The organism is Alkalihalobacillus trypoxylicola (assembly GCF_001590785.1).
Lineage (GTDB): Bacteria > Bacillota > Bacilli > Bacillales > Bacillaceae_D > Alkalihalobacillus > Alkalihalobacillus trypoxylicola.
In genome coordinates, this window is the sequence record NZ_LTAO01000038.1 from 1 (window position 1) to 170483 (window position 170483).

Below are 170483 nucleotides of genomic sequence, written 5' to 3' on the forward strand. Positions count from 1 at the left end.
GTGAAGTGCCCCCTGTCAAGTAGACAGTGGAAATAATAAAAAATGTTTAAGCGGCTTTAGCTCTATATTCCATAGGGCTAAGGCCGTTTAATCGTTTTTGGTATCTATCATGATTATAAAAATGGATATATTCATCTATCGCAAGAGAAAGTTCCTCAAATGTCTTATATTTATGCAAATAGTATTTCTCACATTTCAGTGTTCCAAAAAAAGATTCCATTGGCCCATTATCAATACATCGACCAACTCGTGACATGCTTTGCGTCATCTTCGCTGCGTCTATCTTATGTTTAAATCCTTTTGAGGTGTACTGGAACCCCCGATCACTATGAATAAGCGGATGTTCCCCATCTAATAGTACGGTTGCTTGGTCAAGTGTCTTGAATACCAGTTGATTATTATTGGTATGTCCTAAAACATAGCTTACAATGGATCCATCATAGAGGTCACGAATCGCACTTAAATAAGCCTTTGATTGGCCATACTTCAATTCTGTGACATCGGTCACCCATTTCTCATTTGGTTTTCCCGCGGTAAATTCCCGATTTAATCGATTTTCTGCTACATATTGAGGGGTAGAACGTCTATATGGCTTCCTCTTAACTCTAATGACAGAACGTAAACCAGCCACTACCATTAGCCGGTAAATTCTTTTATGATTAAGTTTTTCCTCGAATTTCCTATTGATATGAAGCGTCATTTGGCGATAGCCGAAGATACCATCCATTTTATCATGGAGAATTTTCATCTCTTTGATGATTTCTTCATTCTGTCTTTCTCGGGTGGAAGGGGTACGGTTAAGCCACTTATAGTAGGCTGATCGTGCGATTTTTGCGCTCTCGCAGAGTAAGCGAATGCTTAAATTCTCCTTCTGATGAAGCTCCCGAATCACGATATACTTATCTTCAAATCGGATTTGGCTTATTTTCGCCTCCTTTCGATCTCCTCTAACTTTTTTAGAAATAAATTCTCCGCACGTAACCTTTCATTTTCTGTTTCTAACTTTTTCATTTGTAGGGCTATTCTCTCTTCTGAAGTTAGATGAGCTGCTTCTTTTTTTACACCACGTCTATCTTTCAGCGCCTCCTCTCCTCCCTCTTCATACTTCTTAACCCAATGATAAACTTGTTGGTATGAAACATTATAAATACGAGCTGCTTCTTGATAATCTTTTCCGTTCCCCAAGCAATCAATGACGATTTGTATTCGTTCTTTCCAAGTCGTTTTTCTTCCCTTAGTCATAGCTCTTGTCCTTCCTTGTGACGTATCTTTTAATTCACTATGACTATTATACTTCTTGATCCATTTTCTGAGGACAGATGCATCTGATATTTCATACCTTCTCGTAATCTCACGTATAGAATAATGGCCAGACAAATAATCTTTTATGGCCAATAGTTTTAGTTCCTTTGAATACTTTTTCCATGTTGAAGACTTCTTTAGCCCTTCTAGCCCCCATTTATCAAATTTGTGTTTCCAAACCAAAATGGAGGAATGGGTTACCTTATATAGGGATGCCACTTCACGGGACGAACGGTCTCCTAATGCTTTCAATATTTCATATTTTTCTTCTGCGGAATAGGATCGTTTGGACATAAAAAATACTCCCCCGTAGGTAGTCAGATTTATTTTTTTAATCTGTCTACCTATTGGGGAGCATATCACTTTCTTCTGCGGAATAGGATCGTTTGGACATAAAAAATACTCCCCCGTAGGTAGTCAGATTTATTTTTTTAATCTGTCTACCTATTGGGGAGCATATCATGGAAAAAAAGGAGGGTTTTTGAACGGGTAGATTCCCTATGGACGTAAGCAGGACTCCAGTGGATGAAGTGATTATGACGAATTTCACTTTTAAAAAAAAGGTTCATTTGGCAGCACGCACCGGTCTGAAGTGTTATGGGGGAGCGAGCAGCCAGGCACCTAAAATGTGTTGAATCATTCATTCGTGAGTAGTGTCCAGCCTGGAGTTTTCTTATTAGAGATAATCAAATACTCGCTAAAGAAGTCATGAATGCAATGTAGATTAAGATCATTACTGTGAGTGAACCGAATAAGATTAACACAAGATGATTTCTTTTAATTAATAGCCATCCTAAGCTAAAGATTAAAATTAAAGATAGAAGGAGCATAATGAGACTAGTTATGCTAAAGTGTATCGTTATGCTATTGGCAAATAAAATATCTCCTTGTTGAAAGAAGAGATAGAGCGGAGAAAGCTCCGCTGATAAATCACTTTCAGCAGGTGGCACTTGTTCTGTCATATAAGCAGAAATTGCAAAAATAGCAAGGGCTATGACAGATTCAAATTTAAAGGAAGTTAGATATTGTTGATTAGATAGCTTAGATAAATTCCACGAAAGTAAAAAGGCGTGTCTGATTCCAAATAGAACGAGTGGAATGAATAATAGGTGCTTTATCAATAATGATTGACCATAAGAACCAGTCCAACTGTTGACATAACTAGGAACGAGCTGATTCATTAAAAGAAGTCCAGAAATGATTATTAGTATAAATCCACTAAAAGCAAGAGGAGAAAACCATTTGTGGAATTTTTCTAGTGTATGAATCGGCTGTGTTAGCCAAGCTACTACGAATAATGGACCTATCCAAATCGCAAATCCCACAAAGTGAAGCATATGAGTTAAAATACCTGAAAGTCCTTGAGAGGACCCACTGTGACTAGACCAGCTAATAAAAAACGCTATTAGCACAAGTAGGATGATTTGAAGAATTATAGTAGCTCTTCCTTTCATTTTTTGGAAAAAGGAAACAGAAATCGAAATAACTGATAAAACACTAATAAAAATCCAAGCATGACCTACTTGAAAGGTAGTTAATATCATCCTGAACGCCTCTAAAAATGATAGACCAAAGGTCGCTGACATACTATTGGAGAGGTCGAGAATAGGAAGAAAGGAAGCAAGGGGAATGATACTCATGCTTCCGTAATATAACGTTTTTTTAAAATGAACCTTTAAATTTGTTAGAGTTTGAAGCTGAACTACAGCTAGCCCCATCGCAATTGAATATCCTAAGTATAAAAGTAAATTACTAGCTATAACCATACTTTATTTCTTCTTTTTAGTAAGAATGAAAGTAATAGCAGCCATAACGATGAGCGCTAAAATGATTATGAAAACGAGTCCTCCTGAAATTCCTGAACTATTTTCATCAGATGATGCAATATCAGTGTCTGTCTCTTCTTCTGTTGATGGCTCATTTTCAAGTTCATCAGAATCTATATCTTCTTCTTCGTTTGCAATGTTTTCTTCATTTGACTCATCAGAAGTATCTAATTCTTCCTCTTCTTGTGGTGCATTAACAGTAAAAGAAAATTCACCATCTAAGACATGTGTATCTTCACTAACAATCGACCACGAAACCATATAACTACCAGAAGTAATAGGTTCAGAAAGTATAGCAACCATCGATGATCCTTCTACTTCGATTTGATCTAATTCGACTACTTCATTGTTTTCATCTAATAAATCTAATGTGCTAATTGATTCAATCCCACCATCAAACTGTAGAATAATTTCTTCTAATGGTGATGTTAGCTCTTCACCATCTGCTGGATTAGATGACTCTAAATGACTATGTCCAAAAATTTGTGACGGAGCCCATACTAAAAAGCTCAATAATAAGATAACAAAAAACAATTTCTTCAATGAATATCCTCCTTCAACACTATGTAATTCTTATCTTTTAACACTTTATCAAGTATTTGTGAAAAGAAAGTGAAGTTTATTAAAGTTTACAAAACGTTCAAAATCACGCTAGTAATAGAAAAATAATAAGGTGAATGTCCTTAAAATACAGACACTTACTATTAAAAAAATGTATTAAGACAAAAAAGATATAGAACGACCGAAGCGCTGAATTTTTCATTCGTTTGGAAGATAGGTTGGCCCCGAATCCTATTGGGAAACAGCTTATATTACAATTCTCTTATTGGCGGCTGTCAAGAAAGGAGGCAAAGGCTGTGCAGATTAGAAACGAAGGTACCTTACCAATATCTGATTTCTAAGCATGGTTCTTAATGGTGTCACAGCCTCTTCCACTTTTATCTTCAATCTCTGCCATCACTATTCAATCTCATGACTTGAATCTAAAGGTAATGAAATGGTGACGATTGTTCCTTTTTGTAATTGCGAATCGATAACAAGCTCACCAGAATGTCGTTTTACAATTTGAGAAACGATAGCGAGCCCTAAACCAGTGCCACCTGCTTTTCGTGTTCTTCCTTTTTGAACTCTATAAAATCGTTCTGTTATCGAGGATAAGTCTTCAGGTGGGATACCGACTCCTTCATCCTCAATCAGAAGCTGGGCATGACCATTACTTTGGAAAAGCTTGATTCTCACTTTTTTATTTGATTCAGAGTACTGGATCGCATTATCCAAAAGGTTACGAACCACTTGTTCTAAACGGTCGAAATCACCAAAAATAATCATGTCGTCATCTAATTGCTGTAGTAGGGTGATTTGCTTCTTTTTTAATACTAATTCGAAGGAGGATGTAACATCGATAATTAACTGAGAAAAGGCAATCGGCTCTTTGTGAATAGGATAGGATTCTCCCTCAAGCTGGGCTAAGTCTAGAAGATCATGAACGATTCTCTCCAGTCTCTTGGATTCTTTTTCTATAATCTCAAGCCCCTTTTCTTTTTCAAAGAGCCCTTCTTGTAAGGCTTCAATATAGCCCTTCATATAACTTAACGGTGTTCTTAGTTCATGTGAAACATTAGCCAAAAATTCATTTCTTTTCTTCTCTACTAACTCTAAGGAATGGGATAGTTGATTAAAGGAACGGGCTAAATCGTTAAATTCCTTCACACTTTCTTTTTCAGAGATTCGTTGACTAAAATCACCTTTAGCCATTTTTGAGCTTAGTGCCTTCATTTTAAACAAAGGTTTTGTGATACTATGCCCTGCTCGATAAATGGTCAAAGTAATGATAAGAAGGATGGATAAAATAGAGACCAATAAATAAAATTGGATTTCCTGAAAAGGTTCATAAATATCAGATAATGTCATGGATAAAAAAAGCGCTCCTGACAAATGATTATCTTCTATAATTGGAAAGGCCATCCCTAAAATATCTTGATGAAAATGAGGATGAGAACGTATTAGTGTAACGATCTCACCATCTAAAAGCTTTTGTCGTTCTTCAAAGGTAATAAGTTCCTCCGTATTTAAGGGGTCAAAAGGACTTCCACTGCTTAGAAGCATCGGATCATTCGTGAAAATAGTTGTCACCCCTAGCGGTTCATTCAATTGCCTTTGAAATTCAATTTGAGCTAAAAAGGATGAGCTTTCTCCTTCCTCGTCGTATAATTGTGTTAGTTGTTCTCCCTGGTTTTGTAGAAATTCTATTTGCTTATCTATATATAAATTTTCATAAAGAAAATAAATAAGAAAAGAAAAAATGAGAGTAACCGCAACGATAATGATGCTAGTAGATAGCCATAGCTTTTTTTGTATTGACCAATTTTTCATTAAGATCCCTCAAATTTATAACCGACTCCCCAGACGGTTTTAATACAATCTCCGTAACCCTTCAATTTTAGCCTTAACGTTTTTATATGGGTATCAACTGTCCGTAATGTTCCGATATCTGAATCCATTCCCCATAATTGCTCATGAAGTTGTTCTCGAGAAAATACCTGACCACGATTTTTCATCAAAAAATGAAGTAAGTCAAACTCTTTTCGGGTAACGTTAATCGTAGTCGAATCAATAAAAACTTTTCGACCTTGTTCATCAATTCCTAGACCTTTATGGTGTATCGATTGGTTCCAACTTGAAAATTGATTAGAACGACGAAGTTGAGCTTCAATTCTCGCCATTAACTCTCGTGGACTAAAGGGCTTAACCACATAGTCATCTGCGCCTAGCTTTAGCCCTTTAACTCGGTCCTCTTCATTGGCTCTAGCGGTTAGCATAATAATGGGGACCGAAGAAAAACTTCTAATTTGTTGACAGATCGTAAAGCCATCTAAATCTTCAAGCATCAAATCAAGTAAAATTAATGAAATGTCTCTTTGATTCTTTTTATAGAGCTCAATACCTGTTTCTCCTTTTAAAGCAGTCATCACATGATAGCCTTCTTTGAATAAATAAGTAGCAACTAGGTTTTGTAGAGCTTCTTCATCATCTATTAATAAAATACTTTTTTTATCCGTCATTTCTATCCTCCAAAATCATTCCAAGTGGCCCTTCTTGTACGGTAATCGTTTCAACGGTAAAGGTATTTTTATCAATGATTGAAACGGTATTACTATCTAAGTTTGTTACATAAATAGAGCGATTATTACTTGTTAAATAATTGGGGTTTTGCCCAACGCTTACCGTGTTAATCAATGTGTTCGTAGTCGTATCTATTTTAGTCAAAATATGGTCTCCGTGGCAAAGAATATAAATAAAATCTTCTTGTTCATCTCCGTACATAGCAATCGGCATTAAACCTACTTCAATTTTTTCTATTAATTCTCCGGTAGCTATGTCATAACCATAGATATGACGATTTAGATCACCATAAGGGCCATGACCACCAACCCAAACTAAATTATTTTTTATAAAAAGCCCAGAGGGTCTATCGATTACATCGAACTCATGTTTAATACTCATATTCTCTAAGTCAATGATGACTAATGAATGACTGTTTAAATTTAAAACATATAATAATTGGTTATCTTGATCGAGAGAAAGTTCTGTAGGGGATTGTCCAACTTCTATCGTTTCCTCTACTGAATAATTTAAAGCATTAATAATATGAATGACATTATTTTGAATATCAGTTACATAGAGCTGGTTTTTGATTTCATTATAAACTAAATCTGTTAATCCTTTATTAATAGTAAGGACAGGCTCAATCGTTCCAGCCAATAAGTCATAATGTAGAATAGCATTGTGTTGCTGACTAGTTGCTAATAGCTCGTGAGGAGCTAAAGAAATCAAATTAGTTAAAGGATATGGCTGCTTAAATGAACCTATTTTTTCGTGAGTGTTTAAATTAATATAAGAAAACGCAGGTTCTTTTACGTGAGAAACCAATAAATAAGGCTCGTCCAGAAGGGGAGCTTCGAACTCTTGCTGTGAGCAAGAACTAAGGAACAAAATGAAGATGAAAGATAAAATTAACATGATATTTCTCGTGTTCATTGTGAACTCCTTTAAACTTGTATTCATTTTCACTGCATTTCTATCATATCATGTAAATGTGAAAAAAAATGAAACTTTGAAAGGGTTTCTATAACTCAGTTATGTAGGTATCGTAAGATTATTTGCCGTAAATCGAATAAGGCTGGGAGCCCTCAAAAAAGGAGCTGATAGACGTTTAAAATTCAATGAATTCATAATATTAAGTCAAATAATCTTACAATATCCATGTTTTTTCCATTTGTTTTCGTTATAACTAGTAGTGAAGGTTAACCAAAAAAGAAAGAGGGGGAATTAACACGTGCGAAAAAGTATTTTGTTAGGATTCATTACTCTATTAACATTAATCATGATAGCTTGCTCTGGAGAAGACACCTCTACGGAACCAACAGATGATGAAGAGCCGACAGATGATGCGCCAACGGAATCAACCTCAGGTGGAGGAAAGCTAGATGAAGTTTTAGCAAGAGATTATATTGTGATTGGTTCAAATAATACATTACCTGGTTTCGGATATGTAGGTTCATCAGGTGAAGAAGAGGGATTTGATGTAGAGTTTGGACAAGTGATTGCCGCCGCTATTTTCGGTGATAAGGATGCCGTTGAATTTCGTCCTCTATCAGCTCAAGAGCGTTTTACAGCTCTACAGACAGGTGAGGTAGACGTGCTGATTCGAAATACGACTTGGACATTGACGAGAGATGTTGATGTAGGTTTAGCTTTTGGCCCTACGACATTCTATGATGGTCAAGGGATGATGGTTCCAGCTGATTCAGGTATAAGCTCATTAGAAGATTTACAAGGTGCGAGAATTGGTGTGGAGCAGGGAACAACAACAGAGCTGAATTTAACCGATCAAATGAGAGCTCGTAGTATTGATTTTGAACCTTTACTGTTTCCTGATAGAGATAGCTTAATAGCTGCCTATGAATCAGGTACAGTTGATGCATGGACGACGGACCAATCTGGATTAGTATCTGCGTTTGAAGTATTAGCTGACCCAGATAATCATATTATTTTACCAGAAGTTTTATCTAAAGAGCCTTTAGGGCCTTCCGTATTAGATGGAGACACAAGATTTTTTGAGGTGATGTATTGGTCTGTAATGGCTACCATTCAAGCGGAAGAATTCGGAATGACTTCTGATAATATCGATGAATTTTTGGATAGTGAGAATCCGGATATTCAAAGGTTCTTAGGAGTCGAGGAAGGGTTAGGTCAACAATTAGGCTTACCAGATGACTTTGCTTATCAAATAGTGAAACAGGTAGGAAATTATGGTGAAATATTTGACCGTAATATCGGAGCCGATAGTCCGTTTAATTTAGAGCGTGGTTTGAATGCACTTTATACAGATGGAGGAATTTTGTATTCTCCACCATTTAGATAATGTAATTGGATAGAGTCTGCTCTTTTAATAGCAGGCTCTTTTCTTATAAATAATAGGTCATCAATGAATTAAGGGAGGTAAATTCGTGGCTAATGGAAAAATAGAAGCCAGTGTACCTTTATGGAGAAACCGAAAATTTATTAGGGTTTTTTGGCAAATCGTCTTTCTTATCGTCTTATTTTTAGTTTCTGCATATTTTATTAATAATGCCATTCAAGGCTTAAATCGAGCAGGTCTTAGCTTTGGATTTAGTTTTCTATCATCAACCGCTTCTTTTGCTATTTCAGATATAATTATCGAATATACACCTGCAGACAGTTATTTTCGTGCATTATTAGCAGGTTTTATGAATACAATGCGAGTGGCTTTTATCGGAATTATTTTAACGACCATTATTGGAGTATTAGTTGGTGTGGCAAGATTATCCTCAAACTGGCTAGTAAGAGTATTATCTGGTGCCTATGTTGAAATTTTTAGAAATACACCCGTGCTCGTTCAAATCTTTTTTTGGTATTTTGCGTTCTTCTTAACACTTCCAAGAATACAAGAAGTAGAATCCGTTTTTGGTGTCTTTTACTTTTCGAATCGTGGCTTTGCATTTCCGTGGTTAGAATGGAATGGAAGCATGGTCTGGCTCATCTTATTAATTGGTGGAGTTGTACTTGGTCTTGTCGGGCGTACTATTTTGTTACGAAAACAAATTGCTTCGGGCAAACGGACTTATCCCCTTTTATCAGGAATGGCGATTTTTGTACTAGCATGTGTGATTGCAGGGGTTGTAACAGGAGAAGGTCCTTGGTCCGTATCGGTTCCGTCGTTAGAGGGAGTAGGCTTTAGTGGAGGTAATCGAATTAACCCAGAATTTGCCGCGATTTTATGCGGGTTAGTTTTTTATACAGCCACATATATTGCGGAAATCGTAAGAGGTGGTATTTTGGCTGTTCCTAAAGGACAGATCGAAGCTGCAAGTGCTCTAGGATTAAATAGTGGAAAGGTATTAAGGTTTGTCACTTTTCCGCAGGCAATCCGTATGATTATTCCTCCTGTGACTAGCCAATATTTAGGTTTAACGAAGAACTCTAGTTTGGCGATTGCCGTTGGTTATTTTGAAATATTAGCAGTCGGTAATACGATTATGAACCAAGCAGGAAAGGTGTTAGAAATCATTATTATATGGATGCTCGTTTACTTAACCCTAAGTTTAATCACATCGTTAATCATGAATATATTTAACCATTACACAAGAATTGTAGAGAGGTGAGGACATGGAACCTAAACTAACGAAAGGTCCAGGCGTTAGTCTGAAAAATAAGCCTAATTTCATTCAATGGCTAAAGCTAAATTTATTTAATAGCTGGTTTAATACTTTATTAACGGTCCTCTCACTTGTTGTAATCGTTTCTGTATTAACAGGTGTAATCACTTGGGGGGTTGGTGCCAATTGGTCCGTTATATCAGCTAATTTTAAACTTTTAATTATTGGACAATACCCAGTAGCTCATTTATGGAGAGCTTGGGTTAGTCTATTAGTTTTAATGTTCTTGTTAGGACTTTCCTATGGACTGTACAGGAATAATATTTTAAAGGTTGTCTTTTATTTTATTGCTGCTTTAGTCGCTCTACATGTAGTCTTACCTTTTATTACAATCGGATCGAAGGGATGGCTTGTTGGAGCAATTGCAACATTATTTATGGGAATGCTTATTGGGAGACGCTTTCCTTCATTAAAGAAGTTTTCTATAGTAGGTTGGTTATTATTATACCCGGTCGTGATTTTTTTCTTAAATGGCTTTGGAATTTTACCTACAGTTAAAACGAATGCTTGGGGAGGCTTTACCTTAAACATTATTATTGCCTCTAGTGCGATTGTCTTTTCGTTTCCATTAGGGGTACTGTTAGCGCTCGGCAGAGCTAGTAAATTACCTGTGATTCGATCCGTTTGTATATTTTATATTGAATTAATAAGAGGAGTTCCTTTAATTTCACTATTAATAGTTGCTATGCTCGTCATTCCACTGTTTTTACCTGCTGGAATTACCATTGATAGTATTTTAAGAGTAACGATAGCCGTCACATTATTTAATGCGGCTTATATCGCAGAGAATGTCAGGGGTGGATTGCAATCTATTCCTAAAAGTCAATATGAAGCTGCAGATGCTCTAGGGTTAAATGTTTGGAAGAGAACGGCGTTTATTATATTACCTCAAGCACTTCGAGTGACGGTTCCGTCTATGGTCGGACAATCCATTTCTATTTTTAAAGATACAACACTAGTCGCTATTGTAGGTGTGGTTGATTTATTAGGAATTGGTCGTGCCGTGATGGCAAACCCTGAATTTTTAGGTACTCAGAAAGAAATTTATGTATTTGTTGCTTTTGTGTTTTGGTTATTCTGCTATCTTATGTCCATTACAAGCAAACAAATTGAGAAATCTTTAAAAACAAGTCACTCTTAAGGAGGATTTTCATGAAATTAGCAGTTGAAGATTTTGACCCTACGATTCCTTTAGAAGAAAGAGAAGATATTATTAAATGTGCTGGGGTCAATAAATGGTATAGCAATGATTTACATGTTTTAAAAAATGTTGATATTTCAATAAAAAGAGGCGAGATTGTCTGTGTACTCGGACCTTCTGGCTCTGGGAAATCGACGTTTATTCGTACGATAAATGGTTTAGAAGAAATTCAAGAAGGCTCTATTGAAGTAGATGGAATGGAATTAACGGATGATATTAAGAAACGAGAAGCGATTCGAATGGAAACAGGAATGGTTTTTCAATCCTTTAATCTCTTCCCTCATTTAACGATTATGAAAAACATTACGTTATCACCGATTTGGGTAAGAAAATGGCCGAAGAAAAAAGCGGAGGAAATCGCATTAGGCTTATTAGAACGTGTTGGAATACCAGAGCAATTACACAAATTCCCAGGGCAGCTTTCAGGTGGTCAGCAACAAAGGGTAGCGATTGCCCGGGCGCTAGCCATGCAGCCTAAAATTATGCTGTTTGACGAGCCTACATCTGCTCTTGATCCAGAAATGGTAAAAGAGGTGCTAGACGTAATGAAAGAACTATGTCATACAGGAATGACGATGATTGTTGTGACTCATGAAATGGGCTTTGCCAGAGAAGTTGCCGATCGAATTGTTCTTTTTGATGAAGGTGAAATCGTCGAAACGGGAACTCCCTCTGAATTATTTGACAATCCTAAACACGAAAGAACGAAATTATTTTTATCTAAAATCATTTAAGGGTCGTAATAAGAAAAATATCAAAAAGGCTTTAAATCCTTATTCTTTAGAGGGTTTAAAGCTTTTTTTTAGTAGAGAGCAAAAAAGTGTTATTGCTCGTAAGCGTTATCATTTGTATGGTTAGATACGAAACATACAAAGGAGTGACTAAAGATGAAATTAAATTGGTTAGAATCACCAGCTCATACCCCAGTAGGTGTTTCATTTGGAGTTCCATGGAAAAGAGGAGAGCTTGAAAAAAATACTACGTTCCAATTAAAGGGGAGCAATGATATTGAAGTAGAATCATGGCCAATGGCCTTTTGGCCTGATGGTAGTGTAAAGTGGACAGGCCATTCTGCGGTCATAACTGATCCAAAAGAAGAGTCGTTTAAGTTAACACCACTGAGCCATGAAACTGAAAAATCTTCCATTATTAAAATAGAAGAAGAGAACTCTTTTATAAAAATTCAAAGTCATTCATTAGAATGTGTGATTGAGAAGCAAGGTGAGACGGTCATACATTCAATAAAAAAAGACGGCATTCCACTAACACAATCAGGTAAGCTGCTCGCGTTATTTGAATATCGAAATGAGGAAAAAAAGCAGGTTCAATATGAGACATTTACTAGTATAGTAGAAACGGTCGAGGTTGAACAAGTGAATTCAGTTCGAGCGGTAGTGAAGGTAACGGGAATGCATAAGTGTGAAAATACCAATAGTGAGAAGCTACCTTTTGTATTAAGACTGTATTTTCATCAATCATTAGATACTATAAAGATGGTACATACCTTTATTTATGATGGTAATCCAAACGTAGATTTTATTAAAGGTCTTGGGATTACCTTTAAAACAAGTTTAAAGGGAAAGCCTTGGAATCGTCATATTCGTTTTGGTGGAGACCAGGCAGTCTATACTGAGCCTGCTCAATTACTTTTAACACGTAGATACCCAGATGGAAAAGGGTATTATCCAGAGCAATTAGAAGGTAAGAAGATTGTATTTGATGAAGTAGAAGACCAGGATTTAATAGAGCATGTAAGTGATCATGCGGTATGGAATGACTTTAAGTTAATTCAAGATAGTGCCGACCATTTTAAGATGAGTAAAAGAACAGATCGTAATCATGCCTGGGTTGACATGACTCACGGTTCACGCTCTTTAGGGCTTGCCTATTTAGGTGGAGAACAGGGTGGGGTAGCTTTCGGGTTAAAGAATTTTTGGCAAAAGCATCCTTCCACTCTCGAAATCGCTGGTTTGAATGAAGAAGAATCAGACTTTACCTTATGGTTTTGGTCTTCTGAAACAGAGGCTATGGATTTAAGGCATTATGATGATGACACTCATGTTCTAAGTTCTTATGAGGGCTTTGATGAATGGAGGGCGACTCCAACTGGAATAGCGAATACAAATGAGTGCTATTTGCAGCTGTTTTCTAATAGTCCGAGCAATCAAGAGCTAACGAATTTAGCCATACAGTGGCAGCAAACGACTCTTTTAACATGTGAGCCGGAATATTATTATGAAACAAAGGTTTTTGGAAAGTGGAGTCTTCCTGATAGAAACAACCCATTAAAAGCTCAATTAGAGCAACATTTAGATGATTCTTTTACCTTTTATCAATCAGAAATAGAACAAAGAAAATGGTATGGTTTTTGGGATTATGGAGATGTGATGCATACGTATGATCCTCATAGACATCAATGGAGATATGACGTAGGTGGCTTTGCTTGGCAAAATACAGAATTAGTTCCAAATATGTGGTTATGGTATTCATTTTTACGTACTGGACGAGCAGATGTATTTAAATTAGCAGAAGAAATGACAAGACATACGAGTGAAGTCGACCAATATCATTTAGGCGAATATAAAGGTCTTGGCTCAAGGCATAATGTCAAGCACTGGGGCTGTGGTTGTAAAGAAGCTCGAATAAGTATGGCAGGCCTGCATAAATTTTATTATTTCTTAACGACGGACGAACGGACTTTAGACGTTATATCGGATGTTAAGGATGCTGATTTTGCTCTTCTAAATTTAGATCCTATGCGTGAATTTTATGATAAAGACGAAAGTTTTCCTACACATGCAAGAATAGGTCCAGATTGGTCTGCGTTTGTATCAAATTGGTTATCAGAGTGGGAACGGACAGAAAATAAAACCTACCAGCAAAAAATTATAAAAGGAATAGAAGCTCTGAAAAAAATGCCACGAAAGCTCTTATCTGGTCCAACGTTAGGGTATGACCCAGAGAGTGGTGAGCTTTTAGCCTTTAATGATGGGTCAGCTTCTTATCACATGGTTATTTCCTTTGGTGCTCCGCAAGTATGGATGGAACTAGCTGACGTTTTAGAGGATGATGAATGGAAAAATATGATTGCGGAATTTGGTGAATTTTATACGTTCTCTGATGAAGAAAAAAGAGAGAGAACGAACGGTGAATTGTCAAATCAAGTATTCCATTGGCCCATGTTTTCCTCAGGAATGGTCGCTTATGCAGCTTTTGTAAAATCTGATCCAAAGCTTGCCGAAATCGCCTGGAAGTATTTATTAGATGAGTCGATTACAGGAATGAGTTTTCCGCTAGATAAGAAACAGCAAAAGGTACAAGCGTGGAAAGAGATTGAGGAAATACCTTGGATTTCAACTAACGTTATTTCACAATGGTGTCTCAATACAATTGTGGCATTAGAATTAATTGGAGATGAGCTATCTTAAAACGGTATGGAAAAAGCTCTATGTAAAGGAGGAAAACAATGAAAAAACTTCAATTTGAAAAAGGCGAATGCTTATATGAGAATTCTCTGCAATCTGTAGATGATGTGAAAGATTGGATTTCTGAGGGAGAAGTCAATATTTCTAGCTTAGATAACCGACTATTATTAAAAAATGTAAAGGATCCTGACGTATATGGAGATCATGCTCATTGGTTGCTTTGGTGTAATCAAAAATTTCCAGACGATATTATTATAGAGTGGGATTTCTTACCATTAGAAGAGCCAGGGTTATGTATGATGTTTTTTTCTGCTGAAGGAAAAAACAAGAAAGATTTATTTGATGCTCAATTAGAAAAACGCGATGGGTATTATCCACAATATCACTCCGGAGATATGAATACGTACCATTTATCATACTTTAGACATAAATACGAAGAAGAACGTGCATTTCGAACGTGTAATTTAAGAAAAAGCCATGGCTTTCATTTGGTCACTTCAGGGGCAGATCCTTTGCCTCCGGTAGAGGATGTACTGGCTCCTTATCAAATGAAGCTGGTTAAATATCAAAATATCATCCAATTTTCCATTAATGAATTACCGATTCTTTATTGGGAGGATGATGGTGAGACATATGGCGAAGTCTTACAAGGTGGGTATATCGGCTTTAGGCAAATGGCTCCAATGATAGCAAGCTATGCTAACCTAAGAGTGTCAAAAGCCATATTGAAAGAGTCCCTATAAAAATAGAGTTTCTGAGCGGGGATGCGACCTCATGAGAGAAACTGAGATAATTTTGAAATAGATTCAAACATCAACAACGAACCATGAACCCTCCTTACTGTGAAAATGGAGGGTTTTTTTGAACTTCTAGATTTCCTATGAAAGGCGTAAGCTAGCAAACACAAGACACGAAGACTCCAGAGGGAGGAAGTGGCCATGCTAAATTTACTTTAAAACACCCATTGGACGCGGCTGGGGAGCGAACAGCAAAGCATCTAACAAGTGTGGAGTTACTTATCCATGCGGATGGTTCACCTTCGTTTTTGAGAATTTAATGCTTATTTACAAAGATCTATTATATAATGGAATAATATTCAAAAAAAGGGAGCTGTTTGCATGTGGAGTGCCGTGAAGAGAGGATTACTAGCATTAATTATTTTTATAGTAGGAATACTTTTTGCTATTGTCATCTATGATCCGCACAAACATCATTATTTAGATAAAGAGCTAAATGAAATGATTAATGAACAAGAAATACGGAGTATCACAATACTGGATAAACACTACGATGAGTTTTATCGTTATGAATTAAAAGAAAAGGAATTTACCACACTATTTGAGTCACTTAATATAAAAATGAATAAACCTAAAGACTTTTATGTTATTGATTTTGATTTTCAATATTACATTTCAATAAGTACAGGAAGAGAAAGCTATTCAATCATCTACGGACGTGATGAACATCATTCAGGCATTAGCCTCGGACGCCATGAATACATGATTATAAGTGAAGATTATTTAGCTGATTTTTTTAATGCCATTGAAGGTTGGGAAGAAATAAGCTTCGATTAAACAAAATAAAAGACTTAAGCTAACTTTAAAAAGGGTTAGTTTTTTTGTTTTTTTTATGTGAGTGAATTTCATAATTGCTCTATAAACGAATAAAACCGAACGTATCTTATAAAATATTTTAAACGTTTGCGAATTAACTTCTTGATTGAAACGGTAGGTAGTGACTCCCAAAGGATCAGCGCAGTCTGAAGATCCACTCTGGCGAAGCTCTGCGTAGTCAGAGTTAGCTAAGCCCTTGGGAAAGCATCTACCTAAAGTGAAAATCAAAAACCTAATCGTTCCGTTTTCAAGATAAGAATGAAGAAATTGATTCATTTTAAAACCATATCGTGATGTTCTAAATCATTTTCTAAAAAGGGTTTTTTGAATTTTTAAGAGTCTTAATAAAGCTTTACAAAACTTTTATTTCAAAAATTAAAAAAGATATACAAATACAAACAAACATATGTTAAACTTAAAACAGAAATAAACAAACATATCCGGAGGTAATCATGGTACAAAATTTATGGGATTCTCAAAAAGCAGAGAAGTTAGAGAGTGGACTAAGTGAATTAGTATATCGTTCGAATTTAATCGGATCAGATCGTGCTGTTTGTAACTGGGGCGGCGGAAATACATCGATGAAAACAACAGAAGTTGATTTCAAAGGTGAAGCTGTAGAGGTTATGTGGGTAAAGGGTAGCGGTTCTGACTTAGCTACAATGAAGGCTCATAATTTTACTGGTCTGAATTTAACGCACATCCGTCCATTATTTGAGCGTGATGAAATGACGGATGAGGAAATGGTTGAATATTTAGGACATTGTATGATCGATAGCAAGCATCCACGGGCATCAATTGAAACATTATTACATGCTTTTTTACCATTTAAGCATGTAGACCATACACACCCAGATGCGATTATTTCACTTTGCTGTGCAGATAACGGTCAAGAAATTGCCAAGGAAATATTTGGTGATCGTTTTGTATGGGTTCCATATGTTAGACCAGGATTTACTTTATCAAAAATGATTGCAGAAGGCGTACAAAACAACCCTAATGCAGAGCTCGTATTGATGGAAAAGCACGGTTTAGTAGTTTGGGGAGATACGGCGAAGGAAAGCTATAATAAAACGATTTCTATTATTAATGAAGCGGAAGCTTATATAGAAGCAAAGGTATCTGAAGAAAATGCATTCGGTGGAGCAAAGTATAACTCATTAAGTGAAGAAGATGCTAAGGATATTTTAGCGAAAGTATTACCTGTCATTCGTGGTGCGGTTAGTGATGAAAAGAAAATGCTTCTTACTTATGACCGTGGAGATGATGTGTTACAATTCGTTAATTCGAACGATGCTAATGTACTTTCTCAGGTGGGAGCGGCTTGTCCAGATCACTTAGTTCATACGAAACGAGTTCCTTTATATATTGAGTGGGATCCGGCTACTAAGGATGTTGAACAATTGATCGAAAGTGTAAAAGCTGGAATTGAGAAATTTAAAGTAGAATATAAGGAATATTTTGAGCGTAACAAAAACGAAGGAGATAGCATGTTTGAACCAGCTCCTCGCGTTATTCTTATCCCAGGAATCGGAATGGTGAACTCTGGAAAGAACGTTACGATGGCTAATGTAAGTGGGGCTCTATACCACCGTGCCATTGCTGTAATGAAGGGCTCAACTGCTTTAGGAAGCTTCGTATCACTTAGCGAAAATGAGTCTTATAATATTGAATACTGGCCACTAGAGCTTTATAAATTATCATTAGCACCTGCAGAAGCTGAATTTTCACGTAAAGTAGCATTTGTTACTGGTGGAGCTGGTGGAATTGGAAGTGCGAGCTGCCGTCGCTTTGTATCTGAAGGTGCTCATGTAGTAATCGCTGATTTAAATCTTGAGGGTGCTGAAAAAGTAGCTGCTGAGATTAATGAGCAGTACGGAGAAACTCGAGCGATTGCAGTTAAAATGGATGTTACGAGTGAAGAGCAAGTTCAAGCTGCCTTTGCAAAGTCTGCATTAGCCTTTGGTGGAGTAGATATCATTGTAAATAATGCAGGGTTAGCTACTTCAAGTCCAATTGAAGAAACCACATTAAAAGAGTGGGATTTAAATATGAAAGTTCTAGGAACAGGATATTTCCTAGTAGCACGTGAAGCCTTTAAACAAATGAAGCAACAATCTATTGGTGGAAGTATGGTTTTCGTAGGTTCGAAAAACTCCGTTTATGCTGGTAAAAACGCGTCTGCTTATAGTTCAGTAAAAGCACTTGAAACTCATTTAGCGAGATGTATTGCAGCAGAGGGCGGTCAATATGGAATTCGTGTAAACTCTGTTTTACCGGATGCTGTCTTACAAGGATCGGCGATTTGGGGTTCAAGCTGGCGTGAAGAAAGAGCTGCAGCTTATGGAATCGAGCCTGATCAGTTAGATGAGCACTATCGTAAACGTACGACATTGCTTGTAAATATTTACCCTGAAGATATCGCAGATTCGATTGCTTTCTTTGCATCTTCTAAATCTGAGAAAACAACAGGTTGCATGATTACAGTAGATGGTGGAGTTCCTGCTGCATTTACTCGTTAATGATATGATTTTGACATACATCCTCTCGTTGTTAATGAGAGGGTGTATATTCATATAGTGAATTTATCTTATGAGTTACAGCACAAAGATATAAACGGAAGAATATTAAACAACCAAAAATTTAGGAGGTCATAACATGAGTACTATTCAAAAAGGACATTTATTATGGTATATTCCTGATGGATATATTCCCGAGATTAGTCAGGGTGAGTTGTTAAGTCATGAATCCATTTGTGTATTAAATACGTACCAAGAGGATGCTGAATTAAAGATTACGATTTATTTTGAAGATCGTGAACCGATTGAAGAAATGAATTATCTTGTACCAGGTAAAAGAACAAAGCATATTCGAACAAGTGCACTTGAGAAGAATGGTCAGGTTATTCCTGTTGGAGTGCCTTATGCAATTGAAGTCGAAAGCTCCATTCCTGTTATTGTTCAATATAGCCGTCTAGATTCAACTCAATCAGAGCTTGCTCTAATGTCAACGATGGGTCATCCCGTAAATTCATAAAATATGAGTTTATAAGCAAAGATTATATGGAATGGTGAGGATTTCATGCTAGTAGAAGAACGTTATCAACGAATTGTCACTTTGGTTAACGAAAGAGGCAGTATAAGAGTTTCAGAGCTAAGCCAAATTTGCGATGTTACAGAAGAAACGATCAGAAGAGATTTAGCGAAGCTTGAAAAAATGAAACGATTAGTTCGTAGTCACGGTGGAGCTGTGTCTATTTTACAAACACCAACAGAAGTTCCGTACACAACTAGAGAAGTGATGAATGCAGAGGCGAAGAAAAAAATCGCCAAAGAAGCACTAGCTTTAATACATGAGGGAGAACGAATCTTTCTTGATGCTAGCACTACTGCTTGGTATACTGCCTCTTCATTACCAAACCTTCCTTTAACGGTATTAACCAATTCGGTTAAGGTAACGATGGCTTTAGCAGAGAAGGACCAAATAGAGGTAATATCATTAGGTGGTCATTTAACTCATAACTCACTTTCATTTGTAGGTCCATTAGCTGAGCGCTCATTAGAAACATACTATGTAAACAAGGCATTTTTGTCTTGCCAAGGAGTTCACACGGACAGAGGTCTCAGTGATTCAAATGAAAATCAAGCAAGATTGAAGCAAAAGGTTATTTCATCAAGTGAGCATGTAGTATTAATGGCAGATAGCAGTAAGATGGGAGTAAAGGCTTTTACCAAGATAGCGGATTTGCATTCAGTGCATACGTTTGTAACGGATCAAGAGCTTTCGGCAGATATTGAAGCAAAGCTTAATGAACTAACCATTGAGACGATAATCGCCAAAGCTTAATTGTATGAATAAAAATCAAAATCAAAATCATTTATCGTAATAATGGGTTTCAACGGAAAAAACCTGTTTTTAGATTATCCACACCATGTGGAGAAATTTGAAAGAGTGTTTAATAAAGGCAAACAGACAATGATTTGGGGCTGGGACAAAACCTCGTTAAAAACATCACATTAGAGAATATAGGGAAAATGTGTAATGATGACAAAGATCAATAACGAATTAGGAACCCTCCTTTTTTCAAAAAAGGAGGGTTCTTTTAAGGATAGATTCCCTATGAAACACGTAAGCTAGCGGACACAAGACACGGAGACTCCAGTGGGAAGTAGTGGCCATGCCGAAATCCACTTTTAAAAAAAGTTAGTTCGGCGTCACCCCACCGGACGCGAAGTGTCTTAGGGGAGCGGACAGTCGAGGACCTAGAAGTATGGAATCATTTATTCGTGAGTTTTGTCCCGACCTCCTGTTAAATTTTATACTTGTTTAAGGAATTTATTTCTCTACTCTTTTACCAAGAATGATTAAATCACGCTCGACGCCGTCTAATTCAGCAACCTTTGGAAAGTGAGCCCATTTTTCGAATTGGAATTGCTGAAATAAATGTAAGCTCGGTAGATTGTGGCCAAAAATAAACCCTAGTATCGTTTTGATTCCTAATTTTGGACACGCACATATCGCATATTCAAGTAATTCTTTCCCTAACCCTTTACCTCGATAGCTGGGATCTAAATAAATACTAATTTCAGCTGTTTTGTTATAGGCGGGTCGTCCATAAAAAGACTGAAAGCTTAGCCATCCACAAATATAATCTTGATCTTTTACCACCCAAAGTGGTCTTGAAGTAGAATTGTGCTCTAAAAACCATGGTTCTTTACTTTTTACATCTACCGGATTTAAATCAGCTGTTACCATTCTACTTGAAATCGTTGAGTTATAAATCTCTACGATTCGATTTAAATCTTCTATTTTTGCATCAATAATTTGATATGAATCTAATGACATTAACCCACCTCATTAAATGATAAAATAAGAGTATAAATTCTACTTATTTTATCATATTTTGATTATTTAGGTGAGTGGCTGATAGGTAAAGTAATCGAAATCAGCATAATTTTTACTGTGCTTCCCATTACTCGAGCTATACATACCAATATAGGCACCAGTGAAACCTCCTGCTACATCCGTACTAATGAGCCGAGCATCAACACCTTCTAGTAGTACCTGCCAATTATCTGAAGTAGAGGAAGAGTAGCGAATCGTTAAATCCTGTTCAAGCGCTTCTATCTTTAAATATTTCCGTTTTTCAACCGGTACGACCACTTCTTTTAAAATGGTTTTTTCACCATTTTCCTGAGAGGTTAATCTCAATACTTCGTTTTCTTCTTTTTTGCTGAATTCTATAAGATAATGAAAATCTTCATTTGAACGCAAGACAAGACCGGCTGTTTCATGTTCATTACTAGGTGTGAATTCAAGAGCTGTCTCTACCAAAAAGCTAAAATGCTGTTGTCGCCTTCCAATAAAACTAGGGTTATCTTCATTTGTTAGAGATTCTTTCTTTAAAGATAATCTTAAAAAGCCTTTATGCTCCTGTAAGGAGTAAAAATCCTCACGCGGTGTGCGAATGAAATTCCATTGTAAACCTAAAGTTTCAGAGTCGAAATGATCACAATAAGGCTGTGCTGGATATCGATACTCAGGTAGTTCGGGACGTTTCATTTCGCTTTCTATCTTTCCGACCCCTGGATTGACAATCGGCCATCCATCCTCCCAAATAAAAGGTACCAAAAACGACTCTCTTCCCAGGTTTCGGTAGTAACCTCCATAAGGTCTTGAAGCTAAGGCAACCATCCACCATTCATCATTCTGTGTTTGAACGATATCGGCATGGCCTACATTTACAATGGGCTCATTTCTTCCTAAATGTCTGTGTGTCAGAATAGGATTCATTTTATTACCCTCATATGGACCCGAAATGCTTGGACTTCTAGCAATAGTTACTGCATGAGTATGCCCTGTGCCACCCTCTGCGATGATCAAGTAATAATAACCATCCTTTTTGTATAAATGGGGGGATTCTTGTGCATGAGCAACTTGCAAGGCGCCGTCCCAAATACTAAATTTAGGACCAACTAGCTGTTTTTCCTCTAAATTAAGCTCTTGTAACCAAATTTCCATATGCTTAGCATGCTTTTGACCTTCTGGTGGCTGTCGGTTCCCTGTGTAATAAACCTTTCCATCGTCATCAAAAAAGAGAGATGGATCAATCCCAGGGGCATCCTTTAACCAATTCGGTTCGGACCATGGTCCCTCGGGTTTTTCGGCCGTCACATAAAAATTTTTCCTCGCACCAGTCTGACTCACAACAAATGTTGTAATCATGTAAAAAATACCGTTATGATATCGAATGGTTGGAGCATAAATTCCCTTAGATGATGGAGTTCCATCTAAGTTTAATTGAGAAGGTCGATCCAAAACATGACCAATCTGCTTCCAATTAATTAAATCTCTGCTATGAAAAATAGGAACTCCTGGAAAATATTCAAAGGTGGAAGTGACTAAATAATAATCTTCGCCTACTCTACATATAGATGGATCGGGATAGAAGCCAGGTAAAATCGGATTTGAAAACGTTCTCATTACATCACCTCATTTTAGTTTATGAGATTAGTATAAAAGCTATAATTCATTAAAAGTTATGTTTTGATGACTAATTATACCGTATAATAATGAGAAAACGTTCAAAAAGAGGAGGATTGTACATGGTTCAAACCAATCAATATGAGAAATATGAAATAAAAGATGAGAGGTTTTCCATTCAATATTTAAAAGAAAAACGCTTCTCTTCTATGAGAACTGATCATTATCATTCATCCTATGAAATGTTTTATATATTAAATGGGAGTCGAATTTTCTATATAAATGGTATTAAAAATGAAGCGAAAAAAGGAGATTTATGGTGTATTCAACCAAATGATAGACATCGCACAGTAAGCACGGATGAATTTTTTTGTGAAAGATTTGTCATTAACTTTTCAAGCGATTGGTTAAACTCTTTTGGTAATATCATCGACGTTCATTCGGTCTTATCTACCACAAAAAAGGTTTCCTTCACGATTCAGTATCAACTGGTTTTAGAGGATTTATTCCATAAGCTTTTTAAAGAAGCAAGAGACAAGAAGTATGAATATGAAGAAATTTGTCAGACGATTCATTTGCAGCTTTTACTACTAATTAAAAGACATATTCATTACCAAGAAAAAGGCTATTCTGAAAATTATCATCTTATACAAAAGATGAACGAGCTAAAGATTCGATTAGAGCAATCCGATTATAAGACGATTTCTTTAGAGGGTATAGCTCAGGAATTTCATCTAAGTGAAGCTTATTTCAGTCGGATGTTTCAAAAGATTAATGGGATTTCTTTTAAAAACTATCTGGTCCATTTACGTGTAAAAATGGCAAAAAACCTATTAAAGGATACATCTAAAAGTGTTGAGGCTATTTCGAGAGAATTAGGTTATCGACACTGCAGTAATTTTATTAACAGCTTTAAAAAAATAACTGGTCATACTCCTTATCGATATCGAATGATGGTGAAAGAAAATAAAAATTAGAGAGCTAAGTTTACTTTTGTTCATTTTTGTTCGATAATAAGTATAAGAAAAGATGGAGTAAGTGTCTGGAGGAAGGTTATGCTTTCAGTAAAAAGATATGAAATGATTTTGGCACTATTAGAGCAGAATCAGGTTGTGAAAGTCTCAGAGTTAAGTAAAGAACTAGGGGTAACAGAGAAAACAATACGTATTGATTTAGAAGCGTTGGAGAAAAACGGGCTCCTAAAACGAATTCATGGTGGTGCAGTACTTGCTGATAAAGGTACACGCATTGTTCCAATCGAAGAAAGACAATCCGGAAAAGCGATTATCAAAGAAGCGATTGCTCAAAAAGCGAAGGCCAAAATTCAACCCTATCAAACGGTTTTATTAGATGGAGGAAGTACAACAGAAGCACTAGCTCATTTAATGGGTGATATCCCTCTTACAGTCATTACGAATGATATTAAAATTGCTTATACATTATTAGAAAAAGAAAAGATTCAGTTAATGGTATTAGGCGGGACAAGAATTGGAAAGTCTCCTTCTTTAATTGGAGCAGAGGCAACGGCAATGCTCCAAAAAATAAGAGTGAATCATGTGTTCTTCGGGACAACAGGGATTTCAATGGAGCATGGGTTAACGGTTTTAAATCATCTTCATGCTGACTGGAAAAAGCAAATTATACAAATAGCCGATGAAGTGACATTATTAACGGATGCTACGAAGTTTGAAAAGGTTGGATTAATTCAGTTTGCTTCTTTAGCTGAAATAGACGAAATTATAACGGATCATTTAATTGAAGAGAAAATGGTTCAGTTGTTAAAACAACAGGAAATTGCATTGACGATTGTGTCGGTGTAAGCGTAATTAAATTTGCGATTCGAACATAGTGATGCTATAATCAAACTATAACGAACCTAAATGAACAATTTAGAGTAATTGAGGAGGATGTTCGAATGAATTCATCTTTTTCGTTAAAGGGAAAAGTAGCTTTAGTAACAGGAGCTAGTAGAGGTTTAGGACAAGGTATGGTGCTTGGTTTAGCTGAAGCAGGCGCTGATATTATTGGTGCTGGTATTAGTGAAATGTCAGAAACAAAACAAAAAGTAGAAGCTTTAGGTCAAAAATTTTATGAAATTCAAGTAGATTTATCTGAGGATGGAGCTGCTAGTGCGCTTGTTGAGAAAGCGGTTAAAGAAGCTGGAAGAATTGATATTTTAGTCAATAATGCTGGTATTATTCGTAGAGAGAATGCTGCAGACTTCTCAGATGATGATTGGAAAGCTGTAATCGATGTCAATTTAAATTCAGTCTTTAAGCTAAGTCGTGAAATTGGTAAGCATATGATTGAGAATGGTTCAGGTAAAATCATTAATATTGCCTCTATGCTTTCATTCCAAGGTGGACTAAGAGTTCCTTCTTATACAGCGAGTAAGCATGCAGTAGCAGGTTTAACAAAATCACTAGCCAATGAATGGTCTAGTAAAGGATTAAATGTTAACGCTATTGCTCCAGGCTATATGGTTACAGATAATACAGAACAAATTCGTACAAATAAAGTTCGCTATGATTATATTACTTCAAGAATTCCTCAAGGTGAATGGGGCACACCAGAAGATTTAAAAGGACCAGTTGTTTTCTTAGCTTCTGATGCGTCCAATTATGTAAATGGACATATTTTATGTGTGGATGGCGGTTGGATGAGCTCATAAGCTTTAAAAAAAACGGAAAAATAGATTAATAGACATTTAAATTCGAGAGGAGAATAAAAAATGGAAAATAGATATACAACAAACCCAACAGATTTTAAGAATTATACGACAGAAAGAGTGAGAAATGATTTTCTAATTGAATCACTTTTTGTTGAAGGCGAAATTAAAATGGTTTATACCCATTATGACCGTACGGTAGTAGGTGGAGTGATTCCTACAACTAACGCGATTAAGCTTGATGCTGGTGACTTCTTAAGAACTGAGTATTTCCTTGAAAGACGCGAGATTGGTATTGTAAACATCGGTCCTAAAGGTAAGGTTACAGTAGAAGGTGAAGTGTATGATCTTAACAAGCGAGATTGTTTATATATTGGCTTAGGAAAAGAAAATGTAACCTTTGAAAGTGAAGACTCTTCAAATCCTGCTAAGTTTTATTTTGTATCAGCTCTAGCTCATAAAGAGTACCCAACGAAAGTATTACCAATTGCTGATGCAGAGCCTGAGCGCTTAGGAGAAGATGCAACATCTAATAAACGTACGATTTATAAGTATATTCATCAAAATGGTATTCAAAGCTGTCAATTAATGATGGGTATGACATTATTAGAGCCTAATAACATGTGGAACACGATGCCAGCGCATATCCATGATAGACGTAACGAAGTATATCTATATTTTGATATGGATGAAGATTCAAGAGTATTCCATTTTATGGGTGAGCCAACTGAAACACGCCACCTTGTTGTTAAAAACGAACAAGCAATTATTTCTCCTCCGTGGTCGATTCACTCTGGAGTAGGAACAAAAAATTATACATTTATCTGGGCAATGGCTGGTGAGAACTATACATTTAAAGATATGGACTTCGTTCCAATGGAAAATTTAAAATAAGAACCATAAAACCCGAATTGTAAAAAATTCGGGTTTATTTTAACCTAGGAAATTTTAGTTTTTATTGTAATTACTATATTTTTTATTTAGTTTCTTTTGAAAGGATGTTAGAATATGATTAATTTTAATCATTTTATATTCGATTCTTCTACTTCTATTAACTTTGGAATAGAAAGGTCGAAAGCAGTCGAGCATGGGTTATCGATGCTAGCTCGTGATTGGGAGAAAGTATTTGGACAAAAATTATTAATAGACCGAAAATCTTCATACTATATCCATCTTCGATATCCTACTCAAGATGATTTATCTATTTTGGACCCGGAAGGATTTGTAATTGATTTTAGGGAGAAAGATGACTCATTATCCATGGAAATTATAGCCGAGAATGATTTGGGCTTTGTATATGGGCTTTTACATATAAGTAAAACCTATTTGGAAGTCGATCCGTTATGGTTTTGGGCTGATCTTGAGCCAATTGCTAAGGAGAGTGCCATCGTAAAACTAGAAAGCTATCAATCTCCTAAGTATGAAGTGCGATACAGAGGCTGGTTTGTGAATGATGAAGTATGCTTATTAGGCTGGAAGGAAGAATATCCTCCAAATAAAGAAGTATGGCTCCCTGTCTTTGAAGCGTTATTACGAATGGGAGGAAACATGGTTATTCCCGGAACGGATTTGCCGAAAACAGGTGTGCACCAGCAACTAGCTTCGGAAATGGGGCTTTGGGTGACTCATCATCATGCTGAACCGTTAGGCGCTGAAATGTTTTTGAGAGCGTTTCCATACGAAAAGGCTAGCTATAAACAAAATAAGGATTTATATGAGCAGTTATGGAAAGAGGCTATAAGGGAACAAAAGGATGATCAAATACTTTGGGTGCTTTCCTTTAGAGGCCAAGGTGATACCCCTTTTTGGAGTACAGATCCAGAATTTGATACGCCTAAAAAAAGAGGGGAAATGATTAGTAAGGTCATATTCCGACAATATGAACTCATTCAACAGCAAGTTAAAAACCCTGTTTGCTGTATTGCCTTATATGGAGAAATATCAGAATTATATGGAGATGGACATATTGACCTGCCTGAAAATGTGATAAAGGTTTGGGCAGATAATGGTTATGGAAAAATGGTTTCAAGACGTCAAGGAAATGAGAATTTAAGGAAATACGCACTGCCTAATGATGATGACGAAGGCAATCACGGGATATATTATCATGTAACTTTTCATGATTTACAAGCTTCTAATCATTTAACAATGAGTCCGGTCTCACCTGATCTTTTGATTGAAGAATTGAAAAAATCTTTTCAAGCAAGAGCTAATCATTATGTTTTGGTGAATAGTGGTAATATTCGTCAGCATTTGTATACGCTTGATATGGTTGCAGAATTATGGGAAAAGGGTAATGTCAATCAGACAGAGCATTTAGATGAATTCCTTCAGCGTTTGTTTCCAGAAAACACCTCAATGATTAAAAGCTTGTATCAACGCTACTTTAAGGCAACGATACCGTATGGTAAGCACCTAGATGACCGAGTAGGAGATGAATTCTATCATCATCCGGCAAGGAAAATCATTAGTCATTACTTACAAAATAAACAATCTGAATCTTTAGAAAAGCTGCATTGGGCTACAGGAGACGTATCGTTTGAAGAGCAACTCCAATGGTTTGAAAAAAGGTGTAAAGATGGTTTAGATGAGTGGACAGCCTTAAAAGAGGATTCTATGGAAGTGTTAAAAGAGATGGACGAGCTAAATGGAAAACGTTTTTTTGATCAGTTTGTCGGACAGGTCATTCTTCACCAAACTGGATGTGAAGGATTTCATTACTTAACGAAAGCTGTCCAGCTTGCGATTTCAGACCATATGCCACAGGCATTTATCCAAGCAACGAAAGCATATCTGTCGTATAAAAAAGGACAAGAAGCTTTAGAGCAAATGGAGCACGGAAAGTGGGAGCATTTTTATCGGGCTGATTGGTTAACGAATGTTCAAAGCACAGTTGATAATGTGGATACTTTAAAAAGGTTTATAAGAATGCAGGGAGATAGTCCGGACTTTTTTGCTTGGTATAAAGAATATATCATGCCGGAATCAGAAAAACATATTTATTTAGAAAATACTCATCGCCGAGTTAGAAGTGATGAGGAGCTAGCTGATTTATTGGAGAAAGAATTTAAACATCGTGTACCAAGCCGTGATATCCATTAAATTTGAGAGCGTTCTATAGTAAAAGATTTTCGATAAAGGGGGAAACATAGATGAAAATGACATTTCGTTGGTATGGAGAAGGAAATGATACGGTCACTTTAGAGCAAATTAAGCAAATTCCTGGTGTTGAAGGATTAGTTTGGGCACTCCACCATCTACAAGCAGGTGAGGTTTGGTCTGAAGAAGAGGTTATGAAAGTAAAGGAGCAGGCTGATCAATATGGGTTTCATTTAGATGTCGTGGAAAGTATTAATGTACATGAGGATATCAAACTAGGCTTACCAACAAGAGAAAAATATATTGAAAACTATAAAAAGAGTATAGAAAATGTTGCCAAGGTTGGAGCCAAAGTGATTTGTTATAACTTTATGCCAGTCTTTGACTGGACTCGAACCGATTTATTTAAAGAAATGGAAGATGGATCAACGGCACTTTACTATGATAATGAAAAGGTTCAGTCCATGGATCCGCAACAGCTAATAGAGCTAACGACAAAGGATGATTCGTTAACCATGCCTGGCTGGGAGCCAGAAAGATTAAAACATATTGAAAGTTTATTAGAATCTTATCGAAGTGTTTCTGAAGAAGATTTATGGAATCATTTAACATTTTTTTTGCAAGAAATTTTGCCTGTAGCTGAGGCGAATGGAATTAAAATGGCGATTCATCCGGATGATCCACCGTGGTCTGTTTTTGGTTTACCGAGAATCATGACCTCTGAGCAATCAATTGAGAGGCTGTTATCAATATCTGATAGTCCGTCTAATGGAGTAACTTTATGTAGTGGCTCATTAGGGGCTAATCCTAAAAATGATATTGCAAAAATGATTCGACGTTTCCATGAACGAATTCCATTTGCTCATATTCGAAATGTAAAAATATATGAAAATGGTAGTTTTATCGAGACTTCCCACCGTACAGAAGACGGTTCAGTTGATATTGCAGATGTGGTTCTTGCTTATCATGAAACGGGATTTACTGGCTATGCTAGACCAGACCATGGCAGACATATTTGGAATGAGCAATGTCGTCCTGGATATGGCTTATACGATCGGGCATTAGGAATTATGCATTTATGGGGACTGTGGGATGCCTATGAACATGTAAAACAAGGGAGGGAAAGCTAATGTTACCAAAACATTCTTTTTTAGAAAATAAGGTGGCTGTCATTACAGGTGGTAGTGGAGTACTTTGTCAAGAGATGGCGAAAGAGCTAGCTCGACAAGGAATGAAGGTAGCTATCCTCAATCGTACTCTTGAGAAGGGTGAGGCTGTAGCTGCTGAAATCAAAGAGGCTGGTGGCGAAGCTCTTGCAATAGCTTGTAATGTGCTCGATGAAGAGAATGTAAAAGAAGCAAAGGAACAAGTCATCAAGCAATTTGGAGAGGTTGATCTCTTAATAAATGGAGCTGGAGGAAACCATCCTGATGCAATTACCGACCATGAAACTTTTCCAAAAGGTTCATTAAAGGATCAAGAACTAAAAAGCTTTTTTGATTTAACAGTAGCTGGTTTTGATTCCGTCTTTAGATTGAATTTACTAGGTACCGTTATTCCAACTCAAATTTTTGCCGAAGCTATGCTTGAGACTGAAGGAGCTACTGTCATTAATATTTCCTCGATGAGTGCACCAAGCCCAATGACAAAAGTGCCAGCTTATAGTGCAGCCAAAGCAGGTATTGATAATTTTACAAAATGGCTAGCTGTTTATTTTGCTGAGGCAGGTATTCGAATCAATGCTATTGCTCCTGGATTTTTCCTTACAGAGCAAAATAGAAGGCTTCTCACTAATGAAGACGGAAGTTTAACAGAACGAGCATCCAAAATTATTACTCATACACCTCAAAATAGATTTGGAAAGCCGGAAGATTTATTAGGGACGTTATTATGGCTTGCGGATGAATCTACATCTAGCTTTGTGACAGGAATTACGGTCCCTGTGGATGGTGGCTTTATGGCTTATTCTGGAGTTTAATTGATTTTTTATGATATAAGTTCGCTTTTTAAGAAAACGGTTTTAGAATGAGTCCATTTCATCCTTAAATTTTATAAGTGAACGAAATCGAACATTTATATTAAAAAGTACTGAATGTTTGCAAATTCACTCGCTGGTGATTCCAAAAGGGTGAGTGTAGTTTGAAAATCCACTCTGACGACGCTCTTTGAAGTCAGAGTTAGCTGAAGACAAGCCCTTGGGAAAGCAACGTCCTAAAGTGAAAATTAAAAACCAAATCGTTTCGTTTTCAATAAAAGTTAGGAAAGATGAAATCGGTTTAAGTGAATAAAACAGAACATCTATGATAAAAAAGCTTGAATGTTTGCGAATTCACTCGTTGATTGTAACGGTAGGTAGTGACTCCCAAAGGATGAGCGCGGTTTGAAGATCCACTCTGACGACGCTCTTTGAAGTCAGAGTTAGCTGAAGACAAGCCCTTGGGAAAGCATCTACCTAAAGTGAAAATTAAAAACCAAATCGATGAAATCGATTCAACTATTAAAATGGATAAAAAAATATAAAAAAGAAAAAATAACAACGTTTGCATTTTTGTTTCAAGATAGATAAAATAATAGAAGACTACTAGATTAATATCTTAAGGAGGATGATCAAGTGAGTTCATTTATTCATGAGGATTTTATGCTAAATAGTGAAACGGCTAAAACACTCTATCATCAATATGCAAAGGATATGCCTATTTTTGATTATCATTGTCACCTAAGTCCACAAGAAATAGCAGACAATAAGAGATTTTCAAATATATCGGAAATTTGGTTACATGGTGACCATTATAAATGGAGAGCAATGAGAACACTTGGAATTGAAGAAAAATATATTACGGGAGACGCAAGTGATAAAGAAAAGTTTTTAGCCTGGGCTAAAACGGTTCCTTATACAATTGGAAACCCTTTATATCATTGGACCCATACGGAATTAAAGAGATATTTTGGAATCGATAAACTATTAAGTGAAGAGACAGCAGAGGAGATTTGGGAAGAATGTAACCGTCAGCTTCAGCAAAGCGACTTTTCGGTTACGACCATTTTTGAAAAGTTTAATGTGAAGCTTGTCGGAACAACCGATGACCCGATTGATTCTTTAGAATATCATCAACAAATTAAAGAGAACGAAAATATTCATACAAAGGTCGTTCCTTCATTTAGACCAGACAAAGCTATTGAAATCGGTAGAGATACTTTTAATGAATATGTAACACAATTAGAAGAAGCGGCTAATATGGAGATTAACCAATATGAAGATTTATTAGCTGCACTAGACAACCGTGCATCTTTCTTTCATGAGAATGGCTGTCGCATCTCAGACCATGGATTGCAAACGTTACCAAATGAAACGGCTTCTTTTGAGGAAGCATCTTCTATCTTTAATAAGAAAAAGCAGGGAAATGAGCTGAGTAAAAAGGAAGAAGAGCAATATCGTACGTATACAATGCTCCACTTAGGAAAGCTCTACCATTCACTTGGATGGGCAATGCAACTTCATATTGGTGCTATAAGAAATAATAATATTCGAATGTTTAATGAGCTTGGTCCGGATACAGGCTATGATTCTATTTTTGATTATCACTTTGCTGAATCACTGAATGGCTTGTTAAGTGGTTTAGAGCAAGAAAATCAGTTACCAAAAACAGTTATTTATAATTTAAACCCAACTCATAACTATGTGGTTGCCACAGCTATTGGAAACTTTCAACAAGGTGGAGTAAGAGCAAAAATTCAATTTGGTTCAGGCTGGTGGTTCAATGACCAAAAAGACGGAATGCTTAAGCAGATGACTGATTTAGCGAATAACGGTTTATTAAGTACTTTCGTTGGTATGCTTACAGATTCAAGAAGCTTCTTGTCCTACCCAAGACACGAATACTTCCGTCGAACTTTATGTGATTTACTCGGAAGTTGGATCGAGCAAGGTGAGGTTCCAAATGATATGGATTTAGTAGGTAATATTGTTCGAGATATAAGCTTTAACAATGCAAAAGATTATTTTTCAATTCAAGGAGTGGAATAACAGCATGACTAACTTTACAAAAGCAAATAATGTTCAAATCGCTTATATAGGTGGTGGCTCTAAAGGATGGGCATGGGGCCTAATGAGTGATTTAGCTCAAGATCGTGAAATTAGTGGAACCGTTCGCCTTTATGATATTAATTCAGAAAGTGCAAAACAAAATGAATTAATTGGTAACCGCTTGAAAGAGCGGGAAGATGTTATAGCTAAATGGGATTATAAAGCAGTTGATACTTTATCAGAAGCGCTTGATGGTGCTGATTTTGTTATTATTTCCATTTTACCTGGTACATTTGATCAAATGGACTCAGATGTTCATTTCCCAGAAAAGTATGGGATTTATCAATCTGTAGGTGATACAGTAGGGCCAGGAGGCATGGTTCGCGCATTTCGTACGATCCCTTTATTTGTGGAAATGGCAGAGGCTATAAAGACATATTCTCCGAACGCATGGGTCATTAATTATACAAATCCAATGAGTTTATGTACAAGAACTTTATATAAAGTCTTTCCAGAAATAAAAGCAATCGGTTGCTGCCATGAAGTATTTGGAACTCAAAAAATATTAGCGGCTATGGTAGAAGAATTACTAGGAGTTCAAAATGTTAAAAGACAAGAAATTGATGTAAATGTTCTTGGAATTAATCATTTTACATGGATTGATCGTGCCTCATACAAAGGAGTCGATTTACTACCACTATATCAAGAATTTGTGGAAAAATACCATGAAACAGGGTTCGAAGGCTCAGAAGAAGGGCACTGGATGAACGATCACTTTTCATCTGCAGAACGAGTGAAATTTGATTTATATAAAAAATTCGGCTTGATTGCAGCGGCAGGAGATCGTCATCTTGCAGAGTTTATGCCGTTAAATTGGTATTTAGCAAACCCAGACCGTGTTCATTCATGGAAATTTGGTTTAACTCCTGTTGCATGGCGTAAGGAAAATGCAAAGAAGCTTGTTGAAAAAAGTAAGCGTTTAGTAAGTGGTGAGGAGCAATTCGAAATCAATCCTACAGGAGAAGAAGGAGTAGAAATGATTAAAGCTCTTATTGGATTGAAAACCTTTATTTCAAATGTAAATTTACCTAATCAAGGTCAAATGAGTGGAGTGCCTAACGATGTAATTGTGGAAACGAATGCTGTATTTAGTCATAATGGTGTTCAACCTATCGTATCAGGTGAACTTCCTCCTGAAGTCAATAAAATGGTTGCAGCCCATATCTTTACACAGGAAACGACGTTGGAAGCTGCGCTAGAAAAAAATAAAGAAAAAGCGTTCCGTGCATTTTCACAGGATATGCTTGTTCAATCTTTGAATCAAGAGCAAGCGAAGCAGCTTTTTGACCAAATGTTAATCAATACAAAGGACTACTTACCTGGTTGGGATTTATAAAATGTAAAACAAACGTAGAGTAGCGGAGAAATCCTGCTACTCTATTCATATAGGAGGGGAAACATGAAATTTTCTGTTTTTACGGTGATGACTCCTGATATAAGACTAGATGAGATACTTCCGCTTCTTAAAAAAAATGGATATGACGGTGTAGAATGGCGTTATAAAGCGAGTGAAAAAGACTTTAAGGATGAGAAGCCAAGCTTTTGGAGAAATAATCTTTGTACGATTGACCCTAAAGCAAGCGAAAAAGAACTTTTAAAGCTTAAACAATTAACACAATCCCATCATCTAGAAACGATTGCTGTTATCCCTTATTTGGAGGCGGGCGATTTGCAAGCAACAGAAAAAGTATTACAATCAGCAAAAACGATGCAAGCAAGGATGATTAGGATTGGGGTACCAACATTCAATTCAGGTATATCTATACAGCAACAGCTTGCTGATGCCGCATATAAAATCAAGCAAGTAGAGGAGCTTTGCCAGCAATATGAAATGAAGGGCTTAATAGAAACACATCATGATACGTTAACAACTAGCGCCTCATTAGCTTTAAAACTAGCGGAGCAATGTAACCCAGATCATATTGGTGTTATTTATGATCCAGGTAATATGGTTTTTGAAGGATACGAAAATCATGCGATTGCCTTACAAATGCTAGGTCCCTACTTAGCGCATGTTCATGCGAAAAATGCCATGCATAATCGAGATTCTGATCATATTGGCAGCTGGATTCGAAAATGGGCAAAATTAGATGAAGGACTGATGAACTGGCAGGAAATCATATCTACCTTGAAAGATATAGGATATGAAGGTTATATAGGTATTGAGGATTTTAGTCAATCGTTCTCAAGCGAGAAGGCATTAGCCTTTAATATTCAATACTTAAAATCTCTTTATTAAAATAAAAATGAGCTCATGTAGCAAAACTTGAAATAGTGAGTAATAAGATGCATATAGATAACGAATAGAACCGTCCTTCTTACAAGAAGGACGGTTCTATTCGATTAGTAGATTTTCTATGAATTACAGAAATCTAGCGGACACAAGATAAGGAGACTCCAGTGGGATGAGGTGGCGATGCCAAAATACACTTTTGAAAAAAATTAGTTGGGCGTCACCTCACGAACTCGGAGTGTTTTGAGGCAGCGAATTCCTGGACACCCAACATGTGTGGTGCTCCTCATTCATGCGTATGGTCCAAGTGCTAATTTTGCATAATATGGAGATAGGTTCCTAATTTTTATTAACTGAGTGAAATTGATTGTAACGGTAGGTAGTGACTCCCAAAGGATGAGCGCCGTTTGAAGATCCACTCTGACGAAACTCTGCGTAGTCAGAGTTAGCAGAAGACAAGCCCTTGGGAAAGCATCTACCTGAAGTGGAAATCAAACACCTAATCTTCCCGTTTTCACTATAAAATATAAATGATGAAATTGATTCATATAAGAAAATTATTTAATTGCTTTCTCATAGATGGTTCATTTAATTCTTATACTTTTCAACACTAATAAATTCATATTATTATAGAAAAAGAAAAAGTTTATTGTTTTTTAAAACTTATTTAACGTTTTTTATATAGTAAGAAATATGTATTTATTTATAATTATATTTGTAAGCACTTTCATTTATAGGGAGGTCAAAGTAATGCAGAAAAAGAAATGGAATATTTTATTATCATCAATGCTTATGCTTATCTTCATTTTAGTTGGTTGTTCAACAAATAATAATGAAGATTCATCAAGTAATGGAAATGAAGAATCAGAGGGTGGAAGCTCCGATCAGGTAACACTACGAGTTGCTTGGTGGGGTGGTCAAGAACGACATGATATGACACTTGAAGCAATTGATTTATTTGAAGAAGAGTATCCACATATTAAGGTAGATCCGGAATTCACTGCGTGGGATGGATATTGGGAACGCCTAAATACACAAGCAGCAGGAACGAACTTACCAGATGTTATTAATATGGATAATTCGAAATTGAATGAATATAATTCTCGTGATTTATTAAAAGATTTATCTTCATTAATAGAGGATGGATCCATTAATTTAGAAAATGTAGACGATGTTTATCAAGAAATTAATGAAGTAGACGGTGAGGTGTTAGCTGTATCATTAGGAGCTAATTCACTATCTGTTATTACAAATGAAACCGTTTTATCTGACCATGGTATTTCTTTAGAGCCAGGCTACACATATGAAGATTTAATGGAAGCAATGTTACAAATCAAAGAAGCAGAAGAAGCTGAAGGTAATGAATTTTTCGGTTTTGATTTTGCCAACGCAGAATTTGAACTATTCTTCTCTTATGCAAGACAAGCTGGAGAGTCTGTATTCAATGAGGATGGAACAGAATTAGGCTTTAGTGAGACAACATTAGTAGACTTTTTTAGCTTAGTCCAACAGCTTGTGAATGAAGGAGCAGCACCTCCTCATGATGTAACGATGGAATATGTGGATGGTGGAGACTCTATGGTAGGTACTGGCGAGGCAGCTGTATCGATGGCAGCTAGTAACCAAATTATTGGAGTTGCTCAACAAACAGAAGATGAGCTAGGTTTAAATCTTCTTCCTGCACTTGAAGGTGGAATCGATGGAAACTGGATCCGTCCTAGTATGTCATTTTCAATCTCTGCTCATTCTGAAAAAGAAGAAGCAGCTGCATTATTCATTGATTTCTTTACAAACAGTTTAGAAGCGAATGAAATTTTAATGGCTGATAGAGGAGTGCCAATTTCTTCGGAGGTTCGTAATCATTTATCGGATAAAGTAGAAGGACCAATTAAAGAAACATTTGATTTTCTTGAGTTAGTCGCTGATTATACAAGTCCAGCTGATCCATTATCACCTCCTGGAGAAACTGAGGTAAGAGGCTCATTCCTTCGTATTATTGAAATGTTAAAGTATGACCGTATTTCACCAGAAGAAGCAGCTGAACAATTTATGAACGAAGCGTCAAGCGTTTTAAATTAATACCACTTACTAAAGGGTGCTCAAGAAGTGTACTATGTCACTTTTTGAGTACTTTTTTTAAAGAATAGTAGCAAAAAGCTCCTTAAATTTGTACGAAAAATATCTAATTAAAATCGTTGTTTTTGAAAAGATATTTAACTTTTCTTCTCTATGGGAAAGGTGGAAAGTGAATTATAATTAGCAATGAAAGCACTTTCAGTCAGATTTAAGGAGGAAACATCAATGTTGAAAATCAAAAGTAAACTACTCGTTGTATTCATTACCGCACTTACATTAACGATTGTTGGATGTAGTTCTGGTGATACTGATAATGAAACAAGCGAAGAAGCAAGTGGAGACCAAACCGTTTTAAGAGTAGCTTGGTGGGGTGGACAAGAACGACATGATATGACCCTACAAGCGATTGATTTATTTGAAGAAAAAAATCCTGATATTAAGGTTGAACCAGAGTTTACTAGCTGGGATGGTTATTGGGAGCGCTTAAATACACAAGCAGCAGGTAGTAACTTGCCTGATGTTATTAATATGGATAATTCGAAGTTAAATGAGTATCATTCACGAGGGTTGTTATTAGATTTATCTGAGTTAATTTCCGCAGGTAATATTGACTTAGAAAATGTAGATGATATTTATCAAGAAATTAACGAAGCTGGAGAGGAAGTTTTAGCAGTTGCTATCGGAGCTAATGCTTTGGCATCTCTTGTGAACGAAGATGTAATGGAAGACCACGGCATTCAGTTGGAGCCTGGTTACACGTATGAAGAATTACAAGAAGCAATGCTAGAGATGAAAGAAGGAAATGATGATTTCTTCTACGGTTTTGATTTTGCCAATTCAGAGTTCGAGCTTTTTACTTTGTTTGCTCGTCAAAATCAACAATCTGTATTTAATGAAGATGGTACTGATATTGGCTTTACCGAAGATACATTAGTGGAATATTTCGACTTTGTACAAACAATGGTTAATTCAGAAGCATCACCATCACATGACATCACCATGGATTATGTAGATGGAGGGAATTCAATGATTGGTGAGGGCTCTGCGGCTATTCAAATCGGCGCTAGTAATCAAATCATCGGACAATCACAATCTACCGAACATACTTTAGGCTTAAACTTACTTCCTTCATTGGCTAATGGTGAAGACGCAAACTGGATTCGTCCAAGTATGTCATTCGCAATTTCAACAAATTCTGACAAGCAAGAAGCGGCAGCCACATTTATTGATTTCTTCACAAATGATTTAGATGCGAATGAAATTTTAATGGCAGAACGAGGAGTTCCGATTTCGTCAGAGGTTAGAAGCCATTTAGAAGGACTTGTAGATGAACCAACAAGGAAAACATTTGAATTTTTAGAAATGATAGCGGATTATTCTAGCCCGGCTGATCCTTTATCACCAGCAGGTGAAACAGAAGTGCGCGGATCATTTTTACGAATTATTGAGTTAGTCAAATATGACCGAATTACACCAGAAGAAGCTGCAAGTCAATTTATTGCAGAGGTAAGCTCTATTCTTTAATACATTTGGATACAAGCATCAGGCTATTATTAGCCTGATGTACCAAAGGAGGTTCGTAAGGTGAAGGAAAATAATGCAGTAAGTACTGAAAAGTCTGAGCCTTTTGAAAAGACAAAACAGCAGAAAAGAAAAGAATTAAAACAAAATCTAACAGGTTATGCGATCATATCGCCTTGGCTTATTGGATTTCTTTTATTAATAGTAGGGCCGATGATAGCGTCTTTATACCTTTCATTTACTAACTATGATATGTTATCAGCAGCCAGCTGGGTTGGCTTAGATAACTACAAAAATATATTAACGAGTGACCCACGATTTATGCAAGCATTGAAAGTAACACTAGTGTTTGTATTTATTTCAACGCCACTCAAATTAATCTTTGCCCTTCTTTTAGCTATGCTATTTAACACAGGTAGAAAAGGGACAGGCTTATTTACTACCATTTATTACATCCCATCCATTATTGGTGGTAGTGTTGCTATTGCGGTCGTTTGGAAGCAGTTATTTGGAAGAAATGGTGCAATGAACGAAATTATGGCAACACTTGGATTGCCTACAATGAACTGGATTGGAAATCCAGATACAGCTTTATCTGTACTAATTATTCTTGTTATTTGGCAATTTGGATCACCAATGATTATTTTCTTGGCAGGATTAAGACAAATTCCAGCTGAGCTTTATGAAGCTGCTAGTGTTGATGGCGCAGGCAGGTTTAGACAGTTTATGAAAATTACTTTACCAATGCTAACACCTGTTATTTTCTTTAACTTAATTATGCAAACAATTGGTGGATTTATGACGTTCACTCAATCGTACTTGATTACAGGTGGAGGACCGCTTGATGCAACCTTATTCTATGCTGTTTACTTATATGAAGTAGCATTTGAATATTTAAGAATGGGATATGCCTCAGCAATGGCTTGGATATTATTAATTTTAATTGGGGTTATCACTTTAATCTTATTTAAAACTTCAAATCTATGGGTTCACTATGAATCGGATGGAGGGAAGTAGCAGATGAAACACAAAAAAAGCTTAATAGGCAGTATTATATATTATACATTTGTAACAGCATTTGGTTTTGTCATGATTTATCCGATTTTGTGGATGTTTGCAGGATCTTTGAAGCCCGCTCAAGAAATATTTAATAATGCAGCTTCTCTTATACCAGGTATATTCGTTTGGGAAAACTATCCAATAGGCTGGCAAGGGTTTGGACGTACGGGGTTTGATATCTTCTTTAGAAACTCTTTAATCATTACGTCATTAACAGTAATTGGTGCGATTCTATCATCTAGTATTGTGGCTTACGGGTTTGCTAGATTAAATTTTAAATTTAAAGGATTGTTGTTTGCTTGTTTAATGGCAACCGTCATGTTACCCGTTCAAATCACTTTAATTCCACAATATATTCTGTTTCACAATATTGGATGGGTTAATACATTTTATCCATTAATTGTTCCAGCCTTTTTAGGTGGTACTCCGTTTTTTATCTTCCTATTAATTCAATTTATTAGAGGGATTCCTCGTGAATTGGATGAGGCGGCCATTATTGATGGATGCTCGACTTTCGGAGTGTTTTGGAGAATTATTTTACCACTATTGAAACCAGCATTAGTAACCGTTGCAATCTTTGCCTTCATGTGGTCATGGGATGATTTCTTAGCTCCATTAATTTATTTAAATGATATTAACCTTCAAACGGTTACACTTGGTTTGAGAAACTTCATGGATAATGAAGGAAATACGAGTTGGGGTCCTTTGTTAGCGATGTCATCTCTATCGCTACTTCCGCAATTAGTATTGTTTGCATTTTTCCAAAAGTACCTTGTAGAAGGGATTGCTACTACAGGACTAAAATAAGGAGAGTGTACTTGAATGAAACCGTTAATTTTTGATGAAAAAAAGGTAACTGACATTATTGACAAAATGGTGCAAAGAACATTTGAAATGGATTTGACTTGGGATTGGCCGGCAGGAGTTGCTTTTTACGGTGTTTCACGTGCCTATAAGGTGACAAAAAATGAAAGCTACTTAGAGTCCCTCAAGCAGTGGGTAGATGAGTATATTGAGTATGGTCTACCTAACATGTCTGTGAACATTGTATCAATGGGTCACACGCTTCTGTTTCTTTATCAAGAAACAGGCGATGAAGCTTATTTAGATTTAGCGATAAAAAAAGCGGAATATTTAATGCATGATGCACCTAGATTCGGAGAAGGTGTCTTTCAACACACAGTTGGCGGAGGCGTATCAGTCTTTCCTGAACAGGCATGGATTGACACATTGTTTATGGCAGGCTATTTTCTAATTCGATTAGGCGAACAGCTCGAAAATGATGAGTATTTGCAAGAAGGATTAAGACAATTCCACGGACATGAAAAATATTTACAAGATTCAAAAACGAATCTATATTATCATGGATGGGACCATTTACAGCAGAATAATATGTCTAGCATTTTTTGGGCAAGAGGAAATGCATGGGCAGCCTATACAATGGCTTCTGTTTTAGGAATTATCGACGTTCAAGAGCCTGGCTTTATGACGATTAATGGCTCACTTCGAGATCAGCTGAGTGCTTTATTAAAGCTTCAGTCTGAAGATGGACTTTGGCATACAATATTAACGGAACCAGATTCTTATACGGAAACGTCAGGGTCAGCAGGAATTGCTGCGGCATTAATTGTTAATGGAACGAATACACCAAAACGACATAAAGCTGCACAAAAGGCTTTAGATGCTTTAATAAATGAAGTAGATGAAACGGGTACGGTGACGAATGTCTCTACTGGTACAGCTGTTATGAATACAGCTGACGGGTATAGAGAAACGTCGAAAAAACGAATCGAGGGATGGGGACAGGGCTTAGCTCTTGCTTATTTCTCACATGTTTTAGCAAGAAAAAAATAGAATGTTGATCAAATAATTGGTAGGTTGAAGCTCTCAACCTATCAATTATTCATATAGAAAGATTGAAAGAATTGGTTTGTCAACCACGATTTTAAGGTAATTTATAGGAGTGATTTTAATGTGGCGTAGTATAGGAGATGGATTTTATCAATTGTGTGAAAGGTTTATGGCCTTAGCTATACTAAATGGACTTTGGTTCGGCTTTACGATATTAGGATTAGGTGTTTTTGGATGGGCACCAGCTACGTATGCGACTTTTTCTGTAATTAGAAAACAACAAATGAAGAAAGAGGCTGACGGGAAAATCTTTAAAACCTTTTTCCAGGAATACAAAAAGGAATTCTTTCGTGCGAACATTTTAGGAGCGATCTTATTATTAGCAGCCTTTTCTCTATATTTCAGTGCAGGTGCTTTTATAACAATGGATAGCTCTATATTGATAAGAGGTATACTATTAGTAGTGGCGTTTTTATTTAGTATGATTTTAATCTACATTTTCCCTGTATTTAGTCACTTCCAAATTCCTCTTTTAAAATATATTAGGTACTCATTCTTATTAGGACTAGCTAATTTGCATTACACCATTATTTTATTTGGTTTAATGATTTCGATTATTGTATTGTTTGGAGCGATCCCTGTCGTTATGGTGTTTTTCCTTATCAGTTTACCAGCCTCGATTATGATGTTTTTCTCTATGAGGATTTTTAATAAAATTCAACTAGAAAATGAGCAAGTTGTGAACGGCTAAACACAAATAACGCCTATCATCTGTTTCTTTTTAAGTCCATCTCAGATAAGATGATAGTAAATGTCAATCGCAACATTTATTCCTAGGATTACTTTATGGTGGGGGATATGATGAATATCTTTAAAAAATATAAAATCCGTCATATATTCTTTCTGAGCTTTTTTGCTTTTATGATTATTGTTTTTATCATTATAACTTTAATAGCCTATAGAATTACCGTTTCAGAAATGGTCGATTCGGCGACGGATTATCAAAAAGAAAATCTTTTATTAATGAATGAAGATTTGAATGAAACACTCAAAAACTATGAGGAATTATCCATTCAGCTTTCTAGGCAAAATTCATTTCGGGAAGTATTACGAAACAATGAAGAAGGCTATTCAGAGCGAAGACTGTTAAATTCCTTATCACAAGATTTTTCAAATACAGTGTACAGTGTTGCTGGTATGCAATCGATAGAAATTTTTTTAGATAAAGCTCCTATGAGTAGTGATATCCAATCACCTGTTCGTTTTTATTCCATGGATCATTTACAAGAAAAGGAGTGGAGTAGACATTTAAAAAATACGACGACTTCTTGGATTGGAGTACGGGAAGTTTTACACCAAACGAGAGTAGACGAAGTCATAAGTTTTGGTAGAAATGTCTATTCTACCAAAGGAGATTTGGTCGCTGTTTTAGTATTAAATGTCCACACTGATATGATGGATGAGTGGTTAAGCTCTAAGGCAATGCGTTCTAATTTATATGTTTTAGATTTAAATCAGCATGTTATTTCGAGTTCATCAGGTGCACCACTAGATCAAGAGTTACGTCAGATTTTACAGGGACAAGCCCAAAGTATACAAGAACAAAAAGGTGTACATTTTAATATTAATCAGGAATCAAATTATGTAATCGTTGCATCCAGTATTGCAGCCTCTAATTGGACGCTTATTGAAGCAACACCTTATAATGAATTTACAAGTAGTGGTAAATTAATAGCGGCTACATTAACATTAGTAGGATTAATTTCCATCATCTTAGCGTTTTTTGGTACATGGTTTTTAACAAATAGATTTACAAAACCGATTGATCAATTAACCCATGTCATTGATTTATATCCAAAAAGCGACCTATCAAGTTCATTACCTAAGGACTATGAAAATGAGTTTGGTCAGCTATTTAAAGGCTACAGCCAGTTAATTTATAGAAGCAATCTGTTATATGATTCATTAATTGAGCAAAATAAAAGACAAAGAGAGGCAGAAATAAAGGCTTTACAGGCTAATATTAACCCTCACTTTTTATATAATACATTGGACCAATTGAATTGGGATGCTATTGAGCAAGACAATATTGAAATGAGTCGAATGCTTGAGCTTTTAGGAAAAATGCTCAGAATCGGTTTGTCAAATGGCGAAAGTATTTTAAGCATCCGAGATGAATTAACCTATTTAGAATACTATTTGAAATTACAAAAAATAAAAATGGGAGATTCATTTTCATATTCCATTGAAGTACCTGAAGAAATAAAAAATTTGTATATTCCGAAACTAACGTTCCAACCCTTTGTGGAAAATAGTATCATCCATGGGTTTCATCAGCAAATGGGTGGAGTGATTACAGTTAAAGCAAGTATTGAAGATGAGGATTTAGTTTTTATTATTGAAGATAACGGTTCTGGGATTCAGAAATCAACTTCAAAAAACAATCAATATGGTGGCTATGGGATGAAAAACGTTAGAGAGCGTTTTGATGTGTATTTTGGTCGAGAGGCTTCAATATCGGTTGCAAATAGGCGGCATGGTGGAGCAGCCGTATTTATAAGATATCCTTTAGCTCATTCTAAAGAAAGATTTCAATTAGAAGAAGCGATGAAACCTACTATTTTATTTGAAGAATGGAATCAAGATAAAAGCTAAGCTAACTGTTAGGAGTGATTCACCATGTGGAAAGTCGTCATAGTTGATGATGATGAGAAGGTTTTAAGAGGCATGAAAAAAATCATTCCTTGGCAAGAGTTGGATTGTGAATGGATTGGTGAAGCGAGGGATGGCGAAGAGGGCTTTGCTTTAATTAAGCAGTTAAATCCTGATATTGTCATTTCAGATATTTATATGCCTGTTAAAAATGGAATCGAAATGATTAAGCAATTAAGAGAAAATCATTATGATGGGAAAATCGTTATTCTAAGTGGCTATAGTGAATTTGAACATGCTAGGCAAGCTGTTAGGTTAAGGATTGATGATTACTTAACAAAACCAGCATCTATAGATACGATTCGTTCTGTATTCTCTGCAATAGTTGAACAATTAGAAGAGGACCAGATGAATTCTGTGCAAGTCGCAGAATTAAGAGAAAAAGTAAAGCTTTATGAACCTTTAATTGAAAAAGAATGGCTAAAATCATTAATTACTGGAACGGTTGATCATAATCATATTCCACCTGCAGTAAAAAGTATGATATCAAAATGGGACGATCAGGACCATGTCATCTTAACGATTGTTTATGATCAGCAACTAGAGCAATCAAAATTATATCAATCCGATTGGTATCTGTTTCGCTTTGCTGCTGGTAACATCATTCGTGAAACAACCGAGAGGTATGAGGAGAGTTATCAATATGTAGAGCTTCACTCTCATCAAGCGGTCATTTGTCTTCATTTTGATAAAGATAAACAAGAGGAAATAAAAAATAAACTGTATCAATTAGCAGGAGCGTTAGAGGCAAGTTTAAAAATTTACTTAAGTGTCGATGTCACGGTAAATGTTGGTGGGATAAAGAGCGATTGGTTCGAAATTGCTCAATCATTACGTGAGGCGTCTAGCAAAAATAACCATCATTCATTAGGTGATAGTGATGAATTATTGCTCCAAACAACAGAAGGAAAACGCACGATATGGTCAGAATCGATGGAGGCTAACCAAAAACTATCCGAAGCGATTCGTTATGCAGATGAAACCAGCGCTAGACAAATTATTGATGAGTATTTTTCAAAGGTAGACCAGCAATCCTACCAATCAGCTTTAGCGATGCAGATTGGTATCGAACTGTGGACGATTATGACCTACTCTTTGTATGATATTGGCATAAGGATTGATGATATGTTTGATGAATCCTTAGATATTTATCAAGAGATAAATACCATTCAATCGTGGGATGCCCTCTCTAATCTAATAAAAGAAAAAATCGTCACGATTTGTCATCATCAGCAGTGGGATGAGAATTTGAAGCATCGACAACTTGTAGAGCAAATGATCGATTTTGTCCAAAATCGTTTAAATGAGAATATTACACTTCAAGACTTGGCAGATGAACTATATATCTCTCGAAATTATTTAGGACAAATTTTCAAAAAAATTGTCGGAGAATCCTTTAAAAATTATTTAACAAGAATTCGAATGGAAAAAGCAAAAAAAATGATTCAAGAAGGCAATTACTTAATTTACGAAGTCTCAGAAAAGGTAGGGTATGTGAATCCAGCCTACTTTACAACAACCTTTAAAAAATACACTGGATATACGCCTACTGAGCTTATCCATCGCAAGCTAACGAACACCTAATAGCTAGAGATTGTCCCTAAAAAAGCATGACAGATGCTGCCAGAGGACAGTCTCTTTTTTTCCTCCTGCTAAAAACGGCCACTCCTATGTTAAAGAGCGCCAATGTCTCCCAGAAAAGCATCCGAATACCGCCTCTTTAAGTGTGAAAATATCTATAGTTCAGATGAGGTCAGCTTTCATGGAAAGAACTTCAAATAGAGCATGAAAGGCGTCAAATGGAGAACACCTATCCGAATGGGACAACGATAAAAGCAGCACCGCAACCTTTTTCATTAAAAAGAACAAAATCGAGAAGCTTTAGTTTCTCTATTTTTTTATATGGTATGCGATGATGATTATCATTTATCATATATAACGTTCAAGCAGTGGTTTTACAAAAAGGGCTAATCTGAGTTTTAATGTTTCATCGGGGTTTTTCAAGTTTGTACCGAGTAATTCTTCGCATTTTTTGATCCGATAGATAACCGTGTTTCGATGGACAAACATACTCTTTGCTGTATCTGAAATTTGACAATGGTTACTTAAAAAGGTCATTAACGTTAAAACTAAGTCTTCCTTCTCCTTATCATCAGGATTAGCTAATTCCTTCAAAGCTGTTACATAATAATCTTTTAGTTTTTTTAGTGGAATGGTTTTCAAAATCTCCGTTAGTTCCTTCGTTCGATACATCTTAACAAAAGAGGTTTGATTTTCGCGAAAGCCTGACCTTAATGCCTCTAAGGCTTCTTGAAAGGTTGCCGGAATCTCTAGTAAATTTTCATTATGATTACTTATTCCAAATGATAGTGTGACATCGAGCATTTGCTGCAAATCAGATTGAATATGCTGCAATGTTTGAACTAAGTCGGTTTCAATACTCTCACTATAAAAGTCAAATCCGATTATAAGGGTGTAAAGGTCGCCTTTTGTGAAAAGCACCTTTTGATTATAATGATTGTTTAATAAGGTTTCTAATAACTCATAAGCTCTTTTCTTTTTAAATCTAAGCTTTTTTTCCTCTTTTAAAGGATGCTCTGTTGAATGTAAATTAGAATCCGAATCCATTTTACACGTAATACAAACATACTGCTGAAATTGGTCAAGTCCGTACGTTTTTCCTCTATTTAGAAGCTCTTCTTTCGTAACGATTGCTCCATCAACTAAATCGGTAAAATATTCATGCTTTACTCTTCTTTCTTGTTGTTCAATCGCATAAAGCTTCATAAATTCAAATGAAATAACATTAGCTGATTGTTCAATTGCTAGTATGGAAGGATAAGGATAAGTCGAAACTTTTCCCAAGATGACAAGATATCCTTTTTGTTGATTGGTGGCTAAAATGGGGTAGAGAATAAATTGTTCATACTTATGTTCATCTTGCTCATGAGAAAGCGTAAGGTGCTGATGAGTTAGGAAGTCATGCTCATGGATAAGCTCGTGAACAAACCAATACACATCAAAAAAAGAATCTTTGTCTGCATTAGAGGAAGCAGTCATAATATCTAAGCGATCATTCAAAAGGACAACAGGAACCTTAATAATTTCGGAAAGTCTATCGATGATGCGTTTGAAACCCCCACCAGATAAGATAATATCGGTAAACTCCCTGTGTATGGTTAATGCATATTGTAGCTCAGATGTCTGTTCTTTTAAAATATACCCTAAGGCTTCATTCAGCATTTCACCAAGAGGATAATCTAGGGAGAGCTCAATTATAGGGAAAGCGTAGGAATCAGCAAGTTCAATAATGTCTGCTGGAATTTCTTCAAGATACCTCTTCGTTTTAATACCTAAGCCAGCACAGCCTTTTTTAGCCATTTGTTCTACGAGATTATAAAGGTCTTTATGATTCTGAATAGAATAAGCAGTTGTAAGTAAGAGTTGATTTTGATTTAAATAGTGAATAATATCTGGCGCATCCATAAGGTTTACAGATTGAACGTGATGGGAAACACCATCTTTTCCAGCTACTATTTTAGATTTTTTAAAGGTTGAAAGCTCTAAAAGGTCAATCAACTTCAAGGGAACTCACCTCATCATTAGTATCTATCTATGGAATCTAATTTACAGAAAATAAAGCGTTATAGGTATAGATTTGATATAAAACCTTACAGAAAAAATGAGAATTTGTGTAGGTTAAACAATTGGACATTATTACTTCTAGATGAACAAAGGAAAACAAACTCATCTGAATTCCTTTGACATACATTAGCTTAATTGCACAACTTCTAATACGTATTTTAGCGTAGCTGACTAATGACAATCATACATTCGTACCTTATGATAATTTAATAGGGTTTTTCATTAATAAGGAGCTGGGGATATGTTTTCAATAGAGAAGGTTAATGAAATGTCAAAGCCACAATTTGTTAAAGAGATAGGTCATGTCTATGAAAATTCTCCTTGGGTAGCAGAAGCGGCCTGGATTTTTACTGGCTTTAAAGATATTCAGCACTTAAAAGATGCGATGAAAAATAAAGTGATAACCACAAATCACCAAAAACAAATACAGCTATTATGCGCTCATCCTGATTTAGGAGCTAGGCTAGAAATGACAGACGCGTCAAAAAAGGAACAAACACAGGCAGGGCTAAATGAATTAACAGAGAAAGAATACGAAACGTTTCTTAGGCTAAATACAAGCTATGTTAACAAGTTCGGCTTTCCTTTTATTGTAGCGGTAAAAGAGCATAACAAGGAGAGTGTTCAGAAACAAATGGAATTAAGACTGGAAAATAATCAGGAGCAAGAATTAAAAAAGGCATTAAATGAAGTGTGCAAAATTGCAGGATATCGTTTAGATGAAATAATCAAATCAACCTAAATGGAGGAAATCATATGGGAGCAATGACAACACATGTGTTAGATACGAGTATCGGAAAACCGGCAGTAGGCTTAACCGTTGAACTCTATAAGGAGAAAGATGGAGAAAAGATTTTATTAGAAACCTTTGTAACGAATTCGAATGGTCGTGTAGCTCAACCGTTACTAGAAGGCGATGATATGCAGGCAGGAATATATGAACTAGTTTTTGATGTGGGCTCTTATTATAAAGAGATCATATTTCTAGAAAAGGTTCCAGTAAGATTTACCATTCAACAAACGTCCGAGCATTATCATATTCCTCTTCTTATATCTCCTGGTGGATATAGTACATATAGAGGAAGCTAAATAGCAAGTTCCAAAAAAGGCTACCTGAACTCTTTTCTAGAGGTTCAGATAGCTTTTTTTAGTGGATTAATGGGGTTCTATCTCTCTTTACGATTGATTTTTAAAGATGGAAGGAATCAAATAGATGTTTCGCTTCAGAGGAGGGCATCATTTTTTTTATTAGTTATCATCAACAGTACAAAGTATGAATTTTAGTCAGGATGAACAATGCAAGTCGCTGCAATAATCCCTATAATCACTTTTATCAAGAACTGAGAAAGTAAATGAAAAAGGGAGGAAAAGAAATGAAGCGATGGAACAGACGATTTTCTTTACTATTAATAGGTCTATTGTTCTTTATTCTAGCTGCATGTGGAAATAACTCATCAAACGATGCATCTCAAACGGGAGGAACAGAAACAGACAATCCTTCGGCAGTAAGTGATGATTTACAAGAAATTAAACTAGTCTTGAATTGGTTTCCAAAAAGCCAGCACGGTGGAGCCTATGCAGCTGTCGAACAAGGATTCTTCGAAGAGGTAGGACTTGATGTCACCTTAGAGCCAGGTGGACCACAAGTATCAGGTATTCAAATTGTTGCAGCAGGAAATGCTGAATTTGGATTAGCTCACGGAGATCAGATTTTGTTAGCCAGAAATGAGGGAGTAGAAGTAGTATCAATAGCCGGTATCATGCAAACGAGTCCGCAAGGTTTAATGTTTCATGAAGAAGAAGGAATAAACGATTTTGAAGATTTAAACGGACGTGCTACTTTTGTTCAGCCTGGTATAGCCTATTGGGAATTTCTAAAGAGTAAATATGACCTTTCGGGGGTCAATGAATTGGCTTATACAGGTCAGCATGTCAATTTCTTAGATGATTTAGAATCAGTCACTCAAAATTTTGTCACTTCTGAGCCCTATATGCTTGAAAAAGAAGGAGTTGCTACGGAAACACTGCTTATTTCGGAGTCAGGCTATGATCCATATCAAGTCGTTTTATTTTCAACAAATGAATATTTAGAGGACAATGAGCAATTGAGCAAAGATTTTGTAGCAGCCTTTTTAAAAGGTTGGGAATATTATAAAGACCACTCCGATGAAATCAATGAAATCATTCATGAGGATAATCCAGAAATTGCGTTAGATGAACTAGCAGATGAAGCTGAAAAGCAAAAAGATTTTATATTTGGCCATGATGCAAGTGAGCATGGAGTGGGTTATATGTCTGAGGAAAGATGGGCTTTATTAATAGAGCAGTTATATGAATTAGATTTATTAAGTGAGAATGTAGATGCTAGTGAAATTTATCATTCAAATTACCTACCAGACCATTAATGAAGAATAATGGGATGGACCAAAATCAGTTATAGCTCCTCATATACAGCAAAATTTGAAATGTTTAGGTGCATACACTGACAACCAAAAGGCCCTTCCTTCTTTTAATAAGAATGGGGCCTTTTTGAATGGGAAGAACCTATATGTAATGACGTAACTTAGCGGATATAAGACAGGACACCCCAATGGAGTGAGCGACGATGACGATGATGATGCCAATTTTAAAAGTTAGTTTGGCAGCCCACCACTGGAAGTGGAGGTCTTGGGGAAGCGACCAACCGGGAGGTTAACATCTGTGAAGCTCTTCAGTCATACGTGTCAATCTCAGCCTATGCTTGATTGGATGGAGAGACTATGAGGTCATGATTAGTTACTTTAACTAATCCATTCTAAACCTTTTATTCACTATGCATAATGACGGGGCTTAATAAAGTTCATAGAATATGATAGACAGAATAGCAATTGAGAAAGGAGTGCACTGGTGATGATTGCTTTGAAAATAAATGCCAATAGACTATGGGAATCTTTAGATAAAATCAATCAGTTTGGGCGAAACCCCCGATACCCTGAAAAGGGAAATACGAGGTTATCTTTAACGATTGAGGATTTAAAGGCGAGACAATATTTGATCAATCTCATGAAAGAATCTGGACTAAAGGTTAAGGTCGATCCTGTTGGGAATATTTGTGGTAGACTAGAAGGATTAAATAGTCAAGCACCTGTTATTATGACAGGCTCTCATATTGATACAGTAGTCCAAGGAGGAAGGTTCGATGGTACATTAGGTGTGCTAGGAGCCATTGAAGCGGTTCGGACTATCCATGAATTAGGAATCACACCATTGCATCCTATTGAGGTCGTTTCATTTACAGATGAAGAAGGTACTAGGTTTGGCACTGGTTATATAGGAAGCCGTGCTATTTCAGGTCAATTAGATGATTCTGTATTAAAACTGAAAGATGATCAAGGTATTAGCTTGTACGAAGCGTTGAAATTGGCTGGCTATCAACCAGATCTATATAAAGATTGTATGAGAAAGAAAAGTGAAATTAAATCATTTGTAGAATTGCATATAGAGCAAGGAAAAGTATTAGAAGAGAATGACTTGTCGGTAGGAATTGTCACTCATATACAAGGGCCAGTCTGGTTACAGGTATCCCTGACAGGAAGTGCTGATCATGCAGGAGCAACTCCGATGTATATGAGAAAAGATGCATCTCTAGCAATGGCAGAAATGATGCTTGCAGTGGAGAAGGCAGCGATAGAACATAGTGGAGTAGCCACAGTAGGTAAATTAGAAGTTCTACCAGGTGGTGTTAATATTATACCAGGTCATGCTCAATTTTCTGTCGACCTTAGACATATAGATAAACAAAAAAGAACGGAAATGCTAAAGTCATTTAAGAAAGACATGGAGACCATTTCGAGAGAGCGAAATGTTGATGCTTTATTAGAAATAAAAAAAGAAGTGGATCCAGCAGAATGCTCAACGACATTAATTGAGATTATTTCTAATGTATGTAAGCAATCACAAATCTCTACAATGACTCTTCAGTGTGGAGCAGGGCATGATTCTTTAATGATGAATGATAGGACAGAGACGGCGATGATATTTGTGCGCTCACAAAAAGGAATTAGTCATAATCCTCTTGAATATTCTTCTTTAGAGGACTGTGCGAAAGGAACAGAAGTTTTAATGAACACACTTTTGAAGCTTGCCCAATAACTAAGTAAGGGGGAAAAATTTTGAGTATATCGATTCCATTACATATACCTGCTAGAACGATTATGACGCCAGGTCCAGTCGAAGTGGATCCGAGGGTTCGTCATGCTATGTCTCATACTATTTTAGGACAATTTGACCCAGCCTTTACAGATTTGATGAATCAAACGATGGGTTTACTTAGAGAAGTGCTACAAACCAAAAATCATTGGGCTTTTCCTGTTGACGGAACATCGAGAGCGGGGATTGAAGCGATGCTTTGTAGTTTGATTGAAGAAGATGATAAGGTGCTTATTCCTTGTTTTGGACGCTTTGGCTATTTGTTAAAAGAAATTGCAGAACGTTGTGGAGCGGATGTTAGTACAATTGAATGTGAGTGGGGCAAGGTATTTGAACCTGATACCATCATGGATGAGCTAAAAAAGATAAAGCCTAAATTAATCGTTATGGTACATGGAGATACTTCAACAGGTCGTATGCAGCCATTAAAAGAAATTGGTCAATACTGTCGTCAAAATGACATTTTGTTGGTCGTTGATGCAGTGGCTACAGTGGGTGGTACGGATGTCAAAACAGACGATTGGTTTATTGACGGATTAATTACCGGTACTCAAAAATGCCTTTCTGTACCATCAGGAATGGCCCCGCTAACTTATAATAACCGAATTGAAAAAATCATTTTAGAGCGCAAATCTATAGAACAAGGACTAATTAGTGATCCTAGTCAAGTAAATAAAAAGAAAAGAATTAGAAGCAATTACTTTGATTTAAGCCAACTTCAAGATTATTGGAGTCCTGCACGGCTGAATCATCATACTGAAGCTACCTCTATGCTATATGGACTTTATGAAGGTTTACGATTAATTGTGGAGGAAGGATTAGAAAATCGTTTTAAAAGACATCAGTTAAATGAAAAAGCTTTAGTTGCTGGTATCAAGGCGATGGGTCTATCTTTATTCGGCGACCCCCAATACAAATTACCGACCGTTACCTGTATAAATATTCCTGAGGAAGTAAATGGAGACCAAGTTCGTTCTCAGTTGTTAGAAGAATTTGGAATTGAAATTGCTAGTTCATTTGGGCCATTGAGTGGGAAAATATGGAGAATAGGAACGATGGGATATAGCTGTCAAAAAAGAAATATTTTATTTACATTAAGTGCTTTGGAGGCTATTTTAATTCAAGAGGGAGTACGTATTTATCGAGGTGAGGCCTTGCAAGCGGCTTTATCTGTCTATAAAAAAGACCAAGAAAGCGAGTCTCTTAAAAAAAATATTACATGATTAAAACGTCTTTGGAAATGACTTTTTCAAAGGCGTTTTTTGCTGCTTCTGATTAGAAAAACTTGTCAACTCATCATTTTTTACGTTTAATCATGTTTTAAAGAAGGGATAGGTGAATAGAGAAGTTTGGTAAAAGGAGTGAAAAAATGAGTAGAAGAATGGGTGCACTGTTACTTGCTAGTATTGTTTTTATGATAGCTGATCCGATAAGGGCTAATCTTCAAGGTGAACCAATTTCTGATATTTATTTAACGGTTGTTGGTATTCTGATGATGATACTCATTATCACGATTAGTACATTTTTTATCAAGTATCACCTCCGTAAAAAAGAATTGGAGCGGATTAAAAAAGATGATTCTCAAGAAGAATTAAACATAGAGTCACTAAATCAAGGTGAATATGTTTATCAAGAACCATATTGGATCATTCATCATTTTCCTGTACAAATTTTTAACGCAGAAAAGGAGGCAATTGCCAGCCTCCAGATTACATTTAAAAATAGCTATGAAAAGTGGGTTACTTTACTAGGAATTATGAATTACCGAAATATTGAAGTGAAGGACCTTAGAAATGGTGATATTATCTACTTCGAGCATCTACCCATTCGGCAATCATTTTGGCGTGACCGTTGGAAGGTGACCAAAAACGGAGAACGATATGCTGATTTTTCAGTAGCACCTGTATCCAAGAGGCAAGTGCAGAACCAAATATTATGTTTTTATCAATCAAATAATGGAAAGCAATATGAAATAGTAAATCCAAGGTTAAGTTTAGAAACGGAGATTAAACCCGAAAACGGAGAAATGATTTTCCAAGCTAAGCGTTCTTTTTTAGATATCAAGACAAAAGGGAAACAAGGCAACCGCGGTCGCAAGCACCGAATAGATGTAAGCGAGGATTCACCACTATCATTAATCGAACAAATAGGGATGTATCAACAATCTATCGTAAAAGTGAATCAATAGGTTATTAAATAAAATAATTCCTTTTTATAGTAAATATGTTACAGTGAAAAGGAAAAGTTTTCTAAAAAGAGGTGTAACATGAGTGCCATTATTTTAAACGATTTATCAAAAAGTTTTAATCAAAAATATGCCGTAAAAAATGTAAATTTAACCGTAGAGAAAGGGGAGCTTTTTTGCTTCTTAGGACCTAACGGTTCTGGAAAGACAACGACCATTAAAATGATGACTGGATTATTAAAACCAAGCGAGGGTACGGTTAAAATAGCCAATATTAATATAGAAGAGCAGCCTATAGAAGCGAAAAAAAGAATCGCTTATGTCCCAGATCAACCTCTATTATATCCAAAGTTAAAAGGGCGAGAGTATTTAGAATTTATAGCAAGTGTGTTCGAAGTCAATCCAACAGATTATGAGCAAAGAATGCAAAAATATACCACTCTATTTTCAATAAATGACCGCTTAGAGGAACTAACAGAGGGATATTCACATGGAATGAAACAAAAATTATCACTTTGTGCTGCACTTATCCATAATCCTGATATTTTGTTTCTAGATGAACCAACCGTTGGGTTAGATCCTAAAAGTGCGAGGGAAATGAAAAATTTACTAAGAGAGCTTTGTGACAATGGAATGACTGTTTTTATGTCCACACATATATTGGAAATTGCTGAACAAATGTGTGATCGAGTTGGTATTATCAAGCATGGTGAGCTTATTACCGTTGCAACAATGAACGAATTAAAAAAGGAACGAGGATCAGATTCTTCTTTAGAAGAGATATTTCTGGAATTAACAGCAGATGAAGAAGCACGCACATTTATATCTCATATGAAAGAGGAGGAAAGTGGATGAGGCTCCTCTTAAAAAACTATTTCAAAAATGATATGAGAGTTATAAGTTCGAAGCCTTCCGTCATATGGTCCTATATTATACTAGCCTTTTTTAGTGTTTTTCTTTTATTCTTTATAGGAAGTATGGTCGCTCTTTTTGCTCAGCAAATAACGGATGATACCCTTATATCCAGTCATGCTTATGGAATCTCTTTATTAATTTTTATGGTTAGTATCTTTACGATTCCACAAGTGTTTAATCGATTGTTTAGTAATCGAGATTTGGCGTTATTATATACATTACCTATACCGACTCAAAAAGTATACTGGTCTAAATTTATTTATAACTTTATAGGTGCACCCTTACTTTTTTTCCTTCTATCTACATTTATTTTAATCGTATTTGGGATTAGCTCGGGAGCACATTATTTGTATTATCCAATTGGTATTATAATGAACTTATTATTTGTTCTGTTTGGAATGTGTATAGCATACATATTAAATTTATTATTAGTTCAAATTATACCTACGAATAAAGCGAAAGAATTATTTACGGCGCTTACTGCTCTATCAGGGTTATTTGTTTATTTTTCCTTTCAGTTTTTGAATATTAATACATCAAGTGATGATTTAAATGCGATTGATTTCTCAGCTTTCCCAGCCATTCCTTCATGGTTACCTATGCAATGGGGAGGCCGTTTATTAGCGGATAGCTATCATAATCAATTTACTGGTATAACGATACTAAATGTAGCCTTAATCAGCGGTTTGACGATTATATTCATCTTACTTTCAAGCTTTTTAGTGAAAAAGGCGATGCTGAGAGGGTGGATTCAATTTAATGAAACAGCTAGTCGAAGAAGGAAGAAAAACAAAAAAATACATAAGCAGAAAGCAAAAATTAGTGGAAGGATTTATTGGATTGGAAAAAAGGAATGGTTGATGATATCAAGAGATTTACGAGAATGGATGAGTCTTCTACCTGCCCTTTTTCTTATCTTTCCTTTCGTTGCTTTAAATGGATTCGGTAGTTGGTCTGACCTGCAATCGAGCCCACATTTATCTTGGCCAACACTACAATTCTGTTTAGTTTTTGTTTTCACGATAATGACTGGGATGTTTGCAGCTACCTCTATTGCTAGAGAAGCTCATGCGATTCATTTGTTAAAGGTATTGCCTATTAAAAGCTCTGAGATTAGTTATGGGAAATATTGGATGCATATCTTCCTATTCTCTGCTTTGGTCATATTTATGCAAATAGTAGCGGCAATCATTTTTAATTGGTCTTTCATAAGTACCATTCTAGGTTTATTAGCGGTTATTTATTATTTAATAGGTTCGACAGCAATTGGTCTAATGTTTGGTAGTATAGGAGCAAAATATAATGCTGATAATCCACAAAATCGACTTTCAGGCGCTACTTCTTTTCTACTAATGATTACATTATTTTTCTACGGTGCCTTGAATTTGATTCCAACCTTTATCGTCTTCACCCCTAATGAGTTTATTACAATAATGGTTGAAGAATTTAGCGATTTAGGTTTCCCCTCTTTCCTCATTGGATTATTAGAATCTAGAGTTGAATTAGGCTGGCCCGTATATTTATTAGGCATCATCGTTGTTGGGGGGATGATGTATCTCTTTACATGGATATGCCTGAAAATATGCTCAAAAAATGTGGAAAAAGGTGATGTCATTACGTTTGATGACTGAAGTGAGTAAGTGCAAAAGAAACTAGAAAAAGTCATATACGGCTATCGAAGGCCGATATGACTTTTTGATTTAAAAAAAGTTGTTTTCTTCAATAGGTGATGTCTTGTTGGTAATCTTTTTATTCATCATCTGTTTTTCAAATAAATGTAGTTTCATTGCTTCGAGAATGGTGGTATTCATTAAAGTCATTTTGTTGGCAACGGCATATTTTTTAATCATCGGTGTAAAGCCTTGGATAGAGACTAAGAAGGAGCTATTTGAACGAAGCTGTGCCTTCAAATTTTTCAAGTGTTCTAAATGCTTCTTTTCTATATTAGATTGAAAAATCATAACGGCTACTCTTTTTTTACGCTTTTGGATGAGCAGATATTGTGATTCTTCTTTTTCTAAATATTCTTGCGCTATGATTTTATATCCCTGCTTTTTAAAAAGATAAAAGAGAAGTGTACCTATTTCTACTTTAGTTAAATCTTTAATAGGTTTTAATAATAAGCTATTTCGTTCCTTAAGCATGGCTTTATACTGCTTAAGGCTTTTAATCGTAAATGTGATTAGGACAGCAAATAATGCATATATGGAATAGGTTCTATTATAGTGATAAATTTGTACTAAAGAGAAACCGATTAGAAATAAAAGAACTGGCACAAGACGTTTCTTACGTTCTGATGAATCCATCTTGACATATTCCTCCTTGACGTTGTGTATATATATGACCAAAATTTCCCTCTATATTCTATTTTTTCTTACTCCTCGTTTTTTATACACGGTAAATAAACTTCCTATTAAAAATGAATCAATTTCATGCATATCTTATAATGAAAACGGAGCGGTTAGGTTTTTGATTTCCACTATAGGTAGAAGCTTTCCCAAGGGCTTGTCTTCAGCTAACTCTGACTACGCTGGGCTTCGTCAGAGTGGATCTTCAGACGGCGCTGACCCTTTGGGAGTCACTACCTACCGTTACAAAAAGTGAATTTGAAAATATTCAACTTATAATGAAAACGGAGCGGTAAGGTTTTTGATTTCCACTATAGGTAGAAGCTTTCCTAAGGGCTTGTCTTCAGCTAACTCTGACTACGCTGGGCTTCGTCAGAGTGGATCTTCAGACGGCGCTGACCCTTTGGGAGTCACTACCTACCGTTACAATCAACATTCAAGACATTTTTTAAAATGAATGGTCGGTTTCGTTTCATTTATAGAACAATGATGAAATTCACTCAAATACTAAAATTTTAAAAATTCGTTAAATAACCTGCCACAAGAACATGATTTTTTGGATCATTTAGCTATGATAAAAGAAACCAACAATAAGGAGGAATCAAGTGGTGAGTCAAATGGATACGATTATTCAAGAGGTAACGGTTGTTTCAGGGGATGGTGAATATAAGGCGGATATCGGAATAAAGGATGGAAAGATTAAACTAATTACGCTACCTGGTCAACTAGGTGCAGCATCAAAAAATGTGATAAAAGGAAAAGATTTATATGCATTACCAGGCCTAATTGATGTGCATGTACACTTTAATGAACCAGGTAGAACAGATTGGGAAGGATTTGAAACAGGAAGTAAAAGCTTGGCTGCAGGAGGGGTGACAACTTTCTTTGATATGCCCCTAAATAGTAATCCTCCTACTACGACAACAGAGAATTTCCAATTGAAAAATAGTAGAGCACGACATCGCTCACTTATTGACTATCGTTTGTGGGGTGGGTTAGTACCAGAAAACGGGCATCACTTAGATAGCTTAAAGAGTGCTGGAGTTATTGGATTTAAAGCGTTTATGTCAGAAAGTGGTATAGATGAATTTCAATCCTCAAATGATGAAATATTATTACAAGGAATGAAAAAAATTGCGCAATTATCTTCTATACTTGCTGTACATGCTGAATCGAATGCTATGATTCACTTTTTAGAAAAAGAAAAGAAAACGGAAAATAAATGTACGGTTCGCGATTATAGTGAATCTAGACCGATTGCTTCAGAGCTGTTAGCAGTAGAAAGAATTATCCAATATGCAGAGTTAACCAAGTGTCCTATTCATATATGTCACGTAAGTAGCCGAAAAGTCATTCAAAGAATTTTAGAAGCTAGATCAGCAGGAACGAATATTACCGCAGAGACGTGTCCACATTATTTATTCCTATCTCTAGATGAATTTGAAGATATCGGAAGTCTGGCGAAATGTGCACCTCCTTTGAGAGAGCGAGAAGAAGTAGAAGGGCTTTGGTTAGCTCTTAAAAATGGAGAAATAGATATCGTTAGTTCTGATCATTCGCCATCGCCTCCTGATTTGAAAGAAGGAGAAACGATTTTTGATGGATGGGGAGGGATTGCAGGCTGTCAAAGTACACTATCAGTATTATTGACAGAAGGATATCATAAGAGGGGATTTACGTTATCTGAAATTGTTACACTAGTTGCTGTCAATCCAGCTAAAAGATTTGATTTATATCCCCAAAAGGGAGTTATCCAGGTTGGAGCAGATGCTGATTTGACTTTAATAGATGCGCATGAAGAATTCACATTAAAAAAAGAAGATTTATATTATCGTCATAAAATAAGTCCTTATATAAATCAAACGTTCAAAGGAAAGGTAAAGTGGACGATTTCTAAAGGACGGGTAGTATTTAGTGATGATCTATAGGTAATAATTTTACTTCTAAGAGAACTTTCAAATAATCATATTATAGAAAATATTCTAATTAATTGTTGAAATATGGAGAAAGAGATCTTATACTAAAACTACCATACTAGTATAAGTAATGTGTAAGGGATGAAAGTGAGGTGAGAATGATTTCAACAGAAATTAAAAGAACCAATGGTTCAACTAGAGATTTTGTCTATCATACAATAAAAGCTCAAATTATTAATTGGGAATTAAAGCCAGGTACGAAAATTTCAGAAAAAGAAGTCGCAACTCAATTAAAAGTAAGTCGAACTCCAGTAAGAGAAGCGTTTTTGATGCTAGCTCATGAAGAGTTATTAGGAGTGTATCCACAAAGTGGAACCATTGTATCGCATATTGATTTGGCTTTAGTGGAAGAGGGGCGGTTTGTCAGGCAACAAATTGAACGTGCTATTGTTGAAGAGGTCTGTTTAACGTTTAATAGTGAACAACTTTTTAAGCTTGAGAGTAATTTAACGATGCAAGAGCTTTGCTTAGAAAAAGGCTCTCATCAGCGATTATTTGAATTAGATGAAGAATATCATCGAATTATGTTTGAAGGGTGTAACAAAGTAAGAACCTGGAACATGATTCGACAAATGAATAGTCACTTTGATCGGCTTAGAGTGTTAAGGCTTGTTGCTAATACTGACTGGGATGGATTAGTCTCACAGCATAAACGTATTTTTGAGTATATTTGTCAAAAAGATATCGAGTCTGCTGTGCATGAAATGAGCATTCATCTTGAAAGAATATTGTACGAAAAAGATGAATTAAAAAAGCTATACCCCGATTACTTTCTGTAACCCTAAGTGAATCATTATAAAGAGAGTTTCGCTTTATAAAGAAATTCACTCATTAAGAAATGTAAGCGTTTAATATTTTGAAGGAGTTGAAATCATGACTGTTACTAATGAATTGGTATCGACCTATTTCAAGCAAACACCTGCATACAAGTGCTGGCTAAATTATGATTTAATAGCTAAAAATGATCGTTTAGAAGAATATAAAGAAATTTGTGGGGACTTTAACGTTTTAGGTGACACGCTTATTTATAAAAGTATTAAAGAGGAACTGACGGTTGCACTCCATTCTATGTCTCATAAAGAAGAGGTAGCTGAATCCACTTTTGAAGATGCGACATTAATCATTAGTGATTCTGAGAGAGTGAATCTAGAGGACTATGGTGTCGAGCCTAGCTTATTTTCTTCTATAAATGAAGAAGGCTTTCTCATTAAATCTTTTCATAACGGTGAAAGAAATACGGTTCTTATTATCGGTAAGACTGACAAAGGAAGTCTGTACGGAACCTACCATTTTTTAAGACTTTTACAAGGAAACGAGAGCATTGAAGCCTTACATATTTTGAATTCTCCCAAGAATAGAGTAAGGATGATGAATCAGTGGGATAATGTCGATGGTAGCATTGAGCGAGGTTATTCGGGACAATCGATCTTTTTTGAAAACGACCAAATAACGTCTAATTTAGATCGCGTAAAAGATTATGCGAGACTACTAGCTTCTGTAGGAGTTAACGCTATTTCGATTAATAATGTAAATGTTTGGAAGGTAGAAACACACTTCATTACGAATCGGTTTATAAATGAGATTGCGGACATAGCCGGTATTTTCCGTGCATATGGTTTGAAACTGTTTTTAAGTATTAACTTTGCTAGTCCAATAGAATTAGGTGATCTGCAAACAGCTGATCCACTAGATAAAGAAGTAAAAAATTGGTGGAAGGAGAAAGCCGCAGAGATTTATAAAGTAATTCCTGATTTTGGCGGTTTTGTGGTGAAGGCGGATTCTGAGCATCGACCTGGACCATTTTCTTATGATAGAAACCATGCAGATGGTGCCAATTTACTAGCAGAGGCTTTAGAGTCATTTGGTGGAATAGTCGTTTGGCGTTGCTTTGTTTATAACTGTATGCAGGATTGGAGAGATCGTAAGACGGATCGAGCAAAAGCGGCTTATGAAAACTTTAAGCCTTTAGATGGTAAGTTTCATAGTAATGTTATTTTACAAGTGAAAAATGGTCCAATGGATTTTCAGGTAAGAGAGCCAGTATCACCACTTTTTGGAGCGTTGCAACAGACAAACCAAGTATTAGAATTTCAAATTGCTCAAGAATATTTGGGGCAACAAAAAGACTTATGCTTTCTTGTACCTATGTGGAAGGAAGTTCTAGATTTTGATACGTACGCAAAAGGAGAAGGTTCAACCGTTAAAAAAATTGTGGACGGTTCGCTATATGATTATCAGATTAGCGGGATTGCCGCTGTTTCGAATATAGGAAATGATGAGAACTGGACAGGTAATACACTAGCTCAAGCTAATTTATACGGCTATGGCCGACTCATTTGGGATCCAGATTTAACTGCAGATGAAATTGCGAAAGAATGGGTGAGCTTAACCTTTGGAAATGACGACAATGTTCAGGAGCAGGTACTGTCCATGCTTATGGATTCTTGGGGAATTTATGAAAATTATACAACACCTTTAGGAATCGGGTGGATGATTAATCCTCATCACCATTATGGACCTAATGTGGATGGATATGAATATTCTAGATGGGGAACGTATCATTTTGCCGACAGAGATGGACTGGGTGTAGACCGTACGATTGAAACGGGAACAGGCTATACGGCACAGTATTTTAAAGAGAATCAGGAAATCTACAATTCTTTAAGTGATTGTCCAGACGAATTTTTATTGTTCTTCCACCATGTTCCATATACGCACGTTTTAAAGTCAGGAGAAACGGTGATACAACATTATTATAATTCTCACTTTAAAGGTGTGGAGCAAGTGAAAAGCTTAATTGAAAAATGGACTTCTTTAGAAGGAAAGATGGAAAAGCAACAATTCGAAAATGTTCTTAATCGATTAGATATGCAATTAACCAATGCCAAGGAATGGCGCGACCAGGTGAATACGTATTTTTACCGTAAATCTGGTATAGAGGATGAAAAGGGTCGAAAGATTTATTAAGAAATTCTACAAATAAACATTATTTATTAGAACATTTTAATATTTTTCATAACCTATATTGACTTTTCAGAATATTGAGCTTATCATTTATGTAGATTACTAGTATACTAGTTAGATTAGTATATCAAAAAGCTGATTTTGTAGTTAAATGACGAATAAAGGTAGATATTAAAATGTTAACGGTTACAAAATGTGGTTATAAATTTAACCGCTTTCAAAACAGGAGGTGAAGATAGGTTTATTGGTAAAAGGTTAAATACGAATATATATTTTGAGGGGGAGCTCAATTATGAGACAAAGTAAGTATTATATTGTGTTGTTCGTTTTTTCTTTGATTCCTTTGATGGTCGCTTGTTCAAGCGATTCAGCTGCTGTAGATGAAGATGGAAATGCAATCATTACAACTGCGAGAGTACTAGATGATGGAACGGTCTTTAAAGACGGAGAAGATGTTCATAATAATGTTGTGACTGAATGGGCAAAAGAAGAGTTAGACATCAACTTTGTTACAGAGTGGACCCAGCCAAATTCGGAACAATTTGATACACAATTAAGACTTTTAATGTCTTCAAATGATAAATTACCTGATGTATTTTTAGTATCTAATAGCAGCTTAAAAGCTGATTTAATTGAATCAGGTTTAGTGATGAGCTTAGATGAAGCGATTGAAGAGCATGCTCCACCAAGAGTAAAGGAATTGTTTGATGAGTTCCCTCAAGCCTTCTATCCATCTACTAAAGATGGTGAGATTTATGGAATTCCAAGATTCTCAGGAGGAAATGGTTCTGATTCGTTACTTTGGTTCAGAGGAGATTGGTTAGAAGAGCACGGTTTAGAAGAGCCGACGACCATTGAAGAGTTAGAAGCTGTAATGGAAACATTTATTGACGAAAATGCTAGTGGATCAGGTAATACATTAGGTATTACGTTAGCTGCTGGTGATAACGGCTTCAGAGGTGGAAATATTGGTGAAAGTGCTTGGATATTTGGAGCATATGGAGATTATGTGCCAGGATACTGGAGTAAAGATGAGAGTGGTTCATTAGTATACGGTTCTATTCAACCAAATATTAGAGAAGGTTTAGTTAAATTAAATGAATGGTATGAAAAGGGATATTTAGCGCAGGACTTTGCTATTTTAACCGGTTCTGATGCACAAGAAAGCTTTATCTCTGGTCGTTCTGGAATTATATCTGCACCACCATGGGCACATGGATATCCTCTTGGTGAAATTGAGCAGTTAGATGATGACGCTGTTTTGAAACCGCTTCCTCATGTCAGTGGAGAAAATGGACAAGCAGGGAGAAGGGGTGAGGGGTACATTGTAGGCTCCTTCCTATTTAGCAGAGAGTTTGAGCAAATGGATAAATTCTTTGAGTATTGGGATGCGATTTTGAGTTATACACTTGGTGATACAGATTATTTCGAATATGGGTTGTTTGAGGGCTATGATTATGCTTTAAATGATGGTGAACCTGTTTATGATATTGCGGAATTTGAGGAATTAACAGGCGAAAAGCATGTCGATCCAGGTAGATATTTCCTACCAACTAATGTGCCAACGATTCCATTCCAAATGTACAGCCTTTTAGAAGAGTTTTATGAGACAGACCGTGATCCGATTAATGGGTATGAAGCCAAGTTAGCAGGTAACAATCCTACCTATATTGAAGCATCGGCTATTGTTAATAAACAAAACGATATTAGAGTTATTAATGAGTTCTCCGGTCCTCCAACAGATACAATGTCTTCACGTTCTGAGCATTTAGAGCGTTTAGAAGATGAATTATTTGTAGAGATTATCTATGGAACTAAGCCAATTGAAGCTTTTGATGATTTTGTTGAAGAATGGAAAAGCTCAGGTGGAGATGATATTACTCAAGAGGTAAATGAGTGGTATGATTCTGTAACCAATTAAGAGTGGGCGATTGAAGAGGTACAAGCAAATAAGAATATCTTAGGCGTTTGTACCCCTTTTATCTTTTATTGATAGGAGGCGAAAAAAGTGGAGCCAGCTTATAACAATAAAAAAATGAAAAAGACAGCAGATAAAAAAGTAAAGACAAAAAAAGGTTGGGATTTAAAAAGGACATGGCAATTACATATACTTTTAGTTCCTGCAATCGTCTTAGCTATCATTTTCCAGTATACGCCTATGTTCGGAATTGTGATGGCTTTCCAAGATTTTAAACCTTGGTTAGGAATTTCGGGTTCGCAATGGATTGGTTTTGAACATTTTCGTACGATGTTTGAATATGATTATGCTCAACAGGTCATCTGGAATACACTGATCATTTCGACTTTAAAAATTATATTTGGACTTATCGTACCTATTACGGTTGCTCTATTGTTAAATGAAGTTCATAAAATATTCATTAAACGTACGGTACAAACCGTAATTTATCTACCTTATTTCTTATCTTGGGTTATTTTAGGTGGGATATTAATTGATTTGCTCTCTCCAGATGGAGGATTAGTCAATCAGTTCTTAGGGATATTTAATGTGAATCCAATCTTCTTTTTAGGGAGTAATGATTGGTTTAGAACAACGGTTATTATAAGTGATTTATGGAAAGAGACTGGATTTAACACGATTGTCTTCTTAGCAGCCATTACCGCTGTTAATCCAAGCTTATATGAAGCAGCAGTAGTGGACGGGGCGAATCGATGGAAACAAACATTGAACATTACCTTACCAGCGATGCTTCCAATCATTATAGTGGTCGGAACTTTGTCCTTAGGAAATGTATTAAATGCCGGCTTTGACCAAATCTTCAATTTGTATAATCCATTAGTTTATCAAACTGGTGATATTATAGATACTTATGTTTACAGAGTTTCTTTAATAAATGGTGATTTTAGTTATGGTACAGCCGTCGGGCTATTTAAATCACTAATAAGCTTAGTTTTAATCTTTGTCGGTTATCGTCTAGCGTTTAAATATGCAAACTGGAGAATCTTTTAGGAGGGAAGCAAATGAAAATTTATAAAACAAGAAGTTATACCATCTTTTCGATATTAAACTATTCGTTTCTTATCTTAGTGTCCGTTCTTTGCTTACTCCCTCTAGTTCATATTTTTGCCGTATCCTTGAGTGGTAGTTCAGCTGCAGCAGCAAATATGGTTTCTTTTTGGCCAGTAGATTTTACTATTGATGCTTATGAAAGAACAATTGGAAATGACAATTTTATTCGTTCCTTTTTTATATCCATAAGTAGGGTTGTTCTTGGTACTGCTATATCTATGGGAGCTATGCTCTGTGCAGCTTATTCTTTATCGAAATATGATGGGGACTTTAAAGGCAGAAGGATTTACATGTGGTTCTTTGTTTTTACCATGATCTTTAATGGTGGACTTGTTCCAACATACATGGTAGTAACGGGGCTAGGTCTTACAAACTCATTATGGGCATTAATTCTACCAACCGCAATTAATGCATATAATTTAATTTTACTATTGAATTTCTTTAGAACAGCCGTTCCAAAATCACTAGAAGAATCTGCTTTTATTGATGGAGCAAATCATATCCAAATTTTTATTAAAATTTATTTGCCAATAGCGATTCCGGCCATTGCAACTGTATCTCTTTTCACTATGGTTTTCCATTGGAATTCATGGTTTGATGGAATGATTTATAATAATGATGCGAGAAATTATCCGTTACAAACGTTTTTACAAACGATCATTGTCCAGCAAGATTTCAGTCAGATAACGGATGCTGAAACGTTAAGAAACTTATCACAAAGAACCGTTCAATCCGCACAAATCTTTATCGCCGCTCTTCCGATGTTACTCGTATATCCTTTTATACAAAAATATTTTGTAAAAGGGATCGTATTAGGGGCAGAGAAAGAATAATGATGTACTAAAAACATCATTAGATTAATCAGAAAAATCTCCTTAGATTTCGAATTAGAAATCGTTTAAGGAGATTTTTTTTAAACGTTTTATTTCTAAATGATAGAAGGGACGAAAAAATGAATGTCTAAAGGAAATGAAATGAATCAAACAAGACTTTTCAATGAGGGATGGGAATTTGCAAAAAGCGCTTTGGAAGAAGTGAATACTGATTCGTTAAAATTTGAATCTATTGAAATTCCCCACGATTGGTTAATTTATGACACGTTGAATCTTTATGAAGATAGTATAGGCTGGTATAGAAAAAGGTTTTATTATGAAAGGAAAAATCATGATGAAAACATTCTCTTATACTTTGGAGCTATTTATATGAATTCTACTGTGTATGTAAATGAAAAGTATGTAGGTGAATGGAAATACGGTTACTCTTCATTCGAATATGATATTACGAAACAACTGAAAGAAGGAGAGAATGAAATCCTCATTAAAGTACTCTTTCAAAGCCCAAATAGTCGCTGGTATTCAGGAGCGGGCATTTATCGCGATGTTTGGTTAAAAACACGAGGAGAAAACTATATACCCTCCGATGGAATTTATATTTCAACCAAACAAGGTGAGGTAGAGTGGGAAGTTGAAATTGAAACGGATTTGCAGCTTCATAAAGGTAGCTATGTACTATTACACGAACTATTATGGCAGGAAGAGGTTATAGCATCTTCATCTGAAAGTTTGATAAATGGTCCATCTTTACATAATAAACAAAATATAAAAGTGAAGACTCCATTATTATGGGATGTTGAGAAGCCTCATTTATATCAGATAAGAACGAAATTAATCTGCTCTGGTAGTGGAGAATTAATAGAAATGGTTGAACAAAATATTGGTTTTAAAACGGTGGAGCTAGACCCGAATAATGGATTTCATTTGAATGGAAAAAAGATAAAACTTAATGGTGTATGTGAACATCATGATTTGGGTGCACTGGGAGCGGCTTTTAATAAAAATGCCTTAAGAAGAAGGTTTTTACTATTAAAGCAAATGGGAGTTAATGCAATACGAACGGCTCATAATATGCCTTCGAAAGAATGGATGGAATTAGCTGATGAGATGGGTTTTTTAATGGTGACAGAAGCTTTTGATATGTGGGAACGCTCCAAAACCAAATATGATTATGGGAGATTTTTCAAAGAATGGTTTGCGGGTGATATAAAAAGCTGGGTTATGAGGGATAGAAATCATGTAAGTCTAATTATGTGGAGCATTGGGAATGAAATCTATGATACACATGCTGACGAACGTGGGTTAGAACTAACGAAAATTCTAATAGATGAGGTTAAAAAATATGATCCTAAAGGAAATGGGTATGTGACGCTTGGATCTAATTATATGCCATGGGAAAATGCTCAAAAATGCGCTGATGTAGTCAAAGTCGTAGGCTATAATTATGCTGAAAAGTACTACGAACAGCATCACTTAGAGAATCCTGACTGGATTATTTATGGAAGTGAAACGTCTTCAATTGTTCAAAGTAGAGGTATTTATCATTTTCCTTTAGAGAATTCAATTTTAGCGGATGATGATGAACAATGCTCAGCATTAGGAAATAGCTCAACTAGTTGGGGAGCAAAATCAGTAGAGTTTTGTATTATGGCAGAAAGAAATACTCCGTATTCCCTTGGTCAATTTTTATGGACGGGATTTGATTATATTGGTGAGCCTACGCCTTACCATACAAAAAATTCGTATTTTGGGCAAATTGACACTGCGACCTTCCCAAAAGATTCTTATTACATATATCAGGCGGCTTGGACTGATTATAAGAAAAAACCAATGATTCATATTTTCCCTTATTGGGATTTTAATAACGGACAAATTATTGATGTTCGTGTTTGTTCTAACGCTCCCAAAATAGAATTGTTTCTAAACGAACGTTCATTAGGAGTACATCAGATTCAAAAAGGGATCGAGTCGGAACTACTAGGACATTGGAAAATTCCTTATGAGCCAGGAGAGCTTAAAGCTTTGGCCTATGATGAAGATGGAAAGGTAATAGCATCGGACATTAAAAAGTCATTTGGTGATGCTGCTTCTATACATTTAAAAAGTGACAAAAATCAGCTTATTTCAGATGGAGAAGACTTACTATTTTTAGAAATTAGTATGAAAGATAGTAACGGCAATACAGTAGAAAATGCCAATAATCGTGTTGAAGTCAACGTAAGTGGAGCTGGTCGATTGATAGGTTTAGATAATGGTGACAGTACAGACTACGACCAATATAAAGGAATAAGTCGGAGATTATTTAGTGGAAAACTGATGGCTATTATTGCCTCAAAGCTTGAGTCGGGTCCAATACACATTAAAGTATCGTCTACTAGGATGGAAACTAGAGTGCTTGAGATACCTGTATTAGAAGTTGCTACCACAGAGAAAGAGAATGCTTTATCCATATTATCAGCTAACACCCATTTACCTATTGTGATGGGTAATGAAAAAGAAGTACCTCTAAGGAAAATAGAGTTAATTAGTGAACTTGGTTGTACGTTAAATCAAGAACAACCGATTACTGAAGTAAGTGTAAAGCTTCATCCTGAGAATACTAGCTACCGTGAAGTAGAATGGAGCGTTGTTAATGATGTGGGCATTGAATCTAAGTTAGCAAAGTTAGAGACAAAAGGTTTGAATGCTATATTAAAGGCAATGGGAGACGGAGATTTTCGTTTAAGGTGCACGAGTAAAAATGGAACAGCAAAAACGAAGCTTATCTCTGAATTAGAATTTAAAGTAGAGGGAATTGGTACGACCTATAAAAATCCTTATCAACTTATTTCAGCAGGTCTTTATGATTTTAGTCAAGGTGAAGTTAGTAATGGCAATGAGCGAGGAGTGGCAACAAGCCGTGATGGAGAAACAATCGTAGGCTTTAATGAAATTAATTTTGGAGAATACGGTTCTAATAAAATTACACTCCCTATCTTTGCCTTAACCAATGAAGAATATCCTATTCAAATTTGGAGGGGGGTTCCCGGTGAAAATGATACAGAATTACTAGCCGATGTTATTTATCAAAAAGAATCGAAGTGGAATGTGTACCAGAAGGAAACGTATAAATTGTCTAAAAGATTAATAGGTTTGAATTCTATTTATTTTGTTTTAAATAAAAAGGTTCACATTAAGGGATTTTCTTTTGAGAAGCAGGATCGTACGCTAGCAGAGAATAAAGCAATCGAGCATGATGAGATTTATGGTGATTACTATTATGTGAAGGAAGAAACCGTTGAAGAGATAGGTAATAACGTTTCATTGGTGTTTCATCATTTTGATTTTACTAATAAAGAAGTGAGAAAAATAGCGATAACAGGACGTGCACCTATAGACAATACGATTCATCTCTATTTTAAAGGTGAAACGGGGGAAGACCATCGGATTGTTGAGTTTTCCAAAACATCAGATTATAAAAGAAAAATATTTGATTTACAAGAGTTAACAGGTAAACAACAAGTAACATTTGCTTTTTTACCAGGAAGTCACTTTGATTTTGATTCCTTTCAATTTTTACAGTAAAACATAAATATGAAGCCGATAAAAAGCACCTTAGAGGTAAAAGTTTGTCTTTAACCACTAAGGTGTAAGTTTTTCTTTTGTAACGATATCTTTAGTTTCATTCAGTGGTAAAAGGAGAGGCTGGTAGCCCTTCTTTATTGTAAAGGTTGGCAGTGGACGGGTTATCCGACCATCCGTATCTCACATACATCGGTTGAGAAATTTGTTCATGAAAAACAATAACCGAATTCCCTCTAATCTCAGCTTTAGCAGGAAGGTAATGAAGATCCTCACCACAAATAGTAAAAGCTTGGAGTGATTTTCCCTTGCACAGAAGCCCTCCATGAGCATGATCAAAATCTAATATAATCTGCGAGTCCACTTTGTTCACCTTTTTAAGGAGAGGTCCACTATAAACGATGCTTTCTCCGTATGCTAAATGTTTTGCACATAAGGATAGCCTTTTTCCAACCGATTTTTTATCTTGAGGATGAAGGTCATTGTGCTCTCCAACATCAATCGTTACAGCCATCGCTGTATGAGGAATGTCTAAGCATTTTCGTTGCTCCTCTCGTAACATTGCCCAAGTACTATCAGTAGCTGATTTTGAGTGAGTTTCAAAATTAGATAATTGTGTGAAGATGACTGGTAATAAATCTTGCTGCCACTTAGAGCGCCAATTATTTACTAAGGTTTGAAAAAGCTTATGATAGCCTTCAGGAACGTCTGTATTTGACTCACCTTGATACCAGAGAACTCCTTTAATACGTATAAAATGAAGGGGAGCTAATAACGCATTATAAACTCCACTTGGTTTATACTGAAAAAAAGTAGCCGACTTTAATTCCTCCGTAATTGCACCAATATTATAAAGCCACTCTCCGTCTAATGGTATTTCATAATCATGATTTGAAATTTTATAAGGCATATCTGGAACGAAAGCTCCGGTTGTTTCGGTACTTATAATTCGAACTGAAAGTAAATTATCCGTCTTTTTTAATGTACCATTTGGAATATGATATCTTCTTGGAGGATATCGATAACCAGTTTGTCCGATAAGAACTCCGTTTATATAAGTTTCATCGGCATCAATAATCGTACCTAGCTTTAATTGAATATCATCCTCTAACCAACCATTAGGTAAATCAAATTTCTTTTGAAACCATACAGCGCCCCTTGTATGTTCTAATTCTGTTCCCTCCCAAGAATTAGGTACTATAAAAGTTTTGGCTTTTTCCTGAAATGGTTCTGAAGCCCACCTTTTCTTTATGCCCTCATCTATTTTATTCAAATTTTTAAACCACTGGGCTTGTCGATTTCTATCTGCTTCCTGTGTAAATTGTATGAATTCATTCTTCTTACATGCCTCTAAATCATCTTCATAGCCACCTATTTTACGCAAACTAGCTTCTGGAATCCATGCTTCAATAGGAGTACCGCCAACGGCCGTCTGTATGAGGCCAATGGGTATTTGATATTGCTCATATAATTCTTTTGCAAAAAAATATCCAACAGCGCTAAAATTCAAAAGAGATTCCTGCTTGGCGGTTATCCAGTGTCCTTCATCGAGCATTTGCTGAGGATGGTGGAAATTATATTTCATTGGCATAGAAAATTGCCGTATGAAAGGGTTGGATTCATTTTTTAATTCTTGAGAAAATAAATCTAATGTCCTTTTTAAAGGAAGTTCCATATTAGACTGACCACTTAATACCCAAATGTCACCAATTAAAATATCATGTAAATAAATTTGATTTTCTTTATTTTTAATAGTCATGTTATAAGGGCCGCCAGCATTAGATGGCTTCAAAGTAATTTCCCAGTACCCATTTTTGTCACACTTAGTTTCGTACGAAAGATCCTTAAAAAGAAGCTCAATCGTTTCAAAAGGCTTAGCTGTTCCAAATATCTTAATAGGTTGATCTCGTTGAAGAATCATTCCATTATTAAAAATACTAGATAGTTTCATAAGGTTTTCCACTTCCATTATAAAGTTAGTAATGTCATAATTATATTATACACATAAAAAAATGAAAGCGCTTAATGACTCTTGAAAAAATGAAATATTCTTAAATTCTATTGAGTCCATTTCATCATTGCTTTATAAGTGAACGAAACCGAACATTTATGATAAAAATGTACTTAATGTTTGCGAATTTCACTCGTTGATTGAAACGTAGGTAGTGACTCCCAAAGGATCAGCGCAGTCTGAAGATCCACTCTGGCGAAGCTCTGCATAGTAAGAGTTAGCTGAAAACAAGCCCTTGGGAAAGCAACTACCTATAGTGAAAATCAAACACCAAATTGTTCGGTTTTTATTAAAAGATGAATATTTTCAAATTTACTTATTGATTGTAACGGTAGGTAGTGACTCCCGAAGGATAAGCGCCGTTTGAAGATCCACTCTGACGAAGCTCTGCGTAGTCAGAGTTAGCTGAAGACAAGCCCTTGGGAAAGCATCTACCTAAAGTGAAAATCAAACACCAAATTGTTCGGTTTTTATTAAAAGATGAATATTTTCAAATTCACTTATTGATTGAAACGGTAGGTAGTGACTCCCAAAGGATCAGCGCCGTTTGAAGATCCACTCTGTCGAAGCTCTGCGTAGTCAGAGTTAGCTGAAGACAAGCCTTTGGGAAAGCAACTACCTAAAGTGAAAATCAAAGCTTATCGCTCGGTTTTCACTAAAAGATAGGAATGATGAAATTAATTCTATCTAATAGGAATTGATCATTTATAAATATAAATCTTTGAAAGTAGGAGTACACAGTATGAAAATACAAGAAGCTTATAAGATTTTTGATATTAGTAAGGATGCAACAGAAGAGGAAATTGAGAAGCATTATTTAATGTGGATAAAGAAAAACAAAGCCGATCCTTCTATCAATATGGAAGAAAAATCGAAAGCCTATGAAACGATTTTAAACTACAAACGCTACGGAACCGAAAATCCTGAGATAACTGAAACGAAAAAGGATAAAATAGCCCATTTCTTTCGTTACTATAAGCTCCATACAATTGGAGTTATAATAGGTGTCATTATTATTATTTCTGTTATTAATATGGTTGTTGATCACCGTCAGGAGCAAAAAGAGTTAGCGAGCTTACCTCCTTTAGATGTTGAAATTATGTACTATGGTTCGTTTTTCCCCTCCCGATTAAGTGCGAATGAAGAGGCAGAGCAACAAGTCTCTCAAAATATTGAGGATTCTATGCCTACTTGGAATAGAGTCAATACGATATTAAACTATAATACAACCGAATTAAATGAAAGTACGGATGTAGGTATGCAACAAAGAAGTGTAGTCATACTTGCAACAGAAAGGCCGGATATGTACGTAATGGATGAGGGTTCATTTAGACTACATGTTCCAGACCAAGCCTTTTATACGTTTGACCAAGAAGAATTAGAGGCGGTTGGGATTGAAGAGGATAGGCTATACTTTGCACAAGCAGAAGAAGATACTGAAGAAAAAATTTATGGTGTAGAGATCTCCGCTCAAGCCTTTGAGGGACTAGATACAATTGAAGGGGAAAAGATGATCGCTATTATAAGAAATGATGCTGAGAATTTAGAAAATGCTTTAGAATTCGTTTTAGAAATGCAAGATTAAAAAAGGGGGAATTCTTATACAAACCCTTGAAACGTTAAAAATGATCTCAAAAACTTTGAACAAAGGAAAAAATCTAGAAGAAATGCTCCAAGCTGTGTTAGAAGCGTTATTAGATATTACGAACATTGAAACAGGTTGGATTTTCCTAATAGATAAAGAGCAGCAACACCGACTTATTGCCTCTCATGGTTTGCCAGAAGGGTTGCAATATAATGACTGTGAGCCATTAAAAATAGGTGGATGTTGGTGCATGAATAAATTCCGAAATGAAGAATTGAAACATGCTGTAAATATTTTGAACTGTAAAAGATTAGAAATGGCAAAAACCAACCATTGGGGTTGTATAAATGGGATGGAAAGACATGCAACCATACCTATAAAAGCGGGGGAGGAGCCGCTTGGTCTAATGAATATTGCTTCAGTAGAGGTAGACTCCTTTTCTCAGGATGATTTAGATTTGTTAGAGACGGTCGCTTACCAAATGGGGGCAACCATTAAACGATTTCAGCTTTATTTAGAAGAGCAAGAACGTGCCCGGATGTTATCACAATTACAAAAATACATTGCCCAAATTAGTCAAGAAGCCAATATAGATACGTTTTTAGAACATGCTGGAGAATTAGCATTGAAATATTTTGACTGGAAGGGAATACAATTTAAATGGAATGATACTGATTTATTAGTAGGAGAGAAAGCTGTCTATCATTATTCCAGTAGGATTGAATGGAAACCAAATGTATTAGAGATTAGTATTTTTGGTGATCACATATCTAAGGCTTCCTCGATTATTTTAGAGGAGATATTAACGCATCTTTCTTTACAATTGCAAAAACTATATTTACATCAAGAAGAAAAAAAGCTTGTGAAAACAAATGAAAGAGAGCGAATATCAAGAGATTTACATGATTCAGTCAATCAGCTATTATTTTCTTTAATCTTACATGCGAAAGGGCTTGAAAAAAGACTGACGGAACAAGACCATATTTATTCAGTGCAATTAATTAAAGAGCTAGGTGATGAAGCGTTAAAAGAGGTAAAGCAGTTAATTTTTCAGCTGCGTCCTGAGGGCTTAGAACTTGGAATCGTAACGGCTATTAATAGATATTCTGAATTAGTAGATTTGGATATTGAAGTAAATGCGAAGGGATTAAAAAAGATTAGTAGTGAAAGGGAATTACCGATATGGAGAATTCTTCAAGAGGCGATTAATAATTGCAAAAAGCATGCACAAACAAATGATATGAAGATACAAATGACGTTTATAGATACTATGCTTAAGATTGTGATTGAGGATCAGGGAATAGGTTTTAATCCTAACCAAATTCAAAGAGGTATTGGATTAAATAGTATTCAAAAAAGAGTTGAAGAATTAGGAGGAGAATATAGCTTATTTTCCGATGTTCATAAAGGGACGAAAATTTGTTTGGTAATCCCACTAAAGTAGGTTAGAAATGTATGAAAAATAAGGAGTAGTAAATGGACATCAAAATTATGCTAGTTGATGATCATCAAGTGGTCCGAAAAGGCTTAAGGTATTTCTTAGAAACGGATGAGGATTTATCAATTGTGGCAGAAGCTAGTCATGGAAAAGAAGCTTGTTATTTATTAAAAGAAGTAAAACCAGATGTTATTTTAATGGATTTGGTCATGCCTATTATGGATGGCATTGAAGCGACAAAGATTATCCGTGAATCCTATCCAGAGGTAAAAATCTTAATTTTAAGTAGTTATTCAGAACATGACCATGTTATACCTGCTTTGCAGGCGGGAGCTAACGGATATCAATTAAAAGATATTGAACCTGAAGAGCTAGTTGAAACGATTAAAGCTATATATTCAGGTGAAAGTAAGCTTCATGATAAGGTAACAAAGTTCGTATTAACACGAATATCACATCAGCAGTCTGAGGAAGAAAAAAATATAAAGTTATTAACGAAAAGAGAAGTTGACGTTCTTAAGCAAATTGCTAGCGGAAAAAGTAATAAAGAGATAGCACAAGAACTCTATATTACTGAAAAAACGGTCAAAACGCATTTATCCAATATATTTAGTAAGCTAGAAGTGTCTGACCGAACACAAGCAGCACTTTTTGCTATAAAGCATAAAATAGTAAAATTCTAAAGTACCAAAAAAGTACGTTTCAGCAGAAGCGTACTTTTTATTGTATGAGCTCAATTAGTTCTTGATTTGGCCCTTGATAATAAACGACTTTCCAACCATTGCTTAATTGATAAGGTCCTTCACTAGGCGGAAGATTTTTCTTTAGCAGAGACTCATACCAATCTATTACATTTTCGACTTGAAGAGCTGTATGAATAGTAGAAGGGTTTTTTTTATTTTTTTTCTGAGATGAGTGGATCAATTCAATGGTCAGTTCTCCTAATTGAATAAATATAATCAATTCTTTCCCGATTTTAAATTGATTCACATATTTTGCTTGAGAATAAGTTTCATAATAAGCAAGGGATTTTTTTAAGTCCTTTACCTCTATCCCGATGTGGTGCAATTTCAGCATTGTATCACCTTCTAAAGAATTAATTGAATATCACCAAATTCATGCCATAAATACCCTTTTTTTAGAGCGTGGTCATAGGATTTGTTTAGATATTCTGATTTTGTAAAGGCTTTAAGCATGTCTAAATGACTGGCCTCAGGCTCGTGTAACCCTGTGATTATAGCATCAGCCATTTGCAACGTAGTTCCTGAATGAATATATAAATGGGTGTCTCTACATTCAGACATAAAGGATGTTTTTTGAAGAGCAAACGATTCAATAGCCCTAACTACGGTGGTTCCAACAGCAATCAAACGGCCATTATTCGCTTTTAATTGATTCATTAATTGAATGGTTTTATGAGGAATATAATAAGCTTCAGGATGGTTGATTGGGTTTGGCCAAATATGATTTCCGTAATAACTAATTCCCGTATGCAATTCTAAAAATCCCATTTTTATCTTTGCTTTTTGAAGAGAGTGCATAAGTTTCCACGAAAAAGCTCTTCCCGCAGAAGGCATTTCAATAGAACCTGGTGAAGAGGCAAAAATAGTTTGATAGGCATCTAATGGCCACTTTTGATCAATATATTCATATCGAATAGGCTCTCCAAATCGGTACAGATAAGATAAAAGTGGTTCATGAATGTTCTGAAATTCGATGGTCACTAAAGGAAACTCTGAACCACTTCCTACTACAGCTATATTTACATCTTCAGGCAAGTCTAATCGCTCAACAGACAAGACTCTTTCCTCTGAATCCAAGAGAATAGCTTCCCATTTCCTTTCATCAATTTTTCGTGCTAAGCGAATTTCAACATTTTGATCCACTGAAAGAATAGAAGCAGGAATCGTTCGACTGCTATTAAAAATAAGTAAGTCATTCTTTGATAATAGCTGAGGCAGTTCCGTTAATAGATGATCACTTAATTGTCCGGTTTCCTTATTTAACAACATAAGTGAAACTTGTGAACGATGAGTTAATCGGTATTCTGCAGGAACAGTAGCATTTAAGTGTGGAGGGATTTTAAACATATCCATTTGCCTCAAGGAAATCTGGTGCCGAATAACGTTGACCATTTCTGCCACCTTTTAATGATAATAAATAATCAAAAAAAGGAAGCAATTGGTTCGGTTCTAATAATGAATAATCACAATTAGGAACCGCTCTTTCATGCATTTTTGTATTCATTTCACCTGGATCCACCAAGCATAGTTCAACCTCATAATCGGCTAATTCATCTGACCAGGTCTGGATTAATCCTTCTACAGCAAATTTAGAAATACCATAAGCTCCCCATTCAGCAAAGCCAGTAATCCCAGCCTCTGATGTAATGGTGATAACCAAACCTTGATTATGAACGAGCATACCCGATAATACTCGTTTCGTTACTAAGAAAGGATTGAGGACATTGGTTGTTAGAACATTTCTAAAAGCTTGTTCGTCATAATCAGTTAGCTCACAAGGTCCTGGTCCAAAAATAGAAGCATTATTTATGACAATATCAATCGAACCAAAATGATATTCAGTAACACTAATCAACCGATCTACTTCTTTTGAATGAGTTACGTCCACTTCTAGAGCTATAACACTTGCACCTAATTTCTCCGCTTTCTTTTTTACTTTTTGGATTTCTTTTAAGTGACGAGAACAAATGGCAATTGAATAATTTCTTTCAGCAAAGTAGTAGGTTAAAGCCTCTCCTAATCCTCTAGATGCTCCAGTAATTAATACAACAGGTTTTTGTTTTTCCATTGATAAAACCCCTCTTTCTTAATAGATTGTTTAAATTGTAAGACAGAAAAGAAGATAAAAAATCAATTATAGGTTGGAGAGTAAGTAACAAAAACGACTGAGGTAGAAATACAACTTTTGATGTAGAGTTATACAAACGTTTGTTTGTATAATTCTACTGGTTCGTGTATGATAGGGGCATCTTACATTTTTTATAAAGGAATGAAGGCGATGCTAGAAGAGCTGTGGTTATTAGGGATTATTTCCATTATTTTATTAGTGATTGTGATCCTAATCGGTGCTGCGAAGCTAAAACAGAAGAAATATGATTTACAAAAGATTTCAATGAAAGATATCGACCGTATGAGTGGATATGAGTTTGAAGATTATTTATATGTGTTACTCGCCGCTATCGGTATCGAAACCTTATACATAACAAAGAAAAGTCGTGATTTTGGAGCAGATTTAATATTTGAAAGTAACGATGGAGTACGAATTGCGGTCCAAGCCAAACGTTATTCAGACAAGCTTGGTCTTAAAGCCGTTCAAGAAATTCATACAGCTTGTTCTTTTTATCAGGCAAATAAAGGTCTAATTATAACGAACTCCAGCCAAATATCGGATCCTTGCTATCAGCTAGCAGCTGCTACACAAGTAGGGATTATCGATCGCGATGGGTTACAGGCCATCATACAGTATATGAAAAAAGGGAAGATGGAAAGTGCCTATCAAATGATTCTAGAGGCTACATCAGGGCAGCACTACCAGAATAAGGTTGACTTAGAATTGTTTGAAATTGAACAGCGAGTCATTAAGGCAGGTGAGTTTTTTTATCGACGATAATCATTTTATGAATCAGTAAAAAAGGAGAGCATAAATAGGCTATGTGCCTGCTCTCCAGAAAATGTATGAATCTAAATATTGATGTTCAATTAATCTTTTTTAGGAACAATGTTATAAATTTCTTCACTTTCAAATAATTGAATGACCTCTTGTAGCCATTGATAATATTTACGAGCATGAGACATTTTATTTAAATCCGACAGTATCATCGCTTTTAAATGCTCATCTTCCGTATCCACTAATTGAGTAAGTAAATTTTCATGTTTCTCAACGGCTTTTAAATTATTATCTACGGAATTTTTCCACCTTTTCACAAATACAGTAGAAAATGATTTGTACCAATCCATTTCTGGTTGATATAAATCCTTCCTAACCCCTTTTTGCCAACCTCTATCGACCATATTAGCTTCAAGAAGAGTTCGAATTCCTGTACTCATGCTAGTCTTGCTCATTCCAACCGCCTGACTCATATCATCAAGCGTCATAGGTTCATCTGCGAAAAGAACGGTGCCATAAAGCCGTCCAATTGATTGAGTAATTCCATACATGTGAATGTTTTTGGATAGCTCATGAGAAAAAGCTTCTCTAGATTGATATAGCTTTTCAAGGTCTGTTTGACTTGTTTTTTGTATCATTTTTTTTCCTCCCCAATAACAAGCGATTCTTTCAACCCCGTATATTTGAAAATGTTGCTTTTTCCAATAATGTTTTTTTAGAAAAGTGTTTAATATATATAAAGTTAGGGTAAAGTCTATTCGTTCATACTATTTACGCTTACTATACAGAATATTATCAAAAACAAACGAAACAAGAAAGTATTCATATTTCTACCATTAGCTAGGATGAGGTAGGAATACTGAGATAGAACAACATAATCTTTGTACAGTTTAAACTGTACATAATTTATAAACGTTATATACAAAATATAAAGTTTGTTTCAAATTTACCAAAGAGATATAGTAAGTAAGTCGGATGTTAAGTGAGGTGAATCAAACAATGTCGAAAGTAAAAGTAGAAGAATTAACGAAGGTTTTTGGTAAGAAAACAAAAAGGGCGGTTGAGCTTTTAAGAGAAAATAAAAGCAAAGACGAGATTTTAAAAGAAACAGGAATGACTGTTGGTGTAAACAAGGCAAGCTTTGAAATCAATGATGGAGAGATTTTCGTCATCATGGGACTTTCTGGTAGTGGTAAGTCAACGATTATACGTCTCTTAAATCGTTTAATCGAACCTACGATGGGTAGTGTTTGGTTAGATGGTGAGGATTTAGCTACAATGGATGCGAAGAAATTACGAGAAGTACGGAGAAGAAAAATGGGGATGGTTTTCCAAAAATTCGGTTTATTTCCTAATAGAACCGTGCTATCTAATGTGGAGTATGGACTAGAGGTTCAAGGGATTGAAAAACCGAAAAGAAAAGCGAAAGCATTATCTTCTTTAGAACTTGTAGGTCTTAAAGGCTACGAAAAGAAATATCCAGACCAATTATCAGGTGGAATGCAGCAACGTGTAGGTCTAGCCCGAGCACTCGCTAATAATCCTGATATTCTATTGATGGACGAAGCATTCTCTGCTTTAGACCCATTAATTAGAAAAGATATGCAGGATGAATTGTTAGATTTACAAGAAAAAATGAAAAAAACGATTATTTTTATTACACATGATTTAGATGAGGCGTTAAGAATTGGTGACCGAATCATGATCATGAGAGATGGAGCAATCGTTCAGACTGGTACACCTGAGGAAATATTAACGAACCCAAAAAATCAGTATGTTGAAAAGTTTGTTGAGGATGTAGACCGAGCAAAGGTGTTAACAGCTGAAAATGTAATGATTCGTCCTGAGACGATTACTTTGGATAAGGATGGGCCACGAGTTGCTATTCAAAGAATGAAGGATGCGGGAATTTCTAGTATTTATGTGACAACTCGAGCAAAAGAACTCGTAGGTATTGTTCATGCAAATGATGTTTCTACATTAATAAAAGAGCAGAATAAGAATTTGGATTCAGTCGTAAATCGAGATATACCACAAGTATCATTGGATACTCCGATTCATGAATTATTAGATTCCTTATCTACAAGCTCAGTCCCATTAGCTGTAGTGGAGGATGGGAAGCTGAGAGGAATAATTGTTAGAGGTGCTGTTCTAGGAGCGCTTTCTGGAAATGAGGTGGACTTTGATGGATTTAATACCACAACTACCACTAGCTGAATGGATCCACCACTTTGTAGAATGGCTTAAAAATGCAGGAGGCTTTTTTAACGGTATTCGTTCTGTAATTGATCAATTAGTAACTGGAATTGAATGGTTACTTGATTTTCCGCCTGCATGGTTGTTTATTTTAATCATGGTTGGATTGACGGTTTTATTAAATCGTAAAAAGTGGGGCTTAGCTGTTTTTGTACTTTTAGGATTATATTTAATTTATAACTTAGGCTATTGGGATGGTCTAATAAGAACTTTGGCCCTCGTATTAAGTAGTGGAATTATTGCCATATTTATTGGTATACCATTAGGAATTTGGATGTCCAAAAGTAAAATTGTTGAAAGTATATTCAAACCGATACTGGATTTAATGCAGACGATGCCAGCATTCGTTTATCTAATTCCTGCTGTAGCGTTTTTTGGGATAGGAATGGTGCCAGGTATTGTGGCGTCCGTCATTTTTGCAATGCCTCCAACGGTTCGTTTAACAAATCTAGGAATAAAACAGGTGTCCAAGGAATTAATAGAAGCTGCCGATGCCTTCGGTTCAACGCCAGCACAAAAGCTATTTAAAGTGGAATTGCCAATGGCAAGAGGAACAATAATGGCAGGTGTGAACCAAAGTATTATGCTTGCGTTATCGATGGTCGTTATCGCTGCGATGATTGGAGCACCAGGATTAGGACAAGAGGTTTATTATGCAGTTGGACAAAATAATGTAGGTAAAGGCTTTGAAACGGGTATTGCAATTGTTATTATTGCGATTATATTAGACCGTTTAACGCAAAGCTTTAATAAAGAAAAAGTAGAAGTCTAATGATGCTTAATCAAGTTTTAAACTTTGATTAATAAATAATATTTTAGAGGAGAGGTCAATTATGAAAAAGAATTGGAAACGTGCAGGGTTGGCACTTAGTATGTCAGCTGCCCTAATTTTAGCAGCTTGTGGTGACGATAGTGGAGATACAACCGATAATGATACGACAGATGATGAAGGCAATGGTGAAGTCACTTCTAATATCGGAGAAGATTTAAACTATACGATTACTGGAATTGATGCTGGTGCAGGTGTTACTGCTGGTGCTCAAGAAGCATTAGAAGTATACGGTCTAGATGATTATGAAGTACAAGTTAGCTCAGCTGCAGCTATGGTCAGTGCGCTTGGTGAAGCCATTGCTAATGAAGAGCCAATTGTAGTAACGGGTTGGAATCCCCATTGGAAATTTGCTGAATATGAGTTGAAATATTTAGAAGATCCTGAAAATGTATTTGGAGAAGCGGAAGATATTCACACAATCACACGTTTAGGCTTAGAAGATGAGATGCCTGAAGCTGTTGAAGTATTAGGTAACTTCTTTTGGACAGAAGATGAAATGGGAGTCATCATGAATGACATTAATGGTGGTACAGACCCTGAAGCAGCAGCACAAGATTGGTTTGATAATAACCAAGACCGAGTAGCGGAGTGGACGGATGGAGTATCTTCAGTAGATGGAGATTCAATTACATTAGCATTTGTTGCTTGGGATTCGGAGATTGCTTCTACAAATCTTATGAAGCTGGTTTTAGAGGATGTTGGATATAATGTATCGATTAGTGCTCTTGAGAACAGCTTTATGTGGGAAGCAATTGCTTCTGGTGAAGCAGACGCAATGGTAGCAGCTTGGTTACCTATTACTCACGGTACTCAATATGAACAGTTTGAAGATCAAATTGTTGATTTAGGTGCTAACCTTGAAGGAGCAAAAGCTGGCTTAGTTGTTCCTCAATATATGGATATTACATCTATTGAAGATTTAAAAAGTGAATAACACCTTCTAACCGAATTAGAATTTATTCTAATTCGGTTTTTTTATATTTAAGGAGAAGCAATTCGTAAAGAGCCTATAAGAAATGGTTTTTAGAAATAGTAGAGAAAACGGTTTCCTATATAAAAAGGAAATACTAGAAAAAAATATAAAAAAATTAAAAAAAATATTGAAAAATACGAATATTAGATATAAAATTACTTTTGTAAACGTTTCCTTACATCTATTATGGAAACCGATTTCCTTAAAGGTGGTGAAAACATCTAATTTTTTTGAAGGATGATATTTATTTTATACTAAGGGGGATTTTAGAGTGAAAAAAATTCTAAGTTTTAGTATCTTAATTTTGTTGGCTATGGTTATGGTTGCTTGTAATAACGATGAGGAAGCAAGTTCTGAAAACGGAAATGAGCAAGAGAATAATAGTGGTGAGCAAGTTCAGTTAACTTTTTGGGGGTTCGGTTCAACTAACTATGAAGAGCTAGCAAAAGAGTATGAAGAGATGAATCCAAACATAAAAATAAATGTTAGAATCGCTGAAACAGCCGATCATCATGATGCCCTTTTTACAGCATTATCTGCTGGTAGTGGAGCACCAGATATGGCTATGTTAGAAATTGACCAGCTTGACCGCTTCAAGCAAGCACAAGATCGATTTGCTAATTTATATGATTATGGTGCGAGTGAAGTTCAAGATTTATACTTAGATTGGAAATGGGAAACAGCCGAGAATTTAGAAGGTGATTTCTTATTGGGAATGCCTACTGATATTGGACCGAAAGCTCTTTATTACCGAGTTGACGTTTTTGAAGAAGCGGGACTACCAACGGATCCAGATGAAGTGTCTGCATTAATTAATTCTCCAGAAGCACTAATTGAAGCTGGAACTCAAGTGAAAGAAAATACAGGAAAACCTTTTGTCGATAGTATGGAAATGGCCTACAGAGCCTACCTAGATCCTATCGAGGAAACCTATTTAAATCCAGAAGGTGAATTATTACTTGAAAATGCGGGAAATCAGGTGAAAGAGGCTTATGATTATGCTGTACAACTAAATGAATTAGGTTTAGTAGGGAACTTTGAATTATGGTCAGCTGAATGGTCTAATGCGGTGAATCAAGGAGATTTCGCAGCAAAATTAGGAGCAGGTTGGTTGAAAGGCTGGATGGAAGGGAATGCTCCAGAAGCATCTGGTTACTTTAGAGTAGCAACACTTCCTTCAGAATTTGCAGCAAACTGGGGAGGCTCCTTCATCTCAGTTCCAGCTGAAACAGACCATCCGCAAGAAGCTTATGATTTTATCGAGTGGTTAGTTTCACCTGAAAGCCAATTGAAATCTTCATTAAGTCATGGAATGTTTCCTTCTGCACCATCTGTCTATGAAATGGAAGAGTTCACAGCGAGTGAAGATGAGTTTTTCGGAGGTCAAAATACCGCAGAAGTATTCATTGAAGCTGTAGAGGATATTAATGGAACCGTTTATAAAGGTGAACGATATTTCCCAATACATCAACATATAGTAAATGCTTTAGAAAATGTCCAGCAAGGTGGAGATCCTGAGACAGAATGGGAAGAAGCAGTAAAACGAGCAAAAGATACAATGAGTCGCTAGGCTTAGATAAATATTTGAATGTTGGGTATGTATCATTACATACCCAACCTATATAGAAGGAGGGAGTACGATGGGTCCTTTAAGTCGGAATAAGCGATTATCAGAAGCCAAAAAGGATATGCTCTCAGGTTATCTATACATTTCTCCATTCTTTATCATTTTTGCTATTGTTGGATTATACCCCGCTTTATTCAGTATTTATTTAGCTTTTCAAAGATGGAATGGTCTTGGTGCGATGGAGTTTGTTGGCTTAAATAATTTTAAAATTATTTTATTTGATCCACTCTTTTGGAAATCATTATATAACACGATTATTATCGGTTTGTTAGGAACGGCACCGCAAATCGTGGTAGGGATTATTTTAGCATTTCTACTGAATATCACTTTCTTAAAATTTAAAAATTTCTTTCGCGTAACTATTTTTATGCCTTACATAACCTCTATGGTTGCGGTAGCATTAATTTTCAGTGTTCTATTTAGCAATCATGAAACGGCATTAGCTAATTATGTAATGGGTTTATTTGGGTTCGACCCAGTGAACTGGGCGTCTTCAGAGTGGGGAACTAAAATAGCTATTTCCATAATGGTCTTTTGGAGATGGGTTGGATATAACACGATTATCTATTTAGCGGGACTTCAGTCAATATCACAGGAATATTATGAAGCAGCGACTATTGATGGAGCTAACAAACTGCAGCAGTTGCTTTATATTACGATTCCGTTATTGAGACCATTTATTGTCCTGACCGTCTTTTTTGCTACAGTAGGAGCACTACAATTATTTGCAGAACCGACTGTATTCTTAGGAAATTCTGCTTTTACTAGAGATGAAGCGATGACGGTGGTCATGTACTTATATAGGGATGCGTTTACTTTACAATCCTTTGGAACCGCATCAGCAACAGCGATTATCTTATTAATTATCATAACGATATTCTCTGCTATTAATGTATTCTTTACTTCAGGATTCCGTAGAAGGAGGGTAAGGTAATGGTAGAGACCAATCAAAAAAAGAAATTTTCTTTTAGTAAATTAGGGATGTATTTGTTTTTATCTCTAGCATCCATTTTATCATTATTTCCATTTTATTGGATGTTTGTAATGGCTACAAATCCAAGTGCTGCCTTTAATTCTATTCCACCTACACTTTTACCTGGCAGCTTACTTATACAAAACTTTGAGAAAGTGTTAAGCACGATTAATTTCTTTAAAGCGATGGGGAATACCATTCTATTGTGCTCTATCGTAACAATCGTCGTTCTTTTTATTAGCTCCTTAGCGGGATTTGCTTTTGCTAAATTTAAATTTCCGGGGAAAAATATCCTTTTTATTGCTATATTATTAACGATGATTATTCCACCACAGTTAGGATTAATTCCACAATATTATTTAATCGCTAACTTAGGACTGTTAGACACTATACAAGGTGTGGCTATTTTATTCTTTTTAAATCCATTAGGGATATTTTTAATGAGACAGTATGTCGCAAATTCTGTTCCTGATGAATTAATAGAAGCAGCGAAAATTGATGGTTGTTCCCATTTTAAAATCTATAGAAGTATAGTATTACCAATCATCCTTCCTGCGTTTGCTACATTAGGAATTATTGTTTTTACAGCTGTATGGGGAGAGTTCCTATGGCAATTTACCATTTTAAGAAGTCCGGATATGTATACGATTCAAGTAGCGCTAGCAACTTTAAATAGCACCTACAATATCGATTATGGAATGGTTATGTCTGGAGTGTTTTGGGCTACTTTACCATTACTAATCATATTCTTATTGTTTAATAAATTATTTATTTCAAGTATTACCGAGGGCGCTGTAAAGTAAGAGACAACATGAAGAAGAGATTTTAAATTGTCATTTTGTTTGATATTTTATAATCTAAAGTAAACAAAATTACAATAAAGGACATAGATAAATGAACTTAACGATAAAAGATATTGCCAAAAAAGCTGGAGTTTCACCTGGTACCGTGTCTAAAATCATAAATAATTATGGTGGGATTAGCCATAAAACGAGAGAAAGAGTGCTAGATATTATTTCTGAAACAGGTTATCAGCCTACTTTTTCAGCAAAATCTTTAGCAACTAAGAAATCAAATTTAATTGGGCTGATTCATGCTGGAAAGTTTAATGTGGAATTTACTCATCCATTTTTTAATGAGGTCGTGACAAGCTTTAAAAAAGCTATTGGTATGCTTGGTTATGACATTATTATGTTTTCAAATGAGCATTTTCATAAAAACAATGCGAGCTATTTAGCTCGTTGCTCTCACTTTAATGTAGATGGGTGCCTTATTATTGCGGGTGAAGAAGTAGAAGATTCTATTTATGAATTAGCTCAACATGGTATGCCTTGTGTAGGCATTGACATAGAACTAAATGAGCCTAATTCGAGCTATGTCATGACAGATAACATTAGTATTGCCCGAAAGGTCGTTCAACACTTTTACTTACATGGAATAAAAGATATTGGTTATATTGGAGGCAGAAAAGATTCCGTTATCTCTATGTATAGAGAACGAGGTTTTATAGATGTCATGAATCAATTTGGACTAACGATTAACCAAGAATGGATTGAATATGGTGATTTCCATGAAGAAAGTGGTTATGAGGCAATGAAAAAGATTTTACAAAAAAATTCACTCCCTCAAGCCATTTTTGCAGCTTCTGATTTAATGGCAATAGGGGCTATTAGAGCCCTGAAGGAATATGATTTACAAGTACCAAAAGACATAAAAATCATAGGGGTAGATGATATAGATGCTTGTCGTTTTATTGAGCCAAAATTAACGACTATTAGACAGGATAAGAAGAGGCTAGGGAAATTATCAGCTCATTTATTGGATGATTTAATTATAGGAAAATCACAAATTAAACCTGTATTTATCGATTCTGAGCTTATCGTCAGAGAGTCATGTGGTCATAATGAGATGGAACATTAAATGAATGGTGATGGAGGTATATATGGCAATTATAAAATTTCCAGAGCATTTTAAGTGGGGGGCTGCTACAGCTGCCTATCAAATTGAAGGGGCTGTAAAGGAAGGAGGAAGAGGTGAGTCTATATGGGACCGATTTTCTCATACTCCTGGTAAAGTCATAAATGGAGACAATGGAGATATAGCTTGTGACAGCTATCACCTTTATAGAGAAGATATTGCTTTAATGAAGGATTTAGGGATATCAGTCTATCGTTTCTCTATTTCGTGGCCGCGAATTTTCCCAGAAGGGATAGGTAAAGTAAATGAAGAAGGTGTAAAATATTATCATGATTTTGTGGATGAACTCCTTCATAATGGAATTGAACCGATGTGTACCCTTTACCATTGGGATTTACCACAGGCATTACAAGATAAGGGTGGTTGGGCTAACCGAGAAACGATAGAAGCTTTTGGGCAATATGCCAGCTTTATGTTTCAAGAATTTAAAGGAAAAATTTCTAAATGGCTTACGATTAATGAGCCATGGTGTGTTTCGTTTTTATCTAATTATTTAGGAGCACATGCACCAGGAAATAAAGACCTTCAATTAGCAACGACCATTTCTCATCATCTATTAGTCGCTCATGGACTTGCCGTAAGTCAGTTTCGGAAGATAGGTGAAGGAGAAATTGGCTTTGCTCCTAATTTAGAGTGGCTTGAACCATTTAGTAATAAAGAGGAAGACATTCAGGCGTGTAATAGAGGGATTGCATGGTTTATTGAATGGTTTATGGATCCAGTTTTTCACGGAAAATATCCTGAATTCTTACTCGACTGGTTTAAAGATAAAGGAGTCACACTTTCAATAGATGAGGGAGATATGGAACAAATCTCACAACCTATTGATATTCTAGGAATTAATTATTATACAGGCAGTGTTGGCAGATATAAAGAAGGAGAAGGCTTGTTTGACCTTGAACCTATTGATATTGGATACGCTAAAACCGATATTGGCTGGAATATTTACCCTGAGGGCTTTTATAAAGCATTACATAAGTTGAAGGTCCAGTATGGTGATATTCCGATCTATATAACTGAAAACGGTGCTTGCTATAATGATGAAGTAGAAAATGGAGAAGTGAAGGATACAAGAAGAATAGAATATTTAAAACAGCATTTAATCTCTTTAAAGAGAGCGATTGATTCAGGTGTAAACATACAAGGCTACTTAACTTGGTCTTTGCTAGACAACTTCGAATGGGCTGAAGGTTATGATATGCGCTTTGGATTAATTCATATTAATTTTAAGACACTAGCTAGAACAAAAAAAGATAGTTATTTTTGGTATAAACAAATGATTGGTAATACTTGGTTTGAGAGATAAATCGTATATGATTCATCCATTTTAATGAATAGCTAGAATTGAGGAAATAAGAGCTCTTGTGCTAATTCTCACAAGAGCTTTTTCAAAAGAGAATGATAGAAAGTGGGAATAGTTATGTGGCAAAATAAGATTCAAAGTTTACTTGAAACATTTGGTGCTTTCATTATTTTAAATATACTTTGGCTATTATTTTGTTTACCGGTTGTAACGATATTTCCGGCAACTATTACTTTATTTAGTATAGTAAGAGGTTGGAGTAAAGACGGAATCGACTATCAAATAACAAAGCAATTTTTGAGCGAATTTAAAGAAAATTGGAAGCGGTATTTTTGGATGGGTCTGACATGGTTGGCAAGTGGTTTCATACTATTTGTTTATTATTATTTTGTACTTTCTCTACAAATTCCAGGTAAAAGCGTGTTCATAGGTTTATTATTTATCAGTACATTTTTATATATAGGAATGACGATTTATTGCTTTTCCTTAAGTGTCCATTTTGAGCTATCACATTTAACCGTCATTAAAAATGCTTTTTTCCTATCAATCGGAAGAATAGGATCAACTATTTTCTCGATCTTTATCGTTTTACTCATCGTCCTGTTAAGCTATTTCTTTTCCTTATTTTTCTGGATAAGTGGAAGCGTAGCGGCTTATGCGATTTATTCGATTATTAGTAAAAGAAATGCAGAAATTTGGTTTAAAGGAGAATCAGAGTTAACGGAACCGAATGGTTAGAAGGAAAAGGAGAATCGAAATTAAATAAGAATTAGAAAAACCGATGATATGCTCTCCATCATGTCATCGGTTTTTGTTCGTTATTTGAAAGGAATTCTGTTTACAAATGTTCATTCCTATTCTTTATTGTGTATCTTATTGGCTATTTTGGCGATAATTTCTTCTATTGCACCATCATCGTTCATTAAGTCATAATCTTTTATATTCAAACGTAAAACCGGGCAAGCGTCAAAGCCTTCAATCCATTTATTATAACGCTCGTGCATTTCCTCCCAATAACTTAAAGGGGTTTGTTGCTCCATATCTCTACCGCGTTTATGAATCCTAGAAATAACATCATCGAGATCCCCCTCTAAATAAATCAAAAGATCAGGATGAGGAAAATAAGGAGTCATTACCATTGCTTCAAATAGACTCGTATAAGTCGTATAGTCAGTAACATTCATTGTCCCTTTATCAGCATGCATTTTCGCAAAAATACCGGTATCTTCGTAGATAGAACGATCTTGTATAAACCCTCCTCCTAACTCGAACATTTTCTTTTGCTCTTTAAAACGCTCAGCTAAAAAGTAGATTTGTAAATGAAAACTCCAGCGCTCAAAATCTTGATAAAATTTATCTAAATAGGGATTTTGATCGACCTTCTCAAAAGATGTATGGAATTGAAGTGATTGAGCTAGCTTTTCTGTCATGGTAGATTTACCGACACCGACAGTACCTGCGATGGTAATAACGGATTGATCTGGTATTGCAAACTTGTTTCGTAAATGCGACATGTTTTTCTCCTTTAACCTATTAACGATTATTCATTGAGTATGAGATTTTTTCTATAATTTCAGCTAAAGCAGCTGGGTTTCGAACAAAATCGGCTTCCTCACTATTCAATTCAATGATAGGAATCGATGGATATTTTTTTTGAAAGGCATTCATGTGATGATCGTAATCAATAGACAATTGCTCTAAGTAAGAGGGCTCGATGTTTTGTTCCATTTCTCTTCCTCTTAACTCGATTCGATTTAGGAGAGTAGGAACACTCGCCTTTAAATAAATCATCATATTGGGCATAGGTAATGATTCTAACAAGATATGATAGATGCGTTCATATTTATCATATTGATTAGCTGTTAAAGTTCTTCTAGCAAAAATAAGATTTTTCAATATATGATAATCTGCAACGACCGGCTTTTGCTTTTGAAGTAGTTGCTGGATATCCTCAAGCTGCTTATAACGGTTACAGAGGAAAAACATTTCAGTTTGAAAACTCCACTCCTCAATATTTTCGTAAAATTTACTGAGAAAAGGGTTTTCATCTACAATCTCATGAAGCGTATGATAATGAAATTGTGAAGAGATAAGCTGTGTTAAGGTAGTTTTTCCAACACCTATTGGACCTTCAACAGCAATAAAAGGAGTTGGTTTCATTTGTCGTTCCTCCACTTTCATATGTAAAAGGAAAAGAGAGGTTTCTTTTCCTTATATTCTTTAGACTAATTTGGTTGTCCAATTTTCGCAATTCCAAACATCCGTTACAACGTCACGATAAAATTCAGGCTCATGACTTATTAATAAAAGGCTTCCCTTATATTCTTTGAGTGCACGCTTTAATTCGTCTTTTGCATCAACATCCAAATGGTTAGTAGGCTCATCTAGTAACAGAATGTTCGTTTCTTTATTAATAAGCTTACACAAACGAACCTTTGCTTTCTCTCCTCCACTAAGAACGACAATCTTGCTTTCGATGTGCTTAGTGGTTAAGCCACACTTTGCCAATGCTGCACGCACTTCCGCTTGGGTAAGTGCAGGAAAGTCTTGCCAAACTTCCTCAATACACGTATGATTAGAGCTTTTCGCCTCTTGTTCAAAATAGCCTACTTCTTGATAATCTCCACGTTCAATACTGCCTGATAGTGGTTTGTTAATTCCGAGTAGACTTTTTAATAAGGTCGTTTTACCAATACCATTCGCTCCAACTAAAGCAATCTTTTGTCCTCTTTCCATTCGAAGATCAAGTGGCTTGGATAAAGGCTCATCATATCCTATCACTAAATTGGTCGTCTCAAAGATCGTTTTACTAGGTGTACGGGCTTCTTTAAATTGAAAGTGTGGCTTTGGTTTGTCTTTTGCTAATTCAATTACATCCATTTTATCGAGCTTTTTTTGGCGAGACATCGCCATATTTCTTGTAGAAACTCTAGCCTTGTTTCGAGCGACAAAATCCTTTAACTGAGAAATTTCCTGCTGTTGTCTTTTGTAGGCAGCTTCTAGCTGTTGTTTTTTCATTTCATGGACTTCAAGAAAATGATGATAATCTCCAACATAACGATTTAGTTCTTGATTTTCCATATGATAAATAATATTTATAACACTATTTAGAAAAGGAATATCGTGTGAAATGAGAATAAAGGCATTTTCATATTCCTGTAAATATCTTTTTAGCCACTCAATATGCTGTTCATCTAAATAGTTTGTCGGTTCATCTAGTAACAATATATCTGGTTTTTCTAATAAAAGCTTGGCTAACAAAAGCTTAGTTCTTTGACCACCACTCAAATCCGTAACATCACGATCTAAGCCAATATCATCTAAGCCAAGCCCCCTCGCAATTTCTTCGACTTTTGCATCAATCGTATAAAAGTCATTATTCGTTAAAATATCCTGAATAACTCCTACTTCATTGAGCATTTGTTCGAGCTCTTCAGGACTTGCTTCGCCCATTCTTTCATAAAGCTGATTCATATCCTCCTCCAAATGAAGAAGATATTGAAAGGCAGACTTTAATACATCTCTCATCGTTAAACCTTGTTCTAAAACCGTATGTTGGTCAAGATAGCCAACACGTACTCTTTTGGACCATTCTACTTTTCCTTCATCAGGACTAAGCTGTCCGGTAATAATATTCATGAAGGTAGATTTCCCTTCACCATTTGCTCCAATTAAACCTATATGCTCTCCCTTTAATAAACGAAAGGATACTTGTTCAAAGATGGCTCGATCTCCGAAGCCATGACTTAAATTTGAAACAGACAAAATACTCATTGTAAACACCATTCCTTTATTTCGTACATTTTTTCCTCAAATAATCTTATCATATTATGACAAAATAATCCTTGTTGAAATGAAGAAATCTTGAGGATTGGTCAATGATTGAAAACCCCTTGTTCAGGAAAGAATGCATGAGATTTTTTTTGTATCTGTTTCAGAATTGATTATTCACTATCTCTGTGCACCCCTCGTTTTTTTGTGAGAAATAGTGCATAATGAATGATATTGAATGAATTAAAAGAATAATGTCTTATAAAGGTTCAAATGGATGAAATAGTTAAATAGGAGCAGATGCAATGAAAATTTTAGTGACGCGAAAATTACCAAAAGAAATGATAAAGCCCCTATACGAAATTCCAGATAGCACAGTGGTCATGTTTGACCAAGAAGAGATTCCTATGCCTAAGAAGGATTTATTAAAGGAAATAAGAAATGCTGACGGAATTTTAGCTAATTTAACCGATGATTTAAACCGTGAAGTTCTTAAAGAAGCCAAGCAATTAAAAGTAATAAGTACAATGGCTGTTGGCTACGATAATATTGATATGGAAGAAGCGGAAAAGCGTGGTATCAAGGTTGGGCACACTCCTTATGTTCTTACCGAGGCGACAGCTGATTTAACCTTCGCTTTACTTCTTTCTGTTTCTAGAAATTTGCCTCAAGCGGCGTCTATCGTTAAAAATAATCAATGGAAAAGCTGGAGTCCGTTTTCATATACAGGTCACCAGGTGCATGGAGCTACGATAGGAATAATCGGGATGGGGAGAATTGGTTTAAGTGTTGCCAGAAGAGCAAAAGGTTTTTCAATGAAGGTGCTTTATCATAATCGTTCAAGACATATAGAATCAGAGAATGAGGTAGGAGCTATATATTGTGAAGATATTGATACCTTGTTGGCTCAGTCTGATTACGTGGTTTTATTAGTTCCAGGTTCGAAACAGACCACGCATATGTTTGGGGAAGAGCAATTTAAAAAAATGAAAAATAAAGCCTATTTTATTAATACTTCAAGAGGAACTAATGTAGATGAGCAGGCGTTATTCCATGCATTGAAAGAAGGAGAAATTAAAGGAGCAGGCTTAGATGTATTTGAGTCAGAACCGATTCAGGGTGACCATCCTTTGCTTGAATTAGATAATGTTTTGGCACTCCCTCATATTGGAAGTGCATCAATTGAAACAAGAACGGAAATGGCAGAGCTTACAGTCACTAATCTGAAGAATGGATTGACAGGTAAACCTTTAGTATATGAAGTACAATATAATTAAATGGATGGTAGAGAGATAGGAGATGAGTGGATTGAAAGAACAATTTAATGAAGTAATAAATCGTACAGGAACGAACTCTTTAAAGTGGGATATGTTAAATGAAAGATTTGGTTCAGATGAGATATTGCCTTTATGGGTAGCTGATATGGATTTTCGTGCCCCAGAGCCTGTTTTAAAAGCGTTAAAAGATAAAATTGACCATGGAATTTTTGGTTATCCTGCTCATGCAAAATCATTAGACTTAGCTGTTCAATCGTGGTTAAAAAGAAGATATGATTGGAAAGTCGATGAAAACGCCTTTGTTTATACATTGGGAGTTGTACCAGCATTAAGTTATTTAATTCAGACTTTTACAGAACCTGGTGATGAGATTATTATTCAAACTCCAGTTTACTACCCTTTTTATGATGTGATTGAAAAGAATAATCGTACAATTATAAGAAATCCATTAAAAATGGAGGACCTTCGTTTTGAAATGGACTTTGAGCAACTAGAAGCTTCCATTTCTAGTCAAACGAAAATGCTTTTATTATGTCATCCTCATAATCCAGGTGGGCGAGTTTGGAAGAGAGATGAATTAGAAAAGCTCGTTTCTATTTGTAAAAAACATAATATCTATATTGTTTCAGATGAAATTCATGCAGATCTATTATATAAAGGTCAAAAGCATATACCGATTGCTTCTATTGATGAAGAGATGAAGGATCGTATCTTTACTTGTTTAGCTCCAAGTAAAACCTTTAACTTAGCAGGGATGCAGGCTTCCTATGTAGTCATTGAAGATGCGAAAAAACGTCTAGAATTTAAAAAGCATTTAGCTTTGACTTTCACAGGGATGAACAATAGCTTTGCTGAGGTTGCGATGGAGGCTGCCTATAAAGGTGGAGAAGAGTGGCTACAACATTTAATGGATTATATTGAAGATAATTATAAGCTAGTTGTTGACACATTATCGAAATCAATGCCTAAAATAAAATGGATGCAGCCTGAAGGAACGTATTTACTTTGGCTAGATTTTTCTGAATTAGGTATGACTCCTTCTGAGAGAAAAACTTGGTTAATTGAAGAAGCGAAGGTAGGCTTCAACCATGGGTCTATGTTTGGAGAAGAAGGAAGTCAATTTGAACGAATGAACCTTGCTTGTTCTGCTTCTACTATTAAAGAGGCGATGCAGCGTTTGCAAAACGCATATGAGCAAAAGGGATTATAATTTTAATATTTTTGAATGTAGAGAAGGATTTAGAATTCTTAATGCCGAATAGCTATTATACACAAAAATAGAGTGTCATTATTTGGCAGTAAAGACATACAATAAAATGAGTAAAGGCAGGTTGTCCATCATATTGTTAAGTTAAAAAGAAAAGGAGACATTTACAATGAACACAATGAATCACTTTCTAGAATTAGTCAATGAATGTAAATGGAAGCTTAATCGAAATTTAACAAAGCAAGAATTAGAACTCATCGTATGGATTCAAGATAAGCAATTAGATGCACTCTATGAAAATGTCAAAACATCATAAATCATCCTTCATTCAAGAATAATAAGCGCTTATTGTGATACTCATTATGAGAGTAGCAATGAGTGCTTTTTTTTTGAGAACTAAAAGAAAATAATTTGGACTATGAATCAATATATGATTTAATAAAGATAGATAGAGTGACCGGAGGTAATAAAGGAGGAAAGTGTATGAAGACATTCAAATTGTATTCCATTTCTTTGTTAAAAGGTATAAACGGGAAAGTGCAGCAGTTTCCATTGACGATAGAACAAGGTCTGATCATTAATATGGAAAATTCACGAAGAACCTGGCTTATTGAAGCAGTCGTAGATAAGGAGCATTTAACCTTTTTTAAAGAGGTACATGCTGAGGACAAAGATTTATTAATAAATGTTGTCATAACAAGTAAAGATAACTATCCTGCTACAATGGTAACTAAGGTTTCAGAAATCACAAAAATGTCGAAAGGACTAAGCATTTTAATGAAAGGAAAGCTAGTCCTTGGTAAGGATGAAGTGCTAGATGATGTAGTGAATGATTTGGTTGGTCAAGATTATCATGGTAACCATTTTATCGAAGAATTTAAGCAAAGAAAGTCGAACCTTGCTGCGTATTCACAAAAAACATTAGATGAGGTTTACCAAAAGCTATCAAGGGATGATGAGTATCGCCTTGTATAAAAATATGTCAATTCTTTCTCCGAAAAAGGCCAATGGATAGCAGTTTTGCTATTTGTTCGGCTTTTTTATTTTGGGTAAAAGGTATGCATAGAAATATTCCCTTAACGAATACTTAAATAGAAATACATCTTAAGATAAGGGGAAAAGCGATGCTAGCCAATAATAAAAAATTAGCGATATTATCCATTGCCTCCATTCCATTGGTCATGACCCTTGGAAATTCAATGCTTATTCCCGTATTGCCTATCATTGAAAAGGAATTGGGCATAAGCTCTTTTCAAGTGAGTATGCTGATTACTATTTATTCTGTTGTCGCTATTATTTGTATACCGATTGCTGGTTATTTATCCGATCAGCTTGGTAGAAAGAAAATTATTATTCCAAGTTTGATTATTTCTGGAATTGGCGGATTAGTTGCGGGAGTAGCCTCTGTGTATCTGAAGGAGCCTTATTTTATGATTTTGTTTGGCAGAATGCTACAAGGAGTCGGGGCAGCAGGTGCTTCACCCATTGTTATGCCTTTAGTTGGAGATATGTATCGTGATCAACAGGAGGTGAGTAAAGGACTTGGAATGATTGAGACCTCTAATACCTTTGGTAAAGTGTTGAGTCCGATTCTTGGAGCCTTTCTTGCAGCATTTCAATGGTATATTCCATTTTTTTCATTTCCCATTTTTTGTTTCATATCGATTATTCTTATGCTATTTTTAGTCAAAAGTCCTCCGTTGAAATCAGAAAAGCTTAAGCTTCCGGATTTTATTAAGATTTTAAAAGGGATTTTTAGTAGGGAGGGGCGATGGCTTTACGCTGTTTTTATGATCGGTGGAGTCTGTATGTTTATCTTATTTGGGGTGCTATTTCAATTATCAACCTTACTGGAGACTGATTATAAAATAGAAGGTGAAAAAAAAGGTGTCGTTTTAGCGATCCCTTTAGCTGCGTTATGCTGTAGTTCATTCATGACAGGGAAATATATTGGACAAGATCAGCAGAAAATGAAAAAAATAACGGTTATTGGCTTGGCGATTTTAACCGTTTCAATTTCTGTAATTGCCTTTTCAGAAGATATTTATATATTATTAAGTTGTATTTTTGCTAGTGGAATCGGAATAGGTTTTGCATTACCCAGTTTAGATGCTTTAGTAACAGAAGGAATCGTAAAGGAGCAAAGAGGCTCGGTTTCTTCTTTTTATAGCAGTATGCGATTTGTTGGAGTTGCTTTAGGACCACCAGTTTTTACGCTATTAATTAAAGTCTCACATTTATTCTTATTTTTATTCAATGGCTTTTTAGCACTCGTTATTTTTATCGTCGCTATCATTTGTTTAAAGGGACGTGAAAAGCTTAATCATACTTGGTAGGAATGAACCTCTCTTCCTCTGCTATAATAAAGTTATTACGTTTATCTATAAGATAAGCTTAGAAAAAAATGAATTTTATTAATAAGGGGAAAAAATATGGAATTTCAGTTTAAAGATCTTTCAGGTACTGATATTGATATGTATTTATCTTCAACGCCAAACATAATAAAGGTTGATCATGTTTGGGTCATAAGTAGATATCAGTCAAAATGGCTTTTAACGGTACATAAGGAGAGAGGATTAGAATTCCCAGGTGGGAAAATTGAAAATGGTGAAACAGCCGAAAGCGCTTGTTATAGAGAGGTATGGGAAGAAACAGGTGGAAAGGTAAAGCAATTAACCTACTTAGGCTACTATCAAGTATGGGATAAGAATAAGCCTTTTACAAAAGCGATCTATTATGCGGAGATTGAGCAAGTAACAAACAAAGAAGATTATTTAGAAACGGATGGTCCTGTTTTGTTGGAGCAAATACCACAAAATGTTAGGGATTTAGATGAATTTAGCTATATTATGAAGGATGATGTATGGCGTTTAAGCTTTGAATTTCTTCAAAATCATCTAAACAAATGATCATGTTGAATAAATTAAGTCATTATACTTTGCACGGAGGTTCTTATGAAAACTCATTATTATTTAGGTTGGTTTAACAATTTTTTTCCAAAGAATCTGAGCAGGGCGTTACAGGAGGATATAACGGATAGAAAATCATTCATAATGATAAGTTCAAATCCATTTTCAAATGAAGTTGATGGTGCTATCGAACGCTCTTGGCTTGAAGAAGCGGGCATTATGTTTGATGAATATCATTTAATTGACCATCGCGTAGAGAAGGAGGAGGCCCAAACCTTAATTAGAAATGCTTCAGTGATTTTTTTATTGGGTGGAGATACTCTAAAACAAAATCATTTTTTAATGGAATACGAATTGTCGGATGTGGTTAAAAAAAGCAGAGCTGTTGTGATCGGTGCGAGTGCTGGTGCCATTAACATGTCAGCTAAATGGTTATGTTCGAAAAACCTCGGTTATAAAGTTGAATATAGCTCTGTTTACTCTGGAATTGGTCTTGACCATTTTTCTGTTCTATCTCATTTTGACCTAGAAAATAACATGGAATTGATTCAAGAAGAATTGTCACCATTATCAGAAGAAATGAACATTTATGCGTCAAACAAAGATTGTGCTGTCCGTGTAAAGGGAGACAAAATGGACATTTTAGGCAAGGTTTTTCTAATCTCACATTCAAAGATTAAGAGATTGGCTGAGACCCTCTAATAGAATAGATGACTTTGGATTAAGCTGAATTAATTGCTTTAGGCAAGCTTCTATAATCAATAACAATAAAAGTTGATTATCAAAAGAAACTTGAAATAATGTGTGTGTGGGATGCAAACATCAATAACGAACCATTAACCCTCCTTCTTAAAAAAGGAGGGTTTTTTTGAAAGAGTAGGTAGTGACTCCCAAAGGATGAGCGCAGTTTGAAGATCCACTCTGAAGAAGTTCTGCATAGTCAGAGTTAGCTGAAGACAAGCCCTTGGGAAAGCATCTACCTAAAGTGGAAATCAAAAACCTAATCGTTCGGTTTTCATTATTAGATATGAATTATGAAATTGATTCATTTTAAAAAAATCTGTATTTCTTTAAAAGTGAATGAGTTTTTTCTCTAACATCTCTACTAATTTATACATGACGGTTGCTAGTATAGCAATAACGACTAAGCTCATTAAAACAAGGGTAAAGTTGAAAACTTGGAAGCCATAAATAATTAAATAGCCTAATCCTTGCTTAGAGACTAAAAATTCACCGACAATAACACCAACCCATGATAAGCCTACATTGACTTTTAAAGTTGAAATAATGGTCGGCATACAAGATGGCAAAATAGCATTTGTAAATATTTGAGTCTTTGATGCGCCGAATGTTTGTAATACCTTTACATAATTTTGATCGACTTCTTTAAAAGCACTGTAAATTACGATGGTTGTGATAATAATCGAAATTAACGCGCCCATAGCGATAATAGAAGTGAAGTTTGGACCAAGACCTACTATAAGTAAGGGACCTAATGCCACTTTAGGCATCGAATTCAGAACGACTAAATAGGGATCAGATACTTTTGATATAAAAGGTGACCACCATAAAAGGGAGGCTAACAAAGCTCCGAACAAGGTACCTAAGATAAAACCTAATATGGTTTCAAATAGTGTAAATGAAGTATGAATAAAGAGACTACCATCTGTCATTTGACTAACTAACAAATTTCCAATCCTAGAGGGCATGCTAAAGAGCAAAGGATCGATCCATTGAAGCCTTGCAGCCAATTCCCAAAACAAAATAAATAGTAAGAGGAAGCTTAATTGAACGGTGAGAACAAGATATTTTTCTTTTTTTACATGTTTTATATAATCAGCGTGATGTTTTTTTAGATTCAAGTGACTCCAGCTCCTCCCATATGATGTTGAATTGCTCAGTAAATTGAGGGGACTGCCTAGCTTCAAAGGGTACTTTGTCTCTTAATGATTTTGGAACATCAAAAATACGATGAATACGACCAGGCTGAGAATTTAAAAGGATGATGCGGTCGGACATCGAAATGGCTTCACCGATATCATGGGTTACTAAAATAGCGGTTTTACGTTCTTTTTTTAGAGTGGTAAAAACTAAATCCTCAAGCTTTAGTTTTGTTTGGTAATCTAAAGCTGAAAAAGGCTCATCTAAAAGCATAAATAGTGGGTTAGAGGCTAGCATTCTTACAAGTGCAACTCTCTGTCTCATTCCTCCGGAAAGCTGATTAGGATATAAATCTTTTTTTTCAAAAAGCCCCATTTTCTGTAATAGAAATAACGCTTTTTCCTTCGATTCAGCCGTTAGTGTGTTTTTCATTCTCATGCCTGTCATAATATTATTTTCAATCGTGAGCCATGGAAATAAATAATCTTGCTGAAGCATATAACCTACATTAGTCGTTTTAGGCTCAATAGGATGACCATTTAAAGTAATTGAACCCTTGGTTGGTTCAAGAATTCCAGAAATCATAGATAATAAAGTGGTTTTCCCACAGCCACTAGGGCCAATCACCGAAATAAACTCTCCATCCTCAATCGTAAAGGAGATATCCTTTAAAGCTAATTGAGCTTCCTTTTTCGTCACGTATATTTTGGATATGTGGTCTATGATGATTTGTGACATCGTAATCAGTCCAATACACTTTCAGCGATTTCAGTATTCACTAAATCATTAAAATCCACCTGCTGAGGAAGTTCTCCCGCTTGATCCATAATCAATAGTAATTGCTCCCATGCTTCTTCAGTCAGTACTGGATCAGTTGCATATGAGCCCTGAGCTTTATAACGATCAACAACTTGTGTAATTAATTCTATATGACTATCCTCAAAATAATCGACTATCGTTTCAGCTATCACTTCAGGAGGCTGCTCCTCTACCCATTTTTGAGCCTTGTATAAGGCGCTAGTAAAAGCTTGAAGTAACTCAGGATTTTCAGATATAAAACTTTCCTTAGCCATAAAGCCTGTGTATGGAACTAAGCCAGATTCTTCACCAAAAGAGGCAACAACATAACCTAATCCATCATTTTCAAATTGAGTAGCTTGTGGCTCGAATAATTGCACAAAATCTCCTGTTCCTGATGCGAAGGCACTAGGAATATTGCCAAAATCAATGGTTTGTATTAATTCTAAGTCTTCATGAGGGTTAATGTTATGTTTTTTTAGGACATGTTCACCTACCATTTGCGGCATTCCCCCTTTTCTTTGACCTAGAAAAGTTGATCCTTTAAGGTCCTCCCAGCTAAAGGAATCAATTTTCTCTCTAGAAACTAAAAAAGTCCCATCAGTTTGGGTTAAACTAGCAAAATTAATAGCAGGGTCACTAGCATCCTGTGCAAAGACATAAACGGATGTTTCCGCTCCAACTAAGGCAATATCAGCACCATCTGACATTAAAGTTGTCATCGTTTTATCGCCACCCCAAGCGGTTGTTAATTCAAGGTTAATTCCCTCTTCCTCAAAATATCCATTTTCAATAGCTACGTATAAAGGAGCATAAAAAATAGAACGTGTGACTTCCGCTAAAGATATTGTTTCAGTCTCAGATTTTGAAAGCGAACAACCAATAGGAAACAAAAGAAGTGACAATAGTAACAGCACAGCCGCCCCTCTTTTTATTAAGCTCATTTGTTTCAACTCCTCAAATGATTAAAATTTTTGTAATTGTGATATTCTATGTTCAAACGATCATTTGTGTGTGTTAGCCTAAGGAAATGTTTAAAAAGAGGGGAAATTAGATGCAGACTATTGATAAAAGAAGAATTCCTTCACCGCATTCAAAAATACATTTATATGAAATTACCTATATAAGTGGGCCTTATAAAGTTAAGGGCTTATTAGCTGAGCCTAAGGAAGAAAAGGAATATCCTGGATTACTCTATTTACGAGGTGGAATCCACAATGTAGGAATGGTTCGAATTCAACGTATCATTCAATGGGCGAATGAAGGCTTTATTGTAATGGCCCCTTACTATCGTGGAAATCGAGGAGGAGAGGGTATGGAGGATTTTGCAGGTCATGACCGAGAAGACGCTATTGCTGCCTATGATTTGCTCGCAACCCATCCTCATGTATGCGAAGAACAACGCCATATTATTGGATTCTCAAGAGGTGGCGTAATGGCCCTTTTAACGATGCTTGCTAGAGATACTGTGGCGTCAGCGACCCTTTGGAGTGGAGTGTCGGACATGACACTAACTTATGAAGAGCGTGTCGATTTAAGAAGGATGATGAAAAGAGTAATAGGTGGAACCCCTAAAAAGTATCCAGAGCGCTTTGAATGGCGTGGGCCTCTAAAAAAGTATTCTTCTATTAAAACCCCTCTTTTACTGATTCATGGGGAGAAGGATCACCATGTAACGATTGAACATGCCCTTCGATTACAGAAAGAGGCGCCTAACACGGAAGCATGGTTTTTTTCAAACTACCGACATCATTTTCCAGCAGAAGCACAGCGTATGATTTTAAAAGATGCAGCACAATGGATGAAAAATAAAAATGTGAATCTTGTTTAAAGATTGAAACTTACCTTTTTTTTACATCGTTTTATAGAAAAAAGGTAGGTGGTTCGATGCAAAAAGTCAGCTTAGTAATAGTTGCTTTACTATTTAGTGTCATCCTTTTTAACATTGAAAATGTACCGGAATCATTACTTAATAATCAGAATCCTTTATCTAAGGTCATGATTTCAATATCTAGGGAAGAAGATAAATGGAATTTGGATAACCCATTACTTATATGGGAAGACCATGAAATATTAAAAAAATGGGAAGAAATCATTGCGGAGAAAGTTCCATTACAAGGAAGTATAGATATCAGACACCCGGATTATTTGCTACAATTCTTTTATGAAAATAGTAAGGAGAACTATTTTTTATGGTTAGGACAGGAGAATGGAGAAAGCCTAATAATGGATGGTAAAGATTTTGAACGTGTATATACGGTGAAAGAAAACCAAATGAATGAGCTGAGGGACCTTATATTAAAGACAACACCATAAGTGATTATGGCCCTCAGCCGGACATTTAATGATTAGAATTGTTAATCGTTAAGATATATCCTTTACCTCGAATATTTTCAATCAGAAAGATCGATGATGTTTTTTGACGGATTCGGTACATAAGTGCATTTAACTCTTCAGCACTTGCATCTGGAATGCCGTCGCGATCTAGAGTTCTCTCAGACCAAACGGCTTTTTTTATCTCTTCTTTTGGTATGAATTGATTTACTTCATTTAAAAGCCTTACGATACATAAAAATTCTTTTTCGGAAAAAGTGAAAATCTGATTATTGTAGATAATTTCTTGTTTGTGAACATCTATGGAAACAGAGGGAGCACTCGGCTCGATTAAGGATAGAGAAGTTAATTCTAATGTTTCATCATTAGAGATATGCTGAAATATTAGTTGTATAAAACCATCACTTAATGAAATTTGATCTCCGTGCTTTAAACGATATTCAGATTCCACATCAAGCTTTGTTCCGTTAACAAAGGTTCCGTGTTTACTATTTAAATCTTTTATATAATAAGAATGATTTTTTTGGATAATCGCTGCATGTTGTCTAGATACATAAATATTCTCAAATAAAATATGATCAGAGTTCGATACAATAGAACGACCAATGATATGAATGGTCTTTTTTAATGATATAATATCACCTTTTTGGAAAGGACTACCCTGATTTACAATAAGATAAGTGGAAGTTTGCATATGGACCCTCTCTAAATTTCAATCATAATCTTAACGAATTTATTATTGAATTATTATAAAGCCGTTATTGTTCGTCTAATACTTTTTGTTCTACAATTGATTGTAGTGGTTTTGAGGGGGTTCGTAAAGTGAATAAAAATAAAATTTGGACGATCATTGCTTGCTTTGCTATCGCCATAATCATGTTTCTATATGTGAATCATATGTTATTTTTTGCAAATGTAAAGGCTAATGAAGATGATAAAGGGTTTCAAACTTTAAACATAGAGAAGGATGAGCCTTTTTTAACATTAGAGAATTGTTTAAATAAAAGTTTGAAGGAACAAGACCCAAATAAAATGAGATTTTTTGAAGCAACTATTTATCATAAACCTTTAGATATTAAATTAAAGAATTGGATTAATGATTATTATCCACACCATCGTTGTTATATATCCCAGTACGGGGTCATGAATTACTCCAAAGAAGAAATGCAAGAGCTTTTAAATTTGATTGAAAGTAATCAGGAAAAAAAGAAGGTACGTTTTCAATCATTGAAATGAACTGATTTCTAATCACCAACCTAGTGTTCAGTCGTAATAAATGTTTTAAAACGATAAATGAGATGATTTTAGTCAAAATAGGGAAGTTTATGTAGAAGGAACCTTATTTACTTGGGCTACAATCGTTGACAGAGTTCGGTATCTAGGTTATGATATTTGCCGAACGGATACTCTTATCCCGAGTCGGTGGAGGGACAGGCCCTAAGAAACCCAGCAACCATCATTTCATTGAAAAGAAATGAAAAGGTGCTAACCTGCAAGGTATAATCCTTGGATGATAAGAGGCGAAAGGTAAACACTTCAACCCTTTTCCTCACTGTATGGAAATAGGGTTTTTTATGCGTATAAGTGTCGTCGATTGTTTAACTCCCATTCAATCGGAAATGAGTGCCGTTATTATAATTCGCACATAATCGATTTGTTGTGCAGAGGAGGAATGCATGAAATGGTATTAAAAAGTAGACGTTTATTTACATCAGAATCAGTAACGGAAGGGCATCCAGATAAAATGTGTGATCAAATTTCCGATGCTATTTTAGATGAAATTTTAAAAAGTGATCCAAATGCTCGAGTAGCATGTGAAACATCTGTAAATACTGGCTTAGTATTGGTAGCTGGGGAAATTACAACCAATACATATGTTGATATTCCGAAGGTTGTAAGAGATACGATTAAAGGGATTGGTTATACAAGAGCTAAATACGGCTTTGATGCGGAAACTTGTGCGGTGTTAACATCTATAGATGAGCAATCAGCAGACATAGCTCAAGGGGTCAATCAAGCACTAGAGGCTCGTGAGGGTCAAATGACGGAAGAGGAAATCGAAGCAATTGGTGCTGGTGACCAAGGTTTAATGTTTGGTTATGCAACAAACGAAACGGATGAATTGATGCCTTTGCCGATTTCTTTAAGTCATAAATTAGCACGCCGTTTAGCTGAGGTTAGAAAAAATGAGCTACTTAAATACTTAAGACCAGATGGGAAAACACAGGTTACGGTTGAATATAATGAAGATGGAAAACCTGAGAGAGTAGATACCATTGTTATTTCTACTCAGCATCATCCTGATATAACACTGAAGCAAATCGAAACTGATTTGAAAAAACATGTTATTAATGAAGTAGTTCCAGAAGGCTTGATTGATGACAAAACGAAATACTTTATTAACCCGACTGGCCGATTCGTTATCGGTGGTCCGCAGGGAGATGCTGGTTTAACTGGTCGCAAAATTATTGTAGATACATATGGTGGTTTTGCAAGACATGGCGGGGGTGCCTTTTCTGGTAAGGATGCAACAAAGGTTGACCGTTCAGGAGCATATGCAGCTCGATACGTGGCGAAAAATATTGTAGCTGCTGAGCTTGCGGAAAAATGTGAAGTACAATTAGCTTATGCAATTGGAGTTGCTCAGCCTGTCTCTATTTCAATTGATACGTTTGGAACTGGTAAAGTATCTGAAGAAGTCTTAGTAAAAATCGTTTCAAACCATTTCGATTTACGTCCAGCGGGAATTATTAAAATGCTTGATTTGCGTAGACCCATTTATAAGCAAACGGCTGCATATGGTCACTTTGGTCGTCGTGACCTTGACTTACCTTGGGAAGTGACAGACAAAGCAGCTATTTTAAAAGAGCAAGCGTATTTAGAAAAATAATTGTTCATACAAAAAAGCTAAGGTTATACTCCTTAGCTTTTTTCATGTCATTTAATAAAGTCACTTTCTGTTAGAATCAGCCATATTTAACTTTTAAAATTCCTCCTATAGAAGTATGGTCATTTCATCATTCGGTAAAAATGATACTAGGAGGTGAAGTGAAAATGGCGACAGATGTATTATGTGAAGTGAATAACTGCGTATTTTGGGATGATGGAAACAAATGTAGTGCCGATCGTATTTATGTAGTGAGTCATAAAGGGAAGCAAGCGAATCGCACGGAAGAAACGGATTGTAAAACGTTTGAACCTGAAGGTATTTAAAGATTAAAAAGGGGAAGAGTATCGTCTTTCCCTTTTTTATTATTGAGAAAAATTATCATTTATATACATTCTATTTTTTCTGTAATTTATAATATTGTCCTTTCTCAACATACTCTTCACGAATTCTCTTCATATCTTCTTTATCTTTCTCCGTGAGTTCTCGAATTACTTTCGCTGGTCGTCCGAAGGCCAAGCAGTTCGCTGGTATCTTTTTGCCCTGTGGGACAAGACTTCCTGCACCGATAAAAGCACCTTCTTCAATTTCGGCACCATCTAAAATGGTAGAGCCCATTCCTATTAAGGCGTTTTTCCTAATGATACAACTATGAAGTAAGGCTTGGTGTCCAACGGTCACATCGTCTTCAATAATAAGAGGCAAGTTGGGACTTTGGTGAAGCATTGATTGATCTTGAATATTGACGCGGTTTCCGATAATAGTTGGAGCCACATCTCCTCTTATCACCGTTTGAAACCACACGGTAGATAGCTCACCAATTTTGACATCACCGGTAATCGTCACATAATCAGCAATAAAAGCACTATCTGCTATTTCTGGACTTTTATGATTGTACTTATAAATCATTAATCTATCGCCCTTTCTACTTGAAATGTAAAAGTTATGTTTATTTTATCAAAAAATGTATGGTAAAAGCGCTAATTTTATGAATATGATTGAATTTCATAATTGCTCTATAAGTGAATAAAACCGAACGTTTCTTATAAAATATGTTTTAAACGTTTGCGAATGAAATTCTTGATTGAAACGGTAGGTAGTGACTCCCAAAGGATCAGCGCAGTACTCTGGCGAAGCTCTGCGTAGTCAGAGTTAGCTGAAGACAAGCCCTTGGGAAAGCATCTACCTAAAGTGAAAATCAAAACCTAACCGCTCGGTTATCATGATAAGATATGAATGGTTAAATTGATTCATATACATAAGAAATCAAGCAAAAGCTTTTCTTTTAAGATAAAATTAAGTATGATCAATCAATAAAACCTTTTGTTCTCAATTTTTTTAGAGAAAGGAGAGTCATCAAGATGTGGACATTTAACACCGAGGATGCACGGGCCACAATCATCATGATACATGGTGCTGGTGAACATCATGGCCGATATGAATGGTTAGCACAAAAATGGAATGAACATGGTATAGATGTAATTATGGGGGATTTGCCAGGTCAAGGGAAAACGAGAGGGAAAAGGGGACATATTAATCATTTCTCTCAATATTTAGATACGATTGATGAATGGATGGAAGAAGCGATGAATAAGCCTTATCCGATTTATTTATTCGGACACAGCATGGGTGGACTAATCGCGATTAGATATGTGATGGAAAGAAAGAAAACCCCTGTTAAAGGACTTATTCTCTCTTCACCATGTCTAGGGCTTTACAAACCTCCTTCACAAGGGAAGGAAATGATGTCAAAAGCTTTACATCGGGTAAGTCCAGGTTTAACTGTGCACTCTGGTATAAAAACAGAGCACGTCACTAGAAATGATGAAATTAGAGAGCTTTATCTAAAGGATGAACTTCGAGTGAGTAAAGTTTCAGTTAGATGGTATCGTGAATTGAGTAAGGCGATGCATGTAGCGAATCGATATCCGGAAAAAATGCCTGATCTACCGATTATGGTATTACAAGCAGGCGATGATTTTATCGTTAATAAATATGATGTGAAAGATTGGTTTGATAGCTTGGATGTGAAAGAGAAGCATTATAAAGAGTGGGATGGTTTGTATCATGAAATCTTTAATGAACCAGAAAGAGAAGTAGTGTTCCGATATGCAATAGGACTAATTAATTTACTAGAGCATTAAGGAATAGCTCTTTCGTCAGGGAATTGTTGTTATAACGATTTTATGATAACGTATGGAAGAGCAATTTTTGAAGGAGGCTATACTCTTGAAAGTCCCAACTCACCCTATCCCATTATTAATCAATATATATCGAGATGTATTGCCTACTGTACATAGATATTATAATCAATGGAAGGAACGAGCCGAAGAGATACCAGACCCAGAACTTCGTAAACAAGCGTTAGACGCTCTTGAAAAAAAGGAATTCCATTGCGAAGGCGGCGGGGTTTTTGGGCTACTTGCCCGAGAACGGTTTGATGAACTGATTCAATTTATTATAGCTTATCAAATCATGTGTGATTATCTTGATAATTTATGTGATCAAAGTGACTATCAAGATCCTAAAGATTTTAGGTCCTTACACAATGCCTTGCAAGCAGCGTTAACTCCGGGTGAACCATTGACTAATTACTATCAATATCGTTTAGAGCAAGATGATGGTGGCTATCTACATGAATTAATTGAAACCTGTCAGCAAATTTTGATTTCTTTCCCATCTTTTAGAGTGGTGCAAAACAACATGCTGCTTTTAAGTGAGCTGTACAGTGATCTTCAAGTGCATAAGCATGTAAAAAGTGAAGAAAGACTTTCACGATTAAAAGAATGGTTTGTTCAATATAAAGAGGAAATTCCTACGATGACATGGTTTGAGTTTTCGGCATGTACCGGCTCAACATTAGGTATTTATTCTTTGGCTACCTATTCAACCATGGAACAACTTACGTTAGAACAAGCAAATCAGATAAAAAATGGTTATTATCCCTGGGTTCAAGGGGTTCACTTACTTTTAGATTATTTTATTGATCAAGAAGAAGATAGGGTAGATGATGAATTAAACTTTTTAACCTATTATAAAAGTGAGGAAGAGATGAAGGAGAGATTTCGCTTCTTTGTTCAAAAGGCAGAGGAATCCTTGCTAACTTTACCTGATCCGAAATTTCATCGAAATATATGGCGTGGAATGATTGCCATTTATATGTCGGATGAAAAGGTACAACGAAATAAAGAATTGAAAAAAAAATCTAAGCAATTAATAAAGCTGGGAGGGCTTCCTACTATCCTGTTTTATTTAAATGGCTGGATATATAGACGTGATAAATAAAAAGAGACTGTGACAATACTCACTCACGAAAGAATGATTCCACACCTGATAGGTGACTAGCTGTTCGCTCGCTTACGTATTCCATAGGGAATCTGCCTGTTCAAAAAAACCCTCCTTTTTTCGAGAAGGAGGGTTCGTTGTTTGTTATTGATGTTTGTATCCATTACACACATCGTTTCTCTAATGTAATGATTTTAAAACAGTTTTTGTCCCAGTCCCTTCTGAATCACTTGCTATATCCATCAACTAATAAGTCGAGCTCACCCGTTTCAGGATGAATGACTAAGCCATGAACTGGAACATCATTAGGTAGTAAAGGGTGATTTTTAACCATTTTTACGCTATGTAAAACATTGTCCTCTACATTTGCAAAACCAGATAGGAATTTTTTTACATCAACGCCACTATATTCAAGTGAATCTATTGTATTGACATCTACTCCTCTTGATTTAAGCTTTTCAATCACACCATTGGGCTCTAATCCCGTCATACCACAGCCATGATGGCCGACAATAAGCACTTCTTCTGCTTTTAATTCAATTAAGGCAACTAAGATGCTTCGCATAATAGAACCGAATGGATGTGAAATAACAGCTCCCGCATTGCGAATAATTTTGGCGTCACCATTTTTCAAATCCATAGAACGATGCAATAACTCAACTAATCTAGTATCCATACATGTTAAAATGACTAATTTTTTTTGTGGAAACTTGGTCGTTTGATATTGCTCATATTCTTTATCTTCGACAAATGTTTTATTATACGTAAGAATTTTATCTAAAATGGTTGTCATTTTGAGCACCTCTTCTGTGGAGTTTTTTTAATTATTCTATCTAAACATTTAAATATGTCAAGACAAAGATTCTTATCTTTTTTCGATAGCGATAATAAAAGGAGGATTATTTTCTTGATTGATGAAACCGTATTGAAGGACATGAAATGTTTCTTGTTCAAGTGTTTGAACAAACGGAAGAATTCGGTCCCGCTCTTTTTTTCCTTCTTCATGCCCGTGATAAATGACTAAAATAATAAATGCATTCTTAGGTAAATGATCTAATAAGGATGTAATGGCTTCTATCGTTGTAACTGACTGTGTGACGACAGATTTGTCACCACCAGGGAGATAGCCAAGGTTAAAAACAGCTGCTTTAATCTTTTTCCAATCATCTTTCTGAATGATAGAAGTTAAATCACTATGACTGTGTTGAAAAAGAGAAACTCTTTTTCTATAACCAGACTTGAGAAGTCTTTCTTCTGTTGCCTCAACAGCTTGCTTTTGAATATCTAGACTAAATACATGACCTTTATCGCCAACAAGCTTTGCCAAAGTAAGAGTGTCATGTCCATTTCCAGCTGTACAATCGATAGCATAATCACCCTCATTTAAGGCTTGATCCATTAAAAAGCGTGAGAAGGGAAGGATACCTAAAAGTTTCATGCTCATATCCCTCCTTTGTAGAATTTGCCTTGCCAGCTATTTCGATTTTTTAATTCTGCTTCTATACGGTTTAATACGGACCATTTTCCCATGCTCCACATTGGACCTATCATTAAATCTCCAGGACCATCCCCTGTTAGTCGATGAATCATCATATGAGGTGGTAGAATTTCTAGCTGATCGACGACAAGGTTTACATAATCATCCATTTCCATTAACTCTAAAAGTCCCTTTTCATATTGTTTGGCAAGAGGAGTTTTCTTTAGGACATGAAGAAGGTGAATTTTAATTCCTTGAACATCTAGCTTGGCTACTTCTTTGGCTGTTTCTAGCATCATTTCTGGTGTTTCTAATGGTAGGCCATTGATAATATGTGAACACACAGCAATTCCATGCTTCCGCAGTTTTTCTACTCCTTCTTTATAGCAAGAATAGTCATGAGCGCGATTAATGAATTGAGCGGTTTTTTCGTGAACCGTTTGGAGTCCAAGCTCTACCCATAAATAGGTCCGTTTATTTAGTTCAGCTAAATATTCCACCACATCCTCAGGCAAACAATCGGGACGAGTGGCAATCGATAAACCTACAACATCCTCTTGTTCAAGAATCGGCTCATATAGTCTTTTCAACGTTTCAACGGGTGCATAGGTATTAGTATAAGCTTGAAAATAACCGATGTATTTTCCTTCTTTCCACTTGCGGTGCATTCTGTTTTTAATCGTATGGAATTGTGTAATAAGGTCATCTTCACGGTTTCCTGCAAAATCACCAGAACCTCGTTCGCTACAAAAGGTACAGCCACCATAGGCCACTTTTCCATCTCTATTCGGACAGTCGAAGCCCGCATCTAAAGGAATTTTAAATACTTTTGTACCGAATTCATTTTTTAAATGCTGATTCCAAGTGTAGTATCTCTTCTCTCCAAAAAAGGTTGGTTTATTCATATCTTCTATTTTCATTTTTTCTCATCCTTTTAATACTTTAAGCTTTCTCTATTTTATCATGGCAGATTAAAGAAACCAAAAAACAATCACTCTTTCGACAATGGAAAAATAGTAGCAATCAAGTTTAAATATAGTTGTATTTTATAGTGGCATCTAGTATATTAACTTAGGGAATCGAAATATATGTGATAGGGAGATAACATAATGCCTAAATCACTTTGGTATTTACTCGTAGCTCTAACGATACAAATTACAGGGGCTTCTTTTTTATGGCCACTGAATTCATTAATTATTCATCAGGAATTAGGTAAATCACTAACGGTAGCAGGCTTTATTTTATTTTTACATTCTGGAACGGGTGTAATTGGTAATATACTTGGCGGTCGATTTTATGATCGAATAGGAGCTTACCGCACCATTTTGGGTGGATTATCAATTGCCGTAGTAGCAACCTTTATCTTAGCCAACAGCTATCACTCGATAATTGGCTATACTCTTTGTTTAATGGGAATAGGATTAGGTTCAGGTATTGTGTTTCCGGCTATGTATGCTCTTGCTGGTAGTGTATGGCCTGAGGGTGGAAGAAAACCGTTTAATAACATGTATGTAGCCCAAAATTTAGGTGTTGCCTTAGGCACGGCTTGTATTGGATTAATCGCAACATTACCACTCTATGCTGTTTTTTATGCAAATGCGCTCATGTATACGGTTGTTATCATATTTGTAGCGATTACGTTTAGAAAGCTTTCCGTAAAAAATGAAGCCGTTTCACCTGTCGGATTAACAGAAGTTCCATTGAAAGCTAAAAATAAGCCTACCATTCTAGCGCTTACATTAGTATTAGTTAGTTTCTTTATATGCTGGTTAGCTTATACCCAATGGCAAGCAAATGTGTCTGTTCATACACAAAATATCGGATTAAGCTTAAGAGACTATAGTTTATTTTGGACTGTAAATGGTCTCCTTATTGTCTTAGCACAACCAATACTGTCTATTTTTATAAAAAAATGGGTAAACTCATTAAAAAGACAAATGTTTGTTGGAATCCTATTGTTTTTTGTTTCCTATGCTATCCTAGCTCATGTTGAATTCTTTTCCGGTTTTATGGTTGCGATGATTATATTAACGATTGGTGAGATGTTTTTCTGGCCAGTTGTTCCTACGATTGCTCACCAACTAGCACCAAAAGGAAAAGAAGGAGCCTATCAAGGGATTGTGAACAGTGTATCAACTAGTGGAAAAATGATTGGTCCATTAATTGGCGGATTGTTAGTAGATCTTTATTCATTTCAAATCATGATTTATGTATTATTAGTTTTTATTATAATTGCACAAGTAACGGCTATGCTGTATGATAAGCCATTGCGAAAGGCAAAAAATAACGAAGAGTTAAATAAAAAATCAATGAAAGGTGCTTGACAGAGCCCCTTTCTATTCATACAATACAAATAATACGAAAAGAAGGCATTGAAGAAGGTCTAGTAGCTAATTATATGGAAAAACTAGAGAGCTGACGGTTGGTGCAAGTCAGTCAAAAAGATTAGTGAACTCCCCTTCCAGTCTTAAGAGTGAACGCTCGTTCAAGTAACTCTTAACGGGTCACGGCCGTTATCCGTTTTAAGCGAACAAGTAGTAAACTTGTTAATTTGGGTGGTACCGCGGGAAATATATCAACTCTCGTCCCTTGACTGTATAGTCTTTGGGATGGGAGTTTTTTATTATGTCTTTCCATCATAACGGTATTTAATAGACTTCCAAACAGGTAAAACACACTAATTTCAACATGAAATGAATGGTTTTGATAAGAAGGAGGAATTGTGAATGTCTTTTTCACATAAGGAAATCGAAAAGAAATGGCAACAATTTTGGGAAGAGAATCGTACTTTTCAGACAACTGAGGATCAAGAAAAGGAAAAATTCTATGCATTAGATATGTTTCCCTTTCCATCTGGAGCAGGTCTTCATGTTGGGCATCCAGAGGGATACACAGCAACCGATATTCTAGCTAGATTTAAAAGAATGCAGGGTTTTAATGTATTACATCCAATGGGTTGGGATGCTTTTGGATTACCTGCAGAGCAATATGCATTAGATACTGGAAATGATCCAGCAGAATTTACAAAGAAAAATATTGATACTTTCAGACGACAAATCAAATCATTAGGTTTCTCCTATGACTGGGATCGCGAAGTTGCCACTACAGATGCGGACTATTATAAGTGGACTCAGTGGATTTTTCTAAAGCTTTACGAAAATGATTTAGCTTATCTTGATGAGGTAGCGGTCAATTGGTGTCCAGCACTTGGTACCGTTCTAGCAAATGAAGAGGTCATTGATGGAAAGAGTGAACGAGGTGGACACCCAGTAATTAGGCGCCCTATGAAACAATGGATGCTGAAGATTACGGCTTATGCGGATCGTTTAATAGATGATTTAGAAGATTTAGATTGGCCAGAAAGTATAAAGGATATGCAAAGAAATTGGATAGGTCGCTCTGAAGGAGCAGAGGTGACCTTTCAAATAGATGGATACGAAAAACAGGTTACAGTCTTTACAACGAGACCAGATACCCTTTTTGGTGCTACTTATATGGTTCTAGCCCCGGAACATCCTTATGTCGATCAAATAACGACCGATGAATATCAAAAATCTGTAGCTTTATATAAAGAGCAAGTGGCTGCTAAAAGTGATTTAGAAAGAACAGAACTTTCGAAGGATAAAACAGGAGTTTTCACTGGAGCTTATGCAATTAACCCCGCAAATGGAGAAAAAATCCCTGTTTGGATTGCTGATTATGTATTAGCAAGCTATGGAACGGGTGCTATTATGGCTGTTCCAGCTCATGATGAAAGAGACTATGAGTTTGCTAAAAAGTTCGACCTGTCTATTCAGGAAGTTGTGGCTGGTGGAGATGTATCTAAAGAAGCTTATATAGGAGATGGACCGCATGTTCATTCTGGTTTCTTAAATGATCTATATAAAGAAGAAGCCATTACAAAGATGATTGATTGGTTAGAGGAGAAAGAACTGGGGACGAAAAAGGTCACTTATCGTCTTCGTGATTGGTTATTTAGCCGCCAAAGGTACTGGGGAGAGCCGATTCCAATCATACATTGGCAAGATGGCACGATGACAGCATTAAAAGAAGAGGAATTACCATTAACGTTACCTTTTATGTCTGAAATCCGGCCTTCTGATACGGGAGAATCACCTCTTGCTAACAATAAAGAATGGTTAGAGGTCGTTGACCCAGAAACAGGGATGAAAGGACGGCGCGAAACGAATACAATGCCAAACTGGGCAGGTAGCTGCTGGTATTATTTAAGGTATATTGACCCTAAAAATGACCAAATGCTTGCCGATCCAGAAAAGCTAAAACAATGGTTACCAGTTGATATTTATATCGGTGGGCAAGAGCACGCGGTATTACATTTATTATATGCACGCTTTTGGCACAAATTTTTATATGATATAGGAGTGGTTCCAACGAAAGAGCCGTTCCAAAAATTGTATAATCAAGGTATGATATTAGGCGAAAACAATGAAAAGATGAGTAAATCCAAAGGAAACGTAGTAAATCCTGATGAAGTAGTGGAAAGCCATGGGGCAGATACTCTTCGATTATATGAAATGTTTATGGGACCTTTGGATGCTTCGATCGCTTGGTCAACTAATGGATTAGATGGCTCTAGAAGATTTTTAGATAGGATTTGGCGTTTACTTATTAATGAACAAACCAATGAACTAAGTGATGTTGTTCAAGATTGTATTAGTAACGATGATTTTACTCGCGTTTATCATCAAACCGTTAAAAAAGTAAGTGATGATCTTGAGGGACTAAGATTTAACGTCGCGATTTCACAATTGATGGTCTTTACAAATGAGGCTTACAAGCAAGATAAACTTCCAAAAGAAATAATCGAAGGCTTCGTTAAATTATTAGCTCCAATCGTTCCACATTTAGCAGAAGAATTGTGGCATAAGCTAGGTCATGAAGATAGTATTTCATATGTATCTTGGCCTCATTATGATGAAAAATGGCTAGTGGAAAACGAAGTAGAAGTCGTTGTTCAATTAAATGGAAAAGTAAAAGCAAAGCTAGTCATACCCGCGGATGCAAATAGAGAGCAAATGCAAGAACTAGCGTTAGCAGATGAGAAAGTCCAAGACGCTTTAGACGGTAAATCGGTCAAAAAAATCATTGCCGTACCAGGGAAATTAATTAATATCGTGGTAGGAGCTTAATACAAAGGGTTTGCCCCTATAGTCGAGGAATTGACTTGCAGGGTGCAGCCCTTTTTTTGCTTTATAAAAAAGGCTAAAGGAGTTTGATTGCTGGACTTTTAAAAGAAAGACAACTGAATTAAAAAAGGTCAAAAGGAGAAGCGCTATTCACCCGAAAAAGGCGGTGGACCAAGAAACTGGTCAAAAGGAAGCTGTCATTTAGACTGAAATGACAGCCACAGCTAAGAAAAGCGGTCAAAAGGAAGCTGTCATTTAGACTGAAATGACAGCCACAGCATTAAAAAGGTCAAAAGGAGGAGCACTATTCACCCGAAAAGCGAGCGCAACCAGGAAAGCGGTCAAAAGGGAGCCGTCTATTCACCCGCAAAAGGTGGAGGAACAGGAAAGTGGTCGAAAGGAAGTCGTCTATTCACCCGAAAAAGGTGGAGGAACAGGAAAAGAGTCAAAAGGAAAAGCTCTATTCACCCGAAACAGCGCCTGAACAAGGAAAGCGGTCGAAAAGGAAAGAGGTCGAGACAAAACCGGTCTTAAATCGTAAAAAAGAGTGGGATGAACATTTTTTTGTTCATCCCACTCTTTCATTTTGCTTCTTTTTAAGGTGAATAGAGGCAGTTGGGTGGTGGCTGCGGTGAACTTTCTTAAGTTCACCGCCATAAGGGCAATGCCAAGTTCATTACGAACCTTGGCTTTGCCTCTCACCGAAAAACGAGTGAAACGCAAATTTGCCTTCAAATTCCCAAAAACTGGTTCTACCTCAATCTTGCGTTTACGATAGATGTGACCTGTTTTTTCGTTTGAAAGCCAATCTTGGATTTTCGATTTTTGGGATTCCCATTTTACGTTTCGATAGATTCGTCGATGGTTTCCTTCTTTTGCCGTCGTACATTCCGTACGGAATGGGCAAAGGTGACAATTTTCACATTTATAGACTCGGAAAGTTCTCTGAAAACCTGTACGGTCTTTCTTCTTGGATTCATACTGAAACGTCACACGTTGCTGGTTTGGACATATAAAGCAATCTTCCTTTTGGTGATACGTCCATTGGTCAGCGCGATAGGGATTATTCTGATGTTTCTTTGTTTGCTCTTTTCTATATGTACTATAGGTAATGAGAGGGGTGCGTTGCTTTTGTTCGATAATTTCTTGATAGTTCTGTTCACTGCCATATCCAGCGTCTGCCACAATGTACTCAGGTAGGTCAAAATAACGGCTTTCAATCGTTTCTAAAAAAGGAAGAAGGGTTCGTGTATCCGTTGGGTTGGGATAAATGTCGTAAGCAAGTGTATATTGGTTTTCGGTGGCAATTTGAACATTGTAACCTGGTTTTAACTGACCGTTGTTCATATAATCATCCTTCATGCGCATGAACGTCGCCGCTTCATCCGTCTTGGAATAGCTGTTTCGGTCGCCAAAAATCACACCAGCTCGGTCATATTTATGTTTCCGTTCAACAAACTCACGGAGCTGCTTTCTTATCTGCTTAGGTCCTTTGCGTTTGAAACGTAAGTTTTTCCGCTCCTCGACATCTTGGCTCCCTTCGATTTGTTGATCAAATTCTTCCACCACTCCCTCTACATGGTGAAGAATGGCTTCCATCTCTTTTGTACTCAGCGTATCTGGGTTCTCTTGTTGTATGGCTGGAATGACTTGGTCTTTCACGATCATACATGGACATCGATTTTTCAATAAGCTTCTCACAATAGCGATTCACCGATTTTTTCCATACAAAGGAGAATTTATTGGCGTTCGCTTCTAACTTCGTTCCATCAATAAAAATAGCTTCTTCTTCAATCTGTTTTTCTTGGACCAGTTTCGTACGAAACTGAACGAAGCACTGACGTAAGAGTTCGCTCATACGATCATGTGCACGAAATCGGTTAATGGAGCGGTAACTTGGTTCAGCTCCTTGCGCAAGCCACATCATACGCACACTATCTTTCACAAGAGCTTCAATTTTTCGACCGGAAAACGCTGATTGCGTATAACCACATAAGAGGATTTTTAACATCATGCGAGGGTGATAGCCTGGTCGTCCGGTTTCACGAAGGAATACAGAGAACGCTTCATCTGGAATACTTTCTACTAAGTGGTGAATGGCAAAAGCAATATCAGTTTCTTGAAGTTTTCTTTCTAAATCTAAAGGCAAAACCACTTGGTTCATGTTATAATTTTGAAACATAAGGACCCTTCTTTCTGATAATTGGGTTGTGGTGACTTTATTTTATCAGAAGTGGTCCTTATTTTTGATCCCTAAATTTAAGAAAGCCGCTAAAAGTTCCATGGAACTTTTAACGGCTTTCTTTTTACTTAGAGGAGAGTTTTGTCCCAGCCCCTCTCGATTAAGAAAAGCGGTCAAAAGGAGAAGCACTATTCACCCGAAAAAGGCGGTGAACCAAGAAACTGGTCAAAAGAAGCTCTCATTTAGCCTGAAATGACAGCATCAGCATTAAAACAGTCAAAGGAGAAGCTCTATTCACTGGAAACGGGAGTGTTCGCAGTAGAGTACGTGATTAAGCCAATTTAATCATAATAAAAAGAATCAAGAAGTATACAATTCCTTGATTCTTTAAGCCTTAACTCCTTCTTCTCAAAAAGGGCTAGTGGTTATTTAAGCTTTCTGCGGCAGCCTTTCCTGCTGAATAGCCTGTTGAAAAGGCACATGTAATATTATAGCCACCTGTATAACCATGAATATCGAGTACTTCACCGCAGAAGTATAAGCCGTTTTGTTTTCTTGAATGCATAGATTTTGGTTCAACTTCTTTGACGGAAACTCCACCACCGGTCACAAAGGCTTTTTCGATTGATAATGTTCCATTGACAGTAAAAGTAAAATCTTTAAAACAAGATATAAGATTTCGGATTTGTTCATGTGGAACTTGATTCGCCGCAATTGATGGCTCAAAAGATAAGCGTGTAAACATGTAATCTAATATTCGGTCAGGTAGATAAGCCTTTATCCCATTTCTAAAAGATTTTTTTGGGTTTTCTTTTACAATATGGAGAATATCTTGAAATAGCTCTTCTTTATGTTGATGAGGAAATAAATCGATACTCATTTCTACTTGATTGGTTTTAAATTTCTTTAATGCTTTAACGACAAATTGACTACATCTTAATGCGGCAGGGCCAGAAATTCCAAAATGAGTAAAGAGCAAATCGCCTTCATGACTAATAATCGTTTTTCCCTTTGGATTGATAACCGAAAGCTTGATAGCTCTTAGAGAAAGACCTTGAAGTAACTTTTCCTTGATAAACGGTTCATTGGAAGTAATCGGAACCTCCGTCGGATATAACTCGGTTATCGTATGCCCTGCTTTTTTCGCCCACGGGTATGCGTCACCTGTACTTCCAGTATGAGGAACAGACTTGCCTCCTGTTGCGATGATGATTTTTTTAGTAGGAATCGACTTATTGTTATTTAATAGCACTTCTTTAACAGAACCATTTTCGAAAGAGATATCCTTTACGGTTGTATTGGTTCTAATTTCAACTCCAAGTGTACGAACTTTATTTAATAAAGCCTCTACGACTGTTTTTGCTTTATCCGTAATCGGAAACATTCTTCCGTGGTCTTCTTCCTTTAAAGCGATTCCGAGTGATTCGAAGAATGAAATAATATCCTCGTTATCAAAAACGGAAAAAGGACTATGCATAAATTTACCATTTCCTGGGATGTGTTCTATTAACGTTTTTCTTTCCATTCGATTTGTAACATTACACCGTCCACCACCTGAAATCGCTAATTTCCGGCCCAATTTATCACCCTTATCAATGAGTAAAACTTTTGCTCCATGTTGGGCTGCCGAAACAGAGGCCATTAAACCTGATGGACCTCCTCCAATAACTAAAACATCATACATGACTGATCATCCTTTTTTACGACAAATCTTATTTTCTTTGTCTAGTTTACCTTAAATGATTCTAGCTTACTAAGTTTTTTTAATTAGTATTCATTTTATTTAGGTAGTTTTTTTCTTGATAAGTTCACTTTATAGAATGTACGAAAAATGATAATGAAGAAAGGAAAAAGTAAAAGAGAGTTTAGGAGAGGGAAATAGTAGGTGGGGGATAAAAATGGTGATTATCCATGGTCAAATGTTGAATGAGCGTTTTCGTTAACTAGCAACTATAAAGGCCAGAATTTTTATTGGGTGACAACAACGAGATAGAGGTGCTGTTGGAAACTGAACTATTATTGACTTTGTTGATATAAATATGAATCACACCAAACTTTTCCATTTGGAGTATTAATCTATTAAAAAGAAAAATGACAGCCATATAATAAATAAAACCTGAAATATTATAATAGCAAATAGAGGTATAGAAAAAATAATCATGATCAATCTATACTTGTTGTTCTTTATTAAATAAATCGTAATCATTAAAAAAGGAGTAAGGTAGAAATACAAGGGGGCCAATAAAAAATAAGTATTATAATATGGGATGATGACGACCACTAAATAAACGATTAACACTAATAGCTTAGCAACCTTTTTGAAATTAACGTCTTTTATGTTAATGATCATCACCTTTTCTTATATTTATTAGTTATTCTATTTCATAATTATCCCATTTTTTACTAATTGAATCAAATTTATTATTCAAATCTTAGAATGAAAACCGAACGATTAGGTTTTTGATTTTCACTTAAGGTAGATGCTTTCCCAAGGGCTTGTCTTCAGCTAACTCTGACTACGCAGAGCTTCGCCAGAGTGGATCTTCAGACTGCGCTGTTCCTTTGGGAGTCACTACCTACCGTTTCAATCAACGAGATGATTCATAAACATTCAAGACATATTTTATAATAAAAGTATGGTTTCATTCACTTATAGAGCAATGATGAAATTCACTCCTTTGAAGTTATTATTCAAATTTTCGAAAGTGAAGCTTGAGAACCTATGTAACCTATACTTATTCTGATTTAACGAATGGCGATAAGGATTATAAACATGCGTATCCGGGGGAAAAGTCATTCGCTCGTGCTTTTCGTCTTCGATAAGTTTTCTTTCTGTATAGATTGAAAATGAAATGGGGATTAATATTCTTAATTAAACAAAGGTAGTTAGAGGAAAAATAGAATAGCGTTTAAATAACTAAATAAATGAAAAGGAGGCTTTTCAATGTTTCCTGATGTGCAAACCAATATATGGGATGCTGTTATAGCCGTACCGTTAATCATCGTATTGACTATGGTTTTTAAGTTAATCGTAAAGCCGAAGGATATTTGGGTGCCGACGTTTGCCAATTTCTTAGGCTATGGAATTTCTATTTTGATTAGTCATCGTCATGATTTAGCAGCAGGAATTTTTATGGGCTTTTTTTATGGATCAGCTGCCATTGGAACCTATTCAGCATGGAAAACATCTTGGGTAGCCTTTCGCCAACCTGAGACACAAATAGATGATAAATTGTGACTTTTTTATGAGAGGAACCACCTCGTTTCCTCTTATTACATGATGGACTCGCGAAAATAGATACTTTATACCTATACTTATCAAAACCTATGCTATCTTATCAAATAAGATAGTATTTTTTATTTATTATTTAATTATTACTAGTCGATAATTGAAAAGTCCTATTTTGAGTAGTATAGTCAATGATAGTATATAACCGTAAAGTGGAAGGAAATCGGAGGGAATTATTTATGTTAACAAAAGAATCACTTCAAACGCGTGAGAGAGATCAAATGGTTGATATTACAAAAAGTATTGATAAATATATACAGCAAAGTCGAGTGAAAGATGGTATGGCCATCGTTTATTGTCCTCATACAACGGCGGGGATTACGATTAATGAGAATGCTGACCCTGATGTTAAGCATGATATGCTCATGCGCTGGGACGAAGTATATCCTTGGTTACATAATCAATATCGACATATGGAAGGCAATTCGGCTTCTCATTTAAAAGCAAGTACTGTCGGGAGCTCTCAAACGATTATTATTAAGGATGGTCGCTTGTTATTAGGGACTTGGCAGGGAGTCTATTTTTGTGAATTTGATGGACCTCGTCATCGAACTTACTACGTTAAAGTAATAGAGGGATAAGTTTTGAAGAGTAAGCGAGAACAGTAGGAGGAAGATGATGGGGGATTCAAAATTATTAAGAGGTACATTTATACTCACAGCAGCAACACTGCTTTCAAAAATATTAGGGTTTCTATATATTATTCCATTTAGTCATTTAGTTGGTGCTACAGGAATTAAATTATATCAGTTTGGATATATTCCATATACGGTTATGCTCAGTTTGGCAACGGCAGGAATCCCTTTAGCTGTTTCTAAGTTTGTCTCAAAGTATCAGGCTTTAGAAGATTATCATACAGGCTATCGTTTGTTTCGGTCTGGACTGCTATTAATGACGGCCTCAGGTTTGGTTGCTTTCTTATTATTATTTCTACTTGCACCTGTGATGGCTCCTTATATTTCACCGGAATCAAAGGCTGGTAAAGGTGTTTATTCATTGGAAGATATCGTTTTTACAATTCGTATGGTGAGTGTAGCTTTACTAGTAGTTCCTTTGATGGCAATTATAAGAGGATATTTTCAAGGGTTTCAGTCGATGGGACCAACCAGTGTCTCACAGGTTATTGAACAAATCGTTCGTATATGTTTTATTCTAGCAGCTGCCTTTCTTATTATGAATGTCGGCTCCAATAATTTGGTACTAGCTGTTGGATTTGCTACCTTAGGTGCCTTTATAGGAGCAATCGGTGGATTAGCCGTTCTGATCTACTATTGGTTAAAGAGACGAAGGGGCATTTTGGAACAAGTAGAGAGAAGTAAGGTTCGACATGATATTTCTTTAAAAGAAATGTATAAAGAGATTATCATCTATGCATTACCGCTTTCTTTTGTAGGATTAGCTATTCCTTTGTTCCAATTTATTGATTTATTCTCTGTTGAAGCAGGTTTAAATGCTATTAATTCTCCTAATACGGATGCTTTTTTTGGGATTTTAACAGGTACCGTACATAAAGTTGTCCTCATTCCAATGGCATTAGCGACCGCTTTATCTATTACGCTAGTACCTACGATAACGAGGTCATTTACGAACCGAGATCATGAAACTCTACAAAAGCAAATTACTCAAACCTATCAAATTATCTTATTTATTTCTATACCTGCGGCTATTGGTATGTTCGTTTTAGGTGATAGTATTTATATTTCTTTATATGGATTTGATCATGAGGTGTTAGGTGGGGCTATTTTAAGTATTTACGGACCTATCACAATATTATTCTCCATATTTGCTGTAACATCGGCGATTCTGCAAGGAATGAACCGACAAAAAACAGCGGTACTTGCTTTAATCGTAGGACTAATGATAAAAATGCTAACCAATTATTGGTTTATTATTACGTTTGGGGAATATGGAGCGATTATTTCCAGTTATTTAGGATTTGGAATAGCGATCGCGATTAACGTTTGGGGTATTGGACATTATGCGAACTTCCGCTATGGTTTTATTGTGAAAAGGCTATTATTGATGTCTATATTTTCTATCATCATGTTAATAGGTGTGTGGTTAGTGAATGAAGGTCTACAAACCGTACTACCGCTTGAAAGTAGATTCAATAGTTTCATTGTCATGATTGTTGGAGTTCTAGTAGGAGTCATCATCTATTTCTATTTGGCTGTCCGTTCTCATTTAGCTGGTAAAATTTTAGGGAATCGTTTTACTGTCTTAAAATATAAGAAAAAAAATCAAGAATAAAGAAGAAAAATAGTGTAAAATATCGGGTTGCTTAAAAAAACGCGTATTCTATAAGGGAAATCAAAAGTTGACTAATTACAAAAGGGAATGAAAAGCACTTTTGAATTATTAAATCCTTTGCTATAATGAAAGCAACCGATTGTATTTGAACAAAGCTCGTTTTATGCTCATAAAAATATAAACTACGTTCATTCACCCCTATGCCCCTTATCATAGTTGTTTAAGGGGCTTAGAGACGGTTACAAGTCTTGTAGGAGTATCAGATAATCTGGGGGTTTATATGAAATATTCTTTAAAAAAAGATAATGATTGGATTTTAATCATTACCATATTTATTTTAACGATTTTTGGTCTACTTATGGTATTTAGTGCGAGTTATGTACGTTCATATGCATTATTTGATGGCGACCCTTATCATTTTATTAAAAGACAGTTTGCATGGTTTGCTCTAGCGACGATTGCTTTTTTTATCGTCATGCACTTCCAATACCGTTTTCTTCAAAAACTATCACCACTATTTATTTTGATTTCTATTCTATTATTAATATTAATAAAAGTACCTGGCTTTGGAGAAGAAATAAATGGGGCTGAAAGGTGGCTATCATTAGGGCCACTCACTATACAGCCATCTGAATTAGTGAAGATAGCTGTTATTATTTATCTAGCTCAAGTATATACATCAAAACAAGCATACATAAACCAATTTGTTCGAGGAGTATTACCTCCACTAGTTTTAGTAGGAGTGATTTTCTCACTCATCATGCTGCAACCAGATTTAGGTACAGCGACTTCGATTATGATGGTTGCGATGCTGTTAGCTTTTTTTTCTGGAGCAAGATTTATTCATTTGGCTGGTTTAGTCGTTGTAGGGGGAGGGGTTGTTACAGCCTATGCTTTTTCTGAGTCCTATCGCTTAAGACGACTGATTTCTTATACGGATCCTTTTGCTGATATGGGGGGGCAAGGCTTACAATTAACACAGTCTTATATCGCCTTTGCTCATGGTGGAGTATCAGGAACTGGACTTGGACAGAGTGTTCAAAAGCTTCTCTACCTACCAGAGGCACATACGGATTTTATTTTAGCGATTATCGGGGAAGAATTAGGTATTTTCGGCATTATTTTTGTTTTTGCCTGTTATATTTTGATTATATTTCGCGGAGTAACGATTGGTTCTCGCTGTAAATCACCATTTGGAAGCTTATTAGCCTTCGGGATTACCTTTCAATTGGCTATACAAATAGTCTTTAATGTCGGAGCTGTAACGGGGCTCTTACCGATAACAGGAATCACTTTGCCTCTTTTAAGTAATGGGGGATCCTCGTTATTGGTTACGTTAGTTTCATTAGCGATATTAGCTAATATTGCACGAAATAATATTAGACAACAACGGATGAAAGAGGAACCTAACGAACAGGTTCCTGCCTAAATTAGTTTGTGGTTGTTTGGAGGAGAAAATGAAAGAACATAAATCAAACATGCAACAAATCGATTATACGTTAATATTTTTGTTGTTTGTCCTTATGTGTTTTAGCTTGTTAGCCATACATAGTGCCGCTGGTCAATATTTTCCAAACGACCCAACCTTTTTTTTGAAAAGGCAGGTTGTATTTTATATAATTGGCTTTGGTGTCATGGCTGCCATGATGGTATTAGATTATGATTTATTTAAAAATTTTTCTATTCCCTTATATTTAATAGGAATGGTTTTGCTACTATTAGTTTCCTTTAGTCCACTGGGAGTGCATCATAATGGAGCAACAAGATGGTTAAATCTTTATTTTGCAACTCCGCAGCCATCGGAGTTTATGAAAATTTTTATTATACTAGCTCTTGCCCACCTTCTTTACACCATTACAGTTAAAAGAAGGTCTTATGACTTAAAATCAGACTGCATTATCCTTTTGAAAATTTTAGCAGTAGGATTACCACCATTTTTTCTTATACTGCAACAGCCTGATTTAGGAACGGCACTAGTGATTGCAAGTGTAATTATAACGATTATATTAGTTTCCGGTATTGCCTGGAGAATTATTCTCTTTTTAGCAGCATGCGTTGTTGCTGGAATTGCCGGTTTGGTATGGTTATTTAATAATCACTTTGACATTTTTACTATATTTATTAAAGGTCATCAGCTTGAACGATTTTATGGCTGGCTTGATCCTTATGGAAATTCTACAAAAGAAGGCTATCAATTAGTTGAAGCACTAAAGGGAATAGGTTCTGGTCAATTATATGGAACCGGTTATTTGCAGGGTGTACAAACGCAGAGCGATACTATACCTGAGATTCATACGGACTTTATTTTTACTGTAATAGGTGAAGAATTTGGTTTTGTAGGAGCGACATTGCTTTTAGTGATTTATTTCTTAATTTTTTATCGAATGATTATTATTGCCTTAACTTGTAATAATTTATATGGAACTTATTTAGTAACTGCTGTTATTGGTCTTTTAGTATTTCAGATTTTCCAAAATATAGCGATGACTATTGGAGTTATGCCTATTACAGGATTAGCTTTACCGTTTATAAGTTATGGTGGTAGTGCACTGATTACGAATATGATTGCGATAGGAATTGTTATGAATGTCAGTATGAGAACGAAGCATTACATGTTTGAATCAGATGAAATGGAGTAAGGGTTGCTAATCTCTTAGATTATCAGCTCTTTCTTTATGAGGAGGGAAAAATGTAATGAATGTTATGGTTGGCTCGGGGAAATTAGCCCATGCTTTACTAACCTTTTGGAACCCTTCCGTTCCTGTCTATCTTTACGGAAGAAACGATCAAACGATTGCAAAGTTAATTCAGAAGTTTCCTTTTGTAAAACAGTTAAATGAACATTCGTTTTATCAGATAAAGAATATCTTACTTTGTATTCCTAGTCAAAGCTATCGAGATTTTTTTAAAAAGTTTGAGGCTACTTTAAACTCCGAGGTGAATATATATCATTTTGCAACGGCGCTTATGAAGAGTGATGTTCAAAAATGGTCAAAAAAATGGATCATTCCTTGTAAAGTAGTTGGGCATGCTTTAGAAGCAACGAAACAAAAGCGCCTAACATTGGCCCTCCCTAAGGATGAATGGTCGCAAAAGGAAAAATTGGTTCACTATTTTCAAAGCATCAAAATCGTCATGGCAGATGAGAAGCAAGTCTTAAAATCTAATCAAATCGGAACCGAGATGGCACTAAAAGCGATTATCAGTCTTGAAGAAAAATGGAAACAAGAAGAATTACCTTCTGAATTGTATGAAAGTGTCTTAAGTCAAGTATTAGTTGGAGTTATGAAAGCTCATTACAACAACGAGCATGGGTCATTTGCAAAGAAGATATTACATAAGCTGAAGGAGGAGCAATAGTTTTGAGACTAGATAAATTATTGGCGAACATGGGTTATGGTTCTAGAAAGGAAGTAAAACAGCTATTAAAAAGTAAAATCGTTACTTTAAATGACCAAGTTGTTAAAGATGGTTCATTAAAGCTCGATCCTGTAGTCGACCAAGTAAGAATAAACGGCAAGCTACTACAATATAAAAAAAATATCTATATCATGATGAATAAACCTAAAGGTGTTATATGTGCTACTGAGGATGAAAAGCATCGAACGGTGTTAGATCTATTAAATGACGAGGAGAGAATATTTCAACCTTTTCCAGTAGGTCGTTTAGATAAGGATACAGAGGGTTTATTGTTACTGACAAATGATGGGGCATTTTCTCACTCTTTAATGTCACCTAAAAAGCATGTGGATAAATGCTATCAGGCTAAAATTAAGGGGGAAGTTACTGAGAGAGATGTGCAAATATTTGCAAATGGAGTAACTTTAGAAGACGGATATAAGACAAAGCCAGCCCATTTAACGGTCATCGAATCAGGTCCTGAGTCTTTTATTGAATTAACCATTACAGAAGGAAAATATCATCAAGTGAAAAGAATGTTTCAAGCTGTTGGAAAGTATGTGCTGCAATTAAAACGAGTAAAAATTAGTGTTATGCATTTAGATAAAGCCTTAAAAGCTGGTGAATATCGAGAGTTAACGAATGATGAGTTAAAATCATTGAACGAACGCCAAACACAGAACTAATAAAAGAAGCCAATCGACCTGTTAATGAAAGGTGGTTGATTGGCTTCATCATTTTTATTTATTTAGTAGAGGGAAGAAAATAAGCCCAGTAATCAAATTATTCACTGGGTTTAAGAAAAAATATAGTTATGAAATACGTATCTTCTTTTTAGTGACGCTCCATTTCCCTCTTGCAGGACTCTCAACAAGCTTATTATATTCTAGAACGTTCAAATCTCGTTGGATCGTCCGTTGTGTAATCCCGAACTCTTCAACTAATTCATTCGTCGTGACGGTCCCCCTTTGTTTAATATAGAGGTAGATGGACTTAATACGAGTCAGCATACGATCAGTTGAAGTATTCAAACAATCACTCCTTCTTTCAAAATTAAGTCTAAGTATTACAAAATGTGTATGTAGCAAAGTGCTACTTCATGCAAACTTCTGACTAATTGACCGGAAATTAGTGACAGGGGATCTTTAATTACATAATAGCTTAAATGAAGATTAAAAGCAAAGCACCCTAGCGTTTCATAAAATGAAGCATTCGAAATCGCTTTGATTTATTTATCCCCGTAAAATATATAGTACACCATTTTCTTAAAAAAGACAAAAATCTTGACAAGTTCTTTAACAAAGAAATAAGTAAATGGAATACCTTCTTTAGTCTAAACAGTTACAATTAAAGGATTTTTATCGTTTTTCGCTATGCTCAAAGTCAAATAAATCAGTCGACAAATACCGTTCTCCAGTATCGCATGCTATAGCAATGACAACTGTATCTGATGGTAAATCTTTTGCTACATTTAACGCAGCGAAACAGGCAGCGCCTGATGAAGGACCAACAAGAATTCCTTCTTTCTTTGCCAGCTGTCTACTCGTTTCATACGCATCATGATCCTCTATTTTGACAATATGGTCGTAAACCTCTTGATTTAAAATAGGAGGAATAAATCCAGGACTAGTGCCAACTAATTTATGTGGTCCTGGTTTTCCACCAGATAATACAGGAGAGCCTGCCGGTTCGACCACGTGAATTTGACAGTTCGGATAGTAACTTTTTAAAACCTCACCTGTACCTGTAATCGTTCCGCCAGTTCCAGAGGCAGCAACAAATGCGGTTAACGGCTTACCAATGGTTTCCATAGCTGATTTTATTTCAAGTGCTGTTGTTTTTCTATGAGCATTTGGATTAGCATCGTTCTCAAATTGCATCGGTAAAAAGCTGTTTTCTATTTGCTTATGCAATTCATGTGCCTTATTAATAGCACCAGGCATTTTTTTGCTTCCATCCGTTAGGACCACTTCAGCTCCATAAGCTTTGAGAATATTAATTCTTTCCTGTGACATTGTGTCAGGCATAACAATGATAGCTTTGTAGCCTCTAGCCGCTGCATTCATAGCTAGTCCAATCCCTGTATTCCCTGAGGTTGGTTCGATAATCGTGTAACCTGGCTTTAACAGACCCTTTTCCTCAGCTTCTATAATCATATAAAAGGCAGCACGGTCTTTTACGCTACCACTAGGGTTTTGCATTTCCATTTTTAAATACACATCAGCACCTGAAGCTTTCGGTAACCTATTCAATTTTACAAGTGGGGTATCGCCAATAAGTTCAGCAATATTACCTACAACTTTCATCTTTTTCACTTCCTTCTAGTCAATGTCATTATTGTAGCATAAGAAGGAAATAGATATCAAAAGGCCTTCTAGGAGGAGTTTTAACGAATAAAGTACTAAGTAAATTTTAGAATAAGTGCCGATATAAGAGAGAATGATTGATGTGTCTCGTACTTAATAGGCCATTTTTTAATAAATGAGTGAATTTCATCATTGCTCTATAAGTGAATGAAACCGACCATTCATTATGAAAATGTCTTGACTGTTATCGAATTCACTTGTTGATTGTAACGGTAGGTAGGGACTCCCAAAGGATAAGCGCCGTTTCACTCTGGCGAAGCTCTGCGTAGTCAGAGTTAGCTGAGAACAAGCCCTTGGGAAAGCATCTACCTAAAGTGAAAATCAAAAAACTAAATGGTTCGGTTTTCATTATAAGATAGGAATGATGAAATGGATTGAATTAGCTATTCTAGTAATGAAACGACGTTCATATATAGTTTGATAGATTGTTTAGGAGGAGGAAGGCTATTTGGCACACTTAGTTAAGTTGTCCGATTATGTTTCAAGATACGCTCTTGACTTGAATCATTATCCAAGTCAATTTACTCGATTTAAAAAGGAACGCTGGTATTACTTAAAAAAACAATGGGAACAAACACAGGGAATATCCATAGATGATGATGATTTTTTTGAAGAAGAAACAAATGCGCTTACTATTTGGCAAACTTTAAAAAATAAAATAATGAAACGTATAGTAAAAGCGGATGACCTCTACGAATTAGAAAGCGACGAAAGAACACAAAAGACATTAGCGGATTTAAGAAATGAATTTTTACAAACCATTTTTGAATCACAAGTAATGTGGGCGAGCTCATCCTTAGGAGAAAAATCTAATTTAGATGAGCATTATCTAAAAAATGAGTGGTTATATTTTTTTTGTGTAACAGTTCCAGAAAATTACTTTTTGTTCTTTGAACCTATTGTTTATATTAAAAATGCTGAATTACAATTGGACATTGTTCTTATAAGCCCCTCAGAGGTATTATGTATCACGGTATTGCCTGGCCAAGAGTTAAGTGTATTTGAAGCAAGCTCTGAACGGTTTTGGATCGAATATATTAATAAAAAAAGAGAGAAAAGATTAAGCCCATTACTATCACTAACTAGAATGGAAAAGGTGATACGACAAATTTGTTTGGAGGAAGGGAAAACGAATGTTCCAATTCGAAAAATGGTTCTCTCTCCAAATAGTTTAATTGATAATAAAATTCAAGGAACAAAAGTTGAATTCATTGATAAGAGAAATTTTTCAACATGGAAAGAAAAATTAACGAAGCAGCCATCTCCTGTAAAGCATGACCAATTAAAATTAACAGAATTACTTTTATCTTATTGTCAAACCAAATTAGCAGGAGAGGAGGACTTAGAAGAAGAACAAGAATTTCAGCAAGATTGAAAAGGGATTCATCTTGAAAAGCCTCTCATAAGTCGTTATAATAAGCTAAGTTAAAAGGAATTTAAAACTCCTTATTTTATGAAAATACATAATGTAAGGAGTATTTTTAATCGACTTTAACCATGATTCGGCATGTTAAGTGCGAGCAACAAACCTATTATTAGTTACTTTTGTTACTGTGATAAAGAGAATGCTTAGCTTAGCATAGAGGTGAGGAATTCAAATAGGTGCCTCTATTTTATAAAGATGATTTTGAAAGTGTTTAGGAGGTCCTGCATGTTCGATAATTCAAAACCGATTGAAGTGTACCAGCCTGATTTTTTCTCTTGGACAGTAAGACGTGTCCCTAACTGGTGTGGGGAGACAGAAATAATGTTTGAGATTAATGAATTGGATGGCTGTGTTAGCTTTGGTGATAATGTGAAAGAGGCAAAGCAAGGTTTACAAGAGGCCTTACATTTATGGATTAAAAAAAATGGAGCGCATTTATTACCAGAAGTAAATGATGGCTGTCACTTGGTGTACTTAGAGCCAAACATGAGCCAAGATGAAGTGGCGTATATTAATTCTGAGCTTCAAAGTTTACATGAGGTTTCCTCATAAAGGTATTGAATTAGATTTTTATTATGAAAAAGGTGAAATGGAGTCGACTCCATTTCACCTTTTTCTCATTAAAGAGTTAAGCTATCTATAGATTTACATGGATAGATCATCAGAATCTTAATCCTTCATTAAAGAGTGCGAAGCTTGGAGAGAAGTGTGTGAGTTCTTCTACTGTAATAAAACAAAAACATATGTTTTGAAAGTTTGTAAATTCAATCGATGATGGTAACGGTAGGTAGTGACTCCCAAAGGAAGAGCGCCGTTTGAAGATCCACTCTGGCGAAGAGCCCTGCGTAGTCGGAGTTAGCTGAGTACAAGTCCTTGGGAAAGCATTTACCTAAAGTGGAAATCAAAAATCGTTCCGTTTTCACTATAAGATATGAATGATGAATTGGATTCACCTGTGTTTGATTAAGAAAAAATGACGGTTTTATTTTGATGAACAATAATCTGGTCACTAGTATGCCATTGTACGGCTCTTGATAAAGCAATTCTTTCTATATGTCTACCCGCAATACGTAAATCCGATGAAGTATATTTATGATTAACCCTAAGGACATCCTGTTCAATAATCGGTCCTTCGTCTAAATCATTCGTAACATAATGGGCTGTTGCACCTATTAACTTAACACCTCTTTCAAATGCCTTTGCATATGGATTGGCTCCAATAAATGCTGGTAAAAATGAATGGTGAATATTGATAATCTGATAAGGAAATGTTTGAACAAACAGAGGGGACAGGATTTGCATATAACGAGCTAATACAATAAAATCTATTTGATTTTGTTTCAAAAGATCGATAGCCTCTTGCTCAGCCTCTATTTTAGTTTGTTTCGTAACCGGAATATGGTAAAATGGGATACCATAAGCCTCAACCGATTTTTGATGATCAGAATGATTACTAATCACTAATGGAATATCTACATATAACTCCCCAGATTTCCATTTCCATAATAATTCCATTAAACAATGATCTTCCTTTGACACAAAAATAGCCATTCTTTTCTTTTGGTGAGCTAAGGTCATACTCCATTCTAAATTTAAAGGGCTTGCGATTTCTTGAAAAGCTTTTTTTAATGCCAGAAAACTGGTTTTCTCTAAATTTATATCAAATTCAATTCTCATAAAAAACATTCCCCCTTCAGGGTCTGTCGAGTATTGATCCGATTGAACGATGTTTCCGTCATATTGGAACAAAAAAGTAGAAACGGCGGATACAATTCCGGCCCGGTCTTGACAGGAAACAAGTAATCGTGCGCGATTTTTAGGCATATCTGTTAACATAATCTTCCTCCAATTCCTTCAGTGTCATTTATATGAATTGTAACGAATAATTCTCAGACTTTCTCCATTTTAATGGAATAAAGTGAATTTGCAAAGTCTTAATTTTAGAAGCTAATACTCATTCGCTTTCATATGATGATATATCATCATAATCTTTTAAAGATTCGATAATGGTCATTCATTACACGTTTTTTCTTAGGTAAGGAGGCTTATTAAAATGTCTATTACGAAAAAGCTCAAGAAAGCAAAACTGATTGATTTTAAAAAAATATTACTTACCTTCCATCAGGATAAGATTTCATTCAATAGCGTTCGTTTAACAAATGGAGCTCGAAAGAAATTTGTGATCAATATTCAAAATGCTGCTTCTAATGAACTGTTGCTTGAGTTAGAGGAAGAATATCTTTTGGGAGATGATTATTATGTTTCCGTTGATGAAGAGCAGGTAGTGGTCGATATAGATAGAGATTTAGTAAGAAGTGCCAGGTTTGACGAGCTTTATTATTATTCAGGTGACGATTTGGGCATTGATTATTCTAATCAGCTCACCAAGGTAGCGATTTGGTCACCATTAGCTACAAAGGGTAGAATTTTGCTTTCTGAAAGGTGGAATCTAGAGCCAACTTCAATAATCCCCTTAATTAGAACGGAAAGAGGTGTATGGAGGCAAAGGTTAGAAGGAGATTATGATAAGGTTTTTTACCAATTTGAATTTTTTATCCATTCAAAATGGGTAAAGGTAAATGATCCTTATGCGAAGTTAATGACCGTTAATGGTAAAAAGGGTATGATTGGAAACCCTGCAAAAGTGAATCCGAAAACATGGCCAGTAGCTTGCCAACCTTCATCTATGAATGAGGTCATCATTTATGAATTGCACATACGAGATTTTACAATTGGACGAAATAACGGGATTAAGGCAAAAGGTCAATATTTAGGTTTTAGTGAAAAAGGAACCCATTCAGTAAATGGCTATGTTACTGGTATTGATTATTTGAAAAAATTACAAGTAAGCCATATAGAGATATTACCTCTTCATGATTTTGGTAGTGTTGACGAAACGAATTGGAAAGAGCAATACAATTGGGGATATGATCCGATTTATTTTTTTGCTCTAGAAGGGAGCTATAGTAGTAATCCTTATGATAGCTATCAACGAGTAAAAGAACTGAAGGAGATGATTGCCCAATTACACGAACAGAATATGAAGGTTATTCTAGATGTCGTTTTTAATCACGTTTACATTCGCGAGCAATCGGATCTAGAAAAAATAGTGCCTGGCTATTATTTCAGAGCTCATTCTAACGGACAAATAAGTAATGGAACAGGGGTAGGAAATGATTTAGCAACAGAACGATTAATGGTTAGAAAATTAGTAATTGATTGTGTCAAGTACTGGCTAAAAGAGTTTGATGTAGATGGCTTTCGTTTTGACCTTATGGGAATTATTGATTTAGACACCATGCATCAAGTTGTTGCAACCTGTCAGGAAATAAAAAAGGATGTCGTTTTATTAGGAGAAGGCTGGGACTTACCAACTGCTTATCCAACGAGTAAGAGAACGACCTTGCATTCTGCCAAAATAATAACATCTATTGGTTTTTTTGATGATCAATTTCGAGATTTAATAAAAGGAAGCACCTTTCAATTTAAAGAGCAGGGCTTTGTTCATGGAATTAATATAGAAATGGAGAAATTAAAGGATGGAATTAGTGGAAGCCCGTCTTTATTTTCTCAACCTTCTCAGGCTATTCATTATATTGAAGCGCACGATAACCATACACTATGGGATAAGTTAACTTTAAGTACTCCATCAAATGATGATATTAGATACAAGCAGCATCGTTTAGCTACAGCTATAATTTTATTAGCACAGGGTATCCCATTTCTACATGGAGGACAGGAATTTTTTCGAACTAAATATGGAGATGCCAATTCATATAATTCAGGAGATTTAGTCAATCAATTTGATTGGGAAAGAAGAGAAACCTATCAAGATAATGTTGATTTTATAAGTGGGATTATTTCGATCAGAAAGCATCATCAAGCCTTTCACCTATCTTCCTATCAGTTGATTACAAAACATTTAAGATGGCTGGAATGTGGAAATGGTTGTGTTGCCTATATATTAGAAGGAGTCCATGAATTTGGGCCGTGGAATGATATTATGGTTATTCATAACGCAAAGGATAAGGTGGAGAAGTTAGCGATTAATTTTGGAAATTGGCAGGTTCTCGTTGACGAGTTAACTGCATCTCTGATACCATTATATACATTAAAAGAAGAAGAGATCATTGTACAGCCTATCTCTACAATGGTCTGTATCCGAGCATAAGGAAATTTGGGCAGAGCATAAGCTATAGCTCTGCTCCGTTGTGTCTATTACGTAGAAATTCTCTATTTTAGAATATATTTCTAAAATGACGATATATAAGATATGGTAAAATAGAGTGAGTCAGAAAGAAGATGAAAATGAGGGTGAATTGGTTGGAAATGTTCTTAGGTGACGGCTGGAAAGTAAAACCGGCTGGTGGGATAACTGGAGAAGCGTATATAGCCCAGCAAGGTGACCAAAAGGTTTTTTTGAAGCGCAATTCATCGCCTTTTTTAGCGGTTCTTTCTGCTGAAGGAATCGTACCAAAGCTTCTTTGGACTAAACGCTTAGAAAACGGGGATGTTGTTACAGCACAGCGCTGGGTAGAAGGAAGAGAATTGAAGTCAAAAGAAATGAATCAAATTAGAGTTGCTAAATTGATGTCAAAAATTCATGGATCCTATGAATTATTAGATATGTTTAAACGAATTGGAAATGAACCTCTTACTCCTAAAGTGATTCTTGAGAATTTACGACTTCAGCTTCAATTGTTTAATATTGATGATGACCCTATAAAAAAAGGGATGGACTTTCTAGATGAAAGACTAGATGATATTAAATCAGACCATTATGCAGTATGTCATGCTGATATTAATCATAACAATTGGATTTTAACAGAGGAAGAACAATTATTCTTAATTGATTGGGACGGAGCCATTGTTGCTGATCCAGCCTTAGATTTAGGCTTAATTCTATATTCATACATAGAAAAAGAAAATTGGTCCAGTTGGTTAGAGCAATATGGTCTTGAACTTGGTGATTCCTTACAGGAACGAATGCATTGGTACGTGGTATCACAAACGATAGCGTCCGTTATTTGGCATGTAGGACGTAAAGAATTTACACAAGCAAATCAGTTAAAAAATGATTTATTAGATTTGGTTTATCATTTTTAAAATTGAAATGAGTATTATTGAATGCAATCATCAAGAACGAACCATAAACCCTCCTTACTGTGAAAAAGGAGGGTTTTTTTGAACCATAAGATTTCCTATGAAAGACGTACGCAGCGAACAACCAGGCACCCAACATGTGAGCGAATAATCTTTCATGAGTATGGTTCCATTCCCTTTTTTTATTCTCAATGTATATGAGTCAATTTCATCATTGCTTTATAAACGAATAAAACCGAACGTTTCTTATATAATATGTTTTAAACGTTTTTAATTTACTTCTTGATTGAAACGGTAGGTAGTGACTCCCAAAGGAAAAGCGCAGTCTGAAGATCCACTCTGACGAAGCTCTGCGTAGTCAGAGTTAGCAGAAGACAAGCCCTTGGGAAAGCATCTACCTAAAGTGAAAATCAAAAACCAAATCGTTCGGTTTTCATTATAAGATATGTATGATGAAATTGATTCAAATATTATAAATAGTAATCAACAGCTTGAAAAACGTGTAGAATACTGTCATTTCCGGGGAAATATTTGTTATTAAGAGAATGATTCTTCTTCAATGAATTCGATCCAGCTCTGTATTTGTTGATTAGTAAAGGATTCTGTTTGATTGAATTGTTGTTCATACATATCTTGAAGGAGTAGCTTTGCGTGCTCATTTAAAAGAGGTTCATTACTTAATGTCGATAATAATCGTTCTAATTGTTGTTTTTCATCGTTGGTTAAAAACTGTTCCTCTAATTGGTGGTGTAACAAATCCATTAGTAGACCCATTTTATGTTGTATCGTTAAAGACATCTAAAAACTCCTTTAACTATGTTTTTTTTTAGATTGTCCTTATTCTAATTTTAGTATGCGCACAAGATTTAATTGAAACAATCTATACAAATAGATATTTAAAAGCTATAATACATGTTTGAATGATAAAAAATGAGGTGATGATGATGCGTTTGCGTCATAAACCGTGGGCGAGAGAAGAAATGGAGCGTAATTCTCATATCGTTATAAGTGAGCCGGAAAATTGGTTAGGAAAGTGGCAACAATTATTCGGGAATGACCATCCAATTTTTGTAGAGGTTGGAACAGGTAAAGGTCAATTTTTAACGGGCATGGGCAAGGTGCACCCTAATATTAATTTCATCGGTATAGAAAAATATGAAAGTGTATTAGTAACGGCTATGGAAAGAGTGAGAGAAGCTGAAATTGAAAATGTCAAATTTATAAATGGTGATGTAGAGGATTTACTTAGCTTTTTTGAAGAAAATGAACTATCTCGCTTGTTTATCAATTTTACAGATCCTTGGCCAAAAAATCGTCATGAGAAAAGAAGATTAACCTTCCATGATTTCTTAGAAAGATATGAGAAGGTATTAAAAAGTGATGGAGAAATACATTTCAAAACGGATAATCAAGGATTGTTTGAATATTCGTTACACAGCTTTTCTAAATACGGTATGACATTAAATCAAATTAGTCTTGATCTCCACAATAGTGACATAGAAGGAAATATTATGACTGAGTATGAAGAAAAATTTAAAGCTAAAAATATGAGAATTTACCGTTGTGAGGCGGTTTTCCAAAACGATAAAAAAGGGACAGACAAGCTATAAGCTTGTTCGTCCCTTTTTCTATTATTCGTTTGCTTTAGACATTTCAATAATGGTGCCCGTTTTGCTATCGACTACAAAATCGAACTGTTCTATTCCTTTTTCCGTTTTGGTCGTCAATCCTCCAATATATACTTGATAACTTAATTGATTCTGATTAAGAATTTCTGGCTTCATATGTATCCAAGAACCTGTGATTTGATGATGCTTACTTGCTTCTCTTTTTACATTTTTTAAAGCTTTTTCGGGTGAAACATTTGTGTAGTTTAAAGATTCTTTTAAAGCATAACCAACGACAATACCCAGTCCAAATCCTGCAATAAAACGTTTTATACTCATAAGAAAACCTTCCTTTCATTTTGAACAGTTTCTTAAGACATAATGGTACGATTCCAATAAATATATTGCTTTTGCTTTCTTAATTATACCTAAAAAATAAGCGCCTAACAATTATTGAGGATAGGATGAGTGGTAAAAATTGATTTTTTCAGATAAGATAATAACGATTGAACATTTAACAGCATGTATTCTTGAAAGGAGCTAAACAATGAATCAAGAAACGAAACATTTATTTAAAACATTAACAGAATTGCAAGGTGCCCCAGGATTTGAGCATCAAGTGAGACAGTTTGTTAAAGGAGAGCTTTCGAAATATACTGACGAAGTCGTCCAAGACAAATTAGGAAGTATTTTTGGAGTGAAAAGAGGAGATGAATCTGGTCCAACGGTTATGGTAGCAGGACATATGGATGAAGTTGGATTTATGGTGACATCCATTAATGAGAAAGGATTAATTCAGTTCCAAACTTTAGGAGGCTGGTGGAGTCAGGTTCTGCTTGCTCAAAGAGTTCAAATTATGACCGATTCAGGACCTGTTATTGGAGTAATTGGCTCCGTTCCTCCTCATCTGCTAGAAGAAGCGCAACGCTCAAAGCCAATGCCTATTAAAAATATGTATATTGATATAGGTGCGGATGATAAAGAAGATGCTGTAAAGATAGGGATTAAACCTGGCCAACAAATTGTACCGATTTGTCCATTTACCCCAATGGCAAACGACAAAAAGATATTGGCTAAAGCTTGGGATAATCGTTATGGAGTAGGACTTGCCATTGAGCTTTTAAAAGAGCTAAAAGGTGAATCACTTCCAAACATTTTATATTCTGGAGCTACAGTTCAAGAAGAGGTTGGTTTAAGAGGTGCCCAAACGGCAGCCAATATGATTAAGCCAGATATTTTCTATGCTCTAGACGCTAGTCCAGCAAATGATGCGACTGGTGGAAAGGATGCTTTTGGTCATTTAGGTAAAGGGGCGTTATTACGTATCTATGATCGTACAATGATTACTCATCAAGGTATGAAGGATTTTGTTTTAGACACTGCAGAATCTCATAATATTCCTTATCAATATTTCATTTCTAATGGGGGAACAGATGCGGGTAGAGTTCATATGAGCGGAGATGGAGTTCCTTCTGCAGTCATTGGAATTTGCTCTCGTTATATTCATACAGCTTCGTCTATCATTCATGTGGATGATTATGCAGCAGCAAAAGAGCTATTAGTAAAATTAGTGAAGACGACTGACAATACGATGCTTAATTCTATTCTAAAAAGATAAGTAATAGAGGTGCTAACATTGAAGGTGGCAATAGGAACAAAAAACCCAGCAAAGGTACATGCTATTCAAGAACTATTTATAAAAGATAAGGTCATCATTGAGAGTGTAGAGGTAGAATCAGGAGTAAGTGCCCAGCCATTTAGTGATGAGGAAACCGCAGAAGGTGCTGTTAATCGAGCAAAAGCAGCGCTTCATCAGACAAAAGCTCAGCTAGCTTTTGGACTTGAAGGTGGAGTGACAGAGACGGATGGCGGACTTATGTTATGTAATTGGGGAGCATTAGTAACTGAGGATGAGCAGGTTTGGCTAGCAAGTGGTGCAAAAATAGCTTTACCCTTTGACTTAGCAGAACAGCTTAGAAGAGGCTTAGAGCTAGGTGAAGTGATGGGCGACTATGCAAATGATATAGACGTATCAAAAAAAGAAGGTGCAATAGGGATTTTAACGGGAGGACGTATTTCTAGAAAGAAAATGTTCTTACATATTGCCGAATTACTTTATGGTCAATATTTGTTTCAGCATTCACAATGGAAGCATTAAAAAAGCCGAAAAGGGTTTGTCCCTTTCGGCTTTTTTAGTGATTTGAACATCTCATAATAGGATGAAATCAAGTTGGTATCCCGACCACTTCATTAACATTTGACTTTAATTTTCTTCAAAAACATATGATAATGCCTGCAGAGCTTGTTTGGGTGTTTCGACGACAATCTGCGCTTTGTTGGAAAGTTCTTTTAAGGCATGATGAAGTGATTCTGGTCGAATTAATATCAAAGGCTTTCCCAGAGAGATAGCAGCAGAAGCATCCATCGCTGTATTCCATTGTTTATACTGCTCGCCAAATAAAGCAATGACGACATCTGCTTTATTTAACCATATTTGAGTTCGTAAATTGTTAATGCTAGAAGCAGCTTCATCTTTAAAAATCGCATTAGGCTGACTTCCTAAAATTTCCTCACCAATATGATCAGAGCGCTCATGATTTTCCATTGGACCTTTAAATAATAATGGGAGCTCTAATTCTTTTGCTTGGTTCTTGATTTCTTCTCGCCAATCAGAATGTATCTCACCTGCTAAATAAACCATTAGTTTCATCACTTAATCCCTCCTCTTATAATCCTTCATTTGAAATTATAAAGGAAAAAGAAGAGATAAGCGAATGGAACGAATGGATCTAGAAAAACCTAGTGCTAGAAGGATATGGACACAAACCACTATAAGTAGGACTCTTAAACAATAAAAGATCGGTTTCATGAACTTTTTCTTCATTTAAAGGAAGAAATCGATTATATTGGAGAGTGATAGAAAAGAGAGAAAACCTGTTAACATCTATGGGGACATTAGCAGAAGGGGGATGCGCTGTGAGAGGATTTTTAAAGAAAAAGGGAGTTCATCTATCGGCAAAAACTTATTTTATAGAAGCAATGAGTTATATGGCACTAGGATTATTTGCTTCTTTAATTATCGGTTTAATTATGAAAACGTTAGGAGAACAATTCAACCATTTCTTTGGAGATTTAAGAATATTTGAATTTTTAATAGAGGTTGGAACCTTATCAATGAGCTTAATGGGAGCTGCAATTGGTGTAGCGGTAGCTTATAGCTTAAAGGCACCAAGGCTCGTACTATTTTCAGCTGTTGTTACTGGAACCGCAGGTGCTGTATTAGGGGGCCCTGCTGGAAGTTTCGTAGCAGCTCTTATTTCAACAGAGGTTGGCAAATTGATTTCAGGTGAAACGAAGCTAGACATTGTAATGACTCCTTTAATCACGATTATTTCCGGGTTTCTAATGGCGAGTTTTGTCGGACCTTGGATTCAAAAAGGCATGCAGTATTTAGGACAATTTATTATTTGGGCTACCGAGCAACAGCCTTTTTTAATGAGTATCATTGTGGCAACTCTGATGGGTCTTGTCTTAACAGCACCCATTTCAAGTGCAGCCTTGGCTATTATGCTTGAACTTGAAGGTTTAGCTGCTGGAGCAGCAACCGTAGGCTGTGCCGCGCAAATGGTCGGCTTTGCGGTAAGTAGTTATCGAGAGAATCGTTTTTCAGGTCTAATTTCTTTAGGGTTAGGAACTTCTATGCTTCAAATGCCGAATATAATAAAAAACCCTTTTATATGGATTCCTCCAACAGTTGCTGGAGCCATTATTGCTCCTATAGCTGTTTTAGGTTTTGGACTAATAAGTAATGCTGCTGGAGCCGGAATGGGAACAAGTGGATTGGTCGGTCCGATTATGGTGTTTTCAGAAATGGGTATGACTTTAGAGGTTTTATTTATGGTGATAGTCGTTTTATTTGTTGCACCTGCACTAATAAGTCTGATACTATCAGAATGGCTAAGAAAAATAGGGAAAATTAATAGTAATGATATGAAAATTAATTCATGATGGAGGTATTTTAAATGGAAAAAGTACAGAGTGTAGAGCAGTTCAAGGAAATAGCCGAAAAGGAAACAGCGGTCTTCTTATTTTCCGCTGATTGGTGCCCAGATTGTCGAGTTATAGAGCCCTTTTTACCTCGTATCGAGGCAGATTTCCCAGGATTTTCGTTTTATTATGTAGACCGTGATCAATTGATTGATGTTTGCGTAGAGCTTGATATCTTCGGAATTCCAAGCTTTTTAGTATACTCAGGTGGAGAAGAAGTCGATCGTTTTGTTAGTAAGGATAGAAAAACTCAAGAGGAAATTGAGGCCTTTTTAACTTCTGCAGAAGCAAAGAGTATTTAAGTATGTCACACAATTCTAGCGCTATCTTTTATGGTTCATAATGGATAAAAGTGGAATATAGGATTGAACGAGCATTTTCTAATAGATGAAGATTAGTGGGTAAGGTCATTTCTTAAATGATTTTACTCGCTATTTTTTTAGAAAAAGTATGCCGAAATTTGACTAGATTCTGTGCCTACTCTATGGTTTAACAGTGAGTTTATTCTAGAAGAGTGTAAATTGGAGTTGCCTTAGTAATCATGTTAAACTAAATAAAGATTAAAAGGGAGTGACCATAGCATGGAAATGAGAGAGTTTCGGAAGAAAATAGAGTCGAAGCTATCAAGTGATGAGCGCAATATTCACTATAATTTTAAAGAATCTACTTTAAGGATTGAAGATAAACAATCAAAAAAGGGTGTGACACTCTCACTTAAACCATTGTTAGCAAAATGGGAAAGAGGAGAATTTGATTCTATTGATGAAGTTGTAAGATATGTGGTTGTTGGATTAAATAGTATGAATCAGAAGGTTGATTTAATTGGAAATGAGAAAAGGATATTTCCAGTTATAAGAGCTACTTCTTTTCCAACGGAAACTAAGGAAGGAAAATCTTTAATATATGAGGAGCATACAGCCGAAACACGGATTTTTTATGCGCTTGATTTTGAGGATTCATATACATTGATTGATGAGGAGGCATTAGCTGAAACGAGCTTATCAGCAGATGAAGTGAAAGAAATAGCTTTATTTAATATTCGTTCTTTGAAACAGCCAATGAAAGAAGATATAGTGGCAGGAAATACCTTCTATTTTTTGAGAGCGAAGGATGGATATGATGCCAGCCGTATTTTAGATCAATCATTGTTGGAGAAGATGAATAAAAAGGTAAGTGGAAAGCTTGCTTTAACGATCCCTCATCAAGACGTTCTTATTTTTGCGGATATAAAAAATGATACGGGGTATGATGTCTTAGCTCAAATGGCTCTGCAATTTTTTGGTGAGGGACGAATACCGATTACAGCATTGCCGTTTTTGTATGAAGAAGGGGAATTAGAGCCAACTTTTATATTAGCGCAAAAGAAACCTAAAAAACCATCTCCTCCAAAGGAGTAATATGTTACAATAATGATGTCCTTCTTACAGTATAGGAATAATGAAAAGGAGTTAAGCGAATGAATGTTTTTTATAATCAAGAAGGGGTAGGAGACACACTTCTTCTTTACATAAAGGATACAAGTTTTGAAAATCGAGCTTTTGAGAAAAATGGAGATATTGTTAGAATTTTTGATAAAAAAACGAAAGAAACGGTCGGTTATAATATTTTTTCGGCAAGCTCTTATGGTCCATTTACCGGTAACGGTGCACTTGAACTTGATGAGCCTATCAGAGCGACAATTGTAAATGCTTTTGAAAAGAACAATCAAGAGCTTGAAGGGTTTTCCTTTGAAGAACAAAATCTATTTGTTGTAGGTTTTGTCGAGGAAAAAGAAAAACACCCAAATGCGGATAAATTAAGCGTGTGCCAAGTGAATATCGGTTCAAGCACTCTTCAAATTGTTTGTGGAGCGCCGAATGTTGACAGCGGACAAAGAGTGGTAGTAGCTTGTGTGGGCGCAGTGATGCCAAGTGGACTAAAGATTAAAGAAGCGAAACTTCGTGGAGTGGATTCATCTGGAATGATTTGCTCAGCAAGCGAGCTAGGACTACCAAATGCTCCTCAGGAAAAAGGTATTCTTGTTTTAGATGAAAATTATATCGTTGGTTCACCATTTAAAGCATAAGCTACTTCTATATAGAAGTATAAAATAGGAAAAGAATCATTAAAAGTAGAAGACATTGGAACTGAGCGACAATTAAGAACCACTAGATAGCTAGTGGTTTTTTCTACTCAATTCCAGATTTCTTGGCCAAAGATATTAGAAAGTGAGTGAATGATATGGCTAAATTCCAAGATTGGCTAAAAAAACTACAAGATTATTTTTTTGGACAGTCAGACTCTAGTGTAAATAAACAAACAAATGATCTCCATTATCGTTCAACTCTTACAAAGCCTAAGGAATTACCTCCACATTCAACGGATCGCTCTATAACATCAAAAGTCACCTATCAATATTCGAAACCCGCAAAGTTTCGTTTTCCAGTGATGGATGATTCTCGGCCTGCTAGCCAGAAAAAAAGAGATGGAAGAGTAAAACAAGAAGAAAAGTGGGCGGTTAAGCATCAATCTACTAAGGTGAAAGCTAATGAAGATCAAAGTAAACAACAAGAACAGAAAAACACAAAAGTAGTCTATGAAATGAATAAAAATGAGCAGAGGGTTCGAAATAAAAGAAATCGTGTACCTTCAGCTAATCAGAAGGAAAAGTTTAATAATCCACATTTTAAGCTAACCCAAATTCCTTCTCCGGTTCATGGATTTCAGAAACCGGTTGTTTCAAAAGAGCAAAAATTGACTTCTTCCGAACATTTATCTAATGAGGATACTGACCGTAACCTTCCAGGCGATTTGGAAAAGCCGGCTTTCCAAAGAAGAAATGAACCACAAATGAATCGAGAGCAGCTTAATGGTGAGGAGATTAATGAAATAAACAGAGAGACGCTCGATGATTTTTCTTTAGAGGATAGCCTAGAAAATCTTAAAACAACTGAAATGGATAATTCGGAAAAAACGTTTCAGGAATTTGAAAATGAAAATGAAAAAACGCTCCCATCATTTGAGTGGAATCAACATGAGTTGGGCATTGAAGAGAAGGAAGATTCATTGCATTTGGTTAATGAAGATGAAATGAATCTGAAGCAAGAGTCAGTCCTTGAAGAAGAGAAAGAGGAATCGCTGACACTTTCTCCCAAGCAACAAAGCATGGAAACAGAATCAGCTGAACATGCTGAAGCTCATTCCAATTCTGAACCAAAAGTAGCTGCGGGAGTTCAGAGCAGAGAGAAAACTTCCGAAACTCATACTAAAAGGCCTATTCCATTTAATGTGATGATGCTTCCTCAGGATCGAAAAAAAGTAATGAACCAAAAATCAAAAGAAGCTAAAGTTCAGCAAGTAAGCCAAACTGCTGTTAAAGAGACGAATCATAAGCCAGCTATTCAGCTCTTACATAATCCAGTGGTGGCAGAGGAGCAGGATACCGATTGGATGAATGAGCAGGCTGAGATTTTAGAAGAAACGCTTTTAAGCTTCAATGTAGATGCAAAAGTGGTTCATATGACAAAAGGCCCATCTGTTACACGATTTGAAATACAACCGGCACGAGGAGTTAAAGTAACAAAGGTAACAAGCTTAACTGATGACATTAAGCTTGCTCTTGCAGCGAAGGATATTCGAATCGAGGCCCCGATTCCAGGGAAAAATACAATTGGAATTGAGGTACCTAATCGTAATTCAAAGCCAGTTTTCTTAAGGGAAATTTTAAGAAGAGGCGAATTTATCCATGCATCATCTCCTTTAACCGTTGCACTAGGGTTAGATATTTCAGGTCAACCAATTGTTACCGATTTAAAGAAAATGCCTCATGGATTAGTCGCTGGTGCAACAGGATCAGGAAAGAGTGTATGTATAAATTCTATGTTAATCAGTACGATCTATAAAGCTAGTCCAGATGAAGTGAAGCTACTGCTTATAGATCCTAAAATGGTTGAATTAGCTCCATACAATGGTTTAGCTCACCTTGTAACACCTGTGATAACAGACGCTAAACAAGCGACGGTTGCATTAAAATGGGTTGTTTCTGAAATGGAAAGACGTTACGAACTATTTAGTGAAAAGGGTGTTCGTGATATTGGTCGTTATAATGATATATACTCAGAAGGAAAAAGTAAGCCGGCTATGCCTTATATATTAGTGGTGATAGATGAGCTGGCAGATCTTATGATGGTATCTCCTCAGGAGGTAGAAGATGCTATTTGCCGAATTGCACAAAAAGCAAGAGCCTGTGGAATTCACTTGCTATTAGCTACACAAAGACCTTCGGTTGATGTCATCACAGGCTTAATTAAAGCAAATATTCCAACGAGAATAGCGTTCTCTGTTTCTTCACAAACGGACTCAAGAACGATTTTAGACATGGCAGGCGCTGAAAGACTTTTAGGTAAAGGTGACATGCTATTTCAGGAAAATGGAACTCCTAAACCGATTCGTGTACAAGGTACTTTTGTATCAGATGAAGAAATAGAAGATGTATTGGCATTCTCAAAAAAACAACGAAAACCAGAATATCTTCTTGAAATCGGTCAATTAGAAAAAGAACAGCAGCAATTTGAACATGAAGATGAATTATTTGAAGAGGTATGCTATTTTGTTATTGAACAAGGCTCAGCATCTGCTTCTAGTATTCAAAGAAGGTATAGAGTCGGTTATAATCGAGCCGCACGATTAATTGATATGCTAGAATCAAAGGGAATCATTTCGGAAGCGATGGGGAGTAAACCTCGTCATGTCCTCATTGATGAATCGCAGCTAGAAGGAATTTTTGATATGAGCTAGAAGGTATTTTCTTTGTTCTGCTGCTTTTAAAGGCTGGATATTGAATGCTTTTTACCACTGCTTTAACTAGTTTAGCGATGAGCACAAAAATGGAATCTTATGTATATAATGAGGTAATATCTAAGAGGTGTCTTTACTGAGTTAAAGTGTATATAAACTAAAAATTGAAAACAAAAGCTTTATGACGCCAATCATACGATTAAAAATAGCCTTTCTACGGCATAATGTTAGAAAGCATATCATTCATTTATAAAATTCTCTTTAAAACAGGTCTTGAGAATGAGATAGATTTTGATATAATAAACCGACGGCTTACATAGGGCTACCAATTAGTACTTTATTGATTGGACAATTTTGAAATGATTAGAATTTTGGAGGTCCAACTATGAATACCTATCATTTTATTGGAATAAAAGGATCTGGAATGAGTGCATTAGCACAGATTTTAGATGATATGAATGAACAAGTACAAGGATCTGATGTTGAAAAACGTTTTTTTACTCAGATTCCACTTGAAAAAAAAGGAATCCCGCTTTTAACTTTTGACCCGAATAATATTAATAATAATCAAACTGTTATAGCTTCTGCTGCCTATGGAGAGGAGCACCCCGAAATACAACAGGCAAAAAAGTTAGATATTGAAGTACATCCATATCCAAAATTTTTAGGTGAATTTATTCAAAGATTCACGAGTATTGCTGTAACAGGCTCACATGGAAAAACTTCAACAACAGGCTTGCTGTCGCATGTATTAGGCTCTGCTTTTCCTACCTCCTATTTAATTGGTGATGGTACTGGAAAAGGAGAAGAGGATTCTACTTACTTTGCATTTGAAGCGTGTGAATACCGCAGACATTTTTTAAATTATCAACCAGATTATTGTATTATGACCAATGTTGACTTTGATCATCCAGATTATTTTAAAGATGTGGATGATGTTTTTTCTGCATTCCAAGAAATGGCTATGCAAGTGAATAAAGCGATTGTGGCATGTGGCGATGATGAGCATTTACAAGGAATTCATGCAAATGTACCGGTTGTTTATTATGGATTTAATCCGGATAACGATTTTCAAGCACGAAATTTAGAAAGAACAAACGAAGGTATTAGTTTCGACGTTTATGTTAGAAACAGTTTGTACGGTACTTTTTTGACACCTGGTTTTGGTGACCATAATGTATTAAATGCATTAGCTGTATTGGCCTTATGTCATTACGAGAACATTCCGGCTGAAACAGTAGCACAGCATTTAAAGACATTTGAAGGTGTAAAAAGAAGATTTAGTGAGAAAAAATTCGATACACAAGTGTTAATTGATGACTATGCCCATCATCCAACTGAAATTGCAGCTACCATAAAAGCAGCAAAAAATAAATATCCAGATAAAAATATTGTCGCTATTTTTCAGCCACATACATTTACGAGAACGAAAACGTTCTTAAATGAGTTTGCTGAGTCATTATCTCATGCTCATTATGTTTATCTATGTGATATATTCGGTTCAGCTAGAGAGGATCAGGGACAGCTTACAATTGATGATTTAAAAAGCAGAATTCCTGGTTCGAAAACCTTGGTCGAAAGCGATGTTCATGAATTAAGTCATTACAAAGATAGTATTTTATTATTTATGGGTGCTGGTGATATACAAAAGTATCAGCAGGCTTATGAAAAAGGTGTATAATGCAAGTCCAAAAAGGTCGCTAAAATAAGCGGCCTTTTTATTTTGGTGTGAGCGTAATAGGACATTATTTTATAGGTGTTAAGAATGTCAAAATAGGATATATTAAGGAAATCACTGTATGTTTTTAAAGGGTGTCGGTTGTTTCTTCTCTTTTTTTCACGTAATATGGTACCTATGCAGGATTTTCTCAATCAAAAGAGAATAGTTCTTATTGAGAGTTTATTTTTAATTAAAAAGGGAATGACAATAACTAAAGGGGAGGTGGAGACTTGGATGTACTACTATACATAAGTGCCCTAATAGTTGCCGTTGCTTTTGCTATTTTGGTCATTTATCTCGTTCGCACATTAAAGTCAGCAAATAAAACACTTACACATGTTGCCAGTACGATGGAAAGCTTAGAGAAGCAAATTAATGGGATAACAAAAGAAACTGAACAATTGCTTCATCGAACAAATGCTCTAGCAGATGATATACAAAAAAAATCAGAATCTTTGAATCCTGTTTTCTCTTCCGTAAAAGATTTAGGTCAGTCATTTCAGCAGGTGAATCAATCGATTCAACATGTCTCTAACACGATTACTGCTAAAACGAATCAGCAATCTGAGCAAATAGCTCAAGTTGTTCAATGGGGTCAAGTTGCACTCGATTTTTATGAGAAATTAAAGGCAAGGAAAAAAGCAGAAAACTCGGAAATTAATTAAGGAGGAAATAATCATGGCAGAAATGAACACAAAAGATTTTCTTATAGGTACATTAATCGGAGGTATTGTAGGAGCGTCCACAGCACTTTTACTAGCCCCTAAATCAGGTAAAGAATTAAGACATGATATATCTGAGCAGGCCCAAGCTGCAAAGGAAAAAACAGAACAGTTAACAGCAACAGCATATGAGAAAGGAAATAACTTCGCTCATTATGCAAAAGAGAAATCTAATAATATTGCTAAGACCGTTTCTGAACAGTCTTCTCAAGTGGTAGATAAAGTAAAAGAGGTTGCTTCTAATGTAAAAGGTCAAGCACAGAGTGTTAAGGAGGATGCATCTGATTTAGCTTCTGAATTAACAAATGAAGTGGACCAAGCAAAGGAAGAAATCTCTAATACCGTTAAAAAAGAAGTGGATGATATCCATTCAAAAATATCAGAAGAAGTAGAAAGCCGTAATTAATAATAGAAACAATAAAAAGCCCCGTTAGAAAGGATAATATCCATTCTAATGGGGCTTTCTATATATTGATTAGCTAGCTTTCCTGATGGATGAGTAGTTCTATTTTGTCACCATCGATAATCGAATCCGCATATCCCGTAGAGGCTCCATTTTTGGTGAGTTCAATATGGGCTCTACCTCCAGTAGGAATATTGATTTCTTGAACAGCGAATACATCCTGTAGGATAAAGGATGTTTCTTCACTTTTGCTTACTGAAATGTGATCTCCTTCAGTAAGCAGGCTTGATAATGATAGGGGTTGTCCATTTTTCTCGAAACGATATATGTTCTTTTTTAATGTAATTAATTCGTCATTAAAAAATATTTGAATACTCTTTTCTATTGAAAGCTCTAGCTGTTGCACAAAGTCTGCTAAAGTACAAGTAGGCTTGTTTTTTAAAGTTTGAAACTGAAGGTGTTCGTGCTTTTGAATATGGTCGTCTAGAAAGGCTTGCTTTTCATTCTTGACGATGATTTGATCAGAGTGAAAAAGCTTTATATCTTTATTTTGATATTGAACCGAAATAGGTTCATAGTATTTGCTATTAATTTGAAGTGATTGTAAAACATCTTGAATACTTTTTGGGTATAAAACGTCAATCACATCACGATCCATTACTGTATGTTGTTTGGAAGCTTTTACTCCGTTTTGAGTAAAGCTGGCTGATATTTCGATTTTTTCGTCATTGATGATAAGTGGTAAATTTGGCTCGTCTCCATATAAATCGTAAATGGTAACAGACGCTTGTTTACCATCTTTACCTTGCTTCACCACAATCTCATCATTTGCATAAATCCTTGCATCAAGTGTTGTGGCTTCGCCATTCTTTAACAATGTTGGGGCTTCTCCTAATTCGCCAGGAACAGAAATTAATTTTCCAGAGATCGTTACCATAATCGCAAGACCTGGCTTCCCGTATAATTTGCCCATTTCAATGCCTCGTGCTAATAAGGCATCACCAACAGTTAAGTTTTTTATATCAAACAAACGCACTTTTTGTTCATTAACGGTTATAGACATATATTCAATTGGATTCTCTTTAGCAGCAATAGCAATTCCTACTGGAGTCACTAAATCAGGTCCAACTGGAAGTACCTCAGATTTTTCTAGCTTTTGAATGGCGTCTGCGCCTCTTATCGCTACTCTGTTTTCAGGGAGCTTTAATATTTGGGCTAGATGCTTCGTTAATTCAGGAGTTAAGCTTCCGCCACCAACAAGCATAACAGCCTGAGGTGGTTTTCCGTTAAGGATAATAATTTCATGAGCTATTTTTTTTGCCAGTTGAACAATTTGTTCACGAATGGGTGCGATCATCTCTTCTTTTGTATGTGAAGCTTCAAAGCCTAAGATATCTAAAAATGTGATTTGCTCATTTCCATGTATTTCTCGCTTTACTCTCTCGGCTTCAGGGAAGTCCAATAAAAAATGGTCGCTAATCGCTTCTGTTATTTCATCACCGGCGATAGGAACCATTCCATAGGCAACTACCGTATTTTCAGCTGTTAAAGCAATATCAGATGTACCAGCCCCAATATCTACTAATGCCACATTTAACCTTCTCATTGAAGGAGGGATTAATACATTAATGGCTGCGATAGGCTCTAAAGTTAGTGCTTCTAACTCTAAATCAGCTCGATTAAGAGCTGCTAATAATGATTCTACAACAACTTTAGGTAAAAAAGTTGCAATGACCTCTACCGTCGCTTTTTCACCATTTTGGTCAATCAGGCTTCCGATGATATCAGAGTCTAGCTGATAATTAAGGACGGAATAGCCTACACAAAAGTAATGAAGAGAGGATTGAGATTCATCATTTTGAGCGAGCTCAAATTGCGCTTGCTGAACCGCACTTAATTCTAGGTGTAAAACATCATCATGAGTTAAAACCGGCTTTCCAGTAATAGTCGTTTCATAAGCGGCTCTTTTTGTTTTTAAAGAACGCCCGGCCGCTGCAACACAAACTTTCTTTAAAGGACCATGTTTTAATTCTAGAGAATTTTTCACTTTATTAATCACATGAGCTACAGAAGGAACATCATGAATTTGTCCATCCAACATGGAGCGTTCCTCATGTTCCACAATTTCCATATCTAATAGCTCGAATTTTTCTCCTTTTGGTTTTAAAAGAAGACCGACAACTGATCGTGTTCCTATATCAAGTGCAAACAATGTATTTTCGTTTGATAAATCCATGAAAGCTATTCACCTTCTATCTATAAATTGCTTCTTACAATTATAATGTAAAAAATCGTTACTTAGTCTAGCTTCTATTTTACTAGAAGATAATCAAATAAGTAAGTACTAACTAATAAATTAAACGTTGCTATATTCGTTTTCACTACCTTCTTCATTATAAAGGAGTTATTATTATGAGAAGGTGAATACTAAAGAAAATAATCATCTGCAAGATATCTTTAAAAAAAGGCAGAAAAAGTCTGTTATAATAGCCGTAAATACTTTATTACTTAAAAGCGTTTAATTAATAAAGAAAAAAATAGTGACAATGAGTACTAAATCATTTATAATTACCGTAATTAACAAGAAGTAAAGAGGAGTGGAGAGAAATGAGTAATGATAAAATAGAAGTTTTAAGAACGGAATTAGATGAGGTCAATATCAAGCTCCTTGAATTGATTAACAAACGTGCAGAGGTTGTGCAAGAAATAGGCAAAATTAAAGGCAAACAAGGTGTAAATCGATTCGACCCCGTTCGTGAGAGAAGTATGCTTGATCATATCGCCGAACATAATGAAGGTCCTTTCGAGACTTCAACTCTTCAACATATTTTCAAACAAATTTTTAAAGCAAGTTTAGAGCTTCAAGAAGAAGATAATAGTAAAGCTCTTCTTGTTTCAAGAAAAAAACACCCTGAAAATACAATTGTAGATGTAAAAGGGGAAAAAATTGGGGCTGGCACTCAAAATTTAGTAATGGGTCCTTGTGCAGTTGAAAGCTATGAACAAGTTTATACTGTGGCAAAAGCAATGAAAGAAAGAGGGCTGCGTTTACTAAGAGGTGGAGCATTCAAGCCACGTACTTCTCCATATGACTTTCAGGGACTTGGCCTAGAAGGCTTAAAAATTTTAAAGCGTGTAGCGGATGAATTAGATATGGCCGTTATTAGTGAGATTGTCAACCCTGCAGATGTAGAGCTTGCGGTGGAATACATTGATGTTATCCAAATTGGTGCTCGTAATATGCAAAACTTTGAGCTGCTTAAAGCAGCAGGCTCTGTTAAAAAGCCAGTTTTACTTAAGAGAGGATTAGCAGCGACTATTGAAGAATTTATTCATGCTGCTGAGTATATTATCTCAAAAGGAAATGACCAAATTATGTTATGTGAACGAGGTATTCGTACGTACGAAAAAGCTACTCGCAACACATTAGATATTTCGGCTGTTCCGATTTTAAAACAAGAAACTCATCTTCCTGTTTTAGTTGACGTGACTCACTCAACAGGACGAAGAGATTTATTACTTCCAACAGCAAAAGCAGCGCTTGCTATTGGAGCAGATGCGGTAATGGCTGAGGTACATCCTGATCCAGCGGTTGCTTTATCAGATTCTGCACAGCAAATGAATATTGAGCAATTTAATTCATTTATTGATGAATTACAAAGCTCAGGGTTATACAAGGGAAAGGTAATGAAATAAATTTAATGCGTGTGAAAAATCTCGTTAGATAATCATACAGTTTCATGGTTAGGATTTAAGGTTAGCTCTTATTATAATAATAAGGGCTATCTTCTTTCTTTTTAACTTTTGAAAGGGAATGAATGTAAAAAAATGGCGAACTTTATTCTTAAAGATTGATTTATTTAGAATTAGACATTATCTTAAAGTAGAGAAAGTGTATGAAAATACGATATCAAATAATTTTTATCCTAAAGGGGTATAATAGGACTAATTTGGGAATTAGGTCATTCGTAAAAATTGTGTTGAAAATTATACGAAAGTTGTCGATATAAGTAGTGTAAAGACATTGCGGACCTCCAAATTGTATCGTATGATTACATTACATATTGAATAATGATACGTTTAAAATAAGAGGAGGATGACAGTGAATACAACAATATATGATGTAGCAAGAGAAGCAGGAGTTTCAATGGCTACTGTATCACGTGTAGTAAATGGAAATCCAAATGTAAAGCCAACAACTAGAAAGAAAGTTTTAGAAGCTATTGAACGACTCGGTTATCGTCCAAATGCAGTAGCGCGTGGATTAGCGAGTAAGAAAACAACTACTGTTGGTGTCATCATTCCGGATATCTCAAGTATATTCTTTGCAGAGCTTGCCAGAGGAATCGAAGATATTGCCACTATGTATAAGTACAATATTATACTGTGTAATTCAGACCAAAATAAAGATAAAGAAATACATCTAATTAATACTCTTTTAGAGAAGCAAGTAGATGGTATCGTCTTTATGGGAAGTCAAATTACGGAGGAACATGTTGAGCAATTCAAACGTTCTCCAGTTCCAGTTGTACTTGCAGCAACACTAGATACTGACAAAGAAGTTCCTTCGGTTAATATTGACTATAAGCAGGCTGTATATGATGCGATTAAGTCTCTAACCGAAAAGGGACATTCTAGAATAGGGATGTTATCTGGCTCGTTAGATGATCCAGTTAACGGCTATCAAAAATTTGCTGGCTATCGTGCTGCTTTAGAGGATTCGAACCTTGAGTTCCATGATGAATTAATTGTGATTGGTGACTACACGTACGATTCAGGAATTGAAGCAATGGAGAAGTTTGTAAATCTTGCGGACAAGCCAACTGCTATTTTTGCAGCAACAGATGAAATGGCATTAGGTATTATTCATGGAGCGCAAGACCGTGGATACAGCATTCCAGATGACTTTGAAGTCATTGGATTTGATAATACACGCTTAGCAACGATGGTCCGGCCGACTTTAACAACGGTTGTTCAGCCAATGTATGATATTGGTGCTGTATCAATGCGTTTATTGACAAAGTACATGAATAAAGAAGAGCTTGATAATCATATTGTTGTATTACCACACCGCATTGAATTTAGGCAATCAACAAAACAATAGATTTTGGAGATTAATTCAATCAGGGAGTGGAATATGAAAAAGTTCGATTTAATGACTCCAATAGGATTATTTTTAGGGATAACGGTCCTCCTTGTGGCTGTTTTCGCTATATCTGGACCGACTGGGTTAGGGTATTTTTTTGATGTAGCTTCCGTTTTTATCGTTATCGGTGGTGTTTTAGCAGCACTTATTGTGAATTTCTCATTTAAAGAGCTTTTAAAAGTGCCAAAAATGTTTATGGAAGTGTTTAATACAAAAGATCAAAATATTGGTGACTTAACCCAAACCTTCGTAGATCTTTCTAGTAAGGCTAGGAGAGAAGGCCTTTTAGCATTAGAGGCAAGTCTTGATGAGGTAGAGGACCCATTTATACGTAAAGGGATCCTGCTCGCTGTAGATGGAATTGAACCAGATGTAATCAAGGATATAATGATGGCTGAAGTAGTAGCAATGGAAGATCGACATAATAAAGCGCGCTCGGTTTTTGAAAAAGCGGGTGAATATGCACCTGCATGGGGAATGTCTGGGACATTAATAGCACTTGTCTTAATGCTACAAAATATGGAGTCTCCAGAGACGCTTGGACCTAGTATGTCTTTAGCGATGATCACCACACTGTATGGGGTTGTTTTGGCTAACCTTGTTTTTATTCCAATGTCCTCAAAGCTTGCGAATAAAACCGAAGAAGAAGTATTTATGAAGCAAATTATTATTGAGGGTGTTATCGGAGTTCAATCGGGTCAAAACCCTAAAATATTAGAAGAAAAGCTTAGTGCTTTTCATCGCAGTCAGAATAAATCAAAGACGGTAAGCGGTGATCAAGATGTTGAAGCGTAGGCGTCAACAAGTTGATAAAGGTGCACCTAAATGGATGGTTACCTTTTCAGATTTGATGACACTGATCCTTGTCTTTTTTATCTTATTATTTTCAATGTCAGTTGTGGATGCTCAAAAGTTCAATGCATTAGTAGAATCCTTTAATCAACGGCAGGTTTTTGATTTTATGCCATCGTTAATTGAAAATGAGAATCCGGCTGATGATGCTGAAAATAATCAATCGGATTATGATGAAACTTCTGCAGATGGGGACACCATGGAAATGGATGAACTATTACGAGAAGTACAGGAGTTTATTGAAAGAAATCAATTAAATGAATTTATTTCTGCAACAAGGGATGACCGTGGAGTTGTTTTAGTCTTACAGGAAAGAATGACCTTTGAGTCTGGTGAAGCTGAACTATTACAGGAGGCGGAACCTTTTTTAGAAAAGGTAGGTACCCTTATTGAAGCTATTCCGAATCTTGTAAAGGTTGAAGGACATACAGATAACCGTCCTATTTCAACGGTTCGTTATCCTTCGAATTGGGAATTATCTGGGGCTAGAGCAAGCAGTGTCATCCGTTATTTAATTGAACAATTTGATGTAGATCCGCAAAGGTTTATGGCTACTGGTTTTGGCGATACAAGGCCAGTTGTACCTAATGACTCTAATGAAAATATGCAATTGAATCGACGAGTTGTGATCGTCATATCTGATCCGACCTATGATGAACAAGAAACCTTTTAACGTGAATGAAGTTAAAAAAAGTGATGTAGGGGGCGCACCTTACTATCACTTTTTTTGTATTTAAAATGATAGTATCAGAAGGTAAGATTCATTAATATCCTTCATTTCCCTTTTAACAATTGAAAAAAAAAGTTAAACTTAACTTAGCAAAATGGATTAGGATGCTGTGAGGTGTTAGAAATGAAAATAGGAATAGTCGGAGCAATGAACGAAGAAATTGAGCAGATGAAGCTAGACATGCAAATCGAAAAAGAAGTGATAAAAGCAGATATTAAGTTCTATGAGGGCACTCTTCTCGGAAAACCTATTGTCTTATGTAAATCTGGGGTAGGAAAAGTGAATGCAGCACTTACTACACAAATTCTAATTGATTATTTTCAAGTTACTTCTTTAATCTTTACAGGAGTTGCAGGGGGACTGCTGGAGGAATTAGATGTTGGAGATATTGTCATCTCTACTAGTGCTATGCATCATGATATAGATGGAAGTCCTTTAGGTTTTCAAAAGGGAGAGATCCCAATGTTTGAGCATTCTTCAGATTTTACAGCGAATTCAAAGCTTGTTGAAGTTGCGACAGAAGCCGCGTTAGAATTAGTGGTTGCCGATGTTGTGAAAGGCCGAATTTTAAGTGGAGATCAATTTGTGGCGAATCGTGAAAAGGTTTTAACCCTAAGGGAAGAGTTCGGTGGAGTTTGTGTTGAGATGGAAGGAGCTGCACTTGCTCAGGTGGCCTATTTAAATCAAGTTCCTTTTGTTATTATTCGCTCAATATCAGATAAGGCCAATGGAGAAGCCTCCTTAAGCTTTGCGGATTTTACAAAGCTAGCTAGTAAACAATCTCATGATGTGGTTTGTAAAATGCTAATGAAGCTATAAATACATGTAAAAGGTTGAGGTCAAACAGTCTGTCGGCAAAGTGTCACAAAGTGAGGCTTACGATAGGCTTTTTGTTTGTCAAGATTTCGTTTTTTGCTTCCGCTTCCTGGATGGGGGCACGCTTCCCATAGAAGGTCGTTGAACGAGCCGGCAAGCCGGTGGATTTCAACCTGACCTTTCCTCCAGCATGAGTCGACCTTCCCATCCTGTCGCCTTTTTGTTTTCCCTCAAACAAAGTTAGGGGCACTGGACCATGATGTCAAAAGATAGACAGGTGAAATAACAAAAAAACGCATTTGAGAGACCATCCTCCAAATGCGTTTTGTTTACAACCAGCTGAGTCAAAAAACTCAGCCTTTTCTACTATTTTGATTCTCTACGAATGTAAAGAAGGGCATGCTCCAATGTTTTCAGATTTTTTTCTGTAATTTCCGCTTTTCTAGGGATGTTAGGTAGCTCTTCTTTCGGATCTAGCCAGCTAAATGGCAGAGGAACTGGAGATTCCTTTTGCCATTTTTTGTGCCAGGTATTTGGAAGCTTTTTATCAAAAAGATGAGTCTGATCGGTCATTTCAAGCCAAATGGATGCCCATGCTCTTGGGACGACATCCCATATATCATAACCGCCGCCTCCTACAGCAATCCACTTACCATCACAATACTTATGAGCTAGTTGATGAGCTAGCTTCGGAATAAATTGAAAGCTTTTTTGAGTAACACTTAAATGAGTTAAAGGATCTTTAAAGTGAGCATCTGCCCCATTTTGAGTTAGTATAATGTCAGGTTTAAAAAATTGAACCGCCTCTTTAAAGGAGGTTTCATAGAGCTCAATAAAAGAATCATCCTCTGTAAAAGCATCAATAGGAATATTAATAGAATACCCGTACCCATTTCCCGAACCGATTTCATTCGTTTGGCCAGTGCCTGGAAACAAGTATCTTCCTGTTTCATGGATACTGAGTGTACAAACATCCTGATCATCATAAAAGGCAAATTGTACACCATCACCATGATGAGCGTCTGTATCAATATAGAGAACACGTACTCCATATTTTCTTTTCATATACTCGATGGCAATGGCGCTATCATTATAAACACAAAATCCCGATGCTTTCCCACGAAATCCATGATGGAGTCCTCCACCTAAATGAAGTGCATGCTTAAAATGTCCATTCATTACAGCATCAACAGCAGATAAAGTTCCCCCTACAATTAAAGCAGATGCTTCGTGCATATTAGAAAATATTGGAGTATCCTCCGTATCTAATCCATAACAATCTGCTTCCTCAGCACTCAATTCTCCAGCTCCGGCTCTTTTAACAGCTTTAATATAATCGCTATCATGAATGAGCTTCAGTTCTTCATCAGAAGCTATACGAGGCTTGATTATAAGTTTTGAATCAAGGCTCCCAAGCTTCATCAATAAATCCTGAGTTAATTCAAGTCGCAAGTGATTAAAGGGATGATCATCATTAAAACGATATTTGATTTGGTCTGACGAATAAATAAATGCCGATTTTGAACTCATTGTTTCCCTCCTGGTATGTTGGGCCACAATACGTCATACCCTGAAGAGCGTATTTCATCAACTACTCTTCTTGGATCAATGGTTTGAATACGAAAAACCAGTATTTGATTGGTCGAATGTTTAGCAGGCCTCACGATAACGCTTACAATATTCGTCTTGTTCTTTTTGAAAATAGCTGCAACATCTGCAAGAACCCCTGTCCGATTAGGAACGGATACCTCAATATGTGAGCTAGGCTGATTAGCTCCAATCAATTCAATCAATGAATAAAGAATTTCTTTTTCCGTAAGTATACCTACAAGCTTATTTTGATCGATAATTGGTAAACAACCAATATGATTTTCATAGAACAAAGAGGAGACATCTTGAATGAAATCAAGAGGATGGGCAGTAATCACTTCTTTTTTCATTAACGTTTCGATAGATTGTTCGAGTGTAGTGCTCTCTTTTTCTATAGTAAAAATAGAAGGTCTGGCATCTCGAATGTCTCGATCTGACACAATACCAATCAAAGAAAAGCTTTCATCTACAATAGGAAGATGTCTAATCCTCTTTTCTTCTAACAATTGAATAGCATCTTTAATCGTTGCATCCTTTTTAAGAGTCATCACTTCTTTACGCATAATATCTTCAACAAGCAATGAAGGTCCCTCCTTCTAAAATTAATACATAAAGCGATTTTGAAATCTTAATAAATCAAATTGCTGTACAGTATCAGGCTGAACATTTGCTCCTATTCTTACCATCAAACAATTAGCAGGGTGTGAGCTTATTTCTGGGTCATCCGTTGCAAACCAAACGAGACCACCTGCGTTCATCATTTTTTCCATCATTTTTCTATATTCCCAAACATCTAAACCGCTTCCTTTCAGGTCCCAATGCCAGTAGTATTCGGTTGTAATAATAATATACTCTTCCATGAAAGGATCAGAAATCGACATTTGTAATAACGTTTTTCCGGCTTTAACGCCACGATATTCAGGGGCAATTTCAATCGCACCAAGTTCAATTAAATTCTCAATATTTCCTTCTGACCAACGCTCTAAAGGATCGGGGTACAGAAATGTGACATAACCTACTACTAAATCATGGTCACGGATGATATTAATACGACCTTCAGGTAAATCAGCAATTTCAACTAGCGCATCCTTTTGCTCATGCACAGGACGAAAAGAGGTGAGATCTGGGTGAAAATCGTACTCTTTTAGCTTCTCACTTGAAACAGGGCCTTCTAAGATAAGCGCCCTATCTTTATATGCTAATTGGGTAGAGGAATAGTTTTTTTTATGCTTCATATGTTTATTTAACCACCTTTTAACCACAATGTCCTTATAGCATATCATATCATACAGAATACACATATTATTCAGAATTGATGGTATTTTTGTGACGATTACCACTTTTTTAAAAGTAAATAAAATTGAATTAATGATTTGTCTGTACTATAATAAAAGAATATTATTCTAAAATGAAAACAAGAGAGGAAGATGTATGATGAGTATGCAAGCGCTTCCATCTGTAAATGGAAATTATAATTTAGAAAACTACGATAAAATAAAGAAGGATTTTAATTGGGATACTGCTAATCAAGCCTTTTCTTGGCATGATACGGGTAAAATAAATCTAGCTTATGAAGCGATAGATCGTCATGCACTAGGAGAAAAAGCAAGTAAAATTGCGTTATACTACAGCGATGGAAAAAGAGAAGAAAAATTTACATATGAAGAAATGAAAGTGAATTCTAATAAGGCAGCAAATGTTTTAAAAAGTGTTGGTGTCGAAAAGGGAGACCGAGTATTTATTTTTATGCCTCGTTCTCCGGAGCTTTATTTCTCTTTGATTGGAACCATAAAATTAGGAGCGATTGTTGGTCCTCTTTTTGAAGCGTTCATGGAGGGAGCTGTCCGAGATCGATTAGAGGATAGTGAAGCAAAGGTGCTAGTGACTACATCTGCTTTATTAGAGAGGGTTCCTGTTGGGGATTTGCCTCAATTAGAGAAAATTTTACTTGTTGATAAAGAGGTGAAAGAAACGGAGCAGGTGCTTGATTTTAATCGACGTTTTGCGAGTGCAGAGGAAGAATTAGAGATCGAGTGGGTCGATCTAGAAACGCCACTTATCTTGCATTATACTTCGGGCTCAACGGGTAAACCAAAAGGTGTCTTACATGTGCACCATGCTATGGTCCAACATTATCAGACAGCAAAGTGGGTATTAGATTTAAAAGATGACGATATTTATTGGTGTACGGCTGACCCAGGATGGGTTACGGGGACATCATATGGTATTTTTGGTCCATGGTTAGCGGGAGTGACAAACGTGGTCAAGGGTGGTCGTTTTAGTCCAGAAGATTGGTATGATACGTTACAGCAATACAAGGTGACGGTTTGGTACAGTGCGCCAACTGCTTTTAGAATGCTGATGAGTGCAGGAGATGAGCTGGTAAAAAAATATGATTTATCGAATGTTCGTCACGTAGCTAGTGTAGGAGAACCATTAAATCCTGAAGTCATTCGTTGGGGAATGAAGGTATTTCAATTAAGAATTCACGATACTTGGTGGATGACTGAAACAGGCTCACAGCTTATTTGTAATTATCCAGCTATGGAAATCCGTCCTGGGTCAATGGGAAAACCAATACCTGGAGTTGAAGCGGCTATTATTGATAACCAAGGTCGTGTGCTACCGCCAAATCGTATGGGGAATTTAGCGATTAAAAAAGGCTGGCCTTCTATGATGAGGGCAATCTGGAATAATGAACCGAAATTCAAAAGCTATTTTGAATTGGAAGGTTGGTATATTTCTGGTGATTCAGCTTATATGGATGAAGATGGCTATTTCTGGTTCCAAGGTCGAGTGGATGATGTTATCATGACTTCAGGAGAAAGAGTGGGTCCATTTGAAGTAGAAAGTAAATTAGTAGAACATCCGGCGATTGCAGAAGCAGGAGTAATCGGTAAACCAGATCCAGTGCGGGGCGAAATTATTAAAGCATTTATTGCCTTACGAGATGGATATGAAGTGACGGATGAATTAAAAGAAGAAATACGTATATTCGTGAAAAATGGTTTATCAGCTCATGCAGCACCACGAGAAATTGAATTCAGAGCGAAGCTTCCTAAAACACGAAGTGGTAAAATCATGAGACGTGTTCTTAAAGCATGGGAACTAGATTTACCAACGGGTGATTTATCAACGATGGAAGATTAATAAAAGGAAAAAACAAGCACCAAGGTTGAGAAACCTGGGTGCTTGTTTTTTAAAAAAAAATCTGAGCTAAGGCGGTACGGCCCGAGCTCAGAATAGGGTAAGTGACTTAAAGGATATGGATTAATCGTCGCTATCTTCATCATTTTGATTTTGTTCTTCTTCTTTTTTTCGTTCTTCTTCTTTCTTCTTTTCTTCCTCTTTTTTGCGTTGTTCTTCTTTTTTACGTTCTTCTTCTTTTTTCTTCTCTTCTTCTTTCTTTTCTTTCTCCTCTTGCTTTTTGCGCTCTTCTTCTTCTTTACGCTCTTGTTCTTCTTGTTTTTCTTGCTCTTCCTGCTCCTGTTCTTCTTTACTTATCCAATCAGAGCCACTCGCAATGTCTGATGGTGAAGATTGTTTGCCAGTTGTAGTTACTGCAATGACATAATATGCGTTGGAGCCTCCGTTTACATTATAGCTTGTCGTTTCATTGCCTTTAACGTCAGCAATTTTCTTAAAGTCATCGCTGCCATTGCTTGCTTGGTATATTCGATATCCAACAATATCATTTCTTCCATGCTTACTCCATGATAAAGTGGAGCTTCCTAAGCTAACCCCACTTACTTTACCAGGGCTATCACCATTAGAAGGTGCATTTTGGTTAGGAACGATATTTTTCATGTTCTCTGGCAAATAGGATGAAATATTATCTATGTTCCAGAGATCAAAGGAAACCGATAATCCTTGGTCTGTAAATTCTTTTGGTGTTGAATCAAGTGCTTTATAGTTTTTGCCATTAATCGTAACAAAACGAGCTGCTGTACTATCATCCTGTTTAGTAGGAACAAACTTCGAATTAAATAGCTCTGACTTCACATATCCAGCATCCTGACAAGCTTTGGAAGCAAGTGTTCCTGTTAATGTACACACGGAACGACTGACAATTCCTTCTGGCTGCTGAAAGCGTTCGTTAGGTGCAATTAATTCAGGTCTAATATCATAAATCGCATTAGCCATTCGAGCCCATTGTGCTTGTGTTCGCTGACTATACGTACCTGCTCCAGTTGATTGTAACGTTGCTTTCTCAGCATTAGAAGGATAGCCGATCCAAACACCGAGAGATACATTAGGATTTGTCGCCACAAACCAGTAATCTTTTGCAAATTGAGAGGTACCTGTTTTTCCTGCCCAATCAGCTGAGAATTTTAATTGATTTGGAATACCTCTAGCGGTTCCACCACCGCCTCTTAAAACATCTCTCATCATATCAAGCATTAAATAAGATGTTTGCGGGGAGTACACCTCGACTTCGTCTTTTTCATGCTCAAAAATTACTTCTCCGTCTTTCGTTTCGATTTTTTCAATCATATAAGAGCTGACATGCTTTCCGCCATTAGCAAAGGTAGCATAAGCATTTACATTCTTCTCAACTGAGATATCAATTGGACCTAAAGCAGTTGATTCAGGTAAAGCATCTTCAAAATGTTTGAATTCTAGTTTATCAAATATGTCCTTCGTTACATCAGAAGGAGTAGCCCTAAAGGCACGAACGGCAGGAACGTTTCGTGATTCTGCAACCGAATCACGTACTGTCATTAATCCTTTATAACGGTTATCAAAATTTGTAATGGGTTTACCCCCAGAAACATATCTATCTTCAGTATCTGGAATAACAAAGCCAGGCTGTGCCACCCCTACCTCCATCGCCGGCGCATAGGCAAGTAAAGGCTTCATCGTCGATCCTGTCGATCTTTGTGCTTGAGTTGCATAATTATAATTGTTCGTTGAGTTTTGCTCATCACGACCACCAACAAAGGAAAGGATTTTCCCAGTCGAATTATCAAGGAGAACAAACGCAATCTCCTCCTGCTCCGTATAGCTATTACCACTACTATCAGTATCCGAGCGGTCATTCCCAAATAAATGACTATTATTCATTAATGCTTCTTGCATGCCATCGTATAAATCCTTATCGATCGTAGAATGAATCACATAACCCTTACGTCGTAAATCCATAGCGGCTTTTTGAATATATTGATCACGAACCTCTTGGCGCTCATCGGGATCTTCTATTTCACTTAAAACCACTTCATCTTCTTCCATAGCGGCTTTCATTAAAATATCAACCGATCTTCTCATAATATCATCTGTTAAATAAGGATATTTTTCTAAAGGTGAGGGAGTACGGTCGGTTAAATGCTCGCGTACATCATACTCTAACGCTTCATTATATTCGTCTTCTGAAATATACCCATTATCATGCATATTTCTTAGTACTGATTTCATACGATTAATTCCCGCATCGAAGCTTTCCTTTACAGATCCATCATTATTAAATGGAGTGTAAGCAAAAGGACTTTGAGGCAGTCCAGCAATAAAGGCAGACTGAGGAATATTTAATTCACTAGCATCGACACCAAAAATTCCTTGGGCAGCTGCTTGAACACCACCAATTTGTCTTCCAGACGCATTACGACCAAATGGCACAACATTAAGGTAGGCTTCAAGGATTTCTTGTTTGTCCATGAAATGCTCTAAACGCATCGCGAGTAAAATTTCAGTCGCTTTACGATCAAAAGATACTTCACTTGATAATATTTGTTGCTTTATTAATTGCTGTGTTAACGTACTACCGCCAGTTTGAACACTTGAATTGGCTACTTCCTGAAGCACAGCCCGCATGATTGCTTTAGGAACGACTCCATCATGCTCAAAAAAGTGCTCATCCTCTGTAGCAATGAGGGCGTGGACGACATGGTCTGAAATATTTTCTAAATCCACTTCTTCTCTTTCAAATTCAGTTGGAACCTTTCCTAAGTACGTATTATCTGCAAAGTATATTTCACTTGTTTCTTCGTAGTTATAAATGTCTGCTAGCATATCAGATTCTGAACGTAATGGTTCATCAGCTACAAGAGAAGCGAAATAACCTGCGGCAGCTCCGCCAGCAAAAAAGACTGACATTAGTCCAAATATTAGGAATATCAAAAATAAATTCCAAAAAACTTGATAAGTAATGCCGATTCTTCTTATAATTTTCGTTTCATGTAACCACTCTGAAATCGACCTAATTCGATCGATGAATGAAGAAAATAGTTTTTTCATAGCGAACCTCCTATTTATCAAGCCATATTATAGCATATGATGAGTTCAGTTCCTATCTTTTCTGGATATATTTGTTCTTTAGTTTGACAATTATCTAGCTTTTATGGTAAAAAAGAATCATTATATTTAACGTAATGAAGAGAACAGAGTAGCTTACATATCTGTAGCATTTAGAGAACTGATGATTTGGTGAAAGTCAGTACAGAGTGGTGGCGAATTACATTCTCGGAGCTTTTCTTATGAGTAATAAGAGACGGTAGCGCCGTTATCGCTTTAAGTGGAAGTTTATTCTTAAAAATAAGCTTCAATTAGGGTGGTACCGCGAAGAACCTCGTCCCTTTTTTGGGATAGGTTCTTTTTTTTTTTCAAAAAAGGAGGATTATCAATGGATAAAGTAGTATTAACTTCCGCACAAAAGGAAGAGGTAGAGCGCCAATTAAAGGTATTTGGACGTGGAGTTGTTGAAATCATACCAGAGGATGAATTTCGGAAGAAGATCGAAAAATCTGTAATAACGGGTAAACCATTAAAGGTTAAGCTAGGAATGGACCCATCCGCTCCAGACGTTCATCTTGGCCATACAGTGGTTCTTCATAAATTAAGACAATTCCAAGAATTTGGTCACGAAATTCAAATGTTAATTGGAGATTTTACAGGGAGAATTGGAGACCCAACAGGAAAGTCTGAAACAAGAAAACCATTAACTGATGAACAAGTAATGGAAAATGCGAAAACATATGTTGAACAGTACGGAAAAATTTTAGATATGAAAAAGGCGAAGCTTTACTATAATTCAGAATGGTTAAAAGCTTTATCGTTTGAACAGGTTATACAGCTTGCGGGTCAAATGACTGTGGCAAGAATGCTCGAAAGAGATGATTTTGAAAAGAGATATAAAGGTGGACAATCGATTTCGATACATGAATTCTTTTACCCACTCATGCAAGGATATGACTCGGTGGCACTAGAATCGGATGTTGAAGTAGGTGGAACGGATCAGAAGTTCAATTTATTAATGGGAAGACAGCTTCAGGAGGCATATGGTCAAGAAAAGCAAATTGTTTTAACCTTACCATTAATTGAAGGTCTTGATGGAGAGAGAAAGATGTCTAAATCTCTTCATAATTACATCGGGATTGATGAAAAGCCTAATGAAATTTTTGGAAAGTCGATGTCGATACCAGATGAGCTCATGATCAAATATTACAAATTAGCTACTGATATCCCATTGGAAGAAATTGCTGAGCTAGAAGAAGGATTAAATTCTGGCTCGTTGCACCCACGAGATGCTAAAATGAAGTTAGGTGCTAAGTTTGTCGAAATGTATCATGGCAAAAAAGAAGCAGAAGAAGCTGTACAGTATTTTCAAACCGTTTTTCAAAAAGGATCATTACCTGATGATATACCTGAAGTTAAATGGGATGGCGAAAAACAAATCTGGATTGTTGATTTGTTAGTTGAATTAAAGCTTCAAGGATCAAAAGGTGAAGCAAGAAGAATGATTCAGAATGGCGGAGTTAAAATCAATACTGAAAAAGTAACAGATGTCCAAATGCAGGTTGATATAGAGGCTGGCTTAATCATTCAAGTTGGTAAGAGAAAATTTGTAAAAATAATAGACTAGATGCATGAGGAAGTCGGTAATCAATTCAAGATTACCGATCTTCTTTTTGCTTATGGCTGCGTAAGATCATGGTAAGCAGCTATTAAGGAGGGAGTGGATGATGAGGATTTTTCAAGTAATAATCGCGGTAATTATTATTTATTTATATAATATGGCTGGTGGCTGGATTCAACATCAATGGATTCCGTATATTCCTGGTAGTTTAATAGGGATGGGGATGATGTTTATCACATTGCTTCTAGGTGGAGAAAAGATTTTTCAATGGTTAAATTCAGGGTCTCATCTATTAATTAAATTATTACCTTTATTCTTCGTTCCAGTAACAGTAGGAATTATTCAGTATCGTGAATTAATATCCTGGTTCGGAGTCATTATATTTTTTTCGGTTGTATTAAGTAGTTTGATCGTTCTATGGTTAACCTCCTTTATCATACAAAAAATCATGCTGTTAAAAGAAAAAAAACAACAGGCGTTACACATCTTAGAAGAGGAAAAATAATGGGTGATTGGCTTGCTAAATGGGAGAGGAGTTTATTTAATGGAAGTGGTACTATGGTTATTGCTTACATGCATCATTTTTTGGGGGGCTTTTTATTTATACAAAAAAACAAAATCTAACTTATTACTACCTGTATTTGTTACAAGTGCGGTAGTAGTGATTCTTTTAATTATTTTTAATGTTTCCTATGAAAGCTATTTTCAGGGAGCTCAATATATTGATCAATTTCTAGGACCAGCTATTGTGGCTTTAAGCTTTCCCTTATATGTACATCGTAAAAAATTAGTTAAGCACTTTTTGATGATAGCTGGCTGGTTATTGTTTGCAGCAGTAGCTACGATGACTTTGGGGACCGTTTTCTTTTATGCAAACGGCTACGAGCTTGAGCTATTAGTGTCCCTATTATTGAAAAATACGACTGCACCGATAGCGATTGAATTATCAAATATTTATGGAGGTATGCCTTCTTTTTCTGCAGTAATGGTCACCTTTGCTGGAATGTCTGGGGCCATTTTAGGTCCATACCTTTTTAAGTGGAGTAAAATTGAACATCCATTGGCAAAAGGTATTTCTATGGGAGCAATCTCACATGCCATCGGAACAGCTCGTGTAATGGATGAGGATGAAGAAGCAGGGGCCATTAGTACAGTTTCATTTCTTATTATGGCTATCATGACTACGGCTCTAATGCCTTTATTTGTCTTTTGGTATCAATAATAGCTTTTTAGTATAAAGGTTTGTAAGAAAAATAGCTGAGCATTTTTATAATGTTCAGCTATTTTTATAGAATTTTAAAATTGGAATTTCTTCATCTTATTTTAAGTAGTTGCTAAATATTCTACCTCTAAGAATAGCCGAAATCCTGATATAATAATGGAAAAGAACATTAAATCGTCTTATTCAAAGTTTTTTAATAAAGAAATAAAAAAGTTAATAGTAACATGACAACTTAGCATACTACTATTTGTTTAAAAGTGCCTGTTAAATTCATCATTGTTGTCTTGAATTCTGCAGTAGAAATTGAAGATGAGAACCAGGTGCCGAGAGATAACAGGAAAAAGGCATAGATCTTGGTTTAAGTTCTTATTAGAATACATTTACAAAATAGATGTGCTTGAGGATAACTTCAATACTAATGGACAAGTGATACAATATCCATAGTAAAGAAAACATTATCATGACTGAAACAAATTACTCAAGAAAAGAAATGGAACCTTTATGTAGTGTTTCTAGTAAAGGAAGGAGTTTTTATCGTGACATTGAAGGACAAACTACGTATGCTAAAGGAGAACAACTTCAAGCCCTTTGAAAACACGGATATACAAAAAATATTGCAAGAGTCCTTAAAACAATTAGGTTCAACAGATAGTGAACTAAGAGATGATTTAATATATGGTACAATATCCAATTGGATAGTAGAAGGTTTTCTAACTGAAAGCGAATTAAAACACTTGCAAGAAACATTAATTAGTGATGATTTTTTATTTTATCAAATTGGTGAGCAAGGTACTGATTCAATTTTTAGAAGATCGTTTTCTGTACTTTTGTTAGCTCCTATCATATATATTCACCACAAAAAAAATATATTTTCTACTGAAGAAGTGAGAGTTATCATTAATAAGACTATTGATTACTTAACTCTTGAGAAAGATCTTAGAGGTAACGTTAGCAAGAAGGGCTGGGCACATAGTATTGCTCATACTGCCGATTCTTTATACCAGTTAATTGAATATTTAGATGAAAAAGATATAACAAGGGTTCTAAAAAGTATTGCATTAAAATTTTCTACTCATGATTATATTTTAAAAGACGAAGAAGATGAACGAACAGTAAATTTTTTAGTGAAAAGCATTATGAAAGGTAAGGTAAGAATACAAGATTTTAATGCTTGGTTAAGTAAATTAAGTAAAGTAGATAGTAATCTAAATTATGAAAAACTGTATACTATAAAATCTAATATAAAATCGCTTATAAGAAGTCTCTATTTAAGGCTTAATTATCTTAACAAAGAAGAATTTACTATTTACCTAGTTTCAATAGATAAAGCATTAGAAGGATTAGATTTACATTATTACCAAATTAGTATGGACGATTACTAGCAATAAGGGAGTAGCTTTTATAAATATTTTTGGGTAGTTGTAAAGGAGTTAATACTATGAAGCATATAGTCATTATAGGAAGTTCATCAATGGATTTTGTAGTAAGCGCAGATAAAAGACCTGAAAAGGGAGAGACGATTATAGGCAACCAATTTGTCTCAATGCCTGGTGGGAAAGGAGCCAACCAAGCAGTTGCGGCTGCAAGGCTTGGTTCGAAGGTAACGATGCTAGGCTCTGTTGGTACAGATCGCTATGCTGATGAAATCCTTAATAATTTTAAAAAAAATAATGTTTCAACGGAACACCTTAGAATCATACCTGATGTTTCCACAGGAACTGCACATATAACGATAGCTGAGAAAGACAATAGCATTATTGTCGTTAAAGGAGCGAATGAATATGTGACGGTTTCTTATATTGAGGAAAAGATAAATGTGATAGAGGAAGCAGATATTGTATTAATTCAGCAAGAAATCCCCGCAGATACAGTTGAATATGTGATTGAGCTGTGCGAACAGCTTCAAAAGAAAATCATTTTAAATCCTGCTCCTTATCGAAAAGTTTCTAAGGAGCTTTTAAAAAAGGCAACCTATCTCACTCCTAATGAGCATGAATGTCAATCACTGTTTGAAGAAGAAAATCAATCGGACATTCTTAGACAATTTCCAAATCAGCTTATGATAACGGAAGGTGAAAATGGAGTGCGTTATTTTGATGGTACGAAGGAATGTTTGATTCCTAGTTACTCTGTAGATGTAGTGGATACAACAGGTGCTGGAGATACATTTAATGCGGCTTTTGCTGTTTCACTCGTCCATGGTGAACGTATAGACCACTCCATCGATTTTGCCAATTATGCGGCTGCACTGTCCGTGAAGAAAATAGGAGCCCAAGGTGGAATGCCAACAAAGGACGAGATGATCAAGCAATTTCCAAATCATAGATGCTTTGAGGTTTAGCCTAATCAATAGAAAAACCATTATTTAATTAGAATCCTGTAGATGAGAACTCTGTAAAGGTGGGGAAATTTATGCGCTTAAACAAAGACAATCAATATATAAGAATGATTACTTTATTAAGAGAACGAATAGAAGATTTCGATCAATTTCCTTTTTCATTACCTGCTATCTCTACTTTCGAGCAGCTGCGTTTCCATCCAAATGTCACCTATATCATCGGAGAAAATGGAATGGGGAAATCTACTTTATTAGAGGCTATCGCCATTAATTATGGCTTTAACCCAGAAGGTGGTACCTTAAATTTCCGTTTTTCAAGCTTTGATAGCCATTCGGTTCTTGAGCATTTTATTCGTTTAAGTAAAGGCGTGTATAAACCTAAGGATGGCTTTTTCTTTCGTTCTGAAACCTTTTATAATGTAGCATCCTTTATTGAAGAATTAGATGCTGAGCCAGGTGGAGGCACACCGATTATTCAATCATTTGGAGGGAAATCGTTACATGAGCAATCCCATGGTGAGTCGTTTTTTGCTGCTTTTATGGAAAGGTTTAGTGGCAAGGGACTATACATACTAGATGAACCAGAGGCTGCTCTTTCTCCCATTCGACAAATGTCCTTGCTAGCAAGAATTCACGAATTAGTGGAGGATGGCTCTCAATTTATTATCTCGACTCACTCCCCTTTATTAATGGCTTATCCAGACTCTATTTTATATCAATTAAATGATGAAAAAATAAAGAAAGTAACGTTAGAAGAAAGTGAGCATTATCAAATCATGAAACAATTTTTTGATAATAAAGATCGGTTGCTTCATCATTTGTTTCGGTCATAAATTTTATCAGTTAAAAAAGAGAATGGGAGGTTTTAAGGATGTATGAACAGAAAACGAAAGAAACAGACAATAGTGTCATTGAATTTATCGAAACAGTTGAAAATGAGAAGAAAAGGTCAGATGCTTATCGATTATTAGAAATTTTTGAAGAGGTAACCGGTTATCGTGCTAAAATGTGGGGTCCTAGCATTATTGGCTTTGGTAGCTATCACTATAAGTATGCATCTGGGCATGAGGGGGACGCACCTTTAGTAGGATTCTCACCAAGAAAGGCGAAAATTAGTCTATATTTAGCTTATGAAAGTGAAGAAAGAGAAAAATTATTAGAAGGTTTTGGTAAACATACAAAGGGCAAGGCTTGTATATATATAAATAAATTAGCTGATATTGATACAGAAATTTTAAAGGATCTTATTGTACATACAGTCAAAACTTTTCAGGAAATGTACCCTAATGAATAAAGCTATCGTATAAATAAGAGGCTGGGACCATACGCATTAATGAATTTCTCAACAAATCTTAGTTCTCAGTTGTCCGCTCCCGCAAGACACTCCGCGTCCTGAAGTGAACCCCAAAAGTTAGACAGCTTATGTTTAAGAAAACGGTTGGGCAAGAGTTCGGTACTGTATAGGACTCTTGCCTTTTAGTTTGGTCTTAATACGTTGGTTATTATAGTAATCCATGTATTCTTTTAGTTCCTGTT

General features: G+C 35.9%; 146 protein-coding genes, 1 pseudogene, 1 riboswitch and 2 other annotated features. Of the genes and pseudogenes, 107 read left to right on the forward strand and 40 right to left on the reverse strand.

The genetic code is table 11. The annotated features are described in order from the left end of the window. Positions 1 to 46: 46 nt before the first annotated feature. The 6 genes from AZF04_RS20820 to AZF04_RS18430 form a co-directional block, all read right to left on the reverse strand. Positions 47 to 1596, reverse strand: a protein-coding gene (locus AZF04_RS20820; protein WP_153017305.1) for an IS3 family transposase whose coding sequence is annotated in 2 segments (ribosomal slippage) — positions 47 to 960 and positions 960 to 1596 — 1551 coding nt in all. Because the reading frame shifts where the segments join, the coding sequence is not laid out codon by codon here. Positions 1597 to 1988: 392 nt separating this feature from the next. Next, complete coding sequence (locus tag AZF04_RS18410; protein WP_061950034.1) at positions 1989 to 3068, reverse strand: copper resistance D family protein; 1080 nt, start codon at positions 3066 to 3068, stop codon at positions 1989 to 1991. Between the two features lie 3 nt (positions 3069 to 3071). Further along, positions 3072 to 3671: a copper resistance CopC family protein gene (locus tag AZF04_RS18415; RefSeq protein WP_061950035.1), complete on the reverse strand. Its 600-nt coding sequence runs from the start codon at positions 3669 to 3671 to the stop codon at positions 3072 to 3074. A 417-nt stretch (positions 3672 to 4088) separates the two neighbouring features. Further along, positions 4089 to 5501 carry a HAMP domain-containing sensor histidine kinase gene (locus AZF04_RS18420; protein ID WP_061950036.1) on the reverse strand — a complete coding sequence of 471 codons (1413 nt, stop codon included), beginning with the start codon at positions 5499 to 5501 and terminating at the stop codon, positions 4089 to 4091. After that, on the reverse strand, positions 5501 to 6190 hold the full coding sequence (locus AZF04_RS18425; protein WP_061950037.1) for a response regulator transcription factor: 690 nt from the start codon (positions 6188 to 6190) through the stop codon (positions 5501 to 5503). The genes AZF04_RS18420 and AZF04_RS18425 overlap by 1 nt, the downstream gene beginning before the upstream one ends. Next, a complete protein-coding gene (locus AZF04_RS18430) occupies positions 6180 to 7166 on the reverse strand; it encodes a YncE family protein (protein WP_061950038.1) in 987 nt (328 codons plus the stop codon). Before AZF04_RS18430 ends, AZF04_RS18425 begins: the two co-directional genes overlap by 11 nt. Before the next feature lie 298 nt (positions 7167 to 7464). Between AZF04_RS18430 and AZF04_RS18435 the strand changes: the two genes are divergently transcribed. The 10 genes from AZF04_RS18435 (at position 7465) to AZF04_RS18480 (ending at position 19953) form a co-directional block, all read left to right on the forward strand. Further along, on the forward strand, positions 7465 to 8553 hold the full coding sequence (locus AZF04_RS18435) for an amino acid ABC transporter substrate-binding protein (protein ID WP_061950039.1): 1089 nt from the start codon (positions 7465 to 7467) through the stop codon (positions 8551 to 8553). Between the two features lie 85 nt (positions 8554 to 8638). After that, a complete protein-coding gene (locus AZF04_RS18440; RefSeq protein WP_061950040.1) occupies positions 8639 to 9814 on the forward strand; it encodes an amino acid ABC transporter permease in 1176 nt (391 codons plus the stop codon). 4 nt (positions 9815 to 9818) lie between these two features. Beyond that, positions 9819 to 11009, forward strand: a complete 1191-nt coding sequence (locus tag AZF04_RS18445) for an amino acid ABC transporter permease (RefSeq protein ID WP_061950041.1) — start codon at positions 9819 to 9821, stop codon at positions 11007 to 11009. A gap of 11 nt (positions 11010 to 11020) precedes the next feature. Next, positions 11021 to 11803: an amino acid ABC transporter ATP-binding protein gene (locus AZF04_RS18450; protein ID WP_045482656.1), complete on the forward strand. Its 783-nt coding sequence runs from the start codon at positions 11021 to 11023 to the stop codon at positions 11801 to 11803. A 153-nt stretch (positions 11804 to 11956) separates the two neighbouring features. Beyond that, positions 11957 to 14497: an exo-rhamnogalacturonan lyase family protein gene (locus tag AZF04_RS18455; RefSeq protein ID WP_061950042.1), complete on the forward strand. Its 2541-nt coding sequence runs from the start codon at positions 11957 to 11959 to the stop codon at positions 14495 to 14497. Between the two features lie 38 nt (positions 14498 to 14535). Further along, positions 14536 to 15237, forward strand: a complete 702-nt coding sequence (locus tag AZF04_RS18460) for a DUF1961 family protein (RefSeq protein ID WP_061950043.1) — start codon at positions 14536 to 14538, stop codon at positions 15235 to 15237. A 375-nt stretch (positions 15238 to 15612) separates the two neighbouring features. Beyond that, complete coding sequence (locus AZF04_RS18465) at positions 15613 to 16068, forward strand: alpha-amylase family protein (RefSeq protein ID WP_061950044.1); 456 nt, start codon at positions 15613 to 15615, stop codon at positions 16066 to 16068. Positions 16069 to 16559: 491 nt separating this feature from the next. Further along, positions 16560 to 18629, forward strand: coding sequence for a bifunctional aldolase/short-chain dehydrogenase (locus tag AZF04_RS18470; protein ID WP_061950045.1), 2070 nt, complete (start codon positions 16560 to 16562; stop codon positions 18627 to 18629). 136 nt (positions 18630 to 18765) lie between these two features. Then, positions 18766 to 19143 carry a sensory rhodopsin transducer gene (locus AZF04_RS18475; protein WP_061950046.1) on the forward strand — a complete coding sequence of 126 codons (378 nt, stop codon included), beginning with the start codon at positions 18766 to 18768 and terminating at the stop codon, positions 19141 to 19143. Between the two features lie 45 nt (positions 19144 to 19188). Further along, positions 19189 to 19953 (forward strand): DeoR/GlpR family DNA-binding transcription regulator, encoded by a 765-nt coding sequence (locus tag AZF04_RS18480; RefSeq protein WP_061950047.1) that lies wholly within the window; start codon positions 19189 to 19191, stop codon positions 19951 to 19953. 489 nt (positions 19954 to 20442) lie between these two features. Here the strand turns inward: AZF04_RS18480 and AZF04_RS18485 are convergent, their stop codons facing one another. Further along, entirely contained in the window at positions 20443 to 20952 is a 510-nt protein-coding gene (locus AZF04_RS18485; protein WP_045482643.1) for a GNAT family N-acetyltransferase, read from the reverse strand. 66 nt (positions 20953 to 21018) lie between these two features. After that, a complete protein-coding gene (locus tag AZF04_RS18490; RefSeq protein WP_061950048.1) occupies positions 21019 to 22590 on the reverse strand; it encodes a glycoside hydrolase family 43 protein in 1572 nt (523 codons plus the stop codon). 122 nt (positions 22591 to 22712) lie between these two features. Between AZF04_RS18490 and AZF04_RS18495 the strand changes: the two genes are divergently transcribed. The 18 genes from AZF04_RS18495 to AZF04_RS18580 all read left to right on the forward strand — a co-directional run bounded on the left by AZF04_RS18495 (position 22713) and on the right by AZF04_RS18580 (position 45477). Next, positions 22713 to 23567 (forward strand): helix-turn-helix transcriptional regulator, encoded by an 855-nt coding sequence (locus AZF04_RS18495; protein ID WP_061950049.1) that lies wholly within the window; start codon positions 22713 to 22715, stop codon positions 23565 to 23567. A 78-nt stretch (positions 23568 to 23645) separates the two neighbouring features. Next, positions 23646 to 24410 (forward strand): DeoR/GlpR family DNA-binding transcription regulator, encoded by a 765-nt coding sequence (locus tag AZF04_RS18500; protein ID WP_061950050.1) that lies wholly within the window; start codon positions 23646 to 23648, stop codon positions 24408 to 24410. A 95-nt stretch (positions 24411 to 24505) separates the two neighbouring features. Beyond that, positions 24506 to 25261 carry a 2-dehydro-3-deoxy-D-gluconate 5-dehydrogenase KduD gene (kduD, locus tag AZF04_RS18505; RefSeq protein WP_061950051.1) on the forward strand — a complete coding sequence of 252 codons (756 nt, stop codon included), beginning with the start codon at positions 24506 to 24508 and terminating at the stop codon, positions 25259 to 25261. 60 nt (positions 25262 to 25321) lie between these two features. After that, positions 25322 to 26152 carry a 5-dehydro-4-deoxy-D-glucuronate isomerase gene (kduI, locus tag AZF04_RS18510; RefSeq protein WP_045482628.1) on the forward strand — a complete coding sequence of 277 codons (831 nt, stop codon included), beginning with the start codon at positions 25322 to 25324 and terminating at the stop codon, positions 26150 to 26152. 114 nt (positions 26153 to 26266) lie between these two features. Beyond that, positions 26267 to 28360 carry a glycosyl hydrolase 115 family protein gene (locus AZF04_RS18515; protein WP_061950052.1) on the forward strand — a complete coding sequence of 698 codons (2094 nt, stop codon included), beginning with the start codon at positions 26267 to 26269 and terminating at the stop codon, positions 28358 to 28360. Between the two features lie 50 nt (positions 28361 to 28410). Further along, positions 28411 to 29487, forward strand: coding sequence for a mannonate dehydratase (gene uxuA, locus AZF04_RS18520; protein WP_061950053.1), 1077 nt, complete (start codon positions 28411 to 28413; stop codon positions 29485 to 29487). Beyond that, positions 29487 to 30335: an SDR family oxidoreductase gene (locus AZF04_RS18525; RefSeq protein WP_061950054.1), complete on the forward strand. Its 849-nt coding sequence runs from the start codon at positions 29487 to 29489 to the stop codon at positions 30333 to 30335. The genes uxuA and AZF04_RS18525 overlap by 1 nt, the downstream gene beginning before the upstream one ends. 633 nt (positions 30336 to 30968) lie before the next feature. Beyond that, complete coding sequence (gene uxaC, locus AZF04_RS18530) at positions 30969 to 32381, forward strand: glucuronate isomerase (RefSeq protein WP_082795435.1); 1413 nt, start codon at positions 30969 to 30971, stop codon at positions 32379 to 32381. 4 nt (positions 32382 to 32385) lie between these two features. Beyond that, positions 32386 to 33777: a family 4 glycosyl hydrolase gene (locus AZF04_RS18535; RefSeq protein ID WP_061950055.1), complete on the forward strand. Its 1392-nt coding sequence runs from the start codon at positions 32386 to 32388 to the stop codon at positions 33775 to 33777. A 63-nt stretch (positions 33778 to 33840) separates the two neighbouring features. After that, entirely contained in the window at positions 33841 to 34680 is an 840-nt protein-coding gene (locus AZF04_RS18540; protein WP_061950056.1) for a sugar phosphate isomerase/epimerase family protein, read from the forward strand. A 744-nt stretch (positions 34681 to 35424) separates the two neighbouring features. Further along, positions 35425 to 36753: an ABC transporter substrate-binding protein gene (locus AZF04_RS18545; RefSeq protein WP_061950057.1), complete on the forward strand. Its 1329-nt coding sequence runs from the start codon at positions 35425 to 35427 to the stop codon at positions 36751 to 36753. Between the two features lie 222 nt (positions 36754 to 36975). Further along, the gene (locus AZF04_RS18550; protein ID WP_153017306.1) at positions 36976 to 38274 is read left to right on the forward strand and encodes an ABC transporter substrate-binding protein; all 1299 of its coding nucleotides are present in this window, start codon (positions 36976 to 36978) and stop codon (positions 38272 to 38274) included. A 60-nt stretch (positions 38275 to 38334) separates the two neighbouring features. Next, the gene (locus AZF04_RS18555; RefSeq protein ID WP_045480825.1) at positions 38335 to 39288 is read left to right on the forward strand and encodes a carbohydrate ABC transporter permease; all 954 of its coding nucleotides are present in this window, start codon (positions 38335 to 38337) and stop codon (positions 39286 to 39288) included. A gap of 3 nt (positions 39289 to 39291) precedes the next feature. Next, positions 39292 to 40137, forward strand: a complete 846-nt coding sequence (locus AZF04_RS18560) for a carbohydrate ABC transporter permease (protein ID WP_045480827.1) — start codon at positions 39292 to 39294, stop codon at positions 40135 to 40137. A gap of 15 nt (positions 40138 to 40152) precedes the next feature. Further along, complete coding sequence (locus AZF04_RS18565; protein ID WP_061950058.1) at positions 40153 to 41184, forward strand: glycoside hydrolase family 88/105 protein; 1032 nt, start codon at positions 40153 to 40155, stop codon at positions 41182 to 41184. 118 nt (positions 41185 to 41302) lie between these two features. Continuing rightward, on the forward strand, positions 41303 to 41932 hold the full coding sequence (locus AZF04_RS18570) for a YesL family protein (RefSeq protein WP_061950059.1): 630 nt from the start codon (positions 41303 to 41305) through the stop codon (positions 41930 to 41932). A 110-nt stretch (positions 41933 to 42042) separates the two neighbouring features. Beyond that, positions 42043 to 43836, forward strand: a complete 1794-nt coding sequence (locus tag AZF04_RS18575; RefSeq protein ID WP_061950060.1) for a cache domain-containing sensor histidine kinase — start codon at positions 42043 to 42045, stop codon at positions 43834 to 43836. A gap of 24 nt (positions 43837 to 43860) precedes the next feature. After that, positions 43861 to 45477 (forward strand): response regulator transcription factor, encoded by a 1617-nt coding sequence (locus tag AZF04_RS18580; RefSeq protein ID WP_061950061.1) that lies wholly within the window; start codon positions 43861 to 43863, stop codon positions 45475 to 45477. A 345-nt stretch (positions 45478 to 45822) separates the two neighbouring features. On the opposite strand, the gene AZF04_RS18585 is transcribed toward AZF04_RS18580, so the two are convergent. Next, on the reverse strand, positions 45823 to 47478 hold the full coding sequence (locus tag AZF04_RS18585; protein WP_061950062.1) for a PucR family transcriptional regulator: 1656 nt from the start codon (positions 47476 to 47478) through the stop codon (positions 45823 to 45825). 301 nt (positions 47479 to 47779) lie between these two features. Here AZF04_RS18585 and uraD point away from each other — a divergent pair, with 301 nt between their 5' ends. The 8 genes from uraD to AZF04_RS18625 all read left to right on the forward strand — a co-directional run bounded on the left by uraD (position 47780) and on the right by AZF04_RS18625 (position 56457). Beyond that, positions 47780 to 48280 carry a 2-oxo-4-hydroxy-4-carboxy-5-ureidoimidazoline decarboxylase gene (gene uraD / locus AZF04_RS18590; RefSeq protein ID WP_061950063.1) on the forward strand — a complete coding sequence of 167 codons (501 nt, stop codon included), beginning with the start codon at positions 47780 to 47782 and terminating at the stop codon, positions 48278 to 48280. Between the two features lie 14 nt (positions 48281 to 48294). Beyond that, complete coding sequence (gene uraH, locus AZF04_RS18595) at positions 48295 to 48627, forward strand: hydroxyisourate hydrolase (RefSeq protein ID WP_061950064.1); 333 nt, start codon at positions 48295 to 48297, stop codon at positions 48625 to 48627. A gap of 284 nt (positions 48628 to 48911) precedes the next feature. Beyond that, positions 48912 to 49943: an ABC transporter substrate-binding protein gene (locus AZF04_RS18600; protein WP_061950065.1), complete on the forward strand. Its 1032-nt coding sequence runs from the start codon at positions 48912 to 48914 to the stop codon at positions 49941 to 49943. A 484-nt stretch (positions 49944 to 50427) separates the two neighbouring features. Continuing rightward, positions 50428 to 51669, forward strand: a complete 1242-nt coding sequence (locus AZF04_RS18605; RefSeq protein WP_061950066.1) for a Zn-dependent hydrolase — start codon at positions 50428 to 50430, stop codon at positions 51667 to 51669. Positions 51670 to 51689: 20 nt separating this feature from the next. Further along, positions 51690 to 52949, forward strand: coding sequence for a pyridoxal-phosphate-dependent aminotransferase family protein (locus AZF04_RS18610; protein ID WP_061950067.1), 1260 nt, complete (start codon positions 51690 to 51692; stop codon positions 52947 to 52949). A 146-nt stretch (positions 52950 to 53095) separates the two neighbouring features. Continuing rightward, positions 53096 to 53914, forward strand: coding sequence for a tubby C-terminal domain-like protein (locus tag AZF04_RS18615; RefSeq protein ID WP_061950068.1), 819 nt, complete (start codon positions 53096 to 53098; stop codon positions 53912 to 53914). A 78-nt stretch (positions 53915 to 53992) separates the two neighbouring features. Next, on the forward strand, positions 53993 to 54766 hold the full coding sequence (locus AZF04_RS18620; protein WP_061950069.1) for an ABC transporter ATP-binding protein: 774 nt from the start codon (positions 53993 to 53995) through the stop codon (positions 54764 to 54766). Then, positions 54763 to 56457 carry a putative ABC transporter permease subunit gene (locus AZF04_RS18625; protein WP_061950070.1) on the forward strand — a complete coding sequence of 565 codons (1695 nt, stop codon included), beginning with the start codon at positions 54763 to 54765 and terminating at the stop codon, positions 56455 to 56457. The genes AZF04_RS18620 and AZF04_RS18625 overlap by 4 nt, the downstream gene beginning before the upstream one ends. A gap of 69 nt (positions 56458 to 56526) precedes the next feature. Here AZF04_RS18625 and AZF04_RS18630 read toward each other — a convergent pair whose 3' ends face one another. Continuing rightward, complete coding sequence (locus AZF04_RS18630) at positions 56527 to 57132, reverse strand: hypothetical protein (protein WP_061950071.1); 606 nt, start codon at positions 57130 to 57132, stop codon at positions 56527 to 56529. Between the two features lie 659 nt (positions 57133 to 57791). On the opposite strand from AZF04_RS18630, the gene allB reads away from it, so the two are divergent. From allB to AZF04_RS18665, 7 genes are all read left to right on the forward strand, one after another. Further along, on the forward strand, positions 57792 to 59102 hold the full coding sequence (allB, locus tag AZF04_RS18635) for an allantoinase AllB (protein WP_082795409.1): 1311 nt from the start codon (positions 57792 to 57794) through the stop codon (positions 59100 to 59102). A gap of 146 nt (positions 59103 to 59248) precedes the next feature. Next, positions 59249 to 59929: a GntR family transcriptional regulator gene (locus tag AZF04_RS18640; protein ID WP_045480858.1), complete on the forward strand. Its 681-nt coding sequence runs from the start codon at positions 59249 to 59251 to the stop codon at positions 59927 to 59929. A 94-nt stretch (positions 59930 to 60023) separates the two neighbouring features. Next, positions 60024 to 62117: an alpha-glucuronidase family glycosyl hydrolase gene (locus AZF04_RS18645; RefSeq protein WP_061950072.1), complete on the forward strand. Its 2094-nt coding sequence runs from the start codon at positions 60024 to 60026 to the stop codon at positions 62115 to 62117. 289 nt (positions 62118 to 62406) lie between these two features. Beyond that, the gene (locus AZF04_RS18650; RefSeq protein WP_061950073.1) at positions 62407 to 64035 is read left to right on the forward strand and encodes an extracellular solute-binding protein; all 1629 of its coding nucleotides are present in this window, start codon (positions 62407 to 62409) and stop codon (positions 64033 to 64035) included. A gap of 114 nt (positions 64036 to 64149) precedes the next feature. Then, positions 64150 to 65082 carry an ABC transporter permease gene (locus AZF04_RS18655; RefSeq protein ID WP_045481187.1) on the forward strand — a complete coding sequence of 311 codons (933 nt, stop codon included), beginning with the start codon at positions 64150 to 64152 and terminating at the stop codon, positions 65080 to 65082. Between the two features lie 11 nt (positions 65083 to 65093). After that, positions 65094 to 65975: a carbohydrate ABC transporter permease gene (locus AZF04_RS18660; protein ID WP_045480867.1), complete on the forward strand. Its 882-nt coding sequence runs from the start codon at positions 65094 to 65096 to the stop codon at positions 65973 to 65975. Between the two features lie 141 nt (positions 65976 to 66116). Continuing rightward, entirely contained in the window at positions 66117 to 69539 is a 3423-nt protein-coding gene (locus tag AZF04_RS18665; RefSeq protein WP_061950156.1) for a glycoside hydrolase family 2 TIM barrel-domain containing protein, read from the forward strand. A gap of 97 nt (positions 69540 to 69636) precedes the next feature. Here the strand turns inward: AZF04_RS18665 and AZF04_RS18670 are convergent, their stop codons facing one another. Then, the gene (locus AZF04_RS18670; RefSeq protein WP_061950074.1) at positions 69637 to 71487 is read right to left on the reverse strand and encodes a sialate O-acetylesterase; all 1851 of its coding nucleotides are present in this window, start codon (positions 71485 to 71487) and stop codon (positions 69637 to 69639) included. Positions 71488 to 72289: 802 nt separating this feature from the next. Here AZF04_RS18670 and AZF04_RS18675 point away from each other — a divergent pair. Genes AZF04_RS18675 through AZF04_RS18685 form a run of 3 tightly spaced genes read left to right on the forward strand, consistent with a single transcriptional unit; the run spans position 72290 to position 75253 of the window. Beyond that, positions 72290 to 73132: a J domain-containing protein gene (locus tag AZF04_RS18675; RefSeq protein ID WP_061950075.1), complete on the forward strand. Its 843-nt coding sequence runs from the start codon at positions 72290 to 72292 to the stop codon at positions 73130 to 73132. 55 nt (positions 73133 to 73187) lie between these two features. Beyond that, positions 73188 to 74576 (forward strand): GAF domain-containing sensor histidine kinase, encoded by a 1389-nt coding sequence (locus AZF04_RS18680; protein ID WP_161485281.1) that lies wholly within the window; start codon positions 73188 to 73190, stop codon positions 74574 to 74576. Between the two features lie 32 nt (positions 74577 to 74608). Next, positions 74609 to 75253, forward strand: coding sequence for a response regulator (locus tag AZF04_RS18685; protein WP_061950077.1), 645 nt, complete (start codon positions 74609 to 74611; stop codon positions 75251 to 75253). Positions 75254 to 75290: 37 nt separating this feature from the next. On the opposite strand, the gene AZF04_RS18690 is transcribed toward AZF04_RS18685, so the two are convergent. Genes AZF04_RS18690 through AZF04_RS18700 form a run of 3 tightly spaced genes read right to left on the reverse strand, consistent with a single transcriptional unit; the run spans position 75291 to position 77381 of the window. Next, complete coding sequence (locus AZF04_RS18690; protein WP_061950078.1) at positions 75291 to 75647, reverse strand: VOC family protein; 357 nt, start codon at positions 75645 to 75647, stop codon at positions 75291 to 75293. 11 nt (positions 75648 to 75658) lie between these two features. After that, complete coding sequence (locus AZF04_RS18695; RefSeq protein WP_235600034.1) at positions 75659 to 76705, reverse strand: S-adenosylmethionine:tRNA ribosyltransferase-isomerase; 1047 nt, start codon at positions 76703 to 76705, stop codon at positions 75659 to 75661. Continuing rightward, the gene (locus tag AZF04_RS18700; RefSeq protein ID WP_061950080.1) at positions 76653 to 77381 is read right to left on the reverse strand and encodes an SDR family NAD(P)-dependent oxidoreductase; all 729 of its coding nucleotides are present in this window, start codon (positions 77379 to 77381) and stop codon (positions 76653 to 76655) included. Before AZF04_RS18700 ends, AZF04_RS18695 begins: the two co-directional genes overlap by 53 nt. 210 nt (positions 77382 to 77591) lie before the next feature. Between AZF04_RS18700 and AZF04_RS18705 the strand changes: the two genes are divergently transcribed. Then, positions 77592 to 78203 carry a restriction endonuclease gene (locus tag AZF04_RS18705; protein WP_064504236.1) on the forward strand — a complete coding sequence of 204 codons (612 nt, stop codon included), beginning with the start codon at positions 77592 to 77594 and terminating at the stop codon, positions 78201 to 78203. Positions 78204 to 78292: 89 nt separating this feature from the next. Here AZF04_RS18705 and AZF04_RS18710 read toward each other — a convergent pair whose 3' ends face one another. After that, the gene (locus AZF04_RS18710) at positions 78293 to 78838 is read right to left on the reverse strand and encodes a GbsR/MarR family transcriptional regulator (RefSeq protein ID WP_045480885.1); all 546 of its coding nucleotides are present in this window, start codon (positions 78836 to 78838) and stop codon (positions 78293 to 78295) included. Between the two features lie 361 nt (positions 78839 to 79199). On the opposite strand from AZF04_RS18710, the gene AZF04_RS18715 reads away from it, so the two are divergent. The 9 genes from AZF04_RS18715 to AZF04_RS18760 all read left to right on the forward strand — a co-directional run bounded on the left by AZF04_RS18715 (position 79200) and on the right by AZF04_RS18760 (position 88879). Continuing rightward, the gene (locus AZF04_RS18715; RefSeq protein ID WP_061950082.1) at positions 79200 to 80417 is read left to right on the forward strand and encodes a quaternary amine ABC transporter ATP-binding protein; all 1218 of its coding nucleotides are present in this window, start codon (positions 79200 to 79202) and stop codon (positions 80415 to 80417) included. Next, positions 80386 to 81228, forward strand: a complete 843-nt coding sequence (locus AZF04_RS18720; protein ID WP_061950083.1) for an ABC transporter permease — start codon at positions 80386 to 80388, stop codon at positions 81226 to 81228. Before AZF04_RS18715 ends, AZF04_RS18720 begins: the two co-directional genes overlap by 32 nt. A gap of 61 nt (positions 81229 to 81289) precedes the next feature. Beyond that, positions 81290 to 82222 (forward strand): glycine betaine ABC transporter substrate-binding protein, encoded by a 933-nt coding sequence (locus AZF04_RS18725; RefSeq protein ID WP_061950084.1) that lies wholly within the window; start codon positions 81290 to 81292, stop codon positions 82220 to 82222. 352 nt (positions 82223 to 82574) lie between these two features. Next, positions 82575 to 83831: an ABC transporter substrate-binding protein gene (locus AZF04_RS18735; RefSeq protein WP_061950157.1), complete on the forward strand. Its 1257-nt coding sequence runs from the start codon at positions 82575 to 82577 to the stop codon at positions 83829 to 83831. A 70-nt stretch (positions 83832 to 83901) separates the two neighbouring features. Beyond that, positions 83902 to 84822 (forward strand): carbohydrate ABC transporter permease, encoded by a 921-nt coding sequence (locus AZF04_RS18740; RefSeq protein WP_061950086.1) that lies wholly within the window; start codon positions 83902 to 83904, stop codon positions 84820 to 84822. Beyond that, positions 84822 to 85664, forward strand: a complete 843-nt coding sequence (locus tag AZF04_RS18745; protein ID WP_061950087.1) for a carbohydrate ABC transporter permease — start codon at positions 84822 to 84824, stop codon at positions 85662 to 85664. The genes AZF04_RS18740 and AZF04_RS18745 overlap by 1 nt, the downstream gene beginning before the upstream one ends. Before the next feature lie 91 nt (positions 85665 to 85755). Next, the gene (locus AZF04_RS18750) at positions 85756 to 86781 is read left to right on the forward strand and encodes a LacI family DNA-binding transcriptional regulator (RefSeq protein ID WP_061950088.1); all 1026 of its coding nucleotides are present in this window, start codon (positions 85756 to 85758) and stop codon (positions 86779 to 86781) included. Between the two features lie 22 nt (positions 86782 to 86803). Further along, the gene (locus AZF04_RS18755) at positions 86804 to 88144 is read left to right on the forward strand and encodes a GH1 family beta-glucosidase (protein WP_061950089.1); all 1341 of its coding nucleotides are present in this window, start codon (positions 86804 to 86806) and stop codon (positions 88142 to 88144) included. Between the two features lie 114 nt (positions 88145 to 88258). Then, positions 88259 to 88879: a YesL family protein gene (locus AZF04_RS18760; RefSeq protein ID WP_061950090.1), complete on the forward strand. Its 621-nt coding sequence runs from the start codon at positions 88259 to 88261 to the stop codon at positions 88877 to 88879. A 116-nt stretch (positions 88880 to 88995) separates the two neighbouring features. Here the strand turns inward: AZF04_RS18760 and AZF04_RS18765 are convergent, their stop codons facing one another. From AZF04_RS18765 to AZF04_RS18775, 3 genes are read right to left on the reverse strand one after another with little or no spacing between them, the layout of a single operon-like run. Next, complete coding sequence (locus tag AZF04_RS18765; RefSeq protein ID WP_061950091.1) at positions 88996 to 89655, reverse strand: deoxynucleoside kinase; 660 nt, start codon at positions 89653 to 89655, stop codon at positions 88996 to 88998. A gap of 19 nt (positions 89656 to 89674) precedes the next feature. Next, positions 89675 to 90301: a deoxynucleoside kinase gene (locus AZF04_RS18770; RefSeq protein ID WP_045480913.1), complete on the reverse strand. Its 627-nt coding sequence runs from the start codon at positions 90299 to 90301 to the stop codon at positions 89675 to 89677. Positions 90302 to 90361: 60 nt separating this feature from the next. Continuing rightward, positions 90362 to 91915, reverse strand: coding sequence for an ABC-F family ATP-binding cassette domain-containing protein (locus AZF04_RS18775; RefSeq protein WP_061950092.1), 1554 nt, complete (start codon positions 91913 to 91915; stop codon positions 90362 to 90364). A 302-nt stretch (positions 91916 to 92217) separates the two neighbouring features. Between AZF04_RS18775 and AZF04_RS18780 the strand changes: the two genes are divergently transcribed. The 7 genes from AZF04_RS18780 to AZF04_RS18805 all read left to right on the forward strand — a co-directional run bounded on the left by AZF04_RS18780 (position 92218) and on the right by AZF04_RS18805 (position 98007). Continuing rightward, entirely contained in the window at positions 92218 to 93189 is a 972-nt protein-coding gene (locus AZF04_RS18780; RefSeq protein ID WP_061950093.1) for a 2-hydroxyacid dehydrogenase, read from the forward strand. A 22-nt stretch (positions 93190 to 93211) separates the two neighbouring features. Next, complete coding sequence (locus tag AZF04_RS18785) at positions 93212 to 94399, forward strand: MalY/PatB family protein (RefSeq protein ID WP_061950094.1); 1188 nt, start codon at positions 93212 to 93214, stop codon at positions 94397 to 94399. Between the two features lie 166 nt (positions 94400 to 94565). Beyond that, a complete protein-coding gene (locus AZF04_RS21460) occupies positions 94566 to 94712 on the forward strand; it encodes a hypothetical protein (protein WP_169802497.1) in 147 nt (48 codons plus the stop codon). 167 nt (positions 94713 to 94879) lie between these two features. Beyond that, entirely contained in the window at positions 94880 to 95371 is a 492-nt protein-coding gene (locus AZF04_RS18790) for a YwpF family protein (protein WP_061950095.1), read from the forward strand. A 149-nt stretch (positions 95372 to 95520) separates the two neighbouring features. Further along, positions 95521 to 96732, forward strand: coding sequence for an MFS transporter (locus AZF04_RS18795; protein WP_061950096.1), 1212 nt, complete (start codon positions 95521 to 95523; stop codon positions 96730 to 96732). Positions 96733 to 96828: 96 nt separating this feature from the next. Next, positions 96829 to 97305 carry an RNA deprotection pyrophosphohydrolase gene (gene ytkD, locus AZF04_RS18800; RefSeq protein ID WP_052340050.1) on the forward strand — a complete coding sequence of 159 codons (477 nt, stop codon included), beginning with the start codon at positions 96829 to 96831 and terminating at the stop codon, positions 97303 to 97305. 45 nt (positions 97306 to 97350) lie between these two features. Then, complete coding sequence (locus AZF04_RS18805) at positions 97351 to 98007, forward strand: Type 1 glutamine amidotransferase-like domain-containing protein (RefSeq protein WP_061950097.1); 657 nt, start codon at positions 97351 to 97353, stop codon at positions 98005 to 98007. A gap of 368 nt (positions 98008 to 98375) precedes the next feature. On the opposite strand, the gene AZF04_RS18810 is transcribed toward AZF04_RS18805, so the two are convergent. From AZF04_RS18810 to AZF04_RS18820, 3 genes are read right to left on the reverse strand one after another with little or no spacing between them, the layout of a single operon-like run. After that, positions 98376 to 99167: an ABC transporter permease gene (locus tag AZF04_RS18810; protein ID WP_045480930.1), complete on the reverse strand. Its 792-nt coding sequence runs from the start codon at positions 99165 to 99167 to the stop codon at positions 98376 to 98378. After that, complete coding sequence (locus AZF04_RS18815) at positions 99142 to 99924, reverse strand: ABC transporter ATP-binding protein (RefSeq protein ID WP_061950098.1); 783 nt, start codon at positions 99922 to 99924, stop codon at positions 99142 to 99144. The genes AZF04_RS18810 and AZF04_RS18815 overlap by 26 nt, the downstream gene beginning before the upstream one ends. A 5-nt stretch (positions 99925 to 99929) precedes the next feature. Then, positions 99930 to 100928, reverse strand: coding sequence for an ABC transporter substrate-binding protein (locus AZF04_RS18820; RefSeq protein ID WP_061950099.1), 999 nt, complete (start codon positions 100926 to 100928; stop codon positions 99930 to 99932). 110 nt (positions 100929 to 101038) lie between these two features. On the opposite strand from AZF04_RS18820, the gene AZF04_RS18825 reads away from it, so the two are divergent. Further along, on the forward strand, positions 101039 to 101815 hold the full coding sequence (locus AZF04_RS18825; protein WP_061950100.1) for an alpha/beta hydrolase family protein: 777 nt from the start codon (positions 101039 to 101041) through the stop codon (positions 101813 to 101815). A gap of 56 nt (positions 101816 to 101871) precedes the next feature. Next, entirely contained in the window at positions 101872 to 102300 is a 429-nt protein-coding gene (locus AZF04_RS18830) for a hypothetical protein (protein ID WP_061950101.1), read from the forward strand. Positions 102301 to 102325: 25 nt separating this feature from the next. Here AZF04_RS18830 and AZF04_RS18835 read toward each other — a convergent pair whose 3' ends face one another. Then, positions 102326 to 103012 carry an FHA domain-containing protein gene (locus tag AZF04_RS18835; RefSeq protein ID WP_061950102.1) on the reverse strand — a complete coding sequence of 229 codons (687 nt, stop codon included), beginning with the start codon at positions 103010 to 103012 and terminating at the stop codon, positions 102326 to 102328. 128 nt (positions 103013 to 103140) lie between these two features. Between AZF04_RS18835 and AZF04_RS18840 the strand changes: the two genes are divergently transcribed. From AZF04_RS18840 to AZF04_RS20455, 3 genes are all read left to right on the forward strand, one after another. Next, positions 103141 to 103554 carry a hypothetical protein gene (locus AZF04_RS18840; RefSeq protein WP_061950103.1) on the forward strand — a complete coding sequence of 138 codons (414 nt, stop codon included), beginning with the start codon at positions 103141 to 103143 and terminating at the stop codon, positions 103552 to 103554. 170 nt (positions 103555 to 103724) lie between these two features. Next, a riboswitch (SAM riboswitch) is annotated at positions 103725 to 103838 on the forward strand. A 161-nt stretch (positions 103839 to 103999) separates the two neighbouring features. After that, on the forward strand, positions 104000 to 105208 hold the full coding sequence (gene metK, locus AZF04_RS18845) for a methionine adenosyltransferase (protein WP_045480950.1): 1209 nt from the start codon (positions 104000 to 104002) through the stop codon (positions 105206 to 105208). A gap of 164 nt (positions 105209 to 105372) precedes the next feature. After that, entirely contained in the window at positions 105373 to 105531 is a 159-nt protein-coding gene (locus AZF04_RS20455; RefSeq protein ID WP_064504239.1) for a DUF1540 domain-containing protein, read from the forward strand. 70 nt (positions 105532 to 105601) lie between these two features. Here the strand turns inward: AZF04_RS20455 and AZF04_RS18850 are convergent, their stop codons facing one another. Next, positions 105602 to 106114: a gamma carbonic anhydrase gene (locus AZF04_RS18850; RefSeq protein WP_061950104.1), complete on the reverse strand. Its 513-nt coding sequence runs from the start codon at positions 106112 to 106114 to the stop codon at positions 105602 to 105604. Positions 106115 to 106566: 452 nt separating this feature from the next. On the opposite strand from AZF04_RS18850, the gene AZF04_RS18855 reads away from it, so the two are divergent. Both AZF04_RS18855 and AZF04_RS18860 read left to right on the forward strand, forming a co-directional pair. Then, complete coding sequence (locus AZF04_RS18855) at positions 106567 to 107349, forward strand: alpha/beta hydrolase (protein WP_061950105.1); 783 nt, start codon at positions 106567 to 106569, stop codon at positions 107347 to 107349. Positions 107350 to 107434: 85 nt separating this feature from the next. Then, positions 107435 to 108490, forward strand: a complete 1056-nt coding sequence (locus AZF04_RS18860) for a tetraprenyl-beta-curcumene synthase family protein (protein ID WP_061950106.1) — start codon at positions 107435 to 107437, stop codon at positions 108488 to 108490. 226 nt (positions 108491 to 108716) lie between these two features. Here AZF04_RS18860 and AZF04_RS18865 read toward each other — a convergent pair whose 3' ends face one another. The 3 genes from AZF04_RS18865 to AZF04_RS18875 all read right to left on the reverse strand — a co-directional run bounded on the left by AZF04_RS18865 (position 108717) and on the right by AZF04_RS18875 (position 110887). Next, positions 108717 to 109283 (reverse strand): beta-class carbonic anhydrase, encoded by a 567-nt coding sequence (locus AZF04_RS18865; RefSeq protein WP_061950107.1) that lies wholly within the window; start codon positions 109281 to 109283, stop codon positions 108717 to 108719. A 72-nt stretch (positions 109284 to 109355) separates the two neighbouring features. Beyond that, positions 109356 to 109928: a class I SAM-dependent methyltransferase gene (locus AZF04_RS18870; protein ID WP_061950108.1), complete on the reverse strand. Its 573-nt coding sequence runs from the start codon at positions 109926 to 109928 to the stop codon at positions 109356 to 109358. A 2-nt stretch (positions 109929 to 109930) separates the two neighbouring features. After that, the gene (locus AZF04_RS18875; RefSeq protein WP_235600035.1) at positions 109931 to 110887 is read right to left on the reverse strand and encodes a TIGR01212 family radical SAM protein; all 957 of its coding nucleotides are present in this window, start codon (positions 110885 to 110887) and stop codon (positions 109931 to 109933) included. Between the two features lie 189 nt (positions 110888 to 111076). Here AZF04_RS18875 and AZF04_RS18880 point away from each other — a divergent pair, with 189 nt between their 5' ends. Next, the gene (locus tag AZF04_RS18880) at positions 111077 to 112291 is read left to right on the forward strand and encodes an MDR family MFS transporter (RefSeq protein ID WP_061950109.1); all 1215 of its coding nucleotides are present in this window, start codon (positions 111077 to 111079) and stop codon (positions 112289 to 112291) included. Positions 112292 to 112330: 39 nt separating this feature from the next. Beyond that, positions 112331 to 112560 (forward strand) — a binding site (T-box leader). 133 nt (positions 112561 to 112693) lie between these two features. Next, entirely contained in the window at positions 112694 to 115117 is a 2424-nt protein-coding gene (gene leuS / locus AZF04_RS18885; RefSeq protein WP_061950110.1) for a leucine--tRNA ligase, read from the forward strand. Between the two features lie 405 nt (positions 115118 to 115522). Here the strand turns inward: leuS and AZF04_RS20825 are convergent. Then, positions 115523 to 117296 (reverse strand): annotated as a pseudogene (locus tag AZF04_RS20825) (IS1182 family transposase). 418 nt (positions 117297 to 117714) lie between these two features. Continuing rightward, positions 117715 to 118980 (reverse strand): BaiN/RdsA family NAD(P)/FAD-dependent oxidoreductase, encoded by a 1266-nt coding sequence (locus tag AZF04_RS18900; protein WP_061950112.1) that lies wholly within the window; start codon positions 118978 to 118980, stop codon positions 117715 to 117717. 1260 nt (positions 118981 to 120240) lie between these two features. Here AZF04_RS18900 and AZF04_RS18905 point away from each other — a divergent pair. The 7 genes from AZF04_RS18905 (at position 120241) to AZF04_RS18935 (ending at position 126920) form a co-directional block, all read left to right on the forward strand. After that, positions 120241 to 120534 carry a hypothetical protein gene (locus AZF04_RS18905; protein ID WP_061950113.1) on the forward strand — a complete coding sequence of 98 codons (294 nt, stop codon included), beginning with the start codon at positions 120241 to 120243 and terminating at the stop codon, positions 120532 to 120534. A gap of 230 nt (positions 120535 to 120764) precedes the next feature. Then, positions 120765 to 121166: a secondary thiamine-phosphate synthase enzyme YjbQ gene (locus AZF04_RS18910; protein WP_061950114.1), complete on the forward strand. Its 402-nt coding sequence runs from the start codon at positions 120765 to 120767 to the stop codon at positions 121164 to 121166. A 37-nt stretch (positions 121167 to 121203) separates the two neighbouring features. Then, a complete protein-coding gene (locus AZF04_RS18915; RefSeq protein WP_061950115.1) occupies positions 121204 to 122835 on the forward strand; it encodes a putative polysaccharide biosynthesis protein in 1632 nt (543 codons plus the stop codon). Between the two features lie 280 nt (positions 122836 to 123115). After that, complete coding sequence (gene ftsW / locus AZF04_RS18920) at positions 123116 to 124264, forward strand: putative lipid II flippase FtsW (RefSeq protein ID WP_061950116.1); 1149 nt, start codon at positions 123116 to 123118, stop codon at positions 124262 to 124264. 28 nt (positions 124265 to 124292) lie between these two features. Then, a complete protein-coding gene (gene rodA, locus AZF04_RS18925; protein ID WP_061950117.1) occupies positions 124293 to 125474 on the forward strand; it encodes a rod shape-determining protein RodA in 1182 nt (393 codons plus the stop codon). 55 nt (positions 125475 to 125529) lie between these two features. Beyond that, positions 125530 to 126195, forward strand: a complete 666-nt coding sequence (locus AZF04_RS18930; RefSeq protein WP_061950118.1) for a hypothetical protein — start codon at positions 125530 to 125532, stop codon at positions 126193 to 126195. A gap of 2 nt (positions 126196 to 126197) precedes the next feature. Then, the gene (locus AZF04_RS18935) at positions 126198 to 126920 is read left to right on the forward strand and encodes a pseudouridine synthase (protein WP_061950119.1); all 723 of its coding nucleotides are present in this window, start codon (positions 126198 to 126200) and stop codon (positions 126918 to 126920) included. Between the two features lie 126 nt (positions 126921 to 127046). Here the strand turns inward: AZF04_RS18935 and AZF04_RS18940 are convergent, their stop codons facing one another. Then, positions 127047 to 127265, reverse strand: a complete 219-nt coding sequence (locus AZF04_RS18940; protein WP_144202909.1) for a DeoR family transcriptional regulator — start codon at positions 127263 to 127265, stop codon at positions 127047 to 127049. A gap of 327 nt (positions 127266 to 127592) precedes the next feature. Continuing rightward, positions 127593 to 128540: a cysteine synthase A gene (cysK, locus tag AZF04_RS18945; RefSeq protein WP_061950120.1), complete on the reverse strand. Its 948-nt coding sequence runs from the start codon at positions 128538 to 128540 to the stop codon at positions 127593 to 127595. Between the two features lie 508 nt (positions 128541 to 129048). On the opposite strand from cysK, the gene AZF04_RS18950 reads away from it, so the two are divergent. Both AZF04_RS18950 and AZF04_RS18955 read left to right on the forward strand, forming a co-directional pair. Beyond that, positions 129049 to 129975: an NERD domain-containing protein gene (locus tag AZF04_RS18950; RefSeq protein ID WP_061950121.1), complete on the forward strand. Its 927-nt coding sequence runs from the start codon at positions 129049 to 129051 to the stop codon at positions 129973 to 129975. 276 nt (positions 129976 to 130251) lie between these two features. Then, positions 130252 to 130578 carry a type II toxin-antitoxin system HicB family antitoxin gene (locus tag AZF04_RS18955; RefSeq protein WP_061950122.1) on the forward strand — a complete coding sequence of 109 codons (327 nt, stop codon included), beginning with the start codon at positions 130252 to 130254 and terminating at the stop codon, positions 130576 to 130578. Positions 130579 to 130989: 411 nt separating this feature from the next. Here AZF04_RS18955 and purU read toward each other — a convergent pair whose 3' ends face one another. Then, positions 130990 to 131862, reverse strand: coding sequence for a formyltetrahydrofolate deformylase (gene purU / locus AZF04_RS18960; RefSeq protein ID WP_061950123.1), 873 nt, complete (start codon positions 131860 to 131862; stop codon positions 130990 to 130992). Between the two features lie 217 nt (positions 131863 to 132079). Between purU and pulA the strand changes: the two genes are divergently transcribed. Together pulA and AZF04_RS18970 are read left to right on the forward strand one after the other, a co-directional pair. Next, positions 132080 to 134197: a type I pullulanase gene (gene pulA / locus AZF04_RS18965; RefSeq protein ID WP_061950124.1), complete on the forward strand. Its 2118-nt coding sequence runs from the start codon at positions 132080 to 132082 to the stop codon at positions 134195 to 134197. Between the two features lie 143 nt (positions 134198 to 134340). Beyond that, positions 134341 to 135132: a phosphotransferase gene (locus AZF04_RS18970; RefSeq protein ID WP_412459226.1), complete on the forward strand. Its 792-nt coding sequence runs from the start codon at positions 134341 to 134343 to the stop codon at positions 135130 to 135132. A gap of 534 nt (positions 135133 to 135666) precedes the next feature. On the opposite strand, the gene AZF04_RS18975 is transcribed toward AZF04_RS18970, so the two are convergent. Continuing rightward, the gene (locus AZF04_RS18975) at positions 135667 to 135927 is read right to left on the reverse strand and encodes a YtzH-like family protein (protein WP_061950126.1); all 261 of its coding nucleotides are present in this window, start codon (positions 135925 to 135927) and stop codon (positions 135667 to 135669) included. A gap of 146 nt (positions 135928 to 136073) precedes the next feature. On the opposite strand from AZF04_RS18975, the gene trmB reads away from it, so the two are divergent. After that, entirely contained in the window at positions 136074 to 136739 is a 666-nt protein-coding gene (gene trmB / locus AZF04_RS18980; protein WP_061950127.1) for a tRNA (guanosine(46)-N7)-methyltransferase TrmB, read from the forward strand. 21 nt (positions 136740 to 136760) lie between these two features. On the opposite strand, the gene AZF04_RS18985 is transcribed toward trmB, so the two are convergent. After that, entirely contained in the window at positions 136761 to 137075 is a 315-nt protein-coding gene (locus tag AZF04_RS18985) for a PepSY domain-containing protein (protein WP_061950128.1), read from the reverse strand. A gap of 208 nt (positions 137076 to 137283) precedes the next feature. On the opposite strand from AZF04_RS18985, the gene AZF04_RS18990 reads away from it, so the two are divergent. Together AZF04_RS18990 and AZF04_RS18995 are read left to right on the forward strand one after the other, a co-directional pair. After that, positions 137284 to 138354 (forward strand): M42 family metallopeptidase, encoded by a 1071-nt coding sequence (locus AZF04_RS18990; protein ID WP_061950129.1) that lies wholly within the window; start codon positions 137284 to 137286, stop codon positions 138352 to 138354. Positions 138355 to 138378: 24 nt separating this feature from the next. Next, positions 138379 to 138894, forward strand: coding sequence for a DUF84 family protein (locus AZF04_RS18995; RefSeq protein WP_321175620.1), 516 nt, complete (start codon positions 138379 to 138381; stop codon positions 138892 to 138894). Between the two features lie 105 nt (positions 138895 to 138999). Here the strand turns inward: AZF04_RS18995 and AZF04_RS19000 are convergent, their stop codons facing one another. Beyond that, positions 139000 to 139446 (reverse strand): YtoQ family protein, encoded by a 447-nt coding sequence (locus tag AZF04_RS19000; protein ID WP_061950130.1) that lies wholly within the window; start codon positions 139444 to 139446, stop codon positions 139000 to 139002. Between the two features lie 266 nt (positions 139447 to 139712). Here AZF04_RS19000 and AZF04_RS19005 point away from each other — a divergent pair, with 266 nt between their 5' ends. The 8 genes from AZF04_RS19005 (at position 139713) to AZF04_RS19040 (ending at position 148407) form a co-directional block, all read left to right on the forward strand. Continuing rightward, positions 139713 to 140744 carry a PTS transporter subunit IIC gene (locus tag AZF04_RS19005; protein WP_061950131.1) on the forward strand — a complete coding sequence of 344 codons (1032 nt, stop codon included), beginning with the start codon at positions 139713 to 139715 and terminating at the stop codon, positions 140742 to 140744. Between the two features lie 14 nt (positions 140745 to 140758). Continuing rightward, entirely contained in the window at positions 140759 to 141085 is a 327-nt protein-coding gene (locus tag AZF04_RS19010) for a thioredoxin family protein (protein WP_061950132.1), read from the forward strand. A 279-nt stretch (positions 141086 to 141364) separates the two neighbouring features. After that, positions 141365 to 142180, forward strand: coding sequence for a DUF1444 domain-containing protein (locus AZF04_RS19015; protein ID WP_061950133.1), 816 nt, complete (start codon positions 141365 to 141367; stop codon positions 142178 to 142180). A 59-nt stretch (positions 142181 to 142239) separates the two neighbouring features. Next, on the forward strand, positions 142240 to 142848 hold the full coding sequence (gene ytpR / locus AZF04_RS19020) for a YtpR family tRNA-binding protein (RefSeq protein ID WP_061950134.1): 609 nt from the start codon (positions 142240 to 142242) through the stop codon (positions 142846 to 142848). Positions 142849 to 143003: 155 nt separating this feature from the next. Then, on the forward strand, positions 143004 to 145559 hold the full coding sequence (locus tag AZF04_RS19025) for a DNA translocase FtsK (protein WP_061950135.1): 2556 nt from the start codon (positions 143004 to 143006) through the stop codon (positions 145557 to 145559). Positions 145560 to 145944: 385 nt separating this feature from the next. After that, positions 145945 to 147240, forward strand: a complete 1296-nt coding sequence (gene murC / locus AZF04_RS19030) for a UDP-N-acetylmuramate--L-alanine ligase (protein ID WP_061950136.1) — start codon at positions 145945 to 145947, stop codon at positions 147238 to 147240. A 269-nt stretch (positions 147241 to 147509) separates the two neighbouring features. Further along, positions 147510 to 147944 carry a DUF948 domain-containing protein gene (locus AZF04_RS19035; RefSeq protein WP_045481001.1) on the forward strand — a complete coding sequence of 145 codons (435 nt, stop codon included), beginning with the start codon at positions 147510 to 147512 and terminating at the stop codon, positions 147942 to 147944. 13 nt (positions 147945 to 147957) lie between these two features. Next, positions 147958 to 148407, forward strand: coding sequence for a YtxH domain-containing protein (locus tag AZF04_RS19040; RefSeq protein ID WP_061950137.1), 450 nt, complete (start codon positions 147958 to 147960; stop codon positions 148405 to 148407). A gap of 73 nt (positions 148408 to 148480) precedes the next feature. On the opposite strand, the gene AZF04_RS19045 is transcribed toward AZF04_RS19040, so the two are convergent. Next, positions 148481 to 150640, reverse strand: coding sequence for a cell division protein FtsA (locus AZF04_RS19045; RefSeq protein WP_061950138.1), 2160 nt, complete (start codon positions 150638 to 150640; stop codon positions 148481 to 148483). A gap of 371 nt (positions 150641 to 151011) precedes the next feature. Between AZF04_RS19045 and AZF04_RS19050 the strand changes: the two genes are divergently transcribed. The 5 genes from AZF04_RS19050 (at position 151012) to AZF04_RS19070 (ending at position 155951) form a co-directional block, all read left to right on the forward strand. After that, a complete protein-coding gene (locus AZF04_RS19050) occupies positions 151012 to 152100 on the forward strand; it encodes a bifunctional 3-deoxy-7-phosphoheptulonate synthase/chorismate mutase (protein WP_061950139.1) in 1089 nt (362 codons plus the stop codon). A 406-nt stretch (positions 152101 to 152506) separates the two neighbouring features. Continuing rightward, positions 152507 to 153508, forward strand: a complete 1002-nt coding sequence (gene ccpA, locus AZF04_RS19055) for a catabolite control protein A (protein ID WP_045481009.1) — start codon at positions 152507 to 152509, stop codon at positions 153506 to 153508. 33 nt (positions 153509 to 153541) lie between these two features. After that, positions 153542 to 154345, forward strand: a complete 804-nt coding sequence (gene motP / locus AZF04_RS19060) for a flagellar motor protein MotP (protein WP_045481010.1) — start codon at positions 153542 to 153544, stop codon at positions 154343 to 154345. Continuing rightward, complete coding sequence (gene motS / locus AZF04_RS19065; protein WP_412459227.1) at positions 154335 to 155075, forward strand: flagellar motor protein MotS; 741 nt, start codon at positions 154335 to 154337, stop codon at positions 155073 to 155075. The genes motP and motS overlap by 11 nt, the downstream gene beginning before the upstream one ends. Positions 155076 to 155255: 180 nt before the next feature. Continuing rightward, a complete protein-coding gene (locus AZF04_RS19070; RefSeq protein ID WP_061950159.1) occupies positions 155256 to 155951 on the forward strand; it encodes a 5'-methylthioadenosine/adenosylhomocysteine nucleosidase in 696 nt (231 codons plus the stop codon). 363 nt (positions 155952 to 156314) lie between these two features. Here AZF04_RS19070 and AZF04_RS19075 read toward each other — a convergent pair whose 3' ends face one another. From AZF04_RS19075 to AZF04_RS19085, 3 genes are read right to left on the reverse strand one after another with little or no spacing between them, the layout of a single operon-like run. Further along, positions 156315 to 157478, reverse strand: coding sequence for an acetoin utilization protein AcuC (locus AZF04_RS19075; protein ID WP_061950141.1), 1164 nt, complete (start codon positions 157476 to 157478; stop codon positions 156315 to 156317). Continuing rightward, the gene (locus AZF04_RS19080) at positions 157475 to 158119 is read right to left on the reverse strand and encodes an acetoin utilization AcuB family protein (protein WP_061950142.1); all 645 of its coding nucleotides are present in this window, start codon (positions 158117 to 158119) and stop codon (positions 157475 to 157477) included. Before AZF04_RS19080 ends, AZF04_RS19075 begins: the two co-directional genes overlap by 4 nt. 21 nt (positions 158120 to 158140) lie before the next feature. After that, entirely contained in the window at positions 158141 to 158773 is a 633-nt protein-coding gene (locus AZF04_RS19085; protein ID WP_045481017.1) for a GNAT family N-acetyltransferase, read from the reverse strand. A 199-nt stretch (positions 158774 to 158972) separates the two neighbouring features. Between AZF04_RS19085 and acsA the strand changes: the two genes are divergently transcribed. Beyond that, a complete protein-coding gene (gene acsA, locus AZF04_RS19090; protein ID WP_061950143.1) occupies positions 158973 to 160688 on the forward strand; it encodes an acetate--CoA ligase in 1716 nt (571 codons plus the stop codon). Positions 160689 to 160808: 120 nt separating this feature from the next. Here acsA and AZF04_RS19095 read toward each other — a convergent pair whose 3' ends face one another. Then, entirely contained in the window at positions 160809 to 163769 is a 2961-nt protein-coding gene (locus AZF04_RS19095; protein WP_061950144.1) for a transglycosylase domain-containing protein, read from the reverse strand. 125 nt (positions 163770 to 163894) lie between these two features. Beyond that, positions 163895 to 164111: a binding site (T-box leader), on the forward strand. Between the two features lie 43 nt (positions 164112 to 164154). Here AZF04_RS19095 and tyrS point away from each other — a divergent pair. The 7 genes from tyrS (at position 164155) to AZF04_RS19130 (ending at position 170241) form a co-directional block, all read left to right on the forward strand. Further along, positions 164155 to 165393: a tyrosine--tRNA ligase gene (gene tyrS / locus AZF04_RS19100; protein WP_061950145.1), complete on the forward strand. Its 1239-nt coding sequence runs from the start codon at positions 164155 to 164157 to the stop codon at positions 165391 to 165393. A gap of 97 nt (positions 165394 to 165490) precedes the next feature. Beyond that, positions 165491 to 165892 (forward strand): CidA/LrgA family protein, encoded by a 402-nt coding sequence (locus AZF04_RS19105; protein WP_061950146.1) that lies wholly within the window; start codon positions 165491 to 165493, stop codon positions 165890 to 165892. Between the two features lie 39 nt (positions 165893 to 165931). Further along, positions 165932 to 166609 (forward strand): LrgB family protein, encoded by a 678-nt coding sequence (locus AZF04_RS19110; RefSeq protein WP_061950147.1) that lies wholly within the window; start codon positions 165932 to 165934, stop codon positions 166607 to 166609. Between the two features lie 536 nt (positions 166610 to 167145). Beyond that, positions 167146 to 167991 (forward strand): DUF2785 domain-containing protein, encoded by an 846-nt coding sequence (locus AZF04_RS19115; protein ID WP_061950148.1) that lies wholly within the window; start codon positions 167146 to 167148, stop codon positions 167989 to 167991. Positions 167992 to 168047: 56 nt separating this feature from the next. Further along, positions 168048 to 168950, forward strand: a complete 903-nt coding sequence (rbsK, locus tag AZF04_RS19120; protein ID WP_061950149.1) for a ribokinase — start codon at positions 168048 to 168050, stop codon at positions 168948 to 168950. A 71-nt stretch (positions 168951 to 169021) separates the two neighbouring features. Further along, positions 169022 to 169780, forward strand: coding sequence for an AAA family ATPase (locus tag AZF04_RS19125; RefSeq protein ID WP_061950150.1), 759 nt, complete (start codon positions 169022 to 169024; stop codon positions 169778 to 169780). 38 nt (positions 169781 to 169818) lie between these two features. Next, positions 169819 to 170241: a DUF1801 domain-containing protein gene (locus AZF04_RS19130; RefSeq protein ID WP_061950151.1), complete on the forward strand. Its 423-nt coding sequence runs from the start codon at positions 169819 to 169821 to the stop codon at positions 170239 to 170241. Between the two features lie 132 nt (positions 170242 to 170373). On the opposite strand, the gene AZF04_RS20830 is transcribed toward AZF04_RS19130, so the two are convergent. Continuing rightward, the coding region (locus AZF04_RS20830) for an IS3 family transposase (protein WP_153017307.1) at positions 170374 to 170483 on the reverse strand (110 nt) is incomplete at its 5' end.

Excerpts from the sequence above, each read along its gene's own strand:
- AZF04_RS18905 (WP_061950113.1), top strand. The coding sequence starts at position 120,241 with ATGTTTCCTGATGTGCAAACCAATATATGGGATGCTGTTATAGCCGTA.
- AZF04_RS18525 (WP_061950054.1), top strand. The coding sequence starts at position 29,487 with ATGTTACCAAAACATTCTTTTTTAGAAAATAAGGTGGCTGTCATTACA.
- AZF04_RS18710 (WP_045480885.1), bottom strand. The coding sequence starts at position 78,838 with ATGATACAAAAAACAAGTCAAACAGACCTTGAAAAGCTATATCAATCT.
- AZF04_RS18780 (WP_061950093.1), top strand. The coding sequence starts at position 92,218 with ATGAAAATTTTAGTGACGCGAAAATTACCAAAAGAAATGATAAAGCCC.
- AZF04_RS18825 (WP_061950100.1), top strand. The coding sequence starts at position 101,039 with ATGCAGACTATTGATAAAAGAAGAATTCCTTCACCGCATTCAAAAATA.
- AZF04_RS18915 (WP_061950115.1), top strand. The coding sequence starts at position 121,204 with ATGGGGGATTCAAAATTATTAAGAGGTACATTTATACTCACAGCAGCA.
- AZF04_RS18985 (WP_061950128.1), bottom strand. The coding sequence starts at position 137,075 with ATGAGTATAAAACGTTTTATTGCAGGATTTGGACTGGGTATTGTCGTT.
- AZF04_RS18465 (WP_061950044.1), top strand. The coding sequence starts at position 15,613 with ATGTGGAGTGCCGTGAAGAGAGGATTACTAGCATTAATTATTTTTATA.
- trmB (WP_061950127.1), top strand. The coding sequence starts at position 136,074 with ATGCGTTTGCGTCATAAACCGTGGGCGAGAGAAGAAATGGAGCGTAAT.
- AZF04_RS18425 (WP_061950037.1), bottom strand. The coding sequence starts at position 6,190 with ATGACGGATAAAAAAAGTATTTTATTAATAGATGATGAAGAAGCTCTA.
- AZF04_RS18740 (WP_061950086.1), top strand. The coding sequence starts at position 83,902 with ATGGGTCCTTTAAGTCGGAATAAGCGATTATCAGAAGCCAAAAAGGAT.
- AZF04_RS18765 (WP_061950091.1), bottom strand. The coding sequence starts at position 89,655 with ATGTCGCATTTACGAAACAAGTTTGCAATACCAGATCAATCCGTTATT.
- AZF04_RS19075 (WP_061950141.1), bottom strand. The coding sequence starts at position 157,478 with ATGAGTTCAAAATCGGCATTTATTTATTCGTCAGACCAAATCAAATAT.
- AZF04_RS18750 (WP_061950088.1), top strand. The coding sequence starts at position 85,756 with ATGAACTTAACGATAAAAGATATTGCCAAAAAAGCTGGAGTTTCACCT.
- AZF04_RS18455 (WP_061950042.1), top strand. The coding sequence starts at position 11,957 with ATGAAATTAAATTGGTTAGAATCACCAGCTCATACCCCAGTAGGTGTT.
- AZF04_RS18515 (WP_061950052.1), top strand. The coding sequence starts at position 26,267 with ATGATTAATTTTAATCATTTTATATTCGATTCTTCTACTTCTATTAAC.
- AZF04_RS18835 (WP_061950102.1), bottom strand. The coding sequence starts at position 103,012 with ATGCAAACTTCCACTTATCTTATTGTAAATCAGGGTAGTCCTTTCCAA.
- AZF04_RS18645 (WP_061950072.1), top strand. The coding sequence starts at position 60,024 with ATGACTGTTACTAATGAATTGGTATCGACCTATTTCAAGCAAACACCT.
- AZF04_RS18430 (WP_061950038.1), bottom strand. The coding sequence starts at position 7,166 with ATGAACACGAGAAATATCATGTTAATTTTATCTTTCATCTTCATTTTG.
- rbsK (WP_061950149.1), top strand. The coding sequence starts at position 168,048 with ATGAAGCATATAGTCATTATAGGAAGTTCATCAATGGATTTTGTAGTA.
- AZF04_RS18640 (WP_045480858.1), top strand. The coding sequence starts at position 59,249 with ATGATTTCAACAGAAATTAAAAGAACCAATGGTTCAACTAGAGATTTT.
- AZF04_RS18745 (WP_061950087.1), top strand. The coding sequence starts at position 84,822 with ATGGTAGAGACCAATCAAAAAAAGAAATTTTCTTTTAGTAAATTAGGG.
- AZF04_RS18690 (WP_061950078.1), bottom strand. The coding sequence starts at position 75,647 with ATGCTGAAATTGCACCACATCGGGATAGAGGTAAAGGACTTAAAAAAA.
- AZF04_RS18990 (WP_061950129.1), top strand. The coding sequence starts at position 137,284 with ATGAATCAAGAAACGAAACATTTATTTAAAACATTAACAGAATTGCAA.
- AZF04_RS18790 (WP_061950095.1), top strand. The coding sequence starts at position 94,880 with ATGAAGACATTCAAATTGTATTCCATTTCTTTGTTAAAAGGTATAAAC.
- AZF04_RS18685 (WP_061950077.1), top strand. The coding sequence starts at position 74,609 with ATGGACATCAAAATTATGCTAGTTGATGATCATCAAGTGGTCCGAAAA.
- AZF04_RS18900 (WP_061950112.1), bottom strand. The coding sequence starts at position 118,980 with ATGTATGATGTTTTAGTTATTGGAGGAGGTCCATCAGGTTTAATGGCC.
- AZF04_RS18930 (WP_061950118.1), top strand. The coding sequence starts at position 125,530 with ATGAATGTTATGGTTGGCTCGGGGAAATTAGCCCATGCTTTACTAACC.
- AZF04_RS18955 (WP_061950122.1), top strand. The coding sequence starts at position 130,252 with ATGTTCGATAATTCAAAACCGATTGAAGTGTACCAGCCTGATTTTTTC.
- AZF04_RS18420 (WP_061950036.1), bottom strand. The coding sequence starts at position 5,501 with ATGAAAAATTGGTCAATACAAAAAAAGCTATGGCTATCTACTAGCATC.
- AZF04_RS18575 (WP_061950060.1), top strand. The coding sequence starts at position 42,043 with ATGAATATCTTTAAAAAATATAAAATCCGTCATATATTCTTTCTGAGC.
- AZF04_RS19010 (WP_061950132.1), top strand. The coding sequence starts at position 140,759 with ATGGAAAAAGTACAGAGTGTAGAGCAGTTCAAGGAAATAGCCGAAAAG.
- AZF04_RS18600 (WP_061950065.1), top strand. The coding sequence starts at position 48,912 with ATGAAGCGATGGAACAGACGATTTTCTTTACTATTAATAGGTCTATTG.
- AZF04_RS19015 (WP_061950133.1), top strand. The coding sequence starts at position 141,365 with ATGGAAATGAGAGAGTTTCGGAAGAAAATAGAGTCGAAGCTATCAAGT.
- AZF04_RS18725 (WP_061950084.1), top strand. The coding sequence starts at position 81,290 with ATGAAAAAGAATTGGAAACGTGCAGGGTTGGCACTTAGTATGTCAGCT.
- kduI (WP_045482628.1), top strand. The coding sequence starts at position 25,322 with ATGGAAAATAGATATACAACAAACCCAACAGATTTTAAGAATTATACG.
- AZF04_RS19095 (WP_061950144.1), bottom strand. The coding sequence starts at position 163,769 with ATGAAAAAACTATTTTCTTCATTCATCGATCGAATTAGGTCGATTTCA.
- kduD (WP_061950051.1), top strand. The coding sequence starts at position 24,506 with ATGAATTCATCTTTTTCGTTAAAGGGAAAAGTAGCTTTAGTAACAGGA.
- tyrS (WP_061950145.1), top strand. The coding sequence starts at position 164,155 with ATGGATAAAGTAGTATTAACTTCCGCACAAAAGGAAGAGGTAGAGCGC.
- AZF04_RS18500 (WP_061950050.1), top strand. The coding sequence starts at position 23,646 with ATGCTTTCAGTAAAAAGATATGAAATGATTTTGGCACTATTAGAGCAG.
- AZF04_RS18755 (WP_061950089.1), top strand. The coding sequence starts at position 86,804 with ATGGCAATTATAAAATTTCCAGAGCATTTTAAGTGGGGGGCTGCTACA.
- AZF04_RS18700 (WP_061950080.1), bottom strand. The coding sequence starts at position 77,381 with ATGGAAAAACAAAAACCTGTTGTATTAATTACTGGAGCATCTAGAGGA.
- cysK (WP_061950120.1), bottom strand. The coding sequence starts at position 128,540 with ATGAAAGTTGTAGGTAATATTGCTGAACTTATTGGCGATACCCCACTT.
- AZF04_RS18490 (WP_061950048.1), bottom strand. The coding sequence starts at position 22,590 with ATGAGAACGTTTTCAAATCCGATTTTACCTGGCTTCTATCCCGATCCA.
- AZF04_RS18670 (WP_061950074.1), bottom strand. The coding sequence starts at position 71,487 with ATGAAACTATCTAGTATTTTTAATAATGGAATGATTCTTCAACGAGAT.
- AZF04_RS19050 (WP_061950139.1), top strand. The coding sequence starts at position 151,012 with ATGAGTAATGATAAAATAGAAGTTTTAAGAACGGAATTAGATGAGGTC.
- AZF04_RS18660 (WP_045480867.1), top strand. The coding sequence starts at position 65,094 with ATGAAAATTTATAAAACAAGAAGTTATACCATCTTTTCGATATTAAAC.
- AZF04_RS18615 (WP_061950068.1), top strand. The coding sequence starts at position 53,096 with ATGAGTAGAAGAATGGGTGCACTGTTACTTGCTAGTATTGTTTTTATG.
- AZF04_RS18545 (WP_061950057.1), top strand. The coding sequence starts at position 35,425 with ATGCAGAAAAAGAAATGGAATATTTTATTATCATCAATGCTTATGCTT.
- murC (WP_061950136.1), top strand. The coding sequence starts at position 145,945 with ATGAATACCTATCATTTTATTGGAATAAAAGGATCTGGAATGAGTGCA.
- ytpR (WP_061950134.1), top strand. The coding sequence starts at position 142,240 with ATGAATGTTTTTTATAATCAAGAAGGGGTAGGAGACACACTTCTTCTT.
- AZF04_RS18720 (WP_061950083.1), top strand. The coding sequence starts at position 80,386 with ATGGATTTAATACCACAACTACCACTAGCTGAATGGATCCACCACTTT.
- AZF04_RS18785 (WP_061950094.1), top strand. The coding sequence starts at position 93,212 with ATGAGTGGATTGAAAGAACAATTTAATGAAGTAATAAATCGTACAGGA.
- AZF04_RS19070 (WP_061950159.1), top strand. The coding sequence starts at position 155,256 with ATGAAAATAGGAATAGTCGGAGCAATGAACGAAGAAATTGAGCAGATG.
- AZF04_RS18850 (WP_061950104.1), bottom strand. The coding sequence starts at position 106,114 with ATGATTTATAAGTACAATCATAAAAGTCCAGAAATAGCAGATAGTGCT.
- AZF04_RS18580 (WP_061950061.1), top strand. The coding sequence starts at position 43,861 with ATGTGGAAAGTCGTCATAGTTGATGATGATGAGAAGGTTTTAAGAGGC.
- AZF04_RS18910 (WP_061950114.1), top strand. The coding sequence starts at position 120,765 with ATGTTAACAAAAGAATCACTTCAAACGCGTGAGAGAGATCAAATGGTT.
- AZF04_RS18495 (WP_061950049.1), top strand. The coding sequence starts at position 22,713 with ATGGTTCAAACCAATCAATATGAGAAATATGAAATAAAAGATGAGAGG.
- AZF04_RS20455 (WP_064504239.1), top strand. The coding sequence starts at position 105,373 with ATGGCGACAGATGTATTATGTGAAGTGAATAACTGCGTATTTTGGGAT.
- AZF04_RS18470 (WP_061950045.1), top strand. The coding sequence starts at position 16,560 with ATGGTACAAAATTTATGGGATTCTCAAAAAGCAGAGAAGTTAGAGAGT.
- allB (WP_082795409.1), top strand. The coding sequence starts at position 57,792 with ATGGATACGATTATTCAAGAGGTAACGGTTGTTTCAGGGGATGGTGAA.
- AZF04_RS18735 (WP_061950157.1), top strand. The coding sequence starts at position 82,575 with ATGGTTATGGTTGCTTGTAATAACGATGAGGAAGCAAGTTCTGAAAAC.
- AZF04_RS18460 (WP_061950043.1), top strand. The coding sequence starts at position 14,536 with ATGAAAAAACTTCAATTTGAAAAAGGCGAATGCTTATATGAGAATTCT.
- AZF04_RS18485 (WP_045482643.1), bottom strand. The coding sequence starts at position 20,952 with ATGTCATTAGATTCATATCAAATTATTGATGCAAAAATAGAAGATTTA.
- AZF04_RS18620 (WP_061950069.1), top strand. The coding sequence starts at position 53,993 with ATGAGTGCCATTATTTTAAACGATTTATCAAAAAGTTTTAATCAAAAA.
- AZF04_RS18450 (WP_045482656.1), top strand. The coding sequence starts at position 11,021 with ATGAAATTAGCAGTTGAAGATTTTGACCCTACGATTCCTTTAGAAGAA.
- AZF04_RS18630 (WP_061950071.1), bottom strand. The coding sequence starts at position 57,132 with ATGGATTCATCAGAACGTAAGAAACGTCTTGTGCCAGTTCTTTTATTT.
- AZF04_RS18975 (WP_061950126.1), bottom strand. The coding sequence starts at position 135,927 with ATGTCTTTAACGATACAACATAAAATGGGTCTACTAATGGATTTGTTA.
- metK (WP_045480950.1), top strand. The coding sequence starts at position 104,000 with ATGGTATTAAAAAGTAGACGTTTATTTACATCAGAATCAGTAACGGAA.
- AZF04_RS18625 (WP_061950070.1), top strand. The coding sequence starts at position 54,763 with ATGAGGCTCCTCTTAAAAAACTATTTCAAAAATGATATGAGAGTTATA.
- AZF04_RS18795 (WP_061950096.1), top strand. The coding sequence starts at position 95,521 with ATGCTAGCCAATAATAAAAAATTAGCGATATTATCCATTGCCTCCATT.
- AZF04_RS18550 (WP_153017306.1), top strand. The coding sequence starts at position 36,976 with ATGTTGAAAATCAAAAGTAAACTACTCGTTGTATTCATTACCGCACTT.
- AZF04_RS19125 (WP_061950150.1), top strand. The coding sequence starts at position 169,022 with ATGCGCTTAAACAAAGACAATCAATATATAAGAATGATTACTTTATTA.
- uxuA (WP_061950053.1), top strand. The coding sequence starts at position 28,411 with ATGAAAATGACATTTCGTTGGTATGGAGAAGGAAATGATACGGTCACT.
- AZF04_RS18540 (WP_061950056.1), top strand. The coding sequence starts at position 33,841 with ATGAAATTTTCTGTTTTTACGGTGATGACTCCTGATATAAGACTAGAT.
- AZF04_RS18865 (WP_061950107.1), bottom strand. The coding sequence starts at position 109,283 with ATGACAACCATTTTAGATAAAATTCTTACGTATAATAAAACATTTGTC.
- AZF04_RS18820 (WP_061950099.1), bottom strand. The coding sequence starts at position 100,928 with ATGAGCTTAATAAAAAGAGGGGCGGCTGTGCTGTTACTATTGTCACTT.
- AZF04_RS19000 (WP_061950130.1), bottom strand. The coding sequence starts at position 139,446 with ATGAAACTAATGGTTTATTTAGCAGGTGAGATACATTCTGATTGGCGA.
- AZF04_RS19130 (WP_061950151.1), top strand. The coding sequence starts at position 169,819 with ATGTATGAACAGAAAACGAAAGAAACAGACAATAGTGTCATTGAATTT.
- AZF04_RS19025 (WP_061950135.1), top strand. The coding sequence starts at position 143,004 with ATGGCTAAATTCCAAGATTGGCTAAAAAAACTACAAGATTATTTTTTT.
- AZF04_RS18875 (WP_235600035.1), bottom strand. The coding sequence starts at position 110,887 with ATGAAAATAGAAGATATGAATAAACCAACCTTTTTTGGAGAGAAGAGA.
- AZF04_RS21460 (WP_169802497.1), top strand. The coding sequence starts at position 94,566 with ATGAACACAATGAATCACTTTCTAGAATTAGTCAATGAATGTAAATGG.
- AZF04_RS18535 (WP_061950055.1), top strand. The coding sequence starts at position 32,386 with ATGACTAACTTTACAAAAGCAAATAATGTTCAAATCGCTTATATAGGT.
- uraD (WP_061950063.1), top strand. The coding sequence starts at position 47,780 with ATGTTTTCAATAGAGAAGGTTAATGAAATGTCAAAGCCACAATTTGTT.
- uraH (WP_061950064.1), top strand. The coding sequence starts at position 48,295 with ATGGGAGCAATGACAACACATGTGTTAGATACGAGTATCGGAAAACCG.
- AZF04_RS19040 (WP_061950137.1), top strand. The coding sequence starts at position 147,958 with ATGGCAGAAATGAACACAAAAGATTTTCTTATAGGTACATTAATCGGA.
- AZF04_RS18805 (WP_061950097.1), top strand. The coding sequence starts at position 97,351 with ATGAAAACTCATTATTATTTAGGTTGGTTTAACAATTTTTTTCCAAAG.
- AZF04_RS18655 (WP_045481187.1), top strand. The coding sequence starts at position 64,150 with ATGAAAAAGACAGCAGATAAAAAAGTAAAGACAAAAAAAGGTTGGGAT.
- AZF04_RS18870 (WP_061950108.1), bottom strand. The coding sequence starts at position 109,928 with ATGAAACTTTTAGGTATCCTTCCCTTCTCACGCTTTTTAATGGATCAA.
- AZF04_RS18715 (WP_061950082.1), top strand. The coding sequence starts at position 79,200 with ATGTCGAAAGTAAAAGTAGAAGAATTAACGAAGGTTTTTGGTAAGAAA.
- AZF04_RS18705 (WP_064504236.1), top strand. The coding sequence starts at position 77,592 with ATGCTAGAAGAGCTGTGGTTATTAGGGATTATTTCCATTATTTTATTA.
- AZF04_RS19110 (WP_061950147.1), top strand. The coding sequence starts at position 165,932 with ATGGAAGTGGTACTATGGTTATTGCTTACATGCATCATTTTTTGGGGG.
- AZF04_RS18445 (WP_061950041.1), top strand. The coding sequence starts at position 9,819 with ATGGAACCTAAACTAACGAAAGGTCCAGGCGTTAGTCTGAAAAATAAG.
- AZF04_RS18570 (WP_061950059.1), top strand. The coding sequence starts at position 41,303 with ATGTGGCGTAGTATAGGAGATGGATTTTATCAATTGTGTGAAAGGTTT.
- purU (WP_061950123.1), bottom strand. The coding sequence starts at position 131,862 with ATGTTAACAGATATGCCTAAAAATCGCGCACGATTACTTGTTTCCTGT.
- AZF04_RS19105 (WP_061950146.1), top strand. The coding sequence starts at position 165,491 with ATGATGAGGATTTTTCAAGTAATAATCGCGGTAATTATTATTTATTTA.
- AZF04_RS18675 (WP_061950075.1), top strand. The coding sequence starts at position 72,290 with ATGAAAATACAAGAAGCTTATAAGATTTTTGATATTAGTAAGGATGCA.
- AZF04_RS18770 (WP_045480913.1), bottom strand. The coding sequence starts at position 90,301 with ATGAAACCAACTCCTTTTATTGCTGTTGAAGGTCCAATAGGTGTTGGA.
- AZF04_RS18760 (WP_061950090.1), top strand. The coding sequence starts at position 88,259 with ATGTGGCAAAATAAGATTCAAAGTTTACTTGAAACATTTGGTGCTTTC.
- rodA (WP_061950117.1), top strand. The coding sequence starts at position 124,293 with ATGAAAGAACATAAATCAAACATGCAACAAATCGATTATACGTTAATA.
- AZF04_RS18880 (WP_061950109.1), top strand. The coding sequence starts at position 111,077 with ATGCCTAAATCACTTTGGTATTTACTCGTAGCTCTAACGATACAAATT.
- AZF04_RS18775 (WP_061950092.1), bottom strand. The coding sequence starts at position 91,915 with ATGAGTATTTTGTCTGTTTCAAATTTAAGTCATGGCTTCGGAGATCGA.
- AZF04_RS19085 (WP_045481017.1), bottom strand. The coding sequence starts at position 158,773 with ATGAAGCATAAAAAAAACTATTCCTCTACCCAATTAGCATATAAAGAT.
- AZF04_RS18605 (WP_061950066.1), top strand. The coding sequence starts at position 50,428 with ATGATTGCTTTGAAAATAAATGCCAATAGACTATGGGAATCTTTAGAT.
- AZF04_RS18650 (WP_061950073.1), top strand. The coding sequence starts at position 62,407 with ATGAGACAAAGTAAGTATTATATTGTGTTGTTCGTTTTTTCTTTGATT.
- motP (WP_045481010.1), top strand. The coding sequence starts at position 153,542 with ATGAAAAAGTTCGATTTAATGACTCCAATAGGATTATTTTTAGGGATA.
- AZF04_RS18815 (WP_061950098.1), bottom strand. The coding sequence starts at position 99,924 with ATGTCACAAATCATCATAGACCACATATCCAAAATATACGTGACGAAA.
- leuS (WP_061950110.1), top strand. The coding sequence starts at position 112,694 with ATGTCTTTTTCACATAAGGAAATCGAAAAGAAATGGCAACAATTTTGG.
- AZF04_RS18410 (WP_061950034.1), bottom strand. The coding sequence starts at position 3,068 with ATGGTTATAGCTAGTAATTTACTTTTATACTTAGGATATTCAATTGCG.
- AZF04_RS18475 (WP_061950046.1), top strand. The coding sequence starts at position 18,766 with ATGAGTACTATTCAAAAAGGACATTTATTATGGTATATTCCTGATGGA.
- AZF04_RS19045 (WP_061950138.1), bottom strand. The coding sequence starts at position 150,640 with ATGGATTTATCAAACGAAAATACATTGTTTGCACTTGATATAGGAACA.
- AZF04_RS18480 (WP_061950047.1), top strand. The coding sequence starts at position 19,189 with ATGCTAGTAGAAGAACGTTATCAACGAATTGTCACTTTGGTTAACGAA.
- pulA (WP_061950124.1), top strand. The coding sequence starts at position 132,080 with ATGTCTATTACGAAAAAGCTCAAGAAAGCAAAACTGATTGATTTTAAA.
- acsA (WP_061950143.1), top strand. The coding sequence starts at position 158,973 with ATGAGTATGCAAGCGCTTCCATCTGTAAATGGAAATTATAATTTAGAA.
- AZF04_RS18830 (WP_061950101.1), top strand. The coding sequence starts at position 101,872 with ATGCAAAAAGTCAGCTTAGTAATAGTTGCTTTACTATTTAGTGTCATC.
- ftsW (WP_061950116.1), top strand. The coding sequence starts at position 123,116 with ATGAAATATTCTTTAAAAAAAGATAATGATTGGATTTTAATCATTACC.
- AZF04_RS18665 (WP_061950156.1), top strand. The coding sequence starts at position 66,117 with ATGAATCAAACAAGACTTTTCAATGAGGGATGGGAATTTGCAAAAAGC.
- AZF04_RS18695 (WP_235600034.1), bottom strand. The coding sequence starts at position 76,705 with ATGGTCAACGTTATTCGGCACCAGATTTCCTTGAGGCAAATGGATATG.
- AZF04_RS18855 (WP_061950105.1), top strand. The coding sequence starts at position 106,567 with ATGTGGACATTTAACACCGAGGATGCACGGGCCACAATCATCATGATA.
- AZF04_RS18565 (WP_061950058.1), top strand. The coding sequence starts at position 40,153 with ATGAAACCGTTAATTTTTGATGAAAAAAAGGTAACTGACATTATTGAC.
- AZF04_RS18560 (WP_045480827.1), top strand. The coding sequence starts at position 39,292 with ATGAAACACAAAAAAAGCTTAATAGGCAGTATTATATATTATACATTT.
- ytkD (WP_052340050.1), top strand. The coding sequence starts at position 96,829 with ATGGAATTTCAGTTTAAAGATCTTTCAGGTACTGATATTGATATGTAT.